Below are 221356 nucleotides of genomic sequence, written 5' to 3' on the forward strand. Positions count from 1 at the left end.
TCGGCAGGCCGTTCGCGTTCAGGCCGAACGGATCGTTGGCGCTGACCGAATCCACCGTGATGTTGTTGTAGCGGCTGTTCTGGCCGATCGCGGAGATCTCGCCACGGTCGCGGTCGGAGATCACGATGCGCGGATCGAGGCGCACGATGTTCTGGATCGAGCGGCCCGGGGTCGGCGTCGCCTCGATTTCACGCTGCGAGACGTTGGTCGAGATGCCTTTGTTGTCCGGGGTAAAGGTCTGCGCCAGTGCATTGGCCGAGACGGTGACGCCGGCGAGGTTCTTGACTTCCTTCGCCTGCTCCGCACCCATGGTCAGATTGACCGGGGTTTCCTGGGCCAGCTGCAGGTAAACCTGCCCGTGCTCGGCCTGTGCCAGGCCAGCCTTGGATGCCGTGACGTCGAACGGACCGCCCACGCGCAAACCTTGCGCGGCATAACGGCCGCTGGCATCGGTGGTGGTGATCTTGGTGGTGCCCGAGGGCTCGTGCACGATCTGCACCGTGGCGCCCGATACCGGCTGACCGTTCGCGTCCAGCACGCGGCCGCTGATCGAAGAGGAGGTGTCCTGCGCGATGGCAGGCACCGATGCAGCCAGCAGCGAAGCGATGGCGAACGGCAGGAGTTTGGCGCGAATTCGGCTATTCATTCTGTCGACTCTCAGGCTCGAAACGAAAGTATTTGCGTCTCGGGATGCAAACGTTGCCTGGCCCGGAGCATGCCAAGCGCAACTGTTGACCCGTGCTTGTTTGTACCCTGCGCGGCGATTCCCGATTCCCGATTCACGGACGTGACGGATGCGGGACGCTCCAACCAGCAAAATCTTGCGTAGGCTGGTTATCAAACGAACTTTAACGGCATGTTATTGCGTTTTTGTAACAATTGCACGTCAGCAGCCAGACGTAGCGGGGTTGAGCCATACTTATTTATTGATTTTAAATCAATAACATAATGCATCCTGCAGGTGCCACCTGAGGCTGCGGTTACACCAAGTTCAACCGGTCTTGCCGAGATAGCGCGCACGCTTGGCGGGTTTCAGGTTCGCCAGGTCGAGCATCACCAGGCCATCCACGCAACCGGAGAAATCCGGATCCTCGCCGAAACCCAGGAACTGCACGCCGGCGGGCTCGACCAGATCCACATACTGGCGATACAGCACCGGCATGCTGACGCCCAGCGCGTCCAGGTGGTGCTTGAGCTTGCCCAGCCCGGCGGCGGCATCCAGGCCTTCCAGTGTCGCGTGCACGCCCTGCACCACCTCGGGCGAGACCACGAACGGCTGCCGCGCCGCGGCCAGGCCGGGTGCGCCGAAATAATACTGATGCGCGGCGGCGATCCATTCGCGCGCCTCGCGCGGCAGGGTCACCGACATGCTGACCGGGCCGAACAGGTAGCGCAGCTCGGGGTGCCGCCGCAGATAAAGGCCGATGCCCTGCCACAACTGGTCCAGCGCGCGCGAACGCCAGTAGGCCGGCGCGATGAAGCTGCGGCCCAGCTCCATCCCCTGTGCCAGCCGCGATTCCAGCGCAGGCGAATAGGAGAACAGGCTGGAGGTGTACAGGCCGGCCATGCCGCGTTCGGCAAGCAGCCGGCCGCCATGGCCGAAACGATAGGCGCCGACGATGCGCGATGCCTGCGGATCCCACAGCACCAGGTGCTCGTAGTGGGGGTCGTAGGCGTCCAGATCGCGCCGCGTGCCGGTGCCCTCGCCCACCTTGCGGAAGGTCAGTTCGCGCAGACGGCCGATCTCGCGCATCACCGCGCTGTCGTCGGTACCCGCGTACAGCCAGGCCTGCTTGCCGTCGGCAAGATCGGCCAGTTTCTCGCCACAGGCCAGTTCCGCCGCCACCTGCGCCACCGGTTCCGGCAGCGCCAGCGGCGCCTGGCCGCCGAAGATCAGGCCACGATGCCGGCCGACCCGGTAGACGTGCCGACGCATCAGCTTCGCCATCCGCTCCGGCGAACCGCCGCTGCGCCGGGCAAGTTCATCGGCATCGATCAGCGCGCCGATGCTGAAGCCGATCCTGCGCTTGCCGGGCGCCACCGCCTCGCGCGGCAGCATCGCCGTGCTCAACGGCTTGGCGAGCATCGACAGGCCGTAGAACATCGCCGAATTGCGCGCCGAGACATGCACCGGCAACACCGGCACCTTGCTGCGCAGCGACAACCGCGCAAAGCCCTCCGACCAGCGGCCGTCGCGCACGCCACCGGCGCGCACGCGCGAGACCTCGCCGGCAGGGAACACGATCAGCGCCTCGCCGCTCTCCAGCGCGCGGTAGATGCCGCGCAGGCGGGAGGCGGCACCCTTGCCGAACACATCCACCGGCAGCAGCAGTTTGCCCAGCTGCGGCACGGTTGCCAGCCAGTCGTTGCCCAGAAAACGCACATCGCGGCGCACCGAGCCGATCAGCTGCAGCAGGGCCAGCGCGTCCTGCATGCCCAGCGGGTGGTTGGCCACCACCAGCAGCGGGCCGTCGACGGGAATGTTCTCGAGGTCGCCGGGATTGACGTGATGGGTGGTGCCGAGCACCTCTAGCACGCGATCGACGAAATCGAAGCCCTCGGCGGTGCCGACCCGGTCCAGCACGCGGTTGAAGCCGTCCTCGTCGGCCAGCCGTCCCAGCATGCCGGCCACGGGCCGGCGCAGGCGCGGGAACTGCGCCAGCCAAGGCAATCGTTCGGTCAGGGACTGTTCGATGCTCAGCATGTCTGCCTCCTCGGATTCCCCCCATCCTGGCGGCCGATTATGACAGCTGCACCATCACCCGAGGCGGCGCCTACGACATTGCGGCAATATCGCCGTTTCAAACGTTCACGTGCAGGAACGCCGCCACGCCGGCCATGAACATCTGCACCGACAGCGCGATCAGCAGCATGCCCATCACGCGCTCCAGCGCGGTCAGCACGCTCTCGCCCAGCCAGCGGAAAAGATAGGTGGCACTGAGCAGGATCAGCGAGCTGGCCAGCCACGCCAGCAGCAGCGCGATCGTCCAGTCGGCGGTGCGGCCGGGCTGGGTATCGGTCAGCAGCAGCAGCGCCGCCATCGCCGAGGGACCAGCCACGCCGGGGATCGCCATCGGCACGATGAACGGCTCGCCGCCGCCGGACTTGCCGAAGATCCCGCCGCCGTCGGCGGGCGGAAACACCATGCGGATGCCGATCAGGAACAGCACGATGCCGCCGGCGATGCTGATCGACTCCTGCTTCAGCTGCAGCAGCTTGAGGATGTGCTGGCCGCCGAACAGGAACACCAGCAGCACGCCCAGCGCGATCAGCAGTTCGCGCAGCATGACATGGCGCCTGCGCCTGGGCGGCACGTTCTTCAGCAGGCTCAGGAACAGCGGGATATTGCCCAGCGGGTCCATGATCAGGAACAGCAGGATGCCCGCCGACAATGTGGTCATCTGCGTTTCCATCTCGACTCCATCCTCGTTGGACTTCGTTGGGCAGCCACGTCGGGCGGCATACTGTCATGCCGCCGGGGACGGCCGCTCAGTCGCCCCGCAGGTCGAGCACCGCGCCGCGCGCCGCGGCACCTTGTGCGCCAAGCAGGTACACCGCCGCAGCCGCCGCGGCATCCGGCAACGGACGTTGCAGGATGTCCTCGCCGAAATAGGCCAGCTGCCGCAGTGCCGTGCGCATCGGCGCCGGCAGCATGGCATGGACGCGCAGCGGACCGCTGTCGCTCTCCTCGTGCAGGATCGCCACGAAGCGCTCCAGCGCCGCCTTCGACACGCCGTAGCCGCCCCAGTGCGCGCGCTGCAGCAGTGCGGGATCGTCCAGCACGAACACCACGGCACTGTCGCGAGCCTGGGTCAGCAGCGGCAGGCAGGCCTGGGTCAGTGCGAACGGGGCGTTGAGGTTGACATGCATCGCGCGCAGCCAGGCGTCCGGCTTGTGCATGGTGACCGGGGTCAGGCCGCCGAAGCTGACCGCCGCATGCACGACGCCGTCGAGCCGGCCGAAGTCGCGCTCCAGGCCTTCGGCCAGAGCGGCGTATTCGCGCGGCGTGGCCACTTCCATGTCCAGCGGATGGATCACCGGCTCGGCCAGGCCCTCGGCCAGCATGGCGTCGTACAACTGCTCAAGCTGGCGCTTGCGCCTGCCGGTAATCACCACCGTGGCCCCGGCGCGCGCCGCTGCGCGCGCCACCGCGCCGCCGAGGCCGCCATAGGCGCCGGTCACCAGCACCACGCGATCGGCCAGGGTGCCGGCGGACGGTTGCCAGCCGGCCGGCAAGCGGGCAACCGGCAGCGCCGTCAAGGCGCCACCCCGGCCACGTCGCGGGCCATGCGCGACAGCTCGCCGGAGGACTTCAGGTCCTCGATGATGTCGCAGCCGCCGATCAGCTCGCCCTGGATGAACAGCTGCGGGAACGTGGGCCAGTTGGAGAAGTGCGGCAGCGCCGCTCGGATCTGCGGGTCCGCCAGCACGTTCACCGCGTGGAATGCGGCGCCGGCGTCGGCCAGCGCCTGCGCGGCCCGGCTGGAGAACCCGCACATCGGGAACTCCGGCGTGCCCTTCATGAAAAGCACGATGGGATGCTCGGCCAGCATCGCCCTGATTTGCTCATTGATGTCCATGGTCCGGTGTTTCATCTTTACAATGCAGGCAGAGCGGTATTGTATCAGTCAGCCGTCGGCTGCCGTCCGCCGTAACGACCTTTTCTCCCCCAGCCACATCCAAGGAGCCTCATCATGGCGATCGAACTTCCTCCGCTGCCGTATGAAAAGAACGCACTGGAGCCGCACATCTCCGCCGAAACACTGGAATACCACTACGGCAAGCACCACCAGGCCTACGTGACCAACCTCAACAAGCTGATCGAAGGCACCGAGTTCGCCAGCGCCCCGCTCGAGGAAATCATCCGGAAATCCTCCGGCGGCGTGTTCAACAACGCCGCGCAGATCTGGAACCATACGTTCTACTGGAGCTCGATGAGCCCGAAAGGAGGCGGCGCCCCGACCGGCAAGCTGGCCGACGCGATCAACAAGGCGTTCGGTTCGTTCGACAAGTTCAAGGAGGAGTTCAGCAAGTCCGCCGCCGGCAACTTCGGCTCCGGCTGGACCTGGCTGGTGCAGCGCCCGGACGGCTCGCTCGGCATCGTCAACACCTCCAACGCGGCCACCCCGATCACCGGCAGCGACAAGCCGCTGTTCACCACCGACGTGTGGGAGCACGCCTACTACATCGACTACCGCAACGCCCGCCCGAAGTACGTGGAGGCGTTCTGGAACCTGGTGAACTGGGAATTCGCGGCCGGCAACCTGGCCTGACGTTTCGGCGCAAACAAAAACGGAGCCCTGCGGCTCCGTTTTTTTGTGCCCATGCCATCCCGGTTCAACCGAGCGCGGACAGCACCGGCGCCACCTGCACCTCGCGCCCGAGCGCCGCGGCCACCTCGCCCAGCCGCGCGGCCAGTTGCCCCGCACCCGTCGCGCACACCGTGGCATGACCGACCTTGCGACCGGGCCGGGCCTGCTTGCCGTAATCGTGCCAGTGCGCGTCGACCACCTGCAGCACCGCGGAGGCATCGGGCAGCTCGCCGATCCAGTTGAACATCGCCGACGGGCCGCGCGCGCCAGTGTCGCCCAGCGGCAGGCCGAGCACCGCACGCACGTGGTTCTCGAACTGGCTGGCGTGTGCGCCCTCGATGGTCCAGTGGCCGGAGTTGTGCACCCGCGGCGCCATCTCGTTGCCGAGCAGCTCGCCGTCCTTCACGAACAGCTCCAGCGCGAACACGCCCACATAGTCCAGCCGCTCGGCCAGCGTCCGTGCCAGCGCGGTGGCGCGCTGCTGCAACTGTTCGATGTCCGGCGCCGGCGCCAGGCTCATCGACAGCACGCCTTCGACGTGCCAGTTGCGGGTCAACGGCCAGGTGCGGAAGTCGCCGTCGCGGCCGCGCACGGCGATCACCGACAACTCGCGTTCGAACGACACGAACGCTTCCAGTATCAGGCCGTGCCGCGACGCCTGCGCACCGAGCGCGGCCCATGCCGCATCCGCATCGGCCGGGTCGCGCAGGCGGAACTGGCCCTTGCCGTCATAGCCGAGCCGGCGCGTCTTGAGAATCGCCGGCGCACCGACCACGGCCAGCGCCTGGTCCAGTTGCTGGCGCGTATCCACCGTCATGAAATCGGGCGTGGGCAGGCCGCACTCGCGGAACAGCGTCTTCTCGGCCAGCCGGTCCTGCGCCACCGCCAGCGCCTGCGGCGCGGGGGAAACCGTCACCCGTTCGGCCAGCCAGCGGGCGGTCTCGGCCGGCACGTTCTCGAAATCGAAGGTGACCACGTCGACCCTGCCCGCAAACGCCTCCAGGGCGGCGTAGTCGGTCCAGTCGGCCACCACCAGCGGGGCGACCTGGCCGGCGCAGGCATCGGCCGCGCTGTCCACTACCAGGGTGTTCACGCCCAGCGGGGCCCCCGCCAGCGCCAGCATGCGCGCCAGCTGGCCGCCGCCGAGTACACCCAGCACGGGCTGCCGCCGTTCGCTCATTGACGCGGGTCCGGTTGCTCGATCACGGCCTGGGTCTGCCGCGCGCGCCAGTGGTCCAGCGCCGTGGCCAAGGCGGGGTCGTGCAGTGCCAGCACCGCCACGGCCAGCAGTCCGGCATTCACCGCGCCGGCGCGGCCGATCGCCAGGGTGCCGACCGGAATGCCGGCCGGCATCTGCGCGATCGACAGCAGCGAGTCCATTCCGTTCAACGCCTTCGACTGCACCGGCACGCCGAACACCGGCAGACGGGTCTTGGCCGCCAGCATGCCGGGCAGATGGGCGGCGCCGCCGGCGCCGGCGACGATCACCTGGATGCCGCGCCCATGGGCTTGTTCGGCGTAACTGAACAGCAGGTCCGGGGTGCGGTGCGCGGAGACCACCTTCACCTCGTGCGCCACACCCAGCTCGGTCAGCACGTTCGCCGCGTGCTGCATGGTCTCCCAATCCGACCGCGAACCCATCACAACGCCGACGCGCGGCGGTCTGCCTGTTCCTGTCATGGCCGGGCCATCCAAAAGCGGTTATTGTACGGGCTTTCACCAGTCCGGCACACCCAAGCAATCCACCATGGACAAGCGCCTGCTCGACATCCTGTGCTGCCCCGTCAGCAAAATGCCGCTGCGCCCGCTGGGCAAGCGCGAGCTCGATTCGCTGAACGACGCCATAGCCACCGGCAAGGTCGACACCGTCGCCGGCGTGCCGGTGCGCGAGCGGGTCGGCGAAGCCCTGCTCACCACCGATCGCAAGGTGATCTACCGGGTCGAGGACGGCATCCCGGTCATGCTGCCCGAGGAGGGCATCGGCACCCTCCAGCTGAACGGATTTCCCGCGGCGTAGCTGTCGCGTCGACGGCCGCAGAGGCGTGACACGCATACCCGCCTTGGCTTATCGTCGATGCCTGCCCAGCCAGCGCCGGATCGGGCTGTGCACCGCAATGTTTCAGGGGGTCGGCGATGAACGAAGCCAGTGATCCATCCAAAGTCATCAATTTGAGCCAGCGCCTGGACCCCACCGCCGAACGCGTCGGCGAGTTGCTCAACGCCGTGCGCAACATCGCCGGCAAGCGGCTGCAGCAGTCGATCGGCAATACTTTCGAGCACGTCGACGATGCCCTGTTCGACCTGGCCGAGAAGGCCGAGAACAACGCCGCGCAGATGCACTACTTCGACGGCATGCGCGAAGTGCGCAAGCGCCGCCCCGCCGTGGAGCGCAGCTTCCTGAGCCGGGTCAATCGCGACCTCGGTGAACTGGCCCATCCGCAGCAACGGCCGGTCGACGCAGGCGTGTCGACACCGTCGGGCGCGGTCGAACTGACGCTGGTGGCGGACAACGAGCTGGAGGAATCGCTGGCAATCACCAGCATGACCGGCAAGCACGAGTCGCGGCTGTCGCGTGACCTGTTCGCGGTCAACCAGCGGCTGTCGGTAATCTGCGGCGGCCACAAGATCGAGGACTCCGGCAACCCGGTGGCCCCGGAGGGGTTGACCCAGACCTTCCGCCACGCGCTGCACGAACTCAGCGCGGACATGCGAGTCAAGCTGATCATCTACAAGCTGTTCGACCGCTACGTGCTGTCGTCGCTGGAAGACCTCTACCAGGACATCAACACCGAGCTGGCACGCGCCGGCGTGCTGCCACAGCTGCGTCACGAGGCCTCGCGCAGCAACGCAAAGGCCGCCGGCAGCAGCGACCCGGCCCAGGCCGCAGCCGCGGCCGGCGAGGAAGCCAACGAGATCCCCAGCGACCTGCTGCAGACCCTGCACGCGCTGTTCAGCGCGCGCCGCGATCCTGCCCCCGCCAGCGTCCACATGGTACCGACCGGCCCGCTGCCGTCGGCGAACGAATTGCTCGGCGCACTCAGCGTGCTGCAGAGCCAGATCGTCAGCGCCGGCCCGCGGCCCTACGCGGAGCCTGGCAACGCCGCCGCCCTGAGCCGCGAGGTGATGCAACTGAAGGGTCAGCTGCTGGCCCAGATCGGCGCCCTGCGCGGCGAGAAGCCCGGCCACGTCGCCAACATCGACGAGGACACCATCGACCTGGTCGGCATGCTGTTCGAGTTCATTCTGGAGGACCGCAACCTGCCGGTCGCCATGCAGGTCATGCTGGCGCGGCTGCAGATCCCCTACCTCAAGGCGGCGATCCTCGATCGCAAGCTGTTCGCACACCGCCAGCACCCCGCCCGCCGGCTGCTGGACGGCCTGGCCGAGCAGGCCAAGGGCTGGTCCGAGGAGTCCGATCGCGATCATCGCCTGCACGAGAAGATCAAGTCGATCGTCGACCAGCTGCTGCACGATTTCGACGATGACATGAGCATCTTCGAGCGCCTGCTGCTCGACCTGCAGCAGTTCCAGGACCTCAACAAGCGCCGCTCCGAACTGGCCGAACAACGCGTCGCCGAATCCACCCGCGGCCGCGAGAAGCTGGAGCAGGCGCGTCGCCGGGCCGCCCGCGAGATCCTCGACCGCATCGGCGGGCACAAGCTGCCGCCGCTGATGCACGGCGTGCTGGCGCGGGCCTGGGCCAACCATCTGGTGCTGACCCTGCTGCGCCAGGGCGAGGGCTCGCCCGAGTTCAAGGGCGCGCTGCGCTTCGTCGACGAGTTCATCGCCAGCACCCGGCCGGCAACCACCCCGGAAAGCCGGCAGGCACTGCGCCAGATGCTACCCGGGATCGAGCACGCGCTGCACCACGGCCTGGCCAACGTGGCCTTCCAGGAACAGGATATCGAACGCCTGCTCGGCCAGTTGCACGCGTACTACCGCCAGCAGCTCGGCGAGGCACCGGCGACGGTCGAGGCAACCGGTACCGAAGACGCTGCCGCCATGCTGTCCATTCCCGACAGCATCCAGCCGGTCATCAGCCAGGACACCCCGGCGGATGACGACGGTATCGACGGGGAGGTTGTCGAAGTGCCGCTGGACAGCCCCGAGTGGCACCAGGTACAGGCGCTGCAACAGGGCTCCTGGCTGGAATTCTGCATGCCCGACGAGGCGATGACCCGGGCCAAGCTGTCGTGGATCAGCCCGATGAGCGGACGCTACCTGTTCGTCAACCGGCGCGGCCTGAAGGTGGCCGACTACTCGCCGCGGGAACTGACCGTGCTGCTCACCAACGGCCAGGCCCGCATACTTGCCGGCAACGCCCTGTTCGACCGGGCAATGACGGCGATCGTCGGCAAGCTGAGCCAGCCCGACGCGACGCCGCCCGAAGGTACCGCCGCCGAATGATTGCCGCCCCGTCGTTCTCGCTGCCGGATGCCGCGCAGATCGCCGCCGATGTCGAACACGCCCTCGCCGAGGATCTCGGCCAGGGCGACGCCACTGCCGGCCTGCTGCCGGCCGACGCCCGCGCGCAAGCCGCACTGACCTGCCGCGACGCGGCGGTGATCGCCGGCACGGCCTGGTTCGATGCCTGCTTCCGCCGGCTCGATCCGGCCGTGCATATCGACTGGCAGGTGCGCGACGGCGATCGCGTCACGCCCGGCTCGGTGATCTGCCGCCTGTCCGGCCATGCCCGCCCACTGGTCACCGCGGAACGCTCGGCGCTGAATTTCCTGCAGCTGCTGTCCGCCACCGCCACCGCGACCGCCGGGTACGTTGCCGCCGTCGCCGGCACCGCGGTACGCGTGCTGGATACCCGCAAGACCATTCCCGGCCTGCGCCTGGCGCAGAAGTACGCGGTGCGCTGCGGTGGCGGCCACAACCAGCGCATGGGCCTGTACGACGCGATCCTGATCAAGGAAAACCACATCATCGCCGCCGGCGGCATCGCCGCAGCGGTGCAAGCCGCCCGCCGGCTCCACCCGGAACTGCCGCTCGAGGTCGAGGTGGAGAACCTGGACGAACTGGAGCAGGCGCTGCAGGCCGGCGTGGACCGCATCATGCTGGACAACTTCGAATTGGCGACGATGGTCGAGGCGGTGCGGCGCACAGCCGGGCGCGTGCCGCTGGAGGCCTCGGGCAATGTCGACCTGCGCACGATCGGCGAATTCGCCCGCACCGGCGTCGACTTCATTTCGGTCGGCGCACTGACCAAGCACCTGCGGGCGGTGGACCTGTCGCTGCGCCTGCGGCTGGACTGAACCGCGGCTTGCACCGGGCCAACCACGCCCGCACACTGCAGGCATGAGCGATCTCTCCGACCTTCTGCTGTTGCTGGCGCTCGGCGCCGTCGTGGCGCTGTGGCTGAGGCTCAGCGTGGCGCGCGAGCGCGCCATGCAGGAAGCGCGGCGGCAGTGCCAGCAGCACGGCCTGCAACTGCTCGACGAGACCGTCGGCCTGCGCGGACTGCGCCTGCGCCGGATCGGCGGCCGGCGCCGGATCGAGCGATGCTACGGCTTCGAGGTCAGCATCGACGGCCACGACCGCGAGCCGGGGCGGTTGTGGATGGTCGATGGCACGCTGAGCAGCCTCAGCCTGCCCACGATCGAACTGCTGCCGCACGGAGAAGCCGCGGCGCACCCCCTCGCGCCGGCCAGCAACGTGGTGCCGCTGCGCCCGCGCACGCGCTCGGATCAGCGCCTGAACTGACCACAGGGCTTGCGCGGCGTATCGCCGCCGCGCCCCTACTTGACCACCCGCAGATGCGGCGCGCTGCGTTTCGGCTTGTCGCTGCCGGCATCGTCATCCGCCGCCGGCGGAGTGTCGTCCGGCTCGGGCGCGGACGGCGGCGTATCGCCACCTTCCTCTTCGGCAGGAAACATCATGCCCTGGCCGTTTTCCTGCGCATACAGCGCCAGCACGGCGCGCACCGGAATCTGGATCGCCTGGCTGACGCCGGAAAAGCGTGCCTGGAAGCTGATCCACTCGTTGCCGAGGTCGAGGCTGGCCACCGCGCGCGCGGCCAGATTGAGCACCACCTGGCCGTTCTTGACCACCTGCGGCGGTACCCTCACCCCGGCGAAACCGGCGTCGACCAGTACGTACGGAGTCAGGTCGTTGTCGCTGATCCAGTCGTAGATCGCCCGCAGCAGGTACGGACGGTTGGAGCTCATCGGTGCAACTTCATTCTTACTCATGGATCTGCCGCATCGCCTTTTCCTGGTCGGTCATGCTGCGCGCAAAACCCTGACTGTGGAACAAACGCTCGCCGTAGTCGACGATCGGCTTGCCTTCGCGCCCCAGTTCCACGCCCAGCCACGGCAACCGCCAGATCACCGGTGCCACCAGGCAGTCGGCCAGGCTCATCTCGGGATTGAGGAAGAACCGGGCAGCCTTGAACAGCGGCACGGCGGACAGCAGGTGCCCGCGCAGGCGCTTGCGCGCGGCGTCCGCCGGGCGGCCGCCGGCGCGGATGGTGTCCACCTCGGTGAGCCAGTCCTTCTCGATGCGCACCGCGGCCACCCGCAGGCGCGCGCGCGATTGCGGGTCGATCGGCATCAGCGGCGGATGCGGATAGCGTTCGTCGAGGTATTCGCAGACCACCGAGGTGTCGAACAGGGTCAGGTCGCGGTCCACCAGGGTCGGCGTGCTGGCGTAGGGGTTGAGATCGACCAGGTCCTCCGGCGGCCTGGCCGGATCCACCAGCACCCGTTCGTAACTGACCCCCTTGGCGGCCAGCACCAGCCGTGCGCGATGGCATTGCACATCGTCGGCCGTGGTGTAGAGCGTCAATACAGTACGCGAACGAGCGCTTGGGACCATGCGCGACTCCCCATCGTTGATACGACCGCGGCGGCTCGTGGCCGCCGCGGTCGGTTGGTGCCATCCGTACTCAGTGGACGTCTTTCCAGTATTCCTTCTTCAGCATGGCAGCCAGGAAGGTGAAAAACGCCAGGAACAGCAGCACCCAGATGCCGTAATGGTGGCGCTGCAGCGCGGCCGGTTCGGAAGCGTACTCCAGGAAGCTGGTCAGGTCGCGGGTGGCCTGCTGGAACTGCGCCGGGGTCAGCTTGCCCGGCTGCGACAGCACCAGCTTCTCCACCGCCGGGTCCTCGCCGGCCTTGGCCGGCTTCATCTCCGCCGTCTGCAGGCCTTGCAGCTCCCACAGCGGGAACGGCATCGACGCGTTCGGGAACACCGTGTTGTTCCAGCCCACCGGGCGGCTCGGGTCCAGATAGAACGAATTGAGGTAGGCGTTGACCCAGTCGGCGCCCTTGGAACGCACTTCCAGCGAGAGGTCCGGCGGAGCCTTGCCGAACCACTTCGCGGCCGCATCCTGCGGCATATGCGAGACCACGGTCTCGCCGAACTTGGCGCCGGTGAAGTTGAGGTTCTGCATCACCTCCTGCTCGGACAGGCCCAGGTCCGTGGCGATCCGCTCGTAACGCATGTACTTCAGCGAATGGCAGCCGACGCAGTAGTTGAAGAACAGCTTGGCGCCACGCTGCAGCGAGGCCTGGTCCTGCACGTTGGTGCCGGCACTGGGCAGGGCGCCGCCTTCCGACGCCTGCGCCGGCACGCTGCCGACGACCAGGCCGAGCGCCAGCGCCACCGGGAAGATGTATCGCTTCATTAGCAGCTGCCGCTTAGTCATGCGTCGTCACCCGTTCCGGAACCGGCTTGGTCTTTTCCCAGCCGTAGTATGTGTAGGCCCAAAGGAATGCGAAGAACCCGAAGTAGACAAGCGTCATCACGCGGCCGAACAGGTTCTCCCAGAACGTCACGTCCACGTTGCCGAACCAGGCCGGGATCACTTCGGCGGTGACGCCCGCACCGACCGCGCCCAGCATGATGTACGCCACCACGAACAGGCCCAGCGCCACCTTGAAGCCGGTGCCGCGGTAGCGTATCGACTTCACCTGGCCACGGTCGAGCCACGGCAGCAGGAACAGCAGCGCGATCGCGCCGAACATGCCCAGCACGCCCCAGACCGCGGTGCCGAACAGCGACGGGATCATGCGCAGGATCGCGTAGAACGGGGTGAAGTACCACACCGGCTTGATGTGCGACGGCGTCGCCAGGTTGTTCGCCGGGATGAAGTTGTCGTGCTCCAGGAACCAGCCGCCGAAGGTCGGCGCGAAGAAGATGATGAAGGCGGCGATCAGCAGGAAGAAGCCCACGCCGACCAGGTCCTTCACCGTGTAGTACGGGTGGAACGGGATGCCGTCGGTCGGCTTCAACGCGTCCCAGCGGTTGCCCTTGGGACCCTTCTTGATCTCCACGCCGTCGGGGTTGTTCGAGCCCACCTCGTGCAGCGCGGCCAGATGCAGCACCACCAGCAGCAGCAGCACGATCGGCAGCGCGACCACGTGCAGCGCGAAGAAGCGGTTGAGCGTGGCGTCGGCCGGCAGGAAGTCGCCCATGATCCACTGGACCAGGTCGCCGCCGATGTAGGGGATCGTGCCGAACAGCGAGATGATCACCTTGGCGCCCCAGAACGACATGTTGCCCCACGGCAGCACGTAGCCCATGAACGCCTCGGCCATCAGCACCAGGAAGATCAGCATGCCGAGCAGCCACACCAGCTCGCGCGGCTTCTTGTACGAGCCGTACATGATGCCGCGGAACATGTGCAGGAACACCACCACGAAGAACAGCGAAGCGCCGGTGGAGTGCATGTAGCGGATCAGCCAGCCCCACTCCACGTCACGCATGATGTACTCGACCGAGGCGAAGGCTCCCGCCGCGCTCGGGTTGTAGTTCATGGTGAGGAAGATGCCGGTGACGATCTGGTTGACCAGCACCAGCAGCGCCAGCGAACCGAAGTAGTACCAGAGGTTGAAATTCTTCGGCGCGTAGTACTCGGTCATGTGCTTGCGGTACATCGGCATCATGCCGGGCGCACGCTCGTTGACCCAATCGCCGATGCTCGTGAATACGTTGGCCATTAGCCAGCCTCCTTCGGATCCACGCCAATCTGGATGGTGCTGTCGTCGATGAAGTGGTACGGCGGCACCTGCAGGTTCTTCGGCGCCGGAACGCCGTTGAAGACCCGGCCGGCCAGGTCATAGCGCGACTTGTGGCAGGGGCAGTAGAAACCGCCCTTCCATTCCGGGTCGAACGGCTCGGGCTTGATCTCCGGCACGAAGTCGGGCACGCAGCCCAGGTGCGTGCAGATGCCCACGATCACCAGCCATTCCGGCTTGATCGAGCGGGACTCGTTCTGTGCGTACTTCGGCTGCTGGTCGGCGGAGACGCCGCTGGACTTGGGATCCACCAGGCGCGAGTCGACCTGGGGCAGCGTGGCCAGCTGCGCCGCCGTGCGGTTGAGCACGAACACCGGCAGGCTGCGCCACGAGACGATGAGCAATTGCCCCGCCTCGATCTTGGCCAGCGACTGGGTAACCGGAGCACCAGCGGCCTTGGCACGCGCGCTGGGTTCCCACGACTTGATGAAGGGCACGGCTGCCGACACGATTCCGATGCCACCAACCACCGCGGTGGTCGCTGTCAGGAAACGGCGGCGGCCGTGATCGACGACTTCGTTCGCCATCAGGCTCTCCGGATTACTTAGCTTGCCATTGAGACACAGGCTTTTGGTGCCTGCAAAAATCGCGTTAGTGTAGCGTCAGCCCCTGCCCCGTACAATCAACCGCATCGCGACGGGCCCCGCCTGCCGCCACATTCGCCACGACCCGCCGGACTCCCCATTCACGACATGAGACATGCCGCCGGCACCCTCCTCTTCATCGCCCGCTTCGCCATCCTCGGCCTGGCGATGGCATTCGTGGTCGGCCTGTTCTGGCCCGGCAGCGGCGAGCGCCTGCGCGCGCGCTTCGGCCTGACGGCGCCCGCGCCGGCCAGCCAGCCCCGCAGCGCGGGCGGCCCCGTATCCTACGCCGATGCCGTGGCGGCCGCGGCACCCTCGGTGGTCAACATCTACGCCAACAAGATCGTCACCGAACAGGCCGTGCGGATGTACGACAACCCGGTGTTGCAGCAGCTGTTCGGCGGCCAGCCCACCACCTTCCAGCACCGCGAGCAGACCCTCGGTTCCGGCGTCATCGTCAGCGCCGGAGGGCAGGGTTACGTGTTGACCAACAACCACGTGATCGCGCATGCCGCCGACATCCAGGTGCTGCTGTACGACGGTCGCATCGCCAAGGCCAGCCTGGTCGGCGCGGACGAGGAATCCGACCTGGCGGTGCTGAAGATCGACGCCAGCAACCTGCCGGTGATCCGCATCGCCGGGCAGCCGCTGCGGCCCGGCGACGTGGTGCTGGCGATCGGCAACCCGCTCGGCCTCAACCAGACCGTCACCATGGGCATCGTCAGCGCGATCGGCCGCCAGTTGAACGGCTCCAGCGCGGAGGACTTCATCCAGACCGACGCTGCCATCAACCTGGGCAATTCCGGCGGAGCCCTGGTCAACGCCGAGGGCGAACTGGTCGGCATCAACACCCTGCTGATCGGCAAGGCCGCCGGCGCCGAGGGCATCGGCTTCGCGATCCCGGTGACCACGGCCAAGAAGGTGCTGGACCAGATCATCGCCACCGGCCACGTGGTGCGCGGCTGGCTCGGCGCCGACTACGCGTTCGTGCCGGTGGCCGCCAACAGCGGCCTGCCCGCGGCGGCGCGCGGCGCCCTGGTCACCGCGGTCTATCCCGGCAGCCCGGCCGCACTGGCCGGCATCCGGCCGCGCGACATCCTGCTGCGCATCGGCAGCGAGGACATCCTCGACCCGACCGACCTGCGCCGACACGAGGCCGCGCTCAAGCCCGGCAGCAAGGTGGAGATCTCGGGCCTGCGCAACGGCAACCCGTTCCATCTCGAGGCCACCCTGGTCCAGCGCCCGGCGATGAGCGCCGACGGCATGCCGGACGGCTGACGGATCAACCCGGCCCGCGCGCCGCCGTCAGCGGTGGATGGATCGCCGTACCGTAGCGCTTGCGCAGGGTATCCACCCGCTCCACGTAGACCCGGGTCTCGGCGTAGGGCGGCACGCCCCGGTAGCGCTGCACCGCGCCGGCGCCGGCGTTGTAGGCGGCGGCGGCAAGCCGCTCGTTGCCGTCGAAATTGCGCAGCAGCAGGCCCAGGTAGCGCGCGCCGCCGCGGATGTTCTGCTCGCTGTTGAACGCATCCAGTACGCCCATGTCGCTGGCCGTGCCGGGCATCAGCTGCATCAGACCCTGCGCGCCCTTGAGCGACAGCGCGCGCGGGTTGAACGCACTCTCGGCGTGGATGATCGCGCGCAGGAACGCCTCGTCGACGCCATACTCGATGCTGGCGGCGCGGATGGCGTCGGCATACGCGGTGAGGTTGAGCGGCACGCTGCCCCAGTGGATCGGCGAATGCAGGTTGCACGCGACACAGGTGGCGATATAGGTGAACAGCATGGTCACCGCGCGGCCCTTGCCGCCGACCGGTGGCAGGTTGGTGTATTCCACGCCGCCGTCCGCACGCACGATGCGGTAAACCGCGCCGCGCAGGACCCTGTCGGCCACCGCGTCCGCCACCGGTGCGGCCGGCGCTGCGGCCGCCTGCGATTCGCGATAATTCCACTGGCCGGGCTTGCCGGCAGGCGTGGCCGGGGGCTTCGCGCCGGTCATGGCCAAGCCCTGCACGGCCGCCAGCGAGGTCTGTTCCGCCGGCATCCCGCCGATGCGCCTGGCGCTGGTTTCGACCGTCCCGCGCACGCCGGTCAGCGAGGTCGTTCCGGTGCCGTCCGCCGCAAGGCTGTGCGCTGTGGTTTCGGCCGAGCCGGCCACCTTGCCCAGCGACGCCCGCGGTGGTGGCCGACGCCGTGACGCAGACGCGGCGTAGCCGCTGATCGCCCTGCAACCCTGGTAGCCGGTCTTGCTGCTGCTGAAGACCGCCTCGCCGCTGGAACCGGTGCACTGGTACAGCGTGCCCGCTCCCGCCGGCGACCACCACAGCGCGCAGCCGAACGCGATCCCGCAAAGGATCGAATGCAATGGGAAGCCCCCGGCAGGCCGATCGACGCTTCCCCCATGGCTTGCGACGCCGAACATGGGCGCAGTGTGCCGCCAGCCGCCGCCAGCGCCAAGTGCGAACCGGCGATTCCGTGCGCCATGCGACGTTCCGGGCAGTCACGACCGGAAACGGTGCCCCGGCTGCCCTGTTTCCGCAAGTGATTGATCCGCCATGTCGAATTGCTGGCGAAGCGGCCTGCCCGGGGGTAGACTGCGCGGTCCATCGGATGGCGCGTCCGACTTCACGAATCACGGTACCCCACGCCCATGAGCGGCAAACCAGCTCTCCACAAACTTTTCATCAAGACCCACGGCTGCCAGATGAACGAGTACGACTCGGCCAAGATGGCCGACGTGCTCAAGGCCTCGCACGGGCTGGAGCTGACCCAGGACGAGTCCGAGGCGGACGTGATCCTGATCAACACCTGCTCGATCCGCGAGAAGGCGCAGGAGAAGGTGTTCAGCCAGCTCGGCCGCTGGAAACAGTACAAGAAGGACGGCAAGCCGGTACTCATCGGAGTTGGCGGCTGCGTGGCCTCGCAGGAAGGCGCGGCGATCGTCAAGCGCGCGCCCTACGTGGACCTGGTGTTCGGCCCGCAGACCCTGCATCGCCTGCCCGAACTGATCGAGAAGCAGCGCGAGACCGGCAAGCCGCAGGTGGACATCTCCTTCCCCGAGATCGAGAAGTTCGACCGCCTGCCCGAGCCGCGCGCCGAGGGCCCGACCGCCTTCGTCTCGATCATGGAAGGCTGCTCCAAGTACTGCTCGTACTGCGTGGTGCCCTACACCCGCGGCGAGGAGATCAGCCGGCCGTTCGACGACGTGCTGGTGGAAGTCGCCCGGCTCGCCGCGCAGGGCGTGCGCGAGGTCAACCTGCTCGGCCAGAACGTCAACGCCTATCGCGGCCCCACCCACGACGGTGCCGACTCGCACCTCGGTGCGAGTCGCGACGGTGGTTATGCCGACCTCGCCGTGCTGATCCACGCGATCGCGCAGATCGACGGCATCGGCCGGATCCGCTTCACCACCTCGCATCCGCTGGAGTTCTCCGACTCGCTGATCGAGGCCTACGCCAACGTGCCACAGCTGGCGAACTACCTGCACCTGCCGGTGCAGGCCGGCTCCGACCGCATCCTCGGCGCGATGAAGCGCGGCTACACCGCGCTGGAGTTCAAGCAGAAGATCCGCAAGCTGCGCGCGGTGCGGCCGGACATCTGCGTGTCGTCCGACTTCATCGTGGGCTTCCCCGGCGAGACCGACGAGGATTTCGGCAAGACCATGAAGCTGATCGACGACGTCGGCTTCGACCAGAGCTTCTCCTTCATCTTCTCCGCGCGCCCCGGCACGCCGGCGGCGAACCTTGCCGACGACACGCCGATGGCGGTGAAGCACCAGCGCCTCGAACGGCTGCAGGCCGCGATCAACGCCAACGCGCGGAAGATCAACCAGGCGATGGTCGGCACCGTGCAGCGCGTGCTGGTGGAAAAGCCCAGCACGCGCAACCCGGATGAACTGAGCGGCCGCACCGAGAACATGCGCTACGTGAACTTCGCCGGCCACCCGCGCCTGATCGGCCAGTTCGTCGACGTGGTGATCACCGATGCGATGAGCAACTCGCTGCGCGGGCGGGTGAAGGCGGCCGACGAAGTCGCTGTTTGAAGGTCGCCAGCTCTCCCCGCGCGTAGGGCGGGCACTGCCCGCCAGCTCTCGCCCGGAACGCACGAAGCAGCGTGAGGCAGAGCGGCGGGCAGTGCCCACCCTGCGAAGCTTCCTTCGGTCGCAAGCAGGGGGGGAGCAAAAGCCGCTCGAGATGTGCTCCCTCCCCTGCGTGCAGGGGAGGGTTGGGGTGGGGTCGCTCTTCGCTCAATCCAGCCGCTTGCGGAAACGCAGGATCGCCAGCGCCATCATCAGCAGGGTGAACGCGGCCAGCGCCAGCACCTCGCCCCACATCTCCCGCAGACCGGCGCCGCGCAGCATCACGCCGCGGATCAGGCGCAGGAAATGCGTCAGCGGCAGCGCCTCGGCGAACCACTGCACCGACTTCGGCATGCCGGCGAACGGGAACATGAAGCCGGACAGCAGGATCGACGGCAGGAACACGAAGAACGTCATCTGCATCGCCTGGAACTGCGACTGCGCACGAGTGGAGATCAGCAGGCCCAGCGCGAGGTTGGCGAGAATCAGCAGCCCCGACGCCAGGTACACGTCGAGCAGGCTGCCGCGGATGGGCACGTCGAACAGCCACACACCCAGCGCCAGCACCACGCTGGTCTGCACCAGGCCGATCGCCACGTACGGCAGCACCTTGCCGACCATCAGCTCGGTGCTGCTCAGCGGCGTGGCGATCAGCAGTTCCATGTTGCCGCGCTCGCGCTCGCGCACCACCGCGATGGCGGTGAACAGCACCATGGTCATGGTCAGGATCACCCCGATCAGGCCGGGCACGATGTTGAGCGCCGAGCGCCGCTGCGGGTTGTAGAAGCCGACCACGCTGATCCGGCCGCCCGGCGGCGTGCTGGCCAGCGGCGCCCGCATGTCCGGCGCGGCGCTGTCCAGCGGGGTCTGCGCGAGTTGCGCGGCAGCGGCCTGCACCGCCGTGTCGCTGCCGTCGACCAGCACCTGCGCCACCTCGCGGCCGTCGATTCGCCGTCGCTCGAAATCCGGCGGCACCACGATGCCGATGCCGATCCGGCCGCGCCGGATCATCGCCATCAGTTCCTCCGGCGTATCCGCCCTGGCCACCGGCGCGACCACGCCGGTGGCCAGCATGTCCAGCACCAGCGCCCGCGAGCCGGCGGTGTTGGCCTGGTCGGCGATGCCGGCGTCGAGCCCGCGCAGGTTGGTGTTGATCGCGTAGCCGAACAGCACCAGCTGGATCGCCGGTATGCCGATCACCATTGCCAGCGTGATGCGGTCGCGGCGCAGCTGGCGCAATTCCTTGACCACGATCGCCCACAGCCGGCGCCAGCTCATGCGGCACGCTCCCGATCGACACCGCCGCTGCGCGTGGCGGCGACGAACACGTCCTCGAGGTTCGGCGGCGCGGGGACGACCTTCGCCGGCTGCTCCGCGGCGGCCAGCGCCTGCCCCATGCGCTGCGGTGCGTCACCGGCGCCGTCGGCGCTCAGCACGCGCAGGGTATTGCCGACCTGGGCCACGCCAAGCAAGCCAGGCACGTCGACCAGCGTGCGCTGGGCCCGGCGCGGATCCGTCGCCTCGACGGTGAAGGTGCGCCCTTGCAGCCGCGCGGTCAGCTCATGCGGCGTGCCGTCGGCGACCAGTACACCGCTATCGAGGATGGCCAGCCGATGGCAGCGCTCGGCCTCGTCCATCAGATGGGTGGAGACCAGCAGCGTGGTGCCAGCATCGGCCAGCTCAAAGAGCTTTTCCCAGAAATCGCGGCGCGATTCCGGATCGACCGCGCTGGTGGGTTCGTCGAGGAACAGCAGCTGCGGCTCGTGGATCACCGCGCAGGCCAGCGCCAGGCGCTGCTTCTGGCCACCACTCATGGTGCCGGCCAGCTGCTGCTGGCGATCGCCGAAATGGTATTGCGCGATCAGCTCGTCGATGCGGCGTTTCGTGGCCGCCTTCGGCACGCCCTGGATCGCGGCGAGGAACTCCAGGTTCTCGCGTACGCTGAGGTCTTCGAACAGCGAGAACTTCTGCGTCATGTAGCCGATGCGCGGGCGCAGCTCGTCGGCCTGCGCCGGGATGCGCAGGCCGAGCACCTCGATCTCGCCCTCGCTCGGCGTCAGCAGCCCGCACAGCATGCGGATGGTGGTGGATTTGCCCGAGCCGTTCGGACCGAGAAAGCCGTACACGCGCTTCATCGGCACTTCGAGATCGACATGATCCACCGCGACCAGCTTGCCGAAGCGCCGGGTCAGTCCGCGCGCACGGATCGCCACGCTGTCGGCGACGGTCACTTCACGGCCTCGCGGAGTTCGGCGTGCACCGGCAGGCCGGCAGGCAGTTCCGTCGCGTCCGCCCCCAGCGCGACTTCGGCCAGATAGCTCAGCCGCGCCGCGTCGTCGCCGATCAGCGCGTAGTACGGGGTGAAATCCGGCTCGCTGCGGATCATCCGCACCTTGCCGGCATACGGTTGGTCGCGGCCGGCCACGAAGACCCGGATCGCGTCGCCGACGCGCACGCCGGCGCGTTGCTGCACCGGTACGTAGATGCGCGCGTACGGCGCATCGCCGGCCAGCAGGATCGCCAGCGGCGCGCCGACCGGCGACTGGTCGCCGAGCTTGTACGGCAGGCTGTCGATGCGCCCGGCGCGCGGCGCCACGACGGCCAGCTTGCCCAGCAGCACCTGCTGCGCGCCGGCTTGTGCGTCCGCGGCCGCCAGCGCGGCCCGGGCCTGCGCGATCTGCTCCGGTCGGGTGCCGTGCCGCAATTCGTCCAGCGCGGCCTGCGCCGCGGCCACCTGGCCATCGGCGTTGCCGGCCGTGGCGCGGGCGCGGTCGAGGTCGGCGGCGGCCACGTAACCGTTGCCCTTCAGCGGCGCCAGCCGCGCGTAATAGGCACGTGCCTCGCGTGCCTGCGCCTGTGCCGCGGCGAGGTTCGCCCGCGCCTTGTCGATGTCCTCGTGGCGTGGCCCGGTTTCGAGTTCGGCCAACACCTCGCGCTGCTGCCGCGCCTGCGCCTGTGCCGCGGCGAGCTCGGCGCGGGTATGCGCGGGATCCAGTTGCAGCAGCGACTGGCCCGCCTTGACCTGCTCGCCCTCGCGCACGTCGATCGCCACGATGCGTTCGGCGGCCGGTGCCGGCAGCGTGATGCGGTCGTATTCGAGCGTGCCCAGCGCCTGCGGCGGCGATTTGCCGCAGCCGGCAAGACCGGCGACGGCAAGCAGGACGAGCGGCGACAAGCGGCGGATCGTGCGTGCGATTTTCATGCGGTTTCTTCCGGTTCCCTGGCAACGACGCCCTCACACAGCAGCGCGAGCGTGTGCCGCGACATCTCCTCGGGCCCCAGCCCTTCGGCACCGAAGGCGCGCCGCCAGATCGGCGCGCCGGCAGCAGGAAACAGGGTCAGGCCGACCAGCGAGACGACCAGCAGGCGCGGGTCCAGGCCGGCATTCAGCCGTCCATCTGCCTGCGCCGCCGCGAAGCGCCGGGCCAGCAGCTGCGGCACGCCGGGCACGCCCTCGGCAAACAGCACCTCACGCAGCGCGCCGCCCTCGCACAGCACCTCGCGCACCCACAGCGGCGGCAGCCACGGATGGCGCGCCACCACCACGCCGATGCCGTGCACGAAGCCTTCGATCAGCGCCATCGGATCGCCGCCAGCCTGCTCCAGTTGCGCGCGCAGCGGCACGAACACCGGCAGCAGCCGTTCGTCGATCACCGCACGGACCAGCCGTGCCTTGTCGCCGAAGTAGTAGTGCAGCATCGCCGGCGTGACGCCAGCCGCGGTGGCGATCGCCCGCAACGGGGTCGCGCCGATCCCCGCCTGCGCAAACCGCTCGATCGCGACATCCAGCAGCCGCGCGCGCAGGTCCAGGTCGTCGCCGCTGGGACGCCCGGCGCGACGCCCGGGTTTTGCCGGTTTGTTGGGAGTAGCCATACGCATAAATTAATTCAATAATTAATTATATGCAACCGCCTTGCCGCCGCCCTCGCCGCAAGCCGTTGTCGTGGCTCTTCCGGCAGCGGCGCGCTACTCTCGCGCCCCTATGAGCGAACTCAACCAGCGCGATTTCACCCTCGATCCCGAAGACAACGCCCGCCTCGCCAACCTGTGCGGACCGTTCGACGAACACCTGCGCCAGATCGAGCTGCGCCTCGGCGTGGAGATCAACCACCGCGGCGGCATCTTCCAGGTGATCGGCGAGGACGCCCCCGCGCGCGCCGCCGAGAAGGTGCTGCGCACGCTGTACGCCGCCACCGGCGACGAGGCGCTGACCGGCGCGCGGATCAACCTGCAGCTGGCCGAATCCGGTATCGACGCGATCAACGAGGCGGCCGCCGAAGGCGCCCAGGAAGTGGCGATCAAGGTCAAGCGCGGCGTGATCAAGGGCCGCGGCCCGAACCAGGCGCGCTACCTGCACGCGATCGCCAGCCACGACATCAACTTCGGTGTGGGCCCGGCCGGCACCGGCAAGACCTACCTGGCGGTGGCCAGCGCGGTCGAGGCGCTGGAGGCGAACCGGGTGCAGCGGCTGATCCTGGTGCGCCCGGCGGTCGAGGCCGGCGAGAAGCTGGGCTTCCTGCCCGGCGACCTGTCGCAAAAAGTCGACCCCTACCTGCGCCCGCTGTACGACGCGTTGTACGAGATGCTCGGCTTCGAGAAGGTCGCCAAGCTGATCGAGCGCAACGTGATCGAGATCGCCCCGCTGGCCTACATGCGCGGGCGCACCTTGAACGATTCGTACGTGATCCTCGACGAAGCGCAGAACACCACGGTCGAGCAGATGAAGATGTTCCTCACCCGCATCGGCTTCGGCACGGTGGCGGTGATCACCGGCGACGTCACCCAGGTCGACCTGCCGCGCAACACCCGCTCGGGCCTGCGCCAGGCGATCGAGGTGCTGCGCGGCGTGGGCGGCATCAGCTTCACCTTCTTCACCTCGCACGACGTGGTGCGCCACCCGCTGGTGGCGAAGATCGTGCGCGCCTACGAGGCGTTCGAACAGAAGGACGAGGGCGGCGAATGAGCGCGATGCTGACGCTCGCCGTGGGCTACGCCGTGCCGCGCGCCGGCCTGCCCGCGCCGACGAGCTTCCGCCGCTGGGTCGAGGCGGCGCTGCGCGGCGCGAAGCGGCGCAAGAGCACCGAGCTGGCGATCCGCATCGTCGATGCCGACGAAGGCCGCGCGCTGAATCGCGACTACCGCGGCAAGGACTACGCCACCAACGTGCTGTCGTTCCCCGCCGAGCTGCCGCCCGGGGTGGCGCTGCCGCTGATCGGCGACCTGGCGATCTGCGCCCCGGTGGTGCTGCGCGAGGCCGCCGAGCAGGGCAAGGCGCCGCGCGACCATTGGGCCCATCTGACCGTCCATGGCGTGCTGCACCTGCTCGGCCACGACCACGTCGAGCAGGCCGAGGCCGAGGCGATGGAAGCGCTGGAAACCCGCATCCTGGCCTGCCTGGGCATCGCCGACCCGTACGCTTGACGTGCCTTGCTCCCTCCCCTGCCCTGCAGGGGAGGGCTGGGGTGGGGTGCGCTTTTGATCTTCCCCGCCACCCGCAGCAACCCCCTCCCAACCTCCCCCTGCACGCAGGGGGAGGAGCAAAACACCGACCCCGCCTCAGCGCCCCGACTCCCTCCCCTGCCCTGCAGGGGAGGGCTGGGGTGGGGTGCGCTTTTGATCTTCCCTGCCACCCGCAGCAACCCCCTCCCGGCCTCCCCCTGCACGCAGGGGGAGGAGCAACAGCACCGACCCGCCTGAGCGCCCTGGCTCCCTCCCCTGCCATGCAGGGGAGGGCTCTGGGGTGGGGTGCGCTTTTGATCTTCCCCGCCACCCGCAGCAACCCCCTCCCGACCTCCCCCTGCACGCAGGGGGAGGAGCAACAGCACCGACCCCGCCTGAGCGCCCTGGCTCCCTCCCCTGCCACGCAGGGGAGGGCTGGGGTGGGGTGCGCTTTTGATCTTCCCCGCCACCCGCAGCAACCCCCTCCCGGCCTCCCCCTGCACGCAGGGGGAGGAGCAACAGCACCGCCCCCACCTGAGCGCCCTGGCTCCCTCCCCTGCCACGCAGGGGAGGGCTGGGGTGGGGTGCGCTTTTGACCTTCCCCGCCACCCGCAGCAACCCCCTCCCGGCCCCCCCTGCAGGCAGGGGGAGGAGCAACAGCACCGCCCCCGCCTGAGCGCCCTGGCTCCCTCCCCAGCCATGCGGGGGGAGGAGCAACGGCACGCTTGTGCCCTGAACCGTCACGTTATTTCCGCTAGAATCGGCCTTCCGCCCGGTTTCGGGCAGATTCCCAACGAGTAATGAGCGACGACCCTGGCAGTACCAGCGGCCCGGCCCACCGAACCTGGTGGGATCGACTGGGCCACATGTTTTCCGGCGAGCCGCGCAACCGCGACGAGCTGATCGAGGAATTGCGTTCCGCCCAGACCAACGGACTGCTGTCCGTGGACACCCTCACCATGGTCGAGGGGGCGATCAAGGTCACCGAACTGAGCGTGGACGACGTGATGGTCCCGCGCATGCAGATCGTGATGCTGGCGGCCGAGTCGCCGCTGCCCGACATCCTCGCCGCCGTGGTCGAATCCGGCCACTCGCGCTTCCCGGTGCACGGCAACGACAAGGACGAGATCCTCGGCATCCTGCTGGCCAAGGACCTGCTGAAGTACTTCGGCGCCGCCGAGCACTTCGACATCCGCGCGATCCTGCGCCCGGCCGTGCTGATCCCCGAGTCGATGCGGCTGAACGTGCTGCTGGAAGAGTTCCGTCTGACCCGCAACCACATGGCGCTGGTGGTCAACGAATACGGCGGCGTCGCCGGCCTGGTCACCATCGAGGATGTGCTGGAGCAGATCGTCGGCGAGATCGACGACGAGCACGATGACGAGGAAGAGCCCGAGCTGATGCACGAACAGCCCGGCGGCGACTGGCTGGTCAGCGCGCTGACCCCGATCGAGGATTTCAACGAGCAGGCCGGCACGGATTTCTCCGACGAGGAATACGACACCGTTGGCGGCATGGTCACCGCCGAGTTCGGCCACCTGCCCGAAGCCGGCGAGGAGGTCCGCATCGGCGACTATCTGTTCCACGTCACCGAAGCCGACGATCGTCGCGTGCAGGCGTTCCGCGTGGTCAAGCAGTAGCGCCGCATGAACCTGGTCAGCCGTAACCTCCTGCTGCTCGCGCTGTTGCTGCTGGCCGCGTTCCAGGCCGCCCACGCCAGCGTCGCCAACGCGCCCGGCGCCAACCTCGAGGTATCGCTGGTCACCTACGGTCCCGGCGAAACCTACTGGGAACGCTTCGGCCACGACGCGATCGAACTGCGCGACACGGTCTCGGGCGAAGCGGTCAACTTCAACTACGGTGTGTTCGATTTCAGCGAGAAGAACTTCCTGCTGAACTTCGCCCGCGGCCGCATGCATTACCTGATGGATGCGGCGCCGAGCGACCAGGACGAGCGCTACTACGTCGAGGCCGGCCGCTCGATCAGCCGCCAGCGGCTGGCGCTGACGCCCGAACAGTCCGCCGCGCTGCGCGACTTCCTGCTGTGGAACCTGCGCCCGGAAAACGCCGGCTACGCCTACGACTACTACGTCGACAACTGCACCACCCGCGTGCGCGACGCGCTGGACAAGGCGCTCGGCGGCATGCTGGCAACCCGCCTGAAGGCACGCTCCGGCGGCATGACCTACCGCCAGCAGACCGTGCGGCTGATGAGCGCACAGCCCTGGCTGATGCTGCTGCTCGACCTGGGCCTGGGGCCGTATGCCGACCAGCCGTTGAACGCCTGGCAGGAAAGCTTCCTGCCCGAGGTACTGCAGGCGCAGCTGCGCGAGGTGCGCGTCGCCGATGGCCAGAACGCCCTGCGCCCGCTGCTGCGGGACGAGCAGCTCGTCTCGCCGAACCGGCTGGACGTGCCGCCGACGACCGCGCCCGATCTGCGCCTGCCACTGGCCCTGGCCGGCCTGCTGCTGGCGGCGCTGATCGTGCTCGCCCGCCGCGGCTGGCCGACCGGCCATGCCCTGCTCGGCACGCTGCACCTGCTCGCGGCCGGCATGGCCGGCCTGCTGCTGCTGGTGCTGTGGACGCTGACCACCCATCACTCGGCGTGGGCGAATGCGAACCTGCTGCTGTTCAATCCGCTGGCCTTCCTGCTGCTGCCGACGTTGTGGCGTTCGCGCCGCGGTCTCGCCGCCTCGCGCTTCATCGACGGCGTGATCGCGCTGCAACTGCTCGCCTGCGTGGCCGCCGTGCTGCTGCACCTGCTGCCCGGCACCGTGCAGCAGAACCAGCCGTGGCTGCTGTTCGCCCTGCCGTGCTGGCTGGCACTGGCCTGGAGCCTGCGCCGGAACCGGTAACTGCGGCTATCGTGTTCGCAGTGGCTCAATTGCCCCCGCCTGCGGGCGCGGGGCATCATGCGCGCATGAACCTGACCACGCCGCCGGCCGCGACACCGACCACCGATCAGCCGATGGTGGTCAACTGCATCGCCTACAGGAACGACGGCACGCGGATCGGCGACATTACCATCGACGGGATCAGCGACGTGCTGGCGGAACCGGACACCTTCGTCTGGGTCGGCCTGTACGAGCCGGACGAGGCCTTGCTGGGGAAGATCCAGGACGAGTTCGGCCTGCACGACCTGGCGATCGAGGACGCGCATGCCGCGCACCAGCGCACCAAGCTGGAAACCTACGGCGACTCGCTGTTCCTGGTGGTGCAGACCGCACAGCTGGTCAACGGCGAACTGGCGTTCGGCGAGACGCACATTTTCTTCGGCGCGCGCTACCTGGTCACCGTGCGCCACGGCGCCTCGCAGTCCTACGCGCCGGCGCGGCGCACCTGCGAGCACACGCCGGAACTGCTGGCGAACGGTCCGAGCTACGCGCTGTACGGCGTGCTCGATTTCATCGTCGACAACCTGCTGCCGATCGTGCGCGACTTCCGCGAGGAAGTGCAGCAGCTCGAACACGACATCTTCGGCGAGACGTTCAAGAGCAGCACGGTGCGCCGGCTGTACGACATGCAGCGCGACCTGATGACGCTGCGCCTGGCGGTGGCGCCGTTGCAGGACATCGTCAACCAGTTGATCCGGCTGCACCAGGAGCTGATTCCGGAGCAGCTGCAGGCGTATTTCCGCGACGTCTACGACCACGCCTTCCGCGTCAACGAGGCGATCGGCGCCATGCGCGAGATGCTCACCGCCGCGATCAACGTCAACCTCTCGCTGGTGAGCCTGCGCCAGAACGAGGTGATGAAGAAACTCGCGGGCTGGGCGGCGATGCTCGCCGCGCCGACCTTGCTCACCAGCTGGTACGGCATGAACTTCACCCACATGCCCGAGCTCGCCCAGCCCTGGGCCTATCCCGCCATCATCATGGTGGTGGGCTGCGTGGTCGGCGGTATCTACCTCGGGCTCAAGCGCGCGAAGTGGCTGTAGCGGCGGTTGTCGCTGTCATGCGGAACGTTCAAGATGTCCGCTGGCCTTCACCCGCACGCGATCACCGATGAACGACTCCGCAAGCCGCATCCCCGCCGACGCCGATGCCCCGGTGGAAACCCTGTATGAGGGTCGCTGGCTGAGCCTGCGCAAGCGCGGCCGCTGGGAATACGCCGAGCGCAACAATCCCGGTGGCGCGGCGATCATCCTGGCAGTGACGCCCGAGGACAAGGTGCTGTTCGTCGAGCAGTACCGCGTGTCGATCCTGCAGAACACCATCGAGATGCCGGCCGGACTGGTCGGCGACGAACGGGGACGCGAGGGCGAGGACGCCCTGCTCGCCGCCCGGCGCGAACTGGAGGAGGAGACCGGCTACCGCTGCCAGCGGGTGGAGTTCATCCATCGCGGGCCATCCTCGTCCGGCATGAGCACCGAGATGATCACCTTTGTGCGCGCCTGGGACCTGGAGAAAGTCGGCCCGGGCGGCGGCGATGAAACCGAGAACATCGTGGTGCACGAGGTACCCCGCGGCGAAGCCGGCAGCTGGCTGTTCGCCCGCGCCGCCGAAGGCTATTCGATCGACCCGAAACTGTTCGCCGGGCTGTGGTTCATCGAGCACGGTCGGTACTGACGCCCTGGCGCAGCGGCGCCGGCATGCCCCAGCGCATCCAGCGGATGGCCGCGATCTACCTGGGTGCCACGCAGTGGGCCGACCAGGTCTATGCCAATGCCAGCGGGAAAGCGGCCGCCGAGCAGCGGCTGCGCGTCACCTCTTCCCCACGCACCCGCCAGCGTCGGCTCAACGCCCGCGCCGCAGCCGCCACCCGGTGACCACCGCGCCGCACGCCGCCAGCGTCAGCCACAGGCATGTGGCCCACAGGTCGTTGCCCAGCCACAACACGCCCGCGACGATGCCCACGACCAGGGCACCCAGGCCCAGCGCGAGCCAGCCGTCGGGGTGACTGCGCTGCGTGGTGAGCAGCAGGAAGGCACCCAGCGAGGCCAGCAACACGGCGAGGATCCGCCGGATCCAGACGAACTCCGGCGGTATCGGCAGGTCCGGGAAGGCGTCCAGCACCGGCACATCGCCGAGCTGCACCATGTAGCCCTTGCCGTCGGCGGCATCGGACGCCGCCACCAGCCGGTCGCCGTCCAGGCGGCCGATGACGGTCAGCTGCTGCAGCGGCACGGCCGACCAGCTCACCCGTACGTCGCCGAGCCGCGGATCGCCCGGCCGCGCGCTGGTCACCAGGTAGCCCTGGTAGCGACTGAAGCTGGCCGCCAGGTTTTCCGGCAGGGCCGCCGCATCCGGCTCGACCCGTTGCGTGCCGGGCAGCGCATGCAACAGTACCCGGTCGAGATCGAAACCGCCCAATCGCACCAGGCCGGCGTCGAACTGCCTGCCGCCGATCGGGAAGCTCCCCGGGTTCGCATGCCCCTTCGGATCCTCGAAACGGCTGGCATCGACCGGCCGGTCGAGCCAGTCCAGCTCGTAGTGCATGTTGCTGCCGAAGCGCACCTCCCGCCACTGGAACATCTCCACGTGACGCACGAGTACCGGCGTGTCCACGCGCTGGTTGAACTCCGCGTCGTACGGCGCTTCCACCACCTTCGGCGTGCCGACCACGCGTACCATGCCGCCATGCAGGCCAGCCGGCGCGAGCCCATCCGCACCGAGATCGATCACCTCGCCGCCATGCTGGCTGGCCACTGCGCGGTAATGGAGCAGGCCGCGTGCGGTCATCGCCGCCAGCCCGATGCCGGCGAGCACCAGCAGCGTACCGGCGATGTTCAACGCCAGGCGGCGCATGGCGGTTCCCCCGCGCCCGCTCATCAGGCCACTCCCGCCAGGGTGGACGGCGGCATGCCGCGCAGCGCGCGCTGCTCCTCGGTGGTGCCGAAACGGCCGCGCCCGTCGCACGTCACCGTTGCCAGCGCGCAATCGTGGTCGTGCGTGAAGAACAGCCGCACCCCGCGCGCCAGTTTGTCTTCCAGGAACACGCGCTTCTCGTCGATCAGCTTCTCCGGCCAGCGGTCGTAGCCCATGGTGATCGGCAGGTGCACCCAGAAGCGGCCGGGGATCAGGTCGGCGCAGAACACCACGCCGCCGACTTCGGCCAGCATCAGGCCGGGTGTATGGCCGTCCGAAAAGAAGAAGCGCACCGACTCGCCCAGTGTCCGCGAATGTTCGCCCTCGACCAGCTCCAGCCGGCCGCTCGCTTCCAGCAGCGGCTGCAGCTCCGGCACGAACGAGGCGCGGTCTCGCGGATGCGGGTGCGTGGCACGGTGCCAGTGCTGCGCGCCCACCACGAAATGCGCATTCGGGAACAGCAAGCGTGGCGGCTGCCCTTCCTCCCATGCTGCCAGCAGGCCGCCGGCATGGTCGAAGTGCAGGTGCGACAGCACCACCACGTCGATGTCCTCGTGGGTGAGCCCGGCCTCGGCCAGCGAATCCAGCAGCACGTGCCGCGACTCCACCACGCCGTAGCGCTCGCGCAGCGCCGGCTCGAAGAACGCGCCTATGCCGGTCTCGAACAGCACGTTGCGCCCGTCCAGATCCTTCACCAGCAAACAGCGGCAGGCCAGCGGAATCCGGTTCTCCGCATCCGGCGCGATCCAGCGCGACCACATCGCCTTCGGCGCGTTGCCGAACATGGCGCCGCCGTCCAATTGCTGCGAGTTGCCCAGCAGAGACCAGAGTTCCATTTTCAGATACCTCGCGTTGCCACGGATTCGTCAGGAACGAATCCGGACGCCGCAGGCGGCCCTGCGCGCAGCGCAGGGTGAGGCCCATGGATGGGCCGAACAAACATGGCGCCGCCGTCGAGTTGCTGAGAATTGCCGGTGAGCAAGAACAATTCCATGGTCTGACCTTGCTGAGAACTTCGAAAAACCTCGATTTGGACCGTCGTCCCAGCGAAAGCTGGGATCCAGTGACTCTGGCTCACCGAAACCCTGGGCGCTGGATCCCGGCTTTCGCCGGGATGACGGGCAATGGCCAGTTTTTCGAAGGACCTACTGCACCTTGCCCAGCCCCGACGGCCGACGTGGATCGCTGGCGGCATCGAGCTGGTTGGCCTTGCGGTCCCAGGTGACTACATTCATGAAGCCCCACGACTCGCGCGGCTTCAGCGCATAGCCCATCTTCGTCAGCGCCTCGCTGGTGGCGGCGTCGAACGTGCCTTCCTCCACGTTCACCACGTCCGGCAGGTACTGGTGGTGGAAGCGTTTGTGCGCGGCGATCTGCTGCGCGCTCTCGCCGTCGATGAAATGCAGGATGCCTTCGAGCACCTGGGTGATGATGGTCGAGCCGCCAGGCGAGCCGATCACCGCGGTGCGGTCGGCACCGATCACGATGCTCGGCGACATCGAGGACAGCATGCGCTTGCCGCCCTTCGGCGCGTTCGCCGCACTGCCGAGCAGGCCGTATACGTTGGGCTTGTCCGGCACCAGCGCGAAGTCGTCCATCTCGTCGTTGAGCAGCACGCCGGTGCCCGCGGCGACGAAGCCGGAACCCATCGTGTAGTTCACCGTGGAGGTCACCGCGGCCATGTTGCCATCGGCGTCGATGATCGAGAAATGGGTGGTGTGCATGCCCGGCTCGGGCGCCTCGGCGCGCGGCAGCATCGACGACGGCGTGGCCTTGTCGGGCAGGATGCCCTGGCGCAGGCCGGCGGCGTAGTACGGCGACAGCAGCATGTCCAGCGGCATCTGCACGAAATCCGGGTCGCCCAGGTAATCGTTGTGGTCGCGGAACGCGCGGCGCATCGCCTCGATGATGTAGTGCGCGCGCGTGGCGGCATCCATCTTCGTCAGGTCGTAGCCGGACAGGATGTTGAGGATTTCAGCGATCGCCACGCCGCCAGACGACGGCGGCGGCGCGGTGATGATCTTGTAGCCGCGATAGTCGACGCTGATCGGCGTGCGCTCCCTGGCCTGGTAGCCGGCCAGGTCGGCCAGCGTCCAGTTGCCGCCCGCGGCGCGTACCGCCTTGACCAGCTTCTGCGCGGTCTCGCCCCGATAGAAACCGTCGTGGCCGTGTGCAGCGAGCAGTTCCAGCGTGCGCGCCTGGTCCGGGTCACGCCAGACCGCGCCTTCCGCCGGCGGCTTGCCGCCCGGCAGGTACTTGGCGGCCGAAGCGGGCCAGCGCTCGAGATCCTTCTGCGTGCCGGCGATCGCGCCGCGCAGGCGCGCGTCCGGCTGGAAGCCGCCGCGCGCGATACGGATCGCCGGCGCCAGCGACTGCGCCAGCGGCAGGCGCCCGTAGCGCTTGGCCAGCAGCACCAGCCCGGCCGGCTGACCGGGGATGCCGGCCGACAGCGGCCCGCGCAGCGCGGTGTCGCGGTTCGGGCTGCCGTCCGGGTTGAGGTAATCCTTCGGATTCACCGCGGCCGGCGCGGTCTCGCGCGCGTCGATGAAGATGTCGCGGCCGTCCTTCGCCCGGTGCAGCACGGCCATGAAGCCGCCGCCGGTGCCGGAACTCTCCGGCTCCACGATCGACAGCGTGGCCGCCACCGCCACTGCCGCGTCGAATGCATTGCCGCCCTTGGCCAGCACTTCGAGGCCGGCTTCGGTCGCGTGGAAGTTCGCGCTGGCGACGGCCGCATGGCCGGGGCGCATGGAAGCGGCACGGGCTGCCGCCACCGGAGCCGGCTTCGCGGCGCCGTCGGCGGCAACCGCGCTGCCACCGACCAGCAGCAGACTCAGCGACAGCACACGCCAGTTCAGGGAAAACCTCATGCCGCGGATTCCTTCGCCATCAGGTGGCGGTATTTGAGTTCGAGCTGCTCATGCGATTCGGCGTGGTCGGGATCGCCGATGATGCATTCGACCGGGCATACCACCACGCACTGCGGTTCGTCATGATGACCGACGCACTCGGTGCACAATGCCGGATCGATCACGTAAAACTCCTCACCCAGCGAAATGGCATGGTTCGGACAGGCCGGCTCGCAGACGTCGCAATTGACGCAGGTGTCGAGGATTTTCAGGGACATGGCTGCCGATACTACATGCTGGGGTGCGGCGCTCGGGGAGGAGCGCGCCGGGAAATCCGCGGCGAGCACCCGGCCGCCGCTCCCGCGACGCGGGGCGGCGGCGCGATGCCGCGCCGGCGGGGCCGGCGCAGCGCCGTGCTTACATGGCGACGAAGCGGACCGTGGCGCCGGTGGGCTTCAGCACGTCGTCCACGCGCTGCTGGTCGGCCGTGGCGCCGATGAACAGGACGATCACGTCCTTGAACGAGCCGGGCTTGGCATCCTTGAACGCCGCGATGACCAGGTCGGCCGTCTTCGCCGAATCCTGGCCGGCGAACACCAGCATGTTGCCCGGCAGCACGCCGCGCGCAACGGCATCCTCCACGTTCGACAGCTGGCGGCCGCGGCCGGCCACGGCGTCCTCGGAATCGCCCGCCGGCACCAGGTACGGATACGGGCGGTCGGCCTTCATGCCCTGCATGTTGTTCTGCACGATCTGGCCGAAGTAGGCGTTCCACGCCTTGCTGTCGTTCGGATCGGTCGGTTTGGCCGCCTGCTGGCTGGCCTGCGGGCCGGCCTGCCCGGCGGCTTCGTGTTTGCCGCAGGCGCTCAGGGCGAGACCGGCGGTCAGTGCGACGGCAGCAATGAGAACGGACTTACGCATGGTTGTCACCTTCTGTTTCGGGTTGTTTGTTGGAGCCGGTCCGGCCCTTCTGCCAGCGCTGCCGCATGGCCTGTTGTACCGCCGGATGCACGAAGCCGGAGATATCGCCGCCTAGACGGCCGATCTCGCGTACCAGCGACGACGAGATGAAGCTGTATTGTTCGGCCGGCGTCAGGAACAGCGTCTCGGCCTGCGGAATCAGGTGGCGGTTCATGCTGGCCAGCTGGAACTCGTATTCGAAATCCGACACCGCGCGCAGTCCGCGGATGATCACGCCCGCACCGATCTGCTGGACGAAGGTGGCCAGCAGGCAGTCGAAGCCGCTCACCTCCACGTTCGGCAGGTCGGCCAGCGCCAGCCGCGCCAGGGTGATCCGCTCGGCCATGCTGAAGCCCGGGCCCTTGCTGGAGCTGTCGGCCACCGCCACCACCACGCCGTCGAACAACGACGCGGCGCGCGCCACCAGATCGGCGTGGCCGTTGGTGATCGGATCGAAGGTGCCCGGGTACACGGCCAGGCGCGGGTTGCCCAATGGTTTGCTCACGAGACGGACACGACGGATGGATTGACCCTAGCTTAACGGAAGCGCGCGCCGATAGAGCGCAAAACGCACCTCGCCGGCCTGGCCTTCGCGATGCGGCTGCCAGGCCGGCGGCAAGGCCGGCACATGGCCACGCGGCGATTCCACGTAAATCCACGCCTGCGCGGCCAGCCAGCCGCCTTGCTCCAGCTGCCGCGCCAGCGTCGGCCACAGGTCCAGTGCAAACGGGGGATCAAGGAAGACCAGGTCGTGCGGCCGCCCCGCCCCCTGCAGGTACAGCCCCGCATCCAGCCCCGCCACCTCGCCGCCCGGGGCCTTGAGCCGCGCCAGGTTCGCGCGCAGCGCCTGCGCCGCGCGGGCATCGCGCTCCACGAACTGCACGCCGGCGGCGCCGCGCGACAGCGCCTCGATGCCGAGCGCGCCCGTGCCCGCGCACAGATCCAGGCAGCGCGCACCGTCAAGCACCGGCGCCAGCCAGTTGAACAGCGTTTCGCGCACCCGCTCGGGAGTGGGGCGCAGGCCGGGCAGGTCCGGCACCTCCAGCCGCGAATTGCGCAGGCTGCCGCCGATGATGCGGACCCGCCCCGCCCCGGCCTTGTGCCCGCCGTTCATGCCGTCGCGCCCTCAGCGGGCGGTACAGGTTGGAGTGTTAGCATGCCGCCCATTGTCTTTGAATCGCCGCCGCAATGCTCAAATTCTGGAAGAAGAAGCCCACCGGAAAGGATGTCGGGCAGCCCGCCGCCACGGCCCCGGCGGCCGATGCCGTCGCACCGGAAGGCGACGAGGCGACGCTGCACGAGGCGCTGGCGGAAATCGCCGCGCCCGCCGAGACCCGGCCCGACCACGAACGCTTCATGGCGCCGGCCGCGGAACCCGCCGCTACGGCGCCGGCCCCGCGCAGCTGGCGCGAGCGGCTCTCCGGCAATGCGTTCGCGCGCGGCCTTGGCGCGCTGTTCGTGCGCCACCCGAAGCTCGACGATGACCTGCTCGACGAGCTGGAAACCACCCTGATCACCGCTGACGTCGGCATCGAGGCCAGCACCGAGCTGGTCGAGAGCCTGCGCAAGCGCATGCACCGGCGCGAGTTCGCCGACGCCCGGGCGCTGCTGGCCGCGTTGCGCCAGGCGCTGGTGGCCCTGCTCAAGCCGGTCGAGCAGCCGCTGGACGTACGCGGTCGGCAGCCGTTCGTGGTGCTGGTGGTGGGCATCAACGGCGCCGGCAAGACCACCACCATCGGCAAGCTGGCGCGCCGCTGGCGCGATGAGAAACGCGCAGTGATGCTGGCCGCCGGCGACACCTTCCGCGCCGCCGCGGTCGAGCAGCTGAAGACCTGGGGCGAGCGCAACGCCGTGCCGGTGATCTCGCAGGGCCAGGATGCCGACGCCGCCAGCGTGATCTTCGACGCATTGCAGGCGGCGCGCTCGCGCGGCACCGACGTGCTGATCGCCGACACCGCCGGCCGCCTGCACACCCAGGGCGGCCTGATGGACGAGCTGGGCAAGATCGCCCGCGTGCTGAAGAAGCTCGACGCCGACGCGCCACACGAGGTGCTGATGGTGATCGACGGCACCACCGGCCAGAACGCGGTGAACCAGGTGCGCCAGTTCCGCCAGATCGTGGGCGTCACCGGTCTGGTGGTGACCAAGCTCGATGGCACCGCCAAGGGCGGCGTGGTGTTCGCGCTGGCGCGCGAGTTCGGCCTGCCGATCCGCTTCGTCGGCCTGGGCGAAAGCGCCACCGACCTGCGCGTGTTCGAGGCCGAGGCGTTCGTCGACGGCCTGCTGCCGGCCAGCCTCGGCAGCGAGGCGCCCGGCCATGACTGAACCGCGCTGGCGAGGCTGAGCGGATGTCGCACCGCCTGCGCTTGACCTTGCTGATCCTGGGCGGCCTGGCGCTGGCGGCCGTGCTGGCCGCGGTGATCGCGGTCTACCTGCTGCTGCAGCCCGAGCGCTTCACCCGCATGCTGCAGACCCAGGCGCGCAGTGCGGGGCTCGAATTGAACCTGGCCAGCCCGGCCAGCCCCACCCTGTTCCCGCGGCCGGCGCTGGACCTGGACGGCATCACGCTCAACGCCGCGGGCGCCAGTGCGCCGATCCTGCTGGCCGCGCGCGGCCAGCTCGTGCTGCCGTGGCATACCCTGTTCGGCGGCCCCACCGTGATTTCGCAGCTGCGGATCGACTCGCCCCGGGTCGACCTCGACGCGCTGCAGGAATGGCTCGCCGCGCTGCCCGCGCACCCCGCGGGCTCGCCGCCCAACATCCCGCGCATCGATACCGGCGTCGGCATCCGCCACGGCAGCCTGGTGCGCGGCAACGCCGTGCTGCTCGACAACGTCTCGCTCGAAGCCGGCCGCCTGATCTCCGGCCAGCCGTTCCCGCTCAACCTGTCCGCCACCACCGCGGCACACACGCCGCTGCAGTTGCGGTTGTCCGCCACGCCACGCATCGAAGGCAGCACGCTGCAACTGGACAACGTCAGCCTGCGCCTGGCGCAGGGCGGCACGACCACCCTGGCGCTCGCCGGCAATGCGCGCTGGCACGGCGCCGCCGATGCCGCCGCCAACCTCGCCGGCCGGCTCGACCAGGCCAACGCCGGCCAATACGACATCTCGCTGCGGCTGACCCCGGCCAACCAGAACGACCCGCTGCTGCTGGCGCTGAAACTCGACGGCCCCGCCAACCACGCCGACCTGCGCCTGCCGCCGCTGGCGCTGGCCCGCTGGTGGAGCCAGCTGGGCGATCCGCAAGGGCCGCAGCTGAGCACGCCACCGGGCAACGGCCACGCGGAAATCGCCCGGCTCGAGGTGGGCAGCGTCGCCATCGAAGGCCTCACCATCCAGGCCGGCGATGCCGCGCCGGCGCCCGCCGGCACCACGGCGAAACCCGCCGCCGGCAAGCCGCGATGAGCGCGACCCTGGCCTCCCGTCTGCTGCGCTGGTTCGACCGGCACGGCCGCAAGGACCTGCCCTGGCAGCGTGCATTCGACGACGGCCGGCGCGACGCCTACCGCGTGTGGCTGTCCGAGGTGATGCTGCAGCAGACCCAGGTGGCCACCGTGGTCGGCTACTTCGAGCGCTTCGTCGCCGCGCTGCCCACCCTGCGCGACCTCACCGCTGCCGATGAGGACACCGTGCTGGCGCTGTGGTCGGGCCTCGGCTACTACCGTCGCGCGCGTTTCCTGCATCGCGCCGCGCAACTCTGCGTGGAACGGCACGGCGGCGAACTGCCGCGCGACTTCGCCGCGTTGAGCGCGTTGCCCGGCATCGGCCGCTCCACCGCTGGCGCGATCCTGGCGCAGGCGCACGGCCTGCGCTTTCCCATCCTCGACGGCAACGTCAAGCGCGTGCTCACCCGCTACCACGGCATCCACGGCCACCCCGGCGAAGGCGCGGTGGAGAAGCAGCTGTGGCAGCACGCCGAGGCGCACACGCCGACCAGCCGCGTCGCCGACTACACCCAGGCGATCATGGACCTGGGCGCCACCGTCTGCGTGCGCGCGCGCCCGCGCTGCGACGCCTGCCCGCTGGCCGCCGACTGCATCGCCCTTCGCGACGATCTCACCGCGCAGCTGCCCGGCCGCAAGCCGGCGAAATCCATTCCCACCCGCGCCACCGTGATGCTGATCCTGCGCGACCGCCACGGCCGCGTGCTGCTCGAGCGACGCGGTCCGCAGGGCGTATGGTCCGGCCTGTGGAGCCTGCCCGAAGCCACCGACCCGGATGGCGCCTGGCGCATCGCACAGCAGCACGCGCAGGTCGACGATGCCCTGGCGCTCGCACCGTTCACCCACGTATTCAGCCATTACCGGCTCGCCATCGAGCCGCTTCTCTTCGACCGCGCGACGGCGCAGCAGAGCATCGCCGATAATCCGCAACTGCGCTGGTGCAACGCCGACGAACTGGGTGCGCTCGGCCTGCCTGCACCGGTGCGCGGCCTCCTGCTGCAGATCAACGACAACGCCTGAGCAGAGCGGCAAGCTGCACTTAATCACTGTGGTCCCATCAGGATTCGAACCATGAGCCGTACCATCCATTGCGCCAAGCTCGGCATCGACGCCGAAGGCCTCGACTTCGCCCCCTGGCCAGGCCCGCTGGGCCAGCGCATCTACGCCGAGATATCCAGGATCGCATGGCAGCAGTGGCTGGCCCACCAGACCACCCTGATCAACGAATACCGGCTCAACCCGCTCGACCCGAAGGCACGCAAATACCTCGGCGAGCAGATGGAGAAATTCCTGTTCGGTGGCGCCGTCGACCAGGCTGCCGGATTCACCCCGCCCGACCTGGAGTCTTGACGAAAAGCCGTGCATTCGGTCTAATGCGCGGCTCCACGCATCATCGGCAAGCTTCGCGGCTGCCCCTGATCGCCAGGTTCCCGGCCGGGTAGCTCAGTTGGTAGAGCAGGGGATTCAAAAGACTCCTCTCGACCAAAAGTCAGGCTGTATTTTTTTCAGAAATATCAGTTAGTTAGGCCACTCATCGCAGTGACCTTATGTTTTCTGGAACCCCTGTGGAACCCCCGTGGGCAGACTTGCTCGCCTCTCCATCCCCAGCTTGGAATTTGTCGCGCGACTCATGTAACCACCTTACGACCGGTATCGATGCTCATGCTCCGCTCCCTATAATCGACAAGATAAGGAGCCCGCCCAGTGAACGAGACTTTCCAGAACGCGCCGCTGGTCGAAATCGTTGCCGAGTTGCGATGGCAAATACCGCAACTGGCGGCCGCCGATCAGGCAGGGAACCCGATCCAACTTCCCATTGTGCTGGCCGACAACGCCATGACGGCGCTGTTCCATCGGACAACCAGTGCCGTAGGCAAGCATGGGTTTGATCGACTCGAACAACTGGTTCCACCTGGCTCGTCAATGCCGGTGCTGTTGCCACAGATGATGTATCGGTATCGACGCACGGACGAGGTGCCAGTATTGGCACAGGTAGGACCGGGGATGTTCAGCGTCAATGCGTTGCCGCCCTACAAGTCATGGAAGGAGTTCCACCCTCATCTGGAAGGTGGTGTCGAAAGCCTGCTCGAAGCGCTGACTGACAAGCCAGAACTGACTGTTAGCCTGCGTTACATCGACGCCTTCAAACACGACTTGACCTCCGGCCGCGACGCCAAAACGTTCGCTACCGAAGTCATGGGCTTTCGCTTGGATTTGCCACCTACAGTGCAGGCACGCCTGACCGATGGCGCACAGGCACGGATGTCGTTCCAGGTTGCGTTACCGATTCCTGAGATGTCGATGACAATCACAGTTTCCGACGGTCAACTAGGAACGGATGCCGTCGTGCTGATGAATACTGACGTGCGCATAGAAAATGCGCTACCAAGCGACAAACAGGCTATTCTGTCAGCATTGGACAAGGCACATGATTTGATTCACGGAACTTTCGTGGACATGACCCAGTCCATACGGGACAAGTTGCAGTCGGTTCCAGCCGGGGAGAACGCATGACGTTCATGGCAGTCACGATGCCTGTCAACTACGACAATGGCGCGTCGATCACCTACGCACAGCCTGCGCCGCAAGCACGTTCGGAATGGAGCGGCGACGCCTTCAACCCTGCGCACCTGTTCGAAGCAAGCCTGCGTCAGCGCTTGGCCGAGTTGAAGTCATTGCCGGCAGGTTGGGATGGCGAAGGTGCCGAGTCAATCAGCGCCCTAACCTTACAGCAAGCGCAAGGTGTCGGCCTGCGCTTGCTGAGTCGCACTCCTCTGCCGGAAATTACACCCAATGCCGGCGATACCCTCACTTTCGAGTGGGAATCCGATGCAGGCTCAGCACTGCTCGAAATCGGCCATGCCAATTACAGCTTCTTGATGAAGACGAAGTCGGGCAAGCGCACGACCGATATGGGGCCGCTGAGCAACACCACTGACATCGACAATCTTGGCTCGCTCGTCCAGCGCGCCCTGTTCTGAAAAAGGCTCGCCCATTGGACGGGGATTTGCCGCGCGAAGTAGCGCCAGACGAGATCATCGTCAGAGCCATCAAGACGCCGTATCACTACGACGAAAAGAAGAAGCGGCTGAAATCGGCCGCATTTCGACCGCAGGCCGAGCGGGACGACGTGAGCGTGATGCGCAAGCGCCATCTGGGCAACGACGGCTGCAAGGACAAGGCCGTAGAGATCGCTGGGGCGTCCTACATCGGCTTGGCAGCCTTGCGTACGGGAGAGATCGTTGCAACGAAGGCAAGTGTCGTGGATTCCCGCGATGGCCTATTCGTCGGCCATGCACACATTGAGCAAGGGATACCCGCGCCAGCCAGTGGCCAAACTGCCGATCCAGACTTGATTGAACGCTGGAAGGCGCTTGCAGACGCAGCGCGCTATTACGCCGATGACGCGCGGCAGGTTCCAGGCTGGCACGGACCGGACATCGTCTAGCCTAGGCAAGACACCTATGGTTTAGGCTCAGATGTAGCGCTGCCTTCTTGGGGTAGCACATCACTCGGCACAAGCGCCGCATCACGGACAATGCGTTGCGCATCGTCGCAGGCCAATCGCAGGTAAGCCGCAACCAATGTCCTGCTCGGAAGTATCAAGCGATGGACCCACGGTCAGCTCTTAAATTCATCTTCAAGATCGCAATAAGTTGTATCGCAATTTTGGAGAACGACACACTCAAGACAGCCAAACGTCGTCGAGCAGGGGATGTGTGATCCCCTGCTCGACGAACTTTCACCGTAATGGCAGGCACTTACGGGTAGTCCATCAGGGTTCCATCGGAAGGTGGTTGTTTTTCTTGACATCCTCGCCACCCACCGCTTTAATACGCGGCTTACCGAAACACCTTGGCCGGGTAGCTCAGTTGGTAGAGCAGGGGATTGAAAATCCCCGTGTCGGCGGTTCGATTCCGTCCCCGGCCACCATGTAAATCAACGACTTAGCCCACTTTTCCCGGTGGGCTTTTTTGTTTGTGGTCCCCCTGTGGTCCCCTCCCCGTTCCCCAGCTCGGATGAATGTTCCCCAGCTCGACGGATCGCATCCGCAGCCGTGGTCCCCAAACCGAGGGGAATCAGGCGGAGGACAGGTTTCAGGAGTGTCGCATCTCTGAACTTCTTCGCAGGGATACAGTAACTAATTGCGTCAAGCGCGTCCCCTGGAAATCCCCGTGTCGGCGGTTCGATTCCATCCGCCGACGCCCCTCGGGTTTGGGGTATTCAGTTGTCGACGCTGGGCATTCGTTCCAAGAGTTTCTGATAGTAGGCATCTACAGCGCTCGTATCTTCGACCATGGTCCCCTCCTCCTCCCGCATAGGTTGGCTTGGATCGCCCCGGAAGGACAGCCAATTGAAGCTGGTAGTAATGAAGAATTTGTCGTCAACAAGAAGAACCTTTGCGTGGGTATTTCCCTTTCTCACTAATCGAAAATTCGGAAAAGACTTCGCTAGGGATTCCAATGACTCTCTGGCGCGTCGATCTTGGTCTTTCTCTGCCGGATCCCTCTTGCCTATGCCATATCCAATGGTGACGTCGACCCCCCGTACGAGGCAGGAGGTCAAAAGCTTCATGAAGTCCTTGTCTACGACGTTGGCGCGAATCCATGGTGAAACAATGAGGATACGGTCGCGCGCGTCCTCTAGTGCACCGCGCAGCAAGGGCGGATGCTCGTAGACGCTCAACACGCGAATATGGGCCGCTGAAACGACTGCCACTCGATCCCTTTTCAGGCTGAGCACTGGACGATGCCCCCCCAGAGGGGTCTCAGTCTCTATATCCTCGCGTAGTTCACGTGCAACAGCCTGCACCTCGCGGCGACGTTTGTCGGCGTCAAAAAGCATCCCGAACAATGACGACTTCTGTGCGGCACCGCTTCGTTCGTAGTCGACTTCGTGTTCTTCCGACTGCCTTCCATCAATCGCAAACGCAATCGACATACGCTTACCGTCGGTGGACTTGAATGCAATCGCCTGGGCTCGACGAAACAAGAGATTTGCCTTCCCTACCAACGCATCAAGGCGAACAACCCGTTTGCTGGAATCGCTCGACTTTGCCATCAGCGTCAGGACGCGATTGATCTCGCCAACGTCAATATCCGTAGCACGTGGGACGCGCCTCGGCGCGGGTGTCACATACGAAACACCGATTGGGTCAAGTTGAGTACTGGTCCATAGGTCCCGAGTATCGACAGGGACGAGCCTCCTGGTGATGCCATCGACATACAGAGGCATACGTTCACGGACCAACGCTGATGACGAGGCACCTGCCAAGCGGCGTGTCCCATCCGGTGTGATGGAATACCGAATGGGCTCGAGTGAGCGCTGCGCCACGACGCCTTCGAAGACCAGTTGCCCCAATTGCGTCACTACGACCTTGTAAGGAAGGCCTAGAAATCGCTGCAGATCCTGTATGTTGTCAACCCCCTGTGAGATCGAGCGAAGCATATACTCCTCAATGGGGCCGAGAGTCGCCATCTCTTGGAGGGTCACGACACCGCTAAGGCGGAAAACTGGAAGCCCCACCTCACGATGGGCTACGACTCTGAATCCATCACGGCGATCCAGCTTTTTCGCAACGGCATCTGAGTCAATCATCAGACCACTCCTTGATCACGCAGCCCGGCGAATCTTCGATGAAGGAAATGATTTGCGCGAACGGATTGGGATGCTCGATATCGCGACAAAACTCCGTACTTCCGACTATGACCAAGAAATTCTTAGCACGTGACAACGCCACATTCAGGTGCCGCCAGTCCTTTAGCATTCCGATCTTGCGTTTTGGATTTTTCCTTGTGACAGAGTAAATGCAAATATCGACTTCGCGTCCTTGGAACGAATGCACCGAGACACAATCGACATTCAGCTTGTCAAGTGAAGGCTCCTTCCGTATTGCATTGCGGATCAAGTTCACTTGGGGTGAGTAGCCCGATATCACTCCTATCGATGGCCACTTTTCCCCGCTCAAATTCTTCTGAAAAACAAATAGCAATCGGTTAAGCAGCGCAATGATCGCCTGCGCTTCCCGGGCATTTTCATAACTCGATCCACGCTTCTTTTCTTCAAAGTTGGAAGCTGCACGAGGATACGGATCGATCCAGGTCACTGCTGTGTCGAGCCCGGCCAAGGATAGATCCGGCACAACACGAACTCTCAACGACTCGTCTTCCTCGAGTTTTCCATCGTAGAAACAGTCGCTCACCAAGCGGCCAATCTCACCTCTCATCCGGTACTGAACCGTCAGGCTTGCCTTGCAGCCATCGGCTAAATCCTTGGTCAGCTTTTCAAAGAGCTGCTCGTCAAGTTGCTGCTCGCTCAGCCCGAAGCGCTCCCTCAGCGCGGAGGACTTCATGGAATAGTCCAGCACGGCGGGAAGCTGATGATGATCGCCTAGGAGGACTGCGCGCCGGGATTGAGCGAGTGGAACAAGAAGTTCCGTTGTAGTTGCCTTTCCGGCCTCGTCAATGATGCAGAGGTCGAATATTGTCCGAAGAGCCGCCTCTTCGCGGCAAAACCCAACGCATGTGCCCGCGACCACTGAGGACGAAGATATGATGGCCGCCTTGAAGTCATCGGACTGGCCAAAGCGTAGCCTCCAGTTTTCCGACAGCTGCATGAGCTCCCCCAAGGCTCGGCGGCTTTCATCTCCAAGCAGCAGTTGCGACCATTCGCGCAGTTCCTCAATGGCAAGTTTGGCAAGGTCTGCACCGTCCTTGCCAAGAGTCACCAGCTTTTGCCTAGCCGCACTGACTTCAGCACGCGTCACGACAAGTTCGGCGTTGACCCGCTCAAGCTCTCCCTCCAGGACCCGTGCTCGAATGTTACGCGCCGACCTTTCACTGGTGCTGGCTGGGGTTTCGTCGGAAAAATCCGCAGCAACGGCTTCGATCTCCTTTTTTAGGTCGGCCAAAGCCGACTCTGTGCGCAGGAACTCCGTCATCGCCCCTATTAGATCGAGTACATAGAGGCCCAGTTCCACTTCCTTGCCATCGATATGGAGAGCTGCGGCACGCTCCTCGATGAACTGGCGTGCCGATAGCGTCACATGGGCCCTTAGCTCAGCACAGCGCTGGTCGAGGCTACTCGATGCAACTCTTGCATCGGCATCTTTCGAGCCACTCCCAATCCGCACGCATGAGATGTTGCTGTCTGAACCCAACAGACGTTCAAGAGCGTTATCCAAAGCAACATGGGTTTGCGAGGCCAAGAGAATACGGCACTCCGAGTTCGACTTGATCGCCTGCCGAACTAGCTCAACGATTAACTTTGTCTTGCCAGTTCCCGGAGGTCCATGGGTGACGATTAGATCGGCACCTGCAGCGAAGCGCGACACAACCGATTTCTTTGCATCATCCAGGGACTTATCAAAAAAATTGGCTACTTGGCCAAAACTAAGCTCGACTGATCCTTCGCTGGCTCCAGTCAATAGTTCTCGCAAACGGGAGCTCGGAGTTTCTTGTGCTTTGAACTTCTCGACAGCTCGTGCTTGACGATCTAGTGCGACCTTGGTTTGCTGCCAATCTATTTCCAGCACACCTCTGCTCGGAATTTTGTCAAGGTCAAAATGAGGCCTTGTCGAAAGAAGGACGCATCTGTTCCCGCGAATGGACTCGATTTCGCCTCGAAACACCCATGACCCGTCCAGGGATATGACACGCATCTCCTCTTCAACTGCGTCATCCGGGTTCTCCACGACCGCGATCAGCCTGCTCCCGTCTCTCTCAAGGTTGGTAAAGCACAATGCTGGAACGCTGTTCTTAGCAATGAACCTCAATGCTTCAAGGAGCTTTCCCCACCCTGATATTGTCCTATCGACATCATGACGCTCCGCCTGATTTCTTTCGTCGAGGTAGGCTTCCAAGCCGTTGTAAAAGAGCTCGAGTGAATGAGCAGCGGACTGCTTTGCGCTCTCGCCACGAGGAAGGCTGCTTGCGAACTGCACCTGCGGAATCCACCTCTCGGACTGGAATAGCGCGTCGAGACGGAACCTCTTGCGCACGGCATCGACGACTACAAGGTGATCCTTCGTCACGCGGTCCGGCACGGCTAATAACCTGTACGAAGAGGTATCGAGCCGAATGCAGCCGTTCTCCGCGGTACTCTCCGTCGGAGCTACTGCAACCACATCGTTCAGCTCTGCGACGAGGAACTCCGCTACGGATAAATTTGACTCGAGTCCGTCGTTACTGAGAAGGACTTTTTCCTCGATACCTGGTGCCAAGCGAATTGCAACTGGGGAATGTTCGATGTCCGGCGTTGAGCTATCTGTTTTGTTGAGCGATTGGTTAAATTCAACAATATTGTTGAATCTCTCATTGGGAATCCTACTTAGCGCCCGTATCACGGTCTCGCGCACTCCTTCCGGTAGTGCCACTCTGCCTAACTCCTCATACAGCTCTTCGTGATTGGCTAGCGGTTTGCCAGCGATTGCACGAACGACGATTGCACAGAAGGAATAAGGGTCGCGCGTATACGTATAAGTCCCTGTATCTGCTTCTGGAAGACAGTACGGCACTGTCTTCCAATCCATCACAGTTAGTCCGATGCCTATGCTGTCTAGCTTGGCCTGTCCAAAGTCGATGATTTTTACTTGCTGAGAAGGAGTGACAAGGATGTTGCCTGTTGACAGGTCGCGATGTGCGATATTGCGTTCGGCCGCATACATCATCGCGTCCAAGATGGCCGCACCAAAACGTTCGTAGAACAAGTCCCAGGACATGGGTCCGATGGTCCCCAGATGCTCTTCGAGGGTGAGGCCTTCGATCCATTCCAAAGCGATGAATCGCTCGGAAGTTTCCTCGGATCGGCCGGCACCGACCACCCGTACGATCGAGTCGTGTCTCAGCTTTGAGAGCGCCGCCTGCTCGCGGCTCCATAGTTCACTGACTATGGCTGGATCGCGGCCATTGATGGTGAACACCTTCAGGGCGACTATGGCATCTGTCTCATGATCAAAGGCCTTATAGATTGTGGCCGTCCCACCACTTTTTTGTTCGGCAAGGATTGTAAAGCGCTCAGCGAACTTCACCCCTCCTGGCATAGCCCTTCCCCCCAAAAAACTCGAATCCATTGGGTGATCCCATCCTAGGTCCTACCCCGTTAACGGACACTTGCCAAAGCAAGCGTACGAGAGAGAGTTACGTTGAACGGCAGCAAGGGTAGCGATTTCTGCCGGTCAATGCCGGCCTTCGGCTGATCATATTGCGCGACGGCCAAGTCAGCGTCTATCGGTTGCGTGATGCAATCACCCTGGGCACGCAATCTGGGAGGCCGCCAACCGAACGCTCATGACTCATGTGATCTTCAACAACATTTTCGAGGGTCAGAAACCCCGAAACGGCGCTCGCTGCGGAAGATCCTAGCGGTGTAGCCCCAGTCAGGCCTTGGCGCAGGTGAATGCCTTTTTCCTAGCCTCATTGCGCTTCTGCCGTTCGCCCCTGTATGTGCTTCCCCGCTTTTGCGCTGCGTTCAGCACCTGCCACCTTCGCGTCGAATACGGCATGGACCTTGATGCCGCCCTCTCGTTTGACGCGTAGAGCCTTGGCCACGCCAAGCAAGCCGCCCTCATTCGCGTATTGCCTGGCCACCGTCGACTCGTAGCCGAGGTCCACCGAAGCGAGGGCGTCATCGTAGTCAAAGCCGACCGTGACCCCGTCGAGCAGCGACAGGTCCATGTAGCGGCCGCAGGTGAACAAGACGCCCTGGAAGTTGCGGATGAACCGCTCGTTCCACTCCTGGTTGTCGCCAAGACCCCTGAAACTCAGCTGGCAAGAGGGCACGGTGGAGGGTGGTAGGGCCTCCCGTTCCTGCTCTGGATCGTCCTGACTCATCCCTGTGCCCCCGATTGCGTGCCCCCCTTTCTACACCCAGTCCCATGGCGGTGCGAAGGCCACGACTCGTGGTCACGCCTCTCCATCTTCTTGCCGTTCTCCATTTGTCCCCTTCCCCACGAACCTCATTCGTACCGATGTGACCCAAGATTGTGGTCCCCCTGTGGTCCCGGGTAACAGAGGGATGGAGAGGGAGACAGGAGGAATACGGGAGGAAGACAGGCGTTTAGAATGGCGCCATTCCGCGCTTTTGCGGGTGGAAGCAACCCCGAATTTCGTCGGTGTATCGGTTGAAAATCCCCGTGTCGGCGGTTCGATTCCGTCCCCGGCCACCATGTGCAACAGCAAGAGCCCGCTCCCACGAGCGGGCTTTTTGTTCTGCCGGGTGCGCGTGGCGTGCGCGGCGACAGCGCGATTCTCCGGTCAACGTGCGAAAATCGGGCCACCCACCGATAGCACCACTCCATGACTGCCCAGAAATACGACTTCCGCCAGTTCCAGGAAGAGCTCGCCAGACTCGAACGCAAGGTCGAACAGCAGAAACCGGCCAAGCCGCTCGGCAAGAAGGCCGCGGCGGCGCAGCGGCTGGCGATGGCGCGGGAGGAGTTCCTGGCGCTGCGCAACCGGCACGAGCTGAGCGTGGCGGAGGTGGTGGCGTTCTTCCCGGAGGAGGAAGGCATTGCCTACCTGCAGCAGCTGATTGCGGCGGCGCAGGCGAAGCCACGGCGGACGCGGAAACGTGTAAACGAATGCTGACGAAGGACCGCTACATGATGAGCATGCCGAACGACACTCACGCCCTGTCGCCCGATGCCCCCAGCCGGCAGCGGCGGACGCTGGCAACGCTGATGGTCCTGGCCCTGGCCACGCTGGGGATGGGTGGCTGCGCCTCGCTGCGCGGTGGACACTCCTCGGTGGTGGTCACCCCATCGTCGGCGCCGACATCATCACCGGCGAGTGCATCCAGGGAGCCGTCGCTGGCCGCCGTCGGCAGTCAGCTCCAGTCCGGCCACTACGCCGAAGGCGAAAAAGCCCTGCGGCAGTATCTGGAACAGCACCCGGGCGACCGCGCGGCGCAGGCCATGCTGCGCCAGCTCACCGCCGATCCGCGACAGGTGCTGGGCGAGCGCTGGCGGGCGCACGTGGTGCAGCCGGGCGATTCCTACAGCACCCTGGCCGAACGTTATCTCGGCGACCCGAACCTGTTCCTGATCCTGGCCCGCTACAACGGCTCGACCAATCCTTCCCGACTGCGCGTCGGGGAGACGCTGCACATGCCCCTGTCCGCTGCCGATACCGCGGCGCCGGCGCCGGCGGCAGCCGCCACGACGACGACGCCGGCGACCGTGCGGGGCACCGAGGCACCGGCCGCGGCCGCTCGGCGGTTGCAGGAGGAGAGCGTGTCCCTGCTCGGCCATGGGCAACAGCAGCAGGCGCTGGCCCGCCTCGACCAGGCGCTGGCCATCGACCCTCACCTGAAGCCGGCCGGAGCCGGGGCGGCCGCGCTGCGGACGCAACTGCTCGACTCGTACCACGAACGCGCGATCGTGCTGTACCGCGACCAGCAGCTGGACAAGGCCATCGCGCTGTGGGACCGGATACTTGCGATCGAGCCGGACTACGAACCGGCGATCGTCTACCGCACCCGGGCGCGCGAGCTCAAGCAGCGGCTCAAGCAGTATTGATCTGCGGCTCAGGCCCTGGTGGCGCCGCCTTCATCGGCCGCGGCCAGGATGATCTGCGTCGGTCGACTGACGTCATCGACGGCGTCTGCCGGCGCAGACTCCCCTGGCTGGCGCTGGCGAGCCTGCAATGCGCTGTTCATCACGTTGAAGGCGGCGAACAGCCGACCCAGCTCGTCGCGGCGGACCAGCCTTATGCGATGGCGAAAGTCCCCCCGCGCCACCCGCAGCATCGCGTCACCCAGCAGCTGCAGCGTATTGAGCGGCCGACGGAACAGCCAATAGGCCGCGCCGACGACAGCCACCAGGGTCAGCACCAGTACGCTGGAGATCACCCACAGCGTGGTCCTTTGCGCCGCACGCAGCGCCGCATTGCTGACCCCGAGGCGCAGGTCGCCCACCGTTTTTTCCTGGTACTGGATGGGCACGTCGAACAGCAGCATCCCCCCTTGATCGCGGTTGCCCGCGTCCTGGCCGAGATGGGTCCGGATATCGCCAGGCCGCGACAGGTCTTTCATCCCGTCCTGGGCAGGCAATTTGTGGCCGATCTCCGCCTGCTGCGTGCTGGCGATGATGCTGCCGGCACGATCGGCGATAGCCAGGTAATGGATCTGCCGGTTGCGCGAGATGTCGCCGACCAGGGCGCGGGTGGCGGCGACATCGCCGAGCAGCAGGTTCTCGGCCGATTCGCTGGCGATCATGCGCCCCATCGAGCTGCCGAAATCCAGCGCCACGCCGGTCACCGCGGTGTTCTGCTTGGCGTAGATCGCTGCCAGCCCCAGCGCCAGCACCAGGCTCAGGATCGCACCCAGGCTGCTGGCCCAGCGCAGGCGCAATGAAATGATGCGGGTCGCCAGCGGGTTTTCGCGCTCGCGTTCGTACTCGCGCCCTGCCAGGCGCAGGTCGTCGATGACCTCCGCGCCAGCCTGGTAGCGCGACTGCGCCGCGGGCGCCAGCAAGGTGCGCACGATGCTGATCAGGATCGACGGCGTCGCCGGATCGCGCGGCCGGATCGGCGGGCGCGGCGAACGCAGGCGCTTCCTGATCAGCTGCTCCACGTTGCCGACGTCCGGCCACGGCAACTTGCCGGTAACCAGCCAATACAGCACCACGCCCAGCGAGAACAGGTCGCTGCGCGCATCGGCCTGCTCGCCGCGCAGGCGCTCGGGCGCCATGTAGGCCGGCGTGCCGCCGATTTCCGCGGACAGCCCGCCGCCGTCATGTGGCGAGCCGCGGCGCTCGGCGATGCCGAAGTCGCTGATCTTGGCGTAGCTCCAGCCATCGGCCAGCATGACGTTCTCGGGCTTGACGTCGTGGTGGACGATGCCGCGGGCATGCGCGTAGTCGAGCGCGGCGGCGAGCTGCCCGGCCAGCTCGATGATCGCCGGCAGCGGCGGAAAACCTTCGCGACTGACCTTGCTGGCCAGCGTCTCGCCCGAGAGTCGCTCCATCGCGATGTACGAGCGGCCGTCCACCGTCTCGCCCACGTCGAAGATGGTGACGATGTGCGGATGGGTCAGATGTCCCGCCGCACGCGCCTCGACCAGAAAGCGGCGCCGGTAGGCGGGGTCGGCGGCGACCTCGCGATGCAGGCATTTGATCGCCACCTTGCGCTCGATGCCAGGGTCGAAACCGGCATAGACGACCGCCATCGCGCCTTGGCCGAGGATGCCCTCGATGCGGTAGCGGCCGACGCTTGCCGGGATGGTGTCCTCGCTCACGGCGACCCGAGCACCCACCAGGCGAGTGCGCCGAGCACGGCCAATGCCAGTGCGATGCCGGCGATCCGGCGCCAGGATGCGTCGACCCGCTTGCCGTGCTCGCGGGTGAGGAACACGAACTCGACCTGCCCCAGCCTGACGTGGTCGCCATGGCGCAGGACCACCTCGTGGATGCGCCGGTCGTTCACGAACGTGCCGTTGGTGGACAGCGTGTTCATGATGACGCAGTGGCCCTGCTGGTTGGTGATCCAGGCGTGGCAACCGGACACGCTCAGGTCGTCGACGACGATCTCGTTGTCGACCCGGCGACCGATGGTGTGCCGACCCGGGCGAAGCACGAAGCGGCGTCCCACGAAGCCATGGCTGCTGCCTTCCAGCACCGGTTCGTGCACGCTGATCCGGCCCGCCTGCCCCTCCTGCGCATCGCTGGCGTACTGCCGCAAGGCCTCGGTGGAAAAAATCCGGGTACCCTGCGGCCCCGGCGTGCGATCACCGGATTGGCTGGGCGTTGCTTGACCACGATCACTCATCGAAAACTCGTCCCCTGTGAACCAGGCCGAACTATAACCAACCGGCGTGCGACTCTTGTGACTGGGCGTTGACTTGCATATTTATTTCCATAATTCTAGAAATATGGAACCAACAGATGCCCTCGCCTGCCTCGGCGCACTCGCCCAGGAGCACCGCCTGACCCTGTTCCGCCTGCTGGTGCAGGCTGGCGAAGAAGGGATGGCCGTGGGCGAACTGGCCACCGCGACCGGCCTGGCCGGCGCGACGCTGACCAACCACCTGCATGTCCTCAGGCGCGCCGGACTGGTCGGCGACGAGCGGCGCGGGCGGGTGATCCAGTGCCGCGCGAACTATCTGCAGATGAACGACCTGCTCGGCTTCCTCACCGAGAGCTGCTGCGCAGGCTCGGCCACCGGCGGTTGTGCGCCGGCCCCCACCTGCCGCCCCACCCGGAGAAAATGATGAAACGCTTCCACGTGCACGTGAACGTCGACCAGCTCGACCGCAGCATCCGTTTCTACACCACGTTGTTCGGCGTTGGCCCGAGCGTGCTGAAGCCGGACTACGCGAAGTGGATGCTGGACGATCCGCGCGTCAACTTCGCCATCTCGCAGCGCGGCCGCCAGGCCGGCGTGGACCACCTCGGCGTGCAGGCGGAGGACGATGCCGAGCTCGCCGCGATCGGCGCCCGGCTGCAGGCGGCCGATGCGGTCGCGCTGGCCGAGCGCGCCACCACCTGCTGCTACGCGCGCTCGGACAAGTTCTGGGCCGAGGATCCGCAGGGCCTGCGCTGGGAAAGTTTCCGCACCCACGGCGAAGCCACCACGTATGCCGGCGCGACACAGGAAAGCGGCGCCGCCTGCTGCGGCCCGGCGCCCTCCGGCGATTCCGCTGCCACGTGCTGCCGCCCGGCCGCGAACTGCTGCTGAGATGGACATGCACACTCCTCCGTACAACGTGCTGTTCCTGTGTACCGGCAACTCCGCGCGCAGCGTGATGGCCGAGGCCCTGCTCAACGTGCTCGGCAACGGCCGCTTCAAGGCGTTCAGCGCCGGCAGCTTCCCCAGCGGCAAGGTGCAACCGCTCGCCGCCGAACTGGCACAGGCCTTCGGCTACCACGCGCCGCTGCGCAGCAAGAGCTGGGACGAGTTCGCGCAACCGGGAGCGCCGACGATCGACATCGTGATCACCGTCTGCGACAACGCCGCCGGCGAGGTCTGCCCGGTCTGGCCCGGCCAGCCGGTGACCGCGCACTGGGGGGTGCCCGACCCGGTGGCGGCTGAAGGCGACGAGGATGCGCGTAGGCGCGCGTTCCAGTCGGCCTGGCTGAGGCTGCGCCGGCGCATCGAGCTGCTGCTGGCGTTGCCGCTGGAGCAACTCGACCGGCTCGTCGTGCAGCAGCAGCTGCGCGCCATCGGCCAGACGGCGGCCGCGGATGAACGCTGAGCTCGCGGCGCCGGCACCGGCGCAACTCGGCTTCTTCGCGCGCTATCTGAGCGTATGGGTGGTGCTGTGCATCGCCGCCGGCATCGCGCTGGGGCATGTCTTGCCGGCGGCGTTCGAGGCGCTCGCGGCGATCGAGCTGCAGCACGTCAACCTGCCGGTCGCCGCGCTGGTGTGGCTGATGATCGTGCCGATGCTGCTGAAGGTCGACTTCGCGCAGCTGGCCGGCGTACACCGCCAGGCGCGCGGCATCGGCATCACCCTGCTGGTGAACTGGGCGATCAAGCCGTTCTCGATGGCGCTGCTGGGCTGGCTGTTCGTCCGCCACGTGTTCGCCGCGTGGCTGCCGGCGGAACAGCACGACGCCTACATCGCGGGCCTGATCCTGCTGGCCGCGGCGCCATGCACGGCGATGGTGTTCGTGTGGTCGCGGCTGTGCGGCGGCGATGCGAACTTCACGCTGGCCCAGGTGGCGCTCAACGACACCATCATGATCGTCGCCTTCGCGCCGATCGTGGCCCTGCTGCTGGGCGTGGCGTCGATCCGCGTGCCGTGGGGCACCTTGCTGCTCTCGGTGCTGCTGTACATCGTGGTGCCGGTGGTCGTGGCCCAGCTGTGGCGCGGCTGGCTGCTGGGCCGACGCGGGCCGCGCGCGCTGGAGGCGCTGCTGCGCCGCCTCGACCCATGGTCCACCGCCGCGCTGCTGGCCACGCTGGTGCTGCTGTTCGGCTTCCAGGGCGGGGCGATCCTGGCGCAGCCGCTGGTGATCGCGCTGCTGGCGGTGCCGATCGTGATCCAGGTGTATCTCAACGCCGGCATCGCCTATGGTCTCGGCCGCCGGCTCAAGGTGCCGCATTGCGTGGCCGGTCCGGCCGCGCTGATCGGCGCCAGCAACTTCTTCGAGCTGGCGGTGGCGGCGGCGATCAGCCTGTTCGGCCTGCGCTCGGGCGCGGCGCTGGCCACCGTGGTCGGCGTGCTGGTCGAGGTGCCGGTGATGCTGTCGGTGGTGCACATCGTCAACCGCAGCGCCGCCTGGTTCGATCGCCAACACGTCTGACCGGCGTGGCGCACGCCGACGCACCTGCGCGGCAGCCGACGCTCACAAAGCCGCTCGTGATGATGTTACTCGCAGGTAAAACCCGCGAAACGCCAGGCAATGGACCGCATACGCCGCGAATGCAGCTGAACGGGCGCGGGTTCCGACCGGCCTGTTCATCGGACGTTGATCGGAACCCTTCAAGACTCGGGCTTCCCACACAGAGAGGCGCGCCCCATGACCAACAAGCTCACTTCACTGACTCTTGCGCTGGCGCTGGGGACGCTGGCGCAGGGAGTCTCCGGCATCGCCCTGGCCCAGCAGGCGCTCACCGAACCGCAGGTACACGACAAACTCACCGCGGAAGGCTACACCAAGGTGCACGACCTGAAGTTCAAGCAGGGCATGTGGTACACCAAGGCGAAGAGCGCCAACGGCGACCGCGTCGACCTGCGCATCGACGCGAAGAGCGGCGAGATCTACCCCGACGAGCAGGTATCGCGGCTGAGCGAACAGGACGTGCGTGCCGCACTGGGAACCCAGGGCTACACGCACGTGCACGACCTGGATTTTCGCGACGGCATGTGGGAAGCCAAGGCCGACAATGCCTCCGGCAACCACGTCAGGCTGAAGGTCGACCCCCACAGCGGCAAGGTGATCGGCATCGACTAGCCTGCGGCGGTCGGACAACCTGCGCGGCGGGCACACCGGCGATCCGGCGCGCCCGCCGGCTCATCCGCGAAACGGCAAGGCCGCACCGTCGCGCATCGACGGCATGGCCGGTTGCGGCTGCGCAGCAGGCACCGCCCCGCCGAGCCAATCGGCCGCCATGCCGGCGACCTCGACGGCGCTCATGCCATGGGTATCGATGGCCCCATTGAGTCCGCCATAGGGTGCATATTTCGACGGAGCAGTGACGGAGAACAGGCCCAGCGTCGGCGTGCCGCTGGCGGCCGCCAGATGCATCACGCCGCAATCGGCGCTGATGAAGCCGTCCATGTTCGCCACCATCGAGGCAAGGCGACGCAGGTCGCGCGTGTAGTACGGGGCGAAGTCCCCGCCCAGCTGCGACCTTCCGTGCTCCGCCAGCACGTCAACGACCAGCACGTCCGGCCGCTGCTCCATCAGCGCATCGACGAAGTGCTGCCACCAATCCTCGCCGTAGCACTTGGCGCCGGTGGCGTTGGCGAAGATGCCGACGATCGTGCGGCCGGCCGGCCGAGCCGGCGACGTGCCGAGAATGTTCGCCAACGCCCGTCGCGCCTGCTGCTTCTCGCCGTCCGACAAATCCAGATTGAGCGGGGGGCACGGACGGTCCTGCCCCGGCTGCTCCCGGGCCGCGCGCAGCAGGAATACGCCTCGCTGCGCCAGGTGGTCGGGACAAGGCAAGCCGTGCCACGCCGATCCGGGATTGGTCTCCAGGTCGGGGAAACCCAGCTTGAAGCGGGCCTTGACCATCAGCAGCAGCAAGCGGCCCGACTGCGAGCCCTGGCTGCCGTCGATGGCCAGGTCGTAGGAATTCCGCCGCAGCTCCCGCAACAACCCCCTCGTGAGCCAGAGGTGCCGCGCGATCTTTCGCGGCAGGCTGAATATCCGGCGGACCAGGAAACGGTTCGCGAACAGGTGGCTGGCCGCCTCGCCGCCGACGACGAGGTCGATTTCGGCGCCCGGATAGAGCGCCTCGACCTCCGCGAGCAGCGGGCTGACCAGGATCGCGTTGCCGAGCCGGTGGTTGGGCCGGCAGATCAGGATGCGGTGGATCCCCCGCGCCGGCAACTGGCCCGGCTCGCACAACTGGCTCTCGACAGCCGCGAACAGGCGCCCCAGAAACAACGAAAGGACCCGGCGCCGAAAGACATCCCGCCACCGCGAGGCGATGCGCGGAGGAACAGGAGCATCTTGTAGAAGCACGGCGGATGGAACCATTTGAGCGCACCAGACCCCATGGGGATGACGCCATACTAGCCGGATTCACTTAGCCAGCCCTTAGATTTCACCGGTCGTCGGCCCATAAACCCACGCGTAGCGAACTGCAGCAACAGGTCGTGCGGCGACGCCCCTGCTTCAGGAATGTCTCGGGCGCCGGCTGCGCCCACCGCACAGCGCGGTCGCCGCTGCGCGGATGGACCGGCACCACCGGACTGACTACTATCGGCGGACCCTTCATCCCCGACTGGTGACTGCCCGTGAAGCGACTGCTCCTGTGCGCCCTGATCATGTCCGCCTGCGCCGCCGCGCAGGCGACCGATGCCCCGACCTTCAGCCCCGAGCGGCTGTCGGCGGACGTGAAGACACTCGCCTCGGACGCGTTCGAGGGCCGCGGCCCGGCCACGCCGGCCGAGGCGAAGACCATCGACTATGTGGTGGCGCAGATGAAGGCCGCGGGCCTGCAGCCCGGCGGCGACCTCAAGGACGGCAAGCGCAGCTGGACCCAGGCGGTGCCGCTGCTGCGCAGTGAAATCGTCGGTGCGCCGAAGCTCACGCTCACCCTCGGCGACAGCCATGAAGCATTGACCCAGGGCGAGCAGATCGCGGTGCGCGCACCGATGGACGGCTCCACCTCGGTAGCGATCGCCGACGCGCCGCTGGTGTTCGTCGGCTACGGCGTCGAGGCGCCGGAGCGGCACTGGGACGATTTCAAGGGCGTCGACCTGCACGGCAAGATCGCCGTGGTGCTGATCAACGACCCGGATTTCGAAACCGGCGTGGGCGATTTCGGCGGCAAGGCGATGACCTACTACGGCCGCTGGACCTACAAGTACGAGGAAGCCGCGCGCAAGGGCGCGCTGGGCGTGCTGATCGTGCACGAGACCGCACCGGCCTCGTACGGCTGGGCCACGGTGAAGAATTCCAACACCAACACGATGTTCGACATCGTGCGCGACCAGCCGTCCGCCGTGCATCCGCAGCTGGAAGCGTGGATCCAGCGCGACCTGGCGGTCGCGATGTTCAAGCACGCCGGGCTGGACTTCGACGCGCTGAAGAAACAGGCGCAGACGCGCGCGTTCAAGCCGGTGACGCTGAAGGGCGAGAGCCTGTCGGCCAGCTTCAAGGTCGACAAGAGCGTGATCACCTCGCACAACATCGTCGGCCGCATCGAGGGCAGCAAGCACCCGGAGCAGACGGTGATCTACAGCGCGCACTGGGATCACCTCGGCGTCGGCCAGCCCGACGCCAAGGGCGACCGCATCTACAACGGCGCGGTCGACAACGCCACCGGCACCGCCGCGCTGATCGAACTCGGCCGCGCCTTCGCGCAGGGGCCGCGCCCCGAGCGCTCGGTGGTGTTCCTCAACGTCACCGCCGAGGAGAAGGGCCTGCTCGGCTCCGAGTACTACGCCGCAAATCCGCTGTACCCGCTGGCCACCACTGCCGGCGTGCTCAACATGGACGCACTCGACCCGCACGGCCCCGCACGCAACTTCACCATTTCCGGCAGCGCCAGGCTGGGCCTGCTGGACGACCTGATCGCCGACGCGAAGCAGTACGGCATGAGCTACACCGCCGACCCGAAGCCGGAAGCCGGCCACTTCTTCCGCTCCGATCACTTCTCGTTCGCCAAGCGCGGCGTGCCGGCGATCTCGTTCGGCTCCGGCAACGACTGGGTCGATGGCGGCCTGAAGGCCGGCAAGGCGTGGGAGGACGAGTACGTCGCCAAGCACTACCACCAGCCGTCCGACGAATGGCAGGCCAGCTGGTCGTTCACCGGCATGGCGCGCGACCTGCGACTGCTCTACACCGTGGGCAGCCAGCTGGCGAACTCCGACCAGTGGCCGGACTGGAGCAAGGACTCCGAGTTCCGCGGCATCCGCGACGCCAGCGCCGCCGAGCGCAAGTAACCCAAGCTGTCGCCGGGTTCGTGTTGCGAACTGGCCTTGACCAGGTAGGGCGGGCACCGCCCGCCCTACGGACTGGGGTGGGCGGCCTTTGATCTTATCCGCCACACTCTCGACCTCCCACTGCGACCGAAGGGAGTTCCTTTGGCGCACGCAGGAAGAGGAGCAGGATCAAGATCAGTGCCGGCCGTAGGCCCAGCGCAGGAACAGCGGCAGCATCTGCTTCCATGACGCCTGGTTGTGCTGGCCGCCCGGCAACAGGAACAGCGAGGCATCCGCCCTGCGCGACGGATGCCCCGCGTAGTCCAGGTTGATCGAATAACCGAGCTGACTCAGGCCGCGCGCGCGAAAGCCGTCGGCACCGCGATAGCCTTCGAGCAGATCCTGCACGTCGTCGATCGTGTCGTTGACGCCGTCGCCGTCGCGGTCCGCGGTTTCTTCCGCCGTGCCTGCCGCGAACCAGAACTTCAGGCCGGCGCGGCGGGGTCCGCGATCGACCATCGCCTGCGCCAGCCGCGTGTGCTGGATCGCGGTGGCGCTGCTGCGGTCCGCCGCCAGCCAGAACGAGGGCGAGAAGGCGCCGACCCGGCCGAACACCTCCGGATATTGCCAGCCGAGGCTGAACGCGTTCAGCGCACCGAGCGACCAGCCCAGCATCGTGCGTCCATGCGCGGCGCGGCGCGTGCGGTAGTGCGCGTCGACATAGGGCACCAGCACGGTGGCGACCCAGGCGGAATAGTCCTGCGCGCGCACGCCGATCGGGCCGATCCGCGAACCGCCGACGAGGCTGCGCGCGCTGGCGCGATCGAACAGCCCGTAGCCACTGGCGCGGTCGTCGAGCATGCGGATCGCCACCACGATCACCGGCTCGATCGCCTGTTCGCGGTACAGCCGCGCCAGCGTCGGCTGCAGGTCCACCGCGGCCATGTCCTGGCCGTCGTTCGCGTACAGCACCGGGTAACGGCGGCGAGGGGCGTCCGCGTAGCCGGGCGGCAGGTAGACCGCCAGCCTGATCCGCTCCGGCGCGAACGCCGGCGCCTCGAGTTGCAACTGCACAGGTGCGTCAGCGGCGTCGCCCTGCGACGCGCGCGCGCTGCCGGTGACGAGCAAGGCGCCGAGCAGCAGCCACGGCAGGACGACGAGACGAAGCATCATCACGCCACGCTGGCGAACCATGCAGCGTGGCCGGGCAGCAGCAGGCGGCGGCCGTCGAGCCGGCCGGCCACCAGGCCATGCCCGTCCAGCGGCTGCGGCCTGCCGAGCTCCGCGGACAGCTCGATCGCGACGTCGGCGTCGGCCAGGTTGAACGCCACCAGCACGGTCTGCCCGGCCAGGCGGCGAGTGAACGCCAGCACCGGCTCGGCGGTGTCGATGAAGGCGATGTCGCCCCAGCGCAGCGCCGGCTGTGACTGGCGCCAGTGCATGAAGCGGCGGAAGCCGTTCAGCACCGAATGCGGGTCGGCCTCCTGCTGGCTCACCGCCAGCGCGCGATGCTCCGCCGGCACCGGCAGCCACGGCATGCCGCTGCTGAAGCCGGCGTAGGCGTCGGCATCGCTCCAGGGTATCGGCGTGCGGCAACCATCGCGGCCCTTGAACTGCGGCCAGAACGCGATACCGTAGGGATCCTGCAGCGCCTCGTAGGGCAGTTCGGCCTCGGTCAGGCCCAGCTCCTCGCCCTGGTACACGCAGACCGAGCCGCGCAGCGAGCAGACCATCGCGGTGAGCAGGTTGGCCAGCTGCGCCGACGGCCGGCCCCTGCCCCAGCGCGTCAGCACGCGCTCGACGTCGTGGTTGGAGATCGCCCAGCACGGCCAGCCGTCGGTCATCTGCGCTTCCAGCGCCTGCACCGTGCCGCGGATGTGCGCGGCGCTGAAGTCATCGGTCAGCAGCTCGAAGCTGTAGCCCATGTGCAGCCGGCCGGGACGGGTGTATTCGGCCATCGTCGCCAGCGAATCCTCCGAGGAGATCTCGCCCAGCGTGGCCGCGCCCGGGTAGCGATCCATCAGCGCACGCAGCTCGCCGAGGAACGCCAGGTTCTCCGGCCGGGTGTTGTTGTAGTAGTGGTACTGGAACGCGTAAGGGTTGTCCGGGCTGAAGCCGCGGCCCGTGCGCTTGTCCTTCGGCTTGGGCGGGTTGTCGCGCAGCTCGCGGTCGTGGAAGCAGAAGTTGATCGCGTCCAGGCGGAAGCCGTCCACGCCCTTGTCCAGCCAGAAGCGCACGCTGTCGAGGATCGCCGCGCGCACATCCGGGTGGTAGAAGTTCAGGTCCGGCTGCGAGGTCAGGAAGTTGTGCAGGTAGTACTGGCCGCGGCGCGGCTCCCACTGCCAGGCGCTGCCGCCGAACAGCGACAGCCAGTTGTTCGGCGCGCTGCCGTCGGCCTTGGCGTCGGCCCACACGTACCAGTCGGCCTTCGGGTTGTCACGGCTCTCGCGGCTTTCGCGGAACCATGCGTGCTCGGTCGAGGTATGGCTGAGCACCTGGTCGATCATCACCTTCAGGCCCAGCGCGTGCGCCTTCGCCAGCAGTCGGTCGAAATCGGCCAGCGTGCCGAACAGCGGATCGACGTCGCGATAGTCGGCGATGTCGTAACCGAAGTCGGCCATCGGCGAGCGGAAGAACGGCGCGATCCAGATCGCGTCCACGCCGAGGCTGGCCACGTAGTCGAGCCGCGCGATGATGCCCGGCAGGTCGCCCACGCCATCGTGGTTGGTGTCCAGGAAACTGCGCGGATAGATCTGGTAGGTGACGGCGCCGCGCCACCAGGGTGCATCGGTCATTTAAGCGTGTCCCCAGCACATGATGCGGGCGCGTTCCATCGCCCGTCGTTGAATGCGGATCAGCTTAGCCGCAGCCCTGTTGCGACCTGCACGGATGTGCATACGTATTCATTCGTGCTGCAGGTGCGACATGCGATATCGGCGGGACAAGCGGCCGCAGCGCATACGCTCTGGCGCATGTCAAGCCGCACCGCGGTCCACGCCGCGTGGCCCGGCTCCGTACACATGTGATGTTGCAATGCAATAAACGCTGGATGGCACCCGGCATGAATACGTATGCAGGAAATGCTTCGCTGCAGAAACCCCGGCCTACCATGGATGCACGCCGCCGAAAACCTCGGCTGCGCACCTGCCGACGGTCGTCGCCGACGGAAGCGCGGGGAATCTATCCACCAAGATCGACGGCGACACACCTTTGTGGGAGGGGATTATATGGTTCTGAAACATAACGTGCTGGCGATGGCGATCGCATCGGTGTGCCTTGGCATGTGCGCCACGGCCTACGGCGCGACCGCGCCCTCGTCCGGCCAGCAGCAGGGCACGCAGGAACAGGCGCCGGCAGCGTCGACCGACAAGGCCGACCAGAACAGCAAGGACGCCGACGGCAAGCGCAAGTCGCAGAAGCTGCAGGCCGTCGAGGTCAACGGCTTCATCAGCAGCATCGAGAACTCCACCGCGCTGAAGAAGAACGCCGACTCCATCGTCGAGGCGGTCTCGGCAGAACAGGTCGGCAAGCTGCCCGGCACCTCCATCGCCGACACGCTGGGCCGCCTGCCCGGCCTCGCCGTGCAGACCTTGAACGGCCGCCCGCAGGTGCTGACCATCCACGGCCTCGGCCCCGACTTCTCCACCGCCCTGATCAACGGTGGCCAGCAGGTCTCCACCTCGAACAACCGCGACGTGCAGTTCGACCAGTACCCGTCGAGCTGGTTCGACAACGTGGTGGTGCACCTCAGCCCGCAGGCCAACCTGATCGGCCAGGGCCTGTCCGGCACGGTCGACATGCACACCATCCGTCCGCTGGACAAGAGCGGCCCCGAGGCGGCAGTGAATGCCAAGTACATCTGGAACAGCATGTCCGAGCTGGCACCGGGCAAGGGCGTGGGCAACACGGGCCACAACCTCAACGGCGTGTGGGTGAACCAGTTCGCCGACCACACGCTCGGCGTGACCCTGGGCGTGGACCTGGAGGACAATCCCACGCAGATCCAGCATCAGGCGCCGTGGGGCTATCCCTCCGACGCGAACGGTGATGCGGTGATCGGCGGCTCGAAGAACTTCGGTATTACCGACTCGATGAAGCGCAACGGTGCGCTCGCCACCGTGCAATGGCAGCCGAACGAGTTCTACACCGGCACCATCGACCTCACCTACGACAACTTCAAGGAAGCCCAGCAGGCCAAGGGCATGGAGTTCCCGCTGTGGTGGAGCTCCGCGAAGCTGCTGCCGGGCGCCGTCGCCCAGAACGGCTTCGTGCAGAGCGGCACCTACGGCAACGTCAAGCCGGTGATCCGCAACGACTACAACAGCACCAGCGCCCGGGTCTACAACTTCAACTGGGAAAACAAGTTCACCATCAACGAGAACTGGACGATCAACGCCGACGCGAACTATTCGCGCGCTACCAACCACAGCGTCAATCTCGAGAGCTACTCCGGTACCGGCTATACCCCGGCCAACGGCGCACTCGATACCGTGGGCTTCAGCGAACTCGGCAACCGCCTGCTCAACCTCAGCCCGTCGCTCAATTACACCCAGGGCGTGGTGCTGACCGATCCGCAAGGCTGGGGCGCCGGCAACGATGTGGTGCAGGCCGGCTTCATCAACGCGCCGCGCACCGTCGACTACCTCGCCAACGTGCGCATGGCGGTGGAACGCAGCTTCACCAGCGGCCCGTTCTCCAGCGTGGAGTTCGGCGTGAGCAACAGCCGCCGCAACAAGACCTACCACATCGACCAGGCCTTCCTGACGCTGGGTGGCGGCACCCTCAGCGGCGGCAACGCCATCAAGACCGCACCGATCCAGGGCGGCAGCAGCTGCGATCCGCTGTCGTGGATGGGCATCGGCCCGCAGCTCTGCTACAACCCGTTCGCCCTGATCGGCAACGGCTCCCTGGTGAACGTGCCGACGTTCGGCTCCAACACCGGCACGCCGCCGGACTGGAAGACGCATGAGAACGTCTTCACTCCGTACGTGCAGTTCAACATCGACACCCACCTGGGCAACGTCAGCCTGCGCGGCAACTTCGGCGTGCAGGCGCAGCACACCGCACAGCGTGCGACCGGCGAGCGCGTGGCGCCGGGCAGTGCCATCACCGGCAACGGGATCAACCTGATCCCGGTAACCGGCAGCACCAGCTACACCCGCTACCTGCCCAGCGCGAACCTGATCTTCGGCTTCACCGACAACGACAACCTGCGCGTCAGCGCGGCCCGCACCCTGGCCCGTCCGCGCATGGATCAGATGAACGCCGGCCTCGGGGTCAGCGGCAACGTCACGCACCTGGCGAGCACCGACCCGAACCAGGCCTACTTCAGCGCCTCGGGCGGCAACCCGAAGCTCACGCCGACGATGGCCGACAACTTCAACGTCAGCTACGAGCACTATTTCTCCGGCCCCGCATCGGGCTACCAGTGCAACTCCGCCGACCAGAAGAACTCGGACCTGTGCCGCAGTGGCGGTGGTGGCGGCTACTTCTCGGTGTCCGGCTACTTCATCGGCCTGCATGACTACATCAACCCGAACTCGTCCTTCCTGTACAACTTCAGCCCCTTCCTGCCGTTCACCCTCAGCGCGGCGCAGTTGAGCCAGCTGGGCACCCCCTACGGCATCGTGAGCGGCCCGACCAACCAGGGCCGCGGTTACGTGAAGGGCCTCCAGGGCACGCTGAACCTGCCGTTCAACCTGCTCACCCCGGTGCTCGACGGCTTCGGCACGATCCTCACCGCCAACCGCACCAAGAGCTCGCTGGTCTACCCCGGCAATGCCACACCGATCACCGTGCCGGGCCTGTCCAAGTGGGTCGCCAACGGCACGATCTACTACCAGCACAACGGCTTCGAGGCGCGTGTCAGCGACAACTACCGCTCGAACTTCCTGGGCGAGGTATCGGGTATCAGCGCCACGCGCATCGAGCAGACGCTGAAGGGCGGCAGCAGTTTCGACGCCCAGGTGAGCTACACGTTCGATAGCGGTCGCTTCAAGGGTCTGACCCTGATCGCGCAGGGCTCGAACCTGTCGAACAAGATCTTCACCACGTTCCAGAACAACGACCCGCGCCAAGTGAAGATGTGGGAACGCTACGGTCGCACCTACTCCCTGGGTGCCTCGTACAAGTTCCAGTAAGCCGTATCGACATTACCTCCCCATGCTGCCCCGCTGTGTTTTTTCCAGCGGGGCTTTTTTTCATGATCCGCGCGGCGACAGCGGCGCGGCAATATCGACAGGGTGCCGAGGAACGATGACATGAACGACTCCCGCATCCGCCAGGTGGTGATCGTCGGCGGCGGCACCGCCGGCTGGATGGCGGCGGCGCTGCTGGCGCAGGCGCTCGGAACGGGCGTCGCCATCCGCCTGGTCGAATCGGCCGAGATCGGCACCGTGGGCGTGGGCGAGGCCACCATTCCGCAGATCCGCCACATCAACCGCTTCCTCGGCATCGACGAGGACGAGATGCTGCGCTTCGTCCATGGCACCTACAAGCTGGGTGTGCAGCTCAACGGCTTCACCCGCCCGGGCGATTCCTATCTGCATGCGTTCGGCGACCTCGGCCTGCCGCTGGGGCTGACGCCGTTCCACCATTACTGGTTGCGCGCGGTGCAGGAACGCAGCCACGCGGACGCGCCGGACCTGTGGGCCTACTCGCTCAACGCCGCGGCCGCCGCCGAGAACCGCTTCGCGCCGCTGGAGAAGATCCCCGACAGCCCGCTCGGCGGCATCCGCTACGCCTACCATTTCGACGCCACCCGCTACGCGCAATATCTGCACGAACGCATCGCGCCGGGCGCGGTGCAGCGCACCGAGGGCAAGGTGGTCGACGTGCGCCTGCGCGAGGGCGACGGCTTCATCGAATCGCTGCGGCTGGACAGCGGCGAGGTCGTCGAGGGCGACTTCTTCATCGACTGCTCGGGCTTCCGCGGCCTGCTGATCGAGGGCGCGCTGAACACCGGCTACGAGAACTGGCAGCAGTGGCTGCCCTGCGACCGTGCGCTGGCGGTGGCCAGCGCCCCGGGCGGACCGATGCGCCCGTACACCCAGGCCAGCGCGCGCACCGCCGGCTGGCAGTGGCGCATCCCGCTGCGCCACCGCACCGGCAACGGCCACGTGTACTGCAGCCGCTTCATCAGCGACGACGAGGCCGCTGCGCAGCTGCTGGCGAACCTGGAAACCGAAGCGCTGGGCGATCCGCGCCCGTTGCGCTTCGTCACCGGCATGCGCCGGCTGGCGTGGAACCGCAACTGCCTCGCGCTGGGCCTGGCCGCCGGCTTCATGGAGCCGCTGGAATCGACCAGCATCCACCTGGTGCAGTCCGGCATCAGCCGCCTGCTGGCGATGTTCCCCGACCGCCACTGCGACAGCGCGCTGGTGGACGAGTACAACCGCCAGACGCGCTTCGAGTACGAACATGTGCGCGATTTCCTGATCCTGCACTACAAGGCCACCGAGCGCACCGATACGCCGTTCTGGCAGCAGTGCGGCGCGATGGAGATCCCGCCGTCGCTGGCGCGCCGGATCGAGCTGTTCCGCCGCACCGGCATGGTGTTCCGCGAAGGCGAGGAGCTGTTCGCCGAGACCGGCTGGGTGCAGGTGCTGCTGGGCCAGCGCATCGAACCGGAGCGCCACCACCCGCTGGCCGACGCGCTGACCACGCCGCAGCTGGACGGTTTCCTCGCCGACATCCGCACCCTGGTCGGCCGCGCGAAGAACACGCTGCCGGCGCACCACGCCTTCGTGGCGCGTGCGGCCGGCAGCCCCGCCACATGAGCGCCGCAGCATATCGCCGCGGCCGGAGCCAACCATGATCCGATGCCTCGCCTCATCCCTGCTGTTCGCCCTGCTCGCCGCGCAGCCCGCGCTGGGCAGCCCCGCGCGGGCCGCCGCCGCGCCCGCCGCCACTGCGGCAGCGGCCCCCTCCGGCGTGTGGTACGAGATCTTCGTGCGCAGCTGGTACGACACCGACGGCGACGGCACCGGCGACCTCAACGGCGTCACCGCCAAGCTCGACTACCTGCAGTCGCTCGGCGTCAGCGGCATCTGGCTGATGCCGATCAACCCCTCGCCCAGCTACCACGGCTACGACATCACCGACTACTACGCGATCAACCCGCAGTACGGCACGATGGCCGACTTCGAGCGCCTGCTGCGCGAGGCGCACAAGCGTGGCATCAAGGTGATCATCGACCTGGTGATCAACCACACCAGCGACCGGCATCCCTGGTTCGAGGCCGCCCGCGATCCGGCCAGCCCGTACCACGACTGGTACAGCTGGGCCGGCCCGCATACCGACCTGCACGCCGAGGACGCCGCCGGCCCGCAGGCCTGGCACGCGCTCGGCACGGCGCACTACCTCGGCGACTTCACCCGCGAGATGCCCGACCTCAACTACGACACGCCGGCGGTGCGCCGTGAGATGGTCAAGCTCGGCCAGTACTGGCTGAAGAAAGGCGTCGACGGCTTCCGCCTCGATGCCGCGCAGCACATCTACTACGACTTCAAGGCGGACTTCCACAACCCGCTCACGCTGCAGAAGAACCTCGCCTGGTGGTCCGAATTCCGCCGCGGCCTGGATGTCGTCAATCCCGGCGCCTATGTCGTCGGCGAGGTGACCCGCGACTCCGCCGACGAGCTGGCGCCGTACTTCAAGCCGCTCGACGCGGCGTTCGACTTCCCGCTGGCGGTGCAGTTGATCGGCAGCGCGCGCGACGAGCGCGCCGGCGACCTCGGCGCGCTGCTGGCGCACACCGACGCCGCCTACCGCAAGGTCGCCGGCAAATCCGGCGTGGACGCGCCGTTCCTGTCCAACCACGACCAGGAACGCGTGATGAGCCAGCTCGACGGCAACCCGCAGCACATGCGGATGGCCGCCGCGATGCTGCTCACCCTGCCCGGCCACCCGTTCGTCTACTACGGCGAGGAGCTGGGCATGCGCGGGAAGAAGCCCGACCCGGACCTGCGCGAGCCGATGCGCTGGCACCGCGACCCGCACGGCGCCGGCGAGACGCGCTGGAAAGCCTTCAGCGCCGGCGACGGCCCCGCGGTCTCGGTGGAAGCCGAGCAGCAGGCCGGCGATTCGCTGCTGCACTACTACGCCATGCTGATCGGCTGGCGCCGCGGCATCGACGCGCTGCGCGACGGCAGGCTCAGCGCGTACCCGCTGGCCAACCCGCACATCGCCGCCTGGCGGCTCGACGACGCCGACAGCCACATGCTGGTGCTGCACAACCTGTCCGGCCAGGCGCAACAGTTGCCGCTGGGCGACACCCGCTACCACCGCGTGCTGCGGCACAGCCGCCCCGACACCGTACTGCAGCGCGGGCGCCTGTCGCTGCCGCCGTACGCCAGCGCCATCCTGGATTGAAGACGTGACCCACGAGGAGCCCGACGTGACCACCCCGCCCGCCCGCATCGCAAAACCCGGCCCGACCCTGGCCACCTGGCTGTGGCTGGGCCTCGCCCTTGCCCCGGCCGGTGGCGTCGCCGCGACCACCTCCGCGCAGACCGCACAGGCACCCCGCATGGCACAGCTGGCCGACCACGCCATCACGATCGACTTGGGCGCCGGGCAGCTGGAGGTGCGCTTCGTCGCACCGGGCATCGTGCGCGTCCGCACCGAACGCCACGGCCCAGCCGGCGAGCCCGCGCTGGTACTCGATCCCGCACGTACGCCACCGGACTTCGACGGAGCGCAGGCCATGCAGACCGCCGATGGCGCGAGCCTCGCCTCCGCCCTGGCCTCGGTGCACTGGGATCGCCAGCAGCAGCGGCTGCGGATCGACGACGCGCAGCAGCGCACGCTGCTCAGCATCGATACCGATGCCCTGCGCCACGGCAAGCTGCAGGCGGAACACGCCGCCGGCGACGCGCTGTACGGCATCGGCGGCTACAACGCGACGCAGGATGCCTCCGCCGGCCTGCTGCGCAGCGGTCGGCAGCTGGCCACCGCCGGCGAACAGGGCCACGCCGGCGCGCCGTTCGTGTGGAGCACCGCCGGTTACGGCGTGCTGCTGGACAGCGACGGCGCCACGTTCACGCTGCGGCCCGGCACGATCGACGCCAGCAGCACGCGTCAGGAGATGGACGTCTATATCCTGCTTGGCACGCCCGCGCGGCTCTTCGGCGCACTGGCCGAGCTCAGCGGCCGCACGCCGCTGTTCCCGAAGTGGGCGATGGGCTTCACCAACAGCCAGTGGGGCATCGACGAGAAGGAGTTCCGCGACATCGTCGCCACCTACCGCGCCAAGCACATCCCGCTCGACGCCTTCACCTTCGACTTCGACTGGAAGGACTGGGGCAAGGACTGGGGCGAGTTCAGCTGGAACCCGGTGAAATTCCCCGACGGCCCCAGCGGCAAGCTGAAAGCCGACATGGCCGCGCTCGGCGTGCACATGACCGGCATCATGAAGCCGCGCGTGCACGTGGACACCGTGGAAGGTCGCTACGCCACCGCGCACGACCTGTGGCTGCCCGGCGAGAAGACCAGCCCCGACTACTTCTCGCACCAGCCGGTGAAGGACATCGACTTCGACAAGCCCGCCGCGCGTGCGTGGTGGTTCAACCCGCAGCTGGCGCACAGCTTCGACACCGGCATCGTCGGCTGGTGGAACGACGAGGCCGACACCACCAGGAGCAACACCCAGTTCCTCAACATGCAGCGCGCCACCTACGACGGCCAGCGCGCGCACTCCAACCTGCGCGTGTGGTCGATCAACCGCAACTTCTGGCTGGGTTCCCAGCGCTATGCCTACGGCCTGTGGTCGGGCGACATCCCCACCGGCTTCGCCAGCATGGCCGGCCAGCGGGCGCGCATGCTCAGCGCGGTCAACGTGGGCGCGATGCAGTGGGGCATGGACGGCGGCGGCTTCAAGAACGGCACGCCGACGCCGGAGAACTACGCGCGCTGGATCGAGTTCGGCGCGTTCACGCCGATCTTCCGCGTGCACGGCGAGCTCGGCCAGAAGCGCCAGCCGTGGGTGTACGGTCCGCTCGCCGAGAAGGCCGCCACTGCCGCGATCCGCCTGCGCCAGGCGCTGATCCCGTACATCTACAGCTACGAACACGTGCGCCGCGCCACCGGCGTGGGCCTGGTGCGTCCGCTGCTGTTCGACTGGCCGCAGGACCCGAACGTGCGCAACGACGTCGACAGCTGGCTGTTCGGCGACTGGCTGCTGGTGTCGCCGGTGGTAGTGCAGGGCCAGGCCACGAAGGACGTCTACCTGCCCGCCGGGCGCTGGATCGACTGGTTCAGCGGCAAGACTTACGAGGGCGGCCGCTCCGTGCACCTGGCGATCGACAGCAAGGGCTGGGGCGACATCCCGCTGTTCATCCGCGACGGCGCGATCATTCCCACCCAGCCGCCGATGGATTACGTCGGCGAGCGGCCGGTGACCGAGCTCGGCGTCGACGTGTTCCCCGCGGCGCAGCGCAGCACGTTCGACTACTACGACGACGACGGCGCCACCTACGGCTACGAGCACGGCGCGTACTTCCTGCAGTCGCTCTCGGCGCAGCGCCGCGGCGATGCGGTGCAGCTGGATCTCGGCGCCGCCAGCGGCAGCTTCAAGCCGGCGCTGCGCTTCTACCTGCTGAAGATCCACGGCTACGCGGCCACCGGCGTCGGCGGCAAGCTGCCGGCGTTCGACAGCCTCGACGCCCTGCAGCGCAGCGGCGGCGAAGGCTGGGCCCGCGGCCACGACCGCTACGGCGAGGTCACCTGGGTGCGCGCGGCCGCGGCGCGCGCCGCGCAGATCACGTTCACCCGCTAGGCCCGGCCCGCCCGTTCCAAGGTTTCCTGAAGGCGCAAGAACCCCGGCATGCCCGCGCGGCATGCCGGATCCACCCAACCGCGGAGGAATGTTCGATGGGCAATCAAGGCGACACGAAACATCGCTCGAAACCCACCCTGGCGTGCGCACTCGCCGCCGCGCTGGCGCTCTATGCTCTGCCCGCCATCCACGAGCAGGCGCAGGCTGCCAGCAACGACAACAACGTGGAATGGAACGGCCTGTTCCACGACCAGGGCCCGCTCTATGACAGCAACCCCGAACCGGGCGCGACCCAGGCGGTCACCCTGACCCTGCGTACCTTCAAGAACGACATCACCAGCGCCAACATCAAGTACTACGACAGCGCCGACGGCCTGTTCCACTGGGTGGCCATGCACTGGACCGCCAACGACGCCACCGGCACGTTCGATCTCTGGCAGGGCACGGTGCCGGCCAGCGCCTCGAAGAAGTACTACCGGCTGCAGATCAACGACGGCACCGCCACCGCATGGTACAACGCGGCGGGCATCTCCTCCGCCGAGCCGTCCTCGGGCGACTTCTACATCCTCCCCGGCTTCAAGACGCCGGACTGGATGAAGAACGGCGTGATGTACCAGATCTTTCCCGACCGTTTCTACAACGGCGACGCCAGCAACGACGTGACCAATGGCCAGTACACCTATGCCGGCTGCGCCACCGAACAGCACGCCTGGGGCAGCAGCGTGTTCTCCAACGTGAGCGGCTGCAACAGCGCGGTGTTCTTCGGCGGCGACCTGGCCGGCATCGACCAGAAGCTCGGCTACATCAAGAACACCGTCGGCGCCAACATCATCTACCTCAACCCGATCTTCCTCTCGCCGACCAACCACAAGTACGACACCGAGGACTACACCAAGGTCGACCCGGCGTTCGGCAGCAACACGCTGCTGCAGACGCTGGCCGCCGACATCCACGGCACCGCCAACGGGCCGCAGGGCTACCTGGTCCTCGACGGCGTGTTCAACCATACCGGCGACACCCACCAGTGGTTCGACAAGTACAACTGGTGGACCACCACCGGCGCCTACGAGTCGCAGTCCAGCCCGTGGTACGCCTACTACACGTTCCAGACCTGGCCAAACACCTACTCCGCCTTCTTCGGCATCTCCAGCATGCCCAAGCTGGACTACGGTGCCAGCGGCTCGGCGGTGCGCAACGCGATCTACGGCAGCAGCACTTCCGTGGTGCAGACCTACCTGAAGGCCCCCTACGCCATCGACGGCTGGCGCCTCGACGCGGCGCAGTACTTCGATGCGGGCGGCAACAACGGCAGCGACGCGACCAACCACCAGATCACGGCCGAACTGCGCAACGCAGTGAAATCGGTCAACCCCAACGCCGACATCCTCGGCGAGTTCTGGGGCAACGCCGGTCCGTGGACCGACGGCGGCGACCAGTGGGACGGCGCGATGAACTACGACGGCTTCATGCAGCCGGTGTCGGAGTGGATCACCGGCCAGGACTACAACGGCAACGCCGCCTCGATTCCCTCCAGCCAGTTCGACAGCTGGCTGCACGGCACCCGCGCCAACTACCCGACCAACGTGCAGCAGGTCATGAGCAACGGGCTGGGCAGCCATGACGTCACCCGCTTCGGCAACCGCGCCGGCGGCGACATCTGGAAGACCTACCTGGCGCTGTTCTTCCAGATGACCTACGTGGGCACGCCCACGATCTACTACGGCGACGAGTACGGCATGCAGGGCGGCGCCGACCCCGACAACCGCCGTACCTTCGACTGGACCGTCGGTACCTCGACCAACAGCGCGGTGGCGCTGACCCAGAAGCTGGTCGCCATCCGCAACAGCTATCCGGCGCTGCGTACCGGCTCGTTCCTGACCCTGCTGACCGACGACACCAACAAGCTGTTTGCCTACGGCCGCTTCGACGCGACCAACCGCATCGCCGTGGCGCTGAACAACGACAGCGTGGCGCACACTGTCACCGTACCGGTGTGGCAGCTGAGCGTGACCAACGGCAGCACGCTCACCGAGCTGATCTCCGGCACGAAGTACACCGTGCAGAACGGCCAGGTCAGCGTGACGGTGAACGGCCATTACGGGGCGATCCTGGCGCAGTAGGCCGGCTTCGGGGGGGGGGGGGGGGGGGGGGGGGGGGGGGGGGGGGGGGGGGGGGGGGGGGGGGGGGGGGGGGGGGACGGTCTCCCCTTCCCCCGCCGCTCGCTCCGGAACCTGCGGACACTACCGGCAAACCGCTGGACTCAGCCTTCGGCGTGTAGGAAACTGCGCCTCGATGTAAACGTTTACATCGAGGCCATCACCGGCCTTGCCCTGCCCGCTTCCGCGCCACTCCACGCGTCGAACAGGACCCCGCCATGACTCTCTCCGCACAGTTACGAAACCTCGCCCTGGGCGTCTGCGCCGCCGCCCTGCTGCTCGCCGGCACGGCGGTCGCCGCCCCGCCCGCGGCGACCGCCGCCCGGCTGCAGGTCGATGCCAGCGCCAAGGGCACGCCCTTCCCGCATTTCTGGGAACAGATGCTCGGCTCCGGCCGCGCCTCGCTGGCCCTGCGCGACGACTACCGCAAGAACCTGGACGCCGTACACCAGGCCACCGGCGTGGGCTACATCCGCTTCCACGGCATCCTCGACCACGACGTGGGCCTGGTGCAGCGCGACGCGCAAGGGAAGATCTCCTACAACTTCTCCTACATCGACCAGATCTACGACGGCCTGCTCGAACACGGCTTCAAGCCGTTCGTGGAACTCGGCTTCATGCCGCCGGAATTCACCTCCAACCCGGCCGCGCTGCAGGAATTCTGGTACCACCCGAACATCGCGCCGCCGAAGGACTATGCCGAGTGGGACGCGATGATCGGCGCGCTGGCGAAGCACCTGGTCGAGCGCTACGGCATCGACGAAGTGGCCAGTTGGTACTTCGAGGTGTGGAACGAGCCGAACATCGGCTTCTGGGCCGGCCGGCCCGCCCAGGCCACCTACTTCACCCTGTACGACCACACCGTGCGCGCGCTCAAGGCGGTCAGCCCGCGCATCCGCGTGGGCGGCCCGGCCACGGCGCAGGCCGCGTGGGCCACCGACTTCCTCGCGCACGTGCACAAGAACAACGTGCCGGTCGACTTCGTCAGCACGCACGTCTACGGCGACGACACCGCCGACAACGTGTTCCACACCAGCGAAAAGATCCCGCGCGCGGACATGGTCTGCCGCTCGGTGGACAAGGTGCACAAGGAGATCGCCGCCTCGCCGTACCCGCACCTGCCGCTGATCTTCAGCGAATACAACGCCAGCTACGCCAACCTGCCCAACGTCACCGACACCGTGTTCATGGGTCCGTGGCTGGCCAACACCATCCGCGAGTGCGCCGGCAAGGTCGAGGCGATGAGCTACTGGTCGTTCTCCGACGTGTTCGAGGAACAGGGCATCGTGCGCAACCCGTTCTACGGCGGCTTCGGCCTGATCGCCGCCAACCGCATCGCCAAGCCCGCGTTCAACGCGTTCGCGATCCTGCACAAGCTGGGCGACCGGCAGCTGGCGACGAAGTCGGATTCCGCGCTGGTCACGCGCCGCGACGACGGCACCGTCGTCATCGCACTGTGGAACTACGCACCGCCGGTCGGCGACACTGCCAGCTACACGCCGGGCAAGCCGGCCGGCGCGCCGAAGCGCTTCGACATCGCGGTGAAGAACCTGCCCGCCGCCGCCCGCGCCACCGTCTGGCGCGTGGACGAAACCCACGGCAACGCCGTCGCCGCGTTCGACCGCATGGGCCGCCCCGACTCCCCCAGCCGCGCGCAGATTGCCCAGCTGCGCGAAGCCGGCCAACTGGCCGCGGCGGAGTCGATCGACGTGCACGACGGCAAGTTCGCGATCGACGTGCCGGTGCAGGGACTGGTAGTGGTCGAGTTGCGCTGAACCGCCTACCCGCCGCCCGCCGCGCCTGGCCTGCTCCGTAGGGCGGACAATGTCCGCCGGCTTTTGGCCGAGACCAGGAGCGGCGGACAATGTCCGCCCTACGGAGCGGTGCTGGTGGCGTCGGGGCGGCGCCACGCCCATTCGCCCATGAATACGTATGCATGGGCTGGTTGCTGCGGTGCGACGCTATCTACCATGCGGCGAGAACCAGCACACACCGGCCTGTTGTATCCGCCGGCAACATGCAGGCGTGACACCACAACAACTGCAGGAGGGGGCATGCCGACCGGGCACATCATCCAATGCGGGCCGCACGCGGTACGCGCATGTTGAGCATCATCGCGGCCGCCATGCTGGCCTCCGCCACGGCGACGCCGGCCTGGCACGACGGACTGGACTGGCACGGCGTGCACGTCGCGATCAGCCGCGATGCGCAGCAGCGCTACACGCTGGCCTGGCCCTACGGTCAGCGCGCGGTCGCGGCGCAACCGCTGCGCACGGAAACCGCCAGCCTGCTGTTCGACGGCCTGTTCGCGATGGCGCAGGACGACCTCGCGCAGGATTCGGTCGAGGCGATCCGCGATGGCGCCTTCGACCACGGCCAGCCGATTCCCTGCCACTGCTTCGTGACCGGCCTGAAGTGGCCGTACGTGTGGACGCGCGACCTCTCCTACGCGATCGACCTCGGGTTGTGGCGCTTCGACGCCGCGCGCGCGCGCAATGGCCTGGCCTTCAAGCTCTCCGGCGTGCGCGTGCCCTCCGCGCCGCAGGGCAGCTACGTGATGCAGGACACCGGCTCGGGCGGCAGCTGGCCGATCAGCACCGACCGCGTGGTGTGGTTCCTCGGCGCGCGGCACCTGCTGGACGACCGGGCGTTCGCCGCCGACGTGTACGCCGCGCTGCGCGACACGCTGGCGCAGGACCGCCAGTACGCCTTCGATCCGGCGTTCGGCCTGTACCGCGGCGAAACCTCCTTCATGGACTGGCGCGAGCAGAGCTATCCGGCCTGGACCTTCGACGAGGTCACCTTCATCGGCCAGTCGTTCGCGCTGTCCACCAACGTGTTGCACTACCAGGCGCTGGCGATGGCCGCGCAGCTGGCCGGGCAACATGGCGACGGCAAGGCCGCGGCGGACTACCGCTCGAAGGCGGCAGCGCTCAAGGCCGCGATCAACGCGCGCTTCTGGCGCGCCGACCGCGGCATGTACATGAGCTTCCTCGGCGGCGACGGCACGCCCAACGACAGCTACGATCTGCTCGGCATCGCGCTGGCGATCACCGGCGGCGTCGCGGACGGCGCGCGCGCCGCCGAGGCGCTGGCGAACTATCCGACCTGGCCCGCCGGCAGCCCGGTGCTGTGGCCCGAGCGCAAGGACCAGCCGATCTACCACAACCGCGCGATCTGGCCGTTCGTCAGCGCCTACGCGCTGCGTGCCGCGCGCGAGGTGGAGCAGCCCGCGCGCATCGCCCACGAGATCACGTCGGTGATGCGCGGCGCCGCGCTGTACGGCTCCAACATGGAAAACTACGAGCTGCTCACCCAGGGCCAGCACGTGGACGAGGGCAGGCTCAGCGGACCGGTGGTGAATTCGCCGCGCCAGCTGTGGTCGGTCGCCGCGTACTTCGCCGTGGTCACCGAGGGTGTGTTCGGCCTGAATGAGGACGGCACCGTGCAGCCGAAGCTGCCGACCTCGCTGGTGCCGATGCTGTTCGGCGACCGCACCGCCATCTCGCTCACCCTGCCCGACCGCTCCATCACGCTGCAGCTGCCGAAGCAGCGCCAGGGCAACCTGCTGGTCGCCGACCGCGTGACGACCCGGGGTACGGCAATCACGGTGACGCTGAAGGCGATCACGGTGAAGGACGTCCCGCTGCGCACCGACGCGCCGCTGTTCGCCGCCGAGGCGCCGCCCGCACCCGTGCTCGCCGCCGACGGCGACCACTGGAAGGTGCGGGCGGACGGCAAGGTGCAGCTGTACGTCAACGGCCGGCGCGCGCAGGCGATCGACGGCAGCGGCACGCTGCCGAGGCAGGGCACGCTCGCCTGCGTCAGCGCCACGCGCGTGTCCGCGGACGGCCTCGAATCGCTGCACAGCCCCGCGACCTGCGGCGGCGAGTTGGCCCCGGTCACCGGCGCCTGGCCGCGCAGCTGGACGGCGCCGGCCGACGGCCGCTACCGGGTGTCGCTGGACTATGCGAACGAGCACGGCCCGATCAACACCGGCATCACCGCCGCGGTGAAGATGCTGGCCGTCGCCTGCGACGGCGGCGCCGAACAGCGTCTGCCGATCGTGATGCCGCACAGCGTGCGCCAGCAGCGTTCGAGCTGGGGCGAATTCACCGCCCGCGCCGGCGCCCGCTGCCGCTTCGCGCTGGAGGACGGTTTCAACATGAGCTACCTCAGCCACTTCGCCCACTACACCGGGGGCGTCGGCGGCAGCGACGGCCCGCTCAACGCCGCCGACGTGGGCGGCCTCGTCATCGCGCCGCTAGGCGCCGGCACCGCCGGGGACACCACGCCATGAGCAAGGCCAAACCCGAGCTGTCGTTCTGGCAGATCTGGCACATGTGTTTCGGCTTCCTCGGCATCCAGTTCGGCTTCGCGCTGCAGAACGCGAACGTCAGCCGCATCTTCCAGACGCTGGGTGCGAACGTGGACCAGATCCCGGTGCTGTGGATCGCCGCGCCGTTCACCGGGCTGATCGTGCAGCCGCTCATCGGCTATTTCTCCGACCGCACCTGGAATCGCTTCGGCCGACGCCGGCCGTACTTCTTCGCCGGCGCGGTGCTGGCGACGCTGGCGCTGCTGGCGATGCCGAACTCGCCCACGCTGTGGATCGCCGCGGGCCTGCTGTGGATCATGGATGCCTCGTTCAACGTGTCGATGGAGCCGTTCCGCGCCTTCGTCGGCGACCAGCTGCCGCCGAAGCAGCGCCCGCTGGGCTACGCGATGCAGAGTGTTTTCATCGGCGTGGGCGCGGTGGTCGCCTCGTTCCTGCCCTACGTGCTTACCCACTTCGGCGTGGCCAACACGGCGCCGGCCGGCGAAGTGCCGCACTCGGTGAAGTACGCCTTCTACGCCGGTGCGTTCGTGCTGCTGGGCGCGATGCTGTGGACCATCCTCGGCACCCGCGAGTACCCGCCGGAGCAGTTGGAGTCGTTCTCCGACAACCGCATCGAAGAGGCGCCCGGCAGCGTGGCCGGCGCGTGGAAGATCGGCGCGCTGCTGCTGGTGCTGGGGCTGGTGTTGCTGGGCCTGATCCGGCGTTTCGCGCTGGAGCAGGAGCTGTACCTGCTGGCCGGCGGCCTGGCCGGATTCGGCGCGCTGTTCGCGTGGCTCAGCCGCACCCGCAGCGACGGCCCGCTGCGCCACATCATGGGCGACCTGCACGGCATGCCGCTGCCGATGCGCCGGCTCAACTGGGTGCAGTTCTTCTCGTGGTTCGCGATGTTCGCGATGTGGATCAACACCACTTCGGCGGTGTCGCAGACGTTCTACGGTTCCAGCGACACCACCTCGGTCGCCTACAACGAAGGCGCCAATTGGGCCGGCGTGCTGATGGGCACCTACAACGGCGTGGGCGTGCTGGCCGCGATCCTGATCCCGCTGCTGGTGCGCGCCTGCGGGCTGCGCATGAGCCACCTGGTCAACCTGTGGCTGGGCGGGCTGGGCCTGCTGTCGTTCCTGGTCATCCGCGACCCGCACTGGCTGGTCGCCTCGATGGTGGGCGTGGGCTTCGCCTGGGCGTCGATCCTCTCGCTGCCCTACGCGATGCTGTCGGACAACCTGCCCGCGGCGAAGATGGGCATCTACATGGGCATCTTCAATTTCTTCATCGTGATCCCGCAGCTGCTGGCCGCCAGCGTGCTGGGCGTGCTGCTGAAGCTGTTCTTCCACAACCAGCCGATCTGGGCGCTGGGCCTGGGCGGCGTGAGCCTGCTCGTCGCCGGCCTGTGCACGCTGCGCGTGCCGCTGCCCGAAAACGCCGCGTAACCGCGCCGCCCGCCACCCATCCTGCATCGCGGATCCCGAACCATGCCCACGCCACGCCTGCTCACCGCCATCGCCGCCGCGCTCGCCTGCGGCCTCGCCCATGCCGCCGCGCCGGCCGCATCGGTGCCGGAATTCGTCGGCACCGACGCGCAGATGGCGTCGAACGCGATCTACTTCGTGATGACCGACCGCTTCGTCAACGGCGATCCCAGCAACGACCACCGCGACCAGGGCGGCGCGCATCGCACCTTCGACATCCCGGTGCCTGGCGCTCCCAAGGGCGAAAGCGCGAACATCGGCTACCTCGGCGGCGACTTCAAGGGCATCCTCGACAACGCCGGCTACATTCGCGGCATGGGCTTCGGCGCGGTATGGATCACCCCGATCGTGGACAACCCCGACGAGGCGTTCACCGGCGGCGACCCGGTGAGCTGGGGTTCGAAGTTCACCGACCGCGGCAAGACCGGCTACCACGGCTACTGGGGCGTCAACTTCTACAAGCTCGACGAACACCTGCCCAGCAAGGGCCTCGACTTCCGCCAGTTCACCGCGAAGATGCATGCGGCCGGGCTGAAGGTGGTGCAGGACATCGTGGTCAACCACGGCTCGCCCGCCTTCAGCATGCCGGTGCGGCAACCGCAGTACGGCCAGATCTTCGACAAGGACGGCAGGCTGATCGCCGACCAGCAGAACCTGCCGCCGTACAAGCTGGACCCGGTGCGCAACCCGCTGCACCGCTTCTACCACGCCTACGACGACCTGGTGCAGCTGTCCAACAACGACGACCAGAGCCCGGCCGTGCTCGACTACTTCGTGGGCGCCTACGAGCAGTGGATCGGCGAGGGCGCCGATGCCTTCCGCATCGACACCATCAGCCACATGTCCACCGCGTTCTGGAAGCAGTTCAGCGCGCGCATCCGCGCGAAGCACCCCGGCTTCTTCATGTTCGGCGAGGCGTTCGACTACAGCCCGGACAACATCGGCCAGTACACCTGGCCCGAGAACGGCGCCATCAGCGTGCTCGACTTCCCGCTGCGCGGCCGCCTAGGCGACGTGTTCGAGCACCCGGACAGCGACTACGCCCACCTGCTCGACCGCCTCTACCTCACCAACGGCCCGTACCAGAACCCGTACGAGCTGGTCACGTTCTACGACAACCACGACATGGCCCGACTGAACGCCACCGACGCTGGCTTCATCGACGCCAACAACTTCCTGTTCACCGCCCGCGGCATCCCAGCCATCTACTACGGCTCCGAGACCGGCTTCGAGCGCGGCAAGGCCGAGCACCAGGGCAACCGCAACTACTACGGACAGCAGCGCATCGACGCCGCGCCGCAGAGCCCGATCTACCGGCAGCTCAAGCGCATCGCCCAGCTGCGCGAAAACACCCCCGCCCTGCAGCGCGGCCTGATGCTGCCGCTGCGCTTCGCCGGCAACCAGGCCGCGTTCTACCGCGTGTACCAGAAAGGCGACATGCACCAGATCGCGCTGGTGCTGCTCAACAAGGGCGATGCCGCCGCGTCATTCGACATCGCCGACTACCTGCAGCCCGGCCGCTGGACACCGGCGCTCGGCGGCGCCGCGATCGACGTGGCCAAAGGAGGCCGCCTGCATGCCAGCGTTCCCGCGCACGACGTGCAGGTCTATCTGCTGGATGCCACGGCAAGGCGCGCGGACCTGGTGGCGGAGCTGACGCGGCTGATGCAGGAGCGTGGGCATCCGGCGCATTGAGGCTGGTGCATATCCTGCGAAACGGGGCGATAAAATCAGCGCCTCGCATCGCGATATGCGGCAGAGCCGCGGGCCTCGCTGCCTGTGCCATCGATCGGCAAGGCACTGACCACATGACGTTTCCCCTTGCTTGACGGCCAACTGCCCCGGGACAGATCATCGGTGCATATGCCCCGATGTAGGGTCTACTTGGCGTTAGCGTGCAAATGAAGAATCTCGTAACCGGGTTGTTCGTTTCTTCAAGCCTGTTCCTTGCCGGTTGCGCTACGCAGTCGTCGCCACAAATTTACAGGGGCAGCTACTTCTACAACTTTGAGAGCTCCTCGTTCACGCCAGTAGGTTCCGACGAGGCTTGGTGCGTCAACAGCGCCGAGATGACTAAAGCACAGCTCCCGTCTACTCAATCAGGCACGGCAGAGGTTGTCGTCCAAGGCAACCTCAGCGTCAAAGGCCATTACTGTAACCTCGGTGCTTCCAAGCATGTGCTCAAGGTCTACAAAGTTCTGTCAGTAACCAACTTGCAAGCCGAGGACAAGGTTGCACGCTAACCAGTCCGTAAGAGACTCCCCGTCAACCCCAGGCTCATGACGCTCTTGCCTTGAGCTTTCAGGCTTTTGCTGGTCATCATGTTGTCCTCGGTGATGCGTGGTACGCATCGGCGCCTGCAGCATCGAATGTCGCCAGACGGCATCTCGCCCAGACATCAAGCACTCGCGAGAGACCACGTTGCCCGTCATCCGACCAGCCAGCCTAGTCGACGCAGAACCGCTCTCGCGGCTTGCCGAGGCGACCTTCCGAAGTACCTTCGGTGCCGCGAATACGCCCGAAGACATGGACCTCCACTGCCGCACCAGTTACGGCGCGGCGATCCAGTCGGGCGAGATCGCCGACCCGCGCATGCTCACCCTGCTGTGCGAGGGCGACGAAGGGTTGGTGGGGTTCGCCCAGCTGCGCTGGGGTGATGCTCCGGATTGTGTCGCGGCCACCTCTCCCGGCGAAATCCAGCGGCTGTACGTGGCCAGCGGGTGGCATGGCCGGGGGATCGCGCAGGAGCTGATGGCGGCCTGCTTCGAGGCGCTGCGGGCACGCGGCTCGGACGTGGCCTGGCTGGGCGTATGGGAGCGCAACCCGCGGGCGATCGCGTTCTACAGGAAATGCGGCTTTGTCGAGGTCGGCGACCACGTCTTCGCGCTGGGTAGCGACCCGCAACGGGACATCCTGATGGCCCGCCCCCTCGCGGGTTCGCCACCGCGCCCCTGAGAGTCGCACGCAATCCGCGGCATGCCGCAACATCCGGCCCGTCGCGCGGGTGATACCGTGTCTGGCGAAACCATGACGGAAGGATCGGCCATGTCGGCAGGCAGCGAGGTGGAACAGGTGGTCGCCGCGTTCGCGGCATGCTGGAACCGGCATGACATGGATGCGTTCGCCGCGTTGTTCGCGCCGGATGCGGAGTTCGTCAACGTGGTCGGCCTGTGGTGGAAGGGCCGCGCCGAGATCCGGGCCGCCCATGAGTTCACCCACGCCACGCTGTTCCGCCACAGCCGGCTGGACATCGGCGAAGTGGCCGTGCGCCTCCCGTCGCCACAACTGGCGATCGCACGCTGCCGCTGGACGCTCGAGGGCCACGTCGATCCGGGCGGCGCGCCGCTGCCGGTACGCCGCGGCATCCTGCTCAACCTGCTGCAGCACACGCACGGCCGGTGGCTGATCATCGATTCGCAGAACACGGACATCATCGAGGGCGTCGCGTCGCGGCCGCAGTAGCCTCTCGGGCTTTTCGACACGCGGCGGGCGCCGGCAAGCCTGCACGACACCGCCAACTGCGCGGTCCTGGTTACGCCGTGGCCGCCTGACGGCTACACGGATACCGGGCTGAAGCATCCCTCGGCCGACGCCGCGGGCAGCGCGGGGCCAAGGTGGTTGCCCTGCAGTTCGTCGCAGTCGGCGGCGGCGAGGAAATCGGCCTGTGGCCCCGTCGCCACGCCTTCGGCGGCGACGCGCATGTTCAGCTCGTGGGCCACGGCGATGATGGTGCGCACGATCGCCGCGTCGGCCTCATCCAGCGGCAGGCCGCGCACGAAGCTCTGGTCGATCTTCAGCTTGTCGATCGGGAACTGCTTCAGGTAGGCCAGGCTGGAATAGCCGGTGCCGAAGTCGTCCAGTGACAACCGGATGCCCAGCGCCTTCAGCTCGGCCAGCCTCAACCGCACCCGCCACACGTTCTCCATGAAGGTGCTCTCGGTGATCTCGATGTCGAGCATCGCCGGCGGCACCGCATAGCGCCGCAGTGCGCCGGCGACCTGGCCGACCAGGCCCGGGCGCTGCAGCTGCTGCGCCGCCACGTTGACCGCCAGGGTGAAGTCGCGATAGCCGCGATCCAGCCATTCGCGCAGTTGCCGGCAGGCGGCGTCGATCACCCATTCGCCGATCTCGGGCATCAGGCCCAATGCCTCGGCGACCGGGATGAAGCGGCCCGGCAGCACCTGGCCGAGCTGCCGGCTGTTCCAGCGCAGCAGGGCCTCGAAGCCGGCGATGCAGCGGTCGGCAGCGCGGTACTGCGGCTGGTAGTAGAGCTCCAGCTCGCCGAGCCGGATGGCGTCGCGCAGGTAGTTGCCGAGCTGCAGCCGGTCCTCCAGGTTCTGCATCTCGGCGGCGGAGAATTCGACGACGCAGTCGCGCCCTTCCTGCTTGGCCTGATACAGCGCCGCCTCGGCGCGGCGCAGCAGGATCTTCGGGTCGCGGCCGTGGGCGGGGGAGTGGCTGATGCCCACGCTGGCGGTAAGCCGCAGGCGGTAACCGGGCCCTTCCAGCAGTTCAGCCACGGCCTGGCGCAACCGTTCGGCCAGGTCCAGCGCGTCAGCGGACGACAGTCCGGCAGCAACCACCACGAATTCGTCGCCGGCGACGCGGGTGATCTGGCCCTGCCCGCCCGACACGGCCTGCAGGCGGGCGGCCAGCCGCTGCAGCACGTCATCGCCGGCGGCATGGCTGACCGAGGCGTTGACCAGCTGGAAACGGTCCAGCCCGATCGCCAGCACCGAGATCGATCCGCCCGGATCGCGCAGCATCCCCTCCACCGCCTGTTCCAGCAGCAGATAGTGCGGCAGCCCGGTGACCAGGTCGTGGCTGGACGCATAGGCCAGCTCCGCCTCGATCCGGCGCCGCTCGGTGATGTCGCGGGCCACCGCATAGAGCAGCCCGTCGGGTGCGTCGAACGAGACCCACTCCAGCAGCCGCTCGCTGCCGTCGCGGCAGACGCAGCGGTTGACGAAGTCGCATACCGGCTGCCCGGCGGCATCCCGCTGCAGCATCGGATCCGTGTCGGTGCCGCCATCTTCCGTGCGGAGGAACTCGCGGTAGCTGCGCGACTTCAGCTCGTCGGCGGCGTAGCCGGTGACGCGCGACAGCGAGGGGTTGAATTGCACCAGCCGCTGCGTGCGCGGATCGAGGATGCAGAAAATCTCCAGCGACATCTCGAAGAAGCGGTTGCGCTCGCGCAGGCGACAGGTCAGCCGCTCGCTCTCGATCGCAATGCCGGTGATCGGCAGCATGCGGTCGATGCTGCGCAACTCCTCGGGGCGCGGTTCGCGCGGCTCGCGGAAGTACACCGCGAAGGTGCCCAGCACCTGGCCGCCGCTGCCGCGCACGGGCGTGGACCAGCACGCGTGCAGACCGTGCGCCAATGCCAGCGACCGGTAATTTTCCCAGTATGGATGGGTGGCGATGTCGGCCACCACTACGCGCTCGCCGCGCCATGCGGCGGTGCCGCAGGAACCGTGTGCATCGCCGATCTCCAGCCCGTGCAGCGCGCGGTTGTACGCGTCGGGCAGACTCGGCGCGGCGCCATGCAGCACATGCCGGCCGCTCTCGTCGAGCAGCAGCAGTGAGCACAGCGCGCCGGGATTCATCTCCTCGTGCAGGTGCGCGATCTGCTCGAGGTTCTGCACCAGCGGGCGCTGCGCCGCGATGCCGGCGAGGATCTCGTGCTGACCGGCCTCCAGTTGCTCGGCGCGCTTGCGTTCGGTGATGTCCTGGCACGCGCCCACCATGCGGATCGCGCGGCCAGCCTCGTCGACATCCACCGCGCCACGGCTGAACAGGGTACGCACCGCGCCGTCCGGGCGCACGATGCGCTCCTCGAACTCGAACGGCAGGTGATCCACGGCCGCCTGCTCGATCAGCTGTCGCGCGCGTTGGCTGTCCTGCGGGTGCACCAGCGCCAGGTAGCCCTCGAACGTGGCCGCATGCTGCCCCGGAGCCACGCCGTAGATGCGATACAGCTCCGCCGACCAGGTCACCCGGTTGGCCGCGATATCCCACTCCCAGCTGCCGATGCGCGCCACCTGCTGGGCCTGGGTCAGCATGCGCTGTTGCTGCAACAGCTCCTGCTCGGCCCGCTTGCGCTCGGTGATGTCGAGGAAATAGATGGTCAGCCCATCAGCCGACGGGTAGATGCGGTTCTCGAACCAGCGTTCGTACGGCGGGTAGTACGCCTCGATCTGCAACGGCCGCTGCTCGGCCATCGCCTGCTCATAGGCGCGGCGGAACGGCTGGTCGACGCCTTCGGGGAATTCGGTCCATATGTGGCGGCCGACCAGATCCTTCGCGCGACGCCCCAGCAGTTCGCAGGCCTTCGCGTTGAGGTAGGTGTAGCGCCAGTCCCTGTCCAATGCCACGTAGGCATCGGTGATGCGCTCGAACACCTGGTAAAATCCCGGTTCCGACGGAGTGCGTTCCATGGCGCGTTAGACCCTGTCATGCGAAGGGACCTGAACAGCGTATGCAGATTAAGCGACCGCGTGTGAAGGCCGCAATGACGGACCCAGCACTTGTGAAGAAAACCACTTCTTGTTGGTTTCTTCCGTCGCGAGTCCGGCACATGGCCGGGCTTCGAGGTTGAAAAATCCACAACCTCTCAGCGCAGGCTGGAACGGCGCACCATCAACTTCACCGGCAGCACTTCGCTGTCGGCCGGCTGGCCGCGGATCAGGCTGAGCAGGCTGTCGACCAGCACTTCGCCGGCCTGCTTGGTGTCCTGCAGCACGGTGGTCAGCGGCGGGTTGACGAAGCTGGCCATGGGGATGTCGTCGAAGCCGGCCATCGCCACGTCCTGCGGCACTCGCAGCCCGTGGTCGCCGAGCGCGCGCATGGCGCCGATCGCGATGAGGTCGCTGGCGGCGAACACCGCGTCGAAGCCGACCTCGCGCAGGATCAGGCTGCGCATCGCCTCGTAGCCGGAGCGCTCGGTGCTCTCGGCGTTTTCCTGCAGCGCCGGGTCCACTTCCACCCCGGCCTGCTGCAGCGCGTCGACGTAGCCGCGATAGCGCCCGAAGAATTCCGGGTAGTGGCTGGACGCGTCGCCGAGGAAGGCGATGCGGCGGCAGCCGCGTTCCAGCAGGTGTTCGGCCACCGCCTGGCCGCCGCGGAAGTTGTCGCAGCCGATCGACACGCCGGGCTGGTCCGACAGCACCGCGCCCCAGCGCACGAAGCGGGTGCCCTGGGCGACCAGTTTTTCCAGCTTGTCGGTATACGCCAGGTAGTCGCCGTAGCCGAGCAGGATCAGGCCGTCGGCCTTCTTGCTGTCGGCGAAATCGGCGTGCCAGTCACGCGAGAACTGCTGGAACGAGATCAGCAGGTCGTAGCCCTGCAGCGCGCAGGCGCGGGTGATCGAGCCCAGCATCGACAGGAAGAACGGGTTGATGTGCGACTCGTCGGCGGTGGGGTCCTCGAAGAACAGCAGCGCCAGCGTGCCGGTGTGCATCCGGCGCAGGTTGGAGGCGTTCTTGTCGACCTTGTAGTTGAGCTGCTCGGCGGCGGCCTGGATGCGCCGCCGGGTTTCCTCATTGACCAGCGGGCTGCCGCGCAGCGCGCGCGACACCGTGGCCTGGGACACCCCGGCCAGGTGGGCAATGTCGATCGATGTGGCTTTTCCCTTCATCCGCAGCCTGACCCGGAGTCCACCTGCCGCCCGGCACGACGCCGGCGCCCCCGAATCCTAGCCGGTTTGCGCGCCGCCTGTCGTATACCGCCCGCCGCGCCTCGCGGCAGGCGCAGTCCGGCGCATGCGGCGCGGCGGCCTGGCGGGACGGGGCCTGCTCCGGGGCCTTCATGCGTGCATGTCCTCCAGTTCGATGCCCTTGGTTTCGCGCACCGCGTACAGCACGAACAGCAGCGACAGCAGCGCGAAGCCGGCATACAGCCCGTAGGCCATGGTCAGGCCCAGCTCGGCCAGCGCCGGGAACGTGCTGGTGATCGCGAAGTTGGCCAGCCACTGCGCCGCCGCAGCCACCGCCAGCGCGGTGGCGCGGATCCGGTTCGGGAACATCTCGCCCAGCAGCACCCACACCACCGGACCCCAGCTCACCCCGAAGAACACCACGTAGGCGTTCGCCGCGACCAGCGCCACCATGCCGGTGGCACCGGGCAGACTCAGCGTGGCGCCGCTGCCGGTGGCCTGCGAGAAGCACCACGCCATCAGCCCCAGGGTGATCGCCATGCCGGCCGAGCCGACCACCAGCAGGGGCTTGCGGCCGATCCTGTCCACCAGCGCGATCGCCACCAGGGTGACCAGCACGTTGACGATCGAGGTGACCACGGTGATGGTGAACGAGTCGGCCTCGCTGAAGCCCACCGAGTGCCACAGGGTGGACGAGTAGTAAAAGATCACGTTGATGCCCACGAACTGCTGGAACACCGACAGCAGGATGCCGACCCATACCACCGGCAGCAGGCCGGCCGCCTTGCCGCGCAGGTCGCTCAGGCGCGGCTGGTGTTCCGAGCGCAAGCTGTCGGCGATGTCGCGCAGCTTGTTGTCCAGCGCGGTCTCGTTGTGCATGTTCAGCACGTTGCGCAGCACCACGCGGGCCTCGTCGAGGCGACCCTTGGCGACCAGGTGGCGCGGCGATTCCGGCACGCCCAGCACCAGGGTTCCGTAGACCAGCGCCGGCAGCGTCGCCACCAGGAACATCCAGCGCCAGGCCGCCAGGCCGAGCCACGACGGTTGCGCCGCGCCGCCGGCCACGCCGGCCAGCCACGCGTCGCTGAGCAGCGCGGCGAAGATCCCCAGCACGATCGCCAGCTGCTGCATCGAGCCGAGCCGGCCGCGGATGTGCGCGGGCGACACCTCGGCGATGTAGGTGGGCGCGATCACCGAGGCCACGCCCACGCCGATGCCGCCGACCAGCCGCCACAGGACCAGGTCCCACACCCCGGTCACCAGGCCCGAGCCCAGCGCGCTGGCCACCAGCAGCGCCGCCGCCACCTGCATCGTGCGCACGCGGCCGAAGCGGTTCGCCAGCATGCCGGCATACCAGGCGCCCACGGCCGAGCCGAGCAGCGCACAGGACACCGCGAAGCCGATCTGCGCCGCGTCGAGCGCGAAGCCCCCGCGTACCGCGTCGACCGCGCCGTTGATCACCGCCGTGTCGAAACCGAACAGGAACCCGCCCAGCGCCGCCGCCGCCGAGATCAGCACCACCCGCGCGGTGGCACGCTGGCCCAACCCGTCGCCCGTCATGTCGATCGTGCCCATCGCGTCTCCCCAACGTCATGGCATCAAGATGCGCCCGAGTCTGCACCGTGGCACTTGATCGTGTCCGGCTGAATACGTATGCAGTCGCCCGCTTCGCCCGGCAGGGCGGGCATGGGCCCGGCGCCCCTGCTCCGCTCCGCACCACGCCACGCCGGGGAGAGCCGGCGGACAGTGTCCGCCCTACGCAGGGCTGTTGATCACCGCGAGGAAGTCGCGGCCGTAGCGCTTGAGCTTGGCGTCGCCCACGCCGCTGACGCCGGCCAGCTCGTCCTCGTTGGCCGGCATCGCGCGCAGCATCGCCAGCAAGGTGGCGTCGTGGAACACCACATAGGGCGGTACGCCCTGCTGCTTTGCCAGTTGCGTGCGCAAGGCGCGCAGCGCATCCCACAGATCCTGCTCGTACGCCTCGATGCCGAGACTGCCGCCTGTGACCAGCTTGCTGTCGCGGCGACGCCGGCTGGCGCGCTCCGGGCGGGCGTCCTCGCGCAACTTCACCGGCCGGGTGCCGCTGAGCACGCTGCGGCTGGCGGCGGTCAGGCGCAGGGTGCCGTAGCCTTCAGCGTCGGCCTCCAGCAAGCCGGCGGCGAGCAGCTGGCGGAACACCGAACGCCACTGTTTCTCGTCGAGATCGGCACCGACGCCGAAGGTGCTGAGCCGGTGATGGTCGAGGCTCAGCACACGCTCGGTCTCCTCGCCGCGCAGCACGTCGATGACGTGGCCGGAGCCGAACCGCTGGCCGGTGCGGTACACCGCCGACAGCGCCTTCTGCGCCGGCACGGTGGCGTCCCAGGTTTTCGGCGGCGCGAGGCAGTTGTCGCAATGTCCGCAGGAGCCCGGATGGTTTTCGCCGAACGCGCCCAGCAACAGCTGGCGGCGGCAGTCGGTGGCCTCGGCATACGCCAGCAGCGACTCCAGCTTCTGCCGTTCCACCCGCTTGCGCTCGTCGGCCGATTCGGACTGCGCGATCATCTGGCTCATGGTGACCACGTCGGACAGGCCGTAGATCATCCACGCCTCGGCCGGCAGGCCGTCGCGGCCGGCGCGACCGGTCTCCTGGTAGTAGCCCTCGATGCTGCGCGGCAGGTCCAGGTGCGCCACGAAGCGCACGTCGGGCTTGTCGATGCCCATGCCGAACGCCACCGTGGCGACCATCACCACGCCATCCTCGCGCAGGAAGCGCTGCTGGTTCTTCGCGCGGGTCGCCGCATCGAGACCGGCGTGGTACGGCAGCGCCTCGACGCCCAGCTCGGCCAGCCATGCGGCGGTGTCGTCCACCTTGCGCCGGCTGAGGCAGTACACGATGCCGGATTCGCCCTGGTGGCCCTGCAGGAACTCGGTGAGCTGGCGCTTCGCGTTGTGGCGCAGGCCGACCCGGTAGCCGATGTTCGGCCGGTCGAAGCTGGACACGAACTGCCGCGCGCCCTGCAGCGACAGCCGCTCGACGATCTCCTCGCGGGTGCCCGGGTCGGCGGTGGCGGTGAGCGCGATGCGCGGCACGTCGGGGAAGCGCTGGTGCAGCACCGCCAGCTCGCGGTACTCGGGGCGGAAGTCGTGGCCCCACTGCGACACGCAGTGCGCCTCGTCGATCGCGAACAGCGCCACTTCGGTGCGCTCGAGCTGGGCCAGGAAGCGCGGCGTGAGCAGGCGCTCGGGCGCCACGTAGAGCAGGTTCAGCTCACCGGCCAGCAGCTGGCGTTCGACCTGGCGCTGCGCTTCAGCGCCGAGGCTGGAGTTGAGATAGGCGGCCGCCACGCCCGCCTCGCGCAGCGCATCGACCTGGTCCTGCATCAGCGCGATCAGCGGCGACACCACGACGCCGGTGCCCTGCCGCATGAGCGCGGGGATCTGGTAGCACAGCGACTTGCCGCCGCCGGTGGGCATCAGCACCAGCGCGTCGCCGCCCTCGGCGAGATGCTCGACCACGGCCTGTTGCTGGCCGCGGAAACTGGGATAACCGAAAACGCTTTGCAGCAGGTCGAGGGCGGAGGCTTTCATCGACGACATGCTAGCAAACCCGCCCGACCCGGCCGCCGGGAAAAGCTGTGGCGACCCGTCGGCGGCGTCGCCGGTCAAGCGTCCGGCATGCCCCACAGCGCGTGGTCGAGATCGCCATCCAGGCCGAACCGCGACAGCGGCACCCGGCCGTTCCTCACCTCCACGCCTTCCGCCCGCAATCGCCTGGATTGCTCGCGGAAACCACGGCTGCCCGGCGGCATCGCGATGTGCCCGCTGGAGCGCAGCACGCGGTACCACGGCAATTCCATGCCGTCGGGCACCTCGCCCAGCAACCGGCCGACCAGCCGCGCCCGCCCCGGCAAGCCGGCGCGGGCGGCGATGGCGCCGTAGCTGGCGACCCGGCCGCGCGGTATCGCGGCGATGGCGGCGTAGATGCGGGTGGCGGCCTCATGCATGGTTCACGCGACGCAGGCGGTGGGTCGTGGCAGAGTAGCTTCCGACCTTCGCCAGCGGAAGCCGCCGCATGCGCCACTTCGAAGCCGTGCGTTCCCATATCGGCAGCCAGCACGAACTGCGCCAGAACGATCCGTACCTGATCAGTTTCGACCTGCAACTGGCGCAGGGCCACAGCCAGGGCATCTACCTGGCCGAGCTGGAAGACGAATCGGGGCGGCGCTACCTGCGCATCTCCACCCCGATCGGGCCGCTTGCCGGCGTCGATCCAGGCCGCTGCCTGCGCTTCAACTGGCAGCAGCGCACCGGCTTCCTCGCGGTCACCGACCTGGACGGCTCGCCCTACCTGCACCTGTGCGAGAACCGCCCCTACGAGTTCCTCGACGCCACCGAGCTGCAGCGCGTGGTGCGCGAACTGGGCATGCTCGGCGACCAGCTGGAACGGCTCATCGCGCTCGGCGAGGATTCGCTGTAGACACTTAGTCCGCCGTCAAGCCTTTTCGATGTCCTCGCGGTCGAGCGCGGTGACGAAGGTGTTCACCAGTTCCTCGCTGATCTGCGCGGCCAGCGCCTTCTCCCGCGCGCGGGTGACGGTGAACGCCGCCATCATCGCGCCGCGGTCGGGCCGGGTCAGCAGCTCGTGCAGGGCGCCGGCGCTTTCGCACACGGTGGCGGCGCTTTGTTCGAACAATTCGCAGAACTTGTCGCCTTCGCCGAAAATCGTCTGCAGTAAAAACATGCTGGCCATGCCCGGGAATACGTAACAATCATGTTACAGAACCGCCGTGCTGCCCTGCATCAATGCAGGGATGAACTGCGGCCCGCGCAGCCCTTACACTGTCCCCATGCAGCCTCCCCCGTCATCGCCGCGATGCTGACCGAAATCGCGCTCGTCCTCGTGCTGGCCTTGTGCAACGGCTTCTTCGCCCTGTCGGAGATGGCGCTGGTGGCCTCGCGCAAGAGCCGCCTCAGGCAGATGGCGCGAAACAGCCGCAAGGCCGCCACGGCCTCGCGCCACGCCGAGGCGCCGGAGCACTTCCTGTCCACCGTGCAGGTCGGCATCACCCTGGTCATGCTGATCACCGGCGCGGTGGCCGGCGATGCGCTGGGCGGCCACATCGCCGCCGCACTGCGGGGCACGTCCCCGGAATGGCTGCTGCCGTATGCGCGGGTCATCGGCATCGTATTCGGCTTCGCGCTGATCTCGTTCATCCAGATCGTGGTCGGCGAACTGGTACCCAAACGGCTGGCTCTGGCGGCGCCGGAAAAGGTGTCGTCGTACGTGGCGATCCCGATGCTGCTGCTGTCGCGGCTGACCGCGCCGTTCGTGTGGCTGCTGAATGCGTCGAGCAACCAGTTGCTGCGCCTGCTGCGGGTCAACCCGCAGGGCGGCGGCGTGGTCACCGAGGAGGAAATCCGCCTGCTGGTGGCCGAGAGCGCCGAACAGGGCGTGCTCGACGCCGACGAGCACAACATGGTCAACCGCGTGCTGCGCCTGGGCGACCGCACGGTGGACAGCGTGATGACCCCGCGCACGCGCATCGCCTGGCTGGACATCGCCGCCAGCCGCGAGAAGAACATCGAGGTGATGCGGCAAACCCCCTACTCGCGCTACCCGGTATACCGCGGCGACGAGAGCGAGGTGGTCGGCGTGGTCGAGGTCAAACTGCTGCTGCACAGCTTCGCCGAGGGCACGCCGGAGCTGTTCGGGCACCTGGCCAAGCCGCTGTTCGTACCCGCCACCGCCCGCGCGCTGGACCTGCTGGAAGAGTTCCGCGACGCCGAGACGCCGCTGGCGCTGGTGGTTGACGAGTACGGCGACATCGAGGGCGTGGTCACCGTCAACGACCTGCTGGCGGCCGTGGTCGGCGCCAGCCAGATCGGCCACGCCGGCAGCAGCGAGGACGGCCCGATCATGCAGCGCGCCGACGGCAGCTGGCTGATCGACGGCAGCTTGTCCACCGACGACCTGCGCGAACTGCTGCATATCGGCGAGCTGCCGGGCGAGGAGGAACACGGCTATCGCACCGCCGCCGGCATGGTGATGACCGCCCTCGGCCACGTGCCGCAGACCGGCGAGATGTTCGCCTGGCACGGCATCCGCTTCGAGGTGGTCGACCTCGACGGTGCCCGCATCGACAAGCTGCTGGTGACGCAGGCACCGTCGCTGGAGCCATCGGACGACGAACAGTAGGGACCATGGCTCCTCCCCCTGCCTGGCAGGGGGAGGTTGACGACCGCAGGGAGTCCTTCAGGTGAGGGAGTAGCCCGAGCTTGCCCAGAGCCGAAATCAAGAGCGAACCCCACCCCAGCCCTCCCCTGCTGCGCAGGGGAGGGAGCAAGGCCGGTTATTTGCCGTTGGCCAGCCCTGCCATCCGCTGCGCATCGGCAAGAATGCCGTGCAGCACGCGCAGCTCGCGCGCGTCCGGCTGGGCACGCTGGAACAGCTTGCGCAGGCGCAGCATGATCGTGGTGGGCTCGCGCCCCTTGTGGAAATCGATGTCGTCCAGCGTCTGCGCCAGGTGGCGGTAGAACTGCTCCATCTGCGCGGCGTCGGCGGGCGGCTCATCGTGCTCCGGCGGCCGCGCCGGCGGTTCGTCGCCGAGCATCGCCATGCGCAGTTCATAGGCCATCACCTGCACCGCCTGCGCCAGGTTGAGCGAGCTGAAGTCGTCCACGCTGGGAATCCGCACCATCGCGTGGCAACGCGCCAGTTCCTCGTTCTCCAGCCCGGTGCGCTCGTTGCCGAACACCAGCGCCACCTGTTCGCCGCGCGTCGCCGCCGCCAGCGCCTGCCGGGCCGCCTCGCGCGGCGAGAGCTCCGGCAGGTTCACGCCGCGCCGGCGCGCCGACAGGCCCAGCGCCAGGCTGCTGCCGGCCAGGCCATCGACCAGCCCGGCATGGAGACCGGCGTTGGCCAGCACGTCGTCCGCGCCGGCGGCCAGCGCGTTCGCCTCGGGATCGGGAAAACGGTGTGGTGCGACCAGCTCCATCCGCGCGAAGCCCATCGTGCGGATCGCCCGCGCCGCACTGCCGATGTTGCCGGGATGCGAGGTGCGCACCAGCACGTAGCGGATGCGGGCGGCGAGGTCGTGGAGGTCGGTCATGCGCTGGGCGGATGGGTGGGTCGGGTCGACAAGGATAGTGGACGCGGGGCGGCCAGGACCCGCCTCTGCTAGAATCGCCGGCCGCAGCCCCGCTCTCTTCCAAAGTCGATACCCATGGCCCGACCCCACGTCACGATCGCGGCGCGCGCCGCCCGTTCCGCAGGCAACGTGATCCTGCGTTACATGAACCGCATCGACGGCCTGCACGTCGTCGAGAAGCAGCAGATGGATTTCGTCTCCGAGGTCGACAAGCTGGCCGAGGCGGAAATCGTCAAGGAACTGCGCCGCGCCTACCCCGACCACGCCATCCTCGCCGAGGAAAGCGGCGCGATCGGCAAAGGCCCGCTGACCTGGGTGATCGATCCGCTGGACGGCACCCACAACTACCTGCGCGGCATCCCGCACTTCAGCGTGTCCATCGCGCTGCTGGAGAAGGGCGTGCCGATCCACGCCGTGGTGTTCGACCCGCTGCGCGACGAGCTGTACACCGCCAGCAAGGGCGACGGCTCCTACCTCAACGACCGCCGCATGCGCGTCGGCAAGCGCGAGAACCTGGGCGGCGCGATGATCGCCACCGGCTTCCCGTTCCGCCAGCGCGAACACCTCGCCGCGCAGCTGGACATGACCCGCGCCATCCTCGGCCAGGCCGAGGATATCCGTCGCTCCGGCTCCGCCGCACTGGACCTCGCCTACGTCGCCGCCGGCCGCTACGACGGCTACTTCGAGATCGGCCTGAAGCCGTGGGACATGGCCGCCGGCGTGCTGCTGGTGCACGAGGCCGGCGGTCGCTATGGCGACTTCGCCGGCCGCGACGGCATCCCGGCCAGCGGCAACCTCATCGCCGGCAATCTCAATGTGGCGAAGGCGCTGACCGACGCGATCGGCCAGCAGGCGACGCCGGGGTTGTTGAAGGCCTGAGCGGGCCGGTTCCGTGGAAACAGACGAAGGCGCCTGCGGGCGCCTTCGTCGTTTCAGGATGCCGCATCGCGCAGGAATTCGCGCAGGAACGGAATGGTGATCCGCCGCTGCGCCGCCAGCGAGGCCTGATCCAGCCGGTCGAGCAGGTCGAGCAGCGCACCGAGGTCGCGGGCGTAGCGGGCGAACAGCCAGTCCAGCACGCTGTCGTCCAGCTCGATGCCGCGCGCGGCAGCCTGGGCTTTCAGCACGGCACGGCGCTCGTCGTCGTCGAGCGGCTTCAGCGCGAATTGGGTGCAGGCACCCAGGCGCGAGCGCAGGTCGGGCAGTTCGATGCCAAGCCGGGCCGGCGTGGCATCGGCGGCGAACAGCAGTGCGTTGCCTTCGGCGCGGGTGCGGTTGTAGAGGTCGAACAGCGCGTGCTCCGCATCGCTATCGCCGGCAATGACGCCGATGTCGTCCAGCGCCAGCAGCTCGCTGCCGGCGACGCCGCGCAATGCCGCCGCGCAATCCGTCAACGTCGCCAGCGGCAGGTATTGCACGCGCCGCCCCGCCAAACTGGCCGCCTGGCAGGCGGCCATCAGCAGGTGGCTGCGGCCGCTGCCGGCGGGGCCGTGCAGGTAGACCCACGGCGCACCGGCTTGCAGCGCCAGCGCCCGCACCGCGGCCAGCGCGGCGGCGTTGGCGCCGGCGTGGAAATGGTCGAAGCGCTGGCGGGGCGGCCAGCGCAGCGCGAGCGGCAGCTGCGGGATCATGGGGCGCGGCGGTCGTCCGGCGCAGGTGCCGCGACGGTGTCCGCTTCGACGCCGCCATTCCGGTGTACGGTGACGTCCACCTCGGCGATCACCGGATCCTCCGGGCCCGCCTCGTTGTACAGCTCGCTCATGCGGTAACGCTCGATCAGGTAGCGTAGCAGCACCATGATCACCGATGCCGCCGGCAGCGCCAGCAGCACGCCGAGGAAGCCGAACAGGTAGCCGCCGGCCAGCACCGCGAACATCACCGCCACCGGGTGCAGGCCGATCTTGTCGCCGACCAGCTTGGGCACCAGCACGTAGCCTTCCAGCAGCTGGCCGACCGCGAACACGCCGCAGACCATCAGCACGTGTGTCCAGTCGCCGTACTGCACCAGCACGGCCACGATCGCCGCGACGAAGCCGATGATGAAGCCCAGGTACGGCACGAAACTGAGCAGGCCGGCGACCATGCCGATCAGCGGCCCCACGGTCAGCCCCACCACGCCGAGGGCGCCGCCGTAGAACACGCCCAGCGCCAGCATCACCAGCAACTGGCCGCGCACGAACGCGCCGAGGATCTTGTCCGACTCGTGGGCCAGGTAGGCGATGGTGGGCTGGATCGAACGCGGCAGCATGCCGTCGATCTTCGCCACCATCCGGTCCCAGTCGCGCAGCAGGTAGAACGCCACCACCGGGATCAGCACCAGGTTGGCCAGCCACGCCACGATGCCCAGCCCGGAGCGCGACACCTTGCCCAGCACCGCCGTGGCGACGCCGCCGATCGAGGCGAGGTGGCCCTTGACCGCGGCCAGCAGGCGATCGCTGTCGAAGGTATGCGGATCGAGGTGCAGGCGGGCCTGCAGCCATGGCCACACGGTGTTCTGCGCCCAGTCGCCGTAGCGCGGCAGGTTGCTGACCAGGTTCTCGATCTGGCGCGCGATCAGCGGGATCAGCAGCAGCAGCACGCCGACCACCGCCACCATGATCACCACGAACACGATGGTGGCCGCCCACGTCCGGTTCAGTCGCAGCCGCTCCAGCCGGTCGACCAGCGGATCGCCGAGGTAGGCCAGCATGGCGGCCACCGCAAACGGCATCAGCACCGGCGCCAGCAGCCAGAGCAGGTAGACGATGACTGCCGCAATGGCGAGCAGCTGCCAGCGGCGCGAGATGTCCTTGTCCTGATTCACCCGATACGCCCCGGCAAGGGATGGTCATCCGTCCGAAGAGTCCGGCCCGGGATGGGCGGGTTCTTGCGAGGGACTCGCATCATTGGAAAAGTCCGCACGGGGATTGTGCGGGGAATTCGTATCCCGTCAGTGCAGCCAGCGCAGGTTCTCGTCCGCGCCCGCATGTGGCTCGCCCTGCAGCAGCAGGTGGCCGCTGGCGGCGAGGTTCGCGGCGAGCGCGCCCATCGGTACGGAGGCCTTCACGTGCAGCAGCACGCCGTCGTTCTGCGCGCCCAGCGTCTGTACCTGCTTCACCGAGGGGTCCTCCTGCAGGGTCGCCATCAGATTGGCGTAATCCATCGCGGATTCGAGCCCGCTGACCCACAGCTTGCCTTCGCTGGGGCCGGCGCCGATCACGTTGAGCTGCTTGCCGAGCCGATCGACCAAGCCATGGCCGGCATCGCCGAGCACGACGGCCGTGGTGCCCTGGTCGCTCCAGTGTTGCGCCTGGCCGCCCGAGACCAGGGTCCAGTCGGCACCGCCGTCGCGCAGCTTGCCCAGCAGGACCAGGCCGGTGTGGTAGCGCTGGTTGATCGCCGCCAGCGCGGCCGGATCGGTGGCGGCGACCTTGGCCACGTCCGGCGGATTGGCCGCGTCGGGGTAGGCCAGGTTGGTGCCGCGCGCCCCGGCGGTTGCGGCCAGGCCGGCCAGCGCCGCCTGATCGAGCAGGCGACCGTCACTGCCGCGCACCAGCAGCAGTACCGGCGGCTTGATGCCGGCACTGCGCACGCCCAGCTTCGACACCAGCCGGCGCACCGCGCCGGGCTCGAACTCCACGTCCAGTACCAGCCCGGTCGCGGCGCGCTGGTACTGGAATTTCTGCACCATCGAGGCCGCCGTACCCAGCGCCTCGGCGTAGCCGGGGTTGCTGCGCAGGTCCTGGCCGCCGGCGACCCGCGCCAGCACCTGGCCCAGCGCGGTGGCGAACGCCTGGTCGCGCTGCGCGTCGCTGGTGTCGGCCAGCGGCACCACCACCGAGTACGGCGAGCCCGCTGCCGCCTGCGCGTGCAGCGGCGGCAATATGGCGAGGCCCAGCAGCAGGGTGGCGATCAGCAGGCGTGACAGGCGCATGGAAGGGGCATCTTTGAGGGGAAGCTCCCGGGAAGTCTGCCCAATCGCGCCCCCAGCGTCCATGCCGGCGGTCACCAAACCCACGGCGGCCGGCCGGCAACGGCGCCGCAAGCTGCTAGAATTGCGCGTTTCGTCCACGCCGGTTCCCGCCATGTCTGACGCCCTCACCTACCGCGCCGCCGGCGTCGATATCGACGCCGGCAATGCGCTGGTCGAACGCATCAAGCCGCTGGTCAAGCGCACCTTCCGCCCCGAGGTGATGGGCGGCCTGGGCGGCTTCGGCGGCCTGTTCGACCTGAGCGGCCGCTACCGCGAGCCGGTACTGGTCTCCGGCACCGACGGCGTGGGCACCAAGCTGAAGCTGGCGCAGACGCTGCACCGCCACGACACCATCGGTATCGACCTGGTCGGCATGTGCGTCAACGACGTGCTGGTGCAGGGCGCCGAGCCGCTGTTCTTCCTCGACTACTTCGCCACCGGCAAGCTCGACGTGGACACCGCCTCCGCCGTGGTCGGCGGCATCGCCGCGGGCTGCGAACTGGCCGGCTGCGCGCTGATCGGCGGCGAGACCGCCGAGATGCCGGACATGTACCCGCCGGGCGAATACGACCTGGCCGGCTTCACCGTGGGCGCGGTGGAGAAGTCGCGGATGCTCGCCGGCGACGCCATCGTGGCCGGCGACGTGGTGCTGGGCGTGGCCTCCAGCGGACCGCACTCGAACGGCTATTCGCTGATCCGCAGGATCCTCGAGCGCGCCGGCTGCACGCCCGACAATGGCGGGCTGGAGCTCGACCTCGGCGGCGTGAAACTGGTCGACTCGCTGATGGCGCCGACCACGATCTACGTCAAGAGCATGCTCGACCTGCTCCGCGCACAGCCGGAGCAGGTCCACGGCATGGCCCACATCACCGGCGGCGGCCTCAAGGAAAACATCATCCGGGTGGTGCCGGACGGCCTCGGCATCGCGCTGGACGCGTCCGCCATCGTGCTGCCGCCGGTATTCGACTGGCTGATGCGCGAAGGCAACGTGGCGCGCGGGGAAATGTGGCGCACGTTCAACTGCGGCGTCGGTTTCACCGTGATCCTGCCGCGCGACGCGGTGGCCGCCGCCTCCGCGCTGCTGGCCAAGCACGGCCTGGCCAGCTCGGTGATCGGCGCGATCGTGCCCGCGCAGGGCGACGAACGCGTGCATATCGGCTGATCCGTTCGGTGCCGGCCATGCCAGCCAAAGTCGCCGTGCTCGCCTCCGGGCGCGGCAGCAACCTTGCTGCGCTGCTCGAGGCGCGCGCGCGCGGCGAACTGCCGGTCGAGTTCGTGCTGGTCGGCAGCGACAAGGCCGGCGCCGGCGCGCTGCGCCTGGCCGAGGCGGCCAGCGTCCCCACCCTGACGCTGGATCCGCGCAGCTACCCCGACCGCCGCGCATTCGACCTCGACCTGTTCCGGCGCATTGCCGCCAGTGGCGCCGATTGGCTGGTGCTGGCCGGCTTCATGCGCATCCTCGACGGCGAGGCGCTGAAGCCGTGGGTGGGCCGGATCATCAACATCCATCCCTCGCTGCTGCCGAAATACCGCGGCCTGCACACCCATCGCCGCGCGCTGGAAGCCGGCGATGCCGAGCACGGCGCCAGCGTGCATTTCGTCACCGCCGAGCTGGACGGCGGCCCGGTGATCGCGCAAGCACGCCTGGCGATCGAGGCCGGCGACGACGAGGAACGTCTGGCGCAGCGCCTGCTGCCGCTGGAACACCGGCTGCTGCCGGCGGTGCTGAACCTGCTGGCCGCGGGGCGGCTGCAATGGGATGGTGCGCCGCGCTTCGACGGGCAGCCGCTGTCGACCCCGTTGCGGCTGGGCGACGACGGCCTCGTTCCTTAAAGCCGGTTCAGCCCGGTCTCGGCAGACTCCGCGCATGACCATCCGACCCCTGCTCGCCCCCCTGCTCGGCCTCGGCCTGCTGCTCGGCGCCCGGACCGCGCCCGCCGCCACGCCTGGCGCCTTCACCGCCACCTACAACGTGTCGCAGGGCGGCCAGCCGATGGGTGTCGCCACGGTGACCCTGCGCGCGGCCGGCAACGGCGAGTGGATCTATGGCAAGGACACCAAGGGCACCGACGGGCTGGCCGCCCTGCTCGGCGCCAGCGTCACGGAAAGCTCGCGTTTCCGCTGGAAGGGCGACGTGCCCGAGGCGGTCGGCTACGACTACCGGATGCAGACCGCGGTGAAGGCCAAGCAGCGCCACCTGGTGGTCGACTGGCCGAAAAACCGCGTGACCGTGGACGAGGGCAAGGGTCCGCGGAGCTATCCGGCCAGCCCGGGCATGGTCGAGCGCAATACGCTGGCGCTGGCGCTGGGGCTGGCACTGCGCGATGGCAGGCGGCAGGTCACGCTGCCGGTCGCGGTGCGCCAGGAGGTGCAGGCGCAGCACTTCGAGGTGACCGGCAAGGAGACCGTGAAGGTCCCCGCCGGCAGCTTCGCCGCGCAACGGGTCGACCGCACCGACGCCGACCGCGGCTTCAGCGCCTGGTACGCCCCCGGCCGTTACCCGCTGCCGGTGAAACTGTCGCAGCACGACGGCGGCGACATGGTGATGGAACTGGTGAGCTACAAGGCCGACTGAACCGCGGGCACGATTCCCCCCAGGCCGGGGTTGGACGTTGACTTCCACTCGTCAGATGCAAATAATTCGCATTTGCCGAATGGAATCCCCCTATGCTTCACCCGCTGCCGCGGCGTTTCCTGCCGCTTCTCCTCCTGTCCGCCGCCAGCCTCGCCGGCAGCCTCTGCGCTCCCCAGGCCCAGGCCGAAGAAAGCATGTTCGGCTACGTCTACACCACCGACCTGCTGCCCAAGGGCGCGATGGAAATGGAGCAGTGGGCGACCTGGCGCCACCAGAAGGCGGGCGGCCGCTTCAACCAGCTCGACGGCCGCACCGAATTCGAATACGGCCTGGCCGACAACCTGCAGGTGGCGCTGTACGCCAACTACCTGCAGGCCTCTGCGTACCGCAACGGTCCCTATGGCGTCACCACGCCGCCCGAGCCGCTGTCCTACGACCAGCCCACGCCCTACGCCCACTACAACGGCAAGCGCTTCGTCGGTTTCTCGGGAGAGATGATCTGGCGCGTGCTCAGCCCTTACACCGACGGGCTGGGCGTGGCGTTCTACCTCGAACCCACAGTGGGACCGGCGTTCCGCGAGCTGGAAGCGAAGCTGATCCTGCAGAAGAACTTCCTCGACGACCGCCTGGTGATGGCCTTCAATGCCACCTACGCGCCGGAGTGGCGCTATCAGGAGGACTCGGCCGACCCGACCCGCAAGAGCTGGAACTACGAGGTAGACGCCAATCTCGGCTTCGCCGCGTCGTACCGCTTCATGCCGAACTGGTCGGCCGGCTTCGAGCTGGAGAACGAGCACGAGTACAACAGCTACCACTTCACCCGCCAGACCAACAACGCCACTTATTTCGGCCCGGTGATCCACTACGGCGGCCGCCGCTTCTTCGTCACCGCCACCCTGTTGCAGCAGCTACCCTGGGCCAGCGAGCAGGCCAACGGCGAACCCGGCGCGGTGGTCGGCGGACGCAGCTACGACGTCGACTTCGAGAAATGGCGCCTGCGCGTGAAGGCTGGCTTCTACTTCTGATGGTCCGAGGACACCGATGAAATCCCGTCTCGTGCTGCTTCCCGTGGCCGCCCTGGTGGTGGCCGCGCCGGTCCATGCCACCGTCTACCTCACGGTGGAACAGGCGCAGGCGCTGATGTTCCCCGGCGCCACGCTGACCCCGGCCTTCGCCAACCTCACCCCGGCGCAGGTCAAGGCGATCGAGCGCGACTGCGGCGTCGACGTGCTCAATCCGCAGCTGAAGGTATGGCGCAGTTCGAGCGGCGGCTGGTTCATCGCCGACCAGGTGGTGGGCAAGCACGACTTCATCCCGTTCGCGCTGGCGCTGGACGCGCACGGCGCGGTGAAGGACGTGGAGATCCTCGAGTACCGCGAAACCTACGGCGACGGCGTGCGCAACGCCGCCTGGCGCGCGCAGTTCACCGGCAAGAGTCACGGCGCGACGCTGGAACTGGGCGGGGACATCCAGAACATCTCCGGTGCCACGCTCTCCAGCCGGCACATCACCGACGGCGTCAAGCGCCTGCTGGCCACCTATGCCCTCGTGCTCGCCCAGCAGCCGCACGCTTGAGCGGGCGCGCCCGCTGCTGGGCACCACGGTGAGCATCCGCGTCGCCGCGGATGGCGACGAGATAGCGGCGCACCGCGCGATCGACGCGGCGTTCGCGTCGGTGGCGCAGGTGCACGCGCGGATGAGCTTCCACGAGGCGGGCAGCGACCTTTCGCGCCTGCACCGCGCGCCGGTCGGCGAATGGGTGACGATCGACCCGCATACCGCCGCCGTGCTGCGCGCGGCACTGGCGTTCTCCGCCCGCAGCGACGGCGCGTTCGACGTGACCGTGGGCTCCGCGCTGGCGGCCCGCGGCCTGCTGCCGACGCCCGCCGGCGCGACGCCGGATCCCGGCGCCGACTGGCGCGATGTCGAGCTGGACGACGCGTCGCCGCGCGTGCGGCGGCGGCGCGCGCTGTGGATCGACCTCGGCGGCATCGCCAAGGGCTACGCGGTGGACTGCGCGATCGGGAGCCTGCGCGCGCATGGCATCGCGCAGGCCTGCGTCAACGCCGGCGGCGACCTGCGCCTGCTGGGCGCGGGGCTGCACCGGGTGGCAATCGATACCGGCGAATACGCGCCGGCGCACTGCCCGGTACTCGAGGTGGAGGCGGCCGCGGTCGCCACCAGCAGCGGGCGCGGCATCGAAGGCGACGGGCCGCACCTGCACGGCCGCACGCGGCACGCCACCGGCATGCAGGCGAGCGTCAGCGTGGTCGCCACGCAGTGCATGGCGGCCGACGCGCTGACCAAGATCGTGCTGGCCGACGGCGCGGCCAGCGCAGCGCTGCTGCGGGAGCTGGACGCGACCGCCTACCTGCACGCCGACGACCACTGGTCGGTGCTGGGGGCGCAGGCATGAAGCCGCACCCGATGCCGCGCCGCGCGGTCGGGCATGCCATGCCGCTGCGACTGTCGCGCCGCCGCCGCCACACGGCCTATGCCGTGGGCGGCGTGCTGTGGCTGAGCGGCGTGCTGTGGCTGCTGTTCCACTACTTCATGCAGCGGAGGGGCGAGTTCGGGACCGCCCCGCACCCGCTGGAGCCGTGGTGGCTGCGTCTGCACGCGGCGGCGGCCTTCGCCACGCTGTGGACGTTCGGCCTGGTGTGGGGCGCGCACATCGTCGCCGGCTGGCGCAGCGGACGCCACCGCCTGAGCGGCGGCTTCGCGGTGGCGCTGCTGGGCTGGCTGATCGCCACCGGCTACCTGCTCTACTACCTGGTGGACGACCGCTGGCGCGCCGTCGCCTCGCTCGCCCACTGGATCGTCGGGCTGGGCCTGCCCGCCTTGTTCGTGCTGCATGTGGTGCGCGGCCGGTGGCATCATCCCCGCGGCCGCAGCGGACCCAACCCGCCCGGCTAAACCGCTCGCGAACCGGTCCGCGCCGCCACCGGAAGACCTGCGTCGACGCGTCGCCGGGCAGCGCTCAATTCGGCAGGCGGCGGATCTTCGCACCGAGCACACCGAGCTTTTCCTCGATGTTCTCGTAGCCGCGGTCGATATGGTAGACGCGGTCCACCGTGGTGTCGCCCTTGGCCACCAGCCCGGCCAGCACCAGGCAGGCCGAGGCGCGCAGGTCGGTGGCCATGATCGGCGCACCGCTCATCTGCGCCACGCCCTGCACCACCGCGGTATTGCCCTCGAGGCGGATGTCCGCGCCGAGCCGCTGCAGTTCGTGCGCGTGCATGAAGCGGTTCTCGAACACCGTCTCGGTGACCACGCCGGTGCCCTCGGCCACGCAGTTCAGCGCGGTGAACTGCGCCTGCATGTCGGTCGGGAACGCCGGATACGGCGCGGTGCTGATGTTGACCGCCTTCGGGCGGCGGCCGCCCATGTCCAGCTCGATCCAGTCGTCGCCGGTCGCGATGTGCGCGCCGGACTCCTCCAGCTTGGCCAGTACCGCGTCCAGCGTGCTGGCGCGGGCATGCCGCGCGCGCACCTTGCCGCCGGTCATCGCCGCACCGACCAGGAAGGTGCCGGTCTCGATGCGGTCGGGCAGCACCTCGTACTCGGCGCCATGCAGGCGCTCCACGCCGTGGATGACCATGGTCGAGGTGCCGGCGCCCTCGATCTGCGCGCCCATCGCGATCAGGCAATGGGCCAGGTCAACCACCTCGGGCTCCTGCGCCGCGTTTTCGATCACCGTGGTGCCCTGCGCCAGGGTGGCCGCCATCATGATGTTCTCGGTGCCGGTGACGGTGACCATGTCCATCAGGATGCGCGTGCCCTTGAGCCGACCCGCCTTCGCCTTGATGTAGCCGTTCTCGACCGTGATCTCGGCGCCCAGCGCCTGCAGGCCGCGGATGTGCTGGTCGACCGGGCGCGAGCCGATCGCGCAGCCGCCCGGCAGCGACACCTCGGCCTGGCCGAAGCGCGCCACCAGCGGGCCGAGCACCAGGATCGAGGCGCGCATCGTGCGCACCAGGTCGTACGGCGCCACGCAGGTGCTGGTGGTGCGGGGATCGACGTGCATCTTCATGCGGTCGTCCAGCACCAGCTGCACGCCCATCTGACCGAGCAGCTCGATGAACGTGGTGACGTCGTGCAGGTGCGGCACGTTGCCGATGCTGACCGGCTCGTCGGCCAGCAGGCAACCGGCGAGGATCGGCAGCACGGCGTTCTTGGCGCCGGAAATGCCCACCTCGCCATGGAGCGGCGTACCGCCGCTGATCAGGATCTTGGCCATCTAAAGTCCTTCAATCGAAACTCGGAGGGGGAAGTGCGGCTGCAGCCCTCAATGGCGCGCCGCGGCTTCCTCGGGGGTCAGCGTCTTCAGGGCCAGCGCGTGGATCGCGCCGCCCATCAGCTCGCCCAGCGTGGCGTAAACCAGCCGGTGCCGGGCCAGCGGCAGCTTGCCGGCGAACTGGCTGGCGACCACGGTGGCCTCGAAATGCACGCCATCATCGCCACTCACCTCCACCTGGGCGCCGGGCAGGCCGTTCACGATCATTGCCTGGATGCGGGCAGGGTCCATCGGGAGTGTTCCATGGGAGAGGGCTGGCCAGCCGGAAAGGGGGTTCCGTCGCGACGGGAACCCATCGCACTGGCTCAATGACGTTAAAATGCGAATATGCCATGGTAATGGAAATCCGCTGGCGCAGAAATGACGGCGGCACCAGATCGGCACGGGCGACGCCCCTCGTCCGGCGAGATGACCGCCATTCCCTTCCTTGTCGAGCCCCCATGAACGCACGCATCGCCCAGCCCTCTCCCGCCACCCCGGCCAAGCTGGATCCGGACGCCATCATGCGCAGCGCGCGCACGGTGATCGCCACCGAAGCGGCGGCGGTCGAGGCGCTGGGGGCAAGGATCGGGCCGGCCTTCGTCGAGGCCTGCCGGCTGATCCTGGGTTGCCGGGGCCGCGTGGTGGTCAGCGGCATGGGCAAGTCGGGCCATGTTGGGCGCAAGATCGCCGCCACCCTGGCGTCCACCGGCACGCCGGCGTTCTTCGTGCACCCGGGCGAGGCCAGCCATGGCGATCTCGGCATGATCCTGCCGCAGGACGTGGTGCTGGCGATCTCCTATTCCGGTGAGACCGACGAGTTGCTGTTCATCCTGCCGGTGATCAAGCGCCAGGACATCCCGTTGATCGCGATCACCGGCCGCCCGACCTCCTCGCTGGCAACCCAGGCCGACGTGCACCTGGATGGCAGCATCTCCAGCGAAGCCTGCCCGCTGGGCCTGGCGCCGACCACCAGCACCACCGTGGCGCTGGCGCTGGGCGACGCGCTGGCGATCGCGCTGCTGGAGGCGCGCGGCTTCACCTCCGACGACTTCGCCCGCTCGCACCCGGCCGGCGCGCTGGGCCGGCGCCTGTTGCTGCACATCGCCGACGTGATGCACACCGGCGACGAGGTGCCGCGGGTAGCGCCTGACGCCAGCCTCACCGCCGCCCTGGTCGAAATGACCCGCAAGCACCTGGGCATGACCGCCGTGGTCGACGCCGACGGCCATCTGCTCGGCGTGTTCACCGACGGCGACCTGCGCCGCGCGCTGGACGACGAGGGCGTGAACCTGCGCGGCGCCACCGTGGCCGAGCTGATGACCCGCGGCCCGAAGACGATCGGCGCCGACAAGCTGGCGGCGCAGGCGGCGCAGATGATGGAGCAGCACCAGATCCACGCCCTGCTGGTGGTGGACGACGAGCAGCACGTGGTCGGCGCGCTGAACATTCACGATCTGCTCCGTGCGCGTGTGGTCTGATTCGTCTCGACGAATCAGACCAATCAAACACGCCGCTCTTGATCCTGCTCTCCCAGAATCCCGCCCGTGCCCACTGATTACCTGACCAATCTCCCCACCGATCTCCTGACCCGCGCCGCGAAGATCCGCCTGGCGGTGTTCGACGTGGACGGCACGCTGACCGACGGTCGCCTGTGGTACGGCGAGGATGGCCACGAAACCAAGGTATTCCACGTGCACGACGGGCTCGGCCTGAAGCGGCTGCAGGCAAACGGCGTGCAGGTGGCGATCATCACCGCGCGGATCAGCCACCCGGTCGCGCTGCGCGCCGAGGAACTGGACATCGCCCACGTCTACCAGGGCCAGGGCGACAAGCGCATCTGCCTGCTGCAACTGCTGGACGCGCTGCACCTGGCGCCCGAACAGGCCGCCTTCACCGGCGACGACCTGCCCGACCTGCCGCCGATGCGCGTCGCCGGGCTGGCGGTGGCGGTGGCCAACGCGCACCCCTGGGTGGCCGAGGCCGCGCACTGGCGGACCGCCCGCAGCGGCGGCATGGGTGCCGTGCGCGAGGTGTGCGACCTGATCCTGCACGCCCAGGGCCGCAGCGATGCCGAACGGGAGCGCTGGCAATGAACCTCCGCCTCTGGCTGCGCGACCGGCGCCTGCCGGCGGCGACCGTCGCCGTCGCCGTGGCCGCCGGGCTGGGCCAGTTGCTGCTCTGGTGGCTGGGGCCGGCGCCGAAGACCCCCGATTTCGTCGGCCCGCCGCGTTCCGGCTACGCCCTGACTGACGCCCGGATGACCGAGTACAACGCCGAGGGCCTGCCCAGCTTCCACCTGCAGTCGCCGCACCTGGAGCGCCGCGAGGGCGACGAATCGCTCTACCTCAACGCGCCCACCTTCCAGTTGCCGGCCAACCAGGCCGGCGTGCCGGACTGGCTGGGCCAGTCGCTGTACGGCTGGGTCAACAAGGACGGCACCCAGCTCAAGCTGCAGGGTCCGGTGGAAATGAACCGGGCGGCGTTCGACGATACGCCGGCGACCCGCATCCAGACCGCCGACGTCACCGCCTGGCCGAAGCAGAATCGCCTGGAAACCGCCGCCCCGGCGCAGATGGTGCAAGGCGGCACTAGAATCAGCGGTATCGGCATGCGCGCCGATCTCAATGACAAACACCTGGAGCTGCTCGATGACGTCCATGCCACCTTCCCGCCGCGCCAGCGCTAGGTACGCGCTCGCCGTCGTCGTCCTCGGCCTGTTCGCGACCCAGCCGGCGCTGGCCAGGAAAAGCGACCGCCAGCAGGAAATGCAGGTCGCCGCCAAGAATTTCGACGGTTTCCAGAAACCGAACAGCGTGAGCACGCTGACCGGCAACGTGGTGATCACCCAGGGCACGCTGAAGGCCACCGGCGCGCAGGCCAAGGTGTATTTCGACGCGGACACCCAGATCAGCCGGGTGGTCATCACCGGCAGCCCGGCCCATCTCGAGCAGCTGGACGACAACGGCAACCTGATGCTGGGCGACGCCGCCACGCTCGACTACGACAACGTCAATGGCATCGCGGTGCTCAGCGGCAACGCCTCGGTCACCCAGAAGGGCCGCGGCGAAGCGCATGGCGACAAGCTCACCTACAACACCGAGACCAGCCAGATGACCGGCGAGAGCGCCGGCGACGGCCTGGTCCACATGACCTTCCGGCCCAAGCCGAAACCGGCCGGCGCCGCCGCGCCCGCGCCGGCGAAAAGCGTGCCCACCCCGCAGGGGCAGCAGTAACCGATGCTTTCCGCCGAAGGTCTGCAGAAAAGCTTCAAGTCCCGCCAGGTCGTGCGCGATTTCGGCTTCTCCATCCGCGAAGGCGAGGTGGTCGGCCTGCTCGGCCCCAACGGGGCCGGCAAGACCACCTGCTTCTACATGGTGGTCGGCCTGATCGAGGCGGACGGCGGCACGATCAAGCTGGACAAGATGGACATCACCGGCCTGCCGATGCATGCGCGCTCCCGGCTGGGCATCGGCTACCTGCCGCAGGAAGCCTCGGTGTTCCGCAGGCTCAGCGTGGCGGACAACATCCTCGCCGTGCTGGAACTGCGCAACGGGCTGAGCGCGCAGCAGCGCAACAGCGAGCTGGAAAACCTGCTGGACGAGCTGAAGATCGAGCACATCGCCGGACAGAAGGGCGTCAGCCTGTCCGGCGGCGAGCGCCGTCGCGTGGAAATCGCCCGCGCACTGGCCGCCAACCCGCGCTACATGCTGCTGGACGAGCCGTTCGCCGGCGTCGATCCGATCTCGGTCGGCGAGATCCAGCGCATCGTGCGGCACCTCAAGGAGCGCGGCATCGGCGTGCTGATCACCGATCACAACGTGCGCGAGACGCTGGGCATCTGCGACCGCGCCTACATCCTGAACGAAGGCGAGGTGCTGTCACGCGGCACCCCGGCGCACATCCTCGCCGACGAGAAGGTGCGCGAGGTCTACCTGGGCCGCGAATTCCGGCTCTGACATACCTGCCGAAGCGGGTCAACGGCGCGGCCGCGGGCTATGGCTGCAGCCACGGGCACGCGTTACGATGGTCGCGATTCCATCCAACCCCGCCGGCATGAAACCCGCCCTGCAGCTTCGCCTCAACCAGCAGCTGACCCTGACGCCGCAGCTGCAGCAGGCGATCCGCCTGCTGCAGCTGTCGCAGCTGGAGCTGGAAGCCGAACTGCGGCAGATCGCCGAGAGCAACCCTCTGCTGGAATTCGCCGAGGAAGTCGAGGACGACGAGAACGGCGGGACCGAAAGCGAATATCCCGGCAACGAGTCGATCACCGCCAGCGTGCCCGCCGGCGATGAAGCCGGCGACGACACCGACGACTGGTCGGACGGTGGCGGTGTAGCCGAAACGCCGATCGACTTCTCCAGCGCCGGCAGCGGCGCAGGCATGCGTGGCGACGACGATTTCGAGCCACAGAACGCCGCGCCGGAAACCTTGCAGCAGCACCTGCTGTGGCAACTCAACCTCGCCTCCTTCAACCCGCGCCAGCACCTGATCGCCACCGTGCTGATCGACGCGCTGAACTCCGATGGCTACCTGGCCGAAGGACTGGAGCCCGTGCTCGCCGCCCTGCCCGCCGGCTTCAACGCCAGCGTCGAGGAAATCAATGCCGTGCGCCGCCAGCTGCAGGGTTTCGACCCCGCCGGCGTGGGCAGCCTCGACCTGCGCGACTGCCTGCGCGTGCAACTGGAACAGTTCGCCCCCGAGACACCGCAGCGCGAACTGGCGCTGCGCATCGTCGACAGCGAGCTGGAACTGCTGGCGCGCAATGACACCGCCCGGCTGGTGCGGCGACTGCGCGCCAGCGAGAACGACGTGGCCGATGCCGCGGTGCTGATCCGCAGCCTCGACCCGCGCCCCGGCGCCGCGCTCGACGCCACACCGGTGGAATACGTCGCCCCCGACGTCTACGCGGTGCGCGAAGGCAGCCGCTGGCGGGTCAGCCTGAACCCGGACGCGCAGCCGCGGCTGGGCCTGAACCAGCACTACTGCGGCCTGATCGCGCGGGCCCACGGCGAGGACGCCAGCTGGATGCGCGGCCAGCTGCAGGAGGCGCGCTGGCTGATCAAGAGCCTGGAATCGCGCGCCGAGACCCTGCTCAAGGTCGCCGAGGCGATCGTGCGGCGGCAGAGCGCGTTCCTCGACTACGGCCCCGAGGCGATGCACCCGCTGGTGCTGCGCGAGGTGGCGGAGGAGGTCGGCATGCACGAGTCCACCATCTCGCGCGTCACCACGCGCAAGTACATGCACACCCCGCGCGGGACCTTCGAGCTGAAGTATTTCTTTTCCAGCGGCGTCTCCACCGAGGACGGCGGCAGCGCGTCGGCCACCGCGATCCAGGCCATGCTGCGCAAGCTGATCGAGGCCGAGGACGCGCGCAAGCCGCTGTCCGACCTGGCGATCGCCGAGGAATTGCAGCGCAAGGGCATCCAGGTCGCGCGCCGAACCGTCGCCAAATACCGCGAGGGGCTGCGCATCCCCACCTCCAGCGAGCGCCAGCGCGCGGGCTGATTGTCGCAGGGGCTGGCCACGGGAACTTGGTTAACGAAAAATCGCTCCCATAACTGCTAAAGGATGATTCACGATCCGCGGCGGCTCCCCACGCCCCGCGCGTCCACCCGCCGCGAAACGCGGCACTGCACCACCAGAGGAGGCGCACCATGCAATTCCAACTCAGCGGCCAGCAGATTGAAGTCACCCCGGCCCTGCGCGACCACGCCACCGCCAAGCTCGACCGCCTCACCCGCCTCGACGACAAATTGAAGAGCCTCGCGATCGTGCTCTCGGTCGACAAGCTCCAGCAACGTGCCGAGGGCACCCTCGGCGTCATCGGCGCCACCCTGCATGCCGAAGCCACCGAGGCCGACATGTACGCCTCCATCGACGTGCTGTTCGACAAGCTGGTCAACCAGCTGCGCAGGTACCGCGAAAAGGTCGCCGACAAGCATCAGCGCGAAACCCGCGAAGAGCGCCAGTACGGCTGACCGCCCCGGGCTCCGGCCCGTCACGGCCCGCCCCGTCCGGGGCGGGCCGTTTTGCCCTCCGGACACGCGCCATCGTCCAAGCTGGCACAATGAGCACACTGCCGCGAAGGTCCACCGGGCCACGGCACGCGGCGCAAGGGACCCAAGGCTTGGATCGGATCAGCGCACGACAGCTCTACGACAGCGTCCACGAACGCATGGCCCTGCGCTGGGTGTCCGGCATGCGCGGGGAATCGCGCGCGCTCGAGCCGGGCGCGGCGCAGGCGCGCCGGCCGTCGCTGATCGGCTACCTCAACGTCATCTACCCGAACAAGATCCAGATCATCGGCTCGGAGGAGCTGAACTACCTCGACGGGCTGGACTCGCGCCAGCGCTGGGAGGTGATGCACAAGATCGCCGCCTACCAGCCGGTCGCGCTGATCGTCACCAAGGACCAGGCCGTGCCGGCCGACCTGCGGGAAGTCGCAGAGGAAACCGACACGCCGCTGTGGATCAGCCCCAAGCGCGGCCACGAGCTGCTGACCTACATGCAGTACCACCTGGCGCGCATGCTGGCGGCAAAGATCACCCTGCACGGCGTGTTCCTCGAGGTGTTCTCGATCGGCGTGCTGATCACCGGCGAGGCCGGCTCCGGCAAGAGCGAGCTGGCGCTGGAACTGATCAGCCGCGGCCACCGGCTGGTCGCCGACGACGCCACCGAATTCACCCTGATCGCGCCGGACGTGATCGACGGCAGCTGCCCCGAACTGCTGCAGGACCTGCTGGAAGTGCGCGGGCTGGGCGTGCTCAACGTGCGCGAGATGTTCGGCCACATGTCGGTCAAGACCTCCAAGTACCTGCGCCTGGTGATCCACCTCAAGCCGCTGCGCGAGGGCGAGGTCAACCTCGGCGACAGCGGCGATACGCTGACCCGCCTCACCGGCGACATCGGCCATCGCGAGATCTTCGACGTGCAGGTGCCGATGATCACCCTCCCGGTGGCCTCGGGCCGCAACCTGGCGGTGCTGGTCGAGGCCGCCGTGCGCAACCACGCGCTGAAGAGCAAGGGCATCGATCCAGCGCAGACCTTCATCGACCGCCAGGCACACCAGTTGCAGCGGCTGCCCCCATGGTGAACGCATGAGCGACGATTTTCCCTTCGCCAGCCAGCGGGTCGACCCGCGCGACATCCACCTGATCGTGCTCACCGGCATGTCCGGCGGCGGCAAGACGGTGGCGCTCCGCGCGCTGGAGGACCTGGAGTTCTACTGCGTCGACAACCTGCCGTCGGTACTGCTGCCGCAACTGGTCGACGCAGCCACCAGCGGTGACCGTCGCGGCCGGCCGCGACGCATCGCGGTGGGCGTGGACGTGCGCAACCGCGGTACCGACTTCGCACACATGCCGACCGTGCTGTCGGAGCTGGCCGTCGCCGGCGTGCAGGTGCACCTGATCTTCCTGGATTGCCGCGACGAGGTGCTGATCAAGCGCTATTCGGAAACGCGCCGCCGTCATCCACTGGCCACCCGCGGCGTGTCGCTGGCCGATGCGATCGCCGAGGAACGCCGCCTGCTGCGCCCGCTGATGGCGATCGCGGAGAAGGTGATCGACTCCAGCGAACTCAACGTGCACCAGCTGCGCCGGCTGGTCGCCACCGGCTACGCACAGGCGACCGAGGGCTTGACCCTGATGTTCCAGTCGTTCGCGTTCAAGCGCGGGCTGCCGCTGGACGCGGACTTCGTGTTCGATGCACGCTGCCTGCCGAACCCGCACTGGCATGCGCACCTGCGCCCGCTGTCGGGCAAGGACAAGCCGGTGCGCGACTTCCTCGACGCCGAGCCGCTGGTGGGCGAATACTTCGCCGATACCGCACGCTGGCTGGACGCCTGGCTGCCGCGCTTCGAACAGGACGACCGCAGCTACGTGACCATCTCGATCGGCTGCACCGGCGGTCGCCACCGTTCGGTCTACCTGGTCGAGAAGCTCGCCGCCCACTATCGCGACCGGCGCGAAGGCGTGCTCACCTTCCATCGCGAGCTCGAGTGATGACCGACCTGCCGCTGCACATCGCCACCGCAGGTCGCCGGACATGAGCGTCGGCGTGCTGCTGATGACCCACGAGGCGGTCGGCCAGGCGCTGATCTCCGCCGTGCACCACGTCATGCCCAGGCTGCCGCTGCGGGTGGCGGCGGTGGAGATCCCGCCGGAATCGGACCCCGACGTGATGCGCCAGCTCACCGTGCGTCATGCGCGCGAGCTCGACACCGGCGACGGCGTGCTGGTGCTGGCCGACCTTTACGGGGCCACACCGTGCAACATCGGCCTGTCGCTGGGCGCGCTCGGCGTACACCTGCACTGCGTCTCCGGCCTCAACCTGCCGATGCTGCTGCGCGTACTCAATTATGCGGAGAAACCACTGGACGAACTGGCCGAGATCGCGGCCAGCGGTGGCCGCGGGGGAATCTTCATCGACCATGCTTGAGCAAGAGATCGTCGTTTCCAACAAGCTGGGGCTGCACGCCCGCGCCTCGGCCAAGCTGGTGCAACTGGTGCAGGGTTTCAAATCCACCGTGTGGCTGGTCAGCAAGGGCCGGGAAGTCAACGCGCAAAGCATTATGGGCGTGATGATGCTGGCCGCCGGCCTCGGCAGCCCGCTGACCATTCGCGTCGACGGGTCCGACGAGGCATCCGCGCTGGCCGCGGTGATCGCGCTGTTCGAGCGCAAGTTCGACGAGGGAGCCTGAGATGCAGGGAATCGGGAATCGGAAATCGGGAATCGGGAGAAGCGGAGCGCGCGCAAGCGCCCCGCTTCCTGCAAGCGCCGTGCTGTCCGCTTTGCCTATTCCCTATTCCCTACTCCCTATTCCCGCGCCTGGCCCCCGAGGGGGCCGGGCGTGAGACACGTCCTCACCGGCACCATCGCTGCGCACGGCATGGCGCTTGGCCGTGCGCGGCTGGTGCAGCCCAGCCGCTACGCGGTCGACACCCGGCCGCTGGCCGAGGACGAGATCGAGGGCGAGCTGGCGAAGCTGCACCAGGCACTGGACACGGCGCGGCAGGAACTGCGCGATTTGCGCGGCAAGCTGCACGGCGCGCTGGCGCGCGAGGTCAACGAATTCATCGACGCGCACAGCCTGCTGCTGGACGACGCCGAACTGCTGCGCGGGCTGGACGACCTGGTGCGGATCGGCCACTACCGCCCCGGCGCCGCGCTGAAGAAGCAGCGCGACCGCCTGTCCGCCGTGTTCGAGGCGATGGACGACCCCTACCTGCGCAGCCGCAAGGAAGACGTCGAGCAGGTGATCAACCGGGTGATCTCCGCACTGCAGCGGCAGACCAGCCCGGAGGAGCGCAAGCTGGCCGCGCGCGTGGGCGAGATCCTGATCGCCGACTCCATCGCACCGGCCGACATGGCGCAGCTGGCCGGCAACGGCCTGCTCGGCGTGGTCGCCAGTTCCGGCAGCGCGTACTCGCACAGCGCGATCCTGGCGCGCAGCCTCGGCCTGCCGATGCTGGTGGGCACCCGCGACGCGCTGTCCAACATCCACGACGACGACCTGATCCTGCTCGACGCCGAGCGCGGCGAGGCGATCGTGCACCCGGCCGCGCAGGACCTGTCGCGCTACCGCGCCTGGCAGCGCGAGGCTGCGGCCGAAGGCCGGCGCCTGGCCAAGCTGGCGAATGCACCCACGCGCACCCGCGACGGCGTCGAGATCGCCCTGCTGGCGAACGCCGAGACGCCGGCCGACGTGGCGATGGCGCGCGCCCGCGGCGCCGACGGCGTCGGCCTGTACCGCACCGAGTTCCTGTTCCTCAAGCACAAGGGGCTGCCGTCGGAAGACGAGCAGTTCATCGCCTACCGCGACCTGGTGATGGGCATGGGCGGCCTGCCGGTGACCATCCGCACGCTGGACCTGGGCGCCGACAAGGCCGACGCCGCCGGGCTCACCCTGCGCGGCGAGGACAACCCCGCGCTCGGCGTGCGCGGCGTGCGCCTGTCGCTGCGCTATCCGGCGGTGTTCACCACCCAGATCCGCGCGATCCTGCGCGCCGCCTGCTACGGCCCGGTGCGCGTGCTGGTGCCGATGGTGACCCAGCCGGACGAGATGATCGCGGTGCGCACGCTGTTCAAGCTGGCGCGGCAGGACCTGAAGCGCGAGGCCATCGACCTGCCGGAGAAACTGCCGCTGGGCGCGATGATCGAGGTGCCGGCCGCGGCGATCAACGTGCGCGCCCTGCTGGAGCACGCCGACTTCCTCGCCATCGGCACCAACGACCTGGCGCAGTACGTGCTCGCCGCCGACCGCGGCAACGACGCGCTGGAGAACATCTACAACCCGTTGCAGCCGGCGCTGCTGCGGTTGATCTCGCACGTGCTCACTTCCGGCCGCCGCGCGAAGAAGCCGGTCAGCCTGTGCGGCGAGATCGCCGGCGACGTGAACTTCGCCGCGCTGCTGCTGCTGCTCGACCTCCACGAGTTCAGCATGCATCCGGCGCAGATCCTGCAGGTCCGGGACCGGCTCGCCACGCTCGACCACGCCTACCTGCGCCGCCACGCCGCGCGACTGCTGAATGCGCCCACGCACGAGCAGGCCGCAGCGATGCTGGCGGAGATCGTTGGCGCGTCCAACCGCTGATTCCTGCGCGTCACACGCCGTCCAGAAACGCATCCAGCAGGGCGCCACGGTACTTCTGGCGGTGCAGCAGCAGCGAGAGCTTGCGCCGCAGGTCGAGGAACGGCGTCTTCAGCGCCTTCAGCCGGCCGGTCGCCAATGCATCGGTCACCGCCACCGCCGGCAGGCAGGCGATGCCCAGCCCGGCTACCACCGCCTGCTTGATCGCCTCGATCTGGTCCAGCTCCAGCACGGTCTCGCCCGGCGGCAACTGCGCCAGCACCCGTTCGCTGGTGGCGCGGGTGGCCGAGCCGGGTTCGCGCAACACCCAGCGCGCACCGGCGAAATCGGCAGGCTTCAGGCTGCGCCTGCGCGCCAGCGGATGCTCCGGCGGCGCACACACTACCAGCAGGTCGTCGCGCCACGGCCGCACTTCCAGCAGCGGATGCGCCACCGGGCCTTCGACGCAGCCGATGTCCAGGCTGTGCTCGAGCATGGCCGCGGCGATCGTCTCGGTATTCGCCACGCGCAGGCGGATCGCCACCTGCGGGTGCGCGCGCACGAAACCGCCGAGCAGCTCGCCGACCAGGTAATTGCCCACCGTATTGCTGGCACCGATGCGCAATTCGCCGCCCAGCGCCGCACCTTCCGCGCGCCCGCGCCGGCCGAACTCGGCATGCCGCTCCAGCAGTTCCTGCGCCATTGGCAGCAGTTCGCGGCCACGCGCATTCAGGCGCAGGCGGCCGCGCTCGCGGTCGAACAGCGGCGCATCCAGCTGCCGCTCCATCTCCGCCACTGCCATGCTGGCCGCCGGCTGGGTCAGGTGCAGCCGCTCGGCCGCGGCACGCACGCTGCCGTGCAGCGCGATCTGCACGAACACCTCCAGCTGGCGCGGGCTGATGTTGATCATCGGCCGATCCTATCAGCTTGCCTGATACATCCAATCATATATTTCAAATTTTCCTGATTGGCATGCGGGCTGACAATGGCGCGGTTGCCGGAGCCCCACGCATGAATACCTCGACCCTTCCCGTTCCTTCCTCGCTACCCAGGCAACGTGCTCCCGGGCTGTTGCTGGCGGTCGCGACCGGTCTGCTGGCGCTGTGGCTGGGCCGCCGCCTGCCGCTGGTCGGCGGCCCGGTGATCGGCATCGTGCTGGGCATCGTGGTGCGCAACCTGCTGTCGCCGGGCGAGCGTTATGCGCCCGGCATCGCGTTCGCCGGCAAGAAGGTGCTGCAGTGGTCGATCATCGCGCTGGGCTTCGGCCTCAGCCTGGGCCAGGTGGCGAAGACCGGCCTCGAATCGCTGTCGGTGACCCTGGTGACGATGACGGTGGCCTTCGTCAGCGCCTGGGCGCTGGGCCGCTGGCTCGGCGTGCACGACAAGCTGAAGATCCTGATCGGCGTGGGCACCGCGATCTGCGGCGGTTCGGCGATCGCCGCGGTCACCCCGATCATCCGCCCTGACGACCACGACACCGCGTTCGCGATCTCCACCATCTTCCTGTTCAACCTGGTCGCCGTGCTGCTGTTTCCCTTGCTCGGCCACCTGATGCAGCTGTCCGACCTCGGCTTCGGCCTGTGGGCCGGCACCGCGATCAACGACACCTCCTCGGTGGTCGCCGCCGGCTACAGCTACAGCCACGCCGCCGGCGACTACGCCACCATCGTCAAGCTGACCCGCGCCACGCTGATCATCCCGGTCTGCCTGGTGCTCGCCTTCGCGGTCGCCGCGCGCGAGAAGCGCAAGCACGCCGAAGCCGGCAGCGTCGGCCAGTTCAGCCTCGCCAGCATCTTCCCGTGGTTCATCCTGTGGTTCCTGGTCGCCTCGGCGCTGCGCACCGCCGGCCTGGTCCCGCTGGCGATCCAGCCGGCCATCCACCTGCTGGCCGAGTTCCTGATCGTTGTGGCGCTCACCGCGATCGGCCTGTCCGCCAACCTGCGCAAGATGGCCGCCAGCGGCGCGCGGCCAATCCTGCTGGGGCTGGGCGTGTGGATCGCGGTGGCGGTGAGCAGCTTGCTGGTGCAGTGGGTGATCGGGCAGCTTTGACGTCACGCATGGCCCAACGTCCACCCTGAACGCGGCGGACGACATCCGCCAGGCATGCGCTGCTGGAGCGAGCACCCTCAAGAGCCGCCCAGCTGCAGGAATACAGCCGATTTACGATCGTCCAGCGGAAGTGGAGAATGCGGGAGGCGTGGCGGCCCGTCGGCAATGGCGTGACGCGCCTGCTTCATCCTTGCCATCGGCCTTGCGTGCACCTGCTGCGTCTTCCACACCTGACGAAAAGGAATGAATCATGACAATGCAAAGAGTTGTGTTATCGCTCGCGCTTGGTGCCAGCCTTGCAACCGGATTTCTGCTCGCGGCAACTCCGGGCAAGGCTCTTGCACAAGACAACTGGCCAAGCACCAAGGTTGACGCGCCGACACCGAAGGTGGCGGGCATGCCGCCGGCACTCGCCAAGAACCTGGCCAACTTCGACGATCTCGATTTCCACGTCTACACCGGGCAGCAGTGGGAAAACCTCCACAGGAGCCACGACAAAAACATCGTCGTGCACTACCCGGATGGCCATACCACCAAGGGTATTCCGGACCACGTCAAGGAACTGAAATTCATGTGGACCTTCGCGCCGGACAACCGCATCACCCAGCACCCCATAAGGTTCGGCACGGCGGATGCCCAATGGACGGCTGTCGCTGGATTTCTCGATGGCACGTTCACCAAGCCGATGGTGATGGCCGACGGCACGGTGATTCAGCCCACCGGCAAGGCATACCATCTGCCGATGGCGACCCTGGGACACTGGAACAAGCAGGGCCTCATGTATGAGGAGTATCTGTTCTGGGACAACGCCACGCTGATGCGGCAAATCGGGGTCGGCAAATAGTTGCGGGCAAGCTCGCACCCGCGATTCGCCGCGGCGGCGAGCTTGCGAACGTGGCGACTCAGGCCTTCCCCTGCTCCACCAGCGTCAGCGCCACCTTGTCGCGCAGGTACACCGGCAACGCCAGCTCCGGTGCCTGCACGTGGCCGGCCTTAAACTCGCGCATGGCCAGCTCGGCAACGTGCGCGGCTTGCGGGTAACGCAAGCCATCGGCGGAATGCAGGGTGCCGGTGAGGCGCTGGCTCAGCACGGGGGCGTAGGTGGCCCAGCCGGTGCCGACGACCTGCCACGTGCCGGCTTCGGGCAGAACCAGCGTCCCGGCGGTGCAGATGCGTTCGTCGTCCAGCGCGATCAGGCCGCCGTTGTCGTCGCGGCGGTAGCAGGCGGCGTAGATCTCGCCCATGCGCGCGTCGATGACGGCGAGGATCACGGTGCCGTCTTCCTCCGGCGCTTCCAGCGCCAGCGCGGCGAGCGAGGAGACGGTGACCACCGGCAAGTCCAGCGCCAGCGCCATGCCCTGCGCCAGCGACACGCCCAGGCGCACGCCGGTGAACGCACCGGGACCGCGGCCTACCGCGATCGCGTCCAGCGCGTGGCGGCCGAGGCCGGCCTCGGCCAGCAGTTCGTCGGCCATCGGCAGCACCAGTTCGGTGTGCCGGCGCGGCGCGATCTCGCTGCGGGCGATCAGCTCGTCGCCGTGGATCAGGGCGACGGAGCAGGCTTCGGTGGCGGTTTCGATCGCGAGCAGGTTCATGGTTGGCCCATGATAGCGGCTGGCGGCTCGGTCGACGTGGGCACGTAGGCGTACCAGTCGATGCGGCGGGTCAGGTACATCATCAGGCCCACCATCGCCAGCAGCACCAGCGCGCCGATCAGCAGCGCGTACTGCTCGGCCGCGATCAACCCGTACAGCATCGCGTAGATCAGCCCCAGCACGCCGCCCAGCAACAGGCCGGCGCGCCGCGCGCGCAGCACCCCCATCATGTAGCCACCCACCAGCACGGCCACCGCGGCCGCCGCCAGCGCATACGCCGCTCCGAAGCCGATCTGCTCGGACAGCGCCAGCAACACCACGTAAAACGTGGCCAGCGCCACGCCGACCAGGAGGTATTGCAGCGGGTGCACGCGCTGCCGCTTGAGCACCTCGAACAGGAAGAACGCGACGAAGGTCATCGTGATGAACAGCAGCCCGTATTTCCCCGCGCGCACGTTGCGCTGGTACACGTCGACCGGCTGGTACAGCTGCACGCCGAAGGTCGATGCCTGCAGCGCCGGGATCATCGCGGCATCGTTGTCGACCCAGTGCTGGCCATAGCTGCGGTTGAGATCGAGCAGGTGCCAGTGCGCGTTGAAGCCGCGGGTATCGATGGCGTGTTCCAGCGGCAGCGCCGCGCCGACGAAGCTCGGATCGCGCCACGGCGCGCGCATCGTCACCCCGGTGCTGCGCGCCAACGGCAGCAGCTGCAGCGCCTCGGTGCCGGCCAGCTTCAGGTCGACCTGCACGTCGATCGGTTGCCCGCCCAGCGCTTCCAGGTCGATCGGCACCACCACGGTCGGCCACAGGCCGAGCCGCTCGGCCGACGACTCGAAGCGCGCCGGCTGGCCGTTGATGCGCAGCTCGCTCACCTCCTGCAGGCCGCGCAGGTCACCGACCGGCAGCCGCAACTCGGCCTTGCCGCCCTGCCACCGGGCACTGCTGCCCTGGCGATAATGGGCGAGGTCCTGCGCACGGAACTGCGCGTCGAGCTTCACCGTGGCGACGAATACCGGCGCGGTATAGATGCCGTAGCCACGCATCTGCACGTCCATCGCCACATCAAGCCGCAGCGCATCCGCCAGCAAGCTCTCGCTGCCGGCCTGCCACGGCGCCGCCACCATGCCTTCCATTGGCATCGGGCGCACGGTCGGCACCACCAGCACCGGGCCGCCCAGCACCTGCCGGCCACCCCACCCCTGCGCAATCTGCGCAACCGCCGTCTCGCGCAACTGCTGGCGTCCATTGACCAGCCCGTTCACCTGCAGCAGCGGTATCGTCATCAGCAACGCCAGCACGCCGATGCCCAGCACCTTCGCCATCACTGTCTGTGTCCATCGCATCATCTCGCGCTCCCCGGATCGGAGCCCCGATCAGAACAGCCGCAACGGCACCGGCGCGGGCAACGGCAGTCCGGCAACGGGCCGCAAGATGGCGCATCGATGACGGCGAAACTGCGCACCAGCGGCGCGGTCATTCCGGGACCGGTCATTCGCGCGTTCGAATCGAACCCGGCATGGATCTCGCCGCACGCAAGGCCCGGAACTCCACGCGCGAAGCAACCGGGCCCCGCCGTCGAGCTATTCCGCCGGCGCGCGACGGTTCATGCCGGCTGGTAGATGGCGGCCATGGCGCCAGAAGCGAAGGGAGTCACGCTGACCAGGCGCAGGTCGACCGGGCTGCCCAGTGCGCAGAACAGTGGCTGGCCCTGGCCCAGCACCACCGGATGGATGACCAGTCGATATTCGTCGATGAGGCCGGAGGCAGCGAGGCTCTGGGCGAACCGGGCGCCGCCATGCGCCAGGATGAAATGGCCCGGCTGTGCCTTCAGTCGGAGGATTTCCTCCGCGAGATCGCCGCTTGCCACGGCGGGTTCGGCCCAGGACTTGAGAATCGCCGCCGTCGGCGTGACGCCATGCCGCTGTGCATTGCGTGCTTCTGCTGCGGTGAGCGCCGCCGTCGTCCGATCCGCCTGCAGGCCGTGCTTGATCCCTTGCCGCGAAAAAACGACCTTGGGAATGTCGTTCATCGGCGGAGCGATCGTCATGTCCGAATACGGCCAGAACGCCGCCATGTCGTGATAGCTGCGGCTGCCCATGATGTGCACGCCGGCCCCGCCAAGCGTATCGAGCACCCACGCCGTTGAATCGGCGCCCCCGGCTGAGCGGAATATCCAGTCGGCCTCGCCGTCCGGTCCGCAGACAAAGCCGTCCAGGGAGACGGACATCTTCAACACCAGCTTTCTTTTCGTCGCCGTTGCAGTAGCCATGATTCTTCCTTGGTCCTGTGACGGTGGCTGGAACCAGGGTGACCAGGTGCATCGGGCCTATCACAGAGCCACGGCGAACGGCGGGAGCACGTTTCGACAATCGGTTGCGTCGACCGACCTGATCCGCGGTCGAAAGCGGGCATCGAGCAGCCGTCGGATGCAGCCCCGACACGCCCCGGTGAAACACGATCAGCCGATCATCAACGATGCGAGCACCCTCGGGCCGCTGGCCAACCGACCCGGCCATCGACGGCCGGACCTACCGCTGACTCCCTGCCGGCAACTACTTGAGGTAGCTCTTCAGCACGGCAAGCACCGGCAGCAGTTCGTCCTGCCGTTTCGTGTTGCCGCTGCCGGCCACGTGGGAACGCAGATGACCCTCCATCACCTGCAGGATCAGGCCGTTGACCGCGCCGCGCACGGCGGCCAGCTGCTGCAGCACGGCGCCGCACTCCTCATCGCCTTCGATCGCGCGTTCGAGCGAAGCCACCTGGCCACCGATACGGCGCACCCGGGCGACCAGTTTCTTCCGGCTTTCCTGGATGTGGGACATGGCGATCGCCCTTCGTTCGTATACTATGGGGGAGTATATCGCCAGAGATCTAACCATGCCCGCGCCCGACGCCTCTCCGTTCACCCACAGCCACCAGTTCAACCACGTCGACACCAGGGCGGAGCGCAACACGCGGCACGTGGTGTTCATCACGGCGGCGATGATGGTGGTGGAGATCACCGGCGGCTACTGGCTGAATTCGATGGCGCTGTTGGCCGACGGCTGGCACATGAGCTCGCATGCGCTGGCGATGGGCCTTTCCGTGATGGCCTACGTGCTGGCCCGGCGCTACGCGAAGGACGGCCGGTTCGCGTTCGGCACCTGGAAGATCGAGATACTCGGCGGCTTCAGCAGCGCCCTGCTGCTGGCCGTGGTCGCCGCGCTGATGATGGTGCAGTCGCTGGAACGCTTGTTCGTGCCCGCCGTGATCCACTACGACGACGCGATCCTGATCGCGGTGCTCGGCCTGGGCGTCAACCTGCTGTGCGCGTGGCTGCTGAAGGGCGAGCACCATCACGGGCACGGGCACGATCATCCGCATGGGCATGATCACGGGCATGACGGCCACCATCACGACGTGAACCTGCGCGCGGCCTACCTGCATGTCGTCGCGGACGCGGCGACCTCCGTGCTCGCCATCGTCGCGCTGCTTGGCGGCAAGCTTTACGGCGCCGCCTGGCTCGATCCGGTGATGGGCATCGCGGGTTCGATCCTGGTCGCGCGCTGGGCTGTCGGCCTGCTGCGCGAATCCGGCCGGATCCTGCTGGACGCCGAGATGGACCAGCCGGTGGTCATGGAAATCCGCGATGTGGTGAAGGAACATTTTCCGACGGCGGCCATCAGCGACCTGCACGTCTGGCGCGTCGGTCGCGAGAGCTACGCCTGCATCCTGGCGCTGGTCGCCAGCACGGCCATCGACGCCGGAGAGGTCCGCCGGCAGCTGGCCGTCCACGAGGAACTGGTGCACGTGACGGTCGAGGTCGCGCTGGCCTGAGCCAACCTCGTGACAGGCGGAGGAGCCCCTGCTTCGTTTCGTAGGGCGGGCACTGCCCGCCGGTCTCTACTTCGCATGCCGGGCCGAAGAGCGGCGGGCAGTGCCCGCCCTACGAAGCTGCGCTTGCGGTACCGAAGAAGGCCCGCACATCGGCCAGCTCGCGCGTGCGCGGCATCGACGGCAGGCTGGCGAGGAACAGCTTGCCGTAGCCCTTGCCGCTGAGGCGCGGATCGCACAGCGCCAGCACGCCGCGATCGTGCACGCTGCGGATCAGCCGACCGGCGCCCTGCTTCAGCGCGATCGCCGCGCTGGGCACCTGCCAGCCCATGAACGGATTGATGCCTGACTGTTCCAGCGCGGCGAGGCGGGCCATCAGCACTGGATCGTCGGGCGCGGCGAACGGCAGCTTGTCGATCACCACCACGCTGAGCGCTTCGCCGACCACGTCGACGCCCTCCCAGAAACTGGCCGCGCCGAGCAGCACGCCATGGCCGCTGGCGCGGAACTCCTCCAGCAACCGCGGCCGTGGCGCGGTGCCCTGCACGAACAGCGGCCACGGCACCTTGTCCTGCAGCAGCTCGGCGGCGCGGCGCAGCGCGCGGTGCGAGGTGAACAGCAGGAAGGCGCGGCCACTGGATGCGTGCAGAACGGGCAGCAGCGCCTCGATCACCTTGTCGGTGTAATCGCGCGCGTTCGGGTCGGGCAAGCCCGGCGGCAGGTAGCACAACGCCTGGCGTGCGTAGTCGAACGGACTTTCCAGGCTCAGCGTCTGCGGCTCGTCGAGGCCGAGCTGGCGCGCGAAGTGGTCGAAGTTGCCGGCCACCGACAGCGTGGCCGAGGTGTGGATCCACGCCGCCTGGGTGCGCTCGCGCAGGCCGCGCATCGGCGCCGCCAGGTCCAGCGGCGTGGCGTACAGCGCGAAGCCGCGTGGAAAGGTTTCGTACCAGCGCACGTCGTGGTCGCCGTGCGATTCGACGATGCGGTCCAGCCGCTCGGTGAAGAGTTCGGCGCGTTCGTGCAGGTTGGCGAAGCCGCACGAGCGCTCGGCCTGCGAGGCCAGCAGCTCGGCCAGCGTGGCCAGCAGTTCGCGCAGATCGTGCAGCGGACCGCGCACGTCGGCGCGATCCTCCAGCAACTGGAACGCGCCGCGCGCGGGCAGCGGCTCCAGCGCCAGGCGCAGCTTGCGCAGCGCGTCCTGCAGCGCCTCCACCGGCTCCAGCAGCAGGCCGATCGCACCGGTGACGCCGCTGCATTCGGTCAGCGCATCCTGCGCCATGTCGCTCAGCTGGCGCGCGCTGACGCTCTGCGAGAAGAACTGGCCGGCCAGTTCGGGAATCTGGTGCGCCTCGTCCAGGATGAAAGCCGCCGCCCCCGGCAGGATCTCGCCGAAGCCCTCCTGCTTCAGCGCGAGGTCGGCGAACAGCAGGTGATGGTTGACCACCACCACGTCCGCCTCCATCGCCTCGCGGCGCGCCTTGAACACATGGCAGTCGTCGTAGAACGGACACTCCACGCCGAGGCAGTTCTCCGGCGTCGAGGTGACCCGCGGCCACAGCGGCGACTCCTCCGGCACCTCGGCCAGCTCCATCCGGTCGCCGCGGCGGGTGCGTGCCGACCACGCGCGGATCGTCGCCAGCTGTGCCGCCTGCGTGCGCTCGAAGCTGGCGCCTTCCCTCACGGTCTGGTCGAGCCGGTACAGGCACAGGTAGTTGGCGCGGCCTTTCAGCAAGGCGGTCTTCAGCCGTGTGCCGAGCACCGAGCGCACCTTCGGCAGGTCGCGGAAATACAGCTGGTCCTGCAGCGCCTTGGTGCCGGTGGAGATGATCACCCGCTCGCCCGACAGCAGCGCCGGCACCAGGTACGCATAGGTCTTGCCGGTACCGGTACCGGCCTCGGCAATCAACGTATCGCGCCCGGCGACCGCCTGCTGCACCGCGCGTGCCATCGCCTGCTGCGCCAGCCGCGGCGCGAAATCCGGCAGCTCGCGCGCGAACGGGCCGTCGGCACCGAGCAGGGCGCCGACGTCGTCGGACTCGGTGTCATCGAGGTCGTTCATCCGCCAAGTATGGCGGAGCGGCAGCGCACGGCAAAACGACGGCTGTCCGCATCCACGCTCCCCGTGGCGGCGGCGATGCCAGGGGCCGCGGATCGGGCAGCCGGCATGTGGCCCGCTCTCAGTAGCGCGGGACTCCGGCCTTGTGGCACTGCCCGACCCACTTGCGCGCGGTCTCGGCGCCGGCCGGGTCGCGCGCCTGCAGGCGCATCTCGGCGATGGTCTGCCAGTTGCGCGCGCACAGCGGCCCCAGCCTGGGACCGAGCGACCACGACTTGTGGGCCAACCTCTCGGCGGCGGAGAAATCCTTCAGGCGCACCGCCATCTCGGCACGCTCCTGCAGCAGGTCGGGCGAATCCGGGCTGAGTTTCAACGCCTGATCCAACGTGGCCGCTGCATCGGCGTACTTGCCACTCTGCTCGTCGTACCTGGCGGCGTCCTGCAGCGCGGTGACGCCAGGGTCGCGCAACGCATGGACGTCGATGACGGATTTTTCGCGATCGCCGGCGGCACGGATCGCCGCAACCTGGTCGTAGGTCGGCAGCGGCGGCCGGGTGTCCGCTGGCGGCGGCGTGGTGGCGAACATGCCGCAACCGGTCAGCACGCCGGCAGCCAGCAGCGAAAGGGAACGCAGGACAGGGGAACGCATGATCAATTTCCGTTCGGAGTACTGGGCGCGGGACCTGCCGCGCCGGTGGCGGTGGGATGGTCGCTGCCGCCGAACAGGCTCTGGATGCCCTGCCAGAAGCAGCCCTCGGTGTCGGCCGACAACGTGCCCTGGATCACCGGCACCTGCTGCGCGCCCGAGCACTGCGATTCGGTGCGCTTGCCGCTGGAGGGGTTGATCCACGCCATCTCCAGCCCTTCGCCGGGCGCGGCCGACAGTGGCGTGGTCGGCAGCTTGGTGAACAGGTCGCGCCATGCGCGCAGGGCGCCCGTGGCGCCGAACAGGGTGGTCGGCTTGTTGTCGTCGCGACCCATCCAGAACACCGCCAGGTGATCGTCGGTGAAACCGGCGAACCAGCTGTCGCGCATGTCGTTGCTGGTGCCAGTCTTGCCGGCGGCATGCAGCGAGGCAAGCGCGGAGTTGCCGAGCGCGCTGGCGGTGCCGTACTCGGCCACCTGCTGCATCGCCCAGGTGGTCAGCCGCACCGCTTCCTGGTATTCGCCGCGGCCACCCTGCACCTGGTAGCGCTTGATCGTGCGACCGTTGCCGTCGAGCACGCCGCGTACCGCCACCAGCGGCAGCGCATGGCCGTCGGCGGCGAGGTACTGGTACAGCTGGGCCAACTGCAGCGGCGACAGGTCGAGCGCGCCGATCAGCAGCGACGGGCTGGGATTGATGTCGCCGATGCCGAACGATTTCAGGAACGCCTGGATCCGCGGCAGCCCCACCTGCATGCCCAGGTGGATCGTCGCCAGGTTCCACGAGTGCGCCAGCGCATCGACCATGATCAGCGGGTCGTGGCTGCGGTGATCGTCGTTCTGCGGCGTCCAGTAGCTGCCGTCGGGCTGGCGCAGACTGACCGGGCTGTCGTCCATCATGCTGGCGAGGTTCCAGCGCTCCGGCTGGGTCAGCGCGACCAGGTAGACGAACGGCTTGACCGTCGAGCCGATCGGCCGGCGTGCATCCATCGCGCGGTTGAAGCCCGGGTCGCCCGGGATCTTGCTGCCGATCATCGCCAGCACGCTGCCGCTGTGCGCATCGGTCACCACGCCCGCCGCCTGCACGCCGTCGCCGCGCTTGCCGAGGCCTTTCAGCGCGCTGGCGACCGCCTGCTCGGCATACAGCTGGGCGGCGGGGTCGAGCGTGGTGAAGATCGACAGGTTGCCGTCACGCAGCGCCTGCTCGTCGAAATCGGCGGTGATCTGCGTGCGCACCAGGTCCATGAAGGCCGGGAAGCGGTTGTGCGGCAGCTGGCCGTTCTGCACGATGTCCAGCGGCGCGGCCTGCGCGGCGTTGAGCTGCGCGGCATCGATCAGGTGGGTATCGAAGAATTCCTGCAGCACCAGGTTGCGCCGGGCCAGCGCACGCTCCGGCGCGCGGCGCGGATCGTAGTAGCTCGGCCCCTTCACCATGCCGACCAACAGCGCGACCTCCTGTGGCCGCAGGTCCTCCAGCCGCCGCCCGAAGTAGAACTCCGCCGCCGCCGCGAAACCATGCACCGCCTGGCCGCCCTGCTGGCCGAGGAAGACGTCGTTGACGTAGGCCTCGAGGATGCGCCCCTTGCTGTAGTGCGCCTCCAGCAGCAGCGACATCAGCGCCTCGTTGATCTTGCGCGTGAAGTTCTGGTCGCGGTTGAGGAACAGGTTGCGCACCAGCTGCTGGGTCAGCGTGGAGCCGCCCTGCACGGTATGCCCCGCGCGCAGGTTGGCGAACGCCGCGCGCACGATCGCGCCGATGTCGATGCCGATGTGATGCTTGAAGTCGCGGTCCTCGACCGCTTGCAGGCCACTGACCAGCAGCGGCGGCACGTCGGCCAGGTGCACGAAGCGGCGCTCCTCCTGGGTGGCGCCGTACAGCGTGGCAATGCGCGCCGGATCCAGGTGCGCCAGCTCGATCTTCTTGCCGCTGGCGACGTCCTGCACCGACTGCACCACGCCGTTGCCGAGGGTGACGCGGATCCGCCTGGGCAGCTCGCCACCGTCAGGCCCGGCATAGCCGCGCGAGGAAACCGTGAAGCGCGCGCCGTCCTTCGCCCAGCTGCCGGCAACCTGGCCCCTGCCGTCGTTGCTGTAGCCGGCGAAGGTCAGCTCCAGCTCCAGCGCCGCCGGTTTCATCGGCAAGCCGGCGGCCAGCGGCAATGGCCGCGCGTAGACCCGGGTCGGCACCGCGAACACCAGATCGTTGAAGCGTTCCTGCACCCGCTTGTTCAGCACCAGCGTGTACGGCAGCACGAAGCCCACCAGCAGGCCCGCAGCGACCCACAGCGGGATGCGCAGCCAGGGCCAGCTGCGGCGCGCGAGCAGGCGAATGCGGGTCATCGGGGCCAACGTGGGGGAATCCGGCAATCAAGTAGGTCGATCATAGGGCCTGCTACCCGGCGGGCATCTGAACGCGACGGCCGGTTTCGGGGCAAAACGCGGGCCGTGCGGGGCAGCTAGCGTGACGACACCCACATCGCGGGCTCGGGCCGGAACGGCCGCGGATGGATGCCCAGCACGCGCTGCAGTTCGCCGTTGTCGGCGACCAGGTCGCTGTCCAGCCGGCTCAGCGGTCCGCGCAGCGGCGGCAACGCGCGCTGGCCGAGCCGCAGCAGCCACGCCGGCAGCGGCAGCGGCACGGTGGGCCGCGGCAGGCTGCGGCGCACCCGCGCGAACATCTCGGCGGAGCGCAGCCGCTCGCCGCCGCCGATCGGCAGGATCCGCCCGGCCGCGGCCGGGCATTCCAGCACGGCCAGCACCGCCTGTGCGATGTCGTCCGCATGCACCGGCTGGCGCAGGCCGCGGCCGGCCGGCAACGGGAACAGCCGCAGCCGCATCGCACGGCGGGCGATCGGGGTGAGGCTCTTGTCCAGGCCCGCGCCGTAGACCAGGGTGGGCCGCAGCACGGTCCAGGCACAACCGTGGCGTTCGCAGGCAGCGGCCAGCGCAGCCTCGCCTTCGCGCAGCTGGCGCGCGACGGCACGCTCGGCCGGCACGCTCGACTCGCGTTTGGTCTCGGCGCTCATCGAACTGGTGGCCACCACTCGCGGCGCATCGGCCAGGGCGGCCTGCGCCAGCCAGTCGGCCAGCTCTTGCAGCGGGCCGAAACTGATGATCGCCGACAGCGGCGGCACTGCCGGCACGCGGTCGGGCAGCGTGCCCTGCAGCCATGCCATCCCGGCGTGCGCGGGCCGCTGCCGCCGGCTCAAGGCGAGCACCGGCTCGCCGCTGGCGAGCAGGCGCGGCAACAGGAAATGGCCGATCTGGCTGCTGGCGCCAAACACCAGGATCGTCATGCCGCGCTCACCCGCCACCTTGCAGGCGGACGCCCAGATCAAGCACGCGCGGGTTGGACGGCGCGAGCTTGCTCGCGCGCTGCAGAGACTGGCGGGCACCGGTCCGGTCGCCTCGCGCCAGTTGCTGTTCGGCCTGGTCGAGCCATGCGCCGGCCAGCCGGTTGCCCAGCGCGCCCTGCGCGGCGTCGCCCGGCGCCAGTTCCGCGAAGCTCGCCAGCAGGTCACCGGCCTTGCCCAGCTCGCCGGCGGCGAGCGCCTGGTTGAACTGCCCCTCGACCCGGGTGGGCAACGCCTGCAGGCCGTGCAGCGCCGCCTCGTCGTTGCCGTCGATCGCCAGCGCGCTGCGGTACAGGTCGTACGCACTGTCGCCGGGCGGCATCAGGATCGCTCCGTTGTTCGTGGCCAGCTGTGCGCGCTGCACCAGCAGCGCCACCGCCTCTTTCTGCTGTGGCGACACGGCAACCGGGGCGACCGGTGCCGGTGCATGTTCCGCAGCTGCGGGGGTGGCCGGCGCCGACTTCACCGCAGACGCCTTGTCCAACCTTGCCCGCGCCGCGGCGAGGTCAGCCGATTTCGGCGCCAGTTCCTCCGCCTGCCCGAGCAGCTTCGCCGCCTGCGCCGTGTCGCCGTCGTCGAGTGCGGCATTCGCCTGCACGGTCAGCGCCTGCGCCACCCTGCCGAGGCCGTCGCGCGCCTGGGTGTTGTCCGGATCGAGCTTCAGCGCGGCCTGGAAATGGGCCAGCGCGGTGTCGTCGCCGCTGCCGGCGATGCGGCCCGCGCGCAACGCGTCCTGGCCCGCCTTGAGCACGGCCTCCAGCGCGCTGTTGTCCTGCTTGCGCGCCTGCGCCTGCAACGCGCGCAGCGACGGCAACGCGCCGTTGTTCGGCTGCAACGCGGCCAGCTGCTCGATGCTGGCGTCGGCCGTCGCGGCGTCTTTCGCATCGAACGCATTGCGCGCCTGCACCGCCAGCGCGTAGCCGACCTGGTCCAGGCCATGGGCCGCCACCGCGTTGTCCGGGTCGGCGCGCAATACGCGCTGGTACAGCGCGCCGGCACCGTCGGGGCCGCTCAACTTGCCGGCGGCGAAGGCCTGCCGCGCCTGGTCGACCAGGTCCACCGTCTGCACCTGCCGTGCGCGGGAGCCACTGATCGCGCGGTCGAGCCGGTCGACGTCGCTGCCGCCGCCGAGCAGTTCGCGGGCCACCGCAGCCTGCTGCGCGGCCTGGGCCAGGTTGCCCGCCTGCAGCGCCGCATCGGCCTGCGCCAGCTCGGCCTGGCCGACCTGGCGCAGCCCGTCGCGGGCGCGGTCGTTGTCCGGTTCCAGTGCCGCGGCGGCCTGGAACAGTTCGCGCGCGCTGGTGCCGTCCTGGCCGTCCAGACGGCCATCCTGCAATGCCCGCTGCGCCTGCGTCAGCACGGTGTTGAAGTCGGTACGCGGCAGCATGCCGCGCAGGCGGTTCTGGTTGAACCAGAGCACGCCGGACGCCGCGATCAGCAGCAGCAACAGCGGCAGCAGCCAGCCGCGGCGACGGCGGTGGCGACGCGACACCGCCTGGCCGCCATGCGCACGGCGCGGCTCGACCGACACCGGCGGCAAGCCGTCCGCGATCGGCGCGCGCGGCGCATCCAGGCGATCGATGTCCCCCAGGGTGGGCTCGGTGCGCCCGGGTGGATGTGCTTCGTGCTGGTCTCGGCTTCGGCTCATGGTCCGTGGCGGTGAAGGCTGACGCTGAAGCTTAGCATCGGGCCGTCTGCCGCCATTTGGCAGACCCATGGGCATTGCGCGGTCATTCAGCCGACGCCGACCCGGCGCACGTCGAGCACGTTCGGCAACGCCAGCAGCTTGCCGAGCAAGGTCGACAGCTGCTCGAAATCGCGCACGCGCAGGGTGAAGCGCATCTCCACCTCGCCGGTATGCACGAACAGCCGGCTGGACGAGGCGATGATGTGGGTGCCGGCGTTGCTGACCACGCTGGTGACATCCTTCTGCAGGCCCTTGCGGTCGTAGCCGCGCAGTTCGATGTCGACCTCGTAGGCCTGGCTGGCGGCGTTGCCCCAGCTCACCTCGATCACCCGGTCTGGATCGCGCCGGGCCAGCCGCGCCAGACTGCCGCAGTCGGCACGGTGCACCGACACGCCGCGGCCCTTGGTGACGAAGCCGCGCACCGGATCGCCGGGCAGCGGCTGGCAGCAGCGCGCCAGCGTGGTCAGCAGGTTGCCGATGCCTTCGATGCGCAGCGCGCTGTGGTCGAGCGTGGCGTGGCGCGAGGCCACCGGCGCGCCCGACTGGGTGACTGCGGGCGGCTCCGGCGGCTGCGCCGCCTCCTGCAGCACGCGGGCGACCTGCCCAGGGGTGACCTCGCCCAGCGCCAGCGCCACCAGCAGCTCGTCGTGGTTCTTCAGGTGGAAATGCGCCGGCAGCCGGCTCACGTCCGCCTGGGTCAGCGCCAGCCGCTTCAGCTCACGCTCGAACATGCCGCGGCCGGCCGCCACGTTGGCGTCGTGGGCGATCTTGCGGAACCACGCGCGCAGCTTGTCCTTGGCCCGCGCGGTGTTGAGGTAGCCGTGATGCGGCGACAGCCAGTCGCGGCTGGGTTCGGCCACCTTGCCGGTGAGGATCTCGACGCGGTCGCCGCTCTGCGGCTGGAACGTCAGAGGCACGATGCGGCCGTTGACCTTGGCGCCGCGGCAGCGATGGCCCACTTCGGTATGCACCAGGTAGGCGAAGTCCAGCACGGTGGCGCCGCGCGCCAGGTCGAACACCTCGCCCTTCGGAGTCAGCAGGTAGACGCGGTCTTCCAGCAGCTCGGTCTGCAGCTCCGCGGCCAGCGTGCTGTCATCCTCGCCGCGCGGCTCCAGCAGCTTGCGCATCCAGGCGATCTTCGCCTCGAACTCGGCGTCGCCGCTGCCACCCTCCTTGTAGCGCCAGTGCGCGGCCACGCCCAGTTCGTTGGCCCGGTGCATGGCGTGGGTGCGGATCTGCACCTCCAGCGTCTTGCCTTCCGGCCCGATCACTGCGGTGTGCAGCGACTGGTAGCCGTTCGCCTTGGGCCGCGCGATGTAGTCGTCGAACTCGCCAGGAAGGTGCGGCCACAGCGAATGCACCACGCCCAGCGCGGCATAGCAGTCGGTGATGCTGTCGACCAGCACGCGCACCGCGCGGATGTCGTACAGGTCGGAGAAGTCCAGCGCCTTGCGCTGCATCTTCTTCCAGATCGAATAGATGTGCTTGGGCCGGCCGGCCAGTTCAGCCCGGATGCCCGCCGCCGCCAGCGCGCGCTGCAGTTCGGCCAGCGAGTCGCGGATGAACGCCTCGCGGTCGGCGCGCCGCTCGTCGAGCAGGTCGGCGATGCGCCGGTAGGTATCCGGCTGCAGATGGCGGAACGCCAGATCCTCCAGCTCCCACTTCAGCTGCCAGATGCCGAGCCGGTTCGCCAGCGGCGCATGGATGTCACGGGTGAGCCGCGCCAGCGCCTGCCGCTCGCCTTCGGGCAGCGCCGCCGCCGCGCGCATCCGCGCCAGCTGCCGCGTCAGCAACACGAACACCACGCGCAGGTCGCGCACGATCGCCAGCAGCAGCCGGCGCAGGCCCTCGGCCGCACCCTGTGGCGGCCGTTGCGCATGCAGCGCCCACACCTGCTCGGCCGCCTGCTGGCCGTCCACCAGCCGCTGCAGTTCCGCCGGCAGCCCGGCGCGGCGCGCCGCCCACAATGCGGGATCGACCCGGGCCAGCTCGAACCACAGCGCCGCCGCCTGGGTCTGCGCATCGCAGCCGAGCACGCCGAGCAGGTCCAGCACGTCGGCGCACTCGGCCGCCGGCACCGGCTGCCCGGCGCACGCCCGCAGCGCCTCGGCCAACTGCGGCGGGAGGGCACCCGCGCGATCACGCCAATCGGACAGGCTGGAGGATTTGACGGTCTGGGCCATGATGCCGGAGTGTCTGCTGCTGCCGATCATAGTAGCCGGCGGGCGCGCCCATCATGGCTGCGACATGGCCGGCGTCTGGCGCGAAGGCGGCTCGGCGCGCAGAATCGTCTGCATTCCACTGCCCCGAGGGTGCATCCATGTCGATCCGCCGCCACCTGAGCCTGCCGCTGTTGCTGGCATTGCCGCTGTACTGCCTGGGCGCGCACGCCCAGGACACCGCCAGCCTGCAGCAGCGCATGGGCAGCGCCGAATTCAAGGCCGCCGGCCTGGACAAGCTGTCGGCGCAGGAACTGCAGAATCTGGAGAACTGGCTGAGCACGCACGACAAGGCGACCACGCGTGTCGTCAGCTCCAGCGGCAAGCCGGTGTTCTATCCCGGCGACCAGAAACGCAGCACCATCGAGACCCATGTCGTCGGACACTTCGATGGCTGGAACAAGCAGCACCAGTTCACCTTCGCCAACGGCCAGCAATGGGAAGTGACCGACGAGGAACCCCACTCCTGCCAGCCGACCGAAAATCCCGAGGTGAAGATCAAGCCATCGCTGATGGGCTTGTGGCTGATGTACGTGCCATCCTGCTACGAAAACGTACACGTCAAGCGGGTGCGCTGACAGCGAACCTCAGGGCAGTGACGCCAGCGCCTTCGCCAGCCGCTTGGCCGATACCGGTTCGGCGGTCTTCAGTTCCTGCGCGAACAGCGACACGCGCCATTCCTCGATCAGCCAGCGCAACTCGGCCAGGGCGGCCGGATCGGCGCCGGCGGCGCGGTGCTGCAGGTAGGCGCGCCAATATGGCAGCACCTGCAGCATGCGCTGCTGGTCTCTCGCCGGATCCTGCCGCAGGCGCTCGGCGCGCAGGCGCATCGCCTTCAGGTAACGCGGGTAATGCGCCAGTCGCGACGGCGGCAGCTCGCGCAGGAAACCGGGCGTGAGCAGCGCGTCGAACTGTTCGCGCAGGTCGTCGTAGCTGGCGCGGGCGAAACCCAGCAGCGGCGGCTGCAGCCACGGCTTCAGGTCGGCCTGCGCCTCGATCACGGGTTCGGCCAGTTTCAGCCGTTCGACACCCGCGCCGAACAGTTCGCGCGTGCACTGCGTGCGCAACGCCTCGAATGCGCCGGCGGTACGCACGTCCAGCTCATGGCGCTGCAGCAGGTCGGCGAAGCCGCCTTCGAGCAGGTCTTCGCGCAAGCCCTCCACGCCGCCAAACGGCCGCTCCTGCGCATCCTGCGCCCGCGGCACTCGGCCATCCATGGCCAGCGGCCGCTCCTGCGCATCCTGCGCCCGCGGCACTCGGCCATCCATGGCCAGCGGTGCGTACTTCAAGGCCAGCGCATTGCCGATCGGTAGGCGCCGGCGTACCTGCTTCGCCTCGCTGGCCAGCGCATTGCGCAGCAGCCGCACCACGCCTTGCCGGTGTGCCGCCTGCGCCTCGTCGCTGCGCTCGAACACGCGCAGCGCCACGGCGCCGCCCAGGTCGACCAGCGCCGGGAACGCCGTGAGGCCACCCTCGGAACGCACCTGTGCCGGGATCTCCTCGAAATCCCAGCTGGCCACGTCCTCGCGGGTCAGCTCGATGTCGGTCTTGCGCGAGAACGCCTCGCGCGCCTGCCCTTGCCACTGCCCGCGCAACGCAGCGAGGTCGCGACCGCTGGCCAGCGTCCTGCCGCGCTCGTCATGCAGGCGATAGCGCATCAGGAAGTGCGGCGGCAGATCGATGCCGGCAAATTCTCCGGCGCCGATATCGACGCCGGTGGTGCGTTTCAGGAACCCGGCCAGCACCCTGGCCAGCGGCTCGTCGCGCGGCGATTCAGCCTCGACGAAGGCGTGCGCGAAATCCGGCGCCGGTACGAAGTTGCGCCGCAGGGCCTTCGGCAGGCCACGGATCAACTCGGCCACCTTCTCGCCCAGCAGGCCTGGCAGCAGCCACTCGCAGCGCGCCGCCGGCAGCGCGTTCAGCATCGCCAGCGGCAGCTGCAGGGTCACGCCGTCGGCTTCGTCGCCGGGCACGAAACGGTATTCCAGCCTGTACCTCTGCGGCGGAACATCGAGCGCCGGGGGGAAGGCCTTCGCATCGAGCCTGGCGCCGCCCGCCATCACGTCGTCGAGTGACCAGCGCAGCGCGGCCTGTTCGGCGGGGCGCGCCTTGCGGTACCACGCGTCCAGCGCGCGGCTGCTGGCGATGTCGCCGGGCAGCTTGCCTTCAAAGAACGTGGCCAGCTCGTCCTCATGCCGGATCAGGCCTTCGCGACGCTGCTTCGCCTCGATGCCGATGGCTTCCTCCAGCACGCGCTGGTTCGCGCGCACGAATTCGACCTTGCTGTCGATGTCGCCGCGCACCAGCGCCTCGCGCAGAAAGATCGCGTGGGCCAGCGCCGAGTCTTGCTGCTGGAACGTGACCGGCCGCTTCTCCACCAGCACCAGGCCGAGCAGGCTGACCTGCTCGTAGGCCACCACGCAGCCGCGCTTTCTCGACCAGTGCGGGTCGCGGCAACTCGTGCGCAGCAGGTGCGCGGCCTGCTGCTCGATCCACAACGGTTCGACGCGCGCATTCGCCATGCCCCACACGCGCCCGCCGACGTCGAGGATCTGCGCGGAGAAGATCCAGTTCGGCGGCGCCTTCGCCAGCGCCGAACCGGGGAACACCTGGAACTTGCGTTCGCGCGTGCCGAGGTAGACGCCCTTTTCGTCCTTGCGGCCGACCTGAGTGGGCAGGCCGGCGAGCAAGGCGCGATGCACCGATTCATAAATACGATCGGCGTCACTCTCGCTCCCTCCCCTGCTTGCCCCCAAGGGACTTCCTTCGGTCGCAGTGGAGGGCTGATGAGGGGTTCGCTTTTGACTTTGTGCAGCAACGTCAAGAGCTCTACCCCCTCCCAACCTCCCCCTGCGACCGAAGGAAGTCCCTTGGGGGCGCGCAGGGGGAGGAGCAGAGCGTGCGGCTTGCGACTCTCCATCAAGCTTCCAACCCAGCTCCTCCACCACCAGCAACAACTGCCTATGCAGCTCGCGCCATTCGCGCATGCGCATGAAGCTGAGGAAATGGCGCGTGCACCAGTCGCGCAGTTTCGACTGGGTCAGTTCCTCGTGGGCGTCGTGATAGGCCTGCCACAGGTTCAGCACACCGACGAAGTCGGATTTCGGATCGGCGAACAGCGCGTGCGCGGCGTCGGCCTGCTGGCGTGCGTCGCCGGGACGCTCGCGCGGGTCCTGGATGCTGAGGAAGGCGACGATGGTGAGCAGCTCGCGCAGGGCGTGCAGCCTCTCGCCCTCGACCAGCATGCGCGCCAGCTGCACGTCGATCGGCAACTTCGCCAGGGTACGGCCGATCACGGTGAGCTTGCGCGCCTCGTCGATCGCGGAGATCTCGGTGAGCCGGCGGAAGCCGTCGGCGACCACGCGCGGGTCGGGCGCCTCCAGGAACGGGAACTCGTCCACCTCGCCCAGCTTCAGCGCCAGCATGCGCAGGATCACGTTGGCCAGCGACGAGCGTAGCAGTTCGGGATCGGTGAACGCGGCGCGGCCGGCGAAATCGGCCTCGTCGTACAGGCGATAGCACACGCCCGGCCCCACGCGTCCGCAACGGCCCTTGCGCTGATCGGCCGCCGCCTGCGAGATCGGCTCGACATGCAGCCGTTCGAGCTGGCTGCGCTGGCTGTAGCGCTTCACCCGCGCGGTACCGGTGTCGATCACGTAGCGGATGCGCGGCACGGTGAGCGAGGTCTCGGCCACGTTGGTCGCCAACACCACGCGGCGCTTCACGCCGGGCTTGAACACGCGATCCTGGTCGCCGGCGGAGAGCCGTGCATACAGCGGCAGGATCTCGGTCTCGCGGTACTGCCGGCGCGACAGCAGCTGATGCGCGTCGCGGATCTCGCGCTCGCCGGGCAGGAACACCAGCACGTCGCCGGGGCCGTCACCGAGGCTGCGGTCGGTCATGATCTCGTCGAGCACGGTGGCGATGTGTTCGGCGCTGCCCTGGCCGAGGCCGCGCATGCGTTCGCTGCCGGGCTGGTCGACCGGCCGCCAGCGCAGCTCCACCGGGTACGCGCGCCCTTCCACCTCGACCACCGGCGCGCCGTCGAAATGCCCGGCGAAGCGTGCCGTGTCGATCGTCGCCGAGGTGACGATGATCTTCAGCTCCGGCCGCCTCGCCGCCAGCCGCTTCAGGTAGCCGAGCAGGAAGTCGATGTTGAGGCTGCGCTCGTGCGCCTCGTCGATGATGATGGTGTCGTACGCAGAGAGCCACGGGTCGCCCTGGGTCTCGGCCAGCAGGATGCCGTCGGTCATGAACTTGACCAGACTGCGCTCGGACACCTGGTCGTTGAAACGCACCTGGAAACCCACGAGGTCGCCCAGCGGCGTGCCCAGTTCCTCCGCGACGCGGCGCGCCACCGAGCGCGCGGCCAGCCGGCGCGGCTGGGTGCAGCCGATCATGCCCGCCTCGCCGCGGCCGGCGGCCAGGCACAGCTTGGGCAATTGGGTGGTCTTGCCCGAGCCGGTCTCACCGGCGATCACCACCACCTGGTGCTCACGGATCAGTCTGACAATGTCCTCGCCACGTGCGGCGATCGGCAGCGACTCGTCCAGCCGGATCGGCGGCTTGGCCGCTTGGCGCGCAGCGCGCCTGGCCGCGGAACGCTCGATATCCGCGCGCAACGCCGCCAGCTTGCCTTCGTCGGGTCGGCGCGACAGGCCGCGCCAGCGTCCCAGCAGGCGGCCGAAGTCGCGGCTGGACACCGCGTCCAGCTGCCGACGCAGCTCGCGCAGGCCGGGATCGGCGGTGGAATCGTTGGCGGTCGGGTGGGTGTCGTTCATCGGACCGCACATGATAGCCGCTGGCGACCCTCTGACCTGACAGCCCCGGCTATCGGCTGCGGCTGCCCAAGGCGCCTTCCACACGCCGCCGGCCTGACCTGGCGCTGACCGCCGCCGTGCCGGTCGATTGGCCGCCAGCCCCACATTCGGTAAGCTCTGGCGGCTCTACCACCTGTTGCACAGGCTTCCTTCGGGGATTTTTTTGAGCGCCACCGCAGCAAACCACCACAGCCGGTATCCGCTACTCGTCGCGATCGTGCTCGCACTGGTCGTGGCCGCGATGAATATCGGGCTATGGTGGTACGGCAACCTGCCGCACGGCCCGGACGACTGGCACGGCAGGATCGGCGGTTTCTCGCTGAACGTGTTCCAGCGCTACCAGAGCCCGTTCAAGCAGGATTATCCAAGCAGCGACGACATCGCCGCCGACCTGAAGCTGCTGCACAAGTACAGCGACCGGGTGCGCACCTACACGATGCAGCAGAACCCGCAGCTGTACCGGCTGGCGCAGCGGGAAGGCCTCAAGGTGATGGCCGGCGCCGAGATCGACAAGCGGCTGGACAACAACGAGCGCGAGATCGAGCTGCTGATCGCCAAGGCGCGCGCCTACCCCGACACCATCGACCGCGTCATCGTCGGCAACGAGGTGCTGTTCCGCAACGACCTCCCGCCCGAGCAGATGATGCTGTACCTGGACCGCGTGCGCGCGGCCGTGCACCAGCCGGTGTCGATCGCCGAGCCGGACTACATCTGGCTGAAGTATCCCGAGCTGGTGCAGCACGTGGACTTCATCACCATCCACCTGTTCCCGTTCTGGAACGGCATCGCGCGCAAGGACGCTGTCCCCGCCGCGCTGGGCGCCTACGAGTCGATCCGCCAGCATTACCCGGACAAGCCCGTGGTGGTCGGCGAGATCGGCTGGCCGTCCAACGGCGACCGCCACGAATACGCCGACCCCTCGGTCTCCAACGAGGCGATCTTCATCCGCGACTGGATGAACGTGGCCAAGGCCACGCACATCGACTACTTCCTGCTGGAAGCGTTCGACCAGCCGTGGAAGGAGAACCTGGGCGAGGGCCGCACCGGCGCGTACTGGGGCATGTTCAACGCCGACCGCCAGCTGAAATTCCCGCTGACCGGCCCGGTCACCGAGGACACCGGCTGGCCGTGGAAGGCGCTGGCGGCGAGCCTGCTGGCGCTGCTGCCGATGATCTTCTTCGCGCGCCGCTTCAGCCGCTTCAAGCTGATGGGGCGGTTCTTCTTCGCCGCGCTGATCCAGCTGGCCTGCGGCCTGATCGTGTGGTCGGCCACGCTGCCGTTCAACTTCTACCTGAGCTGGGTGGACTGGACGATGCTGGTGCTGCTGTTCCCCGCGCAGATCGCCATCCTCGCCATCCTGCTGATCAACGGCTTCGAGTTCACCGAGGTGCTGTGGCGGCGCGAGTGGGTCCGCCACGCCGGCATGCTGAAGCCCGACCCGCCCGGGAAGCAGCCGTTCGTGTCGATCCACCTGGCCTGCTACAACGAGCCGCCGGAGATGGTGATCGTCACGCTCGATTCGCTGGCCGCGCTGGACTACGCGAACTTCGAAGTGCTGGTGATCGACAACAACACCAAGGACCCGGCGGTGTGGCAGCCGGTACAGGAATACTGCGAGAAGCTGGGCAAGCGCTTCCGCTTCTTCCACCTGGCGCCGTGGCCGGGCTTCAAGGCCGGCGCGCTGAACTTCGGCCTGAAGGAAACCGCGCCCGAGGCCGACGTGGTGGCGGTGATCGACGCCGACTACGAGGTGCGCCCGGACTGGCTGGCCACCCTCACCGGCTACTTCCACGACCCGAAGGTGGCCGTGGTGCAGTGCCCGCAGGCGCACCGCGAGTTCGAGCACAACCGCTTCCGCCGGATGACCGCGTGGGAATACGACGGCTTCTTCCGCATCGGCATGCACCACCGCAACGAGCGCAACGCGATCATCCAGCACGGCACCATGACGATGGTCCGGCGCAGCGCGCTGGAAGGCACCGGCGGCTGGTCCGAGTGGACCATCTGCGAGGACGCGGAACTCGGCCTGCGCCTGATGCACGCCGGCTACGAGCTGGTCTACGTCGACGAGCTGATGGGCAAGGGCCTCACCCCCGCCGACTTCAAGGCATACAAGAGCCAGCGCTATCGCTGGGCGTTCGGCGCCATGCAGATCCTCAAGGGCCGCTGGAACTGGATGACGCAGAAGGGTCCGCTCAGCGCCGGCCAGCGCTTCCACTTCCTCACCGGCTGGTTCAGCTGGTTCGCCGACGCGCTGCATCTCATCTTCACCCTGATGGCGCTGTTCTGGACCGCGGGCATGGTCGCCTTCCCGCAGTACTTCAGCCTGCCGATGCAGCTGTTCCTGATCCCGGTGATCGGCTTCTTCTTCGCCAAGGCGATCTTCGGCATCGTGCTGTACCGCGCCCGCGTGCCGTGCGGCTGGTACGACACGCTGATGGCTTCGCTGGCCAGCATGGGCCTGTCGCACGCCATCGCGCGCGGCATCCTGCACGGCCTCACCCGCCAGAAGACCTCGTTCGTGGTGACTGCCAAGAGCCGGCGCATGGGCGGTTCCAGCTTCGCCGCGTTCGCCCCGGTGCGCGAGGAGCTGCTGATGGCGGTGGCGCTGCTGCTGTGCATCGTCGGCATGGCGCTGGGCTACGGCACGCGCTACATCGAAGGCACCCTGTGGATGTTCATCCTCGCCGCGCAGTCGATTCCGTACGTGTCCGCGGTGGTCGGCGCATGGATCGCGCACAGGGCCGGCGACAAGGCGGGCTGATGCTGCAACCGCATCGGCGGGGCGCGCGCGTCACCCTGATCCCGCTGCCGGCCGACCCGGCCGGCTTCATACGGAGCCAACACCGGGCTGGTTAAGCTCTGCCTCGAACCAGAAAACGATCCGAGGACGAACCCCACGCATGCGCCGCTTCCCCCGACGCCTGAGCCTGCTGCTTCTGCTGCTGTCCGCACCGCAGGCGCATGCCGGCGTGCAACTGGTGGTGGATGGCGTCGCGGACCCGCTGAAGGCGGCGGCGATCGCCGGCGTGGAGCTGTCGCAATACGCCACCCGGGACGTGAGCGCGGCCCAGGTGCGGCGCCTGTATGAACGCGCGCCGGACCAGGTGAAGTCCGCAATGGAGCCGTACGGCTACTACGACGCCACCGTCACCGGCGAGCTGCAGCAGGTCGGCAGGGACTGGCAAGTAACCCTGCACGTGCAGCCGGGCGAACCGGTCAAGGTCACGTCCGTCGACGTGATACTGGACCAGGAGGCGGCCGGGCTGGCCCCGATCCGCCGCGCAAAGCGCGCACTCGAACGGCTCAGGGACAAGCCGCTGGACCACGGCGCCTACGATGCGGCGCGCGACGCGCTCAGCGCCCAGCTCACCGCCAACGGCTTCCTCGACGCCCGCCTGCTCACCCATCGGGTCGAAGTCACCCGCGCCAGCCACAGCGCGGCGATCAAGCTGGCCTGGCAGGCGGGACCGCGCTATCGCTACGGCCGGGTGCATTTTGACGGCGCGCAGTTCAACGAAGGCTTCCTCGACCGCTACGTGCCGTTCAAGTCCGGCGACTACTTCTCGCAGAACCAGTTGCTGGAACTGCAGCAGGCGCTGAACGGCGCCGATTATTTCGCGGTGGTGAACGTGCAGCCGGACGTGGACAAGGCGAAGAACGGCGTGGTCGACGTCACCGTGCAGCTGGCTCCGGCCAAGCGCACGATCTACACCGGCGGCCCGTTCATCGGCACCGACACCGGCTTCGGCATGCGCGGCGGGGTGGAGCGGCGCTGGGTGAACCGGCGCGGGCACAAATGGAAGAACGAACTGGTGGTGGCGCAGAAACTGAAGACGCTGTCCACGCTGTACTCGATCCCGATGCCCGGCGACAACCAGCGCAGCTACAACGTCGGCGCGAACTTCCGCGACGCCAACACCGCCACCTCGCAATCGCGCACGCTGGAGCTGGTCGGCAACGAGACCCGCCAGTGGCATGGCTGGACCCGCACCCTGGGCGTGCATGCGCTGTCCGGCACGTTCACCGTGGGCAAGCGCGGCGGCGAGCCGGACAACACGCCCGGCATCGAGCACGGGCACAGCACGCTGGTGTTCGGCGAGGCCGCGCTGACGCGCAAGCAGGCCGACAACCCCGACTTCGTGAGCCGCGGCTGGCTGCTCAGCCTGGCCGCGCGCAGCACCGCCGGCAGCCTGCTGTCCGACGCCAGCTTCAGCGAACTGACCGCCGACGCGAAGTGGATCCGCGCGTTCGGCCGGCGCAACCGGCTGATCCTGCGCGGCAGCGCCGGCGTGACCTGGACCGACGACTTCGCCGCGCTGCCGCCGCAGCTTCGCTTCTTCGCCGGCGGCGACCGCTCGGTGCGTGGCTACGGCTACCAGTCGATCGGCCCGCGCAACAACGCCGGCCGCGTGCTCGGCGGCCACCATCTGCTGGTCGCCAGCAGCGAGGTCGAGCACTACTTCACGCGCAACTGGGGCATGGCCGCGTTCGTCGATGCCGGCAACGCGTTCGGCGGCACCGACTACCGGCCGAAGATCGGCGCCGGACTGGGCCTGCGCTGGCGCTCGCCGGTGGGCATGATCCGCGTCGACCTGGGCACGCCGATCCACGACGATCGCGCGCACGGCATCCGGCTGCACCTGGTGATCGGGCCGGATCTGTGATGAAGACGCAATCGGCCAGCCCCCGTCTTTCTCCCTCCCCTGCAACGCAGGGGAGGGTTGGGGAGGGGTCGCTCTTCGTCAATACTGAATCACTCCTTCCCGGCTTCTCCCTGGCAGAAACCATCGATGGAGCAGGCTGACGACATGAAGTGGTTCAAGCGCATCGCGATAGCGTTCGCCACATTGCTGCTGGTTCTGGCGACGGCACTGTGGTGGCTGCTCGGCACCGGCGCCGGCCTGCGCTTCGCGCTGGCGCGGGCGCAAACTGCCACCGGCGGCGCGCTGCAGGTGCAGCAGGCGCAGGGCCGCCTGGTCGGTCCGCTGGAGCTGGCCGGCATCCGCTACGACGACGGCAAGGGCACCGTGGCGACCGTGGCCAAGGCGCGCCTGGACCTTCGCCTCTGGCCGCTGCTGGCCAAACGCGTGCACGTGCTCGCACTCAACGTCGATGGTGTCGACGTGGCCCTGCCGAAGGCGGCCGCCTCCTCCAGTACCAGCGGCTTCTCGCTGCAACCGCCCGTCGAGCTGATCCTCGACCGCGCGCAGGTGGGCACGGTGAAAGTGACGCGGGGCAGCCAGCCGCTGTTCGCCTCCAGCCGGCTCGATTTCGCCGGAAGCTGGACCGATCGCGGCATCGAACTGCGCCAACTCATGCTGCAGGCGCCCGACGGCCACGCCAGCCTCGACGGCAGGCTGGCGATCGGGGCGCGTTACCAGGGCAACGGCAAGGCCGCCTTCGCCTGGAAAATCGGCGACATCATTTATGCCGGCGACCTCGATGCGCACAGCGACGGCAAGCAGGCCCGGCTCGACCTCCAGCTCACCGCGCCGACCGTCGCACGACTGCGGGTGGACCTGGTGCAATCCGGCGACTACGCCTGGACCGGCCAACTCGATGCACCACGCTTCGATCCCAAGCCGCTGCTCGGCACCAGCTCGCTGAAGGCCCTGGCCATCGCCGTGCAAGGTCACGGCGACCGCTACGGCGGCACGCTCGACGGCCGGCTCGATCTCGGCGACTACCAGCTGCTGCTGCAGCCGCTGCGCGCGCAGTTCAGCCACGACCTCCATACGCTGAGCCTGCAGCAGCTCAAGCTCGGCTCGCCGCAGGTCAAGGGCAGCGTGGAAGCCAGCGGCACCGTGCAGCTCGCCGCCAGTCCGCTCAGCGCGCAACTCGACATCCGCTGGAACGACCTGCAGTTGCCGGCGGCCCTGGCCGGCCAGGCGCTGGCCAGCCACGGCGCGCTCAAGGCCAGCGGCAGCGCCGACCGGTACCACGCCGAAGGCGACGTCGCGATCGGCCCGCCCGGCAAGCCGGCGCAGCTGGCGCTGAACCTCGACGGCACGCCGCAGCGGGTCACCCTGCACACGCTGGCGCTGAAGCAGCCGCAGGGCGGCCTGCAGACCCATGGCACGCTGACCCTGCAGCCGACCCTGGCGTGGCAGGCCGAGGCCACCGCCGACAAGTTCGACCCCGGCCAGCTGTTCGCCGGCTGGAACGGCGCGCTGGATTTCGCCATCGCCAGCAGCGGCAACCTGCCAAAGAACGGGCCCGATGCCACGCTGGAAATCCGCCGGTTGTCCGGCAAGCTGCGCGAGCGCGCGATCGGCGGCCGCGGCAAGCTGCACCTGTCGCCCAACGAGGTGATCGACGGCCAGCTCGATCTCGCCTCCGGCGGCAGCACGGTGAAACTGATGGCCCGCCCCGGTGCCAGCAACGATGCCGACCTGCAACTGGCGATCGCCTCGCTGGGCGACTGGCTGCCGGATGCGGGTGGCCGCCTGGACGGCCATTTGAACATCCGCGGCAGACTGCCCAGGCTCAGCGTCAACGGCCAGCTGCACGGGAGGGCACTGGCCTGGCGGCAGCAGAAGGCGGACGCGCTGCAACTGATCGTCGGCGTCCCCGACATCAGCCATCCGGCCGGCAAACTGGATCTGCGCACCCGCGGCGTGTCCCTGCAGGGCCTGCTGTTCCAGCAGCTCGACCTGCTCGCCGAAGGCAGCCAGGGCGACCATCGACTCGATGTCGAAGCCCGCGGCAGCCAGCTCTCCGGCGCGCTCGCCCTGCACGGTGCGCTGAAAGGACCGGCGTGGAACGGCACGCTCTCCACGCTCGACCTGGAACCGCAGGGCATGCCTGGCTGGCGCCTGCGGCAGCCCGCGCACCTCAGTTACACCAACGGCGCGCTGAGCCTGTCCGAGCTGTGCCTGACGGCCGGCGACCCGCAGCTGTGCATCGCCGCGAAACGGGACCCGCCCGGCAACCTCGACGCCAGCTATCGGCTGCAGGCGTTGCCGCTGGCGCTGCTGCTGAATGCCAGCGGCAACGCCGACCTGCCGCTGCGCGCCGATGGCGTCATCGAAGGCAGCGGCAGGATCCGCCGCAGTGCCGTCGGTACGCTCGCCGGCCATGCGTCGATCGGCTCCGCGCGTGGCACGATCAGCTACACCGATCGTGCCGACGAGCCCTTGCTGCGTTACGACCGGTTGCAGCTGAGCGCCGACCTCGCGCCGGCCAGCCAGCGCATCGAGGTGCATGGCGGTATCGACGATGGCGGCCGCATCGACGGCCAGCTCACCCTCGCCGGCGCGCAGCAGGCGCTGGGCGGCCAGCTCGCCCTGCACCTGAACAACCTCGCCTTCATCGAACTGCTCAGCGGCGAGGTGGCCAACGTCAAGGGTGGCATCGACGGCAACTTCCGTTTCGCCGGCACGCTCAGACAGCCGGCACTCGCCGGTCAGGCCGCGGTGCGCGGTTTCGCGGCCGAAGTGCCTTCGGCCGGACTCAAGCTGGGCGAAGGCCAGCTCACGGTGAGCACCGCCGATGCGCGGCAGTTCCTGATCCGCGGCCAGGTGAAATCGGGCGCCGGCACGCTCGCCATCGACGGCAACGCCGGCCTCGGCGCCAGCGCGCAAACCCGCCTCACGCTCAAGGGCAGCCAGTTCACCGCCGCCGACATCCCCGCCGCCCGAGTGGTGGTTTCGCCCGACCTGACGGTGCAGCAGGACGCCAGGGGCATCGACATCGGCGGCGCACTCGGCATCGACGGCGCCGACATCAACGCGGAAAAACTGTCCGGTGCCGGCACCGCCAAGGCTTCGCCGGACCTGGTGGTGGTCGACGAAAAACAACAGCAGGAAGCCGCCAGCAAACTGCCGATAAGCGCCCTGGTCAAGGTCGATCTCGGCCGCAGGACCCATGTCGTCGGCATGGGCCTGGACGGCCGCGTCGGCGGCGTGCTCACCGTGCTCGAACGCCCCGGCCGCGCCACCACCGGCCAGGGCCAGCTGACCGTCGACGGCACCTACAAGGCGTACGGCCAGAACCTGCAGATCCAGCGCGGCCAGCTGCTGTTCGCCAGCACGCCGATCGACAACCCGGGGCTGAACATCCGCGCCGTGCGCAAGCTCAACCCGAACGCCACCATCGACGAAGGCCAGGAAGTGGGCCTGCTGGTTTCCGGCACCGCACGGCGACCGATCCTCACCGTGTTCTCCAACCCGGTGATGGAGCAGTCCGACGCGCTGTCCTATCTGGTCACCGGCAAGCCGCTGTCGCAGGTGAAAAGCGGCGAGGGCGACATGGTCAGCGCCGCCGCGCAGGCGCTCGGCTCGGCCGCCGGCAACCTGCTGGCCAGGAGTGTCGGCGCGAAACTGGGCATCGACGACATCGGCGTCTCCAGCAACGCGGCGCTGGGCGGCAACTCGGCGTTCACCGTGGGCAAGTACCTGTCGCCGCGGCTGTACCTCAGCTATGGCGTGGGGCTGTTCGAGCCGGGCGAGGTGATCACCCTGCGCTATCGGCTCAGCCGGCGCTGGAACTTCGAGGCGCAACAGGCCACCGAATTCGGCCGCGCCAGCCTCAACTACCGCATCGAAAAATAGCCGGCACGGTCGGCGACGGCCTGCTGGCATAGTCCATAGGTCATGCACGCAAGGTTGCCGTGGCGGATTATCGTGGGCGCTTTCCACGGGCGGAGGAACGACATGCAGCGCATGCGATGGATACTGGCGACCGCAATCCTGTGCAGTCCGGCGGCATGGGCGGCGACGCCGGCCAACCGGCCTTCCGGCATCGACCTGGCCGGGATCGACCACGGCGTGAAGCCGGGCGACGACTTCTTCCGCTACGCCAACGGCCAGTGGCTGAAGACGGCACAGATCCCCGCCGACCGATCCAGCACCGGCACCTTCCTCAAGGTGTTCGAGCAGGCCGAGAAGAACACCGCCGAGCTGATCCGCGATGCCGGCGCCGGCCATCACGCCGCCGGCAGCAACGCGCGCAAGATCGCCGACTATTACGCCGCCTGGATGGACACCGCCACCATCGAGCGGCATGGCCTGGCGCCGCTCAAGCCGGAGCTGGCGCAGATCGACGCGATCGCCTCGCGCGAGGATCTGGCCCGCGTGCTGGGCAGCCGCCTGCGCGCCGACGTCGACCCGGTCAACGCCACCCATTTCCACACCCAGAACCTGTTCGGCCTGTTCGTGACGCAGGGGCTGGAAGATCCATCGCGCAACATCGCCTACCTGCTGCAGGGCGGCCTGGGCATGCCCAGCCGCGACTACTACCTGTCCAGCGATCCGCACATGCTGGCGACGCGCGGCAAGTACCTGACCTACATTGGCGCCCTGCTGGAACAGGTCGGCATCGCCGATGCGGCAGCCAAGGCAAAAACCGTCCTCGATCTGGAGACGAAGATCGCGAAGGCGCAGACGGACCTGCTCGACAGCCAGGATATCCACAAGGCCAACAACCTCTGGCGCATGGCCGACTTCGCGCGGAAGGCGCCAGGCCTCGACTGGGCCAGCTACTTCAAGGCAGCCGGCCTGGACGGCCAGCAGCAGATCGACACCTGGCAGCCGAATGCGGTGACCGGCCTGTCGGCACTGGTCGCCAGCGAGCCGCTGCAGGCGTGGAAGGACCTGCTGCTCTTCCACACCCTCAACCAGAGCGCCGGCCTGTTGCCGAAGGCCTATGCCGACCTCAGCTTCGACTTCTACGGCCGCATCCTGCAGGGCACGCCCCAGCAGCAGCCGCGCTGGAAGCGCGCGGTCGGCGCCACCAGCGGCGACCTCGGTGACGCGGTAGGCCAGCTCTATGTCAAGCACTACTTCCCGGCGTCGTCGAAGGCGGAAATCGAGCGGTTGGTGAAGAACCTGATCGCCGCATTCAACGACCGCATCGACACGCTGAGCTGGATGACCCCGGCCACGCGCGAAAAAGCCAAGGCCAAGCTCGCCACCCTGCGCGTCGGCGTGGGCTACCCGGATACCTGGCGCGACTACGGCTCATTGCAGATCCGTGCTGACGACGCACTCGGCAACCACCTGCGCGCCGGCAAGTTCGAATACGAACACCAGCGCGCCAAGCTCGGCCAGAATGTCGACAAGGGCGAATGGTGGATGACCCCGCAGACCGTCAACGCGGTGAACCTGCCGCTGCAGAACGCGCTGAACTTCCCCGCCGCGATCCTGCAGCCGCCGTTCTTCAATCCGCATGCCGATGCCGCCGCCAACTACGGTGCGATCGGCTCGGTGATCGGCCACGAGATCAGCCACAGCTTCGACAACATGGGCGCGGAGTTCGACGCCGAAGGCCGCCTGGCGAACTGGTGGACGCCGGAAGACCTGGCCCACTTCAAGGCCGCCGGCCAGCAACTGGCGGAACAGTTCGACCAGTACGAGGCGCTGCCCGGCCTGCACGTCAACGGCGAGCAGACCCTGGGCGAGAACATCGCCGACGTCTCCGGCCTCACCATCGCCTACTTCGCGTATCAAAAATCGCTCGGCGGCAAGCCGGCCCCGGTGATCGACGGTCCCAACGGCGACCAGCGTTTCTTTCTCGCCTTCGGCCAGGCCTGGCGCGGCAAGATCCGCGATGCCGCCCTGCGCCAGCGCCTCGCCACCGACGTGCACGCCCCCGGCGACTTCCGTACGCAGACCGTGCGCAATCTCGATCCGTGGTATCCCGCATTCGACGTGAAGCCGGGCGAGAAGCTGTACCTGGCGCCGAAGAATCGAGTGAAGATCTGGTAGGCGTTTTCCACCACTGAAAACAAAGGGCCGCATGCAAGTGCGGCCCTTTTACGTGGAGCGTGGACGGTTGCGGCAACAGGCGGCCTCCCCGAAAACCGGACCTATTTCTTCCCGGCCGTCCGTTGCGCAAGCGCTCGGCTACATGTTTTTCCCCCTTCCCGTTTCGCCGGCCGACTCCAGGGGCAGGCTGAGCATAACCCGCAACATCAATGCGTTGTGCCAAGATCGTCGCTAATGTATAACATGCGTTATAACAATCCCGAGACCGCCATGAAGCTGAAGATCACCACCATCGGCAACTCCGCCGGCGTCATCCTGCCGCGCGAACTGCTGGCCCGCCTGCGGCTGGAGAAGGGCGACGAGCTGTTCGCCCTGGAAACCCCCGACGGCATCCGCCTCACCACCTACGACCCCACTCTGGCCAGGCAGATGGAGGTGGCCGAGGAGGTCATGCGCAAGCGACGCACCTTGCTGCACAAACTGGCGCAGTAGACAGATGAACATGATCATCTGGATCGAACGACCGCTTGCCATCGCCATCCACGAACGCCAGTTGGCCGAACATGGCGGCAGCGCCGGCGTGCGCGACGAGAGCCTGCTGGACTCCGCGCTCGCCCGACCGCAGCAACGCCACGCTTATGGCGATCCACCACCGGATCTCGCCGATCTCGCCGCCAGCCTCGCCTTCGGACTGGCGCGCAATCATCCCTTCGTCGATGGCAACAAGCGCACGGCGGCCGTGGTCTGCGAAACCTTCGTCCTGCTCAACGGCGGCACGCTCGACGCCGATGATCTCGAACTGTATCCGTGCTATCTGGCCCTCGCCGAAGGCAGCCTGTCCGAGGCCGAGTTTGCCACCTGGCTGCGCAGGCACATCAAGCTCGACGACAAGAAGCGCATAAACGAACCGCATGTGCGTTACGCGCGCTGAAACGATCGAAGTGCAGTTCCACTCCCCGGGTCAGCGCCGGCCGATCAAGCCGAAATGAAAGGGGCAACCATCCTGCAGGTCGACCGATTCGATGTCGCGGAATCCGGCATCGGCCATCCATTGGCGGCATTGCCCGGGTGTCGGGCGCATCGCCAGCGGCGGCCCACGCGGGGTCGGAATGTCACTGCGCCAGTGCATCACCGAAAGCACCCCGCCATCCTGCAAGTTCCAGTGTGCCTCCCGTAGCAGCTCCCCAGGCTGCGCCAGGTGCAGCAGGTTGAAAATCATCGCATGCGCCTGCGAACCGGCATCCACGCCCGCACCGTCCGCCATGAAATCCCGCAACTCGGCCCGGATGTTGTGCAGCTCGAGGCTCGCGGCCTTCTCGCGCACGACGGCGATCATCCCTGGCTCGATGTCCAGCGCGGTAACCAGCCCGCTCGTGCGCCGCGCGGCAGGCACCGTGAAGGAGCCATAGCCGCAGCCAAACTCGACGACATCGCCCTGCACTGCCGTGGCGCCCAGGAGCCTCCCGACGACCGCCTCGCAGTCGAAGAAGCTGGCCCATTGGGCCTCGTCTGGCATGCCGCTTTCACGGATCTTCATGTGGCTTCCATTTACTCCCGGGCCGACGGTTCAAGCGGAGCAAGGAGACAACACCGCCGATCAGGCCAACCATTCAAGGCTACCGCGGTCATGACCCTGCAGTCGTCGCCCGGGAGCCTGCAGGTGCCGCAGGCGATCGACCGCTCTTCGCTTTGAATGCAGCAGGAGCATCGTGCACAGAGTGCGTTCCTGCAGTTGCGGACATCGGCGATGTCGCCGACGGCCAGTTCCCGCAGGCGATTCAGTCGCGCGGAGTTCCCTCGATACCCAGCCCGTCAATACTGGCAATACTGGAAGAATCAAACCCAGCCAGTGCGCTGAACCGGCGGCCGCGCTCGGCGTAGTCCTTGAACTGGTCGAAGCTGGGCGCTCCCGGCGACAGCAGGATGACGCCGCCGCGCGGGGCATGCGTCTTTGCTTCGGCCACGGCGCCGGCGAGGTCGGCGGCACGCACGACCGGGCAATGTATTTCCGCGCTGCGCAGCGCCGCCCCGATGCGTGCGCCGTTGGCGCCCATGCAGATGATCGCGTGCGCCGGTGCGGTGCGCATCGCCTCGACGAACGGTGTCCAGTCCAGTCCGCGGTCGTGGCCGCCGACCAGCACGGTCACCGTGCGGCCGCGCAGGCTTTCCAGCGCCGCCAGCGTGGCCAGCGGGGTGGTGCTGATCGAGTCGTTGACCCAGTGCCAGCCGTCGCGTTCGCCCAGCGGTTGCAGGCGGTGCGGCAGCGGCCGGAAGCTGGCCAGTGCCGGTGCAGCGGCGAGTGCGTCCATGCCGACCGCCTCCAGCGCGGCCAGCGCGGCACAGGCGTTGAGTGCATTGTGCAGGCCCGGCGCCGCCAGTTGCTCGATCGGGAAAACCGCCCGCGCACCGCGGCGGATGAAACCGTCGCTGACATGCCAGCCTTCCGGCGTGCCGAACAGCAGGCGATGCGGATGCGCGGCGGTGCGTTCCAGCAGGCCCGGTTGCCGGCCGTTGACCAGTAGCGTGCGCGATGCGTCGGCGAGCTTCAGCTTGTCGGCCACGTAGCGCTCGCGCGAGCCGTGCCAGTCCAGGTGCTCCTCGTACAGGCTGGTGACCACGCCCAGTTCCAGCGGCCCGGCTTCGCCGGTCTGGAAGCTGGACAGCTCGATTACCCACAGTTCGGCGCGCTGGTCGAGCAGCTCCAGCAGCGGCAGGCCGATGTTGCCGGCCAGCGCGGTACGCACGCCAAGTGCGCGCGCCAGGTGCGCCAGCAGCGCGCTGGTGGTGCTCTTGCCCTTGGTGCCGGTGACGGCGATCACGCGCGCCTGCGGATTCTCCGCGAACCACAGCGCGGTGCCGGAAGTGAACTGCGTGCCTTGCGCCTGCGCGGCCAGCAAGGCGGGCTTGTACGCCGAGATGCCGGGCGATTTCACCACCACGTCGAATTGGCCGAGCGCCGCCGCATCGGGTTCACCGGCGACGATATCCAGCGAGGGCTCGAACATACGCGCCGCCTCGACCTCGGCGGCGCTGCAGAACAGGGTCAACGATTGTACCGGCAGGCGCTCGCGTACGGCCTTGATCACCGCGTGGCCTTCGCGTCCGAACCCCCAGATCGCCACGCGGCGATCGGCCAGCTCAGCGATACGCATGGAACTTCACCCGCCGATCGCCGCCAGCGCAGGCTGCAGGCGGGCCGGCACGCGGTGTTCGAGGGACGGTTCGAGCCACGGCTCCAGCGCCAGCTGCGCGACGTCGAGCTGCGGCAGGATCTCGCTGCGGAAGCGTTCGACCAGTGCGTCTTCCTGCCATTCCGGCCGCCGGCTCAGCGCGTACATCGCGGCGCGCGCCTCGGCGCCCTCGCCCACGCATTCGAACGGCTTGTGGTCCTGGTACTCCAGCAGCGCGTCGAAACCGGCGGCCTGCGTTTCATCGTCGAGCAGGTTGCGGCCAAAGATCGCCAGCAGCCGCGGCTTGGGCAGGAACGGCGCCAGCGCGAGGAACACGAAGTGGCACTTCGGGCATTGCCCGCACCAGCGGTCGGCCGGTTTCGGGCCGAGCAGCTTGAAGTTGCGGTTGCAGCTGGAGAACACGTCGAAGTACGGCGTCAGCTTCGCGAACGCGCGGGTGATCGCCAATTCCGAATACGGCCGCAGCAGCGAGCAGTAGTCGAGATCGGCGGCCACGTGGGTGTGCAGCCAGTCGCCCAGCAAGGTCTCGAAGGCGAGGCTCTTGCTCCACTGGTGGTTCACCTGCTGGCCCTCGTACTCGAGCGTGGCGGCCGAGGCGGAACGCTCGTTGGCGAACGCGATCGAATCGTAGCCGTACAGGACCGCCGCCACGGCGAGGATCGCCGAGTTCACTGCGGTGACCGGGATATGGCCGTTCCACGCGCCGAGCCGGTTCAGCTCGAACAGGCCGGGCGCCAGTTCGCGCTGGATGTTCAAGGTGGGCAGGCCGGTGCGTTCGGCACAGGCCGCGATCAGCGCGGAATTGCCCACCCACACCGCGGTCGCCTCGCCGCCGATGGATTTGATCGCCTCCACCGCCACCAGCGAGTCCTTGCCGCCGCCGATCGGCACCAGGGTGCGCTTCGGCGGATCCAGCGTGCCGGCCGCAGGCGCCAGGCTGCCACGCGAACCATCCGTTTCCGTTCCCGCGCCAAGACGCGGGAACGCAATCCGCCCGCGCAGGTCCAGCCCGTTGCGGTAGGCGAACTCGGCTAGGCCATGCAGGTACAGCTGGTCCAGCAACTCGGCGGTGGCGTCGTCGAGCGGCCCATCGGCCAGCTCGATCCGCGGCGGCACCCCGGCCTTGTAATAGCTGACGCCGGCGACCAGGTGCAGCAGCTTCAGGGCGGCATCGAACGCCGTCGCGCGCGCGGCCGGCACCGCCGGCGCGTGCGGAAAGCGGATCCGCTCGACCAGCTCCTCGCCGTCGTCGAACGCATACGCCAGCTCGGCCACGCCATCGGCGTAGCTGCAACGCACGAAGCGGAAGACCCTGGTGAGGCGCGGTTGGATCGTGTTGCTCACATCTTTCTCCATCGCCCGCATCGGCGGGGGCGAACGGGCTGATTCTAGCTTCGGGCGCTGCCGGTTCGATGGCTTTCGGCGGCCAAAGGTCTGGGCAGGCGTACTCCGGATCAGGCGTCGATCACCACCTCGTCGGCCTCGTCGCGCAGGTTGTAGTGCGAGGACATCACCTTGCCGTAGGCGCCGGCCTGGGCGATCAGGATCACGTCGTCCTCCTGCGCCTCGGGCAGCCGCCGGTCGGTGCCGAGCACGTCGCCGCTCTCGCAGATCGGGCCGACCACCTGGTACAGCGCGGTGGCCGGTTCGTCGAGCCGCGACAGGTTGACGATCTCGTGCCAGGCGTCGTACAGCGCCGGGCGGATCAGGCTGTTCATGCCGGTGTCGAGGCCGAGGTAGCGGAACGCGCCCTTGCCCTTCTGCTGGGTCGCGCGTGCCAGCAGCACGCCGGCGTCGGCCACCAGGTAGCGGCCCGGCTCCATCCACAGCTGGTAGTGCGGATAGGCCGCCTTGACCTCGCGCAGCACGCGATCGAGTTCGGCCAGGTCGAGCCGCACCTCGCCCGGGTGCGAGGGCACGCCGAGGCCGCCACCGATGTTGAGGAAGGCCACGCTGTCGATGCGTTCTGCCAGGCTGGCCAGCTGCGCGTACACCTCGCCCCAGTGGGCGGCATCGAGCACGCCCGAGCCCAGGTGCGCGTGCAGCCCGCGCACGGTCACGCCATGCGCGTCGGCCAGTTGCAGGAAGGTGGGCAGCTGGTCCAGCGGCAGGCCGAACTTGCTGCCGCTGCCGCCGGTGCGCACCTTTTCGTGATGACCCAGGCCGCGTCCCAGGTCCACCCGCAGCACGATCTCGCGGCCGCGAAACAGCTCGCCCCAGCGCTCCAGCGGATACATCGCATCGAGCGTGACGGTGGCGCGGGTGGCGAGCGCGGACACGTAATCCCGGCGCGGCGCGAAGTTTGGCGTGAACAGCAGCGGCACCGATTCCGGCACGATCGCGGCGACCGCCTCCAGCTCGCCCGGCGAGACGCACTCGAACGCGAAACCCTCGGCGGCCAGCGCGGCGAGGATCGCCGGATGCGTGTTCGCCTTCACCGCGTAATGCAGCCGGTCCACCGCTGCCAGCGACTTCAGCTCGCGCGCCTGCTGGCGCACCGTGGGCAGGTGGTAGACGTAGCGCGGCGTGGCCTCGGCGGCCAGCTCCAGCAGGCGCTGCTGCTGCGGCCCGCGCCACCATGCCGGCGCCGCGTCCGGCGCCTCGCCGCCGCCGTACAGCGCCTGCCAGCTCGGCCCGAACAGCGCGCTCTCGTCGGTGCGCAGCGCGCCGGCGGCGATCAGCAGGTCGTGCAGGTGCGGCAGCAGCTTGTCGACCACCTCCTCGTCCACCACGAAGGTGAGGTTGAGGTTGTTCGACGACTGCGTGATCAGGTGCACGCGCAGCTGGCCGAACTCGGCCAGCACGCCGGACAGCGTGTGCAGCAGCGAGCGCATGCCGCGGCCGACCAGGGTGATCGCCGCGCACGGTGCGATCACTTTGACCCGGCACACCTTGGCCAGGTCGCTGGCGAGCGCGGCGATCGCGTCGGAATCGAGCAGGTTCTCGGTGGGGTCGAGCGACACGGTGACGTTGGTCTCGGCCGAACCGATCAGGTCCACCGACAGGCCGTGCTGCTTGAACTGGGCGAACACGTCGGCGAGGAAGCCGACCTGCTGCCACATGCCCACCGATTCCATCGAGACCAGGGTAATGCCCTTGCGCGCGCTGATCGCCTTCACGCTGGGCGCGTGCGCCCGCACCTCGGGGCCGATCACCGTGCCGTCGAGTTCGGGCCGGTTGGTGTCCTTGATCAAGAGCGGCACACGCGGGTCGCGCAACGGCGACAGGCAGCGCGGATGCAGCACCTTGGCGCCGGTGGAGGCGATTTCCTGCGCCTCCTCGTAATCCAGCCGCTGCAGCAGGCGCGCGCCCGGCACCTGGCGCGGGTTGGCGGTGAACATGCCGGCCACGTCGGTCCAGATCTCCACCCGCTGCGCCTTCAGCAGCGCGCCGAAGTACGCGGCCGAGGTGTCCGAGCCGCCGCGGCCGAGCAGCACGGTGCGGCCATGCTGCTCGCGCGCGATGAAGCCCTGGGTGATGAACACCTCGCCCAGCGCGGCCAGGCGTGCGTTCAGCGCCGGATCGGGCTTCGCCTCGACCATCGCCGACAGCAGGCGGGTGCGCTCGTTCTGGTTCGGCAGCGCGACCGCCGCCAGGCATTCGCGCGCGTCCAGCCATTGCGTGGGCAGCCCGCTGTGGCTGAGGAAGGCGGCGCCGAGCGCGCTGGACATCAGTTCGCCGTGCGCCTGCACCTGTGCCTGCCAGGCCAGTTCGCCGCGCGGCGCCGGGCCGTTGGCGGCCAGCCCGGCCAGGTCGGCCAGGCGCGCGCCGAGCGTGTCCGGCAGCGCCAGCTGCATGTGCTCGAGCAGGTCGTAGTGACGTTGCGCGATCGCGCCGGCCGCCGCCTTGCGTTTGTCCTGCTCGCCCTCGCCGCACAGCTGTTTCAGCGCATCGGTGATGCCGGTCAGCGCGGAAACCACCACCAGCACGCGCGCGCCTTCGGCACGGCGGCTGGCGACCAGTTCACGGATGTTCTGCCAGCGGGGAAGCGTGGCGACACTGGTGCCGCCGAACTTCATCACGATCCAGGGGGCGTCGGTGGAGAGCGGCGCGGGGTTGGGCGGGGTCACGGGGGTTCGCTTTCGGTGGTTGGGAAGTTGGAATCGGACCAGTGTTGCGCTGCGTCATCGCAAATGCAATGGGTAGCGGCGGATGGAGCGTTTGGACGTATGGACGTCTGAATGGCTTGCTGCCTCTGCCCTGTCTGCCCAAAAGGGACTTCCTTCGGTCGCTGGGGCGGCGGCAAACGGGTGCGCTTTAGGGGTTTTGCGGTGACTTTGCGGTGACCCTGCGCTACCCCTCCTCAATCCTCCCTCCCGCAAGGGGACTTCCTTCGGTCGCTGGAGGGGAGGAGGCGAAGGCGTGCGCTTTAGGGGCTTTGCGGTGACCCTGCGCTACCCCTCCTCAATCCTCCCCTGGAAGGGGAGGAGGCGATGGCCACCCGGGTCTCGTGCCTGCTCCCTCCCCTGCTTGCAGGGGAGGGCTGGGGTGGGGTGCTCTTGGCTTTTGATCGTCACGGGCAAAGTTGCCTTGCGTGTGGTTTTTTTGCGTGGCGCGTTCGGAGCTGTGCGGTGACTCTGCGCTACCCCTCCTCAATCCTCCCCTAAAAGGGGAGGAGGCGAACGCGTGCGCTGCGCGCACCTCTTTATTGGACAAAGAGGGGGATCTTGCCGATGCGGGACTGCCATTCGCGCGGGCCGGTCTGGTGCACCGAGCTGCCGCCCGAATCGACCGCCACGGTCACCGGCATGTCCTCGACGGTGAACTCGTAGATTGCCTCCATGCCGAGGTCGGCAAAGCCGACCACGCGCGACGCCTTGATCGCCTTGGAGACGAGATACGCCGCGCCGCCCACCGCCATCAGGTACACCGAGCGATGCTTCTTGATCGCCTCGATCGCGGCGTGGCCGCGTTCGGCCTTGCCGACCATGCCGAGCAGGCCGGTCTGCGCCAGCACCTGTTCGGTGAACTTGTCCATGCGGGTGGCAGTGGTGGGGCCGGCCGGGCCGACCACTTCGTCGCGCACTGGGTCGACCGGGCCCACGTAGTAGATGAAGCGGCCGTTGAAATCCACCGGCAGCGGCTCGCCCTTGTTCAACATCTCGACCATGCGCTTGTGCGCGGCATCGCGGCCGGTGAGCAGCTTGCCGTTGAGCAACAGGGTCTCGCCCGGCTTCCAGCTGGCGACTTCCTCACGCGTTACCGTGTCGAGATTCACCCGGCGGCCCTTGGACGCGTCGTAGGTGAGCTTCGGCCAGTCTTCCAGCGACGGCGGATCGAGCATCACCGGGCCGCTGCCGTCCAGCACGAAGTGCGCGTGGCGCGTGGCGGCGCAGTTCGGGATCATCGCCACCGGCAGGTTCGCCGCGTGGGTCGGAAAATCCTTCACTTTCACGTCGAGCACGGTGGTGAGGCCGCCCAGGCCCTGCGCGCCGATGCCCAGCGCGTTGACCTTCTCGTACAGCTCGATGCGCAGTTCCTCGGCGCGGTTGGCCGGGCCGCGCGCGATCAGCTCCTGGATGTCGATCGACTCCATCAGCGCCTCCTTCGCCATCAGCATCGCCTTCTCGGCGGTGCCGCCGATGCCGATGCCGAGCATGCCCGGCGGGCACCAGCCGGCGCCCATCGTCGGCACGGTCTTCAGCACCCAGTCGACGATCGAGTCGGACGGGTTGAGCATGGCGAACTTCGACTTCGCCTCCGAGCCGCCGCCCTTGGCCGCCACGGTCACCTCGACGGTGTCGCCCGGCACGATCGACATGTTGACCACCGACGGCGTGTTGTCCCGGGTGTTGACGCGCTTGCCGGCCGGGTCGGCCAGCACGCTGGCGCGCAGCTTGTTGTCCGGATCCATGTAGGCACGACGCACGCCTTCGTTGGCCATGTCTTCCAGCGACATGGTGGCGTCGTCCCAGCGCACGTTCATGCCGACCTTGAGGAACACGGTGACGATGCCGGTGTCCTGGCACAGCGGCCGGTGGCCCTCGGCGGCCATCCGCGAGTTGATCAGGATCTGCGCCATCGCATCCTTCGCGGCGGGCGACTCCTCACGCTCGTACGCGGCGGCGAGGCTCTTGATGTAGTCGACCGGGTGGTAGTAGCTGATGTACTGCAGCGCATCGGCGACGGACTGGATCAGGTCTGCTTGCTTGATGGTGGTCATGGCTGGTCTGGCTGGTGGGACGACGGTGCCGGCGGCGACGTTTGCCGGTCACAACCCGTCTATTGTGCCGCAAGCGGCCGCCCCGGCGCTGACGCCGGCACGGCCGGCCGGCGGCCGCTTGCCCGCCGGGCCGGCCCGGTGTCATCGTGGCTGCCCCGCTTCCGGCCCCGATGCCATGCCCACGCCACGCCGTTTCATGCAACTGGACGTCTTCGCCAGCCGGTTGTTCGACGGCAATCCGCTGGCCGTGGTGATCGACGCCGACGGTCTCGACACCACGGCCATGCAGCGCATCGCGCACTGGACAAACCTGTCCGAGACCACCTTCCTGCTGCCGCCAACCAGCAGCGCGGCGGATTACCGCGTGCGCATCTTCACGCCGCGGCAGGAACTGCCGTTCGCCGGCCATCCCAGCGTCGGCAGCGCCTATGCGGCGATCGAGGCCGGACTGGTCGCCACCGGCAAGGCCGCACTGGTCCAGGAATGCGCGGCGGGGCTGCTGCCGGTGCGGGTGACCGGCAACGGCCCGCAACGGCTCATCCAGGTGCAGGCGCCGCCGGCGCGGATCGCCGCGGCAGACGCCGCACTGCACGCCGCGCTCGCCCGTGCCTTGCGCGTCGAGCTGGCAGACGGAGAGGCCGGCCATGTCGACAACGGCCCGCACTGGATCCTGGCCAACCTGGGCGAGGCCGCCGCCGTGCGCGGCCTGCAGCCGGACCTGGCCGCCGTCGCCGCGCTGTGCCTGCAGCAGCGGGCCGTCGGCATCGGCGTGTTCGGCCGCGAGCATGCCGGCGATGCGGCGATGGCCGTACGCGCGTTCTGCCCCGCCGACGGCATTCCGGAAGACCCGGTCACCGGCAGCGCCAACGCGGCGATCATGGCCTGGCTGGGCGAGCGCGGCGGGCGCGACGGCTACGGCCTGCGCTACCGCGCCAGCCAGGGCCGCGAGGTCGGCTGCGACGGGGTGGTGGAAGTCGCCCGCGACCCGGCCAGTGGCGCCATCACGATCGGCGGCGCCTGCGCGATCGGCGTGCGCGGCGAACTACAACTGCCCTGATCCCCCGCGGCAACGGCCTTGCCGGGCACGTCGCCGGCCGCCATGCTGTCGCGTCCTTTCCGCCGACTGAAGCCATGCCGCCCTCTCCCGCCGCCGAGACCTACGTGCGCAGCCTGCGTCCCTGGGACGCCGCCCTGATCGTGGTCGGCGGCGTCATCGGCGGCGGCATCTTCCTCAACCCCGGCATCGTGGCGCAGCGCACCGAATCGGGGCTGGCGCTGCTGCTGATGTGGGTGGCCGCGGGCCTGCTCACCCTGGTCGGCGCGCTGTGCTACGCCGAACTCGGCGCGCGCCGGCCGCACGCCGGCGGCAGCTATGTCTACCTGCGCGAGGCGTTCGGGCCTCTGGCCGGCTTCCTGTTCGGCTGGACCATGCTGCTGGTGATCTATTCCGGCTCCACCGCGGCGGTGGCGACGATCTTCGCCCGCTACGCCTCGGCCCTGTTCGGCCTCGCGCCGGCCTGGGCACGGCCGCTGACGGTGGGGGCACTGGTCTTCGTCAGCGGCATCAACCTGTTCGGCATCCGCCTCGGCGCGCAGATCCAGAACCTGTTCGCCCTGCTCAAGCTGCTGGCGGTGGCGGCGCTGGTGACGTGCGGGCTGCTCCTCACAGGCGCCGGCCACGGCCAGGTGCTGGCGGCCGACCCGGCGCGCGAGGGCGTCGGCTTCCTCGGCGCGGCGCTGCCGGTGCTGTTCGCGTATTCCGGCTTCACCTACCTCAACAACCTGGCCGGCGAGGTACGCGACCCGCAACGCACGCTGCCGCGCGCGCTGACCCTGGGCATGCTGCTGGTGATCGGCGCCTACGCGCTGGTCAACGTGGCCTACCTGGCCGTGCTCGGCCACGCCGGCCTGGCCGCCAGCAATGCGCCGGCGGCGGACGTGATGCAGCAGGTGCTCGGCCCGGTGGGCGCGAAGCTGATGGCGCTGGGCGTGGCGATCTCCACCCTCGGCTTCTGCAACATCACCCTGGTCGCCGGCGCCCGCGTGCTGCAGGTGATGGGCGAGGACGGCCTGTTCTTCCGCGCGGTGGCGCGGCTGCACCCGCGCTGGCGCACGCCGAATACCGCGCTGCTGCTGCTGACCGGCTGGGCGATCGTGCTGGCGCTGTCTGGCAGCTACGGCCAGCTGCTGGATTACGCCACCTTCGGCGACTGGCTGGCCTGCGCGGTCGGCGTGGGCACGCTGTTCTGGTACCGCCGCCACGATGGCGCCGCCGGCGGCTTCCGCGTGCCCGGCTACCCATGGCTGCCGCTGCTGTTCATCGCCGCGGTGGCGCTGGTGGTGGTGATGTCGCTGCACGACCACCCGCGCAACACCGGCATCGGCCTGCTGATCATGGCCGCCGGCGCGCCGGTGTACCTGGTCTGGCGCCGCCTGTTCAGCCGCGCACGCCCCTAAGCGGCCGGCGGCAATGCCACAATGTGCCGATACGTTCCCAGGGAGATGATGGATGGTGCCCGTGCAAGCCCAGGTTCTGCCGACCGGCCAGGAAAGCGGCATCGTGCCGGAGAAGATCCGCGACGGCATCGACCTGCAGGTCAACGGCGAGCACTACCGCCACACCGGCGATCCGCAGATGCCGCTGCTGTGGTACCTGCGTGATGTGCTGCGGCTCACCGGCACCAAGTACGGCAGCGAACACGGCGAGGACGGCGCCGACCTGGTGCTGCTCGACGGCAACGCGGTTTCCGCGATCACGCAGCCGATCGCCGCGCTGGCCGGCAAGGCGGTGCTCACGGTGGAAGGCCTGGCCGCCGCCGACGGCACCCTGCATCCGTTGCAACAGGCGTTCATCGACGAAGACGCGATCGGCTGCGGCTACTGCACGCCCGGCTGGCTGATCGCCGGCGTCGACCTGCTGCGGCGCAAGCCCCATCCCGGCGACGCCGACATCGACCAGCTGCCGAACCTGTGCCGCTGCGGCTGCCAGACCCGCGTGCGCCGCGCGATCAAGCGCGCCGCCGCCGGCAAGGCGGCCCTGCCATGAGCCACGGCATCCGTCTTTCGCGCCGTCGCTTCCTGCAGGTGCTGGCCGGGGGCACCGGCGCGCTGGTCGTGGGCATCCGCCTCGCCGAGGCCGCCGACGCGCCGCTGCCGCCGGCCCTGCTCGGCGACGAGATCCACGGGCTCGGCCCCTACGTACGCATCGACGTGGACGGCAAGGTGCTGATCGGCGCGCGCGATCCGGACACCGGCACCGGCGTCTCCACCTCGCTGCCGCGGATCATCGCCGACGAACTCGACGCCGACTGGAGCAACGTCAGCGTGATTCCGCTCGGCCTCGGCGTGGACAACGACAACGGCAAGTCGCGCTGGGTCTACGGTCGCCAGGTCGGCGGCACCGGCGGCTCGATCCCCGCCGCCTGGCGCGACCTGCGCCAGGCCGGCGCGGCGGCGCGCTGGCTGCTGCTGCAGGCGGCCGCGCGCCGGATCGGCGTACCCGCCAACCGGCTGCGCTGCAACAACGGCTACGTGGTCGCGCCGGACGGCCGCCGCTTCACTTACGGCAGCCTGGCCGCGGAAGCCAGCAAGATCGCGCTGCCGAACAGTCCGCCGCCGCTGAAAGAGGCCGCCGCCTACCGCCTGATCGGCCAGAACGCCGGCGACGTCGACGCACGCGCGATCGTCACCGGCCAGACCCGCTACGCCATCGACCACCACTACGGCGACGCGCTGGTCGCCGTGCTGGCGCACTGCCCGTGGCCGGATGGCACGCTGACGCATATCGACACCACCGACACGCTCGCCGTGAAGGGTGTGCTGAAGGTCGTCCAGCTCAAGCCCGAACCCGGCCAGCCGCTGGGCAGCACGGTACTCGCCCCGGCCGTGGCGGTGCTGGCCGAGGACACCTGGGCCGCGCTGCAGGGCCGCGACAAGCTCAAGCTCGAATGGAAACCCGGCGCCGGGGGCGGCGAAAACAGCGCCGCGCTGGAGCAGCAGGCACTCGCCCTGCTCGCCGGCAAGGCTGCCCCCACCACGCGCGTAAGCAACACCGGCGACGTCGACACCGCCCGCCGCAAGGCCGCGCAGCGTCTCGACGCCACCTACGTGCAGCCGTGGCTGGCACACGCCACCGCCGAACCGATGAACTGCCTGGTGCGGCTGGACAAGGACCGCGCCAGCCTGGTTGTGCCGACCCAGGCGCCGCAGCTGGCCTGGACCGTGGTGCAGCGGCTGACCGGCCTCGCTCCCGAGCAGATCGACATCCGCGTGCCGCGCGTCGGCGGTGGCTACGGCCGCCGGCTCGACCACGACTACGTCGCCGAAGCAGTGATGCTGGCCAAGGCCGCCAACCGGCCGGTGCGCCTGCTGTGGACGCGCGAGCAGGACTTCGGCCACGACTGCTACCGCGGCGGCAGCGTGCATCAGATCAGCGCCATCATCGACCGCAGGCGCCAGCTGCTGGCCTGGCACCAGCGCATGGCCAGCGCCTCCGCGCTGGCCGGTCGCGGCGTGCCGGCCGACCGCCTGTGGACCTCCGAACTGCAGGCCGACCCGTTGCCGGCCCCGCTGGTGCCGAACTACCGCAGCGACTGGTACGCGCTGGAGTCGGCGACCCCGCGCGGCCCGATGCGCGGCATGCCGCACCTCAGCAACGCGTTCGCCGCGGAAAGCTTCATCGACGAGATCGCCCACCTGCTGCGCGAGGACCCGCTGAAGATGCGCCTGCGCTTCCTCGGCACGCCGCGCCAGCTTCCGCTGGAGGGCGGCGCCACGCTGGAGACCGGCCGGCTCGCCAACGTGCTCGGGCTGGTCGCCGACCGCATCGAATGGAAGAACTGGCTGCGCACCGTCAACGGCCTCGGCATCGCCTGCTGGCACATCGACGGCGCCTACGTGGCGCATGCGGTCGAGGCGGCGATGCAGGGCGAGAAGCTGGTGATCCAGCGCGTCGTCTGCGCCGTCGACGTCGGCCGCGTGATCAACCCGCTGGGATTGCAGGGCCAGGTGGCCGGCGCCACGCTGGATGCGCTGTCCATCGCGCTGAACGCCGCGATCACCATCAAGGGCGGACAGGTGCAGCAGCGCAGCTACAAGGATTACCCGCTGGCCAGCATGGCGCAGCTGCCGAACGACGTCGAGGTGATCACCGTCGCCGACGACCGCGCGCCGGCCGGCGCCAGCTTCCTCGCCATGCCCACCGCCGCCCCCGCGCTGGCCAATGCGGTATTCCGCGCCAGCGCCGTGCGCGTGCGCCGGCTGCCGCTGATGAAGGAGCTGCTGCGGCTGCTGTGAGCTGGCCGGGCGGGATCCACCTGGCCGGCGCCGATCGCGATGCCCAACGAAAAACGGAGCCGCCGGATGGCGGCTCCGTTGCGTGCGGCGCGCGGCTTACAGGCAGGTCGGGAACTTGAACGATCCGATCCGCGTGTTCCAGTTGAATGCACCGGTGGTGTTCAGGTACTCGCTGGTGTACCAGAACGTGCAGTCGTCGACCGGGTCGAGGGTCATCGCGCTGTAGTCGCCCCAGCGCGACAGGTTGCTGCCGCTCTGCGAACCCAGGCCTTCGATGATGCTGTTCTCGGCCTGCATGGTGTTCAACGTATCGGTCGCCAGGCGGCCGGTGTAGCGGATCGCCGGGTGCAGCGCGCTGCTGGACACGCTGTAGCCGAGCGCCATGTCGCCCGCCTTGTCCATCGCCACCGAGCCCATCCAGCGGTAGCTGGTGTCCGGCGAGAAGGTGGACTGCTGATAGACCACCGGCGTGGTGCCCGGGTTGCGGACCTCGTACCAGCGCACGCCCGTGTACGGGTTCTTGCGCGTGGTGCCGACCTTCACCGAATGGGTGACCACCAGCGACTCGTGGTCGGTGAAGTGACGGTAGGCCAGGCGGAACATCAGGCGGTCGCCCAGCGAGTCGAGCTTCTGTCTGACGTTCGCCTGCGGCACGCAGGTGCCGCCGCCGCAGGCCGTGGCGAACGAGGCCACCGGAATGGCGACCGGGCCGGTCAGCGTGGTGTTGGCGGTGTTGCTCCAGTCGACGTGGAACTTCCACAGGTTGAGCTGGCCCGCGGTGAAGTTCATGAGGTAGTTCGGCGAGCCCGCCGGCGGCGCGGTGGCGCCGTCCAGGTCGGCCGGCAGCACGCCACCGTAGGCGGTGGAGAGCTGGAAGCACTGCTGGGTGGCCGGGGCGCCGCTCAGCATCGCGTTGCGGTCGTACGCGCACAGCTGCGCGCCGGCGAACGAGTTGCCGTTGAACATGTTGAACGTCTCGTAGTACGCATCCGGCCACACGCCCATCTTCGGGTAGTCCGGGAAAACGCTGCCGTACAGGAACGCGTAGCGGTAGTAGGCACCGGTGGCGTCGCTGGTCGCCGACACCGCCACGCACTGGTAGTAGGGCGTGGCGGTCACCGCGAACTGCGAGATCACCCAGCGCCCGGCGGTCTTGTCGTAGACCACCACCGCGTCGCCGTCGTTGTCGGTCTCACACGGGCCGGTGAAGCCGGACCATAGCGTGTTCGTCGGCACCGGGCCGTAGGTTACCGCCTTGGTCGCCTTGTCGAACACGGCAAAGCCGGTGTTGACGATCTGCACGTACTGGGTGGCACCGACGGCGCCGTTGGTGTCCGGCGGTGCGCTGTTGACGGTGAAGGTGCCCTGTGGGCCGCTGAAGCCCTGCCCCACGCCATCGAAACCGGCACCGAGCGCAGGCGCGAAACTGCCGGTGGGCACGCCCTGCACGGCACCGTCGATCTGATTGCCGGGACCGTCGATGAAGGGCAGCGGGTGGGCCGGGTGCGCATGCGAGTTCTTGATGAAGTCGTCCGGACGCGGCATCACGCCGCGCAGCGAATGCAGGGTGTCGTGCTGCACCGCCGGCGTGACCTTGGCTCCGTTGGTGGTGGCGGCCTGGGCGCTGCCGGCGATGGCAAGACCGACCGCGGCGCACAGCGCGAGGCTGAGGCCGCCAGACTTGGGCAATGACATGGGGTTCTCCCTCCAGAAAACAGCGTTGGCTTTCTCTGAGAACCGGATGCACGAGCGACGCGCCGGATCCTGTCGCAAGCAGGCCACAAGCACATGCCGGTGACGCTTCCCCGTATCGCGGCATGCCATGCCGCGCCCCCCACGAAGAGGTTCAGCATACGCCGCTGCGCAGGACCCGGCGGCGTTTCAACGGGCAGTAATTTCATGCGCACGAAAGAGACGCAAGTTGTTGATGCGATCGCTGCAACCAAGGCGGCCGCGCGATGGGCCGCTGATGTCGGGCCCTACCCCGTTTCGCCACCACCCGGATCCACGCCCATGTACTCGGTCACGGCGGCCACGGCGTGCTTAGTCCGCCGGATCGGGGATGATTATTCGCCGCCACTCAATGGAACTGGTCGCTCGCCGGCACCCACGAGCTGGATGAGGACGGCGCGGGCACGGCGGGCTTCACCGGCAGCACGATGCTTTCGCAGCCCGGCGGCGGCGGGCCGCCGGCGACGCGGGCGGCGGCGCATTCGGCGGCGTTGTCGAACCTGACCATCGGCGCGGGGGCGACGCGGCTGGCCGCAGGCGCGGGCGCGGCCACCGGGTTGGCCGGCGCCAGGTGCAAGCGGTCGTAGACTTTCGCGGCTACCGGCCTGGCGGGCGGGTCGGGGTTGTCGCAGCCGAACAGTGCGATCGGCAGCAGCGGCATCACCGTGCATTTCACTCGGACGCCGCGCGGCAGGTGGAAGGTGTGGCTGAGCTTGGTCTTGTCCACCGCGCGGTGCAGCGCGGTGTCGATCGAGCTTTCACCTTCGGGCGTCCAGTCCTGCTCGAAGCGGGTGGGCTGGTAGCCGATGTTCGGCGCACCGTGGCGCATGATCTCGGTGTCGCCGCGCGGCTTCAGCTGCACGTAGCTGCCCGGCTCGCCCTGCTGTTCGCTCTGCTGCCCACCTTGCCGCTCGCCCTGCGTCACGCCGGGCTGGTTGCCGCCGGGCTGGCCCGGCTGCGGCTGGCTGCCATGACCCGGCGTCGATGCCGGCGACGCGGCGTTCGCGCCGGTGCGGCTGGCCACTCCGGTGCGATTCTCGGCCGGCGCTGCCGGGTTGGCGCCGGGCGTGGCGAAGTCGCTGCCTTGTGCGCTGGCCTCCGGCGCGCGACTGACGTCGCGGCCCTGGCCAGCCTCGGCCGGCTGCGGCGTGGCCTGTTCCGCCGGCGGCGTGGTGGCGGCATGGGAGGCGGCCGCCGCCTCGGCCGGTACGGTCTCGGCGACGGTGGCCGGCGCGCTCAATTGCGGCCGCGTGATGGACGGCCGGATGGCGGTTCCGCGTGCGGCTTCCGCCACCTTGATCTTCTCGCTCGTCGCCTGCGGCTGGATCTTCGCCGGTGCCGCGGGCGCCAGCGGCACCGCCGCGAGTTCGGCCTCGGCCACTTCGATCGCCGGCGCCTGCACTTGCGGTTTCTCGTTCGGCACGGTGGGCGCGGGCACGCTCAGCTGCGCCTGCAGGTTCACGCTCGGCGCGGCCTGCGCCGGCAGTGGCACCGGCTGCAATTCGGGCACCGGCGGCGCCGCAGGCAGCTCGGCACGGGCCGGCGTCACGCTGGCGGGCGCGGTGGATCTGGGTGCCTCGGCATTAAGCGCGATGCTGGAGACGGCGATCGGCGGCGCGGCCTGCGGCGGCAGTTCCGGCAATGCCAGCGACGGCGGTGGCGGCATCGCGCGGTTGCCTTCCAGTTGCGGTCTGCGCACCGACTCGGGCTGGTACTTCGGCGGCACCGGCGGTTGCAGGACCGGGGTCGGCAGGCTCACCGCCGGCGGCTCGCCGGCCAGCGGCACCGGCTGCAGCTCGGGCGTCGGCGCCGGTTGCGGCAGGCTTACCGGCGGCTTCGGGGCAGCTACCGGCTGTGGTGCCGGGGCCTTCGGCTTCGCCACCGCGGCGATCACCGGCGTGGCCGTCGCGGCCGGTCGTTCAGCGGCCATGGCCTGCGCGTTGGCGTCAGGTTCGCGGCTCGGCACGGGCCGGCTGGCGTGGCCCTGGCGGCGTGGTCCGCGCTCCTTCGGCGGAGTGCCGCGCACCGGCGGCGGTGGCGGCGGCTCCGGCGGCTCGACCAGGCGCACCTGCAGGAACTGCTGCTTCGATGCCGGCGGCGGCGCCAGCTGGAACGCGGGGCCGAGCACGAAGCCGAACAGGAACAGCAAGTGCACCAGCAACGCACCGATCAGGCCGGACAGGCGCAGGCCCAGCTCGCGCGGGCGCGGCCGCGTGCGCTGATGGTAGACCCGGGCCCGGGTCGCCGCGGCCAGCGGCGAGTTCAGCATCACCCGCGCGGGATTGGCGGAGCGGCCGGCGTCAGGTTGGTCCGGGGGCGGCAAGGGCATGCGCGCGAGTGTAGCGGGCGCGGCCCGGCCTCCGCATGACGCTCAGTGGCCGCGCGCGGCTCCCGCGGCGCGTTCGCGCAGTTCGGCATCGACCGCGCGATGGGGCGTGTCGACCGGGCAGCCCCAGGCCAGCGGCTTGCCCGCGCGATACATCGCGATGCAGGCCGCCTCGTCCGGCTTCGGCGGCAGGTGCGCCGCGCCGTCCAGCGGCGCGGCCGGCGCCATGCTGAGGCGCTCGTCGCCGTCTTTCGCCGAAGGTGGTGGCGGCGGCTGGCCGCCGCAGCCGCCGGCCAGCATCGCCAGCGAGACGGCGCAGTGAATGCGCACGCCACGCGGCAGGCGGATGGTCTGCTTCAGCGTGGTCTTGTCGACCAGCTTCTGCAATGCGCTGTCGAACGCGTTGCCGCCGCCCCAGTCCTTGTCGAAGCGCGTGGCCTGGTACTCGACCGGACTGCGGTGCTGCATGATCCGCGCGTCGTCGCGCGGCAGGTTCGACACGTAGTCCGATGCCGGCGCGCTGGCGGCCGGCGCGGGCAGCAGCGGCTGGCCCTGCTTGTCGTAGAGGCGCGATGCGGCCGCCGGCGCGGGCAACTGCAGCGCCATCGCGTTCTGCGCCGGCGGCTCGTGCCGCGGCGGCGTGCGCGGTCGCGACGGCGCGGAGGGTGCGGGCGGCGGCAGCGCGGCGGCTGGCGGTGTGCTGGTGATGAAACGCACCTCCAGCGCTTCTTCCCGCGATGCGTGCGGCGCGGCCGGCAGGCGCGGACGCATCTGCTGCCACACCACCAGCGCGAACAGCGCGTGCAGCAGCAGCGCCACCAGCAGGGCCGGCCCGTGCCGCCGGTACTCGCGCGCCGGTTTGCGCCAGCGTCGCCGATGCAGCAGCGCGCGCTCCGCCGCTTCCAGCGGAGCCAGGCCACGAGCCGATTCCCCCGCCGGGTCCGGGCCGGGCGAGTTCTGCTGCTGGGGGACACGCTGTGGATGGGCGATGGCGGTGGCTCGCGGATGGCGGTACGGCCGGGATGCCGGGCACTGGCCCGGCAACCTGCCGCGTTGCTCCGTAGACCGCCGCGCCGCGGCGCCGGTTCCCCGCACTGCAACTTGACCGTGCCGGCGGTTGGCTCAAGGCTACGCGGACGGCGCCACACGCCGTATCTCCGCCATGACCGCCCTCGCCCCGCACGCGTGAAGGACGACCATGACGGCCCGCCATCGTCAGCCGCCAACGCGCGGCCTCGTGCGGCGCCGTTCATGCCACGAGGCCGCGCCCTGCATGGGAGGGTCGCATCGTGACGTATTCCACGGAAAGCATCCGCAACATCGCGCTCGCCGGACACGCCGGCGTGGGCAAGACCACGCTGTTCGAAGCGCTGCTGCACGCCGGCGGCGCGATCCAGGCGATGGGCTCGGTCGAGCGCGGCAACACGGTATCGGACAGCGACAGCCAGGAGAAGGCGCGCGCCCACTCCATCGACAGCTGCATCGCCAGCCTCGGCCATGCCGGCTGCCACATCAACCTGATCGACACCGCCGGCTACGCCGATTTCCGTGGCGGCACGCTGTCGGCGCTGGCCGCGGTGGAGACGGTGGCGGTGGTGGTCAATGCGGTCAACGGCATCGAGCACGGCACCCGCCGCATGATGATGCACGCGAAGGCGCGCGGCCTGGCACGCATGCTGGTGATCAACAAGATCGACTACGACGGCGCCCACCTGGCCGCGCTGGTGGATGCGCTGCGCGAGGAATTCGGCAACGAATGCCTGCCGGTGAACCTGCCGGCCGGACGCGGCAACCGCGTGCTGGACTGCTTCTTCCACGCCGACGGCGCCACCGATTTTTCCTCGCTGGCCGAGGCGCACCAGCGCATCCTCGACCAGGTGGTCGAGGTCGACGAGACGGTGATGGACCGCTACCTGGACGCCGGCGAAGGCGCACTGACGCCGCAGCAAATGCACGACGCGTTCGAGCAGTGCCTGCGCGAGGGCCACCTGGTGCCGATCTGCTTCGTCAGCGCGCGCACCGGCGCGGGCCTGGCCGAGCTGCTGGACGTGGCCGCGCGGCTGCTGCCGAACCCCGCCGAGGGCAACCCGCCGCCGTTCGTGCGCGGCGACGGCACGCCGCTGAAAGTCGGCGCCGATCCCGCGGCACACGTGATCGCCGACGTGTTCAAGATCGTCAACGATCCGTTCGTGGGCAAGCTGGGCGTGTTCCGCGTGTGGCAGGGCACGATCCGCCGCGACAGCCAGTTGCTGGTCGACGACGGCCGCAAGCCGTTCAAGGTCGGCCATCTGCTGCGCCCGCAGGGCAAGGGGCACGTGGAGATCGAGGCGGCGATCCCCGGCGACATCGCCGCGGTGGCGAAGGTGGAGGAGATCCACTTCGACGCGGTGCTGCACGACTCGCACGACGAGGACCGCATCGCGCTGGCGCCACCGGTCTTTCCCGCGCCGATGTTCGGCCTGGCGCTGGTGCCGCGGCACAAGGGCCAGGAGCAGAAACTCTCCAACGCGCTGGCGCGGCTGGCCGAGGAAGACCCGTGCTTCCGCGTCGAGCACCACAAGGAGCTCAACGAGACGGTGGTGCGCGGCTTGTCCGACCTGCACCTGAAGGTGATGCTGGAACGCATGCGCGAGCGCTACAGCGTCGAGGTGGAGGCGCAACCGCCGCGGATCGCCTACCGCGAAACCATCGGCGCCCATGCCGAGGGCCACCACCGGCACAAGAAACAGACCGGCGGCGCCGGCCAGTTCGGCGAGGTATTCCTGCGCATCGAGCCGCTCGAGCGCGGCGCCGGCTTCGAGTTCGTCGACGCGGTGAAGGGCGGCGTGATCCCCGGCCAGTTCCTGCCGGCGATCGAGAAGGGCGTGCGCCAGGCGATGGAGCACGGCGCGGTCGCCGGCTACCCGCTGCAGGACCTGCGCGTGACCGTGTATGACGGCAAGTACCACCCGGTCGACTCGAAGGAGGTCGCCTTCGTCAGCGCCGGCAAGAAGGCCTTCCTCGACGCGGTCGGCAAGGCGCGGCCGATCGTGCTGGAGCCGATCGTCAACGTCGAGGTGGCGATCCCCGAGAGCAGCGTGGGCGACGTCACCGGCGGCCTCGCCGGCAAGCGCGCGCGCATCCTGGGTACCGACACCCAGCGCGGCGGCGAGCTGGTGATCAAGGCGCAGGCACCCCTGGCCGAGCTGACCGACTACCCCACCGAACTGAAGGCGATGACCGGCGGCCGCGGCCGCTACAACCTCGACCTCAGCCACTACGAGGCGGTGCCGCCCACCGTGCAGAAGCAGCTCGGCGAGGCGTGGAAGCCGCACGTGGAGGAAGATTGAGGCTTCCCGCCGGCAGGTTTCAACGCTTCGGCTTGAGCAGCGTGCCGGTGCACTTCGGCGAGCCGCACAGGCATACCCACAGCTTCTTCAGGCGTGCGGTGTGCGGCACGTCGAGCACGATGCCGTAGTCGTAGGTGAGTTCCTCGCCCGGCTTGATGTTGCGGATCGCCTCGATCAGCACCCGGTCCCTGCGCGGGTCGCCGCTGGCGCTTTCCTCGACCAGCGCACGGCAGTTCGGCGCACAGCTGTGGTTGATCCAGCGCGCGCTGTTGCCGCCCTGGTTGGCGTCGATGATGTAGTCGTCGTTGAGCGTGAACAGGAAGGTATGGCCGGTTTCGCCGCCGTCGCCGTACAGGTCGTCGGCCTGCGCGTGACTCATCAACTTGCCCTTGTACTCGATGATCTCCTCGCCTTTCCCGATCGGGGCGGTGGCGAACACGCCGTTGCCGTGGATCGGCGAGCGGCGCGCAACAAAACGTCGTGACATGCGATGGAACCCTGCAGGCGAAGAGGAAACGCCGATGATGCCTGTTTGCCGATGACGGCGAAACCTCGCGATGGCCAAGATCTTCCGGCGCACACGATGTCCCGCCGGTGTTGCGCCATTGGCAGACCGCCTGCGCACTACGCCATCTCGATGAAGCGTTTCGGGCAACCTGAGGGTGCGCTCGAGCCGCACGGAGGGCCCGGCGGTTTCCGCCGGCGCGGGCACTTGTCGGCCTCATACTGGCGCCGCCACCCCCAATCGTGGTTAGAATTGGTATTCAAACGATCGTTTGGAGAATCGCGATGCGCCTGCTGCGCTGGATCATCCCCGTCCTGCTGCTGGGCCTGGCCGCCTGTGCCCCGGCGAAGAAGAGCGTGTACCCGCCCAACGTAAGCATCCAGCAACTGACCGTGCTGCCGGGCGGCCAGTGGCAGCTGACCCTGCGCATCCAGAATAACAGCTACGGCGAGATGGACTTCAGGTCGCTGGACGGCCTGCTGCAGGTCGCCGAGCTGGTGCCGGTGCGGCTACGTGCCACCTTCGAGCGCGACATCCCCGAGCTCGCCGGCGACGTGATCCGGCTCGACGTGCTGCCCACCGCCGCGATGACCCAGGCGCTGCAGGCCACCGCCGCCAAGGGCAGCGCCGGTTCGCTGGCCTATCGCGTCAGCGGCAGCATCAGCGCCAGGCCCGAGCAGGAATCGAAGCCGCGCGAATTCGACTTCAGCGGCAACAACTGGATCTCGCCGGTGCCGGGCATTCCCGGCACCTACCGCTGACCCCTTCCATCCAAGGAATCGCCATGACCATCTACAAGGCCCCCCTCGACGACCTGCGCTTCGCCCTGTTCGACGTCCTCGGCGTCGAGCGGATCCTCACCGCGCTGCGGGGCGGCGAGGCGCACAGCCGCGACCTGCTCGACGCGGTGCTGGAGGAAGCCGGGCGCCTCAGCGAGCAGTTGCTGGCGCCGACCAATGCGCCCGCCGATGAGGAAGGCTGCCACTTCGACAAGGCCACCCAGACGGTGACCACGCCGAAGGGTTTCAAGGAGGCGTTCAAGGCCTTCGCCGAAGGCGGCTGGACCGGCCTGACCAACCCCGAGGCCTACGGCGGCCAGGCGCTGCCCGGCGTGCTCGGCACCGCCACCACCGAGATCTTCCAGTCCGGCAACCTGGCCTGGAGCCTGTACCCGCTGCTGTCCGAGGGCGCCACCCACGCGATGGAACTGCACGGCGAGGAGTGGCAGCGCGAGCGCTTCATGAAGCCGATCGTCGCCGGCCGCTGGACCGGCACCATGTGCCTGACCGAGCCGCAGGCCGGCTCCGATCTCGCCCTGCTGAAGACCCGCGCCGAGCCGGCCGCGGCGGATGCGGACGGCCACGCGGTCTACAAGATCAGCGGCACCAAGATCTTCATCAGCGCCGGCGAGCACGACCTCGCCGAGAACATCGTGCACCTGGTGCTGGCGCGCCTGCCCGACGCACCGGAAGGCAGCCGCGGCATCTCGATGTTCATCGTGCCCAAGTTCAAGCTCGACGCGGACGGCTCGCCGGGCGCGCGCAACACCGTGGCCGCAGGCGCGATCGAGCACAAGATGGGCATCCACGCCTGCTCCACCTGCGTGATGAACTTCGACGGCGCCGAGGGCTACCTGATCGGCAAGCCGCACAAGGGCCTGATGGCGATGTTCACCATGATGAATGCGGCGCGCCTGTCGGTCGGCGTGCAGGGCCTGGCGCTGGCCGAGCGCGCACTGCAGAACAGCCTCAACTACGCGCGCGAGCGGCTGCAGTCGCGTTCGCTGTCCGGCCCGAAGTTCCCCGACAAGCCGGCAGACAACCTGCTGGTGCAGCCGGACGTGCGCCGCATGCTGCTGACCCAGCGCGCCTTCGTCGAAGGTTCGCGCGCGCTGGTGCTGTACACCGCGCTGCAGACCGACATCGAACATCGCGCAGCGGACGAGGCCGCCCGGCAGAAGGCCGGCGAACTGGTCGCCTTCCTGATTCCGATCGCCAAGGGCATGACCACCGAGCTGGCGCAGGAGTGCACCAAGGAAGCGCTGCAGATCTACGGCGGCCACGGCTACATCGCAGAGAACGGCATGGAGCAGTTCGTCCGCGACGCCCGCATCATCACCCTGTACGAGGGCACCACCGGCATCCAGGCGGCCGACCTGCTGGGCCGCAAGATCCTCCAGTTGCAGGGCGTGGGCGCGAAACACTTCCTGCAGGAGATCAGCGCGTTCTGCCAGCAGCACAGCGCCGACGAATCACTGCGCAGCCTGACCGGCCCACTGGCCGTCGCCACCAAGGAATGGAGCGACCTCACCGTGAGCCTGGCGCAGCGCGCGCAGGCCAACCCGGAGGAACTCGGCGCCGCGGCCACCGACTACCTCTACTACTCCGGCTACGTCACCCTCGCCTACCTGTGGGCGCGCAGCGTGGCCGCCGCCGAAGCCGGCACGCCATCGGCCGCGTTCAAGCAGGCCAAGCGCGACACCGCCGCGTTCTACTTCGCCCGCATCCTGCCGCGCACCATGGTGCACAAGGCGGCGATCGAGGCCGGGGTGGACACATTGCCCGCGATCGCCTGAGCTGCCGCCGAAACCTCCGGGAAACCAGAGCCCGGGCCAGTCCCGGGCTTTTCATGGAGCCGGCCGGCAGCCGGATGTGTCCAAGCGGGTCAGGTTCTGCTTTGCTGCGACAGTTGTCTTATCGACTGCCCTGGGCGGTGCCCTGCATGCGCAGGTACTGCCTGATCCATTTCTCGTGGGCTTCGGCGGCCTGCAGCAGCTCCCGTGCCAGTATGGCCTGCGCCGCGACCATGTCGGGTGGCGCCGCGGGCGGCGGGGTCCTGGCCACGCGCAATACCGGCGCTTCCGCCGTGGCCGGCTCGCTATCGAGCAGGTCGCCGATGTCATAAGCAATGTCGTTCATGCCCCCAGGCCAAGCAACAGGCTTGCCAACCCGCGCTGCCCGCCAGCCGGTGGTTGCGGTTACGCCTGTTCGGCGTTGTCCGAACGGGGAATCCACCATGACGTCGAATCGATTCGCTGCAGGCGTGAAGCCGGCATTATTTGCCCTGCTGCTGACGACCTGCGGCCTGCTGCACGCCACCGATTCGCCACCGGCGGAATACCCGGACTACCCCAGCGAGACGCCGGCGAAGCCAGGCCGATCGCCGCCAACCAGCCGCTGCCCTGCCCGCCGCCAACCACGTGTTCTTGCCCGGCCATCGCATCATGGCGCAGGCGCAATCGAGCTGGTTCCCGCTGTACGACCGCAACCCGCAAAGCTTCGTGCCAAACATTCAGCCGGCCAGGCCGGCGGATTACCGGAAGGCCACCCAGCGCGTGTACCACGCGGCGGACCAGGCAAGTGTCATCGCGCTGCCGGTGGTGGGCGGCTGAGGCCGCGTGCCCCTTCCTGCTCGCAGGAAGGGACGCGCGCTTTTGATCCGGGCGACCGGAGCGGCACGCCGGGTCAAGGACCCGGGCCGCCCTTCGTCGCCGCCAGCTGCAGGCGCAGAATGCGGCGCAGTTCCACGATCGCCGCCGGCGTCTCCTGCACGCTGTGCCACGAGGGTATGGCCAGTTCGGAATCCGCGCCGTCCAGGTGCGCGCTCGTGTACGGCACCACGCCGTCGCTGCTGTCCTGCAGCGCGCCCTTCGATCCATACACGCCGACGATGGTGTGGTAGTGCACCTGCGGCGAGATCGGCAGGTTCGCGGCGGCGACGATGAACGGGTCGGTGTCGCGTAGGTTGTCGATACTGTTGGACACGTGCAGCGAAGGACTTTCGCTGGAATCGCCGGATTTCAGCAGCTCGGCGATTTCGCCCATTTCCTGCAGCACCGCGACCGGCAGCCGGATCAGGTTGCCGATCCAGCGTGCGAGGCGGTGCTGGGCGTACGGCGTGCCACGATGCGGCGCGGCCAGGAATACCGCGCGGGTCACCTGCGGCATCGGGGTGAACTGCAGGTACGGCGCCAGGCGCTGGCGCAACCGCTGGCGTTTCGCCGCCGACAGGTTCGCGCGCAACGGCAGCAGGCTCCACAACCGGTCGCCGCTGGAGGAGACCAGCAGGCGCGCGATCACGCCGCCCATGCTGTGGCCGATCAGCACCATGTTCTGCGAGGCGCGCGCCTGGCCGGACGGGTCGTAGTGCTGCAGCGTGGCATCCAGCGCCTTGCGGATGTTGGCCAGGTTCACCGCCACCGGCAGGTTGGTCGGGTAGTAGACCTCCCACACCTGATAGTTGCGGCGCAGTTTCTCGTCGCCCATCACCTCGTTGGCCACGTTGATCCACGCTTCCGGGCTGCTGGCCAGGCCGTGCAGCATCACCACCGTGAGGCGGTCGGGATCGTAGGGCTGCATCAGCAGCACGCGCGGCGTCTTGATACCGCCCTCGCGGCCCAGCAGCGAGCGGATCGACTGGCTGGCGAAGCCCGAACGCGCCAGCCACACGCCGTAGGGTGCGGTGAAATTCGCGCCCAGCGGCACCACCCGGCCGCCCACCGCGACGGTGTCGTCGTGGTACGGATCGCGCACCAGCACGCGCACCTCCCGTGTCGCCAGCACCTGGTCCAGCGTGCCGCCCTCGAACACGAGCGCGCCGGTGATCGGCACGTAGTCGGGTTCGCGCCATGGCACGGCGGCGGAGGCCGTCTCCTTCGGCGCAACGGCCACGAAGTCGGAACCGAAGCCGTCGCGCCGGTAGACATTGCGCAGGCCTTCGAAGCGCAGGTTCGACGCGGGGATCAGCTTCACTGGCACGCGCGTGCTGCCCGCCAGGCGCACATCGCTCTGCGGGCGCAGTACGCTCCAGCCGGCCAGCGTGGTCCGCGTCCAGCCTGGATCCAGCCGCGGCAGTTCCAGGAAGAAGCGGCTCATCGCGCGCTGCACCGCCAGATTGTAGAACCACGTCACCTGCACCTGGCGCAATTCGAACGCGCGATCGGCGGGCGAACGCACGGTGTAGAAAAGATACGCATAGGCGCAACGCGCGGATTGCAGGAACGCGTCCAGCGTCGCATCGTCCATGACCGCGCCGCGCTGTGACCGCTCCGCCTGCAGCGCCCGGCCCAGCCACAGTTCGGCCAGCGCGGAGAGCCGCTGCTCGTCGGTCAGCCCCGCCGAGTGGGCGACGGTATCCGTGCAGGCGGTGAATTCACGCTGGCAATTGTCGGCCGTCAGCGCGACCACGTTGAGCGACTGCACGGTGCGGTCGCTCAGCCGGTTGGCAACGATCACGTCGGCACGCCGCTGGCTCACGTAATCGTTGGTGTTGATGTGGCTCACCCCGACCATCGCGCAGGCGTTGAGGCCGAGCAGCCCGATGATGGCGATGCAGCGCGCTGCCCAGGCGCAGGTTACGGCCTTCATCTGCAGCGATCCCATCGGCATCTCGTCCCGGGCCTGGCGATGCGGGGATTGTAGCCGCCGCATCGGGATTCCGGCATTGTCATGCCGCGGTCGAAGCTGCAGGCTTGCGGCATGGACAAATGCCCGGAAACGAGATGGCCACGAAGCACGGGGTGATCGGCAGGGCGGCACTCTTCGCGGCGGTATCGCTCGCCAGCTTCGTCTCCGGTGCGTGGGGCGCCATGGCGCTGTGGTACCAGCTGCCCGGCAACGCGACCGTGCGCACGCTGGGCGGCACGCTGTGGGCGCTTGCCGTGATCGCCCTGGCCGCATTCGCCATGGTCCGCCGCAACTGGCTTCCGCTGGGTGTCTACACGGCGATGTACGCGCTCCTGCTGCTGTGGTGGGCGGGCATCGCGCCGTCCGGCACGCGGGTCTGGGCCGACGACGTCGCGCGCCAGTTCACCGGCACGGTGAGCGGCAGCGAAGTCACCCTCGACAATGTGCGCGACTTCGACTGGCGCAGCGACGACGACTACGACGCGCGCTGGGAAACCCGCCACTACGACCTGGACCACCTCGCCTCGGCCGACGCGGTGCTGTCGTACTGGGGCAGCCGGGCGATCGCCCACGCGATGATCTCGTTCGGCTTCGACGACGGCAGCCGCGTGGTGTTCTCGGTGGAGATCCGACGGCAGCGCGGCGAGCAGTATTCGCCGATCGGCGGCTTCTTCAAGCAGTTCGAGACGGTGCTGGTGGCCGCCGACGAACGCGACATCATCCGCGTGCGCACCAACGTGCGCGGCGAGGACGACTACCTGTATCCGCTGCGCATGGACAAGGCGGCCATGCGTGCGCTGTTCCTCTCCTATGTGCAGGCGGCGGACACGCTCGCCGGCAGGCCGGCGTTCTACAACACGATCACCTCGAACTGCACCACGATCGTCTACCGCATGGCCCGGCAGATCGAGCCGGGACTGCCGTGGGACATCCGCCTGCTGCTGACCGGCTACCTGCCGGACTACCTGCACGAGGTGGGTGCGGTGTATCGCAGCGTGCCGCTCGACGAGCTGCGCCGCCGCGGCCGCATCACCGAACGGGCGCGAAACACGGCGGCGGGCGACGACTTCTCCCGCGCGATCCGTGCCGGCCGCTGAGAGATTCCTCCACGTTGCCGGGCCCTCGCGTCGCCGCCGGAGGGCCACGCGGACGAATTGCCCCGACGTCGCCATCACGCGCTACGCCGCGGCCCTCAACCCGTCAGCGCGAAGCGGGTCACCCGCGTGGCCGGGTCGGCCTCGACCAGGGTCACCTTGACGTCGGCGCCGAGCGGCAGGCTGGACCCGCCCGAGACGCCGGCCTCGATCGCCGGGTCGCGCACGATCACCGTGCCCTTGTCGGGATCGTCGTGGGCGACCTCGACGATCGCCCCCTCGAACACCTCGCCCACGCGCGGCGCCAGCACCGCGGCTTCGGCCAGGTTCAGCACCGCTCGCTCGTACTGGCTGGCGCGGTGGCCGGAAGCCTGCATGGTGGCCGGCAGGCCCGGCAACGCGGCCAGCGCCCAGTCCGGCACCGGCTGCTTCGCGCACAGCGCCACGCAGACCTCGCCGGTGTAGCGGTCGACCAGCCGGCGCAGCGGCGCGGTGGCATGGGTGTACTGCGCAGCCAGCGCCGAGTGCGTCGACTGCGCCGGCAGCGTGCCGTCGAACGCCGCGTAGCCGGCCCCACGCAGCAGGGTGGTGCAGGCGGTCAGCATCGCCACGTGGAGATCCTTCGAGGGATCCAGCGAACGGATGAAGCCTGGGTAATCCAGCCCGGGCGGCCAGGCGATGCCAAGCACCCGCGCGGTGACGCGCAGGCGCCCGATCGCGTGCGGATCGGGCGGCGGCAGGGTGCGCAGCAGACCCACCTTCGCCTGCACCATCAGGTACGCCGCGGCCATCCCGGTCAGCAGCGAGATCTGCTCGTTCCAGTCCTCCAGCGGCAGCCGCGCGCGGAACGCCAGCACCCAGCGGTCGTCGACCACGCTGACCTCCTGTTCCGGCAGCGGCAGGCTGACGCCGCCGCGCGACTGCTCGCGCCGGCGCCGCAGCTCGCCGATCTCGCGCAGCACCGCCCACATCGGCTCGGCCGTGCCGGCGTCGATGCGCTGCTGCACGCCGGCGTAGTCCAGCCGCGCACGACTGGTCACCCGCGCGCGCCTCACGTCGACGGCGACGCCTTCGCCGGAGGAGTCCAGCTCCATCGTCCACAGCAGCGCCGGGCGCAGTTGCCCGGGCAGCAGCGAGGCGGCGCCTTCGGACAGCAGCTTCGGGTGCAACGGGATCCGGGCATCCGCGCCGTACAGCGTCTCGCCGCGGCGGTGCGCCTCGAGGTCGAGCGGATCGCCGGGACTGACGAACGCGGCGACGTCGGCGATCGCGTAATGCACACGGTAACCGCCGTCGGTGCGCTCGACATGCAACGCCTGGTCCAGGTCCATCGAGCCGGCCGGATCGATGGTGACCAGTGCGATGTCGCGGCGGTCCAGTTCCGGCAGGCGCGGGTTAGCCGCAGCCTTCGCCGCGGCGGCCTCGACCTCCGGCGGGAACGCCGTCGGCAGCTTCAACTCGGCCTGGATGTCGCGCATGCCCTGCGCGATCACGGCGTTGCCGGCGGGCTGGATGTGCAGGCGGCGGGTGGTCGACATGGATGATCCTCGATGGCGGTCGGCGAGCCGGGCCGGAGCGCGCGCCGTCCGGAATATACACGTGGTGGGCAGGACTACCGAAGTCGGCGCGCAAGGTGTAGAAACAGCGGCGTCACCATCCAGTCTGCGCCCGATCCGATGACCGACACGACGCTGCTGATCCGCCTGGCCGAAGACGACGACGATTTCATCCTCTCGCTGACCTCGCGCTTCGTGGATTTCACCCTGCCGCCATGGCGGCGGCGGCACGAGTGTGTGGAGGGCATCCGCAAGGACCTGCTGCGCCACCTCGAGGACCAGCCGGCGAACAGCTTCCTGTTCGTGGCGGAGGACGCGGACGGCGAACGGGTCGGCTTCATCCATCTGCAGCGCACCGCGGATTTCTTCACCGGGCGCAGCAATTGCCACATCTCCGACCTGGCGGTGGCGCCGCACCGCGAAGGCGACGGCGTCGGGCGGGCGCTGCTGGCGCACGCCGAAGCGTGGGCGCGCGAGCATCAATGCCAGCTGGTGACGCTGGCGGTGTTCCCCGGCAACGAGCGCGCCCGTGCGCTGTACGAAGCGAGCGGCTACGCCACCGACCTGCTGCGGCTGGCCAAGCCGGTACGCTGAAACCGCCAACGAAAAAGCCGCCCGGAGGCGGCTTTTTCAACGTGGACGGGCTGCCGTGCGGTCAGTTCGCCGCGCCGGCAGCCGCCTCGGCCTCCTCGCGCACGTCGAGGCGACGGGCCAGGCGGTCGATGTTGGTAAGCGACAGCAGATGGGCATAGGCCCAGCCGAACACGCCTTCGCGCAGGAACTCCTGGGTGGTCTTCTCGTCCAGCTCGCGCAGCTTCTGCTCGTTGATCACGAACAGGCCGTTGAGGTTGATCGAACGGCCCTGCTGGCCGTCCTTGCCTTCCTTCTGCAGCTGGACATTGCGTGCCTCCAGCAGGTCGTGCTTGACCAGCTGTTCCATGAACCACTTGGTACGCGCCACGTTCTGCTGGAACTCGCCGAGAAAACCCACAGCGTTGGTCAGCAGCTCGCTGTCGGTGCCGTCTTCCTGGAACAGGCGCTGGCCCTCGCTGTCGCTGAAGCCTTCGTACTGCTCGTCGAGGAACACGGTGAAATCGTCACCGTCCTGCCCGGCCGGCTTCTCGGCCAGCACGAACGGATAGCGCCGCACGAAGGCCGGGATGTAGGTATCCGGCGCCCACTGGCCGTTCGCGTCGACGTACAGGTTCTCGTTCTGGCGCAGGCCGAGCAGGGCGATCGGGCCGGCGTCGGCCGCGCTGCTGCCGGCGAACAGGATCAGCAGGTCGCGCGCGGCGACGCCGAACTCCATGCCGGTCAGCGGCACCGAATGCGCGTTCATCGCGAACTTCACGTTCGGCACGGCCTTCATGCGCAGGTTTTTGTGATCGTTGCGGTTGAGCGGCACCGGACGCTCGTAGAAAAGGACTTCAGCCACGTTGTCACCTCTGTCGCCGCCGTGCCGGGTCACCACCGGAGCGCCCCTACCAAACCCGGCGCCGGATCTGTGTTGACTGCCGATCATATCAGCGCCCGCCGGCGGCGGCGACTGCCCGTCCGCGGCGTCCTGCCCCATCTGCATGCGAATTGCAACGGAATTGTTCTATGCTGGCCCGGACAAGCATTCCCGCATTGCCGAAACGCTCTTTCGAAGCCCTGGCTGAAGGACGATTTACATGCTGATGGAAGCGCCAAGTCGGGCCGACCTCAACGCGACCCGCGTGTTGTCGCTGGACGCCGCCGGCCGCATCCTCGACTGGATCAGCTGGCAGGAGGCGGTGTGCCTCTATGTCCGTGACGCCGTCGCCTGGACGCTCGGCGACCCCTGCCTGACCGTGCGCGGCGGCCATAACCGGCTGCTCGGCACGCAAAGCCGGATGCACCTGCACCCGATCATCGCCAGCACCGGCCACTGCCGCGAACACGCGATCGACCCCGCCCCCGCCCTGACCAATACCGCCCTGTTCGCGCGCGACCGCCACATCTGCCTGTACTGCGGCGACCACTTCACCCGCGCCGAGCTGACCCGCGACCACGTGCTGCCGATCTCCAAGCGCGGCCGGGACGAATGGGAGAACGTGGTCAGCGCGTGCCTCGCCTGCAACCTGAAGAAGAGCAACCGCACCCCGCAGGAAGCCGGCATGCCGCTGCTGGCGGTACCGTACCGGCCGAGCTGGGTGGAGCACCTGATCCTGTCCAACCGCAACATCCTGGCCGACCAGATGGAATTCCTGGTGAGCCGGCTGCCGCGCGACCGCCGTTCGATGAACGTGCCGGTGGCGGCCTGAATCCAGCCGGCGGCGCGCACGACCCGGTTCCGCCCGGGCGCTGCCAGGTTCCGTTCACCTGCCCGCCCTTGCCCCGGCCCCGCGCTGGGCCAACAATAGACGGATGAACGATCTTTCCCGTTACCCCCACCTGGCACCGATCGAGACGCCGGCCGACCTGCGCCGCGTGCCCGACGACGAGCTTCCCGCCGTCGCCGACGAGCTGCGCCAGTACCTGATCGAGGCGGTGGCCAGCTCCGGCGGCCATTTCGGCGCCGGCCTGGGGGTGGTGGAACTGACCGTGGCGCTGCACCACGAATTCGACACCCCGCACGACCGCCTGGTGTGGGACGTCGGCCACCAGTGCTACCCGCACAAGATCCTGACCGGCCGCCGCGACCGCATCACCACGATCAAGAAGAAGGACGGCCTGGCGCCGTTCCCGCGACGCGAGGAAAGCGAGTACGACACCTTCGGCGTGGGCCACTCGTCCACCTCGATCTCGGCCGCGCTGGGCATGGCGATCGCCGCGCAGCGCAAGGGTGACCCGCGCAAGGTGATAGCGGTGATCGGCGACGGCGCGATGACCGCCGGCATGGCGTTCGAGGCGCTCAACCACGGCGGCGACGTCGAGCCGGACATGCTGGTGGTGTTCAACGACAACGGCATGTCGATCAGCGAGAACGTCGGCGCGCTGACCAAGATGATGGCGCGCGCGATGGCCAGCCGGCGGCTCAATGCGGTGCGCGAGCGGGCCAAGCGGGCGATCCCGAAGCAGTCCTTCGCCGGGCGCTGGTTCAAGCGCTGGGAAGAACACGCCAAGGGCATGTTCGTGCCCTCCACGCTGTTCGAGGAACTGGGCTTCCACTACACCGGCCCGATCGACGGCCACAACATCCCGCAGCTGCTGCAGGCGCTGCGCACGGTGAAGAACCTGCCCGGGCCGCAGCTGCTGCACGTGATCACCACCAAGGGCAAGGGCTACGCCCCGGCCGAGCAGGCGCAGATCGAGTACCACGCGGTGGGCCCGTTCGACCCGCAGGCCGGCGTGGTGAAGAAGGCCGCGCCGGCCCGGCCCACCTATACCGACATCTTCAGCGACTGGCTGTGCGACCAGGCTGCCGTCGACGAGCGCCTGCTCGGGATCACCCCGGCGATGCGCGAGGGTTCCGGCCTGGTGCGTTTCTCGAAGGAGTATCCCGAACGCTACTTCGACGTGGCGATCGCCGAACAGCATGCGGTGACGCTGGCCGCCGGCATGGCCTGCGAAGGCGCCAAGCCGGTGGTGGCGATCTACTCCACCTTCCTGCAGCGCGCCTACGACCAGGCGATCCACGACGTGGCGCTGCAGAACCTCGACGTCACCTTCGCGATCGACCGCGCCGGCGTGGTCGGCCCGGACGGCGCCACCCATTCGGGCAGCTTCGACCTGACCTACCTGCGCTGCCTGCCGAACATGATCATCATGGCGCCGGCCGACGAGAACGAGTGCCGCATGATGCTGAGCACCGGCTTCCACCACCACGGCCCCGCCGCCATCCGCTACCCGCGCGGCACCGGCCCCGGCGCGGCGATCCACCAGGAACTTGACACGCTGCCGATCGGCAAGGCCGAGCTGCGCCGGCGCGGCCACGGCCTGGCCCTGCTCAGCTTCGGCGCGATGCTGGCACCCGCTGCCACGATCGCCGCCGAGCTCGGCGCCACCCTGGTCAACATGCGCTTCGTGAAGCCGCTGGACGAGGCGCTGATCGTGGAACTGGCGAAGACCCACGACGCCTTCGTCACGCTGGAAGACAACGCGGTCGCCGGCGGCGCCGGCTCCGCCGTGGCCGAATGCCTGGCCGCGCATGGCCTCACCCTGCCGATCCTGCACCTGGGCCTGCCGGACGTCTATCTGGAACACGGCAGCCGCGAGGAAGTGCTGACCATGGCCGGACTCGACCTGCCCGGCATCCGTCATGCGATCCGCGCGCGCTTTCCGCAACTGGCCGCCGTCGCGGCCAACGCGGGCTGATCCTGCCCCCTGCCGCCAGGTTCCTACGCGCTGCTGCGCCCGCCGGAAACGCGATCGCGTCGTTCCAGGTCCTGCGCGCTGAAAACGTCGTCGTAGCCGGCCTCGGCGAGCAGCGCCCTCGCCGCTTCGCCCTGGTTCCAGCCGTGTTCGAACAACAGCCAGCCGCCATGGTGCAGGTGGCTGCGGGCGTCGCGCACGATGCGGCGGATGTCGTCGAGGCCATCGGGGCCGGAGGCCAGCGCGCTGGCGGGTTCGAAGCGCAGGTCGCCCTGCGCCAGGTGTGGGTCGGCGGCCTCGATGTACGGCGGGTTGGAAACGATCAGGTCGAAGCGCTGGCCGGCGAGCGGGGCCAGCCAGTCGCCATGCACGAAGCTGACGTTGCCGATGGCATGGCGTTGCGCGTTGCGCTGGGCCACGGCGAGTGCATCCGCGCTGGCGTCGGTAGCGACCACCCGCGCACGCGGACGTTCGCATGCGAGCGCCAGCGCGATCGCGCCGCTGCCGGTGCCGAGGTCGGCCATGCGGCAGGCGGCATCGGACGGCAGGCGTTGCAGCGCCAGTTCCACCAGCAGCTCGGTTTCCGCGCGCGGGATCAGGGTGGCCGGGCTCACTTCCAGGTCCAGCGACCAGAAGCCGCGCCGGCCGGTGAGGTAGGCCACCGGTTCGCCCGCGGCGCGGCGTTCGACAAGCGCCGAAAAAGCCGTCTGGACGTCCATACCCATTTCGTCGTCGGCGTGCGTGAACAGCCAGCTGCGCGGCTGCCGCAGCACGTGCAGCAGCAACAGTTCGGCGTCGGCGCGCTCGCCGAGCCGTGCGGCCGCGACCGCCAGCATGCTGCGGAGATCAGGCATGCGGCGGCTCGGTCGCCGAGGGCGGCAGCTGCGGCGGCGGCGCACCCGGCTGCGGCGCGCGCTTGCGCCAGTAGCCGCCGCGCGTCCACGCGTCGAACGCCCAGCGCAGCCAGCCGATCAGCGCGTTCGCCAGCCACAGCACCCACGCCAGCAGGGTAAGCAGCGCCAGCCCGAGCTGCGTGAGGTTGAACTTCGTGCTGCCCAGTTGCTCCGATGGCGTGCCACGCGCGCGCACGCTGAGCAGCAGCCAGTGGCGGAAGCGCAACGCCAGTGCATCGGCGGCGCCCTGCGCGGCGGCGGCCTCGCCCAGGGTGAGCTGTTCGCCATTGCGCTCGATGCGCGTCACCGCCGCGCCATCGACGCGCAGCGGCGGCGGCACCTCCTGCGCCGGCAATGGCGCCGCCAGCAGCAACCACAGATCCAGCAGTCCGAGCGTTCGAGCAAGCATGCGTTTCTCCCCCGTGCGTACGGCCGGCACAGTGTAAGTGGAACCTCGCGGATGCATAGCCGGGCCGGTTCCCGGCAACGGTCCAGCGGCAGGCGGGTCGCGGTCACCGGTTCAACGCAGCAGGCGGAACAAGGGAGTTGCGCGCGATGGCCATGGTGAAAGCCTCATGCGCAGGGGCTCCGGCAGCCGGCCGGATGCGGCCGCTCCCGGGCCAGGCTGCGAGCGGAAGTTGCACCTCAGGAAGCAGTAGCAGCCGCACTCACCCGGAAAGCGTGAACACGCATTCGTCCGCCCCGTAACTGCGGCAACAGACGGGAAAGATCCACAATCCATCCGGCGCGATGGCCGGCCCCAGCAGGCCCTCCAGGAAGCCGCTGAAAAAGCTGCAGCCGGAGCGGCCGTGCTGCGCGCACAACGGGCTATGCCGCAGATGCAGTTGGCCGCCGCGCCGCTCGACCTCGACGAATGCACGCAGCGCCGGCACGCCGAGGGCATCGAGCGCCGTTTGCAGACTCAGCCCGGTATCCTGCGCATATTCGCGCTCGAACAGCCACGCGCCGGCGCGCTGCCCGGCCAGTCGCAGCGAGGATTCGCGCGCGCCGGCGGCGACGGCGCGCTCCAGCGCCAGCAGGCGTGGCACGATTCGCGGGTATTCGTGCGCGAGGTCGGCCAATGCCTGCTCGACAGCGGGCATCTCCGCCTCCAGCATGGCCAGTTCGACGAACGGCTCGGGCGCGGGTTTCGCCGACGCGGACGCCGACGGCCGCCGGACCAGAAGCGCGTCGAACAGCTCCAGCTCCATCGCCGGCGGCACGACCGGCGCGACGTCGACGGTCGCCCGCGCCACCCGCATGGTTGGCGACGCAGAGGCCGGTGCCGATGCGGGTATCGATGCCGGTGCCGACGTGGGCCCGGGCGCCGGCGGGCGCCGGCTGATGACCCGGTCGCCAGGCAATTCCGGCTCTCCCTTTGCGGGAACCGGTCGCACGGCATCGACGGCAACCGGCTTCGTCGCAGCGGGTACCACACCGGCTGCTGCAGCCGGCGCCGCCGCGGGCGAAGTACGCGCAGGTACCGGCGCGGATACCCGCGTTGGCGGCGCATGGCTGGAGATCGGGTGCGAGGCGGCGAAGTGCGGCCGCAACTCGCCTTCCACGAACGGAAAGACCTTCACGCTGACAAAGCGCTGATAGGCCTCCAGCTCGGCCTCGAGCGCGCGCCTTTTGCGCGACGACCCCTGCACCACCATCGTGAGCAGGGTACCGTGGTCGTCCTCCACCAGACGTTGCCGCAACAGGGTGAATCCGCTGGCCAGGACGAATCGCCCGACCTCGACCAGCAGACCTCCCCGGTGTTCCGAGAGAGCCTGGATTTCCAGCTCGATCATCCATCCTCCAGCATGCGCCCGTGGCGCGACGCGCCGTGCCGGCCCATGCTACGCCAGCCACGTGACCGAAATGCGGACACAGGGCGCGGAAATCCCGCGCCGGCACCACCATCCTGGCGTTTCGTCCGCGCAGCAGGAAGCCCCGCCGTGGCGGGGCTTCCTGCTGGACTTCCGGGTGCGCTCAGCGCAGGATCGCCGCCGGGTCCTGCTTCGCCTTCAGCGCGCTGCACAGCTGGATCGATTCGCCGGTTTGCGCCAGGCCGCGGCCGATGCCGGCGGCATCCTTCTCGCGGGTCCTGAAGAATGCCTGCAGGCGGTCGTACTCGGCGCTGGAGCAGCCGCCGCCCGCGGCCAGCGACGGCAGGCGGCCGCCGGAGAAGCTGCCGGTGCGCTCCAGGATCTGCGCGTAGTGCGCGGTGAACCACGACCACACCGCGTCGCGCCGGGCCAGCGTGTCGCGGCCGCCGCGCAGCAGCATGGCCATCTCGCCGACCTTTACCGGCCTGGTCAGCGCGAAGTCGCGCACCTGCTCGGCCAGCGCCGGATCCTCCACGCTGGCCAGGCCGCCGAGGATGCCGTTGCGCAGGGCCGGGTCGCTGGTCTTCGGCAGTTCGGCGATCAGCGCGTCGACCGCGCTCTTGCCGTGCTCCTGCACCGCCACGCCCAGCGCGTCGCCGAGCAGGTCGGGATCGGCGGCGGCCAGGTCCAGACGGCCATCCGCCTTCGGCCTGAGTGCCGCCTCACCCTGCTTGAGCAACGCCGCGCGCACTTCCGGCAGCTTGAAGTCGAACGCCAGCGAGCTGGCCACGCTGCTGCGCATCAAGGCGGCATCCTCGGATTCGCCCGCCTTGCGCTGGTAGCCCAATTGCTCCAGCCGCGGCAGGTAGGCGTCCTTCGCCCACGCGGCCAGATGCGCGCGCTGGGCATCGGTGACGGCAATGCGCTGGTACAGCCCGCCGACCATGCCCAGCGGCGCGAGCGCCACTTCGCGGATCTTCGAACCGGCCAGCGGCTGCAGCGCGGCCAGTACCTGGCCCGCGTCGAGGTCGCCGCGGCGGAAGCTGGCGTTGATCGCATCGGCGTAGGCCAGCTGCTCGGCGTCGCCGAGCTTGCCGACCTGCTTGATCAGGCTGTCGAGCCCGGCCCTGTCGAGGCTGAAGCGGTAGTAGCCGCTGGCGTTCGCGTTCGGCATCACCCAGGTCGGGTTGCTGGCGCCGGGCAGCACCATCGAACCGCTGGCCTTGTCGAGCATCTCGCAGGCGACCTTGCTGGACGGCGCTCCATCCTTGCCGCTGGCGGCCACGCCGTAGCGCACGCAGACCGGCACGCCCCAGATGCGCTGCGGGTCGCCGCTGCTGCCGAGCGGCAGGTAGCGGCTCTGGCTCAGCTGCAGCACGGTCCTGCCGTCCTTCTGTTCCAGTCTGGTGGCCACGTAAGGCACGCCGGACTGGTCGAGGAAGCTCTTGAACGCATGCTTGAACGCGTCGCCCTTGCCGGCCGCGGTGGCGATCGCCGAGACCAGGTCGTCGGCGGTGGCGTTGCCGAACTTCTGTTTCTGGATGTACGCGCGCATGCCCTTCTGGTAGGTCTTCTCGCCCACGTAGTTCTCGAACATGCCGATGACGCTGGCGCCCTTCTGGTAGGTGATGCCGTCGAACGCGGTCATGATGTCGCCGTTGCCGGTGATCGGCTGGCGGATGCTGCGCGCGCTGGTCAGGCTGTCGTTGCTCATCGCGCCCTGCGCGCCGCGCACGCGGTCGAGGTCGGCGCGGTATTCCGGGTGCACCTGCATGGTGACCTTCTGCTGCATCCAGGTGGCGAAGGCCTCGTTGAGCCAGATGTCGTTCCACCACTCGGTGGTGACCGTGTCGCCGGTCCACTGGTGCGCCAGCTCGTGCGCGTTGACGTTGAACGAACCGCGCACGTTGCGCGCGGGTGAATCCTTGTCGAGCAGCAGCAGCCAGTCGCGGAACGTCACCAGGCCCGGGTTCTCCATCGCGCCCGCCTCGAAGTCCGGCGCCGCCAGCAGGTCGAGCTTGCCGAACGGATAGCCGAAGCCGTAGTAGTTCTCCAGCGCGTGGATGATGCTGGGTGTCTCGCTCAGCACGTGCTGCATGCGGTGGCCCTCGCCCTTGGCCGCGATGCCGCGCAGCTTGAGCGGTTCGGCGCGCCAGCCGTCGGGTGAGATGTCCGGGCCGTCGACGATGTCCCACGGACCGACCGCGAATGCGACCAGGTAGGTCGGCAGCGGCAGCGTCTGGGCGAAGGTCACCGTCTTCCAGCCCTTGCCGACCGGCTGCTCCTTCACCTGCCTGGTGTTCGCCACCACGTTCTCGTGCTCGGGCACGGTGATGGCGATGTCGAACGGGGTCTTGAAGCCCGGCTCGTCGAAGCCGGGGAAGGCGAAGCGCGCGCTGATCGGCTCCATCTGCGTCATCGCGTAGGGCTGGCCCTTCGCGGTGACCTTGTACAGGCCCTGCAACTGCTGGTTGAGCGGCGCGGTGTACTCGAACTTCAGGGTCAGCTGCTGCGGCTTGAGGCCGCTGCCGAAATCCACCCGCGCCACGCCGGCCTTTGGGTCCACAGCGACGTACTTGCCGGCGTGCGCCTTGCCGGCGGCGTCGGTGACGGTCACCTTCGACACCGTAAGCGACGCGCCGTCCAGCCACAGGTGGTCGGAGGCCTGGGTTAGCTTCACCCTGATCGTGGTGGTGCCGGAGAAATCCTGCTGCGCCGGATCGACCTTGAACGCCAGCTGGTACGACTGCGGCACGGCCCAGCCCGGCAGCCGGCCCTGCGGCGCCTGGTCGGCGCTGGCGGCGAGCGCAGCGCCGCAGCAAGTGGCCAGCGCGGTAAGCAGGAAGGGACGGGCGAGTCGGCGCATGAGGGGCTCTCTGGCGGGGGAAAATCCCAAGCTAGAGCCGGCATGGCCTCCGCCCCAGTGCCAGAAGGCATGCCGCCGTGCGGCCGGCGTAGCCGGAGCCGCCTGCGAAAAATCCAAAAAAAACCGGCGATGAAGCTGACTTCATCGCCGGCCGGGAAGCCCGCGCGCCTGCGGGGGAGAGCGAGGGGAAACTCCGACGCGCGGGGTATTGCGAGCACAACGTGGGCGCAGGATAGGTGGCCCGCTTGCATTGCTCCAATTGATTGTTACCATCCCTGTCATAGCGTATGGCTATTGCCCAACCGGGACGATCCATGAACCTGCGCGATCTGCAGTACCTGGTGGCCCTGGCCGAACACCGGCATTTCGGCCGCGCCGCGGACGCCTGCTTCGTCAGCCAGCCCACCCTTTCCACCCAGATCAAGAAGCTGGAGGAGGAACTGGGCGTGCCGCTGGTCGAACGCACGCCGCGCAAGGTGCTGCTGACCGAGGTCGGCCGCGACATCGCGATCCGCGCGCGCGACGTGCTCAACGGGGTCGAGCAGATCCGCAGCGTGGCCCGGCGCACGCTGGACCCGGAATCGGGCACGGTGCGGCTGGGCATCTTCCCCACCTTGGGTCCGTACCTGCTGCCGCATGCCTTGCCGCTGGTGCGCCAGGCGTTCCCCCAGCTGGAATTGCTGCTGGTCGAGGAGAAGACCGAGGCGGTGCTGCGCCTGCTGCGCGAAGGCAAGCTGGACGCCGGCATCCTCGCCCTGCCGCTGCACGAGGACAGCCTGCATAGCGAATTCCTGTTCGAGGAACCGTTCCTGCTGGCGGTGTCCGGCGAACACCCGCTGGCGCACAAGCAGGGTCAGCTGAAACTGGCCGACCTGTCCAACCAGAACCTGCTGTTGCTGGAGGACGGCCACTGCCTGCGCGACCAGGCGCTGGAGGTGTGCCATCTCGCCGGCGCCGTCGAGCGCAGCGGCTTCCGCGCCACCAGCCTGGAGACACTGCGGCAGATGGTGGCGGCGAACGTCGGCATCACCCTGCTGCCGGTCACCGCGGTGAAGCCGCCGGTGGCGCCGGTGGCGAACCTCCACCTGATCGAGTTCAGGGGCCAGCCGCCGAGCCGGCGCATCGCCATGGTCTGGCGCAAGAGCTCGGCGATGGCCGGCTTCCTGAAGCGGCTGGCGGCGGTGTTCCGGCAGTTGCCGGCCGACCTGCTGAACCCGCACACGGCCGCCACGCCCGCCCTGCCGCCCGATCCGCCGGCGCGCAAGGCGGCGCGCCGATAGCCGCGGGCTATCCGCCCGATCCAGACAATCAATTTCATCGCAGGCCCGCCGCGCGCTAGGCTCGGCCGGTCACGACCATGAAGGCCGCACGCGCAACCCCTCCCAGCCCAACGCCACGAGGTGATGTCATGAGCAACCTGAAAGGCTCCAAGACCGAGCAGAACCTGAAAGACGCCTTCGCCGGCGAATCGATGGCCAACCGCCGCTACCTGTACTTCGCCGGCAAGGCCGACGTCGAGGGCTACAACGATGTTTCCGCGGTGTTCCGCTCCACCGCCGAAGGCGAGACCGGCCACGCCCACGGCCACCTGGAATACCTCGAGGCGGTCGGCGACCCGGCCACCGGCCTGCCGTTCGGCGGTACCCAGCTGAACCTGAAGAGCGCCATCGCCGGCGAAACCCACGAATACACCGACATGTACCCGGGCATGGCCAAGGCCGCGCGCGAGGAAGGCTTCGGCGAGATCGCCGACTGGTTCGAGACGCTGGCCAAGGCCGAGCGCTCGCATGCGAACCGCTTCACCAAGGCGCTGGGCGACATGGCCTGAGAAGCCGCTGAATCCGTCATTCCCGCGCAAGCGGGAATCCAGCGACTCCGGTAGCGCCCGGTAACGTGAAAGACACTGGATTCCCGCTTGCGCGGGGATGACGGTGGTCGATTGAGCCGCCCGGATCAGGACACCACCATGGCCGACCCCATCCACGAAACGCGCGAAGGCAACCTCGAGGCGCCCACGCGCCATCCGCTGGGCCAGCACGAGCCCGCTTTCTGGGACGCTGCGGCGCTGGAAGCGGAAATGGAGCGCGTGTTCAACATCTGCCACGGCTGCCGCCGCTGCGTCAGCTTGTGCCACGCCTTCCCCACCCTGTTCGACCTGGTCGACGCCTCCGCGACGATGGAGGTCGACGGCGTCGACAAGGCCGACTACCCGAAAGTCACCGAGCAGTGCTACCTGTGCGACCTGTGCTACCAGACCAAGTGCCCGTACACGCCGCCGCATCCGTGGAACGTGGATTTCCCGCACCTGATGCTGCGCGCCAAGGCGGTGGCGTTCGAGCGTGACGGCGCGCCGCTGTCTTCGAAGATCCTGTCCAGCACGCGCACCGTGGGCAAGCTCGCCTCGATCCCGGTGGTGGTGGAGGTGGTCAACGCCGCCAACCGCAACCCGGCCGCGCGCCAGCTGCTGGAAAAGACCATGGGCGTCGACGCGAAGGCGCGCGTGCCCGAGTACTTCGCGCCGACCGCGCGCAGGCGCCTGCGCGATCTCGACGGCCGCGGCGAAGCGGTGCCCGCGGGCCGCACCCACGGCAGGCTCGCGCTGTTCGCCACCTGCTACTGCGACCACTCCGCGCCCGGCGTGGTCGAGGATCTCGCCGCCGTGCTGGCGCACAACGCGATCCCGACCCGGCTGGTCGAGCAGGAAAGCTGTTGCGGCATGCCCAAGCTGGAACTGGGCGACCTCAAGACGGTGACGAAGTACAAGGAGCGCAACATCCCGGTACTGGCGGGGATGGCGCGCGAAGGCTGGGACTTCACCGCGGCGATCCCGTCCTGCGTGCTGATGTTCAAGCAGGAACTGCCGCTGATGTTCCCGGATGATCCCGAGGTGGCGCTGGTCCGCGAGCGCTTCTTCGACCCGTTCGAATACCTCGCCGAACGGCACAGGGCCGGCCTGCTGCAGACCGACTTCAAGACTTCGCTGGGCAAGGTGGCCTGGCAGGTGCCCTGCCACCAGCGCGTACAGAAGATCGGCCCGAAGACGCGCGAGATCCTGCAACTGGTGCCGGACACCGAGATCACCACCATCGAGCGCTGCTCCGGCCACGACGGCACCTACGGCGTGAAGCACAAGACCTATGCGCTCTCGCGCAAGCTGGCGAAGCCGGTGGAAAGCCGCGTGCAGCAGGCCGACCCCGAACACTTCACCAGCGACTGCCCGATGGCCGGCGGCCACATCGCCCACGGCCTGGGCGACAAGCCGGCGGCGGAGCACCCACTGAGCCTGTTGCGCAAGGCCTACGGAATTTGAATGGCGCATGGGGAATGAATCACCCGCGTAGGGCGGGCACCGCCCGCCGCCCTTACCCGCCCTCCCATCGTCGGCGGATCGAAAAGCTGGCGGGCAGTGCCCGCCCTACAGGACTTCACTTGACCTTAAGCCATGCACAAACTCACCCGCGCCGATCTGCTCTCCCTCGAAGCCTATGCGCAGCAACGCGCAGAATTTCGCGCCCGCGTGATGGCGCACAAGCAGCAGCGCACGGTGCACCTCGGCGAGCACCTCACGCTGATCTTCGAGGACCGGCTGAGCCTCCAGTACCAGGTGCAGGAGATGCTGCGCATCGAGCGCATCTTCGAGGCCGCCGGCATCCAGGACGAACTGGACGCCTACAATCCGCTGGTCCCCGACGGCAGCAACCTCAAGGCCACCCTGCTGATCGAATACGCCGACGTCGAGGAACGGAAACGCGAGCTGGTGCGCCTGCGCCATATCGAGCACGCGATCGCGCTGACCGTGCACGGCCACGCCGCAGTCGTCGCGGTCGCCGACGAGGACATGGAGCGCAGCAATGAGGAGAAGACCGCCGCCGTGCACTTCCTGCGCTTCGAACTCGATGCGGCGATGATCGCGGACTGGCGCGCCGGCGTGGTGGTCACGCTGGCCTCGACGCTGCCGGCGCTGCCGGTCGAGGTGGCGCTGACGCCCGGCCAGCGCCACAGCCTGGCGGCGGACTTCGCCTGAGCGCGCGCAAACTCCTGCTCGCGGCCGCCCTGCTGCTGGTGGCGTGGGGCGGCGTCTCGTGGTGGCGTCAACGGCCGCTGCATCCGCCGCCCGGCGTGCTCGCACCCGCCCCCCCGAGCAGGTCGATCTCGACGACGGCGCGAAACTGCAGCGCGGCAACGTCACGCTCACCACCCGCGCGCACTTCGACATCACCGCCCGCGTGCTGTCGCGCAAGGATTATTCCCGGGGTGCCGGCGCCGGACTGATTCCCGAGGATCTCGCGCTCGGCTGGGGCCGCATGTCCGACAGCGCGGTGCTGGCGAAGATCGAGATCACGCAGTCCGACCGTTTCTATTACTGGCACGTCAAGGCGTTCCCGATCCCGCGCCGCGAGATCGAGACCTCCAGCGCCAACATGCACATGATTCCCGCCGACGATGACGTGAAACGCGAACTCGAACAGGTGCGCCAGGGCCAGCTGGTGCACCTCGAAGGGTTCCTGGTCGACGCCAGCCGTGCCGACGGCTGGCACTGGAACACTTCGCTGACCCGCGACGACACCGGCGCCGGCGCATGCGAGCTGGTCTATGTGGAGCGTGTCGACATTTCCGCGCCGTGACGACAGGGCGCAGCCTGGCGCCTCAGCAACGCAGCAGGCTGTACAGCGGCGCGCCGCCCTGCCAGCGGGCGCGTCCCTGCAGCGCCGGCAGCTCGATCACCACGCTGGCGCCGAGCAGTTCGGCACCCAGCTTGCCGACCAGGGCCGCGGCCGCCGCCAGCGTGCCGCCCGTGGCCAGCACGTCGTCGACCAGCAGGACACGCTCGCCCGGTCCGATCGCGCCGGCCTGCGCCTGCAACCGGTCGCTGCCGTATTCCAGCTGGTAGTCCACCGTCACCACCGGCGGCGGCAGCTTGCCGGGCTTGCGCAGCGGCACGAAACCGGTGTGCAGCTTCTGCGCCAGCGCGGCGCCGAAGATGAAGCCGCGCGCCTCGATGCCGCACACCGCCTGCACGCCGCTGCCCTGCCACGGCTCGGCCAGCGCGTCGATGCAGCGGGCGAAGGCGCCGGCATCCGCGAGCAGCGGGGTGACGTCGCGGAACATCACGCCGGGGCGGGGGAAATCAGGGACGGCGCGGATCAGTACAGCGAGGTCTTGCATGGGGTTCCCCTGCGCGGGCGCAGCCGCGCGACTCAGCAGGGCGCGGGGCACGGATCGTCGGGCAGATCACCGACCTCATCGATCGCCTGCCGGGCCTCCACCAGCCGGGCCTCGACCTCGCGCACGATGCCGCCGGCCTCGGCCAGGCTCGATTCGGGCACCATCACCGCGATGTAATCCATCGCCGGCAACTGGCCGACGCCGCCGGTGAGGTATTCGCCGGCGATGAACGCCGGGATGCCGCCCGCCTCCAGCGCATCCTTGACCAGATGGGCATCGAACAGGTTTCCGGCGCGGTAGACGGCGTGCATGTCCCGCACGCTAACCCGCCGCGGCACGCGGGGCAAGGCTTCCGGCGGCAGTGGCGGCGACAAGGTAAACTTGTGCATTTCCACCACTTGATCTGCGAGTCCGAGCCGATGCCGACCGACCACCCCGCCGCATCTGCCGCCCCGACGGCTGCCGTGCCCCAGGCGGCGCCTCCGCAGGACTTCATCCGGCAGATCGTGCGTGACGACCTCGCCGCGGGCAGGCACCACGCGATCCACACCCGCTTCCCGCCGGAGCCGAACGGCTACCTGCACATCGGCCACGCCAAGGCGATCTGCCTGAGCTTTGGCATCGCCCGCGAATTCAACGGCTGGTGCAACCTGCGCCTGGACGACACCAACCCGGGCAAGGAAGACCCCGAGTTCGTGCAGGGCATCAAGGACGACGTGCGCTGGCTGGGCTACGACTGGCACGAGCTGCGCCACGCCTCGGACTACTTCGACGTGTTCTACCGCGCCGCGCTCAAGCTGGTCGGGGACGGCCTGGCCTACGTCGACGACCTCAGCGCCGAGGAGATGCGCGCCTATCGCGGCACGCTGACCGAGCCGGGCCGCCACTCGCCGTACCGCGAGCGCAGCGTGGAGGAAAACCTCGACCTGTTCCGCCGCATGCGCGCCGGCGAGTTCGCCGACGGCAGCAAGACGCTGCGCGCGAAGCTCGACATGGCCTCCGGCAACATCAACCTGCGCGACCCGGCGCTGTACCGCATCCGCAAGGTCGCCCACCAGAATACCGGCGACGCCTGGCCGATCTACCCGATGTACGACTTCGCGCACGCGCTGTCCGACGCGATGGAAGGCATCACCCATTCGCTGTGCACGCTGGAGTTCGAGGACCATCGCCCGCTGTACGACTGGTGCGTGGACAAGGTGGACCTGCCGAACCATCCGGAGCTGTGGCAGTCGGTGGTCGCCGCGGGCCTGGAAGCGAAACCGGCCAAGCCACGCCAGATCGAGTTCTCGCGCCTCAACCTGAGCTACTGCATCACCAGCAAGCGCAAGCTGGCGCAACTGGTCGGCGAAGGCCACGTGGACAGCTGGGACGACCCGCGCATGAATACCCTGCGCGGCCTGCGCCGGCGCGGCTTCACCCCGGCCGGCCTGCGCCTGCTGATCGAACGCGTGGGCGTCTCCAAGCAGAACAGCGTGATCGACTACGCCGTGCTGGAGAACTGCATCCGCGAGGATCTGGACGCCACCGCGGCGCGCCGGATGGCCGTGCTCGACCCGCTGAAGCTGGTGATCACCAACCTGCCCGAGGGCCACGAGGAAACGCTGAGCTTCCCGAACCACCCGAAGGACGAGAGCTTCGGTGCGCGCGAGGTGCCGTTCGCGCGCGAGGTGTGGATCGAACGCGACGACTTCGCCGAGGTGCCGCCGAAGGGTTTCCACCGGCTGAAGCCGGACGGCGAGGTGCGCCTGCGCGGCGTCGGCATCGTGAAGTGCGGGCAGGTCGTCAAGGACGCCGGCGGCAATGTCGTCGAGCTGCACTGTACGCTCGACCCGGAAACCCGCCATGGCCTGCCCGGCGCCGACCGCAAGGTGAAGGGCACCATCCACTGGGTCAGTGCGACGCACGCGGTATCCGCCGAAGTGCGCCTGTACGACCGCCTGTTCAGCGTGCCTGCGCCGGACAGTGAGGAGGACGGCAAGAGCTGGCTCGACCACGTCAACCCCGAGGCCAAGCGCGTGGTGCGGGCGTGGCTGGAACCGGCCGCGGCCCGCGTCGAGCCGGAGCAGCGCTTCCAGTTCGAGCGGCTGGGCTACTTCGTCGCCGACCGCATCGACCACCGCGCCGACGCCCCGGTGTTCAACCGCACGGTGACTCTGCGCGACGTCTGGGCCAGGCCGGCCGGCCAGTAAACGGAGCGAAGGCATGCTGCCGCTGCAAATCCATCTCACCCTGCCGCCGTGGATCGGCGACGTCGCCGACACCAACCGGCGCTACCACAGCGACGAGGAGCGCGTGGGCCTGGCGATCGAGCTGTCGCGGCACAACGTGGAGCGTGGTGGCGGCGGCCCGTTCGGCGCCGCCGTGTTCAACGATCACAGTGGCCGGCTGGTCGCCGTCGGCGTCAACCGCGTACTGCCGCAGAACTGCTCGGTCGCGCACGCCGAGATGATGGCGGTCATGATCGCGCAGCAGCGCCTGAGCCGGCACCGGCTGAACGAGGATGGCGGCCATTACGTGCTGGCCACCAGCGCGCAGCCATGCTGCCAGTGCTACGGCGCCACCGTGTGGGCCGGCATCGACGAGCTGCTGATCGGCGCGCGGACGGAAGACGTCGAGGAACTCACCGAGTTCGACGAAGGCCCGCTGCCGGCCGACTGGGTCGGCGAGCTGCAGCGCCGCAACATTGAGGTCCGCCGCGACATCCTGCGCGAGCAGGCGCGCAGCGTGCTGGCCACTTACGGCGCCACCGGCATACCGTATTGAGCCGCTGGCGCGCCGCGCTGCCGCTGATCCTGCTGGTGCTGGCCGGCATCGTGCTGTTCGCCTCCGGTTCACTGAACCAGCTCACCCCGCACCAGCTGGTGACGCACCAGGCCGAGTTGCACGCGCAGATCGCCAGCCATCCCTGGCTGACCCGGCTGGCCTTCATCGGCCTGCTGACGCTGACCGTGGCCACCGGGATCCCCGGTACCATCGTGGTGATCCTGGCCGGCGGCTTCGCCTTCGGCGTGACCGACGCCACCGTGTGTTCCTCGATCGGCCTGACCCTGGGCTCGCTGGTGCTGTACCTGGCCAGCCGTTACGCCTTCGGCGCCGGCAGCCGCCGCCCGCCGGCCATCGTGGCAAAACTGCACCACGGCTTCGAACGCCACCCGGTGAGCTACACCCTGTTCCTGCGCTTCGTGCCGGTGGCGCCGTTCGGCCTGGTCACGGTCTGCCTGGCCTGGCTGCGCTGCCCGCTGTGGCTGTTCCTCGGCGCCAGCTGGCTAGGCGGCACCGTCGCGCTGATCTTCGAAACCTCGATCGGCGCCGGCCTCGGCGACGCCATCAGCCACGCCAGCAGCTTCGGCCCGGACCTGTTCCTGCGCCGCGAGATATTGCTGCCGCTGGGCGCGATCGCCCTGCTTGCGCTGCTGCCGCTATTGATCGAGCGCCTCACCCGGCGCCACCGACAGGGAACCCGGCGCATCGACTGAATGCCGAGGCTACCTCCGCGCGACCGATATGCCATGCGCACCCGGGCGCCGTGGGCCCCGAAAATTACGCACGATCAGCAAACCGATGCGAACCGCTGCGCGATGCGGAGCATTCCCGCCGGGGCGCCGCCAAGCCGCTTTCCGGGGCCATCCAAAAGATCGTGCACAAAGGGCTCCAACGCCGTCAAATGCCGCTGGATCGGCAAATTGACATTGCTGGGGGAACATCCCATATTCCGGTCGGGGCATGGCGTTAGCCCGTGATGCAGCACACGGACAGGCTTGTCGGTCAACCCACACAATGCCGGCAACCCTAGGGGGGAATATGCCAGCTTCGATCCACACCGATCGACGGTTCACGCCACCGCCGCGCACGTACTTGCGCCGGGCGCAATCCGTCTCTCTCTCGCACGGCTTCACCCTGATCGAGCTGATGATCACGGTGGCAGTCATTGCCATCCTTGCCGCCATCGCCGTGCCCAGCTATTTCCAATACACCCTGCGCTCCAACCGCTCGGCGGCCGAGAGCGTCATGCAGGAGATCGCCAGCGCGCAGGAACGCTACATGGTCGATTCCCGGCAGTTCGCCGGCAACCTGAGCACGCTCGGCTACACGGTGCCGAACACGGTATCGCCCAACTACAACGTCGTGCTGGTGGCCACTGCGAGTTCCGCCTCCGGCGGCACGCCGCCGGGCTACACCGTCACCGCCACACCGATCGGCACCCAGGTCCGCGACACGGCCTGCGCCACGCTCACCCTCAACGGCGACGGCAGCAAGACGACCAGTACCAGCGCCACGAACTGCTGGAAATGATCCATGCGCACATCGCGTAGCCACGGCTTCACGCTGGTCGAGATGCTGGTCACCCTGGCCATCTTCGCCGTGCTGCTGATGATCGCCATTCCCTCGATGCGGCCGTTCCTGCAATCGCAGAGCGTCAAGAACGCCTCGATGGACATCGTCTCCACGGTGGCGCTGGCGCGCAGCGAGGCGATCAAGCGCAACGCCACGGTCGACGTGACAGCCACCAGCCCGACCGACTGGGGCCGGGGCTGGGTAGTCAGCCAGAACACCCCCGCCGCGACCATCCGCAAGCAGCCCGCCCTCGGCAATATCCTGATCACCCCGTCCGGCGGAAGCTTCAGCTTCGACGGCAACGGCCGGATGACCACCACGGGGGCCACGTTCGCGATCGCGCCGATCAACAAGACCGGCGCGCAGCCGCTCTGCCTCAACGTCACCGTGGGCGCCACCGGCCGCGTCGAGTCCACCCAGGTCGCCTGCCCATGAAGAAACAGACATGAAGAACCAGACCGGCATGATGTTGATCGAGGCGCTGGTGTCGCTGGTCATCGCGGCCATCGCCCTGCTCGGCACCGTCACCCTGATGGCCAAATCCACGCGCAGCGAGATGGAGTCGTACCAGCGGGTGCAGGCACTGACCCTGGTACAGGACATGGCCTCGCGCATCAACGCCAACCGGCAGGTCGCCGCCTGCTATTCGAACGGCGCCAACGGACTCAATACGGCCACCACGCCGCTGCCTTCCTGCGCCCTGGGTACGGCCGTCCAGTCCGCCACCGCCAACGCCGACCTCACTGCGTGGCAAAGCGCGCTGCTCGGTTCCCGCGAGGTTTCCGGCAGCTCCAAGGTCGGCGCCATGATCGGTGCCGTGGGCTGCATCGACCAGGTCGACGCCGCCAACCAGATCTATCGCGTCAGCGTCGCCTGGCAGGGCCTGATGCCTACCGTTGCGCCGAAGCTGTCGTGTGGACAGGCCTCGCTAGGCAATACCAACAACCTGCGGCGCGTGATCAGCGTCCAGCTCCAGATCGCCAGCCTCACGACGACATGATGACTCCTCGCGCCCACGGCCAGCCCATGTCGCATGCCCGCCAACAGGCGGGCATGTCCCTGATCGAGCTGATGATCGCCGTCGCCATCGGCCTGGCGCTGCTGGCCGGCCTCAGCTCGCTGTACGTCTCCACCAGCAAGGCACGCACGGAGTTCAACAAGACCTCCGAGCAGGTCGAGAACGGCCGCTTCGCCCTGCAGTCCATCACCCGCGATATCGAGATGGCCGGCTTCTACGGGCGCGCCAGCCCAATGCTGGCCACCTCCGGCTATGCTCTGTCGGATGCCTGCGCCGCAGCGCCCGCCTCGATGGGGTTCAGCACCACTCCGACGCTCACCGTCCCGCTCCCGGTCTACGGGCCAGCGCTGGCCGCCACCGTTCCTCCGTGCCTGGCAACCACCCTTCCTAACATGCGCACGGGCGCCGAAGTCCTCACCGTCAGCTACGCCTCAGGCAGCACCACCGCCACGCCCAGCGGTACCGAGTACTACCTGCAGCGTTCCGGTTGCGGGACCGACAGCGTGTCGCTGGTCTACAGCAACAGCGCCAGCGCCTTCACGCTGCACAACAAGGCAGCCGTCGCCGGCGGCACCTGCAGCACCAGCAGCTCCGCCGAGCTGCGCAAGTATGTCGAGCGCAGCTACTACATAGCCACCTGCGACGTGTGCAGCGGCACTGGCGCCGATACCACGCCGACGCTGAAGATGGCCGAGTTCGTGAACGGTGCGATCCAGGTCTCCTCGCTGGTCACCGGCATCGAGGACGTGCACTACAGCTACGGCATCGATGTCGACAACAACGGCTCGCCGGACTGCTACGTCGACAACCCGTCCGACACCAGCGCCGTACCGACGGCCTGCTCTGCGGCGGTGGCAGCCGCCGCCTACCCGTGGACCGCGTCGGCCACCGTCAACTGGGCCAATGTCACCGCCGTCCGCGTCAACCTGCTTTCGCGCAATCTCGACAAAACCGCCAGCTGGACCGACACCCGCACCTACGACCTGGGTCGCGCCGCGGCGAACGGCCCCTACGGCGACCACTACAAGCGGCACGTCTATGGCACCGTCGCACGTGTCTGGAACATCGGCGGCGTGCGGGAGAACCAGTAATGAAGACCTCGCCGTCCCGCGCTTCGCAGCGCGGCTTCACCCTGGTGATGACGCTGATCTTCCTGGTCATCTTCATGCTCTTCGCCATTTCCATGGTCAGCTCGAGCATGATCAACACCAAGGTCGCCGCCAACCAGCAATACCGGCTGGAAGCCGGCACCGTGGCGCAGCAGGGCATCGAGCAGGTGATGAGCCAGCCGTTCATCCGGGTGCCGATCACCGCCACCACCCCCGTGCCGGTCGACGTCAACGGCGACGGCATCACGGATTTCACCGCCCAGGTCGCGCCCCCCGCCTGCCTCGACAGCAAGGTGATTCCCAATGCATCCCTGCCGCTGGGCGACGTCTGCAAGGTGCCGAACAACCCCAACGGCAACCTGATCCTGCCCGGTCCGTCCTCCTCGGTGTCTCCCCCTCCGACGGCGCCCTCGATGTGCTCCGCAACGGATTGGGACATCCAGTCCAGCGTCGCCGATCCGAACAACACCGCCGTCGCGGTCACCGTGCACCAGGGCGCCTCCGTCCAGGTGCCGATCGGCACGCCCTGCCCCTAACCTCGCATCCGTCCCCGCGGAGTAGCCGCCATGCCCCACGCACGCACCTACCTGAATCACCGGCTGCGCATCCTTGTTCTGATTGCCGCCGCCCTTTCACTACCTGGCCTTGCCAGCGGCGAGGACATCGACCTGTACACCGGCAACCAGGTCAATGGCGGGCAGCCGAACGTGCTGCTGATCATGGACAACGCGGCGAACGGCAACTCATCTACCACGCTCGCCGCAGGCAGCAATTGTCCCTCCTGGATAGCCACTAATCCCACCAAGGCGCATGACTTCGAGGCGTGCGCGCTCTACAACATAGTCGGTTCCATCGGGGCACCAGGCAGCACGCTGAACGGCCAGGTCAACATGGGCCTGATGATGTTCAACGGCGGCAATGGCGGGTTGTTCTTCTACCCGAACCCCGTGCCGACCCCACCCGGCCCCCTGCCTTTGCTGAATACCTCCGGCGCCACCGCGTTCCAGAGCGCGATCGCGGGCACGCCCGGCGGCGGAACCGGCCCGGGCACGGCGGCCGTCAGCACCAACTCGAACAATCTCGACGATTCGATGGAGGAGGCCTGGGCTTTCTTCACCGGTACCACCGGCCTGTCCGGGACCACGTACACCAAGCCAACCAGCAACACGTGCCAGAAGAACTTCATCATCTACCTGGCCAATGTGAGCAACAGCAACGCGCCCAAGACCGCCAACAGCGTCACGCTGCCACAATCGACCCTGGCCACGGCCATGGGCGTCCCCGCCAGCACCAACCCCATGTCGCCGCCGATGATCCCGCTGAGTCCCGCGGGCTACCAGCAGAACTGGGGCGACGAATGGGCGAAGTTCATGTACCAGTCCGACCTTTCCGGCATCTCCGCCTCGGTCGCGCACAACCCGCAGAACATCATCACCTACACCATCGCCGTGTCGAATGGTTGCGAGGCCACGCAGCAAAAGTGCGCTGACCACATCAACCTGATCAAGAGCATGGCCGCGAACGGCGGCGGCAAGTACTTCTACGTCAGGTCAGGCGACGTGAGCGCCCTGGTCAAGGCGCTGACCGCGATCCTGACCGAAGTACAGGCGACCAACAGCGTGTTCGCCTCGGTGAGCCTGCCGGTCAGCGTGAACGCCCAAGGCACCTCGCTCAACCAGGTCTACGTCGGCATGTTCCGCCCGGACGCCACCGGCGCGCCGCGCTGGGCGGGCAACCTCAAGCAGTACCAACTCGGCTACGACGCCAACAAAAACGTGGTGCTGGACGACTCGCTGGGCAACCCGGCGATCAGCAACGCCGGTACCGGCTTTATTTCGCCCACCGCGATCAGCTTCTGGACGGCGGACCACCAGACCGGTACTCCGCGCGACGGCCCATTCACCATCACCGCCAGCGGCTACAGCAGCAGCATCGTCGCGAACTGGCCGGCCACCGGCTTCTGGGTCAACCACCCGACCGGCTCCGGCGGTGCCTTCGACGCCCCCGACGGCGAGGTCGTCGACAAGGGTGGCGTGGCCGAAATGATCCGCGCGGACTACCTCACCGACCAGTCGACGCGGGTGATCTACACCTGCACCAGCGTGGGCGGCTGCCCCACCTCCGGCACACCGTTGCCTACGTTCGATGCCACCACGCTGGGCGGCAACACCCTCTTCGGCACCAGCTCGACCACGACGCCCACCACCACCAACCTGATCAACTGGATCCGCGGCACCGACAACAACACCAGCAGCCCCGGCACCGAAAGCCCGGCAGGGCCCGGCTCTCCGGTCACCATACGCCCCTCCATCCATGGCGACGTGCTGCATTCACGACCGGCGGTGGTCAACTACGGCGGCTCCATCGGCATCGTGGCCTTCTACGGCTCCAACGACGGCTTCTTCCGTGCCGTCAACGGCAACAAGGATGCCACCTCTCCGGGCGTCATCGCGATGGCCAGCGGGCGACTGGTACGCCCCGGTGGCGAACTGTGGTCGTTCGTCGCCCCCGATTTCTTCAGCAGGTTCCAGCGCCTGTACAACAACAGCCCGCTGCTGACGCTGGGCTCCGCCAGCGGCAGCGGCAAGCCCTACTTCTTCGACGGCACCACCACGGTCTACCAGGACCTGCGCGTAGCCGGCAGCCCGAAGACCTACATCTACGTCACGGCGCGCCGTGGCGGCCGGCTGATCTATGCGTTCGACGTGAGCAACCCGACCAAGCCGCCGGTTTTCCTGTGGAGCAAGACCAACGCCGACATCCCCGAACTCGGCCAGACCTGGTCGCAACCCAAGCTGGCCCTCGTCAAGGGTCACACGGACCTGAGTGGTAATCCCATCCCCGTGGTCGTCATGGGCGGCGGCTATGACACCGCCGAGGATACGGATCCGGTGGCCACCGCCGACACCATGGGCCGCGCGATCGTGGTGCTGGATGCCTTCAACGGCAGCACGGTGTGGAGCGCCTGCCCATCCGGCTGCACGGCTGCGGTACCCGGCATGACCTATGCGATCCCGTCCGACATCACCCTGCTTGATCGCAACGGCGACGGCTACACCGACCGCCTCTATACCGGCGATCTCGGCGGCAATATCTGGCGCGTCGACGTCGACGACACTTCCCCCGCCAACTGGAAGGTGACCAAGCTTGCCAGCCTTAGCACCACCGGCACCGGCACCAGCAACGCCTGCGCCAGCAACCCCACCGGCGCGCGCAAGTTCTTCTATCCTCCAGATGTCACGCCGACTCCCAGCTTCGACGCGGTGGTGGCGGCCAGCGGCGACCGCGAGCATCCCCTGGCGTCGAACGCATCCTCCTGCGTGGTCAACCGCTTCTACATGCTGAAGGACACCAACACCGGCACCAGCGTGGCCAGCGGCTGGGCCACGATCACCCAATCCATGCTCACCGACGAGACCGGCGCCGCCGCTGGAACGACCGCGCCCTATTCCTCCACCAGTACCACGTCGGGGTTCTATGTCACCCTGACCCACTCCGGCGAGAAGGCGGTGAATGCGCCGCTGTCGGTGGCCGGCTACACCTACTTCGGCACCAATACGCCGGTCGATCCGAAGCTGAATCCCAGCATGTGCTACCCGAACCTGGGCATCGCGCGCGGCTACGCGATCAACTTCCTGACCGGCGCGGGCCAGAACAGCAACGGCTACATCGTCTTCGACGGCGGCGGCCTGCCGCCCTCGCCGGTATTCGGCCTGGTCGAAGTCACCCCCGGCAGCGGCGTGTATACCCCCGTCCTGATCGGCGGCGGCAACCAGACCGGAACGGGTGGCGGCAACAACACTTCGGCGCTGGGTGCCAACAAAGTCACCCCGCCCAACACCGGCAAGCGCAAGCGCACCTACTGGTTCACCGAGGGCCTGAAGTAATCGTTCGGCAAAGCAGGTTCCTCTGCGGCTGCCGGCAACCCCGGCAGCCGTTTTCTTTGGGTGCGCCTCGCCAGATATGCCACGAAGAACCAAAAAAAAAGCGCCCAGGGGGCGCTCTGAAACTGGTGGGTCGTCCGGGACTCGAACCCGGGACCAATAGATTAAAAGTCTACTGCTCTACCAACTGAGCTAACGACCCATCATTGCAAAACTCAAGCGGACAATTTTACGGGCTGGGCAGCAGCGGCACAAGCAAGCGTGCCGGACCTTCAGGCGTAACGCGTGGGATCGACCAGACCGGCCTCGCGGAAACCTTGCGCGCGCAGCCGACAGGCATCGCAATGGCCGCAGGCGCGGCCACCGTCGTCGGCCTGGTAGCAGCTCACCGTGGCCGAGAAATCCACGCCCAGGCGCTGACCCTCGCGCGCGATGTCGGCCTTGCTCATACGCATCAGCGGTGCATGGATACGGATGCCGGCGCCTTCCACGCCGGCCTTGGTAGCGACGTTGGCCAGCTTCTCGAAGGCCTCGATGAAGGCGGGGCGGCAATCCGGGTAGCCCGAGTAGTCGACCGCGTTGACGCCGCACCAGATGTCGCTGGAGCCGAGCACCTCGGCCCAGCCCAGCGCGATCGACAGCATGATAGTGTTGCGCGCCGGTACGTAGGTCACCGGGATGTTGCCGCCGTCGGCAGAGTCCAGCGGCACGTCGATGTCGGCGGTCAGCGCGGAGCCGCCGATGCTGCGCAGGTCGACGCCGACGGTCTTGTGCTCGACCGCGCCGAGCATCCTCGCCACGCGGTCGGATGCGTCCAGCTCCGAGCGGTGGCGCTGGCCGTAGGCCACGCTCAGCGCGTGCACCTGATAACCCTGTTCGCGCGCCAGCGCGATGGTGACGGCCGAATCCATGCCGCCGGAGACGAGCACGACGGCCTTGCGGGGAGAATGGTCAGACATGGTTTGCATCCACACGGGTACGGCCGGTCACCGGCCGGAAGGCGCCGTCGGCGACACCGGCCGGCGCGCGGATTTTCCTGTCGCTCGCGGCAACATGCACTGGTTACCTTCCCGCTGCGTCGTTCCACAACAGCTTGTGCAGCTGCAGCTGGAAGCGCACGGGCAGCTTGTCGGCGATGATCCACTCGGCCAGATCATGCGGCTCCACCGCACCATGTACCGGCGAGAACAGCACCATGCAGCGATCCGCCAGCACATGCCCGGCCAGCATCGCGCGTGCCCATTCGTAGTCGGCACGACTGGCGATGACGATCTTGATCTGGTCGTGCGGCAGCAGGTGGTCGAGGTTCGACCACAGGTTGCGGCCGCTCTCGCCCGAATCCGGCGCCTTCAGGTCCATCACCTTGCGCACGCGCGGATCGACCGCGGAGACATCCAGCGCGCCGGAGGTTTCGAGCGACACCTCGTAGCCGGCATCACACAACTTGCGCAGCAGGATCAGGCAGCGCTTCTGCGCCAGCGGCTCGCCGCCGGTCACGCAGACGTGTTTCGCGCCGTGCGTGGCGACCTCGGCGAGGATATCGTCGATCGCATGCCAGTTGCCGCCGTAGAACGAATATTCGGTATCGCACCAGACGCAGCGCAAGGGGCAGCCGGTGAGGCGCACGAACACGGTGCGCCAGCCGATCGCGTCGGCCTCGCCCTGGATCGAGTGGAAGATCTCGGTGATGCGCAAGCGCTCGACCACCGTCGCCGCAGGCGTACCGGACGCCTCGCGCGCGTCATGGCCGCTCATACCGCCCGCCGCTCAGTTGCCCGACTGCAGTTGCAGGCGCTGCAGGCGTTCCTGGGCCAGGCTGGCCACCTTGGTGCCGGGATACTTGGCGGTGACCTGGGTCAGCGTGGTCCTGGCCGCTGCGGTCTGCTTCAGCTCAAGCTGGCTGTAGCCGACCTTGAGCAGCGCATCGGGCGCCTTCTCGCTCTGCGGAAACTGGCTGAGCAGCCGCTGGAACGATTCCAGCGCGACCGGGTAGTTGGTGGTGGCGTAGTAGGATTCGCCGAGCCAGTACAGCGCGTTCGGCGCCAGCGCATGGTTCGGGTATTGCTGGATGAAGCTGCGGAAATCGCGCGACGCCTCGACGTAGTTGCCCGCACGGATCGCCTTGAAGGCCACGTCGTAGGTCGCCTGGGCCGCCGCGGGGTCGGCCGCGCCCGCGCCCTGATTGCCACCCGCCGGAGCCGGCTGTGCCGCGGCAGCCGGCTTGCCGGCCGCCTGGGCTTGTGGGTTGCCGCCTGCTGCCGCTGCGGCGGCGCCGGCACCAGCACCCTCGATGCGTCCCAACCGGGCGTCGAGATCGGTGTATTGGGCCTTGTTCTTGTCCTCGAGCGTCTGCAACTGGTGCTGCAGCTCCTCGATCTGTCCCTGCAGCTGCTGCACCTGTGCCTGCAACTGCTGCATCTGGTTGACCATGCCGGTGCCGGACTGGTCCTTGTTCTGTGCCTGCTGTTCCAGCCGCGCGACGCGATCGGCGAGGCTCAGCCGCGAGTCCTGCGCGAAGGCCGGGAACGCGAACAGCATGGCGGACGCGATTGCGCCCGCCATGCTGAACCTGGCTGCAAAGCTGTTAGCCAGTCGCTTCATCATTACTGCGCCGTGTAGACGATCTCGACGCGGCGGTTCTTGCTCCAGCAATCCTCGTTGTGCTCACGGCACACCGGCTTTTCCTTGCCATAGCTGATCACTTCCAGCTGGCTGGCCTGGCCGCCATTGCCCTGCAGCGCTTCGGAGACGGCGTTGCCGCGACGCTCGCCGAGGCCCAGGTTGTACTCGCGCGAGCCGCGCTCGTCGGCGTTGCCTTCCAGACGGATGTGCGAGGTCGGGCGATCGCGCAGGTACTTGGCGTGGCACGCCATGATCTGCTGGAACTCCGGCTTGATCTCGGTCTTGTCGAAATCGAAGTACACGACGCGCTGACGCAGGCAGGCATCGGTGTCGAGGTCGGCGGGGGTGTACTTGCCGTCAGAGGCGGGAGCCTGGGTCGGGGCGGTCTGCTCCGGAGCCGGCTGCGGTTTGACTTCCTGCTTCTTGGAGCAAGCGGCCGCGCCTACGCAGAGCAGGGCAACCAGGGCGACGCGAACGGTCTTATTCATGGTGACGTTCCTTACGGGTTGAGTTCCGACTAACGATGACGATCGGGGATAACGGGACAGCTGTCGCCGGTTAACCGGCTGTTATTCTGACACTTGAAAGGTCGATTGTGCGTGACTCTGCACGGTCGCCCTGACTGGCTTTCGACGCGGCAAGGCGCCATAGCCGGAAACCGAAACGCGCCTCGCGGCACCGTTCGGGCCCATTCCCTGGGCATCAGGCTGCCGCACTTTCGCGCAGCAGCCTGGAAAATCAGCGTTGCCGGTATGGTCCCCAGGCCGGTTCGCGCACGTCGCCGTCGGAAAGCACGAGGCGCTGGCGAACCATGCCGTCAGCCGATACGGCATACAGCACGCCGCGACGTCCTTCGGTAGCGGCATACAGCAGCATGCTGGCATTCGGTGCAAAACTCGGGGACTCGTCGATCGGGCCCGGCGAGAGGAACCGCACCTGGTCACCCAGGCTGCGATCCATGATGGCGATACGATACACGTTCCCGTTGCCCTGCACCATGGCGATCTGCTTGCCGTCGTAGCTGACGTCAGCATTCAGGTTGCTCTGCCCCTGGAAGCTGATCCGCTGCGGCGTGCCGCCGCTGGCCGGGATCTGGTAGATCTGCGGCCGGCCGGAACGGTCGGAGGTGAAATAGATGCTCTTGCCGTCGGGCGCCCAGACCGGCTCGGTATCGATCGACAGGCTGTTGGTCAGCCGGGTCTCGTGGCGGCTGGCCAGATCCAGCACGAACAGCTCCAGGTTGCCGACGTAGGACAGCGCCACCGCCAGCTTGCTGCCGTCCGGCGACCACGCCGGCGCACCGTTGATGCCCCGGGGGTGGGATTCCACCAGTTGGCGCGAGCCGGTGGTGATGTCCTGCACGTAGATCGACGAATTGCCGCTCTCGAACGAGACGTAGGCGAGCTTGCGGCCGTCCGGCGACCAGGCCGGCGTCAGCAGCGACTCCTTCGAACGCGCCACCACCTGCGGGTTGTAGCCATCGGAGTCGGCCACGATCAGCGAATAGGTGGTGTGGTTGCCCAGGCCCACTGCGGTGATATACGCGATGCGCGTCCAGAACGCGCCCCGCACGCCGGTGATCTTCTCGTAGATGATGTCCGCGATCTGGTGCGCCACGCCACGCAGGTCGCCCGCCGGCGCCGGCGGCATCTGCTGGTGCAGCAGGCTCTGCTGCTTGTTGACGTCCCACAGTTCGTACTCGACCTGCACCATGCCGTTGCCGGCCTCGGTGATGTTGCCGACCACGATGTAGTCCTGCTTCAGCAGGCGCCAGGTGGCGAACTTGATGTCCGAACCCTTGGACGGGAACTCCACGATGTCGCTCTTGGCCAGCGAGCGGAACTTGCCGGAGCGGTTGAAATCGTTGCGCATCACGTCGGCGACGTCGGTCGACAGCGGCGCGCCGCCGGCCTGCGCGAACGGCACCACCACGATCGGGGTGGCGGTCTTGACGCCGCCGACGATGTCGACGTTCAGCGACTGGGCGGTGGCCGGCCCGGCGAACAACGCCACCGCGGCCAGCAGGATGACGGCAAGGCTTGAGCTGAATTTGCGCATGGTCTTGATCATTGCGGCCTGAAAGTGAAGGTGAGGTTGCGCTGGAACACGCTTTCGAAACCCTTGTACGGCAAGGTCTTGGTGCGCAATACCGCATTTTCGACCGAACGCCGGCCGGCGTCGTCGTACGGACAGCTGGAATCGACGGTAGCGCTCATGACGTCACCACCGGGCGATTGCACGATGTGCACCTGGCACGGAACAGTCGGTATGTTATCCGGCCTTAACCAGTTCGGCGTGACCGCATTCTGAATGGCCGCTGCATATTCGTCGGCGAGGTTGCTGTTCTGGCTGTTGTTGCCGGTCTGGCGCTGCGCCGCGTTGGGCAGGTCGGGGGCACCGTTGTCCTGGGCGTTCTTCAGATCCTCCATCTGCTGCTTGGCCTGCCTGGCCTTGCTGTCGAGCTTGCGCGTCTGCTGCGCCGCCGCATCCATCTTCGCCAGCAGGTCGTCGATCTGCTTCTGCTTTTCCTGCTTCTGCTTGACCGCCTGCGCATCCAGCTCGGCCTGCCGCTGACGCTGCTTCTCCTCCTGCAGCTGCTTCGCTTCCTCGGCCTTCAGCGCAGCCTCCTCCACCACCCGCTCCTGGTCCTTGAGGTCCGGCTGCTTGGGCGGCGGCGGCAGGGTCTTCACCTCCGGCGCCTCGATCTTGGGCGGCGTCGGCGGGGGTACCGTCGGTGGCGGCGGCGTCGAATCGGGTACCGGCTTGACCTTCACCGCCTTCGGCGGCGGGCTGCCGGTGGGGCCGATCAGGGTGGCCTCGATCACCTGCCCCTGCAGTTCCAGCGGCTTCGAGCAGGTGATCGGGTTCATCCACGCCGGCAGGTGCAGCGCGTCGAACACGCTCTCGTAGGTCGAGCACGGCAGCACCGCGAGGAACAGGAACCCCACGATGCCGATGTGCAGGATGGCGGAAAGTACGACCGCCCTCGGCGTCGCCTTACTTTCGTCCATCGGAGGTGCTCTTGCCCTGGCCGGCCGGTTCGCCTGGCTGGCCCATCAGGCCGACCTTGGCCACGCCAGCCTGCTGCAGGTCGGCCAGCACCTTGAACACGCCGCCGTAGCTGCCGCGCTCGTCACCGCCCACCAGCACGCTGACCTCGGGATTTTCGCGCACGAAGGCGCCCACCTTGAGCTTGAGCGCGTCCTCGTCGACCAGCTCCTTCTTCGCCCCGCTCAGGGTCAGGTAGAGCTGGCCGTCCTGCAGCACCGAGACCAGCACCGGATCCTTCTTCTGCTGCAGCGATTTGGCGTTGGCCTGCGGCAGCTGCACGTCGACGCTGGAGTTCATCATCGGCGTGGTGACCATGAAGATGATCAGCAGCACCAGCATCACGTCGATGTACGGCACCACGTTGATTTCGGATTTGAGCTTGTAGCGCCGCTGGCGCCCGGAGGTTCGCATGGCTGCTCTCCGCTCAGGCGACGTCGTCGGTCTGGATCTGCCGCTGCAGCACCGAGGAGAACTCTTCCTGGAACACGTCGTAGCGCGAGGCGATGCGCTCGACCTTGGTGGCGTAGCGGTTGTACGCCCACTGCGCCGGGATCGCCGCGAACAGGCCCATCGCGGTGGCGATCAGTGCCTCGGAGATGTGCGGCGCGACCACCGCGATGGTCACGTCCTTCATCTCGCCCAGGCCCTGAAACGCACCCATGATGCCCCACACCGTGCCGAACAGGCCCACGTACGGGCTGATCGAGCCGACGTTGGCGAGGAATTCCAGGTTGCGCTCGAGCAGGCCGATCTCGCGCGTGCCAGCCACCTGCATGGCGCGCTCGGAGCCCTCGATGACGCTGCGCGTGTCGTGGGTCTTGCGTTGCCGCTGGCGGGCGAATTCGCGGAAGCCTGACTCGAAGATGTTCTCGATGCCGCCGGTGCCGCCGTTGCGGTTGCTGACCTCGCGGAACAGCTGGGCCAGGTCGCCGCCGGACCAGAAGCGCTCCTCGAATTCCTCGGCGTTCTCCATCGCCGCCTTGGTCTGCGAATACTTGCGGATGATGATCACCCAGGACAGGAACGAGAACACCAGCAGCACCAGCAGCACCAGTTTCACTGGCAGGCTCGAATCCGCGATCAGCGTGAAAATGTTCAGTCCACCGTTCATTGCCTGCAGGTTCTCCGCCAGTCGAATTGGGTTGTCTTAAGGTGCGTGTTGCGGGATCAGATCGGCCGGAATCGGCGCCGGCCGCATGCGCTGGAGATCGACGCAGGCCACCCGGACGCTTGCGCGGATCAGGCAGCTGCCGTCGTTCTTCGTGATCGTCTGGGTGAACAGGATACTGGCTGCGCGCCGTTCTTTGACTTCGACCGTTACCGACAGTTCATCATCCAGCAGGGCGGGTCCGAGGAAGTCGATGTGCATGTCGCGCACCATGAAGGCCAGCCCGGTGGCCTGCTTGAATGCCATCTGGTCGACGCCGAGCGCGCGCAACCACTCGCTGCGGGCGCGCTCCATGAAACGCAGGTAGCCGGCGTGGTAGACCACACCGCCGGCGTCGGTGTCTTCCCAGTAGACCCGCACTTTCCAGTGGAAGGGCGGCTTCGGGGCAGCTTCAGGCATCGTCGGTTCCGGCGTCGAACAGGTCGGCGGGCTGCGCCTGCCGCCGCGGCGGGGTCAGCCCCAGGTGGCGCCAGCCCCTGGCGCTGACCATGCGGCCGCGGGCGGTGCGGATCAGGTAGCCCTGCTGGATCAGGTACGGCTCGACCACGTCCTCCAGCGTGCCGCGGTCCTCGCTGAGCGCAGCGGCCAGCGACTCCACCCCGACCGGACCGCCGTCGAAGTTCTCGATGATCAGGCCGAGCAGGCGCCGATCCAGTTCGTCGAAACCCTGCGGGTCGATCTTCAGCATGTCCAGCGCGGCCTGTGCCGCGGCCAGGGTGATTTCGCCGCCGGCGCGCACCTCGGCGTAGTCGCGCACCCGGCGCAGCAGGCGGTTGGCGATGCGCGGCGTGCCGCGCGAGCGGCGGGCGATCTCCTGCGCCCCTTCCGGCGCACAGGCAATGCCCAGGATGCGCGCGGCACGACGCACGATCGCGGTGAGCTCGTCAGCGGTATAGAACTCCAGCCGCTGCACGATGCCGAAGCGGTCGCGCAGCGGTGCGGTGAGCATGCCGGCGCGGGTGGTGGCGCCGATCAGGGTGAACGGCGGCAGATCCAGCTTGATCGAGCGCGCGGCGGGGCCCTCGCCGATCATGATGTCGATCTGGAAATCCTCCATCGCCGGGTACAGCACTTCCTCGACCAGCGGCGACAGGCGATGGATCTCGTCGACGAACAGCACGTCGTTCGCCTCCAGGTTGGTCAGCAGCGCGGCCAGGTCGCCGGCGCGTTCCAGCACCGGGCCGGAGGTGGAGCGCAGGTTGACGCCCAGTTCGTTCGCGATCACGTGGCTGAGCGTGGTCTTGCCCAGACCCGGCGGCCCGAACACCAGCACGTGGTCCAGCGCCCCGCCCCGCTTGCGGGCGGCCTCGATGTAGATCGACAGCTGCTCGCGCACCGCCTGCTGGCCCAGGTACTCATCCAACCGCTTCGGCCGGATGGTGGCTTCCAGCGCCTCGTCGTCGAGCTGGGCGGCGGCGGTGATGATGCGGTGGTCGGTCATGAGGGGATTATGACGGCTTGGACGCTTGATTGGGGCTGAAATCGACAGCAGGAGCGCCCGTGCCCATGAGTCAAAGAAGTGCTTTCCTGCACTTCTTTGGCTCGCCCCGGTCGGGCTTCGCCCGACCGGGGCTCCGCAGGCCGATCGCGTCCGCGACCGGCCTGCGTGCGGCCCATCCGTGGGCCGCGGTGGAGATCTGATCCGCTGCGCGGATCAGATCTCCACCTGCGCGCCCAGCTCGATCAGCCGGTTGCCGGGGATCTGGAAGAACGCGGTGGCCGGCAGCGCGTTGCGTGCCATGAATGCGAACAGCTTGTCGCGCCACAGCGCCATGCCGGGACGGCGGGCGTCGGCCACGATGGTCTCGCGCGACAGGAAGAAAGTGGTATCCATCATGTCGAAACCGAGGCCCTCACGCGAACACTGCGACAGGGCCAGCGGGATGTTCGGATCCTCGGCGAAACCGAAGCGCAGCTCCAGCCCGAAGAAGTTGCCGCCCATCGGGGTGATCTCGATGCGCTCATGGACCTCGGCCACCGGGGTTTCCAGCGTCTCCACCGTCAGCAACACGTTGCGCTCGTGCAGCACCTTGTTGTGCTTGAGGTTGTGCAGCAGCGCATGCGGCACGGCGTGCTGGTTCGCGGTGAGGAAGATCGCCGTGCCCGGCACGCGCAGCGGCGGGTGCTCGGCGATGTTCTCGATGAACGGCGCCAGCGCCAGGCCGCCCTGCTTGATCTCGCGCATCACCAGTTCGCGGCCGCGGCGCCAGGTGGTCATCACGCTGAACAGCACCACGCCCAGCACCAGCGGGAACCAGCCGCCGTGCGCCACCTTCAGCAGGTTGGCGCCGAAGAACGAGAGGTCGATGATCAGGAACAGCACGCCGACCAGCGCCACCGTGAACCAGCTCCAGTGCCAGCGCTTGCGCGCCACCACCAGCGCCAGCGCCGTGGTCACGGTCATCGTGCCGGTCACCGCGATGCCGTAGGCCGCGCCAAGGTTGTCGGAGCTGCGGAAGCCGAGCACCGCCAGGATCACCAGCACCATCAGCATGCGGTTGACCCACGGTACAAATATTTGCCCGGACATCTCGCGCGAGGTGTGCACCACCGCCAGCCGCGGCGAGTAGCCCAGCGTCATCGCCTCGCGGGTCATCGAGAAGGCGCCGGAGATCACCGCCTGCGACGCGATCACCGCGGCCGCAGCGGCGAGCACGATCATCGGGTACAGCAGTGGCTCGGGCACCAGCAGGTAGAACGGACTCTCGATCGCGCGCGGATTGCCCAGCAGCAGCGCGCCCTGGCCGAAGTAGTTCAGCAGCAGCGCCGGCAGCACGAAGAAGAACCAGGCCATCCGGATCGGCTTCTTGCCGAAATGGCCCATGTCGGCGTACAGCGCCTCGGCGCCGGTCAGCGCCAGCACCACGCCGCCGAGCGCGATGAACGAGGTGTTGCCATGGTTGATGAAGAAGCGTATCGCGTGCAGCGGGTTGACCGCGTACAGCACCTGCGGATTAATGATGATCTGGCGCACGCCAAGCACCGCCAGCACCACGAACCACAGCGCCATCACCGGGGCGAATGCCCTCCCCACGCTATGCGTGCCATGCCGCTGCACGGCGAACATGACCAGCAGGATCGCCAGCGCGATCCACACCACGTACTTGTCCAGCCCCGGCGCGGCGACGCCGAGGCCCTCGACCGCGCCAAGCACCGAAATCGCCGGGGTGATCACGCCGTCACCGTAGAACAGCGCGGCGCCGAAGATGCCGAAGCCGGCCAGCACCCAGCGCGCGCGCGCCGAGCCGCTCATCGAGCGCTGCGCCAGCGCCATCAGCGCCATGATGCCGCCCTCGCCCTTGTTGTCCGCGCGCATCACGAAGGTGACGTATTTCAGCGACACCACCACGATCAGCGCCCAGAACACCAGCGACAGCACGCCCAGCACCGCCGACGGCGTCGGCGTCATGCCGTGCGTGCCCAGGGTTTCCTTCATGGTGTACAGCGGACTGGTGCCGATATCGCCGAACACCACGCCGATCGCGCCGAGCGCCAGCGCCCGCAATCGGCGCCGGTTCTCCGCGGGGGTGAGGGATTGAACAGTCTGATGGCTCACGATCAAGCTCCGAGCGCGGCGCGCAGCGCCTTGCGGATGATGGCCTCGGCGCCGTCGCCATCGGCAGCAACCTTCTGCACCAGCCGCGTCACCTCGGCCGGCTTGTAACCCAGCTGCTGCAAGGCCACGGCGGCTTCGCCGGCGGCGTCCAGCGGCGCACCAGCCGTGCGCGGCGCGGCGCCCGGCATGGCGGACAGGCCGTCCACGCGGTCGCGCAGCTCCACCACGATGCGCTCCGCGGTCTTCTTGCCGATGCCGGGGATCTTGGTCAGCGCGACCACGTCGCCGGCCTGCACCAGCCGCGCGAAGTGCTCGGTGGACACGCCGGAGAGCACCGCCAGCGCGATCTTCGCGCCGATCCCGCTGACCTTGAGCAGATTGCGGAACAGCGTGCGCTCGCTCTCGTGCAGAAAGCCGTACAGCGCGACGCTGTCTTCCTTCACGGCGTGATGGGTGAGCAGGACCACTTCCTTGCCGATGCCGGGCAAGTCGTAGATCGTCGACATCGGCGCCTCGACTTCGTAGCCGACGCCCCCCACTTCGACCAGCAGCGACGGCGGCTGCTTGCTTATCAGGATGCCGCGCAAACGTCCGATCACCGGCGGTGTCCCCTTGTCTTCATCATCATCGGCGACGCCTCCAGGCCGTGCGCGGTATGCCGACGCGGGCCAGACTGGCGCGGGTGTGCGCATGGGTCACCGCCACCGCCAGCGCGTCGGCGGCATCGGCCTGCAGCGGCCCCTTGAGGCCGAGCAGCACGCCGATCATGTGCTGTACCTGGGCCTTGTCGCCGCGGCCGCTGCCGACCACGGACTGCTTCACTTCGGTTGCCGCATATTCGTGCACCACGATCCCCTGACTGACCACCGCGCAGATGGCGGCGCCACGCGCCTGCCCGAGCTTCAACGCCGAATCCGGATTGCGCGCCATGAATACGCGCTCGATTCCGCACTCGGCCGGCTGGTGGGTCGCGATGATGTCACACAGTTCGTCAAAGATGCGTTTCAGGCGCAACGGGAACGAGGCCTCACCGGCCACCGCCAGCGCGCCGTGGAACACGTGCACGAGCTTGCCCGCGCCGTCCACGTCGATGATGCCTACGCCGGTGCGCTGGCTACCGGGGTCGATGCCGATGATGCGGGTCATCACGGGTTCGATGCGGAGGCACGCGGCCTGCGGCTTACTCGACAGCCTCGGAGGGCAGCAAGGCGTTGTGCGACACCTCGCTCACGTCGTCCAGCGCGTCGAGCCGCTCAAGCAGGTCCAGCAGCGACTCCAGCGCCTCGGCCGGCACTTCGACGCGGTTGTTCGGGCGCATCACCACGCCGGCGTGCTGCGCGGCCAGGCGCGCGTCGATCAGTGCCTGCTGCACCGTCTCGAAGTTCTCCGGCGAGCACAGCACGATGCTCTCGCCATGCTCGTTGAGCACGTCGTCGGCGCCGGCTTCCAGCGCCGCTTCCAGCACCTTTTCCTCGGCCGCCGCGTCGCCGCCGGTGGCGAACACCAGTTCGCCGCAACGGGTGAACTGGAACGCCACCGAGCCGGAGGTGCCGAGGTTGCCGCCGTGCTTGGCCAGCGCGTGGCGCACGTCGGCCACGGTGCGGGTGGGGTTGTCGGTGAAGCATTCGATGATCAGCGCGATGCCGGCCGGGCCGTAGCCCTCGTAGCGCAGTTCCTGCATGTCGGCGCCGCCATCGGCGCCGGAGCCGCGCTTGATCGCGCGCTCGATGGTGTCCTTGGTCATGTTCGCCGACAGCGCCTTGTCCACTGCCGCGCGCAGGCGCGGGTTGCCGGCCGGATCGGCGACGCCGGCGCGGGTGGCCACCGTGATCTCGCGGATCAGCTTGGTGAACACCTTGGCGCGCTTGGCGTCTTCGGCGTTCTTGCGACCTTCGATGGACGGGCCTCTACCCATGGCGATTCCTGCACGCGGCGATTGGACAAGCCGGCGATTTTACCCGAATTCCACTACCGTGCCGGCCGCCGCCCCCGCCGTGCCGCGACAAGACGCCTCAGTGCGCGGCAGGCGGAAACCGGCCGTGGCGCAGGAATTCCGCCGCGCGCCGGGCCACCTCCGGCGAAAACAGCAGGCCGGTATGGCTGACCTCCACCACGCAATGGTCGGTCAGGCCCGGCAGGCGGGTTTCCGCCACCGCCACGGTGCCGTCGTGCTCGCCCTCGAGATGGCCCAGCACCGCGCCCAGGCCCAGCGGCAGGCGGCCGGCGATCACGCCCACCTCGCGGCTGCCGTCCCAGCGCTCGAAGCCCTGCTCCAGCAGCTCGCGGTTGTGCCCCAGCAAGACTTCGCCGCCCCGCCCCCACGCGGCAAACCCGCGCGCGGCGGCACTCCCCTTCAGTGGCGAACCGAGGCAGACGATGCGCCCTGGCGGCGCTGCACCGCCGAGGCAGACGCGCAGCGCGAGCAGGCCGCCGAGGCTGTGCCCGACCAGGTGCACGGCATCGGCCGCCCCGGCCAGCGCGGCCATCCGCGCCTGCAACCGGTCGAGGATGCGCTGCTGGGTGGCCGCCACGCTGAGGTAGTCGAAGCGATGCACGCGAAAGCCCGCCTCCATCAGCCGGCGGTGCAGCATGGACAGCGCGAAGCCGCGCATCCACAGGCCGTGCAGCAGGATCACATGGTCAGACATGGCGGATCACATCCGACGGGTGGCGAAGAAAACGACAGGCGCGCCCGGCACGGCATCGCCCGGGCGCGGCGGCAGGCTCAGGTGCCTGCCGCCGCGCCATCCAGCACCTGCACGTGCAGCTCCTTCAGCTGCACCGCGGCGATCGGCGACGGCGCATCGGTCATCAGGTCCTGCGCGCTGGTGGTCTTGGGGAAGGCGATCACGTCGCGGATCGACTCGGTGCCGGCCAACAGCGCGGCGATGCGGTCGATGCCGAACGCCAGGCCGCCGTGCGGCGGCGCGCCGAATTTCAGCGCCTTCAGCAGGAAGCCGAACTTCATCTCGGCCTCCTCTGCGCCGATGCCGAGCAGCTCGAACACCGTGCTCTGCATCTCCGGCCGGTGGATGCGGATCGAACCGCCGCCGATCTCGTTGCCGTTCAACACCATGTCGTAGCCGCGGCTGACCGCGTTGTGCGGATCGGCGCGCAGCTGGGCGGCATCATCCACCTTCGGCGCGGTGAACGGATGATGCAGGGCCACGAAGCGCTGTTCCTCGGCGTCGTACTCGAACATCGGGAAGTCGGTGACCCACAGCGGCTTCCAGCTGTCCTCGACCAGGCCGCGGTCCTTGCCGACCTTCAGCCGCAGCGCGCCCATGAAGTCGGTGACGGTTTTCCACGCACCGGCGCCGAAGAACACGATGTCGCCAGTCTGCGCGGCGGTGGCCTTCAGCACGCCGTCCAGCGCCGCGTCGTCGAGGAACTTCGCCACCGGCGAATTGATCCCCTCGCGCCCCTTGGCCAGATCCTCGACCTTGAGCCAGGCCAGCCCCTTCGCGCCGTAACGCGCGGCGTATTCCGCCAGGCCGTCGATGTCCTTGCGCGACAGCGTGCTGCCGCGGGGCACGCGCAGCGCGGCGACGCGGCCGGCAGGGTCGTTGGCCGGCTCGGCGAACACCTTGAACTCGACGTGCTTCAGCGATTCGGCCACGTCGACTAGCTCCAGCGCGATGCGCAGGTCGGGCTTGTCCGAACCGAAGCGGCGCATCGCCTCGGCCCAGGTCATGCGCGGGAACGCGGCGTCGAGCTCGATGCCCTGCACTTCCTTGAACACGTGGCGGATCAGCTCCTCCACGAAATCCTGCACGTCCTTTTCCTCGACGAAGGCGAACTCCAGGTCGAGCTGGGTGAACTCCGGCTGGCGGTCGGCGCGCAGGTCCTCGTCGCGGAAGCAGCGGGCGATCTGGTAGTAACGGTCGAAGCCGGCCACCATCAGGATCTGCTTGAACAGTTGCGGCGACTGCGGCAGCGCGTAGAAATGGCCCGGATGCACGCGGCTGGGCACCAGGTAGTCGCGCGCGCCCTCGGGCGTGGCCTTGGTCAGGATCGGCGTCTCGACATCCTGGAAGCCGCGTGCGTCGAGATAGCGGCGCAGCGCCTGCACCAGCCGGATACGCTTCCTCATCATCGCCTGCATTTCCGGGCGACGCAGGTCGAGGTAGCGGTAGGTCATCCGCAGGTCCTCGTTCGGGTTCTCGTGCAGCGCGAACGGCAGGTCCTTCGCGGCGTTGAGCACCTCGACCGTATCGGCCAGCAACTCGACGGTGCCGGTCTTCAGCTTGTCGTTGACCGACACCCGCGGGCGGATCGTGCCGGTGACGCGCAGGCAGTACTCGTTGCCGATCTCGCCGGCAACGGCGAACGCGGCGGCGTTGTCGCGCTCGACCACCACCTGGGCCAGTCCCTCGTGGTCGCGCAGATCGACGAACGCCACATGGGCCTGCAGGCGGATCTTGTTGACCCAGCCGCACAGAGTGACGGTCCGGCCGATCAGCGACTCGTCGATGAGGCCGCAGTAATGCGTGCGCATGCGTTGGAACTCCGGCGTCGCCGCGGCGACTTCAGGCGTGGAAAAGGCTGCGAAGTTTACCACCGCGGCACAGCGGGCCGCCGCAGCACCGCCGCCGACCGCCCCGGATCCGGGCCTACCAGCGCCGGTCGACCAGGAACTCGCCGCGGCAGCCATGCGCCACCCACACGCCGGCGCGGTTCCAGCCCCAGCTGTAGCCCTCGGTGCAGCGGGCATCGGAAAGCTGCCGCCCCAGCCGTACGCTGCCGTTGCGGCCCACGTCGACCTGGCACATCTGGTACTTCTTCTTGTTGCTGTCGCACTGCAGATCGATCCGGCGATTCCAGCCTGGGCCGGGCCACCAGCCGCCCTCATCTCCGTAGCCACGACCGCGGTCGCGGTCATCGTCGTCGTAACGATCGCCATTGCGGTTGTCGTAACGGTTGTCGTAACGATCGCCATAACCGCCGCGGTCGGCCGGACCGAACAGCCCCCGGCAACCGCGATCGACCCACAGCGTATAGCCATCCATGCCCCAGCTCCGGCCGCGGATGCAGTCGGCTTTCGACTCCTGCTTGTACAGCTCGACGTATGGCCATGGCACGGCGCAGCGCGAGTAATGGCCATCGCTGCTCACGCAACGCACCGGCGCATCCGACTGCGCCCGGACCGGCGGCGCGATCCCGAGCAGGCCGCCCACGAGTCCGGCCATGATGATCCCACCCGCCGATCCGCCGATTGCACCCATCGCCCCGCCTCCTCGATCCCCGCCGGACCCGGCACCACTGCCGGCATCTTCGGGATCAGCATATCCCGCGTCGGAATGCGGGAACCGGCCGAGCGCTCCGCCGGTTCAGCTGGCGCTGTCCCCGGAGCCACCGGGCGCGGGCGCGGCGACCGGTGCGGGCGCCGGAGCAGCCGTGGCGGTGCCGCCGGACTGGCCGCCGTCGCCGGCGAGGTTGTGCTTCTTCTCGCCGTTCTTCTTGAAATCGGTCTCGTACCAGCCGCTGCCGGCCAGTCGGAACGACGGCGCGCTGACCATCCGTCGCAGGTGGGGGGCATCGCAGGCGGGACAGACGACGGGATCGGTATCGGACAACTTCTGCAGGCGGTCGAAGCGATGGCCGCAACTGCCGCATTCGAATTCGTAGATGGGCATGGAAACTCCGGACACGCCGGCCGTCGTGGGCCGGCAACAGGTCATTATCGGGGTGTCCGCGCGGATTTCAACGTGTCCGACGACGCATGGTGGCGCGCGTTGGCGCAGTAGTAGCCTGTGGACCGTGGGCAAACACGACGGTCGCCAGTCCATGCGAAACCTTCGTGCCTGTCCGGGAAAAACACTTTCGACGATTTGTCAATTGGACGTCTATACGTCTATTGACGGGGAAATGCCACACCACTAGTCTGCAGTGATTGCTGCGACGCAGCAGTCGATGAATCCGGAGAGTTACCATGAGCAAACGTTCCAGCCAGACCGTCCTGGCATGGCTTCCTGCTGCGGTGATGCTGGCCCTGGCCGGCAACGTCGCCGCGCAGGAGGCCGCCCAACCCGCGCCGGCCAAGGCCAAGAACCTCAGCGCGGTAATCGTCACCGGCACCCGTTCCGACAGCCGCACCGAAAGCAGTTCGCTGACGCCGATCGACGTGGTCTCGGCCAAAGTGCTGCAGCAGACCGGCACCACCGACCTGCCGACCGCGCTGGCGCGCATCATTCCCTCTCTGAACTTCCCACGCCCCGCGGCCGCCGATACCGCCGACACCCAGCGCCCCGCGCAGTTGCGCGGCCTCTCCCCCGACCAGGTGCTGGTGCTGGTCAACGGCAAGCGCTGGCACCCGGGCGCCATCCTGCTCAACAACGGCGTGATCGGCCGCGGCTCGCAGCCGGTGGATCTCAACACGATCCCGCTGTCGGCCATCGACCACATCGAGGTGCTGCGTGACGGCGCCTCGGCGCAGTACGGCTCCGACGCCATCGCCGGCGTGATCAACGTCATCCTCAAGAAGGGCGCCGCCGGCGGCGAGGTGACGTTGAGCGGCGGCCAGTATTCGGCCGGCGACGGCCGCCAGTGGCAGGGCTCGGCCAACTTCGGCATTCCGCTGAGCGGCGACCGCGGCTGGCTGCGCTTCGCGCTGGAAAGCGGCAACGAGGACCACACCAACCGCGCCGGCCCGGACAACCGCTCGCCGGCATGGGCGGCGCTCGGCGTCAATTTCCGCCAGGGCGATCCCACGGTGCACAGCAACAACCTGTTGCTCAATGCGCAGTACGCCATCGCCCCCGACGTGGAGTTCTACGCCTTCGGCCATTTCGGCAAGCGCAACAGCACCTCGCCCGCGTTCTTCCGCTACGGCACCAACGCGCCGACCCCGAACAACCCGCTCATCGCCGGCGTCTACCCCAACGGCTTCCTGCCGCTGGAAAACGCGGACTCCCGGGATGCATCGCTGGTGGCCGGCCTGCGCGGCACCGTCGACGGCTGGCGCTGGGACGTGAGCGGCAACTACGGCGGCAACCGCGTCCGCTACGAGACGTTCAACAGCCTGAACTACGCCTACCTGCACGACTTCGGCAGCACGCCGACCAGGTTCCGCGACGGCATCCTGAAAGCCAAGCAGCAATCCTTCGACATCGACGTCGCCAAGGATTTCCGTCCCGCCTGGCTGCCCAACCCCCTCACGGTGGCCTTCGGCACCGAGTACCTGCGCCAGACCTACAGCATCGTGGCGGGCGACCTGCCCTCCTGGTACGTGGGCACCTCGGGCAAGTCCGGCGGCGCGCAGGGCTTCGCCGGCTGGCAGCCCGCCAACGCGGTGAACGCCGCCCGTCACGACGTGGCCGAATACCTCGACTTCGAGACCAACCTCACCGACAAGCTCGGCACCTCGCTGGCGGTGCGCCATGAGGACTACTCCGACTTCGGCAGCACCACCTCCGGCGCGCTGTCCGCGCGCTACGACTTCACCGACCGCTTCGCCCTGCGCGGCAGCGCGTCCACCGGCTTCCGTGCGCCATCGCTGGGGCAGGAGTACTTCTCGCAGATCTCGTCGCTGTTCTACGGCGCCGGCGCCCTGCCCGGCCTCCCCGCCGGCATCTACAACCGCGGCCTGGTGCCGGTGGGCAGCCCGATCGCCACCCTGCTGGGCGCCGAAGCGCTGAAGCCGGAGAAGTCGAAGAACTTCACCCTGGGCGCGGTGTGGAACCCGATCGACGCGCTCAACCTGAGCCTGGACCTGTACCAGATCAATATCCGCAACCGCATCGCGCTGTCGGGCGCCATCTCCACCACCACCCCGTCGGTGGTCAGCTACCTGGCGGCCAACGGCATCGGCAACCTCGACTACAGCAGCGTCAGCTACTTCACCAATGCCGCCAACACGCGTACCCGTGGCGTCGACTTCGTGGGCACCTACCTCGCCGACCTGGGCAGCGCCGGCACCCTGACCACCACGCTGAGCGCGAACTACAACCAGAACGAGGTCACCAGCGTCAAACCCAATCCGGCGGTGCTGGGCAACCTCGGCGTCAGCTTCACGCGCCTCAACCGCCAGGACATCAAGGGCTACCTGGCCAACTCCTCGCCGCGCAGCAAGCTGATCCTCGGCGAGCAATACGACATCGGCAACTGGGGCTTCGTCGGCACGTTCACCCGCTACGGGAGCTACACCAGCTACGTGAGCAGCCTGGCCAGCTACAACCCGGCGCGAGGCATCGTCGACCAGACCTTCAGCCCCAAGTGGATCCTCGACCTGGCGGGCAACTACCGCTGGCAGGGCTGGACCTTCACGCTGGGCGCGGACAACGTGCTGAATACCCACCCCGACAAGAACATCCCCAACAACAACAACCACGGCACCCTGCCGTACTCCACCTTCTCGCCGTTCGGCTACAACGGCGCCTACGTCTACGGCAAGGTGGCCTATCGCTGGTAAGCGGCCGCACCGCAAGCCCCCGAAGCCCCGGCCACATGCCGGGGCTTCTTCTTGTGGGCATCGCCGGGCAGATGACGGTCGGGACCGATATTTTCTCTGCCACGCCGCACTCCCATAGACGGATTTCACTGGTGGCGCCAACCGGGCCGGGGGGGGGGGGGGGGGGGGGGGGGGGGGGGGGGGGGGGGGGGGGGGGGGGGGGCGT

The 221356-nt window shown here is 68.3% G+C and carries 192 protein-coding genes, 2 tRNA genes and 1 pseudogene (1 of these 195 only partly in view); 101 read left to right on the forward strand and 94 right to left on the reverse strand.

Translation table 11 applies throughout. From position 1 onward, the window contains the following. The 5 genes from AC1Q5A_RS01020 to grxD all read right to left on the reverse strand — a co-directional run. On the reverse strand, positions 1-646 hold the 5' end (the start) of the coding sequence (locus AC1Q5A_RS01020) for a TonB-dependent receptor (RefSeq protein WP_492697364.1). The gene continues 2669 nt to the left of window position 1, outside the view; only the first 646 of its 3315 coding nucleotides appear in the window; it begins with the start codon at positions 644-646; its stop codon lies beyond the left edge, outside the window. A 345-nt stretch (positions 647-991) separates the two neighbouring features. Beyond that, positions 992-2704, reverse strand: coding sequence for a bifunctional ornithine lipid synthase OlsF (gene olsF, locus AC1Q5A_RS01025; protein ID WP_492697366.1), 1713 nt, complete (start codon positions 2702-2704; stop codon positions 992-994). Between the two features lie 97 nt (positions 2705-2801). After that, complete coding sequence (locus tag AC1Q5A_RS01030) at positions 2802-3401, reverse strand: YhgN family NAAT transporter (RefSeq protein ID WP_492697368.1); 600 nt, start codon at positions 3399-3401, stop codon at positions 2802-2804. 88 nt (positions 3402-3489) lie between these two features. Continuing rightward, a complete protein-coding gene (locus tag AC1Q5A_RS01035; RefSeq protein WP_492697370.1) occupies positions 3490-4260 on the reverse strand; it encodes an SDR family NAD(P)-dependent oxidoreductase in 771 nt (256 codons plus the stop codon). Further along, entirely contained in the window at positions 4257-4580 is a 324-nt protein-coding gene (gene grxD / locus AC1Q5A_RS01040) for a Grx4 family monothiol glutaredoxin (RefSeq protein WP_114341453.1), read from the reverse strand. Before grxD ends, AC1Q5A_RS01035 begins: the two co-directional genes overlap by 4 nt. Positions 4581-4694: 114 nt before the next feature. Here grxD and AC1Q5A_RS01045 point away from each other — a divergent pair, with 114 nt between their 5' ends. Further along, a complete protein-coding gene (locus AC1Q5A_RS01045) occupies positions 4695-5273 on the forward strand; it encodes a superoxide dismutase (protein WP_492697372.1) in 579 nt (192 codons plus the stop codon). Positions 5274-5337: 64 nt separating this feature from the next. On the opposite strand, the gene AC1Q5A_RS01050 is transcribed toward AC1Q5A_RS01045, so the two are convergent. Continuing rightward, a complete protein-coding gene (locus AC1Q5A_RS01050) occupies positions 5338-6492 on the reverse strand; it encodes a 5-(carboxyamino)imidazole ribonucleotide synthase (protein WP_492697374.1) in 1155 nt (384 codons plus the stop codon). Then, entirely contained in the window at positions 6489-6992 is a 504-nt protein-coding gene (purE, locus tag AC1Q5A_RS01055) for a 5-(carboxyamino)imidazole ribonucleotide mutase (protein ID WP_492697376.1), read from the reverse strand. The genes AC1Q5A_RS01050 and purE overlap by 4 nt, the downstream gene beginning before the upstream one ends. Before the next feature lie 67 nt (positions 6993-7059). Here purE and AC1Q5A_RS01060 point away from each other — a divergent pair, with 67 nt between their 5' ends. From AC1Q5A_RS01060 to AC1Q5A_RS01075, 4 genes are all read left to right on the forward strand, one after another. Further along, positions 7060-7329 carry a Trm112 family protein gene (locus AC1Q5A_RS01060; protein WP_492697379.1) on the forward strand — a complete coding sequence of 90 codons (270 nt, stop codon included), beginning with the start codon at positions 7060-7062 and terminating at the stop codon, positions 7327-7329. A 116-nt stretch (positions 7330-7445) separates the two neighbouring features. Then, positions 7446-9719, forward strand: coding sequence for a DUF1631 domain-containing protein (locus AC1Q5A_RS01065; RefSeq protein WP_492697381.1), 2274 nt, complete (start codon positions 7446-7448; stop codon positions 9717-9719). Continuing rightward, positions 9716-10573: a carboxylating nicotinate-nucleotide diphosphorylase gene (gene nadC, locus AC1Q5A_RS01070; RefSeq protein WP_492697383.1), complete on the forward strand. Its 858-nt coding sequence runs from the start codon at positions 9716-9718 to the stop codon at positions 10571-10573. Before AC1Q5A_RS01065 ends, nadC begins: the two co-directional genes overlap by 4 nt. Positions 10574-10616: 43 nt before the next feature. Continuing rightward, complete coding sequence (locus AC1Q5A_RS01075; RefSeq protein ID WP_492697385.1) at positions 10617-11021, forward strand: DUF3301 domain-containing protein; 405 nt, start codon at positions 10617-10619, stop codon at positions 11019-11021. 35 nt (positions 11022-11056) lie between these two features. Here AC1Q5A_RS01075 and AC1Q5A_RS01080 read toward each other — a convergent pair whose 3' ends face one another. From AC1Q5A_RS01080 to petA, 5 genes are all read right to left on the reverse strand, one after another. Next, the gene (locus tag AC1Q5A_RS01080; RefSeq protein ID WP_492697388.1) at positions 11057-11485 is read right to left on the reverse strand and encodes a ClpXP protease specificity-enhancing factor; all 429 of its coding nucleotides are present in this window, start codon (positions 11483-11485) and stop codon (positions 11057-11059) included. Between the two features lie 16 nt (positions 11486-11501). Beyond that, positions 11502-12134 carry a glutathione S-transferase N-terminal domain-containing protein gene (locus tag AC1Q5A_RS01085; RefSeq protein ID WP_492697391.1) on the reverse strand — a complete coding sequence of 211 codons (633 nt, stop codon included), beginning with the start codon at positions 12132-12134 and terminating at the stop codon, positions 11502-11504. Positions 12135-12204: 70 nt separating this feature from the next. Next, positions 12205-12945, reverse strand: a complete 741-nt coding sequence (locus AC1Q5A_RS01090; RefSeq protein ID WP_492697394.1) for a cytochrome c1 — start codon at positions 12943-12945, stop codon at positions 12205-12207. 13 nt (positions 12946-12958) lie between these two features. After that, entirely contained in the window at positions 12959-14260 is a 1302-nt protein-coding gene (locus AC1Q5A_RS01095) for a cytochrome b (protein WP_492697396.1), read from the reverse strand. Then, positions 14260-14865 (reverse strand): ubiquinol-cytochrome c reductase iron-sulfur subunit, encoded by a 606-nt coding sequence (gene petA, locus AC1Q5A_RS01100; RefSeq protein WP_492697398.1) that lies wholly within the window; start codon positions 14863-14865, stop codon positions 14260-14262. Before petA ends, AC1Q5A_RS01095 begins: the two co-directional genes overlap by 1 nt. A 165-nt stretch (positions 14866-15030) precedes the next feature. On the opposite strand from petA, the gene AC1Q5A_RS01105 reads away from it, so the two are divergent. Then, entirely contained in the window at positions 15031-16200 is a 1170-nt protein-coding gene (locus AC1Q5A_RS01105) for a S1C family serine protease (RefSeq protein WP_492697400.1), read from the forward strand. Between the two features lie 4 nt (positions 16201-16204). Here the strand turns inward: AC1Q5A_RS01105 and AC1Q5A_RS01110 are convergent, their stop codons facing one another. Continuing rightward, a complete protein-coding gene (locus AC1Q5A_RS01110; RefSeq protein WP_492697402.1) occupies positions 16205-17344 on the reverse strand; it encodes a lytic transglycosylase domain-containing protein in 1140 nt (379 codons plus the stop codon). 228 nt (positions 17345-17572) lie between these two features. Here AC1Q5A_RS01110 and miaB point away from each other — a divergent pair, with 228 nt between their 5' ends. Continuing rightward, positions 17573-18964, forward strand: coding sequence for a tRNA (N6-isopentenyl adenosine(37)-C2)-methylthiotransferase MiaB (gene miaB / locus AC1Q5A_RS01115; RefSeq protein ID WP_492697403.1), 1392 nt, complete (start codon positions 17573-17575; stop codon positions 18962-18964). Positions 18965-19168: 204 nt separating this feature from the next. Here miaB and AC1Q5A_RS01120 read toward each other — a convergent pair whose 3' ends face one another. From AC1Q5A_RS01120 to AC1Q5A_RS01135, 4 genes are read right to left on the reverse strand one after another with little or no spacing between them, the layout of a single operon-like run. Then, positions 19169-20278, reverse strand: coding sequence for an ABC transporter permease (locus AC1Q5A_RS01120; protein WP_492697405.1), 1110 nt, complete (start codon positions 20276-20278; stop codon positions 19169-19171). Further along, on the reverse strand, positions 20275-21207 hold the full coding sequence (locus AC1Q5A_RS01125; RefSeq protein ID WP_492698082.1) for an ABC transporter ATP-binding protein: 933 nt from the start codon (positions 21205-21207) through the stop codon (positions 20275-20277). Before AC1Q5A_RS01125 ends, AC1Q5A_RS01120 begins: the two co-directional genes overlap by 4 nt. Before the next feature lie 20 nt (positions 21208-21227). Then, on the reverse strand, positions 21228-22202 hold the full coding sequence (locus tag AC1Q5A_RS01130; protein ID WP_492697407.1) for an HlyD family secretion protein: 975 nt from the start codon (positions 22200-22202) through the stop codon (positions 21228-21230). Next, positions 22199-22879, reverse strand: a complete 681-nt coding sequence (locus AC1Q5A_RS01135; RefSeq protein WP_492697409.1) for a TetR/AcrR family transcriptional regulator — start codon at positions 22877-22879, stop codon at positions 22199-22201. Before AC1Q5A_RS01135 ends, AC1Q5A_RS01130 begins: the two co-directional genes overlap by 4 nt. Before the next feature lie 103 nt (positions 22880-22982). On the opposite strand from AC1Q5A_RS01135, the gene AC1Q5A_RS01140 reads away from it, so the two are divergent. The 7 genes from AC1Q5A_RS01140 to AC1Q5A_RS01170 all read left to right on the forward strand — a co-directional run bounded on the left by AC1Q5A_RS01140 (position 22983) and on the right by AC1Q5A_RS01170 (position 29207). Further along, complete coding sequence (locus AC1Q5A_RS01140) at positions 22983-23963, forward strand: PhoH family protein (RefSeq protein ID WP_492697411.1); 981 nt, start codon at positions 22983-22985, stop codon at positions 23961-23963. Beyond that, positions 23960-24421 (forward strand): rRNA maturation RNase YbeY, encoded by a 462-nt coding sequence (gene ybeY, locus AC1Q5A_RS01145; protein ID WP_492697413.1) that lies wholly within the window; start codon positions 23960-23962, stop codon positions 24419-24421. Before AC1Q5A_RS01140 ends, ybeY begins: the two co-directional genes overlap by 4 nt. Before the next feature lie 818 nt (positions 24422-25239). Then, positions 25240-26079 carry a CorC family transporter gene (locus AC1Q5A_RS01150; protein WP_492697416.1) on the forward strand — a complete coding sequence of 280 codons (840 nt, stop codon included), beginning with the start codon at positions 25240-25242 and terminating at the stop codon, positions 26077-26079. A gap of 6 nt (positions 26080-26085) precedes the next feature. Continuing rightward, positions 26086-27294 (forward strand): lipoprotein N-acyltransferase Lnb domain-containing protein, encoded by a 1209-nt coding sequence (locus AC1Q5A_RS01155; protein ID WP_492697418.1) that lies wholly within the window; start codon positions 26086-26088, stop codon positions 27292-27294. Between the two features lie 65 nt (positions 27295-27359). Then, positions 27360-28376, forward strand: a complete 1017-nt coding sequence (locus tag AC1Q5A_RS01160) for a magnesium and cobalt transport protein CorA (RefSeq protein ID WP_492697420.1) — start codon at positions 27360-27362, stop codon at positions 28374-28376. A 67-nt stretch (positions 28377-28443) separates the two neighbouring features. Beyond that, positions 28444-29007: an NUDIX hydrolase gene (locus tag AC1Q5A_RS01165; RefSeq protein WP_492697422.1), complete on the forward strand. Its 564-nt coding sequence runs from the start codon at positions 28444-28446 to the stop codon at positions 29005-29007. A gap of 23 nt (positions 29008-29030) precedes the next feature. Further along, positions 29031-29207 (forward strand): hypothetical protein, encoded by a 177-nt coding sequence (locus tag AC1Q5A_RS01170; protein ID WP_492697424.1) that lies wholly within the window; start codon positions 29031-29033, stop codon positions 29205-29207. Here AC1Q5A_RS01170 and AC1Q5A_RS01175 read toward each other — a convergent pair. The 7 genes from AC1Q5A_RS01175 to rsmD form a co-directional block, all read right to left on the reverse strand. Then, positions 29176-30210 (reverse strand): TMEM43 family protein, encoded by a 1035-nt coding sequence (locus AC1Q5A_RS01175; RefSeq protein WP_492697426.1) that lies wholly within the window; start codon positions 30208-30210, stop codon positions 29176-29178. The genes AC1Q5A_RS01170 and AC1Q5A_RS01175 overlap by 32 nt on opposite strands. Next, entirely contained in the window at positions 30210-31082 is an 873-nt protein-coding gene (locus tag AC1Q5A_RS01180; RefSeq protein WP_492697428.1) for an MBL fold metallo-hydrolase, read from the reverse strand. Before AC1Q5A_RS01180 ends, AC1Q5A_RS01175 begins: the two co-directional genes overlap by 1 nt. Before the next feature lie 309 nt (positions 31083-31391). Then, positions 31392-33116, reverse strand: coding sequence for a gamma-glutamyltransferase (gene ggt, locus AC1Q5A_RS01185; RefSeq protein WP_492697430.1), 1725 nt, complete (start codon positions 33114-33116; stop codon positions 31392-31394). Then, positions 33113-33373 carry a YfhL family 4Fe-4S dicluster ferredoxin gene (locus AC1Q5A_RS01190; RefSeq protein WP_492698084.1) on the reverse strand — a complete coding sequence of 87 codons (261 nt, stop codon included), beginning with the start codon at positions 33371-33373 and terminating at the stop codon, positions 33113-33115. The genes ggt and AC1Q5A_RS01190 overlap by 4 nt, the downstream gene beginning before the upstream one ends. Before the next feature lie 139 nt (positions 33374-33512). Continuing rightward, positions 33513-34016 (reverse strand): hypothetical protein, encoded by a 504-nt coding sequence (locus AC1Q5A_RS01195; protein WP_492697433.1) that lies wholly within the window; start codon positions 34014-34016, stop codon positions 33513-33515. Beyond that, entirely contained in the window at positions 34009-34548 is a 540-nt protein-coding gene (gene coaD / locus AC1Q5A_RS01200) for a pantetheine-phosphate adenylyltransferase (RefSeq protein ID WP_492698086.1), read from the reverse strand. The genes AC1Q5A_RS01195 and coaD overlap by 8 nt, the downstream gene beginning before the upstream one ends. A 39-nt stretch (positions 34549-34587) precedes the next feature. Beyond that, positions 34588-35169, reverse strand: a complete 582-nt coding sequence (gene rsmD / locus AC1Q5A_RS01205; protein WP_492697438.1) for a 16S rRNA (guanine(966)-N(2))-methyltransferase RsmD — start codon at positions 35167-35169, stop codon at positions 34588-34590. Between the two features lie 74 nt (positions 35170-35243). Between rsmD and ftsY the strand changes: the two genes are divergently transcribed. From ftsY to AC1Q5A_RS01245, 8 genes are all read left to right on the forward strand, one after another. Then, positions 35244-36380, forward strand: a complete 1137-nt coding sequence (gene ftsY / locus AC1Q5A_RS01210; protein ID WP_492697442.1) for a signal recognition particle-docking protein FtsY — start codon at positions 35244-35246, stop codon at positions 36378-36380. Between the two features lie 23 nt (positions 36381-36403). Beyond that, positions 36404-37462 carry an AsmA family protein gene (locus AC1Q5A_RS01215; protein WP_492697444.1) on the forward strand — a complete coding sequence of 353 codons (1059 nt, stop codon included), beginning with the start codon at positions 36404-36406 and terminating at the stop codon, positions 37460-37462. Next, positions 37459-38520 (forward strand): A/G-specific adenine glycosylase, encoded by a 1062-nt coding sequence (gene mutY / locus AC1Q5A_RS01220; RefSeq protein WP_492697446.1) that lies wholly within the window; start codon positions 37459-37461, stop codon positions 38518-38520. Before AC1Q5A_RS01215 ends, mutY begins: the two co-directional genes overlap by 4 nt. 51 nt (positions 38521-38571) lie before the next feature. After that, positions 38572-38850, forward strand: coding sequence for an oxidative damage protection protein (locus tag AC1Q5A_RS01225; protein ID WP_492697448.1), 279 nt, complete (start codon positions 38572-38574; stop codon positions 38848-38850). Between the two features lie 354 nt (positions 38851-39204). After that, positions 39205-40014, forward strand: coding sequence for a TIGR04255 family protein (locus AC1Q5A_RS01230; RefSeq protein ID WP_492697450.1), 810 nt, complete (start codon positions 39205-39207; stop codon positions 40012-40014). Then, positions 40011-40481, forward strand: coding sequence for a hypothetical protein (locus AC1Q5A_RS01235; protein WP_492697452.1), 471 nt, complete (start codon positions 40011-40013; stop codon positions 40479-40481). Before AC1Q5A_RS01230 ends, AC1Q5A_RS01235 begins: the two co-directional genes overlap by 4 nt. A 26-nt stretch (positions 40482-40507) precedes the next feature. Beyond that, on the forward strand, positions 40508-40948 hold the full coding sequence (locus AC1Q5A_RS01240; protein WP_492697454.1) for a hypothetical protein: 441 nt from the start codon (positions 40508-40510) through the stop codon (positions 40946-40948). A 409-nt stretch (positions 40949-41357) separates the two neighbouring features. Continuing rightward, positions 41358-41433: transfer RNA gene (locus AC1Q5A_RS01245), tRNA-Phe, on the forward strand. Between the two features lie 291 nt (positions 41434-41724). Here AC1Q5A_RS01245 and AC1Q5A_RS01250 read toward each other — a convergent pair. The 3 genes from AC1Q5A_RS01250 to AC1Q5A_RS01260 all read right to left on the reverse strand — a co-directional run bounded on the left by AC1Q5A_RS01250 (position 41725) and on the right by AC1Q5A_RS01260 (position 47330). Further along, a complete protein-coding gene (locus tag AC1Q5A_RS01250; RefSeq protein ID WP_492697456.1) occupies positions 41725-43098 on the reverse strand; it encodes a phospholipase D-like domain-containing protein in 1374 nt (457 codons plus the stop codon). After that, positions 43091-46570 (reverse strand): AAA domain-containing protein, encoded by a 3480-nt coding sequence (locus AC1Q5A_RS01255; RefSeq protein WP_492697458.1) that lies wholly within the window; start codon positions 46568-46570, stop codon positions 43091-43093. The genes AC1Q5A_RS01250 and AC1Q5A_RS01255 overlap by 8 nt, the downstream gene beginning before the upstream one ends. A 343-nt stretch (positions 46571-46913) precedes the next feature. Beyond that, positions 46914-47330, reverse strand: coding sequence for a hypothetical protein (locus AC1Q5A_RS01260; RefSeq protein WP_492697460.1), 417 nt, complete (start codon positions 47328-47330; stop codon positions 46914-46916). Positions 47331-47795: 465 nt separating this feature from the next. Here AC1Q5A_RS01260 and AC1Q5A_RS01265 point away from each other — a divergent pair, with 465 nt between their 5' ends. Next, complete coding sequence (locus AC1Q5A_RS01265) at positions 47796-48086, forward strand: 2-hydroxyacyl-CoA dehydratase (protein WP_492697462.1); 291 nt, start codon at positions 47796-47798, stop codon at positions 48084-48086. Beyond that, positions 48080-49015 carry a LysM peptidoglycan-binding domain-containing protein gene (locus AC1Q5A_RS01270; protein ID WP_492697464.1) on the forward strand — a complete coding sequence of 312 codons (936 nt, stop codon included), beginning with the start codon at positions 48080-48082 and terminating at the stop codon, positions 49013-49015. The genes AC1Q5A_RS01265 and AC1Q5A_RS01270 overlap by 7 nt, the downstream gene beginning before the upstream one ends. Positions 49016-49023: 8 nt before the next feature. Here the strand turns inward: AC1Q5A_RS01270 and AC1Q5A_RS01275 are convergent, their stop codons facing one another. Next, positions 49024-50733: a protein kinase domain-containing protein gene (locus AC1Q5A_RS01275; RefSeq protein ID WP_492697466.1), complete on the reverse strand. Its 1710-nt coding sequence runs from the start codon at positions 50731-50733 to the stop codon at positions 49024-49026. After that, a complete protein-coding gene (locus AC1Q5A_RS01280; protein WP_492697468.1) occupies positions 50730-51263 on the reverse strand; it encodes an FHA domain-containing protein in 534 nt (177 codons plus the stop codon). Before AC1Q5A_RS01280 ends, AC1Q5A_RS01275 begins: the two co-directional genes overlap by 4 nt. 103 nt (positions 51264-51366) lie before the next feature. Between AC1Q5A_RS01280 and AC1Q5A_RS01285 the strand changes: the two genes are divergently transcribed. The 5 genes from AC1Q5A_RS01285 (at position 51367) to AC1Q5A_RS01305 (ending at position 54394) form a co-directional block, all read left to right on the forward strand. After that, positions 51367-51705: an ArsR/SmtB family transcription factor gene (locus AC1Q5A_RS01285; RefSeq protein WP_492697470.1), complete on the forward strand. Its 339-nt coding sequence runs from the start codon at positions 51367-51369 to the stop codon at positions 51703-51705. After that, positions 51705-52172, forward strand: a complete 468-nt coding sequence (locus tag AC1Q5A_RS01290) for an ArsI/CadI family heavy metal resistance metalloenzyme (RefSeq protein WP_492697472.1) — start codon at positions 51705-51707, stop codon at positions 52170-52172. The genes AC1Q5A_RS01285 and AC1Q5A_RS01290 overlap by 1 nt, the downstream gene beginning before the upstream one ends. A gap of 7 nt (positions 52173-52179) precedes the next feature. Beyond that, positions 52180-52689, forward strand: coding sequence for an arsenate reductase ArsC (locus AC1Q5A_RS01295; RefSeq protein ID WP_492697474.1), 510 nt, complete (start codon positions 52180-52182; stop codon positions 52687-52689). Then, positions 52679-53743 (forward strand): ACR3 family arsenite efflux transporter, encoded by a 1065-nt coding sequence (gene arsB, locus AC1Q5A_RS01300; protein WP_492697476.1) that lies wholly within the window; start codon positions 52679-52681, stop codon positions 53741-53743. Before AC1Q5A_RS01295 ends, arsB begins: the two co-directional genes overlap by 11 nt. A gap of 216 nt (positions 53744-53959) precedes the next feature. Then, the gene (locus AC1Q5A_RS01305) at positions 53960-54394 is read left to right on the forward strand and encodes a PepSY domain-containing protein (protein WP_492697478.1); all 435 of its coding nucleotides are present in this window, start codon (positions 53960-53962) and stop codon (positions 54392-54394) included. A 60-nt stretch (positions 54395-54454) separates the two neighbouring features. On the opposite strand, the gene AC1Q5A_RS01310 is transcribed toward AC1Q5A_RS01305, so the two are convergent. Beyond that, positions 54455-55555, reverse strand: a complete 1101-nt coding sequence (locus AC1Q5A_RS01310; protein ID WP_492697480.1) for a glycosyltransferase family 9 protein — start codon at positions 55553-55555, stop codon at positions 54455-54457. 353 nt (positions 55556-55908) lie between these two features. On the opposite strand from AC1Q5A_RS01310, the gene AC1Q5A_RS01315 reads away from it, so the two are divergent. Continuing rightward, positions 55909-57561 carry a M28 family metallopeptidase gene (locus AC1Q5A_RS01315; RefSeq protein ID WP_492697482.1) on the forward strand — a complete coding sequence of 551 codons (1653 nt, stop codon included), beginning with the start codon at positions 55909-55911 and terminating at the stop codon, positions 57559-57561. Between the two features lie 174 nt (positions 57562-57735). Here AC1Q5A_RS01315 and AC1Q5A_RS01320 read toward each other — a convergent pair whose 3' ends face one another. Both AC1Q5A_RS01320 and AC1Q5A_RS01325 read right to left on the reverse strand, forming a co-directional pair. Continuing rightward, positions 57736-58710, reverse strand: coding sequence for an alpha/beta hydrolase (locus AC1Q5A_RS01320; RefSeq protein ID WP_492697484.1), 975 nt, complete (start codon positions 58708-58710; stop codon positions 57736-57738). Between the two features lie 2 nt (positions 58711-58712). Then, a complete protein-coding gene (locus AC1Q5A_RS01325) occupies positions 58713-60335 on the reverse strand; it encodes an alpha-glucosidase family protein (protein ID WP_492697486.1) in 1623 nt (540 codons plus the stop codon). Positions 60336-60767: 432 nt separating this feature from the next. On the opposite strand from AC1Q5A_RS01325, the gene AC1Q5A_RS01330 reads away from it, so the two are divergent. The 12 genes from AC1Q5A_RS01330 (at position 60768) to AC1Q5A_RS01385 (ending at position 80742) form a co-directional block, all read left to right on the forward strand. After that, positions 60768-63680: a TonB-dependent receptor gene (locus AC1Q5A_RS01330; RefSeq protein ID WP_492697488.1), complete on the forward strand. Its 2913-nt coding sequence runs from the start codon at positions 60768-60770 to the stop codon at positions 63678-63680. Between the two features lie 120 nt (positions 63681-63800). Beyond that, positions 63801-65318, forward strand: coding sequence for a tryptophan halogenase family protein (locus AC1Q5A_RS01335; protein WP_492697490.1), 1518 nt, complete (start codon positions 63801-63803; stop codon positions 65316-65318). A gap of 34 nt (positions 65319-65352) precedes the next feature. Then, positions 65353-66912 carry an alpha-amylase family glycosyl hydrolase gene (locus AC1Q5A_RS01340; RefSeq protein WP_492697492.1) on the forward strand — a complete coding sequence of 520 codons (1560 nt, stop codon included), beginning with the start codon at positions 65353-65355 and terminating at the stop codon, positions 66910-66912. Between the two features lie 157 nt (positions 66913-67069). Further along, complete coding sequence (locus tag AC1Q5A_RS01345; RefSeq protein WP_492698088.1) at positions 67070-69316, forward strand: glycoside hydrolase family 31 protein; 2247 nt, start codon at positions 67070-67072, stop codon at positions 69314-69316. A gap of 95 nt (positions 69317-69411) precedes the next feature. Beyond that, positions 69412-71436, forward strand: coding sequence for a glycoside hydrolase family 13 protein (locus tag AC1Q5A_RS01350; RefSeq protein ID WP_492697494.1), 2025 nt, complete (start codon positions 69412-69414; stop codon positions 71434-71436). A gap of 254 nt (positions 71437-71690) precedes the next feature. Next, positions 71691-73247, forward strand: a complete 1557-nt coding sequence (locus tag AC1Q5A_RS01355) for a GH39 family glycosyl hydrolase (protein WP_492697495.1) — start codon at positions 71691-71693, stop codon at positions 73245-73247. 326 nt (positions 73248-73573) lie between these two features. Further along, positions 73574-75772: an alpha-L-rhamnosidase-related protein gene (locus AC1Q5A_RS01360; protein ID WP_492697497.1), complete on the forward strand. Its 2199-nt coding sequence runs from the start codon at positions 73574-73576 to the stop codon at positions 75770-75772. Beyond that, complete coding sequence (locus AC1Q5A_RS01365; protein ID WP_492697499.1) at positions 75769-77241, forward strand: MFS transporter; 1473 nt, start codon at positions 75769-75771, stop codon at positions 77239-77241. The genes AC1Q5A_RS01360 and AC1Q5A_RS01365 overlap by 4 nt, the downstream gene beginning before the upstream one ends. Positions 77242-77283: 42 nt before the next feature. Next, positions 77284-78975, forward strand: coding sequence for an alpha-amylase family glycosyl hydrolase (locus AC1Q5A_RS01370; protein WP_492697502.1), 1692 nt, complete (start codon positions 77284-77286; stop codon positions 78973-78975). A gap of 206 nt (positions 78976-79181) precedes the next feature. Beyond that, the gene (locus AC1Q5A_RS01375) at positions 79182-79523 is read left to right on the forward strand and encodes a hypothetical protein (RefSeq protein ID WP_492697504.1); all 342 of its coding nucleotides are present in this window, start codon (positions 79182-79184) and stop codon (positions 79521-79523) included. Positions 79524-79620: 97 nt separating this feature from the next. Beyond that, complete coding sequence (locus AC1Q5A_RS01380) at positions 79621-80235, forward strand: GNAT family N-acetyltransferase (protein WP_492697506.1); 615 nt, start codon at positions 79621-79623, stop codon at positions 80233-80235. A gap of 90 nt (positions 80236-80325) precedes the next feature. Next, a complete protein-coding gene (locus AC1Q5A_RS01385; RefSeq protein ID WP_492697508.1) occupies positions 80326-80742 on the forward strand; it encodes a YybH family protein in 417 nt (138 codons plus the stop codon). Positions 80743-80834: 92 nt separating this feature from the next. Here AC1Q5A_RS01385 and AC1Q5A_RS01390 read toward each other — a convergent pair whose 3' ends face one another. The 5 genes from AC1Q5A_RS01390 to AC1Q5A_RS01410 form a co-directional block, all read right to left on the reverse strand. Further along, entirely contained in the window at positions 80835-83717 is a 2883-nt protein-coding gene (locus tag AC1Q5A_RS01390) for a sensor domain-containing protein (protein WP_492697510.1), read from the reverse strand. A gap of 176 nt (positions 83718-83893) precedes the next feature. Next, the gene (locus AC1Q5A_RS01395) at positions 83894-84916 is read right to left on the reverse strand and encodes a LacI family DNA-binding transcriptional regulator (RefSeq protein ID WP_492697512.1); all 1023 of its coding nucleotides are present in this window, start codon (positions 84914-84916) and stop codon (positions 83894-83896) included. A gap of 168 nt (positions 84917-85084) precedes the next feature. Further along, positions 85085-86509: a sugar porter family MFS transporter gene (locus tag AC1Q5A_RS01400; RefSeq protein ID WP_492697514.1), complete on the reverse strand. Its 1425-nt coding sequence runs from the start codon at positions 86507-86509 to the stop codon at positions 85085-85087. A 180-nt stretch (positions 86510-86689) separates the two neighbouring features. After that, complete coding sequence (gene recQ, locus AC1Q5A_RS01405) at positions 86690-88504, reverse strand: DNA helicase RecQ (protein ID WP_492697515.1); 1815 nt, start codon at positions 88502-88504, stop codon at positions 86690-86692. A gap of 74 nt (positions 88505-88578) precedes the next feature. Beyond that, complete coding sequence (locus tag AC1Q5A_RS01410) at positions 88579-88920, reverse strand: MGMT family protein (RefSeq protein ID WP_492697517.1); 342 nt, start codon at positions 88918-88920, stop codon at positions 88579-88581. Positions 88921-88988: 68 nt separating this feature from the next. Between AC1Q5A_RS01410 and AC1Q5A_RS01415 the strand changes: the two genes are divergently transcribed. Beyond that, positions 88989-89393 (forward strand): hypothetical protein, encoded by a 405-nt coding sequence (locus AC1Q5A_RS01415; RefSeq protein WP_492697519.1) that lies wholly within the window; start codon positions 88989-88991, stop codon positions 89391-89393. A 15-nt stretch (positions 89394-89408) separates the two neighbouring features. On the opposite strand, the gene AC1Q5A_RS01420 is transcribed toward AC1Q5A_RS01415, so the two are convergent. Continuing rightward, complete coding sequence (locus tag AC1Q5A_RS01420; RefSeq protein WP_492697521.1) at positions 89409-89657, reverse strand: hypothetical protein; 249 nt, start codon at positions 89655-89657, stop codon at positions 89409-89411. A 132-nt stretch (positions 89658-89789) separates the two neighbouring features. Between AC1Q5A_RS01420 and AC1Q5A_RS01425 the strand changes: the two genes are divergently transcribed. Next, complete coding sequence (locus tag AC1Q5A_RS01425) at positions 89790-91112, forward strand: hemolysin family protein (protein WP_492697523.1); 1323 nt, start codon at positions 89790-89792, stop codon at positions 91110-91112. A gap of 154 nt (positions 91113-91266) precedes the next feature. Here the strand turns inward: AC1Q5A_RS01425 and AC1Q5A_RS01430 are convergent, their stop codons facing one another. Further along, positions 91267-92025 (reverse strand): RNA methyltransferase, encoded by a 759-nt coding sequence (locus AC1Q5A_RS01430; protein ID WP_492697525.1) that lies wholly within the window; start codon positions 92023-92025, stop codon positions 91267-91269. 114 nt (positions 92026-92139) lie between these two features. Between AC1Q5A_RS01430 and AC1Q5A_RS01435 the strand changes: the two genes are divergently transcribed. After that, positions 92140-92943, forward strand: coding sequence for an inositol monophosphatase family protein (locus AC1Q5A_RS01435; RefSeq protein ID WP_492697527.1), 804 nt, complete (start codon positions 92140-92142; stop codon positions 92941-92943). A gap of 53 nt (positions 92944-92996) precedes the next feature. Here AC1Q5A_RS01435 and hda read toward each other — a convergent pair whose 3' ends face one another. From hda to AC1Q5A_RS01450, 3 genes are all read right to left on the reverse strand, one after another. Further along, positions 92997-93695 (reverse strand): DnaA regulatory inactivator Hda, encoded by a 699-nt coding sequence (gene hda / locus AC1Q5A_RS01440; protein WP_492697529.1) that lies wholly within the window; start codon positions 93693-93695, stop codon positions 92997-92999. After that, a complete protein-coding gene (locus tag AC1Q5A_RS01445) occupies positions 93692-94867 on the reverse strand; it encodes an AI-2E family transporter (RefSeq protein WP_492697530.1) in 1176 nt (391 codons plus the stop codon). The genes hda and AC1Q5A_RS01445 overlap by 4 nt, the downstream gene beginning before the upstream one ends. A gap of 126 nt (positions 94868-94993) precedes the next feature. After that, on the reverse strand, positions 94994-95977 hold the full coding sequence (locus tag AC1Q5A_RS01450; protein ID WP_492697532.1) for a DUF8605 domain-containing protein: 984 nt from the start codon (positions 95975-95977) through the stop codon (positions 94994-94996). A gap of 151 nt (positions 95978-96128) precedes the next feature. Here AC1Q5A_RS01450 and purM point away from each other — a divergent pair, with 151 nt between their 5' ends. The 7 genes from purM (at position 96129) to AC1Q5A_RS01485 (ending at position 101507) form a co-directional block, all read left to right on the forward strand. Further along, the gene (purM, locus tag AC1Q5A_RS01455) at positions 96129-97178 is read left to right on the forward strand and encodes a phosphoribosylformylglycinamidine cyclo-ligase (RefSeq protein WP_492697534.1); all 1050 of its coding nucleotides are present in this window, start codon (positions 96129-96131) and stop codon (positions 97176-97178) included. A gap of 8 nt (positions 97179-97186) precedes the next feature. Then, positions 97187-97849 (forward strand): phosphoribosylglycinamide formyltransferase, encoded by a 663-nt coding sequence (gene purN / locus AC1Q5A_RS01460; RefSeq protein ID WP_492697536.1) that lies wholly within the window; start codon positions 97187-97189, stop codon positions 97847-97849. Positions 97850-97883: 34 nt separating this feature from the next. Further along, positions 97884-98591 carry a DUF3108 domain-containing protein gene (locus AC1Q5A_RS01465; protein WP_492697538.1) on the forward strand — a complete coding sequence of 236 codons (708 nt, stop codon included), beginning with the start codon at positions 97884-97886 and terminating at the stop codon, positions 98589-98591. A 92-nt stretch (positions 98592-98683) separates the two neighbouring features. Continuing rightward, entirely contained in the window at positions 98684-99616 is a 933-nt protein-coding gene (locus AC1Q5A_RS01470; RefSeq protein ID WP_492697540.1) for a DUF6662 family protein, read from the forward strand. Between the two features lie 16 nt (positions 99617-99632). After that, positions 99633-100166 carry an FMN-binding protein gene (locus tag AC1Q5A_RS01475; RefSeq protein WP_492697542.1) on the forward strand — a complete coding sequence of 178 codons (534 nt, stop codon included), beginning with the start codon at positions 99633-99635 and terminating at the stop codon, positions 100164-100166. Next, the gene (locus tag AC1Q5A_RS01480) at positions 100132-101007 is read left to right on the forward strand and encodes an FAD:protein FMN transferase (RefSeq protein WP_492697544.1); all 876 of its coding nucleotides are present in this window, start codon (positions 100132-100134) and stop codon (positions 101005-101007) included. The genes AC1Q5A_RS01475 and AC1Q5A_RS01480 overlap by 35 nt, the downstream gene beginning before the upstream one ends. Beyond that, positions 101004-101507, forward strand: coding sequence for a hypothetical protein (locus AC1Q5A_RS01485; RefSeq protein ID WP_492697545.1), 504 nt, complete (start codon positions 101004-101006; stop codon positions 101505-101507). The genes AC1Q5A_RS01480 and AC1Q5A_RS01485 overlap by 4 nt, the downstream gene beginning before the upstream one ends. A 64-nt stretch (positions 101508-101571) precedes the next feature. Here the strand turns inward: AC1Q5A_RS01485 and murA are convergent, their stop codons facing one another. Together murA and AC1Q5A_RS01495 are read right to left on the reverse strand one after the other, a co-directional pair. Continuing rightward, entirely contained in the window at positions 101572-102831 is a 1260-nt protein-coding gene (gene murA, locus AC1Q5A_RS01490) for a UDP-N-acetylglucosamine 1-carboxyvinyltransferase (protein WP_492697547.1), read from the reverse strand. A gap of 48 nt (positions 102832-102879) precedes the next feature. Then, positions 102880-103119 (reverse strand): BolA family protein, encoded by a 240-nt coding sequence (locus AC1Q5A_RS01495; protein ID WP_114340490.1) that lies wholly within the window; start codon positions 103117-103119, stop codon positions 102880-102882. 272 nt (positions 103120-103391) lie between these two features. Between AC1Q5A_RS01495 and AC1Q5A_RS01500 the strand changes: the two genes are divergently transcribed. From AC1Q5A_RS01500 to ptsP, 12 genes are all read left to right on the forward strand, one after another. Next, positions 103392-104348 carry a KpsF/GutQ family sugar-phosphate isomerase gene (locus tag AC1Q5A_RS01500; protein WP_492698090.1) on the forward strand — a complete coding sequence of 319 codons (957 nt, stop codon included), beginning with the start codon at positions 103392-103394 and terminating at the stop codon, positions 104346-104348. Positions 104349-104414: 66 nt separating this feature from the next. Beyond that, on the forward strand, positions 104415-104963 hold the full coding sequence (locus AC1Q5A_RS01505) for a KdsC family phosphatase (protein ID WP_492697549.1): 549 nt from the start codon (positions 104415-104417) through the stop codon (positions 104961-104963). Further along, positions 104960-105556: an LPS export ABC transporter periplasmic protein LptC gene (gene lptC / locus AC1Q5A_RS01510; protein ID WP_492697551.1), complete on the forward strand. Its 597-nt coding sequence runs from the start codon at positions 104960-104962 to the stop codon at positions 105554-105556. The genes AC1Q5A_RS01505 and lptC overlap by 4 nt, the downstream gene beginning before the upstream one ends. Further along, the gene (gene lptA, locus AC1Q5A_RS01515) at positions 105519-106103 is read left to right on the forward strand and encodes a lipopolysaccharide transport periplasmic protein LptA (protein WP_492697554.1); all 585 of its coding nucleotides are present in this window, start codon (positions 105519-105521) and stop codon (positions 106101-106103) included. Before lptC ends, lptA begins: the two co-directional genes overlap by 38 nt. Before the next feature lie 3 nt (positions 106104-106106). Continuing rightward, on the forward strand, positions 106107-106826 hold the full coding sequence (lptB, locus tag AC1Q5A_RS01520; protein ID WP_492697557.1) for an LPS export ABC transporter ATP-binding protein: 720 nt from the start codon (positions 106107-106109) through the stop codon (positions 106824-106826). Positions 106827-106923: 97 nt separating this feature from the next. Then, positions 106924-108375 (forward strand): RNA polymerase factor sigma-54, encoded by a 1452-nt coding sequence (locus tag AC1Q5A_RS01525; protein WP_492697559.1) that lies wholly within the window; start codon positions 106924-106926, stop codon positions 108373-108375. 149 nt (positions 108376-108524) lie between these two features. Next, positions 108525-108848, forward strand: coding sequence for a ribosome hibernation-promoting factor, HPF/YfiA family (gene hpf, locus AC1Q5A_RS01530; protein ID WP_492697561.1), 324 nt, complete (start codon positions 108525-108527; stop codon positions 108846-108848). Positions 108849-108997: 149 nt separating this feature from the next. Continuing rightward, positions 108998-109963 (forward strand): HPr(Ser) kinase/phosphatase, encoded by a 966-nt coding sequence (gene hprK / locus AC1Q5A_RS01535; RefSeq protein ID WP_492697563.1) that lies wholly within the window; start codon positions 108998-109000, stop codon positions 109961-109963. Positions 109964-109967: 4 nt separating this feature from the next. Beyond that, positions 109968-110873, forward strand: coding sequence for an RNase adapter RapZ (rapZ, locus tag AC1Q5A_RS01540; protein WP_492697565.1), 906 nt, complete (start codon positions 109968-109970; stop codon positions 110871-110873). 43 nt (positions 110874-110916) lie between these two features. Continuing rightward, positions 110917-111309 carry a PTS sugar transporter subunit IIA gene (locus tag AC1Q5A_RS01545; protein ID WP_492697569.1) on the forward strand — a complete coding sequence of 131 codons (393 nt, stop codon included), beginning with the start codon at positions 110917-110919 and terminating at the stop codon, positions 111307-111309. Then, on the forward strand, positions 111302-111571 hold the full coding sequence (locus AC1Q5A_RS01550) for an HPr family phosphocarrier protein (protein ID WP_492697571.1): 270 nt from the start codon (positions 111302-111304) through the stop codon (positions 111569-111571). The genes AC1Q5A_RS01545 and AC1Q5A_RS01550 overlap by 8 nt, the downstream gene beginning before the upstream one ends. Positions 111572-111721: 150 nt before the next feature. After that, complete coding sequence (gene ptsP / locus AC1Q5A_RS01555; protein ID WP_492697573.1) at positions 111722-113464, forward strand: phosphoenolpyruvate--protein phosphotransferase; 1743 nt, start codon at positions 111722-111724, stop codon at positions 113462-113464. A 10-nt stretch (positions 113465-113474) separates the two neighbouring features. On the opposite strand, the gene AC1Q5A_RS01560 is transcribed toward ptsP, so the two are convergent. Further along, positions 113475-114350: a LysR family transcriptional regulator gene (locus tag AC1Q5A_RS01560; RefSeq protein ID WP_492697576.1), complete on the reverse strand. Its 876-nt coding sequence runs from the start codon at positions 114348-114350 to the stop codon at positions 113475-113477. A gap of 101 nt (positions 114351-114451) precedes the next feature. Between AC1Q5A_RS01560 and AC1Q5A_RS01565 the strand changes: the two genes are divergently transcribed. Together AC1Q5A_RS01565 and AC1Q5A_RS01570 are read left to right on the forward strand one after the other, a co-directional pair. Next, entirely contained in the window at positions 114452-115489 is a 1038-nt protein-coding gene (locus AC1Q5A_RS01565; protein WP_492697579.1) for a YeiH family protein, read from the forward strand. Positions 115490-115739: 250 nt separating this feature from the next. Then, positions 115740-116333 (forward strand): ester cyclase, encoded by a 594-nt coding sequence (locus AC1Q5A_RS01570; protein ID WP_492697582.1) that lies wholly within the window; start codon positions 115740-115742, stop codon positions 116331-116333. A gap of 58 nt (positions 116334-116391) precedes the next feature. Here the strand turns inward: AC1Q5A_RS01570 and tsaB are convergent, their stop codons facing one another. The 4 genes from tsaB to AC1Q5A_RS01590 form a co-directional block, all read right to left on the reverse strand. After that, a complete protein-coding gene (gene tsaB, locus AC1Q5A_RS01575; protein ID WP_492697584.1) occupies positions 116392-117084 on the reverse strand; it encodes a tRNA (adenosine(37)-N6)-threonylcarbamoyltransferase complex dimerization subunit type 1 TsaB in 693 nt (230 codons plus the stop codon). After that, positions 117081-118430, reverse strand: coding sequence for a cell envelope integrity protein CreD (gene creD, locus AC1Q5A_RS01580; protein WP_492697586.1), 1350 nt, complete (start codon positions 118428-118430; stop codon positions 117081-117083). The genes tsaB and creD overlap by 4 nt, the downstream gene beginning before the upstream one ends. 257 nt (positions 118431-118687) lie before the next feature. Beyond that, positions 118688-119353, reverse strand: coding sequence for a dihydrofolate reductase family protein (locus tag AC1Q5A_RS01585; RefSeq protein WP_492697588.1), 666 nt, complete (start codon positions 119351-119353; stop codon positions 118688-118690). Positions 119354-119636: 283 nt separating this feature from the next. Then, entirely contained in the window at positions 119637-119906 is a 270-nt protein-coding gene (locus AC1Q5A_RS01590; RefSeq protein ID WP_492697589.1) for a metal/formaldehyde-sensitive transcriptional repressor, read from the reverse strand. 55 nt (positions 119907-119961) lie between these two features. Here AC1Q5A_RS01590 and dmeF point away from each other — a divergent pair, with 55 nt between their 5' ends. After that, the gene (gene dmeF / locus AC1Q5A_RS01595; RefSeq protein ID WP_492697591.1) at positions 119962-120900 is read left to right on the forward strand and encodes a CDF family Co(II)/Ni(II) efflux transporter DmeF; all 939 of its coding nucleotides are present in this window, start codon (positions 119962-119964) and stop codon (positions 120898-120900) included. 109 nt (positions 120901-121009) lie between these two features. Here the strand turns inward: dmeF and yoaA are convergent, their stop codons facing one another. From yoaA to AC1Q5A_RS01625, 6 genes are all read right to left on the reverse strand, one after another. Further along, entirely contained in the window at positions 121010-122956 is a 1947-nt protein-coding gene (gene yoaA / locus AC1Q5A_RS01600) for a DNA repair helicase YoaA (RefSeq protein WP_492697593.1), read from the reverse strand. A gap of 118 nt (positions 122957-123074) precedes the next feature. Beyond that, positions 123075-123602: a tetratricopeptide repeat protein gene (locus AC1Q5A_RS01605; RefSeq protein ID WP_492697595.1), complete on the reverse strand. Its 528-nt coding sequence runs from the start codon at positions 123600-123602 to the stop codon at positions 123075-123077. 2 nt (positions 123603-123604) lie between these two features. Further along, positions 123605-125947 (reverse strand): penicillin-binding protein 1B, encoded by a 2343-nt coding sequence (gene mrcB, locus AC1Q5A_RS01610; protein ID WP_492697597.1) that lies wholly within the window; start codon positions 125945-125947, stop codon positions 123605-123607. A gap of 107 nt (positions 125948-126054) precedes the next feature. Next, positions 126055-126894, reverse strand: a complete 840-nt coding sequence (locus AC1Q5A_RS01615) for an SDR family oxidoreductase (RefSeq protein WP_492697599.1) — start codon at positions 126892-126894, stop codon at positions 126055-126057. Positions 126895-126901: 7 nt separating this feature from the next. Further along, the gene (locus AC1Q5A_RS01620) at positions 126902-128599 is read right to left on the reverse strand and encodes a hypothetical protein (RefSeq protein WP_492697600.1); all 1698 of its coding nucleotides are present in this window, start codon (positions 128597-128599) and stop codon (positions 126902-126904) included. Positions 128600-128685: 86 nt separating this feature from the next. Beyond that, positions 128686-130821 (reverse strand): bifunctional (p)ppGpp synthetase/guanosine-3',5'-bis(diphosphate) 3'-pyrophosphohydrolase, encoded by a 2136-nt coding sequence (locus AC1Q5A_RS01625; RefSeq protein ID WP_492697602.1) that lies wholly within the window; start codon positions 130819-130821, stop codon positions 128686-128688. 137 nt (positions 130822-130958) lie between these two features. Here AC1Q5A_RS01625 and AC1Q5A_RS01630 point away from each other — a divergent pair, with 137 nt between their 5' ends. After that, positions 130959-131435 (forward strand): hypothetical protein, encoded by a 477-nt coding sequence (locus AC1Q5A_RS01630; RefSeq protein WP_492697604.1) that lies wholly within the window; start codon positions 130959-130961, stop codon positions 131433-131435. A gap of 9 nt (positions 131436-131444) precedes the next feature. Here the strand turns inward: AC1Q5A_RS01630 and hrpA are convergent, their stop codons facing one another. Continuing rightward, positions 131445-135638 (reverse strand): ATP-dependent RNA helicase HrpA, encoded by a 4194-nt coding sequence (gene hrpA / locus AC1Q5A_RS01635; RefSeq protein ID WP_492697606.1) that lies wholly within the window; start codon positions 135636-135638, stop codon positions 131445-131447. Between the two features lie 202 nt (positions 135639-135840). Between hrpA and AC1Q5A_RS01640 the strand changes: the two genes are divergently transcribed. The 6 genes from AC1Q5A_RS01640 (at position 135841) to AC1Q5A_RS01665 (ending at position 147317) form a co-directional block, all read left to right on the forward strand. Continuing rightward, a complete protein-coding gene (locus tag AC1Q5A_RS01640) occupies positions 135841-138441 on the forward strand; it encodes a glycosyltransferase family 2 protein (protein ID WP_492697608.1) in 2601 nt (866 codons plus the stop codon). 139 nt (positions 138442-138580) lie between these two features. Beyond that, entirely contained in the window at positions 138581-140344 is a 1764-nt protein-coding gene (locus tag AC1Q5A_RS01645; protein WP_492697610.1) for an autotransporter assembly complex protein TamA, read from the forward strand. A gap of 144 nt (positions 140345-140488) precedes the next feature. Further along, positions 140489-144232: a translocation/assembly module TamB domain-containing protein gene (locus AC1Q5A_RS01650; RefSeq protein WP_492698092.1), complete on the forward strand. Its 3744-nt coding sequence runs from the start codon at positions 140489-140491 to the stop codon at positions 144230-144232. A 102-nt stretch (positions 144233-144334) separates the two neighbouring features. Then, positions 144335-146386, forward strand: a complete 2052-nt coding sequence (locus tag AC1Q5A_RS01655) for a M13 family metallopeptidase (protein ID WP_492697612.1) — start codon at positions 144335-144337, stop codon at positions 146384-146386. 270 nt (positions 146387-146656) lie between these two features. Beyond that, positions 146657-146878: an AbrB/MazE/SpoVT family DNA-binding domain-containing protein gene (locus tag AC1Q5A_RS01660; RefSeq protein ID WP_027493385.1), complete on the forward strand. Its 222-nt coding sequence runs from the start codon at positions 146657-146659 to the stop codon at positions 146876-146878. A 10-nt stretch (positions 146879-146888) separates the two neighbouring features. After that, complete coding sequence (locus AC1Q5A_RS01665; RefSeq protein ID WP_492698094.1) at positions 146889-147317, forward strand: type II toxin-antitoxin system death-on-curing family toxin; 429 nt, start codon at positions 146889-146891, stop codon at positions 147315-147317. Positions 147318-147347: 30 nt separating this feature from the next. Here the strand turns inward: AC1Q5A_RS01665 and AC1Q5A_RS01670 are convergent, their stop codons facing one another. The 5 genes from AC1Q5A_RS01670 to AC1Q5A_RS01690 all read right to left on the reverse strand — a co-directional run bounded on the left by AC1Q5A_RS01670 (position 147348) and on the right by AC1Q5A_RS01690 (position 155740). Next, positions 147348-147923, reverse strand: a complete 576-nt coding sequence (locus AC1Q5A_RS01670; RefSeq protein WP_492697614.1) for a class I SAM-dependent methyltransferase — start codon at positions 147921-147923, stop codon at positions 147348-147350. 241 nt (positions 147924-148164) lie between these two features. Next, positions 148165-149538: a UDP-N-acetylmuramoyl-L-alanine--D-glutamate ligase gene (gene murD / locus AC1Q5A_RS01675; protein ID WP_492697616.1), complete on the reverse strand. Its 1374-nt coding sequence runs from the start codon at positions 149536-149538 to the stop codon at positions 148165-148167. A gap of 6 nt (positions 149539-149544) precedes the next feature. Continuing rightward, complete coding sequence (gene murL / locus AC1Q5A_RS01680) at positions 149545-150921, reverse strand: UDP-N-acetyl-alpha-D-muramoyl-L-alanyl-L-glutamate epimerase (RefSeq protein ID WP_492697618.1); 1377 nt, start codon at positions 150919-150921, stop codon at positions 149545-149547. A 110-nt stretch (positions 150922-151031) separates the two neighbouring features. Beyond that, positions 151032-153596: a bifunctional aspartate kinase/diaminopimelate decarboxylase gene (locus AC1Q5A_RS01685; RefSeq protein ID WP_492698095.1), complete on the reverse strand. Its 2565-nt coding sequence runs from the start codon at positions 153594-153596 to the stop codon at positions 151032-151034. Positions 153597-154222: 626 nt separating this feature from the next. Then, positions 154223-155740: a fumarate hydratase gene (locus AC1Q5A_RS01690; protein WP_492697620.1), complete on the reverse strand. Its 1518-nt coding sequence runs from the start codon at positions 155738-155740 to the stop codon at positions 154223-154225. Positions 155741-155915: 175 nt separating this feature from the next. On the opposite strand from AC1Q5A_RS01690, the gene AC1Q5A_RS01695 reads away from it, so the two are divergent. The 4 genes from AC1Q5A_RS01695 to AC1Q5A_RS01710 all read left to right on the forward strand — a co-directional run bounded on the left by AC1Q5A_RS01695 (position 155916) and on the right by AC1Q5A_RS01710 (position 161035). Then, positions 155916-156797 carry a PhzF family phenazine biosynthesis protein gene (locus AC1Q5A_RS01695; RefSeq protein WP_492697622.1) on the forward strand — a complete coding sequence of 294 codons (882 nt, stop codon included), beginning with the start codon at positions 155916-155918 and terminating at the stop codon, positions 156795-156797. Positions 156798-156871: 74 nt separating this feature from the next. Then, complete coding sequence (locus AC1Q5A_RS01700; protein ID WP_492697624.1) at positions 156872-158197, forward strand: APC family permease; 1326 nt, start codon at positions 156872-156874, stop codon at positions 158195-158197. Positions 158198-158249: 52 nt separating this feature from the next. Further along, positions 158250-158786 carry a (2Fe-2S)-binding protein gene (locus tag AC1Q5A_RS01705; RefSeq protein WP_492697625.1) on the forward strand — a complete coding sequence of 179 codons (537 nt, stop codon included), beginning with the start codon at positions 158250-158252 and terminating at the stop codon, positions 158784-158786. Beyond that, entirely contained in the window at positions 158783-161035 is a 2253-nt protein-coding gene (locus tag AC1Q5A_RS01710; RefSeq protein WP_492697627.1) for a xanthine dehydrogenase family protein molybdopterin-binding subunit, read from the forward strand. Before AC1Q5A_RS01705 ends, AC1Q5A_RS01710 begins: the two co-directional genes overlap by 4 nt. Positions 161036-161131: 96 nt before the next feature. On the opposite strand, the gene AC1Q5A_RS01715 is transcribed toward AC1Q5A_RS01710, so the two are convergent. From AC1Q5A_RS01715 to AC1Q5A_RS01725, 3 genes are all read right to left on the reverse strand, one after another. Next, positions 161132-162730, reverse strand: a complete 1599-nt coding sequence (locus AC1Q5A_RS01715; protein WP_492697629.1) for a hypothetical protein — start codon at positions 162728-162730, stop codon at positions 161132-161134. A 385-nt stretch (positions 162731-163115) separates the two neighbouring features. After that, entirely contained in the window at positions 163116-165095 is a 1980-nt protein-coding gene (locus AC1Q5A_RS01720; RefSeq protein WP_492697631.1) for a hypothetical protein, read from the reverse strand. Positions 165096-165137: 42 nt separating this feature from the next. After that, positions 165138-166136, reverse strand: a complete 999-nt coding sequence (locus AC1Q5A_RS01725; protein WP_492697633.1) for a hypothetical protein — start codon at positions 166134-166136, stop codon at positions 165138-165140. A 245-nt stretch (positions 166137-166381) separates the two neighbouring features. On the opposite strand from AC1Q5A_RS01725, the gene fusA reads away from it, so the two are divergent. Then, entirely contained in the window at positions 166382-168421 is a 2040-nt protein-coding gene (fusA, locus tag AC1Q5A_RS01730) for an elongation factor G (RefSeq protein ID WP_492697635.1), read from the forward strand. Between the two features lie 19 nt (positions 168422-168440). Here fusA and AC1Q5A_RS01735 read toward each other — a convergent pair whose 3' ends face one another. Continuing rightward, positions 168441-168908: an SET domain-containing protein gene (locus AC1Q5A_RS01735; protein WP_114340537.1), complete on the reverse strand. Its 468-nt coding sequence runs from the start codon at positions 168906-168908 to the stop codon at positions 168441-168443. A gap of 302 nt (positions 168909-169210) precedes the next feature. Here AC1Q5A_RS01735 and AC1Q5A_RS01740 point away from each other — a divergent pair, with 302 nt between their 5' ends. Both AC1Q5A_RS01740 and AC1Q5A_RS01745 read left to right on the forward strand, forming a co-directional pair. Further along, positions 169211-169687 (forward strand): hypothetical protein, encoded by a 477-nt coding sequence (locus tag AC1Q5A_RS01740; RefSeq protein ID WP_492697637.1) that lies wholly within the window; start codon positions 169211-169213, stop codon positions 169685-169687. Between the two features lie 23 nt (positions 169688-169710). Next, entirely contained in the window at positions 169711-171501 is a 1791-nt protein-coding gene (locus AC1Q5A_RS01745) for an acyl-CoA dehydrogenase C-terminal domain-containing protein (protein WP_492697639.1), read from the forward strand. A gap of 118 nt (positions 171502-171619) precedes the next feature. On the opposite strand, the gene AC1Q5A_RS01750 is transcribed toward AC1Q5A_RS01745, so the two are convergent. Then, positions 171620-171844, reverse strand: coding sequence for a hypothetical protein (locus AC1Q5A_RS01750; RefSeq protein WP_492697641.1), 225 nt, complete (start codon positions 171842-171844; stop codon positions 171620-171622). A 248-nt stretch (positions 171845-172092) separates the two neighbouring features. Here AC1Q5A_RS01750 and AC1Q5A_RS01755 point away from each other — a divergent pair. Continuing rightward, positions 172093-172317 (forward strand): annotated as a pseudogene (locus AC1Q5A_RS01755) (CocE/NonD family hydrolase C-terminal non-catalytic domain-containing protein); the annotation flags it as partial. Positions 172318-172390: 73 nt separating this feature from the next. Here the strand turns inward: AC1Q5A_RS01755 and AC1Q5A_RS01760 are convergent. Next, a complete protein-coding gene (locus AC1Q5A_RS01760; RefSeq protein ID WP_492697643.1) occupies positions 172391-174292 on the reverse strand; it encodes an esterase/lipase family protein in 1902 nt (633 codons plus the stop codon). 134 nt (positions 174293-174426) lie between these two features. Between AC1Q5A_RS01760 and AC1Q5A_RS01765 the strand changes: the two genes are divergently transcribed. After that, positions 174427-175428, forward strand: coding sequence for an Lnb N-terminal periplasmic domain-containing protein (locus AC1Q5A_RS01765; protein WP_492697645.1), 1002 nt, complete (start codon positions 174427-174429; stop codon positions 175426-175428). Between the two features lie 95 nt (positions 175429-175523). Here the strand turns inward: AC1Q5A_RS01765 and AC1Q5A_RS01770 are convergent, their stop codons facing one another. Further along, a complete protein-coding gene (locus AC1Q5A_RS01770; RefSeq protein ID WP_492697647.1) occupies positions 175524-176963 on the reverse strand; it encodes an RNB domain-containing ribonuclease in 1440 nt (479 codons plus the stop codon). A gap of 138 nt (positions 176964-177101) precedes the next feature. On the opposite strand from AC1Q5A_RS01770, the gene AC1Q5A_RS01775 reads away from it, so the two are divergent. Further along, positions 177102-177575, forward strand: a complete 474-nt coding sequence (locus tag AC1Q5A_RS01775; RefSeq protein WP_114340544.1) for a GNAT family N-acetyltransferase — start codon at positions 177102-177104, stop codon at positions 177573-177575. A gap of 61 nt (positions 177576-177636) precedes the next feature. Here AC1Q5A_RS01775 and AC1Q5A_RS01780 read toward each other — a convergent pair whose 3' ends face one another. Beyond that, positions 177637-178416, reverse strand: a complete 780-nt coding sequence (locus AC1Q5A_RS01780; protein WP_492697651.1) for a SapC family protein — start codon at positions 178414-178416, stop codon at positions 177637-177639. A 238-nt stretch (positions 178417-178654) separates the two neighbouring features. Between AC1Q5A_RS01780 and AC1Q5A_RS01785 the strand changes: the two genes are divergently transcribed. After that, on the forward strand, positions 178655-179266 hold the full coding sequence (locus AC1Q5A_RS01785; RefSeq protein ID WP_492697653.1) for an HNH endonuclease: 612 nt from the start codon (positions 178655-178657) through the stop codon (positions 179264-179266). 103 nt (positions 179267-179369) lie between these two features. Beyond that, positions 179370-181259, forward strand: a complete 1890-nt coding sequence (dxs, locus tag AC1Q5A_RS01790) for a 1-deoxy-D-xylulose-5-phosphate synthase (RefSeq protein ID WP_492697658.1) — start codon at positions 179370-179372, stop codon at positions 181257-181259. 23 nt (positions 181260-181282) lie between these two features. Here dxs and prmC read toward each other — a convergent pair whose 3' ends face one another. The 4 genes from prmC to AC1Q5A_RS01810 form a co-directional block, all read right to left on the reverse strand. Further along, positions 181283-182110: a peptide chain release factor N(5)-glutamine methyltransferase gene (prmC, locus tag AC1Q5A_RS01795; RefSeq protein ID WP_492697660.1), complete on the reverse strand. Its 828-nt coding sequence runs from the start codon at positions 182108-182110 to the stop codon at positions 181283-181285. Then, a complete protein-coding gene (locus AC1Q5A_RS01800) occupies positions 182103-182558 on the reverse strand; it encodes a hypothetical protein (RefSeq protein WP_492697662.1) in 456 nt (151 codons plus the stop codon). The genes prmC and AC1Q5A_RS01800 overlap by 8 nt, the downstream gene beginning before the upstream one ends. Positions 182559-182817: 259 nt before the next feature. Further along, positions 182818-183945: a hypothetical protein gene (locus AC1Q5A_RS01805; protein ID WP_492697666.1), complete on the reverse strand. Its 1128-nt coding sequence runs from the start codon at positions 183943-183945 to the stop codon at positions 182818-182820. A gap of 181 nt (positions 183946-184126) precedes the next feature. Further along, positions 184127-186829: a M1 family metallopeptidase gene (locus tag AC1Q5A_RS01810; RefSeq protein ID WP_492697669.1), complete on the reverse strand. Its 2703-nt coding sequence runs from the start codon at positions 186827-186829 to the stop codon at positions 184127-184129. A gap of 314 nt (positions 186830-187143) precedes the next feature. Between AC1Q5A_RS01810 and AC1Q5A_RS01815 the strand changes: the two genes are divergently transcribed. The 5 genes from AC1Q5A_RS01815 to AC1Q5A_RS01835 all read left to right on the forward strand — a co-directional run bounded on the left by AC1Q5A_RS01815 (position 187144) and on the right by AC1Q5A_RS01835 (position 191454). Beyond that, positions 187144-188109 (forward strand): LysR substrate-binding domain-containing protein, encoded by a 966-nt coding sequence (locus AC1Q5A_RS01815; protein ID WP_492697671.1) that lies wholly within the window; start codon positions 187144-187146, stop codon positions 188107-188109. A 128-nt stretch (positions 188110-188237) separates the two neighbouring features. Next, positions 188238-188657, forward strand: coding sequence for a rubrerythrin family protein (locus AC1Q5A_RS01820; protein ID WP_492697673.1), 420 nt, complete (start codon positions 188238-188240; stop codon positions 188655-188657). A gap of 138 nt (positions 188658-188795) precedes the next feature. After that, positions 188796-190139, forward strand: a complete 1344-nt coding sequence (locus AC1Q5A_RS01825; RefSeq protein WP_492697676.1) for a (Fe-S)-binding protein — start codon at positions 188796-188798, stop codon at positions 190137-190139. A gap of 132 nt (positions 190140-190271) precedes the next feature. Continuing rightward, entirely contained in the window at positions 190272-190853 is a 582-nt protein-coding gene (locus tag AC1Q5A_RS01830) for a DUF3501 family protein (RefSeq protein ID WP_492697680.1), read from the forward strand. 43 nt (positions 190854-190896) lie between these two features. Continuing rightward, positions 190897-191454: a hypothetical protein gene (locus tag AC1Q5A_RS01835; protein ID WP_492697685.1), complete on the forward strand. Its 558-nt coding sequence runs from the start codon at positions 190897-190899 to the stop codon at positions 191452-191454. Positions 191455-191476: 22 nt separating this feature from the next. On the opposite strand, the gene AC1Q5A_RS01840 is transcribed toward AC1Q5A_RS01835, so the two are convergent. Continuing rightward, on the reverse strand, positions 191477-191995 hold the full coding sequence (locus tag AC1Q5A_RS01840) for an adenine phosphoribosyltransferase (protein ID WP_492697690.1): 519 nt from the start codon (positions 191993-191995) through the stop codon (positions 191477-191479). Positions 191996-192027: 32 nt separating this feature from the next. Next, the gene (locus AC1Q5A_RS01845) at positions 192028-192306 is read right to left on the reverse strand and encodes a putative signal transducing protein (RefSeq protein WP_492698097.1); all 279 of its coding nucleotides are present in this window, start codon (positions 192304-192306) and stop codon (positions 192028-192030) included. Between the two features lie 108 nt (positions 192307-192414). Between AC1Q5A_RS01845 and AC1Q5A_RS01850 the strand changes: the two genes are divergently transcribed. The 9 genes from AC1Q5A_RS01850 (at position 192415) to AC1Q5A_RS01890 (ending at position 202347) form a co-directional block, all read left to right on the forward strand. Continuing rightward, positions 192415-194187, forward strand: coding sequence for a glutamine--tRNA ligase/YqeY domain fusion protein (locus tag AC1Q5A_RS01850; protein ID WP_492698099.1), 1773 nt, complete (start codon positions 192415-192417; stop codon positions 194185-194187). Positions 194188-194200: 13 nt separating this feature from the next. After that, on the forward strand, positions 194201-194761 hold the full coding sequence (locus AC1Q5A_RS01855) for a nucleoside deaminase (RefSeq protein ID WP_492697692.1): 561 nt from the start codon (positions 194201-194203) through the stop codon (positions 194759-194761). After that, positions 194758-195474: a TVP38/TMEM64 family protein gene (locus tag AC1Q5A_RS01860; RefSeq protein ID WP_492697694.1), complete on the forward strand. Its 717-nt coding sequence runs from the start codon at positions 194758-194760 to the stop codon at positions 195472-195474. Before AC1Q5A_RS01855 ends, AC1Q5A_RS01860 begins: the two co-directional genes overlap by 4 nt. A gap of 325 nt (positions 195475-195799) precedes the next feature. After that, complete coding sequence (locus tag AC1Q5A_RS01865; RefSeq protein ID WP_492697696.1) at positions 195800-196291, forward strand: type IV pilin protein; 492 nt, start codon at positions 195800-195802, stop codon at positions 196289-196291. Between the two features lie 3 nt (positions 196292-196294). Beyond that, on the forward strand, positions 196295-196768 hold the full coding sequence (locus AC1Q5A_RS01870; RefSeq protein WP_492697698.1) for a GspH/FimT family pseudopilin: 474 nt from the start codon (positions 196295-196297) through the stop codon (positions 196766-196768). Positions 196769-196778: 10 nt separating this feature from the next. Next, on the forward strand, positions 196779-197333 hold the full coding sequence (pilV, locus tag AC1Q5A_RS01875; RefSeq protein ID WP_492697700.1) for a type IV pilus modification protein PilV: 555 nt from the start codon (positions 196779-196781) through the stop codon (positions 197331-197333). A gap of 26 nt (positions 197334-197359) precedes the next feature. Next, positions 197360-198442 carry a PilW family protein gene (locus AC1Q5A_RS01880; RefSeq protein WP_492697702.1) on the forward strand — a complete coding sequence of 361 codons (1083 nt, stop codon included), beginning with the start codon at positions 197360-197362 and terminating at the stop codon, positions 198440-198442. Beyond that, complete coding sequence (locus AC1Q5A_RS01885; protein ID WP_492697704.1) at positions 198442-198996, forward strand: pilus assembly PilX family protein; 555 nt, start codon at positions 198442-198444, stop codon at positions 198994-198996. The genes AC1Q5A_RS01880 and AC1Q5A_RS01885 overlap by 1 nt, the downstream gene beginning before the upstream one ends. A 30-nt stretch (positions 198997-199026) precedes the next feature. Beyond that, positions 199027-202347 (forward strand): pilus assembly protein, encoded by a 3321-nt coding sequence (locus AC1Q5A_RS01890; protein ID WP_492697706.1) that lies wholly within the window; start codon positions 199027-199029, stop codon positions 202345-202347. Between the two features lie 123 nt (positions 202348-202470). On the opposite strand, the gene AC1Q5A_RS01895 is transcribed toward AC1Q5A_RS01890, so the two are convergent. The 19 genes from AC1Q5A_RS01895 to AC1Q5A_RS01985 all read right to left on the reverse strand — a co-directional run bounded on the left by AC1Q5A_RS01895 (position 202471) and on the right by AC1Q5A_RS01985 (position 218377). Next, positions 202471-202546: transfer RNA gene (locus AC1Q5A_RS01895), tRNA-Lys, on the reverse strand. A 70-nt stretch (positions 202547-202616) separates the two neighbouring features. Continuing rightward, on the reverse strand, positions 202617-203303 hold the full coding sequence (gene queC / locus AC1Q5A_RS01900; RefSeq protein ID WP_492697708.1) for a 7-cyano-7-deazaguanine synthase QueC: 687 nt from the start codon (positions 203301-203303) through the stop codon (positions 202617-202619). A 103-nt stretch (positions 203304-203406) separates the two neighbouring features. Continuing rightward, the gene (gene queE / locus AC1Q5A_RS01905; protein WP_492697710.1) at positions 203407-204099 is read right to left on the reverse strand and encodes a 7-carboxy-7-deazaguanine synthase QueE; all 693 of its coding nucleotides are present in this window, start codon (positions 204097-204099) and stop codon (positions 203407-203409) included. Positions 204100-204111: 12 nt separating this feature from the next. After that, positions 204112-204948 carry a tol-pal system protein YbgF gene (ybgF, locus tag AC1Q5A_RS01910; RefSeq protein ID WP_492697712.1) on the reverse strand — a complete coding sequence of 279 codons (837 nt, stop codon included), beginning with the start codon at positions 204946-204948 and terminating at the stop codon, positions 204112-204114. Further along, positions 204948-205454: a peptidoglycan-associated lipoprotein Pal gene (gene pal / locus AC1Q5A_RS01915; RefSeq protein ID WP_492697714.1), complete on the reverse strand. Its 507-nt coding sequence runs from the start codon at positions 205452-205454 to the stop codon at positions 204948-204950. Before pal ends, ybgF begins: the two co-directional genes overlap by 1 nt. Before the next feature lie 250 nt (positions 205455-205704). Beyond that, complete coding sequence (tolB, locus tag AC1Q5A_RS01920) at positions 205705-207033, reverse strand: Tol-Pal system beta propeller repeat protein TolB (RefSeq protein ID WP_492698101.1); 1329 nt, start codon at positions 207031-207033, stop codon at positions 205705-205707. Beyond that, entirely contained in the window at positions 207033-207977 is a 945-nt protein-coding gene (tolA, locus tag AC1Q5A_RS01925; protein ID WP_492697716.1) for a cell envelope integrity protein TolA, read from the reverse strand. The genes tolB and tolA overlap by 1 nt, the downstream gene beginning before the upstream one ends. Beyond that, complete coding sequence (gene tolR, locus AC1Q5A_RS01930) at positions 207964-208428, reverse strand: protein TolR (protein WP_114340573.1); 465 nt, start codon at positions 208426-208428, stop codon at positions 207964-207966. The genes tolA and tolR overlap by 14 nt, the downstream gene beginning before the upstream one ends. Before the next feature lie 13 nt (positions 208429-208441). Beyond that, a complete protein-coding gene (gene tolQ / locus AC1Q5A_RS01935) occupies positions 208442-209128 on the reverse strand; it encodes a protein TolQ (protein WP_492697718.1) in 687 nt (228 codons plus the stop codon). Positions 209129-209164: 36 nt separating this feature from the next. Further along, a complete protein-coding gene (ybgC, locus tag AC1Q5A_RS01940; protein ID WP_492697720.1) occupies positions 209165-209584 on the reverse strand; it encodes a tol-pal system-associated acyl-CoA thioesterase in 420 nt (139 codons plus the stop codon). After that, complete coding sequence (gene ruvB, locus AC1Q5A_RS01945; protein ID WP_492697722.1) at positions 209577-210626, reverse strand: Holliday junction branch migration DNA helicase RuvB; 1050 nt, start codon at positions 210624-210626, stop codon at positions 209577-209579. The genes ybgC and ruvB overlap by 8 nt, the downstream gene beginning before the upstream one ends. Positions 210627-210839: 213 nt before the next feature. Continuing rightward, positions 210840-212741 (reverse strand): potassium transporter Kup, encoded by a 1902-nt coding sequence (locus AC1Q5A_RS01950; RefSeq protein WP_492697724.1) that lies wholly within the window; start codon positions 212739-212741, stop codon positions 210840-210842. Positions 212742-212743: 2 nt separating this feature from the next. After that, complete coding sequence (gene ruvA, locus AC1Q5A_RS01955; RefSeq protein WP_492697726.1) at positions 212744-213340, reverse strand: Holliday junction branch migration protein RuvA; 597 nt, start codon at positions 213338-213340, stop codon at positions 212744-212746. A 25-nt stretch (positions 213341-213365) separates the two neighbouring features. Then, positions 213366-213887 carry a crossover junction endodeoxyribonuclease RuvC gene (gene ruvC / locus AC1Q5A_RS01960; RefSeq protein WP_114340578.1) on the reverse strand — a complete coding sequence of 174 codons (522 nt, stop codon included), beginning with the start codon at positions 213885-213887 and terminating at the stop codon, positions 213366-213368. A 34-nt stretch (positions 213888-213921) separates the two neighbouring features. Next, the gene (locus AC1Q5A_RS01965; RefSeq protein ID WP_492697728.1) at positions 213922-214656 is read right to left on the reverse strand and encodes a YebC/PmpR family DNA-binding transcriptional regulator; all 735 of its coding nucleotides are present in this window, start codon (positions 214654-214656) and stop codon (positions 213922-213924) included. Between the two features lie 97 nt (positions 214657-214753). Further along, positions 214754-215389 (reverse strand): alpha/beta fold hydrolase, encoded by a 636-nt coding sequence (locus AC1Q5A_RS01970; RefSeq protein WP_492697730.1) that lies wholly within the window; start codon positions 215387-215389, stop codon positions 214754-214756. A 77-nt stretch (positions 215390-215466) separates the two neighbouring features. Then, entirely contained in the window at positions 215467-217239 is a 1773-nt protein-coding gene (gene aspS / locus AC1Q5A_RS01975) for an aspartate--tRNA ligase (RefSeq protein ID WP_492697732.1), read from the reverse strand. A gap of 115 nt (positions 217240-217354) precedes the next feature. Continuing rightward, positions 217355-217930, reverse strand: a complete 576-nt coding sequence (locus AC1Q5A_RS01980; protein WP_492697734.1) for a DUF3011 domain-containing protein — start codon at positions 217928-217930, stop codon at positions 217355-217357. Positions 217931-218071: 141 nt separating this feature from the next. After that, on the reverse strand, positions 218072-218377 hold the full coding sequence (locus tag AC1Q5A_RS01985) for an FmdB family zinc ribbon protein (protein WP_492697735.1): 306 nt from the start codon (positions 218375-218377) through the stop codon (positions 218072-218074). A gap of 296 nt (positions 218378-218673) precedes the next feature. Here AC1Q5A_RS01985 and AC1Q5A_RS01990 point away from each other — a divergent pair, with 296 nt between their 5' ends. After that, positions 218674-221151: a TonB-dependent receptor plug domain-containing protein gene (locus AC1Q5A_RS01990; protein WP_492697737.1), complete on the forward strand. Its 2478-nt coding sequence runs from the start codon at positions 218674-218676 to the stop codon at positions 221149-221151. Positions 221152-221356: the final 205 nt, after the last annotated feature.

Source organism: Rhodanobacter sp. GW835-FHT13D09 (assembly GCF_058793995.1).

Excerpts from the sequence above, each read along its gene's own strand:
- rapZ (WP_492697565.1), top strand. The coding sequence starts at position 109,968 with ATGAGCGACGATTTTCCCTTCGCCAGCCAGCGGGTCGACCCGCGCGAC.
- AC1Q5A_RS01415 (WP_492697519.1), top strand. The coding sequence starts at position 88,989 with ATGCGCCACTTCGAAGCCGTGCGTTCCCATATCGGCAGCCAGCACGAA.
- AC1Q5A_RS01980 (WP_492697734.1), bottom strand. The coding sequence starts at position 217,930 with ATGGCCGGACTCGTGGGCGGCCTGCTCGGGATCGCGCCGCCGGTCCGG.
- AC1Q5A_RS01545 (WP_492697569.1), top strand. The coding sequence starts at position 110,917 with ATGAGCGTCGGCGTGCTGCTGATGACCCACGAGGCGGTCGGCCAGGCG.
- AC1Q5A_RS01770 (WP_492697647.1), bottom strand. The coding sequence starts at position 176,963 with ATGTCGACCACCCGCCGCCTGCACATCCAGCCCGCCGGCAACGCCGTG.
- AC1Q5A_RS01470 (WP_492697540.1), top strand. The coding sequence starts at position 98,684 with ATGCTTCACCCGCTGCCGCGGCGTTTCCTGCCGCTTCTCCTCCTGTCC.
- AC1Q5A_RS01450 (WP_492697532.1), bottom strand. The coding sequence starts at position 95,977 with ATGCGCCTGTCACGCCTGCTGATCGCCACCCTGCTGCTGGGCCTCGCC.
- AC1Q5A_RS01715 (WP_492697629.1), bottom strand. The coding sequence starts at position 162,730 with ATGTCATTGCCCAAGTCTGGCGGCCTCAGCCTCGCGCTGTGCGCCGCG.
- AC1Q5A_RS01215 (WP_492697444.1), top strand. The coding sequence starts at position 36,404 with ATGTCGCACCGCCTGCGCTTGACCTTGCTGATCCTGGGCGGCCTGGCG.
- tolR (WP_114340573.1), bottom strand. The coding sequence starts at position 208,428 with ATGCGAACCTCCGGGCGCCAGCGGCGCTACAAGCTCAAATCCGAAATC.
- AC1Q5A_RS01350 (WP_492697494.1), top strand. The coding sequence starts at position 69,412 with ATGGGCAATCAAGGCGACACGAAACATCGCTCGAAACCCACCCTGGCG.
- AC1Q5A_RS01565 (WP_492697579.1), top strand. The coding sequence starts at position 114,452 with ATGAATACCTCGACCCTTCCCGTTCCTTCCTCGCTACCCAGGCAACGT.
- dmeF (WP_492697591.1), top strand. The coding sequence starts at position 119,962 with ATGCCCGCGCCCGACGCCTCTCCGTTCACCCACAGCCACCAGTTCAAC.
- AC1Q5A_RS01030 (WP_492697368.1), bottom strand. The coding sequence starts at position 3,401 with ATGACCACATTGTCGGCGGGCATCCTGCTGTTCCTGATCATGGACCCG.
- AC1Q5A_RS01605 (WP_492697595.1), bottom strand. The coding sequence starts at position 123,602 with ATGCGTTCCCCTGTCCTGCGTTCCCTTTCGCTGCTGGCTGCCGGCGTG.
- hrpA (WP_492697606.1), bottom strand. The coding sequence starts at position 135,638 with ATGAACGACACCCACCCGACCGCCAACGATTCCACCGCCGATCCCGGC.
- AC1Q5A_RS01805 (WP_492697666.1), bottom strand. The coding sequence starts at position 183,945 with ATGATCGAGCTGGAAATCCAGGCTCTCTCGGAACACCGGGGAGGTCTG.
- AC1Q5A_RS01970 (WP_492697730.1), bottom strand. The coding sequence starts at position 215,389 with ATGTCTGACCATGTGATCCTGCTGCACGGCCTGTGGATGCGCGGCTTC.
- AC1Q5A_RS01990 (WP_492697737.1), top strand. The coding sequence starts at position 218,674 with ATGAGCAAACGTTCCAGCCAGACCGTCCTGGCATGGCTTCCTGCTGCG.
- AC1Q5A_RS01820 (WP_492697673.1), top strand. The coding sequence starts at position 188,238 with ATGAGCAACCTGAAAGGCTCCAAGACCGAGCAGAACCTGAAAGACGCC.
- AC1Q5A_RS01135 (WP_492697409.1), bottom strand. The coding sequence starts at position 22,879 with ATGCGTATGGCTACTCCCAACAAACCGGCAAAACCCGGGCGTCGCGCC.
- AC1Q5A_RS01395 (WP_492697512.1), bottom strand. The coding sequence starts at position 84,916 with ATGAAGGGAAAAGCCACATCGATCGACATTGCCCACCTGGCCGGGGTG.
- AC1Q5A_RS01330 (WP_492697488.1), top strand. The coding sequence starts at position 60,768 with ATGGTTCTGAAACATAACGTGCTGGCGATGGCGATCGCATCGGTGTGC.
- AC1Q5A_RS01890 (WP_492697706.1), top strand. The coding sequence starts at position 199,027 with ATGCCCCACGCACGCACCTACCTGAATCACCGGCTGCGCATCCTTGTT.
- AC1Q5A_RS01110 (WP_492697402.1), bottom strand. The coding sequence starts at position 17,344 with ATGTTCGGCGTCGCAAGCCATGGGGGAAGCGTCGATCGGCCTGCCGGG.
- AC1Q5A_RS01495 (WP_114340490.1), bottom strand. The coding sequence starts at position 103,119 with ATGGACCCTGCCCGCATCCAGGCAATGATCGTGAACGGCCTGCCCGGC.
- AC1Q5A_RS01260 (WP_492697460.1), bottom strand. The coding sequence starts at position 47,330 with ATGAGTCAGGACGATCCAGAGCAGGAACGGGAGGCCCTACCACCCTCC.
- AC1Q5A_RS01700 (WP_492697624.1), top strand. The coding sequence starts at position 156,872 with ATGCCGCCCTCTCCCGCCGCCGAGACCTACGTGCGCAGCCTGCGTCCC.
- AC1Q5A_RS01850 (WP_492698099.1), top strand. The coding sequence starts at position 192,415 with ATGCCGACCGACCACCCCGCCGCATCTGCCGCCCCGACGGCTGCCGTG.
- dxs (WP_492697658.1), top strand. The coding sequence starts at position 179,370 with ATGAACGATCTTTCCCGTTACCCCCACCTGGCACCGATCGAGACGCCG.
- AC1Q5A_RS01130 (WP_492697407.1), bottom strand. The coding sequence starts at position 22,202 with ATGAAAATCGCACGCACGATCCGCCGCTTGTCGCCGCTCGTCCTGCTT.
- AC1Q5A_RS01500 (WP_492698090.1), top strand. The coding sequence starts at position 103,392 with ATGCGCAGCGCGCGCACGGTGATCGCCACCGAAGCGGCGGCGGTCGAG.
- lptB (WP_492697557.1), top strand. The coding sequence starts at position 106,107 with ATGCTTTCCGCCGAAGGTCTGCAGAAAAGCTTCAAGTCCCGCCAGGTC.
- AC1Q5A_RS01430 (WP_492697525.1), bottom strand. The coding sequence starts at position 92,025 with ATGACCGACCTCCACGACCTCGCCGCCCGCATCCGCTACGTGCTGGTG.
- AC1Q5A_RS01270 (WP_492697464.1), top strand. The coding sequence starts at position 48,080 with ATGCTGACGAAGGACCGCTACATGATGAGCATGCCGAACGACACTCAC.
- AC1Q5A_RS01615 (WP_492697599.1), bottom strand. The coding sequence starts at position 126,894 with ATGACGATCCTGGTGTTTGGCGCCAGCAGCCAGATCGGCCATTTCCTG.
- AC1Q5A_RS01690 (WP_492697620.1), bottom strand. The coding sequence starts at position 155,740 with ATGACCACCATCAAGCAAGCAGACCTGATCCAGTCCGTCGCCGATGCG.
- AC1Q5A_RS01815 (WP_492697671.1), top strand. The coding sequence starts at position 187,144 with ATGAACCTGCGCGATCTGCAGTACCTGGTGGCCCTGGCCGAACACCGG.
- AC1Q5A_RS01410 (WP_492697517.1), bottom strand. The coding sequence starts at position 88,920 with ATGCATGAGGCCGCCACCCGCATCTACGCCGCCATCGCCGCGATACCG.
- ruvB (WP_492697722.1), bottom strand. The coding sequence starts at position 210,626 with ATGACCGACCACCGCATCATCACCGCCGCCGCCCAGCTCGACGACGAG.
- recQ (WP_492697515.1), bottom strand. The coding sequence starts at position 88,504 with ATGAAAGCCTCCGCCCTCGACCTGCTGCAAAGCGTTTTCGGTTATCCC.
- AC1Q5A_RS01885 (WP_492697704.1), top strand. The coding sequence starts at position 198,442 with ATGAAGACCTCGCCGTCCCGCGCTTCGCAGCGCGGCTTCACCCTGGTG.
- AC1Q5A_RS01740 (WP_492697637.1), top strand. The coding sequence starts at position 169,211 with ATGCGCCTGCTGCGCTGGATCATCCCCGTCCTGCTGCTGGGCCTGGCC.
- ruvC (WP_114340578.1), bottom strand. The coding sequence starts at position 213,887 with ATGACCCGCATCATCGGCATCGACCCCGGTAGCCAGCGCACCGGCGTA.
- AC1Q5A_RS01175 (WP_492697426.1), bottom strand. The coding sequence starts at position 30,210 with ATGAGCGGGCGCGGGGGAACCGCCATGCGCCGCCTGGCGTTGAACATC.
- AC1Q5A_RS01760 (WP_492697643.1), bottom strand. The coding sequence starts at position 174,292 with ATGAAGGCCGTAACCTGCGCCTGGGCAGCGCGCTGCATCGCCATCATC.
- ggt (WP_492697430.1), bottom strand. The coding sequence starts at position 33,116 with ATGAGGTTTTCCCTGAACTGGCGTGTGCTGTCGCTGAGTCTGCTGCTG.
- AC1Q5A_RS01160 (WP_492697420.1), top strand. The coding sequence starts at position 27,360 with ATGAACCTGACCACGCCGCCGGCCGCGACACCGACCACCGATCAGCCG.
- ybeY (WP_492697413.1), top strand. The coding sequence starts at position 23,960 with ATGAGCGCGATGCTGACGCTCGCCGTGGGCTACGCCGTGCCGCGCGCC.
- AC1Q5A_RS01375 (WP_492697504.1), top strand. The coding sequence starts at position 79,182 with ATGAAGAATCTCGTAACCGGGTTGTTCGTTTCTTCAAGCCTGTTCCTT.
- AC1Q5A_RS01180 (WP_492697428.1), bottom strand. The coding sequence starts at position 31,082 with ATGGAACTCTGGTCTCTGCTGGGCAACTCGCAGCAATTGGACGGCGGC.
- AC1Q5A_RS01195 (WP_492697433.1), bottom strand. The coding sequence starts at position 34,016 with ATGCGTAAGTCCGTTCTCATTGCTGCCGTCGCACTGACCGCCGGTCTC.
- AC1Q5A_RS01085 (WP_492697391.1), bottom strand. The coding sequence starts at position 12,134 with ATGGTCCCAAGCGCTCGTTCGCGTACTGTATTGACGCTCTACACCACG.
- AC1Q5A_RS01320 (WP_492697484.1), bottom strand. The coding sequence starts at position 58,710 with ATGCTTCGTCTCGTCGTCCTGCCGTGGCTGCTGCTCGGCGCCTTGCTC.
- hpf (WP_492697561.1), top strand. The coding sequence starts at position 108,525 with ATGCAATTCCAACTCAGCGGCCAGCAGATTGAAGTCACCCCGGCCCTG.
- AC1Q5A_RS01325 (WP_492697486.1), bottom strand. The coding sequence starts at position 60,335 with ATGACCGATGCACCCTGGTGGCGCGGCGCCGTCACCTACCAGATCTAT.
- AC1Q5A_RS01620 (WP_492697600.1), bottom strand. The coding sequence starts at position 128,599 with ATGAGCCGAAGCCGAGACCAGCACGAAGCACATCCACCCGGGCGCACC.
- AC1Q5A_RS01295 (WP_492697474.1), top strand. The coding sequence starts at position 52,180 with ATGCACACTCCTCCGTACAACGTGCTGTTCCTGTGTACCGGCAACTCC.
- mutY (WP_492697446.1), top strand. The coding sequence starts at position 37,459 with ATGAGCGCGACCCTGGCCTCCCGTCTGCTGCGCTGGTTCGACCGGCAC.
- AC1Q5A_RS01045 (WP_492697372.1), top strand. The coding sequence starts at position 4,695 with ATGGCGATCGAACTTCCTCCGCTGCCGTATGAAAAGAACGCACTGGAG.
- AC1Q5A_RS01985 (WP_492697735.1), bottom strand. The coding sequence starts at position 218,377 with ATGCCCATCTACGAATTCGAATGCGGCAGTTGCGGCCATCGCTTCGAC.
- AC1Q5A_RS01810 (WP_492697669.1), bottom strand. The coding sequence starts at position 186,829 with ATGCGCCGACTCGCCCGTCCCTTCCTGCTTACCGCGCTGGCCACTTGC.
- AC1Q5A_RS01280 (WP_492697468.1), bottom strand. The coding sequence starts at position 51,263 with ATGAGTGATCGTGGTCAAGCAACGCCCAGCCAATCCGGTGATCGCACG.
- AC1Q5A_RS01390 (WP_492697510.1), bottom strand. The coding sequence starts at position 83,717 with ATGGAACGCACTCCGTCGGAACCGGGATTTTACCAGGTGTTCGAGCGC.
- AC1Q5A_RS01855 (WP_492697692.1), top strand. The coding sequence starts at position 194,201 with ATGCTGCCGCTGCAAATCCATCTCACCCTGCCGCCGTGGATCGGCGAC.
- AC1Q5A_RS01880 (WP_492697702.1), top strand. The coding sequence starts at position 197,360 with ATGTCGCATGCCCGCCAACAGGCGGGCATGTCCCTGATCGAGCTGATG.
- AC1Q5A_RS01630 (WP_492697604.1), top strand. The coding sequence starts at position 130,959 with ATGTCGATCCGCCGCCACCTGAGCCTGCCGCTGTTGCTGGCATTGCCG.
- AC1Q5A_RS01660 (WP_027493385.1), top strand. The coding sequence starts at position 146,657 with ATGAAGCTGAAGATCACCACCATCGGCAACTCCGCCGGCGTCATCCTG.
- AC1Q5A_RS01370 (WP_492697502.1), top strand. The coding sequence starts at position 77,284 with ATGCCCACGCCACGCCTGCTCACCGCCATCGCCGCCGCGCTCGCCTGC.
- AC1Q5A_RS01570 (WP_492697582.1), top strand. The coding sequence starts at position 115,740 with ATGACAATGCAAAGAGTTGTGTTATCGCTCGCGCTTGGTGCCAGCCTT.
- AC1Q5A_RS01105 (WP_492697400.1), top strand. The coding sequence starts at position 15,031 with ATGAGACATGCCGCCGGCACCCTCCTCTTCATCGCCCGCTTCGCCATC.
- murD (WP_492697616.1), bottom strand. The coding sequence starts at position 149,538 with ATGCGTATCGCTGAGCTGGCCGATCGCCGCGTGGCGATCTGGGGGTTC.
- queE (WP_492697710.1), bottom strand. The coding sequence starts at position 204,099 with ATGAGCGGCCATGACGCGCGCGAGGCGTCCGGTACGCCTGCGGCGACG.
- AC1Q5A_RS01355 (WP_492697495.1), top strand. The coding sequence starts at position 71,691 with ATGACTCTCTCCGCACAGTTACGAAACCTCGCCCTGGGCGTCTGCGCC.
- AC1Q5A_RS01765 (WP_492697645.1), top strand. The coding sequence starts at position 174,427 with ATGGCCACGAAGCACGGGGTGATCGGCAGGGCGGCACTCTTCGCGGCG.
- AC1Q5A_RS01290 (WP_492697472.1), top strand. The coding sequence starts at position 51,705 with ATGAAACGCTTCCACGTGCACGTGAACGTCGACCAGCTCGACCGCAGC.
- AC1Q5A_RS01525 (WP_492697559.1), top strand. The coding sequence starts at position 106,924 with ATGAAACCCGCCCTGCAGCTTCGCCTCAACCAGCAGCTGACCCTGACG.
- AC1Q5A_RS01825 (WP_492697676.1), top strand. The coding sequence starts at position 188,796 with ATGGCCGACCCCATCCACGAAACGCGCGAAGGCAACCTCGAGGCGCCC.
- AC1Q5A_RS01120 (WP_492697405.1), bottom strand. The coding sequence starts at position 20,278 with ATGAGCTGGCGCCGGCTGTGGGCGATCGTGGTCAAGGAATTGCGCCAG.
- purM (WP_492697534.1), top strand. The coding sequence starts at position 96,129 with ATGTCTGACGCCCTCACCTACCGCGCCGCCGGCGTCGATATCGACGCC.
- tolQ (WP_492697718.1), bottom strand. The coding sequence starts at position 209,128 with ATGAACGGTGGACTGAACATTTTCACGCTGATCGCGGATTCGAGCCTG.
- hda (WP_492697529.1), bottom strand. The coding sequence starts at position 93,695 with ATGATCCCGCAGCTGCCGCTCGCGCTGCGCTGGCCGCCCCGCCAGCGC.
- AC1Q5A_RS01645 (WP_492697610.1), top strand. The coding sequence starts at position 138,581 with ATGCGCCGCTTCCCCCGACGCCTGAGCCTGCTGCTTCTGCTGCTGTCC.
- AC1Q5A_RS01710 (WP_492697627.1), top strand. The coding sequence starts at position 158,783 with ATGAGCCACGGCATCCGTCTTTCGCGCCGTCGCTTCCTGCAGGTGCTG.
- AC1Q5A_RS01080 (WP_492697388.1), bottom strand. The coding sequence starts at position 11,485 with ATGAGCTCCAACCGTCCGTACCTGCTGCGGGCGATCTACGACTGGATC.
- AC1Q5A_RS01435 (WP_492697527.1), top strand. The coding sequence starts at position 92,140 with ATGGCCCGACCCCACGTCACGATCGCGGCGCGCGCCGCCCGTTCCGCA.
- AC1Q5A_RS01475 (WP_492697542.1), top strand. The coding sequence starts at position 99,633 with ATGAAATCCCGTCTCGTGCTGCTTCCCGTGGCCGCCCTGGTGGTGGCC.
- AC1Q5A_RS01670 (WP_492697614.1), bottom strand. The coding sequence starts at position 147,923 with ATGAAGATCCGTGAAAGCGGCATGCCAGACGAGGCCCAATGGGCCAGC.
- AC1Q5A_RS01150 (WP_492697416.1), top strand. The coding sequence starts at position 25,240 with ATGAGCGACGACCCTGGCAGTACCAGCGGCCCGGCCCACCGAACCTGG.
- pal (WP_492697714.1), bottom strand. The coding sequence starts at position 205,454 with ATGAATAAGACCGTTCGCGTCGCCCTGGTTGCCCTGCTCTGCGTAGGC.
- AC1Q5A_RS01335 (WP_492697490.1), top strand. The coding sequence starts at position 63,801 with ATGAACGACTCCCGCATCCGCCAGGTGGTGATCGTCGGCGGCGGCACC.
- AC1Q5A_RS01830 (WP_492697680.1), top strand. The coding sequence starts at position 190,272 with ATGCACAAACTCACCCGCGCCGATCTGCTCTCCCTCGAAGCCTATGCG.
- AC1Q5A_RS01050 (WP_492697374.1), bottom strand. The coding sequence starts at position 6,492 with ATGAGCGAACGGCGGCAGCCCGTGCTGGGTGTACTCGGCGGCGGCCAG.
- tolA (WP_492697716.1), bottom strand. The coding sequence starts at position 207,977 with ATGGACGAAAGTAAGGCGACGCCGAGGGCGGTCGTACTTTCCGCCATC.
- arsB (WP_492697476.1), top strand. The coding sequence starts at position 52,679 with ATGAACGCTGAGCTCGCGGCGCCGGCACCGGCGCAACTCGGCTTCTTC.
- murA (WP_492697547.1), bottom strand. The coding sequence starts at position 102,831 with ATGGCCAAGATCCTGATCAGCGGCGGTACGCCGCTCCATGGCGAGGTG.
- ybgF (WP_492697712.1), bottom strand. The coding sequence starts at position 204,948 with ATGATGAAGCGACTGGCTAACAGCTTTGCAGCCAGGTTCAGCATGGCG.
- AC1Q5A_RS01695 (WP_492697622.1), top strand. The coding sequence starts at position 155,916 with ATGCCCACGCCACGCCGTTTCATGCAACTGGACGTCTTCGCCAGCCGG.
- AC1Q5A_RS01305 (WP_492697478.1), top strand. The coding sequence starts at position 53,960 with ATGACCAACAAGCTCACTTCACTGACTCTTGCGCTGGCGCTGGGGACG.
- AC1Q5A_RS01840 (WP_492697690.1), bottom strand. The coding sequence starts at position 191,995 with ATGCAAGACCTCGCTGTACTGATCCGCGCCGTCCCTGATTTCCCCCGC.
- purE (WP_492697376.1), bottom strand. The coding sequence starts at position 6,992 with ATGACAGGAACAGGCAGACCGCCGCGCGTCGGCGTTGTGATGGGTTCG.
- petA (WP_492697398.1), bottom strand. The coding sequence starts at position 14,865 with ATGGCGAACGAAGTCGTCGATCACGGCCGCCGCCGTTTCCTGACAGCG.
- AC1Q5A_RS01685 (WP_492698095.1), bottom strand. The coding sequence starts at position 153,596 with ATGAAGTTCGGCGGCACCAGTGTCGCCACGCTTCCCCGCTGGCAGAAC.
- AC1Q5A_RS01625 (WP_492697602.1), bottom strand. The coding sequence starts at position 130,821 with ATGGCCCAGACCGTCAAATCCTCCAGCCTGTCCGATTGGCGTGATCGC.
- AC1Q5A_RS01585 (WP_492697588.1), bottom strand. The coding sequence starts at position 119,353 with ATGGCTACTGCAACGGCGACGAAAAGAAAGCTGGTGTTGAAGATGTCC.
- AC1Q5A_RS01265 (WP_492697462.1), top strand. The coding sequence starts at position 47,796 with ATGACTGCCCAGAAATACGACTTCCGCCAGTTCCAGGAAGAGCTCGCC.
- AC1Q5A_RS01285 (WP_492697470.1), top strand. The coding sequence starts at position 51,367 with ATGGAACCAACAGATGCCCTCGCCTGCCTCGGCGCACTCGCCCAGGAG.
- AC1Q5A_RS01590 (WP_492697589.1), bottom strand. The coding sequence starts at position 119,906 with ATGTCCCACATCCAGGAAAGCCGGAAGAAACTGGTCGCCCGGGTGCGC.
- grxD (WP_114341453.1), bottom strand. The coding sequence starts at position 4,580 with ATGGACATCAATGAGCAAATCAGGGCGATGCTGGCCGAGCATCCCATC.
- AC1Q5A_RS01550 (WP_492697571.1), top strand. The coding sequence starts at position 111,302 with ATGCTTGAGCAAGAGATCGTCGTTTCCAACAAGCTGGGGCTGCACGCC.
- AC1Q5A_RS01250 (WP_492697456.1), bottom strand. The coding sequence starts at position 43,098 with ATGATTGACTCAGATGCCGTTGCGAAAAAGCTGGATCGCCGTGATGGA.
- AC1Q5A_RS01060 (WP_492697379.1), top strand. The coding sequence starts at position 7,060 with ATGGACAAGCGCCTGCTCGACATCCTGTGCTGCCCCGTCAGCAAAATG.
- AC1Q5A_RS01165 (WP_492697422.1), top strand. The coding sequence starts at position 28,444 with ATGAACGACTCCGCAAGCCGCATCCCCGCCGACGCCGATGCCCCGGTG.
- AC1Q5A_RS01400 (WP_492697514.1), bottom strand. The coding sequence starts at position 86,509 with ATGGGCACGATCGACATGACGGGCGACGGGTTGGGCCAGCGTGCCACC.
- lptA (WP_492697554.1), top strand. The coding sequence starts at position 105,519 with ATGACGTCCATGCCACCTTCCCGCCGCGCCAGCGCTAGGTACGCGCTC.
- AC1Q5A_RS01235 (WP_492697452.1), top strand. The coding sequence starts at position 40,011 with ATGACGTTCATGGCAGTCACGATGCCTGTCAACTACGACAATGGCGCG.
- AC1Q5A_RS01155 (WP_492697418.1), top strand. The coding sequence starts at position 26,086 with ATGAACCTGGTCAGCCGTAACCTCCTGCTGCTCGCGCTGTTGCTGCTG.
- AC1Q5A_RS01340 (WP_492697492.1), top strand. The coding sequence starts at position 65,353 with ATGATCCGATGCCTCGCCTCATCCCTGCTGTTCGCCCTGCTCGCCGCG.
- AC1Q5A_RS01420 (WP_492697521.1), bottom strand. The coding sequence starts at position 89,657 with ATGTTTTTACTGCAGACGATTTTCGGCGAAGGCGACAAGTTCTGCGAA.
- AC1Q5A_RS01090 (WP_492697394.1), bottom strand. The coding sequence starts at position 12,945 with ATGAAGCGATACATCTTCCCGGTGGCGCTGGCGCTCGGCCTGGTCGTC.
- AC1Q5A_RS01870 (WP_492697698.1), top strand. The coding sequence starts at position 196,295 with ATGCGCACATCGCGTAGCCACGGCTTCACGCTGGTCGAGATGCTGGTC.
- AC1Q5A_RS01485 (WP_492697545.1), top strand. The coding sequence starts at position 101,004 with ATGAAGCCGCACCCGATGCCGCGCCGCGCGGTCGGGCATGCCATGCCG.
- AC1Q5A_RS01255 (WP_492697458.1), bottom strand. The coding sequence starts at position 46,570 with ATGGATTCGAGTTTTTTGGGGGGAAGGGCTATGCCAGGAGGGGTGAAG.
- AC1Q5A_RS01075 (WP_492697385.1), top strand. The coding sequence starts at position 10,617 with ATGAGCGATCTCTCCGACCTTCTGCTGTTGCTGGCGCTCGGCGCCGTC.
- AC1Q5A_RS01225 (WP_492697448.1), top strand. The coding sequence starts at position 38,572 with ATGAGCCGTACCATCCATTGCGCCAAGCTCGGCATCGACGCCGAAGGC.
- AC1Q5A_RS01720 (WP_492697631.1), bottom strand. The coding sequence starts at position 165,095 with ATGCCCTTGCCGCCCCCGGACCAACCTGACGCCGGCCGCTCCGCCAAT.
- AC1Q5A_RS01750 (WP_492697641.1), bottom strand. The coding sequence starts at position 171,844 with ATGAACGACATTGCTTATGACATCGGCGACCTGCTCGATAGCGAGCCG.
- AC1Q5A_RS01775 (WP_114340544.1), top strand. The coding sequence starts at position 177,102 with ATGACCGACACGACGCTGCTGATCCGCCTGGCCGAAGACGACGACGAT.
- AC1Q5A_RS01705 (WP_492697625.1), top strand. The coding sequence starts at position 158,250 with ATGGTGCCCGTGCAAGCCCAGGTTCTGCCGACCGGCCAGGAAAGCGGC.
- AC1Q5A_RS01560 (WP_492697576.1), bottom strand. The coding sequence starts at position 114,350 with ATGATCAACATCAGCCCGCGCCAGCTGGAGGTGTTCGTGCAGATCGCG.
- AC1Q5A_RS01170 (WP_492697424.1), top strand. The coding sequence starts at position 29,031 with ATGCCCCAGCGCATCCAGCGGATGGCCGCGATCTACCTGGGTGCCACG.
- AC1Q5A_RS01360 (WP_492697497.1), top strand. The coding sequence starts at position 73,574 with ATGTTGAGCATCATCGCGGCCGCCATGCTGGCCTCCGCCACGGCGACG.
- AC1Q5A_RS01140 (WP_492697411.1), top strand. The coding sequence starts at position 22,983 with ATGAGCGAACTCAACCAGCGCGATTTCACCCTCGATCCCGAAGACAAC.
- AC1Q5A_RS01800 (WP_492697662.1), bottom strand. The coding sequence starts at position 182,558 with ATGCTTGCTCGAACGCTCGGACTGCTGGATCTGTGGTTGCTGCTGGCG.
- AC1Q5A_RS01480 (WP_492697544.1), top strand. The coding sequence starts at position 100,132 with ATGCCCTCGTGCTCGCCCAGCAGCCGCACGCTTGAGCGGGCGCGCCCG.
- AC1Q5A_RS01745 (WP_492697639.1), top strand. The coding sequence starts at position 169,711 with ATGACCATCTACAAGGCCCCCCTCGACGACCTGCGCTTCGCCCTGTTC.
- AC1Q5A_RS01735 (WP_114340537.1), bottom strand. The coding sequence starts at position 168,908 with ATGTCACGACGTTTTGTTGCGCGCCGCTCGCCGATCCACGGCAACGGC.
- AC1Q5A_RS01845 (WP_492698097.1), bottom strand. The coding sequence starts at position 192,306 with ATGCACGCCGTCTACCGCGCCGGAAACCTGTTCGATGCCCATCTGGTC.
- AC1Q5A_RS01465 (WP_492697538.1), top strand. The coding sequence starts at position 97,884 with ATGACCATCCGACCCCTGCTCGCCCCCCTGCTCGGCCTCGGCCTGCTG.
- AC1Q5A_RS01665 (WP_492698094.1), top strand. The coding sequence starts at position 146,889 with ATGATCATCTGGATCGAACGACCGCTTGCCATCGCCATCCACGAACGC.
- tsaB (WP_492697584.1), bottom strand. The coding sequence starts at position 117,084 with ATGAACCTGCTCGCGATCGAAACCGCCACCGAAGCCTGCTCCGTCGCC.
- AC1Q5A_RS01965 (WP_492697728.1), bottom strand. The coding sequence starts at position 214,656 with ATGGGTAGAGGCCCGTCCATCGAAGGTCGCAAGAACGCCGAAGACGCC.
- queC (WP_492697708.1), bottom strand. The coding sequence starts at position 203,303 with ATGTCTGACCATTCTCCCCGCAAGGCCGTCGTGCTCGTCTCCGGCGGC.
- AC1Q5A_RS01345 (WP_492698088.1), top strand. The coding sequence starts at position 67,070 with ATGGCACAGCTGGCCGACCACGCCATCACGATCGACTTGGGCGCCGGG.
- olsF (WP_492697366.1), bottom strand. The coding sequence starts at position 2,704 with ATGCTGAGCATCGAACAGTCCCTGACCGAACGATTGCCTTGGCTGGCG.
- AC1Q5A_RS01865 (WP_492697696.1), top strand. The coding sequence starts at position 195,800 with ATGCCAGCTTCGATCCACACCGATCGACGGTTCACGCCACCGCCGCGC.
- creD (WP_492697586.1), bottom strand. The coding sequence starts at position 118,430 with ATGATGCGATGGACACAGACAGTGATGGCGAAGGTGCTGGGCATCGGC.
- ybgC (WP_492697720.1), bottom strand. The coding sequence starts at position 209,584 with ATGCCTGAAGCTGCCCCGAAGCCGCCCTTCCACTGGAAAGTGCGGGTC.
- AC1Q5A_RS01365 (WP_492697499.1), top strand. The coding sequence starts at position 75,769 with ATGAGCAAGGCCAAACCCGAGCTGTCGTTCTGGCAGATCTGGCACATG.
- ftsY (WP_492697442.1), top strand. The coding sequence starts at position 35,244 with ATGCTCAAATTCTGGAAGAAGAAGCCCACCGGAAAGGATGTCGGGCAG.
- AC1Q5A_RS01785 (WP_492697653.1), top strand. The coding sequence starts at position 178,655 with ATGCTGATGGAAGCGCCAAGTCGGGCCGACCTCAACGCGACCCGCGTG.
- AC1Q5A_RS01095 (WP_492697396.1), bottom strand. The coding sequence starts at position 14,260 with ATGGCCAACGTATTCACGAGCATCGGCGATTGGGTCAACGAGCGTGCG.
- AC1Q5A_RS01385 (WP_492697508.1), top strand. The coding sequence starts at position 80,326 with ATGTCGGCAGGCAGCGAGGTGGAACAGGTGGTCGCCGCGTTCGCGGCA.
- miaB (WP_492697403.1), top strand. The coding sequence starts at position 17,573 with ATGAGCGGCAAACCAGCTCTCCACAAACTTTTCATCAAGACCCACGGC.
- pilV (WP_492697700.1), top strand. The coding sequence starts at position 196,779 with ATGAAGAACCAGACCGGCATGATGTTGATCGAGGCGCTGGTGTCGCTG.
- lptC (WP_492697551.1), top strand. The coding sequence starts at position 104,960 with ATGAACCTCCGCCTCTGGCTGCGCGACCGGCGCCTGCCGGCGGCGACC.
- prmC (WP_492697660.1), bottom strand. The coding sequence starts at position 182,110 with ATGCCTGATCTCCGCAGCATGCTGGCGGTCGCGGCCGCACGGCTCGGC.
- nadC (WP_492697383.1), top strand. The coding sequence starts at position 9,716 with ATGATTGCCGCCCCGTCGTTCTCGCTGCCGGATGCCGCGCAGATCGCC.
- AC1Q5A_RS01425 (WP_492697523.1), top strand. The coding sequence starts at position 89,790 with ATGCTGACCGAAATCGCGCTCGTCCTCGTGCTGGCCTTGTGCAACGGC.
- AC1Q5A_RS01065 (WP_492697381.1), top strand. The coding sequence starts at position 7,446 with ATGAACGAAGCCAGTGATCCATCCAAAGTCATCAATTTGAGCCAGCGC.
- AC1Q5A_RS01655 (WP_492697612.1), top strand. The coding sequence starts at position 144,335 with ATGCAGCGCATGCGATGGATACTGGCGACCGCAATCCTGTGCAGTCCG.
- AC1Q5A_RS01650 (WP_492698092.1), top strand. The coding sequence starts at position 140,489 with ATGAAGTGGTTCAAGCGCATCGCGATAGCGTTCGCCACATTGCTGCTG.
- aspS (WP_492697732.1), bottom strand. The coding sequence starts at position 217,239 with ATGCGCACGCATTACTGCGGCCTCATCGACGAGTCGCTGATCGGCCGG.
- yoaA (WP_492697593.1), bottom strand. The coding sequence starts at position 122,956 with ATGAACGACCTCGATGACACCGAGTCCGACGACGTCGGCGCCCTGCTC.
- AC1Q5A_RS01190 (WP_492698084.1), bottom strand. The coding sequence starts at position 33,373 with ATGTCCCTGAAAATCCTCGACACCTGCGTCAATTGCGACGTCTGCGAG.
- rsmD (WP_492697438.1), bottom strand. The coding sequence starts at position 35,169 with ATGAACGGCGGGCACAAGGCCGGGGCGGGGCGGGTCCGCATCATCGGC.